Below are 230686 nucleotides of genomic sequence, written 5' to 3' on the forward strand. Positions count from 1 at the left end.
CGCAACAACGCTAGTGCTCCCATCATACTGGTAGGGTAGGACTGGCGCGACTGGCGGCTCTTGTCAAAGCTGAAAAAGTTCCCGCTTTCTTGTTTTACAATGCGTTGTGCATCAGTTCCGTTGTTATTAAGTGCGAGCAACATACCGCTACCGCGAGCAATACCATCGTGGAGGTGTGTTTGAACCATGCCATAGCCGGCGTCGAGGTATTTCTGGGCTTCCTTTTCATCGTACTTGAAAAAGTCCATGGCCATTTGCTCAGCGCGTATGTGGTCGTTCCAGTAATACCCTTTACGCCCTTCATCATACTGTTGCACTCGGCTACTGGGCGCGCGAGGAGCTTCTTTCATCGCCATATCGCCATACGCTTCTATAAAAGAAGGGTAGATGTACGTACCAGAGGCATCTTCCACCACAGCATTTTTAGGGATGCTCACATTTTGACCTATGGCTTCAATCTTGCCATTTTTGATCACGATGGTCGCATTTTCCATCACCTGACCAGGCATGGTGGTTACGGTGACATTGGTAATGACCCTCGTGACATCGTCCACCGCGCTGATGTCATCGTTGTTTGGGAAATAGTCCTGCGCCTGGAGTTGCCATCCCAGCAGCAAGAACACATAAAGTAATCGCTTCATTTAATTTGGATTTATGCTCTAAAGATAGGGTAGAGCAGGGGAATGGGATGGTATTGATAGTGAATGTTATACCGCTTTCGCGAAAGCAAGAAAACCATCAACATCTTTCAAAAAATCAAAACATCACTTGATTTGATAAGCTTGGCAGCAGCAAGGTCTCATTCTAAAAAAAATGATCTTCGAAAAATTCCAAAGTCAGTTTAATACAAAGCTGCGGCAATCCAAATTTCCTAGGTTACGTTTTTCACCTTCTCACCAATATAACTCTTAAGCAATTCAAGTTGCTGCTCATTCAAACTATTGAGAGGAATGACTAATTCAGGGAAAGCAGCGTGCGTGGTTCTAGCAAACAAGAGTAAGCTATGGTCTTTGATTTTGAAGAAATCATAAGCCCCCATTTTTTACTCCAATGATGCAAACTAGAGGAATAACTGATGTGGCTTTCTGAAAATGTAAAAGTAATCTTATCATTAACCTTTTTCTCTCTATTTCTTTTAAGTTCAAAAAGTTGCTCAGTGGCTTTTTTAGATTTTCGGAGGTCAAGAAAATTAAGCGTTGCATACAATAGGAAACCGATACCCAAACCAAACGCGATTCCAAAATCCACATATGTCACCGATTCCTGACCATGATTTACGGTAGTCAATTCTGAAGCTTGCTCAGCCCATAATCCATAAATGACTAAGACCAGTCCTAACCCTGCGAATAATAAAATGCGCGTAAGATTCTTTGAACTATAGAAATTTTGAACGAAATGCTTTTCTGCCTTTCTGTAAAAAGCGTCTATGTCTGTGATCTCTATTTTTATGGGGTGTGGCATTTTTGATATTTAAGGTGAGTTGTCTAGTTGAAAAATAGACCAATATTGAACTTTTTGGTCAGGAAGCTGTTGAAAGAGGCTGATTCAAAAAGAATATAATTTTTCAAAACCATGATACCACTGTGATGATCCCGACAATAATTAACAGCAACAATAAAATTATGATTCCAATGATCAAGTATTTTGTCAAGCGATCTGTCCAAGTTTCTATATAAACTGGCTCAGATATAATCTCATTGCGAGTTCCTTTTTTGAGTTCAAGATCGAACAGCGTAATATCACTTTCTTTATCAACAATACCTTCATCTAAGTACAAGATTGGCGTTTTTGAATTCGCTGTTATCTCATTAATTTTTAGTGCTGCCTCTAGGAGTTCCGCAGCGTGAAGTTCTAGCCCTTGTCTATTTGCTTTGATATAGCAGTCATGAGAACCAATCTCATGTTGGAAGTACCCTACATAAGCCTCGTCGTAATTCTTTTGATTGCGTAATTGATTGATCAGGCTTGCAATTTCTTTCTCGTTCATTGAAGTATACTTTTGGAAAACAGGTTAATTAAACTAGATGTAAGCTGTTCATTCTTGGTCGAGCAATTCAGAGACTTTAACTACTTAAGGCAATTGACTCCCAGAAAAGCCGCAACCAAAACCAACCATTTGGTTAGCATCGATGTGAGATTGCGCATTGGCGTTGTATAGAACTCCAAATTCTAAGGTTAGAGTTAGGATGAGATTTTTCACGTTTAAAATTTTTTCTTAGAAATTTGGAAGGATATAAGTACTATAATGTATAAACAGCTTTAACATATAATGAATTGAAATTAATTAAATCGAGAAAGGTTTCGTTTTTAGCTCAGTTTTTTATTGGGGGAAGCCATTACTCAATACGAACAACATTTTCATCTCCAAACCATTCTTTAGCTTTCACTATAACTTCATCACTTGGACTATGGAAGAATACTGCTAAATTTTCTTTTGCCCTCGTACAACAAACGTAGAATATCTTTTGTGTTCTATTCCTTACAGATTCGGAGGCTGTACCTAAGAACATTTTTTCAAAATTGTAATTATTCCAACCGCCATTATCCAGAATTACAAGGACATTATCAAATTCTGCTCCTTTGGTTTTATGTTGAGTTGAGAAAGGCGTTTGACCTTCTAAATATTCATAGAGTTTTTGAAATTCACTAAACTTTACATCTTTAACACGATTATATATATATTCTTTTTTCTCTTTAAAATCAGTTAGCTTATCATCAATTATACAAATGCCTTTTTCATTGGCATCTGTAATTACTTCTTCAATAATTTTGTCGCCAACGTCAATAAGGCTTTCAATATTTTCTTTTAAAGTTCTTTTGCTTGCTATGCTTGTAATTTTATAATGAAAGTCTGTAGCTCTTAAAAATTCATTGTATTTTTTATTCTGATAAAGAGAAATATTAGTTTGGATTTTGAACAAATGCTTGATAAGATTATCTCTTTTTGAGCCCTTCTTATTTTCGTCATCTTCATCCTTTTTTTTATCATCAAGTAATTGATCTTTATCTAAGTATATTTTAGAAAATGCAGAGTAGTTTAAGGATTTAGCATAATTGTATAATTCCTCATTTTTATTAATGAAGTTCTGCATTCCATTGGTTGGACTCACCTTGTTCAAATCCTGTCCACTCTTTCCTTGTTGTAATGATTCAATAACTTCGCCAAATGTATTTTCTGAAAAATCATTAGTAATGTTATTATCTTTTATATACTTCTTAATCCTATCCCTAAAACTTAATATGTTGTCTTTATCGTAAATATTCATTAGTGTTCTAAACCCTGCTTTATCTGCGATTAAATTATGAGTAAGGTTCAGTTCCTTCGTTTCTTTTGAATTATTAAAGTCCCAATCATAATTATCCTCCAGAATTTTTTTAACCTTACTTATGTCATCATTATCTGAATGCAAAAACAGCACTTTACCTTGCTTTATTACACCTTCTTCCATATTGGGTGCATTGGGATCGTTAGAAGGTTCCTGAATGATACCGTCAGTTCGTAGTTTATTTGCTAAATCAATAATAAGTTGGGGATTTCTTCTATTCTGTTTTTTTGCAATTTCTTGCACGTCATTTTCATCATATGCATCCAAATTACCAACAGTGTTAGGATAAATATTTTGCATGGCATCGCCAAAAAAACCTATTATATTTTTTCTTTCACTTGTTTTAAAATGAGTTAGGAATGTTTTTACAACCATCTTACTAGTATCTTGATATTCATCTATAAAAATGAATTTGTATTTATCTTTTACGATACTATTAAGCTTAGGGTATTTTTGAAAAAGATAATGTGCAACAATAATTAACTCGTCATGAGAGATTATTCCATCTCTTATCCGAACAAATTCTTTATATATTATTTTTTCTTCTAGATCCTCAAAAAAATTATCTGGTACAGGACTTAAATCATTAATTTTTATTTTATTAACATTTTCATCGTTTGCCAATGTTATTATTGCTCTTTTAAGCTCTTTTTGAAAGTGCTTAATGTTGTCCCATAGGAAATCATGGATAGTTGAGACATTAAGACTCTTGTGATTTACTCTTTCTTCAATTTCCTTTACTGCGGCATTGGTGTATGTCATACAGGCAACTTTAGCAGTTGGATTTTCAGTTATTACCTGACGAATAACACTTACCAAAGAATAGGTCTTACCACTTCCTGCACCACCACTTAAAAGAAAGTTTTTCCCCTCATCAATTAATTTGAAAATTTCCTGTACTTCGGGCTCTAATACTAATCTTCCTTCAACCATAATAAGCCATTTTTGATGTACTCTGGAATATTCCAATTACTAAAATTCTCATTGCTATGATATAAAATATCTAATGCAAAATGAGTTTTCTTCTTAATACATGAATCAGCTAATACATAGGCATTATTTGCGCCATCATCAAATAGCTTTCTCTTTTTCAAACCTTGAAATTCGTCTTTCTTGCCAGCTATAAATGCTCGATTTATATGAATGAATGCATCTTCAAAGCTCCTCGCATGATATGCATCCTCTTCTTGCTGATAGCATAAACATAGTTTTGCACTTCCTAGTTTAATTGTTCTATCTTCAGCTGTTAAACTCTTTAAATTCTTCCAATCTACAGTTCCTAGAAAGTGTTTAATTGCGGAGTTACTTGTCGCTGTTCCTTTACTAACCTCACAAGCCTCAATTATTGGTTTCCCTTCCTCGTTTTTATTTCCTAAATCACCAACAGAATCTATATCAGTAAGAACTAAAGATTTAATACCCAAAAACTCTATAAACTTCTTGAAAATTTGAGAATAAGCACCAACTTCAATTGTAGATATATTTTGTGACAACAGTGGGAGAAAGTCATCAACTTTACCTTCTGCTCCTAAACGGGTAGCTTCCTCAATGTCAACTTTTCGCATAAAAGTAGGTATCAATATTCTTTCCGTATCTCCTTCAATAAGAATTGCTTTGTCTGCAAAGAATATTTCTGCCCTACTTATTGTCAAATATTGTTTAAGAAATTGATATTGGTTTGTGTCAGTATCATACTCTTTCTTTAAATCGATGAGATTTTTTGATACTACATTATTTTTATCTTCAATCTTTAAGTACTTAATGTCATTGAAATCACTATCAGCAACTATATGAGATGAATGAGTGGTTATTATGTATTGTAGAGGTTTATTTATTCCATCCTCACGTTTAATACCTTCTGCAAGCAAGGTTTTGATGTTCTTAATAAAAACGTATTGCATTTGAGGATGTGTATGAGCTTCTGGCTCTTCAATTACTAATAAATTAATGTCAGCTGGTTTTTCATCCTTTTTTCTTTTGAATTCTTGTCTAAGTATTTCAATTTCAAAAATCATACTTATCAAATTCATATAGCCAAGACCATTGTATTGTTCAGGCAGTTTGTCAATATCGTGAGTGTAAACTACCGTGGTGTTGCCCTCAAGTAAATCTTGATGTTGAAGTGTCGAGATTATATCTATGGTAGTTTCATTAAGTTTTATACCTCCAAAAGTGCTAACGTTTTTTAAAACATCTTTAAATAAGTCAGAATAAATACCACTCAATGTTCGATCAGTTTCAGAAAGTTGATCGATAAAATCTTCTGTTGCTTGTGCTTTTTCTTCACTATCTTCATTTTTACTGTATAAACTTGAAGTCTGTTTAGAAAGAGTATTGTCTTTATCCTTGTTTGTTACGTCTCTTCTAGCGGGAATATATTTGAAAGATATAATATCTTTAATACTAATTTTTTCCGAGTCTAAATTGATGTAATTAAATTCATTGATTTTTTCTTTGGTTAAATCATATTCAAGGGATAATCTTTGTGTAGTAAAATACTTATTCAACCCTTGTTTTATGAATTCTTTAAGACCTCTAACTTCTTTTATCTTTTTCTCTGCAACTTTTTGCTTTTCGTTTTTATCAAAGGCGTCATAATCATTTCTCAATTTTAAAAACTCTGGATATGTAATAATATACTCAAAACCTAATACGATTTTGTTATTGGCTGGATCAAGATCCATTAATATTCTACTTACATTTGATAAATCATCTTTATCATCATAATCAATAAAGATTTTCAATTTTATTCCTTTAGGAAGAAATTCTTCTGGCGCATCTGATAATTTTATTAATTCTTCTAATTCTTTTTTGAAGTCAATATTGAAATCATCGTAGGTGAATTTGTTTTTTTCATTTAAGAATTTATCAAGAATTGAAAGAATTGACGTTTTACCCGTATTGTTTTTTCCAATGACTAAAGAAAGTTCCTTTTCTAAATCAATAGAAAATCCTTTCAGTAATCTAAAATTCTCAATTTCTAATTTTGTTATTTGCATGATTTTAAATATTCCTAGATGATTGTAGGCTTATAGCTAGCTGGTTGACACATTAAAAATACAATTTTAAGTGATTATTTCAATAATCATGGTATGTTTTAATGTATATATAATGGTAGCAAAGGTTTGACTTTCAAATTGGCCTAATTCGACCAAACTCTTTCGCGAAAGCAAAAATCCCCACAAACCTACCAATGCTTGTCAAACACCCTAGAAAGATCGTTCACCACCTGTTCTTTTTGGTTTTTCCAATGGTTCCAGTTAAGCGGTATGCAAATGACGCCGGTGCGGGAAAGGACGCGGTAACGCTCTTGATCAAAGGCGGCTTGATGCTGGCCGGGATAGCCTATCAGGTCTATGAAGAAATAGGAGTCCCTGTTCTTGACCAATAGATCAAGCGACATGCCCGCCATGGGGTAACTGGCGTACACGGTGGTGTGTTCCAACTGCTCCAGGGCTTGCATGACTTCTTCTTAAAAACGTCGTGCTGGGCGTTTTGGGTTTCGGGAAGTTGGGAGTCGTTCACAAATGAAAAATACTCGGCGAGCAGCTCGTGGCGTTTTAGGGTCTCTTCTGAAAGGGAGTGGAAGAGCATCAATCGGGATTTTGCGCGGGTCATGGAGACGTTAAAAACAGCATCTTCCATCACGTGCCGGATCGCGGAGTGGTGGGAACCGTCTGTCAATCCCAAGGAATACAAAATAATGTCCCGCTCTGATCCCTGAAAGTGGTAGGCCGTACCTACCAAAATATCGTGGCGCTTGAGTGTTTCCAACTCCAAATGATCAGAAACGGCTTTTTGCAAAGCGGTCACTTGTTTGTTCAAGGGCGATATGATCCCAATGCTGGGCGGGCGCTTCATGGTTTTATAATCGGCGATTAATTCATCCAGCGCGGTTATGAGTTGGTCGATCTCGCTCGCCAAAGGGTCGCTGTTGTCTTCTTTCAAAGTGTTGATCAATGCGACGCTGCCTTGAAGCTTTTGGGTGGGTGTGGACTTGAGGATCTTAAGGTTGCCGTTATAATATTTCTGATTGCTAAAATCAATTAATGAAGGCACGGAGCGGTAATGCTCCTTGAGGTAGGAAACCTGCTCTTGCCGAGTCAAAAAATTGATGTAGAAATCGAGAATACTGCGGTTTCTGTAATCGAGTACGGAGTCATCGGCCATTGATGTTTTTCACGAAACTGTTTCTGCTGAAATTTTGAGAGAAAACTATAATGCCCCAGCTGATTGGGATCGCCCACGACCACCACACGCTTAGCCCGATAAATCGCGGGAATGGCGCTGGCGAGATCACACTGGGTTGCCTCGTCAATAATGACCAGATCAAAAGCGTTTTTCACACAGGGAATCACCGAGTTGAGCTTGTTGAGCGTAACCAGCCAGAGCGGTAGATTTTTCAGTAGTTTGGAAAAGTCCAGCTCGGCAATTTTCTTTTTGTAGGTGGAAAAGTTACCTGCTAACAGAGCATCATTGAACAGCAGCAATTCCTGCCGGTAGTCTCGTAAATTCTTTCGCTGGTTCAGACTGTATTTATGTTTGATGTAATCTCTGGTGAAACGCTCCAGTTGCGCTTCCAGATCCCTACAGTCTGCCATGACTTTATACGCGGGCAGCAACCGCTTGTGCTGTATTTCCCAAAACCATTTTTGCAAGCCTTCATAAAAAGATCTGTCCTCTGAGAATTGAAGCTCAGTAAGGCGCAGTTCTTTTTCTACAATATTCTCAAATTTCTCTTGAGCCGAGAAAATACGTTGGTTTAGCACTTCTTTTTGCTTGACATCTGTATATCTGATGGGTTCCAGATCGACATTAGTCAGTAGACGACGAACTTTATTCTTGAGTACGTATTTGTAGTTGGCACTGGTGGTTTGGGTGACTTGGCGCGTGATTTTAAATTCCTTTCTCAGTAAATCTTTGATCACGTTTACCGCCTGATCTGTTTTCCCCACAACCAGCACGCTCTCGTTATTGAGCAAAGCATTTGCCGCGATACAGCTGATCGTGTAACTTTTACCCGTACCCGGAGGACCGATCATGAGCGAATTGGCAAATTGCATCGAGTTTTTCAAAGCTTGAAACTGATCCGCATTCAGCAGATGTTCAAAAGCGCTGGCATCGCATGGTTTTACGGTTTCATCAGATCCCAATTTTGCCAGCGGTATGCTGAAATCGCCGTTGTTTCTTAAACGTTTCAAATCCTCAGAAATCATGAGGGAGGAATCGGCTTTTTTGACATAGACCGTTCCGGCTGCCGGGATGAATTTCTGGGTGTCTTTATGTTTCCCGGCTTTGAAATATTCCTTGACTTGATCGACTTTCCAAACCTCGGGCGCAATGGACAATTCCTCACAGTCTGCATTAACTACGAACTCTTCCAGCACTCGTTTTAATTTGAACGTACTGAAGTCGTCTTCGTCATTGATGGCTTCCAGCGCCTCGATAAATTGGTCTTTGCTTTTACCTTCTTTAAACGAGATGGATTGCAATACAAACCTGTTGATGATCAATCCCGAACGGTTGACTCTCAAATAATAGGTGTCATCAATCAACTCATGCGTCACCGGATAAAGTAGGAGAGGAGCGCACAACCGCTTGTCTTTACTGAAACCTCCTTTACGCTCACCCAGCAGAAACACGTAACCGTAATACAACGCCTTTTCTAGCCGGTGGATCTGCAAATCCTTGGAAAGCTCATCGTTCTTTTTATTGAAATAAGGAATAATGGGCTGGTTGTGGCTCAGCAACTGTTCTTGAGTTCTTACAAACCATTTGAAACGGAACTTTTGCGCGAGGACATTGTCCACGTACATTTCTTGGTTGTCTGCGAGATAACAATCTCTTAAAAATCCGTAGAAGTCGGTTGGGTTGTAGTTCACTAATTCTATTTATAATAATTCACCAGCAGCGCCACCACATAACTGTAGGTTGCCATGCCGCCAGGCTGATTGTTTGCTTTGAGATAGGTGTTGTAAGTCGCTTGGGAAACTTCTTCAATCACGCCCTCGTACTCTTGCCAGAAGTCTGTCAATTCCTGATAGTTTTTAAAGATTCCCGGGCGCACCTTGGATTTGTATTCCTCAAAAAGCTCTGGTTCGCGCAGGTACAAATCGTTGAGACAATAGCGTAAGGCAAAAATATTGGCGCTGTATCTAAAATAGGGATCGGTGTGGGCGTTGCCGGCGAGAATCGCGATAAAATTGGCCTCGTTTTCTTTGGCATAACCCAGCTGGTGCGCCATCTCGTGCAAAGTCAGCACCGGTGTTTTATAGTTGTTGATCCACGCGTTAGTCTGCGCCTCACCCGTAAACGGATTCAAATAACCGCTGTAGCCCATGTATGACAGCGGCACGGTGAGCATGGATTTTTTGATGCTGGAATTATGGTATTTCAAATGCGAAAACTCCTTGGAGATTTGCTCATAAGCCTCTGGCGCTCGCTCAAAAATCTGCGGCTGGGACTCTGTAAAAGCTACGGCCAGGCTGTCGTTGGGTTGTAGTTGACGGTGCAATGCGTTGGATCGCTCGGTGAACAATTCAATCACTTGCACGAGCTCATCGGTGGTGTAATCTGCATCGATTTCTAGGGATTGGTGCAAGGGCAACCGGTAATAATTGAATCCCCAGGCCAGGTTAAAAAAGAATAGGACTATGTTTAGGGTAGTGAATAGTTGGAGATACCGCTTTCGCGAAAGCGTAACAATTTCACGCTTGTACACCCACAACCAGCGCAACGATAGCAAAATCACTCCCGCATAAACCAAATCGCCTATCGAGAACGGAACCAAGCCCGTGATCCATCGCGATCCCGCAGAAAGGTAGGGGTAGAGGCCGGTGCTATAAAAGGCTTCTATAAATCCTGGAAAAAAGCGTAGGCAATAATATCCCACCAATTGCAGTACAAATACCAGAATTGCTGCGATAAGCCTGCGATCTACCCTCATTAAACCAGATCTTTGCGGTAGAGGCGTCGTCTCTTGTGCAAGGTAGGGTCATAGTCTTTCCATAGCGCCTGAACTGCAATATTGTCCTCCAGCTCAGGATTAGTCTCACACAGCGTGATGCCCTTATCAATAAAATTTCTACTCACATTGCGGAACATCATGGCCGTAACTCCTTTACCTTGAAGTTTTGGGTGGATGCCTATCAGGTAAAACGCCGCCCGATCGTTCTTCTTTTTTGCCCTGAGTAAATGCATGAACCCAAAAGGAAAGAGCTTGCCTTTAGCTTTTTGAAGTGCTCTAGAAAATGAAGGCATGGTAATCGCAAAGGCGACTAATTTATCGTTTTCATCCACGACGCATTCCAGATAATCTGGATTGATGAATGGGAGGTATTTTTCTTTATAAAGATCAATCTGATATTGCTGGATGGGAACGTAGGTCACCAGTTTGCTGTAGGTCTGGTTGAGCAGCTCAAACATCTCGTTCACATAAGGCTCCACATCTTTAATGGACTTGAACTCCAGCGCTCTTAGTTTATACCTCCTTGAAATAAGATCTGCAAATTTGTTGAACTTTTCTGGAATGGGATTAGGCGGTGTAAACTTGAATTCTACCCAGTCGGCGCTTTTTGTGTAACCTAATTGTTCCATATGTTCCTTGTAGTAGGGAAAGTTATACCAGGTAATCATGGTGCTGAGCTCGTCAAAGCCTTCCACCAGCATACCGGCCTTATCCATATTTGAGAATCCAACTGGTCCCTCAACGTATTCCAAGTTCTTTTCTTTTCCTATCTCATGAACTTTATTCAGCAAGGCTTTAGTCACCTCGATATCATCAATCATATCCAGCCACCCGAAACGCATCTTGGGCTTTTTCTGCTCGTTGATCTCAATGTGATTGATCAGCGCAGCAACACGACCTACGATCTTGCCATTTTTGTATGCGAGAAACAACCAGCTATCTGCATTTTTGTAGACTTGATTGACCTGAGGGTTGAAAATGTTTACCTCATCTTTAATGATGGGAGGTACAAAGCAGTCGTTGTTTTTATAAAGTTCTATTTGAAAAAGGACAAACTTCTTGATGTCTGCCTTTGAATGGATCTCTTTTACTTCTATCATGATCTAGATGCCGCCGCCGTTATCGTCTTCTTTATCTTCTGGCTCGTTTTCTTCAAGATTGAGCTTGTCATTTTTCTTGTCTTTCTTAGTCTTGCCGTCGCCTTCTTGTCTGATTTCCTTGTCTTTATGAAAATCGATGCGGTAGGACATCCCCACGTTTACTTGGAAAACGGTAGGTGTATCCTTAAAATTGAAGGTGGCACTGCCGTCTACTTGCCAGTCGTTGTTGATCAAATAAGTAGCACCACCGCGCACGAGATCATCGCTGTAGAAATCAGAGATCAGTGCTTGATATTCACCAAAAACCGCCCAGCGCTGTCCTACGGTGTGGGTGAGTGTCGCTAGGAATTCATAAGAAGGAAAGTCTGTTCCTATACGATCAAATACACCGTTCATTACAAAAACGATGTTTCCGAAGTTGTTTTGCGTCAACAGTTCCAGCCGTGGCGATACACTCGGGTCGCCAGGTGGGGTAAAGGAGTTTGGATCACTGAAATTCAAATTTGCCCCTGCATAAACCGAAACCGCAGGTACAAAATCCTTCCAGTTCAGGACATTGTTTGCCCGCCAGCTGTACAGATTGTTTCCTTTTTCACCAAAAAATTTCAAAGGGTCAAAAACAAGATATTTTAATCCTAGGGTGCTCCTTGAGAAGTTAGCAAAGGTACTCTCACTATTGCCAAAGGTGCTGAACTGCGTTTGCGTCGCACTGGTAAACCCACCTATGTAAGAAATTTCAAGTTCTTCAAATAAAAATCCATACCTCAACTGAAATGCTATACCGCCATAATCGCGCTCATATCTTAGAGGAGTATGTTCTTGATTACCGTAAAACAGGGAAGTTTCAGCTTGCACTACGCCAGTTCCTACAGAAAAGGCACCTTGCGAGCGACCCGGATTGTTAGTGTTGATGGTTTCAGTATATTGAGCTTTTGCACTGAAAAGTGTAACAAGTGTCAATAGAACACCACCTATATATGAGTGTCGATACATAGTATAATTTGACCCAAATTTAGTATTAATCTAAGATTATAAGAGAGATGCTCTCGTAATTTTACCTTTTTAATTACAGTCAGTGAAGCTACTACAATTCATTTTAATAGTTCTCATCATATATGTAGTCGTGCGACTCGTGTGGAGAGCCTACGGTAAACAAATATTGAGTTGGATGGGAAGAAAAGCCATGCAAAAGGTTCAAAAGAGTTTTGAGCAGCGCATGGGAGGGCAGCCCGGCTTTGGGCAAAGTACCGATTCCACAGAAACTCGTAGGGAAAAATCCAAAGCCAAAGAGCGCACTTTTCGTGAAAAGAAAAAAGTGGGCGAGTACGTGGACTTTGAGGAAATTGATTAATTTCCCCATTTTCACGTTTACGAGAGTCCATGAAGATTGATTTCAAGAAAATCATCCCGCACGCAATAGCGTTTCTATTATTCATCATTGCCGCGCTAGCCTATTTCCATCCGGTTCTAAGCGGTAAAAAAATCTACCAGAGCGACATTGTTCAGTACCGCGGTAACGCCCGTCAGATCATTGATTTTAGAGAAAATCAAGGGGAGGAACTGCTATGGACTGATACCATTTTTGGCGGTATGCCCACCTACCAGCTTGGTGTGCGTTATGAATATGATTTGATCGATCAATTGGATCGCGTGATCCGTTTTCTTCCTAGACCGGCAGACTATCTTTTTCTCTATCTTATAAGTTTTTATATACTGGGCCTTGTGCTTAAAATTCCCTGGAAATACTCGATTCTGGGAGCCTTGTTTTTTGGATTTTCTACCTACATGATCATTATCCTAGGTGTAGGACACAACTCAAAGGCGCACGCCATAGCTTACATGCCCATGGTGCTTGCCAGTATCATCATGGTTTTTCAAAAACGGTATCTGGTCGGGTTCATCTGTATGGCACTTTTTATGGCTTTACAGATTCAAGCTAACCACCTTCAAATGACCTATTACTTGATGTTTGCGGTAATTATTTTGGGGATCGTTTATTTTATTGATGCCTACAAAAAAGGCTTGCTGAAACATTATTTCAAATCCATCGGGATCCTCGTGGGTGCGGTGGTGATTGCCTTAGGAACAAATGCAGCCAACTTATTAACTACTAGTGAGTATACAGGTGAAAGTACCCGTGGTAAATCTCCTATTAGTATTAACGCTCAAGGCGAAAGCATCTCTACCGACTCAGGTCTCGATTACGATTACATTACGCAGTATAGTTACGGCTTCGTAGAAACCATAAATATGCTCATCCCAAGATTTGTGGGAGGAGGAAGCGGTATGCGCCCTGAAGAAGATAGTAATACGGTAGCCTATTTGACAAGTCTGGGACTTCCCAAAGCTCAAGCCATGCAGTTTGCAGAGTCTGGAGTACCCATGTACTGGGGCGACCAGCCGATTGTAGAAGCTCCTGCCTATATGGGAGCGGGTGTTATTTTCTTGGCGATCCTTGCTCTTTTTCTCTTGGAAGGCAAGCTGATAAAATGGGCAGTAGGTGTTTCCTTATTTGCGGTAATAATTGCTTGGGGTAAAAATGTAGATTGGCTTACACAGTTTTTAATCGGCTATATGCCTTTATGGAATAAGTTCAGAGCGATTACCTCAGTCCTGGTGTTGATTGAACTTTGTTTCCCACTGCTGGCCATGGCTGGTTTGTATTGCCTGTTTGTAAAAAAAATCCCTTCTCAAGAAAAGCTAAAAGCAGTTTTGTATTCCAGCGCCATCGTGGGAGGATTATGCGCGCTATTTGCCGTTTTGGGTAAATCCATATTTGATTTTACATCGCCCTATGATATCAATTTCATTCAAGAAGATCAATTGGGATTACCCTTTGTAAAAGCGATTAGAGAAGACCGCTGGGTTTTAATGCGCGATGATTCCCTCAGATCTTTGTTGATTATCGGATTGATAACTGGAATACTTTACCTCACTCTAAAAGAGAAAATTAAACAAAACTTAGCTCTGGTATTGATCGGTGCGGTTTGTTTGTTTGATCTGGTTGATTTTAACTTGAACTATGTAAATGCAGACAGTTTTATATCAGCGAGAGAGTACGATAATATTTTCCCTGAATACGGAGCTGATAAAGCGATACAAAAAGATCCCTCTCACTTTAGGGTTTATGACTTGACTACAGATCCAGTAACCAGTTCACGTGCGAGCAACTTCCATCACGCCTTGGGAGGCTATCATCCAGCAAAACCAGCTCGTTTCAACAACTTGGTGGACTTCTACTTGAGAGATGAGCAAGGAAGAATGGGAGTCGATGAGAACACCATCGAGATCCTTTCCATGTTTAATGTCAAGTATTTCATTCAAGAGCAGGAAGATGGTGTCAAGCCTATTGAGAACCCGCTGAATTTGGGACCAGCCTGGTTTGTGAATGAAGTGATACCAGTGAGCAATCAAAATGAGGAAATACTTTCATTAAGAAACCTAAAAGGCGATGCCGTAGCTTTTATTACTCAAGAAGAGCAAGAGAAAATAAATCTTACCAAGGTAGGCAAAGACAGCTCTGCAACCATAGAACTTACAAGCTATCACCCAGAAAAGCTGGTCTATTCTACCCAAAACTCAAAAGATGGTTTAGCCGTTTTTGCAGAAATGTATTACCCGCACGGCTGGAAAGCTACTGTTGATGGTCAGGAAGTTCCTATTGCTCGGGTAAACTATACCTTGCGAGGTGTAATGGTTCCAGCGGGTAATCATGAGATCGAGTTAACCTTTGAGCCTCAGGTTGTCAAAACAGGAACTTACGTCATGTTAGGCTCTAATATCCTGCTCGTTATCTGTTTAGGACTCATCGTTTTTTGGAAAGTAAAGAACAAGGAATAATTGGCGCGTAGCTTACTCATTATCAGTTATTACTGGCCTCCAGCAGGTGGTCCCGGCGTTCAAAGGTGGTTGAAGTTCACGACCTACCTACAGCAAATGGGATATGATTTGAATCTGATTATTCCTGAAAATCCAGACTATCCTGTTTTGGATGAAAGTTTGTTGTCTGAGATACCTAGAGGGCTAAACATTATTGAAGTGCCTATTTTTGAACCGAGTAGATTATTGAGTTCGCTTTCGCGAAAGCGTACCAAAAACTTACAACGAGGCATCATCAAAAAAAAGCAGTCTCTCGTAGAACGATGGGTCATTTGGGCACGTGGTAATTTGTTTGTTCCAGATGCTCGAGTAGGATGGAAGCACAGGGTAGTAAAAGTCGCGGCTGAATTCATTGCTAAAAATCCCGAATCTACTGTAATAACGACGGGACCACCACATTCAGTACATTTAAACGGCCTGGATTTAAAAAGGAAATTCTCTCAAATCAAGTGGCTTGCAGATTTCCGTGATCCCTGGACTACAATAGGGTATCACCACAAATTGCGGTTAGGAAAATCTGCTCGGCAAAAGCATGAAAATTTAGAACAAAAAGTTTTAAATCAGGCAGATCGAGTAGTGGTGACCAGCCCTCATACCCAACAAGAATTTGAACAAAAGACCACAAAACCAGTCGCGGTAGTCACAAATGGCTACGACATCCAGCCCAATGAAAACATTCAACAACCGAGCGGAAAATTCAAACTCTCCCACGTAGGAACTCTTCTTTCAGACCGTAATCCACAGGTATTATGGGCTGTTTTAAGTGAGCTTTGCGATGAGAATAGCAGTTTCTGCAACGATCTAGAATTGCATCTTGCTGGTAACGTAAGTGAAGAAATTTTAAGAAGTATTGAGAGTCACTTACCCTCAAAAGTTTTGAAGCGTCACGGTTATTTGAATCATGAAGATGCGATTGAGCTCATGTATGAATCTCAAATACTTTTGCTCATAGAAATTAACTCTGAAATTACAAAAGCGATCATCCCAGGGAAGATTTTTGAATACCTGGCCAGTAGGCGACCTATTGTCGCCTTAGGACCTGCAGGGGCTGATATTGAGCAAATTATCGAGTATAATCATGCTGGAAGTTATTTCAGTTATCAGGATCACACCGAACTAAAAGCGGAATTGTTCAGACTGTACAATCTGTACAAATCAGGTAATAACAGTGGTAATTCAATAGACTTTTTTCGTGAATATCATCGCTCGCAAACCACTCAGCAACTCGCTGCCGAAATTGAGAAAATGTGGGAATAGTTATTAAACATAGCGCATGGAATTTAGGCCTGACCATTCTGGGCTTCTTGCTGGGAGCGGCAAACACGCTGCTGCTCGCCACAAATTTTTTGGATGACGATTACTACGGGCTTTGGGGTTATGTACTGTCTACGGCGTTTTTGCTGTTTCCTTTGATGAGTTTTGGTATACACAATACCCTAGTCAAGTTTTACAGCAGCTACACGACTGTAGACGAGCGCGATGCATTCCTATCTGTTATGCTGATTTTGCCTTTGATCGTTGTGCTGCCAGGAGCATTATTGATCTATGTATTTCAGGAACAAATCATTGACTTGATTACAAAAGTCAATGAAATGGTGGGAGACTATGTGTGGCATATCGTGATCATTGCCGTATTTCAAGCCTATTTTGAAGTTTTTTACGCTTGGGTAAAAGTGCACATGAAAACCATAGGTGGTAATTTCATTAAGGAGGTTTTTTACCGTTTTGCAGCTACGATTTTACTCATTGCAGTCATGTTTGACTGGATCACTCAGTCACAATTTATTGATAGTCTGGTACTTGTTTATGCGCTGCGATGCATCATTATGATGGTAATGGCTTTCAGGACCTACAAGCCGAAATTACAGATTAGAAAAACTGCCTTCACGCGGAGAATTTTTGATTATTCTCTGCTTATGATTATTGCAGGATCTGTGGGTACGGCGCTGATTGATCTGGACAAATACATGATCAACCAGTACTTGAGTATAGATACGATAAGTTATTATGGGGTAGCGGTTTATATAGCAACAGTCATTGCCATTCCCGCTCGAGGTATGAGTCAAATCACCTTCCCGCTGGCGGCACAATATCTCAATCAAAATAAGACTCAAGAACTGGAAAAACTATATAAGCGCAGCTCCCTCAACCTGAGTATTATTTCGGGTTTTTTGATGGTTGTTATTTTGTGTAATGTCCAAGAGTTTTACAATTTGCTCCCACCTGAATTTAGCGTTGCCATACCGGTTGTTTTCATCATTTCGAGTGTCAAGTTCACAGAAAACCTTTTGGGGAGCAACAATGCGATACTTTACAATTCAGATCTTTATCGGGTGACTTTGTGGTTGGGTCTTGCACTTGCTTTGGTGGCGGTGGCACTTAATTTATTATTGATACCACTTTATGGCATTTACGGTGCAGCGATTTCAACGAGTATTGCTTTTATAGGTTACGCTTTCGCGAAAGCGGGATATGTATACTACAAACTTCACTTGAATCCTTGGACTTCCAAAACATGGATGTCACTGGGACTCATCGCGGTGACTATTTTAGGCTTTGTGTTTTGGGATTTTGCGATCAATACTTACATCAACATAGCTCTGAAGACGCTGCTGTTAGGAGGTTTCTACATAGGCGCCGTGTATGCACTACGCTTATCGTCTGAAATAAATGGTATGATTAACAACATTGTTAGGAAAGTGTTTTAAAAAAAAGCAGACCGAACTTTACGCCCGGCCTGCTGATCAAACATTAACTGTCAATTTAACCTCTGCGATTTGAAGACCTGCTACCAGATCTTTCTAAGCTGGCACGTCTTGCTGAACTGTTTTTCTTTACTCGACTGCTTGACGTTGTTGCAGTACTAGACCTTGATGATCTTCTAGAAGTGGTAGCTCTTTCTGAACGGGTGCTGCGAGAAGATGTTCTTGCAGTGGGGCGTTCGTTTCGTGGAGCTGTTGTTGCTCTAGTGGATCTATTTGAGCGACTAGGAGCGGTAACAATTCTTGAAGATCTATTGCGGGTCGCAACACTTGAATCATTGCTACGACTCGTTCTTGCTGTCGTATTTGCGCTACTAGATCTTGTGGTACTGTTTCTAGCTACTCTTTCATTAGCGCGCTGACTTGATCTTACATTAGTTGCTCTTTCATTACCTGAGTTACGATTTGATAAAGTTGCATTTGCTCTGCTCGAATTAGCTCTTCTGTCATTTATTGCTACTCTTGAAGCATTGCTTCGGTTGATTTCCCGTCTTCCCGTTGCAATGGCGGTGCGTTCTGTTCTGGCATTTCTATTATAGGCGATAGCTCTACCGCGACTATCTCTGCGACCTCTTTCAAAACTCCTGTAATCCACGCGGTCATAGGGTCTATAAAAATTGCGTCTTATATCACGTCTAGTTAAACAACCGTTATAATATCCTGGTCTGTTCCAATAGTTGCGGTGATAATTCCAAGAGAATCGTACTGGATTGTAATAACGTCTATATGGAGCATTCCAAACTACGCAACGATCAATGATAGGCGCAGAATAATAGGCATGCCATGGACGATAAATGTAATTTCTATTCCATCTGTTGATAAAACCTCTGTAATTCACAACCACACCAGGTCTGCCATAGTATATTCTCAAATTACCTATGCGTCGTACCCATCCATTTCTATAATCTATGAATATATCACCGATCTGATTAACTCTGCCAAATGGATCATAGAAGATAGGAACATTCTCAATCTGGATTACGGCTCCATAAGCATCATACTGTACAAAACGATCGTAATTAAAACCGCTGTTGAATGAAAAATGGGTATTTCGCGTATTTATAGCGATATTGAAATTAGGACCATAATCCAAATAATTGAAGTCAAACTGACCATCTGGAAAGACGGCAAATTCAATTCCTCCTTCTTGAAAGATAAAGCTGTTTGTGTAACCGCGATACCTTAAATCATCGGCTGGTCGTTCTGCGTGGCTTGCCTGAATTCCCACCAGGAACAGCGCAAGCATTGTGATAAAATTTTTCATAACTAAGCCTTTTAAAGTACTACATCGTTGTCGTACGCTTAGTAGGTATCAATCAGCGTGCCGAAATTATAACTATCTAATTATTAACATTTTAAATTAAAAGCAATGCTATTAGATGCAGCTCTGCGCTGTGAGCTGAGAGCGATGCGGGAGATTTTATGAAAGAGGTCGATCGACTTGAATGGGTTATGAAACTATGCTATAAATTCCAAGCTCCAAGCTCCAAGCTCCAAGCTCCAAGCTCCAAGCTCTAAGCTCTAAGCGCAATGCGCAAAGCTATTTCACGAATTTGAAGCTTCTTCTTTTCCCGGTTTCTGTCCTGGCGACCAGAATATACAAACCATTACTCAAACCTGCCACCGAGAATTGAACTGATTTATCATGTAGATCTAGCGAGCCTTGTGCCACTTTCTTACCTAGCAAGTTAAAGATCTCAATATCCAATTTTCTTATCTCTGTTTCAGAAGTGATTGTGATAACTTCATTTATTCGATCTGATTCAATTTTAATGTCTGGCTTTGATTGCAAGACCGACACATCTTCTTTTATTAAAGAACTTAACATTGCTTCAGATTTAAAATGGGCTGCGGATTGATCTATTAGGATGCTAGTATGAAATAGAGTAATTGCAGCGAATAGGAGTATGGGTAAGTAATTCATGGTTGGTTAGTTTGATGCTTTGCGCAGGGAGCGTTGAGCTCTAAGCACTAAGCAATTAATATCCATTTAAAATTAGTCGTAGTTGATCCTTAAAACGTTTTTGGTTTAAAGGTTCAAGAAATAGTGGAGTATGGTATTTCTATTTAAAACGGCACATTGATCCCCAAAATGAAACTACCAAAACTGCGATCACTGGTAATGCTGTGCACATAGTCGATTCTGAAAGGTCTGAACTTACCTAATCCAATGTTATCGATCCCAGCACTCACTTCAAAGTAGGGTTTACGCTCGGTATATAGAGCTTTACCGCTTAAGATTAAGTCATAGTTCAGCTGATTGATTCCAGGGATCTTTCCTAGAATGTAACCTTTGAAGTCATGCTGGAGGTGTACCTGTGCATAGCTTTCGTTGGTGCTGTAACCGTAATAATTCAGCAATCCAAAGCCATAAGGGTTCAAAGCTGCAGTTTTTATACGTAATTGATTTCCATTGAAATGCTGATAATCCACAATGCTGACATCATCTGCATTGAAGAATGTACCACCGTTTACCCAGTAGCTGCTACGACCTAGATTTCCCATATCAAAGCTTTGCCAGATGCTACCACTCAACTGATGGAAGTCCAGTCCATCTTCACTTCCTGCAAAACCGCCCTCATAGCGCACATTGATAGAAGGGTACTTTTCATTTCTGATATTATATTTCCCGTCTGGGTAGTTCTGATATTTCTGGCCAGGTCTGATAGTTAGATTGATTAGTGCTTTTGCGATTTCATGATCTTCAATGAAAGCAGAATTATTGTCATCCAGCGGTAACGGATTATTACTGGTGTATTCATAATCATCCCATGGGAACCAAACTTGGTCAGTTGTATTGTTCAAACCTTGTCGTTTTTCATAGGACAAAGCTCCTGAGAGGTAAAAACCATTGGCAATTTCTTCTGAATAGCCTGCTCTTATATAGTCAGCTTCATAGAATTTAGCAAAGTTGCGTTCAAAGAATAACGAAGAAACGGTGTTCTCAAAATTACTGATAGGCTCAGAGTTATTAATCTGAAATACCCGTGTTCCTCCTGAAAGGGAAAGGGTACGGCGATTCGTTCTATTAAAACGATAATTAAGATCTGCGGTATACCTCAAGCGATCGTCAGAAAATCCATATTCAAAATCAGCACCGGCATAGAAATAGCGGTTATAGCGCTCGTCAAAACCTTTGGAATAGGAGAGGCCTGTTCCCAAGACAAAACCTTGTACCGTATTGAATCCTTTGAAAGCCTCTGGTGTGATCAAACCATCATACGACCAGCGGCTGCGCTCGTTGCTATCACGATAGGTGTAACCTGTGAATAAATCCAGCTTTCCAAATCTATTGCGTACATGATCCACACTATCTTTATATTTAGGATCGTTGCGCACAGCACTTATGCTGTCTTTTTTGATGTAATCCTTTTGCTCGATTTCAGTTAGTGGGATAGGTCTGCGATTTACCCAGAATAAACTGTCTTTTTTATTGGCGTCTGCTTCTACGCGCAATACTTCAGCACCAAAGTACTTTTTTTCAAACTGCGGATTAAAATCATAATCGGTATAGTTTGCGATGAATCTTCCATTCCCCTGAAATCCTAAAAATTTAAATGCAAAATCAATGCTTTGAGATCGTTTTACCCAGTACTCCGTATTTTGATCATAGGTAAAATCTTGATTAAAAGTCAACTTTTCGATAGGAGGCACATTGATATTTTCACCAGTTGTGGTCAATTCAAGGCCAGAAATAGTCCACTGATCTTCTACGATGTAAATTATCCCGTCAAAGGTGTTGTCCTTAGGTCTTTTTGAACTGACTTGGATCTTATTGATCAAAAATTGATTCTCATCATAATAAGTACCCAGCAGCTTGTACCTGTAATAATTAAAAGCATAATCTGCAATAGGTGAAACGATGCGATTATTGAGGTCTATGTTGTTTTCGTAGAAATTAAAATTGGCTTCCTCAGCACTGTTTACGCTAAAACCATTATCATCTCCACTTATTTTACTTGCGGTGATGCGTTCTTTAAAATTATTAGGCGCTTCATAAGCGATTTCAGAGAATGTCTCTGATAGATAGATGATCCCGCTGCGAGTCAGTGAATCCAGCGATCCATCTAGATCGCCTATTTCCTGACCTAGAAATTTTTCGGGAACATCTTCCATGCTCCACAGACCTCGTGAGTAAAACTTTGCGGTGTAGCGGTCTGTTTTGTTTTTGTTGAATTTGCGTCTCGCGATGGCTTCACGTATCACGCGATCTGCTGGATTTTCATCGCTGTTCACCACTACCTCGTCAAGTTTTGCTACTTCTTCAGTCAACTGTATGTCCAGCCGCTGATTTTTCTCCCGATAATCTACCGTACGGTTTTCGGTTTTGTAACCCAATGATTGAAAAACGATCTCGTAAGTCTGGAATTCTGGTAGTTGCAGGAGGTAGGTTCCATCGGCATTGGTTGTGGTGCCGGTGTAGGTTCCCTTAACGTAGATGCTGGCAAAGGCTATGGGGTTGTTGTTCTGGTCGGTAAGGGCGCCTGTTAATTGCGCTTTCGCGAAAGCGGAAAAAATCAATATAACTATTGCGGTCAGGTAGATGTGCTTCATGTCTTTGGGTTGCGTGCTTGCGGCGATAAAAGTATCGCATTCTACCTAATAGACGAGCCGTTTTCAGAATGGTTGTCTGGATTTTGAATTTTACGAGTCATTTTCGGTAAGCTAAGATTAATTTCTTGACTACTGCGTACTGCCTATTGCCTACCGCATACTGCTATAAGCCAACTACCTGTAGGCCTTTTTGATACTGTCCAGACGGCGCTTGTTGTCGCGATCTTTTATGGTATCACGCTTGTCATGAAGCTTTTTCCCTTTAGCAAGCGCAATCTGCAGTTTTGCACGCCCATTATCGTCAATGAAAAGAAGTAAAGGAACAATAGTGTTTCCAGAACTGGTGACTTCCTTCTCCAGCTTTTTGAGTTCGCGTTTGTTAAGCAACAATTTGCGCACCTGCTTAGGATTGTGGTTGAAGTATGAAGCGTGGCTGTACTCTTGTATGGTCATGTTTACTACCCAGAGTTCGCCATTTTTAAACTCGCAAAATCCCTCCGCAATACTCGCTTTACCCAGTCGTATTGCTTTGATCTCAGTACCCACCAAAACAATCCCAGCGATATACTTATCAAGTATCTCATATTCAAAGCGCGCCTTGCGGTTCTTGATCTGTATATTTTTCTTAAATTCCATAGAGAGGCGCAAATATAATGGATGCGTAGATGAGTAGTAAGCTTTTAAGGTTTTGTATAGATGATGGGGGATAGGTATGAGGCATGCGGGATGAGGTTAGAGGGGACTGGAGTTAGAAATTGTTTCTATAAATTCCAGAGCTCCTTAAATTTTTCACCGAGGGCTGAGGCACTCAAAGCCCGATTAGGGATATTGAATACAGAATATCGATAATTATTTGAAATCAACGCATACCACATGCCGCAAACTGCCCGCTACAAACTGCAACAACCTTATTATAGAATCATTATTGAAAAATGGCTAAAACACGCCCTTCGAGAACCTCACTGTTCAACAAAGGTTTCCAGCGAGGGCTGAGGCACTCGAAGCCCGATTTTGAATAATGAATATTGAATAAGTAATATTGAATATCGACAATTATTCGAAATCCACGCATACCGCATACCACACCTGCTTACTATCTCTTTACACTAACAAGCGGGTAAAATGTGAAAATCTTGAGGAAAGAAAGGACAGCTTAGCAAAATTCCCGATAGTATCTTCGCATTATGAAAAAAGTATCCTTTCTATTGCTCTGTTTAGGTCTGTCAATCACCAGTTGTACTGAGCCTCAACCAGATGCTGACGAGCTGATTGCAAAAACTATCAAGGCACACGGCGCTGATAAAATGGCGCAAGGAAAATTAGCTTTCAATTTCAGAGGGATTGATTACGTGGTGACCCGCGATAACGGACTCTTCACCTACGAGCGCATCACGATCCAAAACCAAGATAGTGTGGTGGATCGCCTCACTAATGACGGATTTAAAAGGACTATAAATGATAGCGTCGTTACTTTACAGCCAGAAAAGAAATCTACGCTCAGTTCCAGCCTGAATTCTGTGATTTACTTGGGTCAGCTGCCTTTTAGTCTCGACGGTCCAGCGGTCTATAAAAAGTATCTGGGTGAAACTACGATTAATGAAATAAAGTATTATGAAGTTGAAGTAACATTTGATGAAAATGGCGGCGGTGAGGATCACGAAGATGTTTTTATTTATTGGATTAATCAAGCAGATTTCATGATCGATTATTTCGCTTATAGTTTCTGTGAGGAGGAATGTGGGTTTCGCTTTCGCGAAAGCTACAACCGCAGAAACATCAACGGCATGATCGTGCAGGATTATCATAATTACAGCCCCATCGATAGCGATGCAAAACTCGAAAATCTAGAAGAACACTTTGAACAAGGCAAACTCGAAAAAGTCAGCGATATTGAATTGAAACGGGTGAGTGGGGATTAAATTAATCTCACGTATTTCTGCAAAACCAATTATAGATTTATAGCTGGAACCTCAAATTTTCAGTTCTAGCTATTAATTGTTGTTTACTATCTCAATTAGATAATTAGCAGTCAAAAAATGAAATCCATTGATAAATCGACCAGACTGACCAATTATTTGATTGATTTTATACTTATTTATATTCTTTGGTACGTATTGATCGTTATTATAGATGGCTCCAATTATTTCTCATTGTTCTACTTAACTACTTTTGTTTACTATTTAGTTTTAGAGTATGTTTTTCAACAGACTATCGGCAAGATGGTTACAAAGACAAAAGTCATTTATAACCAGGGAGGAAAACCTGAAATTTTTAGAACGATTTTGAGAAGCCTTTTTAGGTTGGTACCTATTGACGTTATTTCTTATTTGTTTGGAACGGAGATAGGAATAAATGATTCCTGGTCTTTCACTAGAATCGTTTATGTCAACGAAAACTGACCCAACTTTGAAGGCTGCTGCAACAACCAGCCGGTCAGACTGTACCGCGGCTTATTTGAAGCCAAAACTGCATGTGGGACAACCGCACTTTTGAACATTACACAGCGCGCCTCAAGTGGTTCTACCAGTAACGTGGAGCCGTCTTCTTGATAAATTTCCAATTCACCGCCATCACCTTTTTGCCAATTCTTATTCAGATAAAAAATCATACTGATCGTACGGTTATTTCTATTATTGAATTGGTCCAGGTGCTTATCGTAATGTCCACCGGTAGGGTAGTGGGCTAAATGAAATTCATAACCCGACAGCCCCAAATAACAGTATCTGTTATAAATATGGATAGTTTCATCTATGAGACTCCAGATAGAATCGAGTGGCGTGTCTCTTTTTCTGTCTAGCCAATAGGTAAAGTCACCTCTTATATCAGAACGGATCATTTGATCGTTCAAGGCTCCGATGCCGGCTTTTGTAAATGCTTCCAGATGTTCTTTAAAAAAAGCTTGCAATACATTAAGCCGATCTTCCCTCAAGAAATCATCAATAATTACATAATCATTAAGAGCCAATTCATCCATCCAGGACAACCAGCGATCTAAAGCGTGGTATTCTTCCAATTCACATTTAAAAAGCGGCAAACATAATCTACTTTGTTCTATACATGGACAATCTTATCAAAAAGAATCAATCCCACCCAAATGCTTGATTGATCTCCTCATAAACCAATTTACCGTCTACTATATTCAATCCCAAAGCGAGATGAGGATCCCGATCGCAGGCTACTTTCCAGCCCAGATCGACAAGTTGAATTACAAACGGTAGGGTCACGTTTGTCAAGGCAACCGTTGATGTGTAAGGAACAGCTCCCGGCATGTTGGCCACTGAGTAGTGTACGACATCATCAATGATATAGATAGGATCTTCATGAGTGGTAGGACGCGTTGTTTCTACACAACCGCCTTGATCTACCGCTACACCTACGATCACTGTTCCTGGTCGCATTGTTTTAAGCATGTCTCGGGTGATAACATTGGGAGCTTTGGCACCTTTCAGTAGAACACCACCTATAATTAGATTATGGGTTTGTATGTGCTTTCTTACGTTGAGTTCATTGGAGAATTCGGTGACCACGTGAGAAGGCATCACATCATTGACGTATCTTAATCTTTTCATATTGATGTCCATGATGGTTACGTGAGCTCCCAGACCAGACGCCATTTTTGCTGCTTGGATCCCTACGACTCCAGCGCCCAAAACCAACACCCTCCCAGGAGCAACGCCGGGAACTCCGCCTAAAAGTACGCCACGGCCCTTGACCGGTTTTTCAAGGTATTTTGCACCCTGTTGTATAGGGAGTCTTCCTGCCACTTCAGACATGGGAGCGAGTAGGGGAAGAACGCCGTCATCATCTTCTACGGTTTCATAGGCAACGCAAACAGCACCCGAGGCAAACATGGCTTTTGTGAGTTTTTCGCTTGAAGCTAAATGGAAGTAGGTACAAACAATCTGGTCTTTTTTAACGAGGTCATATTCCCATTCGATAGGTTTCTTCACCCTTACGATCATTTCGGCGATTTGATAGACGGCTTCAATCTTTTCTAGAATCTGGGCTCCAGCTTTAATGTGATCTTTGTCTGAAAATCCGCTTCCCAGTCCGGCGCCTGATTGAATGTAAACGGAGTGATTGCGTTTATGAAGCTCGAGTACACCGGCAGGAGTCATTCCCAAACGGCTTTCATTAGTCTTGATTTCAGATGGTACGCCTATTACCATGACCACGTTTTTAGGGTTAGAAACTATAAATAAATAATATTTCAGAATCTAACCCTATAATTGATATGGTTGTTTTTAAAAATGTTATGAATCAATAGGATTTACCCCTATTTTTAGAGGGTATAAATGTAATGTGAGCGAAAGTTGGTTTACAAACGATAATTGCCTAGCACGATAATTTCAACTCGAGATGAAATGAGTTACTCAGGGTTTTTAACCACCATAATCAATCGATCAGAATCAAAACGATCGTATGCATCGAGCTGGTAACTGCCATAAACTTGTATCAACTCAAGTCCTGCTTTTTCAAAATATCCTTTAAAGTCTGACAGCATCAAGGCTTTGACACGCTCAGTGTAATGGTAATCATTTCCCTGATCTTCAAATTTGATGTCCTTTATGATGTGACCGTCTTTAAACCTACGACTCATGTGAAAGGTGATTCCTCGCTCACTCTTCTGATTGGAAACGACCAGCTTACGCAAAACATAAGGAACATTTAAGAAATCAATCACGGCATGTCCACCGCGATTGAGATTATCCTTAATGGCGCAGATGGTTTTGAGATTATCTCCTTCGGTTTCAAAATAACCAAAACTGGTAAACAGGTTAAAGACCGCATCAAATTGTTCGCCCATCGGTTGGGTCATGTCGTGAACCTTAAAATTCAATCGACTGGAATCAAGGGTTTGGTGGGAAGAATTAAGACTCTTAGATTGAGCTAGCTTTTTTGATAATTCCGCTTTCGCGAAAGCGATACTATTCTCACTCAAATCTACACCAGTCACACGATACCCCAATTTATTCAAGTACATGCTGTGGCGACCGCGTCCACAAGCAAGATCCAGAATATGAGCATCTTGATCGAGATGCAGCGATTCTGTAAGGCGTCGCATAAATCCAGCAGCCTCCTCGTGATCTCGATCTCTGTACAGAATATGGTAATATCTGGTGTCAAACCAACTGGCATACCATTCCTGCTCTGTGCTTTCTGAAGACATAGGCGGCAAAAATACCGTAATTTTGCCGCTCTAAATCGCAAAGCATGTCTGAAAATTTTAAAATGGTCGCCAAAACACTTTTTGGACTGGAAGAGGTCCTAGAACGTGAACTCAGGCAGCTGGGCGCCATGGATATTAAGAAAGGCGTGCGCATGGTGGAATTTCTAGGTGATCAGGGATTTATGTACAAGGCAAACATGATGTTGCGTACCGCGATTAGGATTCTAAAACCTATTTATAGTTTCAAGGCCCGCAATGAAGTGGATCTTTATGATGGGATCTATCAATTTGACTGGTCGCAATACCTCACGCCTCACGACACGCTTTCTGTAAGTGGAACGATTTCTTCTAAATACTTCAACCACAGTCAGTACGTAGCGCTTAAAACCAAGGATGCGATCGTGGATCAGATACGCCGCAAAACGGGTCGTCGCCCTGATGTGGATTTGAAACATCCTGATGTGCGCATTTCCATTCACATCAACGATCAACATGTAGACGTATCGCTGGACACCAGTGGTGAGGCGCTTTACAAACGTGGTTACAGAGATAAAACCAATATCGCTCCCATAAACGAGGTACTTGCTGCAGGAATCATTTTACTAAGCGACTGGGACCAGCGATCTACCTTTATTGATCCCATGTGTGGTAGCGGAACGCTGGCCATTGAAGCCGCTATGATTGCGGCAAATATTGCTCCCAATTTGAATAGAATGGAATTTGGTTTTGAACGCTGGCCAGACTACGATAATGCGTTGTTTGAAAAAATTCAAGAAAGCTGTCTTAAGAAAATGCGTGAGTTTGAGGGCAAGATCATAGGCCGCGATGTCGATGGTTTTACGCTTAAAAAAGCCGCTGAAAACGTGGACAATGCCAATTTGAATGATTTTATCACGCTAGAAAAGGGTGATTTCTTCAGAGACCATCAGCGGGCAGAGGCGTTTTTGATGTTCAACCCGCCGTATGATGCGCGACTTTCCGTGCAAATCGATGAGTTTTACAAGAACATAGGAGACACCCTAAAACAACGCTACGCAGGTTCTACTGCGTGGATGATTACTGGAAATCTGGAGGCACTCAAGCATGTAGGTCTGCGCCCGAGTAGAAAAATCAAATTGTTTAACGGGAAGCTGGAGTCCAGACTCGTGAAATATGAAATGTATCGAGGGAGTAAGAAGGGTGGTAGGGAATAATTCTGAACTTGAATTAGAACTTGAACTAGAACTAGAAATCCCAAAACCCAAAACCCAAAACCCAAATTCCAAATTCCAAATTTCAAGTTCCATAACCTTAATCGGGAAGATCGAATTGTAATTTTCCCCCTTGAGGGGGCGCAGGGGGTGTTCTACCTTGAAATTCAAATTCCAATCTCAGAAGCTTAAAGTCTTTTATCTTAAGTCTTATAGCGGATCAGTCTTTTATCATTAACACTTTAGAGATTATATCCCGCTATGTAAGAAATATCATTAACACAACTTTACCGAGGTAAATTATGTTAATAGGCATGGGTTTTGTCAATTTGTAGGTCATCTAAGTGAAACCTGCTTGAGCGATCAAACTGTAAAGAAAAACCCTAAAAAACCGAAGAGAAAATTCCGCTGGTTGCGCAGGTTACTGCGTACCATTGCTGGAATAATCATTTTCTTTTTGTTACTGATTCTGTTCATACGCAGTCCGTGGGGACAAGATATTATCGTGAATCAGGCCGTCAATTATCTGGAAGGCAAAACGGGAACTGAAGTTCAAGTGGAGAGCCTGTATTTTACTTTTGACGGAGATATAAGTGCGAGCGGCGTTTACCTGGAAGATCTTGCCGGTGATACCTTAGTCTATTCAAAAAAGCTGGAAGCTGATATTCCATTTTTACCGTGGATCAGAGGCGGATCGCTTTCTATCGATAATGTAGAGTGGGAGGGTCTTGTAGCGAGAATCAAAAGGAAGGACACCGTTCAAGGCTTTAATTTTCAATTTCTAGCCGACGCCTTTGCCACCGCACCAGATACCACCGCATCAGAACCCATGCAGTTGGATTTGGGCAACTTTGATCTGAATGATTTTGACGTTATTTATGATGACAAGGTCACAGGTATGTTTGCAGATGCTCGCTTTCAGAAACTTCAGGTTGCGATGAATGAATTGGATCTGGAAAAAATGCGCTACACAGTTGACGAACTCGACTTAACTGATGCCGATATTACTTACATCATGAGTGAGCCTAGTATTCAGGCTGATCCCGATACTGTTGAAACCGATTCTGTGCCACTGCCATTTCTCGCCGCTGGAAACATCAAGTTCTCTCAAGTAGACTTCAATTTCAAATCAGAAATCGACGGGATTGAGTTGACTACTTACGTGGATGATCTGGAAACCAGCATTCCAAAAATTGACCTAGATCAGCAGGATTATGAGGTATCGTTTTTAGATTTTAGGAATTCCAGAGTCGATGTGGCTATGACAACACAAGATTCTAAAACTACTGGTAATATTGATTCCAGCCAAGCAGCAGCTTTTGAATGGCCGCCTTTAACTTATAATGTTCAAGATGTTCTCCTGGAAAATATCAATTTCACTTATTCTGTCGATGGAGCACAACCTCAGGTAGGTCAGTTTAATCCTGATGCTGTTTTTCTGGAAGATGTGAATCTCACTTTAGCAGAGAGTTCTCTAAAAAATCAAACTCTTACCGCAACCATTGAAAAGCTGAATGGTAAAGAGGCTTCTGGTCTAAATCTGTACAGCTTAAATTTTGAAGGCGAGGTTTCAGATAGTGCTATTGCTCTCAGCGGCTTGAATTTGAATTTAAACAGAAATACCCTCAATGGAAACTTGAGTATGGACTATGCAAGCCTTCAGCAACTGACTGAAAACCCTACCAATATCAAAGTTCAGGCTAATCTCCCAGGCTTCAACATAGACCTCGCTGATGTTTATCGTTTCCAACCTGATTTAAAACAACAGCCCTATTTTGACGCTCTAACCAAACATAGATTAAGAGGAAATCTCATAGCAACTGGAAGTACGGACTTTCTGAATATTCCCAAGTTAAATTTGGACTGGGGACAGGCAACTTATATCTATGCCACCGGGAATCTCCGTAATGTCACGGATCCTGAGGCGTTGAGCTACAACTTTGGGCGAGTAAGAGTCAATTCTAAGAGAAAGGATTTAATTGCCTTTGTAGATGAACAAGCATTGGGAGTAGAGTTGCCACAAGATGTTCAGTTGGTGGGTAGCTTTAATGGTACCACAACCTCTCTCAAAACCGATGCGCAATTGCAGACCAGTCTAGGTGCCGTAGATGCTGATGGTACTTTTGCATTTGGTGAAAACATCAATTTTGATGCAGTAGTTCGAGCCACGGAAATACAGCTATCTACTTTGCTACAAAATCCAAGTCTTGGAGACTTGACTCTTAATCTGGATGTTGAAGGAAGCGGTAGTACGATCAATGAACTCGACGCAACGCTGGAAGGAAACCTCAGCAAATTTGCCTACAACGGTTACCAAATCAATAATGTTCCGCTGAGCGCAAAAATTAAAGATGGTCAGGGCACGTTTGATACGAAGTTTAGGGATGATAATTTGGACCTTGAACTGGACGCATTTGTTGACTTGGACAGCGTTGCTACCGAAGCACAAGCAACAATAAATGTCAAAGGAATCGATCTGTATGAATTTGGGATTTCCTCAAAAAACACTAAAGCTGGGGGAAAAATCATCACGAACTTTAAAGGCAATCTTTCTGAATATGAAGTCGATCTAGAGATTGAAGACGGCATCGCTGTCTATGACGACCAGAGTTATCTCTTGGGAAGTTTTAATGCACATGCTTTTTCTGCTCCAGACACGACGGCGGTAGATGTGAAAAATAGAATGCTCGACCTAGAATTGCGTTCAAACGTAGATCCAGCGCAGCTTTTTGCCGGACTACAGCGACATATGGATCGGTATTTGAACCGCGAGGTAAGCATGGACACCACAAATTATGTGGTGATGAAATTGAAGGGAAAAGTTCAACCTGCACCCATGTTGCGCGAGGTGATTTTGCCTGGTCTGGAATCGCTGGACACCCTCACGTTATCCGTAAACTTTAATGAACGCAAGCGCTTACTGGATACTGATATCATCATTCCTTACGTGAAATATACCGGTAGCGTGGTGGATAGCATCCACATTCAGTCCAGATCTGATCAAGAACGATTTGATTTTGAGGTAGGTTATGATCGGTTAGAGGCTGGACCGGTCAGCCTTGCTGAGACGGTGCTCAAAGGTTCCATCATACAAAATAGACTGGAGCTTGATTTTGTCTCCTATGATGAGGGCGAGCGGTTATTGCATTTTGGGAGTACGCTTTCGCGAAAGCGAGATCAATTAGGAGTAGATAACCTCATTTTCAATTTGTCGATTGATGATTTGATCTTCAACAAAAAGCCGTGGCAGATTCCAGAGACCAATGAAATGGCTTATGGCGAAAACAAAATTAAGTTCAAAGATTTTAAATTAACAGACGGTAATCAATCGCTTGAATTAAGAAGTGATCTAGCTGATATAGAGAAAGATCACATTGCTTTACTAATGAATAACTTTAGGTTGCAATCCGTTCTCAGTTATCTCAATCCAGATGAAAAACTGGCTACCGGAATCGTCAATGGTGAATTGGTTTTTGAAGATGTTTTAGGCAAAATGGGCTTTGAAGCTGATATGAGCATCGATGAGCTTCACGTGATGCAAACAAAGCTTGGGAGACTCGCTCTCGATACCGAACTGGTCGATGGCAATCGCTATAATATGGACATGACTATCAAAGGTAAACCGATAGATTTACAGCTAGCCGGAAATTATACGGCGGCAGAGACTGCTGCTGAACTAGATCTTCAACTCGATATCAATAGGTTGGAGATGAATACGGTAACTGGATTATCGCAGGATTTTCTAAAAGAAGGTTCTGGATCCATGAACGGAAAAATAAGTGTTACCGGAACGACTTCAGAACCTACTTACAATGGAAAACTAGAGTTTGAGAATGCCGGTTTCAATGTCGCCATGCTTAATAACGAGTTCCTTTTGCAAAATGAGGAGTTAAATCTCAATAACGATGCGATTACGTTCAACAATTTTGAGATTAGAGATGAGAATAACAATGTTTTCAGCATAGATGGGAGTGTAGGTACAGAAGATCTATTTACACCCACTTTTGATTTAAAACTCAAAGCTCGGGACTTTACAGCACTTAATTCGACCGAAGATGATAACGATCTCTATTATGGTGTAGCAAAATTTGATGCCGACGCTACTATAAAAGGCGATATTAATATCCCAGTTATCGATATGGATGTGCGAGTGGATAATGCTACAGATTTTACCTATGTCATGCCAGCTGCGGAGGTGAACATGGTGCAGCGCGATGGTATCGTTCAGTTTGTTAATAAAGAAGATCCTGACAATATATTAACGCAATCTGAAGATGTGAGCGCAACCCTTACTGGTTTTGACCTCAATATGAATCTGAGCGTGAATGATGGTGCCACCGTGAATATTATCATCGATCCAAATACAAGCGACAAACTTCAGGTATCTGGAAGTGGAGATTTGATCTACAAAATGTTCCCTAATGGACGTATGACGCTCACCGGTCGCTATGAAATCGCCGATGGTTACTACCAACTCAACTTTTACGATATCGTTTCCAGACGTTTTGACCTTGCAGAAGGTGGTAGCGTGAGCTGGACGGGAGATCCTTTTGATGCTATTCTTGACGTGAGAGCAATCTACCGGATAGAAACCAGCGCCAGCTCGCTTATGGCAGCACGGACAAGTGGTATCGATGCAGCTGACAGGAATCAGTTCAGGCAACAGCTTCCGTTTTTAGTTTATTTAAATCTGGATGGTGAGCTCATGAAGCCAGAGATCAGCTTTGCGATTGATTTGCCTGAGGATGAACGTGGTTATGCTGGTGGTCAGGTGTACGGCACATTGCAACAATTGAACAATCAGCCACAGCAATTAAATAAACAAGTATTTGCTTTGATCACATTAAATCGCTTTTTCCCTACCAGCGGTTCAGATGGGAGCCAGGGTGGTGTTGCTACCGTAGCTCGCGATAATTTGAATCAGGCGATAAGCGATCAGTTGAATCAATACGGTGGGCAATTGTTTGGGAATACGGGAGTAGATCTGACATTTGGTCTGGACAGCTATACCGATTATCAAGGAAACTCGGCTCAAGAGCGCACTCAATTGGATGTGACCGCAAGTAAAAAATTACTCAATGATCGGTTGATCGTAAGTGTAGGGAGCGAGGTAGATGTTCAAGGTAGTAATCCTGATGGTTCTCAAACTCCTCTTATTGGGAACGTCGCCATAGAATATCTCATTACTCCGCAAGGAAGATGGCGTTTTAAGGGATTCAGAAGAAATCAGTTTGATAATGTGGTGGATGGTCAGTTGATGGTAAGCGGTGTCGCCATCATTTTTACTCGTGAATTTAATAAGTTTAAAAATTTATTCAAGAGCAGCGATGAATTCAAACAGTTAGAAGAAGAAAAATCAGCACAACAAACGACCGATGCGCGTATGAAGGAAGATGACGATGAAGACCAAGACAACGAAGACAAAAACCCTGATTCCAAATGATCTGCTTTAAAATTCACGGAAAGTTATATCGTATGAAGTGGTCAGGTCCATTGCAGTTTGCGGCTATTACAATCATTCTGTCAACTCTATTTTATTCCTGTGCTGTTAAGAAATACATCCCAGAAGATGAATATCTATACACCGGCGCTGATCTAGAAGTAGAAGTAGATTCAAACGCGACAGTCAACGATGTGGATGCTTTGAAGATCGAACTTCAAAAGGTCATCACTCCCAAACCTAACAGCACATTCTTGGGCATGCGTCCCGGTCTTCACTACCATTATAGAGTTGAAAAAGATAGTGCTGGTTTTCTAGCTAAATTCTTCAATAAACGTATAGGAGAGGAGCCTGTCTATCTATCTGATGTAAATGCAGCAGGCACCCGAGACCTTTTACGCAACAGATTAGAGAATAGAGGTTTTTTCTTCAGTAATATAACCAGTGAGGAGTCCATCGATAGCACCGCGCAAGAGGCTCGTAAATCCTATAGTATCCAACTGCCAAAGCCTTATGAAATGGAAACCTATACCGTAGAGAAGGATAGCATTCCGTTTTATGCTGTATTGGAAGAGTTGACTAAAAGTTCGCCCTTTGAGAAAGGTTCAAGATTTGACCTTAGTGCCATGAAGAATGAGCGCGAGCGATTGGATCAAGAATTAAAGGATAGAGGTTATTATAATTTTAATGACGGTTTCCTCATTTTTCAAGCCGACACCAATCGGTATGAAAACCGAAAGTTTGATCTATACCTAAAACTTAAGCAAGATGTACCCTCAAAAGCTGTCAAACCCTACAAAATCAAAAGGGTAAATGTGTATCCATACAATGTGGTTGGGATGGACAGTACATCACAAGACACTACAAGATATGCCGAAAAAAACTTCATTCAAGATGAAGAGTTTTTTAAACCTAAGCGGCTGGATCCTTTTATCTTGATTGAAGAGGGCGATCTGTATAATCCTAATAAATCTAAGGCTACCAGTAGAAGGTTGGGAGGTATAGGTGCCTATAAATTTGTGAATATTGAATATACAGAAGTAGACGAGCAGAAAAACGACAGTCTGAATTACCTCGATGCCAATATTTATCTATCGCCATTAAACAAACGATCCATCAGGGCAGAATTACAAGGGGTAACTAAATCAAATGATTTTGCCGGGCCTAATCTGGGTGTGACACTTACAAATCGCAATCTTTTTGGCGGTGGGGAGATTTTAAATATTTCTGCCAAAACAGCTTATGAAGTGCAAATTTCCAGTCAAGATCAGGCAGGTCTGACCAGTCTGGAATTTTCGTTAGGTTCTGACTTGATATTCCCCAGGATGATCGCGCCCATTACCTTCGATAAAAATTATTTTGAATACTCGATTCCAAAAACAAAAACAGGCATCAAGGCAGATTATTTGAGTCGCAGCCAGCTTTATGGATTACTGACATTCTCTGGAGATTATGGCTACATCTGGCAAGCAAATAAATATGTGACCCACGAGATTGATCCCATCTCCATTAATTACATTAACGTTCTAAACCAGTCTGAGGAATTTGAGGCCATTAGAGATAGAAATCCCTTTCTAGATCAGTCGCTACAGCAAGAATTTATCTCAGGTTTAACCTATGCGTTTACCTACAACGGTATGGCGCGGCAAAACAAGCGCAGTTTGTTCTTTCTCTATTCTACGGTAGACATCGCAGGGAATTCCATCAGTCTTTTATCTCAAGAAGGAGATGAAGGCGCCAAGGAATTCTTAGGTCTGGAATACGCTCAATACGCAAAGGTTGATGCAGACTTTAGATACCACTATCGTTTGACAGAAGAGTCCAGAATTGCTACTCGTCTCTTCGCCGGTTATGGTTACGCCTATGGGAATAGTGATGTATTGCCTTTTAGCAAGCAATATTTTTCTGGTGGTGCCTACAGTGTGCGTGCTTTTAGAACGCGGTCATTGGGTCCTGGGACCTACGATCCTGGAAATGACAACGATCGTTCCTTTTTTGATCGATCAGGTAATATCAGGCTAGAGGCCAATGTTGAGTACCGTTTCCCGATATTCAATTATTTGAAAGGTGCCGTTTTTGCAGATGCTGGTAACGTATGGACCAGCACTGATCAAGGACTTAATGGCGGTCAGTTTTCAAGCAATTTTATGAACGAATTAGGTATCGGTACCGGTGTAGGTCTTAGGGTGGATATCCAGGGTTTTGTGATACGATTTGATCTTGCGGCTCCCATCCACGACCCGGAGAATCCTGAAGGCGAGCGCTGGGATTTTGATGTGGCAAATCCCGTTTTCAACTTTGCGATCGGGTATCCGTTCTGATTTGCAATAGAGGTGTTTTTAAATTTGTACGCTTTCGCGAAAGCGTAATATAATTCAATCACTTTCAAAATATAAAACCTAGAGCGAGAAGCAAAAGCTGTTGTAAGTACGAGATCGAGTGGACACGGGTCTAGACAGATTGCTGATAAGCTTCAGTAATCCATCCTTTTAACTCATTATCAATTTCTGAAAGGTCTGTAATCCTGACTCTATGAGTGCACATGGTTCCGAAGGGACCTGAGTTTTCCAGCCGATCCGTAACGGGCTTGTCCTTGAGTTTCAAACCCAAGTCAATTCTGCTCTTTGTGGCAGGCTTTATCAAAACGAACTGTCTTTTTCTAATGACGCTCACGCTTCCTTTTTTGGGAGTGATGGTGACATCAGCACCTAGCGACTTCACATAAGCGATCAACTTTTCATAAATAGGGAGTAGCTGTTCTTTACCTGCATATTGAGCTTGTACTAAGTCTTTTGCGCTAGAATTTTCCTCTTTTGATAAAGTGACGATGGTGTTAGCAAATCCATGGGTTACACCGTGTTCTGTCTTCAAATATTTAACAGCTTCAGAATGCTTGTCAAAGGATTTTTGTTTGAGTATGAGCTTCCATTCATCGAGTGACTTACCAGTTTTAGCCGGCATGTTGTCAACCATCGTTTGTAAGGCTTTTTCCATAGTCTAAAAGTTGGATAAATCGTATAATTTCAGCTTTTGAAGATACTCAATTCTTAATGAAAATGAATTTGGTAATACATTTATGCTATTTTACCAGTTCAAATATGCTGATTAGAGCGGCAGCTATACATGCGATTCAAAGCTTTAATTTACGAACACGATTTATGTAAATTTTTGAATTCGTTAAATCAAATATAAATGGTTTAAATCCCGCCTTCCATTGGTCGCCATAGGCTTGCCGAGCCAACTGCGCCGAAGTGGCTACGAAGGCAGCACGGTGCAACGCGAAAGCGAGAAAAAACACTCTTTAACTCCCAGCAAACCGCGTCCCGAAAACGCCTACGGCGAGCTCTGCCCAAATAAGGAACAGCACAAAAAACAAGATCAGACCAATAATGATGCGGTATTTTAAGGTCTTGATCTTTCTCAAGATGAATTCCAATACTAATCCCGTGCCGATCAATAGAGCGCCGCCCACGATAAAGTCAAATGCAGACCAATTCACCTCATTACTGAAGTTCATCGCTACAAGCGGTATTAAGAGTAGGGCAACGGCTACCGCGAGGATGGTTACCAGTCTTTTGTTGTGATTCATAATTTCCATATTGTTGATCTGTGTTAAGTGATTAAAATTTCCGATTAATGCTGGTCGAAAAAGGCTTACCACGTTTTTGATGAATAACTGGTTTGCTTTATGATACCCGTAAAGTGATTGATGCACATGAAACTGTTCCATTAGATCTCCCTCAATTTCCTCGCGCAGATCTGGATGACAAAACCAGTGAAAAAATTTTATGGCTAGGGGAGAAGGTGTACGTGATTTCTGTTTCATTGATTAGTATTGGAATGATAGCCTTGGCATCGCTTCCCAAAGTGCATTTCTCTGTTCTCTGGTTTGATCAATGATTTCTTGACCCTCAGCAGTGATTTCATAAAGACGTTTGCGTTTGCCCCCTCGCTCGTTTGTCGCTCGACCAAATTCTGATTTGAGCAATCCTTTTTTTTCCAGTCTCTTCAAAACGGTTTGAATGGCACCTAGACTCACTTCACGATCCAGTCGTTCCTTCATCTCATTGATAATGCCCACACTGTAGGCTTCACCATCGAGTATGGCAACGATCATCACTACAATTTCTTCTAACTCGCCCAGTGTTGTTTGACTCATTTATTCAAATATCTACCGCAAATGTAGTTTAAATAGATATAATAAAACTACATTGTAGGTAAAATAGTTGAAATTTTAGAAAATAGGATTTTTAAAATTACAATATAGATATACGGCATTTATGCTCAAAAAAATTAAAGTAACATAAATTATGCGAGAATTTATTGAAACAAGTCTTTGCGAATGTCAAGAGCGACGGGCCCGATCAGCCTATTGATGGAGAGAAAGCTGAAAATGTATAAAATCAAACATTGGAATTAAAACTTCATTTTTCGTTCGAGATGGTACTTATCTAAATACAATATTTATTAGTTCTTCCATAAAGGATGATGCTTTCAAAGATTTTGGTTTATAATTTCCAGGATGACCACATTTATTTCTCAAATCTAAACAATCCTCTAAAGAGTCTTTTTCTCCTTTGTCAATTTCTCCTAATTCTTGAGCAGTTAACAACAATGTAGAATCTTTAATATATGCAAAGTCGTCCATTTTCTTTATTTCTTTTGCTCTTGGATAGAATTTTTGAATAGCGTTATTTAAACTAGTCGATCCATGATTAAAACATTTTTGCCTTATGTTAAGAATTCCAGCATTCCAAGCGAATATAATTCCTGCTCTTAATGAACCAACAGACATACATGTTAAGGCTTCTTTCAAATAATCCCTTTCTGCTTTATTTGATATTCCAATGATAATTTGCTCAAAATAGTCTCTGTTGATTGGGTGTTCAATTTGCTGGTGTAGACTTATTTTGTCTAATGGACTAAATTTTCTATCCTTTGTATTTCGATTTTTAATATCATTGAAAAATACTAATGATTGAGAAGAGCTTATTTTCATATCTTTTAAAATAAATTGTAAAGGTCGCCCCAATTGTTCTGAATGCATTACATAAGAGTATTTCAAAGTTTTAAAAGAAATTTTTTTATGAATTTTATGCTTCAGAACTTGATTTTTTAATATTCGACCGATAGTCGTTACATTATATCTTTTATGGGTCGTAGTACTTTCAAAAAGAAATGTCGATGGACTGTTTTGCCGGATGTGCTTTTTAGCAAGAGTTTTAACATATCGAGCTAAAATCGCTTCTCTTACAACCCTTCCTTTTTTATTTCTTATTTTGATTATATCCCTTTGAAAATCAACATCACCAATTTTCAGGTCTCTAACTTCGGATATATCTAAACCTGCAGAATAAGCCGTAGCTAATAGCAGTTTTTGTTGAAGGTTATCAGTATTTTCAATTATTAGCAGTATTTCTTCGACCGTTAGAATATCGGGATTGCTCCTTTTTCTTTCAGGTTTTCTAATCTTTGTTAAATCAAAATTTTTTGAATGAAGCTTATTAAAGAAATAATTGTATGATTGAAAAGCTTGATTTACCGTTGCTGGTGCCGCATTTAATCTATCTTGAAGATGCTCTAAAAACTCATTTATATCTTTAAACTCTATTTCGTCTAACTTTTTTTTTGGAAAAAAGTCATCTAATTTTTTCAACCAATCAACGTAGATCTCAATAGTTTTATCAGCATAAGATTTTCTTTTTAAATCTTCCCTTAATTCATTTGAATGAGCTTGAATTTCCAATTTTTTAAGTTTTTTTGAATTACCTTTTATCAGTTAAGTCTCCATAAAAGTAATATTTTTCGAAAGGTAGATTTCGGATAACGGTATATTTTTAAAAGCTTTTATAAATTGACAGTCGCACTGAATCAATCAAAAAACTTAGTTTCATCCCACACCCCTCAAACCCAACCACCCACACCGCCCAGCGCCCAGCGCACCGCACAATCAAACTTTACCCTCACTTTAATATTTCCCAAACTCCATAAGAGTAATTTTAAATCAAACTAAAAAACCATGTGGAGAACTATCTTCCAAGTCGTAGGACTTATTGCTGCGGTATTATCATTGATTCCCCTTTTTGCAGCCGATTTCTGGTTCATCAGGGTTTTTGACTACCTCCACATGTACTTTACGGGATTCACGCTTATCGCGATCATCCTTTACTTTTTTACTTTTAAACCTAAATGGGTCAAAGATTATGTCTATGTCTCTATACTTTTGGGTTGTTTTATTTTCCAAATCTATAGGGCTGTAGATTACTTTCCATTCTACCCGCAAGAGGTGGACCCTGCAAAAAGTCAAACAGCCACCCAGCTTACCTTTTATAATGTAAACGTCCTTCAGAAAAACACCGAGAGTGTCAAACTTTTTGAAGAGCTACGTGACCTCCAACCGGACGTCATCGTTTTCATGGAGACGGACCAGATCTGGGCAGACAAGATCAGCCAAGAAATCAAAAGTGATTATCCTTACCGTGTCGAGCACCCACTGGACAATACATACGGTATCTTACTGTATTCTAAACTGGAATTAGTTGATCCCCAAGTTGAATTTCTGGTAGATCAAGAAATTCCCTCCATCACTACCCAATTGAGAACTGATAAAGGTGAATTGATCCAGCTTTATGCGATTCACCCCACGCCGCCCATGCCGCAACACAATCCCAAAAGCACGGATCGTGATAAGGAACTGATTAAAACAGCTATTAAGGCTTATAATTCTGAACTTCCTGTGATCGTCATGGGAGATTTCAACGATGTCCCCTGGTCAGACAGTACACAACTTATGAAGATTATTGGTAAACTTCTGGATGTGAGATTGGGAAGAGGAGCGTTTAACACGTTTAACGCAAAAAATATGTTGATGCGCTGGCCACTGGATCACATACTCTCCAGTCCTGAATTCAGGTATGTAGATGCAGATACGGGCGCAAATTTTGGTAGCGATCATTTTCCTGTATGGGTAACCTTGTCACTAGAACCAGAAAATAAATTAGATCAAGAAGCTCAAGAACCTACAAAAAACCAATGGAAACAAGCCAAGGATCAATTAAATGATCAAGAATTAGAAAGTTTTACAAAAATTCCAGCATCCCTGCAGAATTTGATGTCTCAATAATCAGATAAATTCAGTTCCACATTATAGGATTTCAAGGCATCTTTAAATTTGGGATCCGTAAAATTTGCCTGCTCTATGGCCCTGCGACTATCTATTTTAAGCTCTTTACGCTTAATCGCGCGGGAGAAACGCCTTATGTGCGTCGCATTGCTGATTTTAAGCCCGGGTACTTCAACCGTATCTCCCTGTTCATCCTTTGCCACCATGGTTACATAAGAGGAGTTACAGTGCTTGGACTCACCGGTCTGTATATTTTCAGCATCCACGCGTATTCCTACCACCATAGATGTTTTCCCTACATAATTGACTGACGCCTTCAAGGTTACCATTTCGCCCACCTCAATAGGCGCAAGAAAATCCACCACATCTACACTTGCGGTCACGCAGTAGTTATTGCTGTGTTTTGAAGCGCAGGCAAATGCGATTTGATCGATGAGCGATAGCACATGCCCACCATGGATCTTACCAGAAAAATTGGCATGGGAGGGTAGCATCAGTATGCTCAGTGTTACTTTGGATTCTTCTGGAGATTTAAACTTTTTCATGGGATCAAGGCTTAATTGTGGCAAGATAAGATAGAAGTTTTTCCCGCTTTCGCGAAAGCGGAACAAGCAATATACACTTTCACATAAAATTAATCCCAAACACGATAAATCGCTATCCCGAGAGGTTTCACAAACAAACCGTATTCAGTAAATTGCAGGGAAAGAACGTTTTCATGCAAAGAGACCTTCAGAACCTGAGAAAATCATACGATAAAGCCGCTTTACTGGAAGAAAATGTCCCGATGGATCCCATGGAGCTTTTTGATCAATGGTTCAAAATGGCTGATGAATGTGAAGAAATCGAGGAGGCTAATGCCATGAACCTAGCTTCTCTAGGAACTGATGGTTTCCCGAAAAACCGTATCGTTTTACTGAAAGAGATCGTAGATGGAAATCTTTTGTTTTATACTAACTATACCAGTGAAAAAGCGCAGGGAATCGATGCTCATCCTAGAGTAAGCCTGAATTTTTTCTGGCCGGCGCTTGAAAAACAAATCATCATCAAAGCAGATGTTAAGAAAACCTCACGGGAGAAATCATTGAGCTATTATCGCACCAGACCTAGAGGTTCTCAGATAGGAGCGTGGGTAAGCAATCAAAGTTCTCAGATTGATTCAAGGGAGCAACTCATGGACAAACTCGCTGAAATGGAAAAGCGATTTGAAGATGGAGAAATTCCCTTACCTGATTTCTGGGGAGGTTATGCCTGTAAACCGGTAAGTTTTGAATTCTGGCAGGGACGCGAGAACCGCCTGCACGATCGCATACTTTATTCCAGGAATGAACAGGGTTCATGGATCACCAAAAGATTACAACCATAATGAAAAAATTAATCATAAGTAGACACGGTAAATCCTCATGGGAGCTGAATGTGAGAGATCACGATCGCGTGCTCAACCAGCGAGGAATAGATGATGGACATCTTGTAGGGAAACATCTCAAGGAAATGAACATCAAGCCAGATTTAATCTGGTCCAGCACAGCTGCTCGAGCGCTTCAAACCGCAACGATTGTAACTGAATATATCGATTATAGTCTTTCAAAATTACGATTGAACAGGAATCTTTACACGTTTAGCAGTGATGAGTTAAAGCGTGTCATACAGAGCTGTACTGATGATGTAGATACGCTCATGATATTCTCTCACAATCATGGGATTACAGATTTTGTAAACAGATACGGCAACAAGGCTTTTGATAATGTTCCCACCACTGGAGTGGTACAACTTATTTTTGATACTAACCAGTGGAGTGACATCACTCGCGGGAGTACTCAGTTTTATGTATTTCCCAAACACATACGCTAGATGGAAAACAGGTACTACAACCGTGAGCTGAGTTGGCTCAAATTCAATGCGCGCGTCCTTCAAGAAGCAAGCGATAAAACCGTCCCTCTCATTGAGCGGTTGCGATTTCTCGGGATTTTTTCAAACAATCTTGATGAATTTTTCAAAGTACGTTACGCTACGATTCAACGCATTCAAAGAGCCGGGAAGAATGCCACTAAATCTTTAGGAGGTATTTCTGCCGAGGATTTACTAGTAGAAATTAACAAGGAAGTAATTGAAGTACAGGCGCTCAGTTTTAGAATTTTAGAGGAACTGGAAGGCGAACTCAAAAATGAAAATATTATTCTCGTAGATGAGACTGAAGTTTCTAAAGAACACGAGGTTTACATACGCACTTATTTTAATGAAAAGATCAGCCCGGCGCTGGGAACGATTATTATCAAAGATAGCCTGCCATTTCCACAACTTAGGGATGGTTATGGCTATCTGGCCGTCCGCATGAAACTCAAAGATGGCGGCTTACAGCACGCGTTTATCGAGAAACCCAAGCATTTAGAGCGTTTTGTAGTTTTGCCACAACTGGAAGGTGACGATCGCCAGTACATCATATTATTGGACGATTTGATCAGGCACCGCATGCATTACATCTTCAGCATTTTTGATTATCAGGAAATCGAAGCCCACATGATCAAAGTGACGCTGGACGCAGAACTGGACATGGACATTGATCTGAAAAACAGCTTGCTGGAAAAAATACGCCGCAGTGTCTATGATCGTAAGGATGGAGATCCCGTAAGATTTGTTTATGATAAGGAGATTAATGATGAGACACTTCAATTAATCCTAGACAAATTAAACGTTGAGGACACTGACTCAAAAATTCCTGGTGGCCGCTATCACAACCGTCGCGATTATTTGAAATTCCCTAGCTTGGGTCGTAAAGATCTACTTTATGAAGAACAACCACCTTTGCCTATTAATGGTGTACCAGCGCTGGGGTCATTACTCGATCGTATTGAGAAAGGTGACATCTTACAATACACGCCCTACCATACCTTTATTAATACGGTAAAATTCCTACGGGAAGCAGCGCTTGATCCTGACGTTCAAACCATAAAAATCACTATCTATCGCCTAGCTGAAATCTCCCAGATTGCTGGATCGCTTATTAATGCGGCCAAAAACGGCAAACAGGTCACGGTAAGTATCGAGCTGCAAGCACGTTTTGACGAGCAGGCCAATATTAATTATGCCGAGTTGATGCAGGAGGAGGGAATTGAGATGATCTTTGGTGTACCTGGCCTGAAAGTGCATTGTAAGGCTTGTTGTATTACTAGGGTAAGAAACGGTAAAACCACTCGCTACGGTTTTATTTCTACGGGCAATTTTAATGAATCTACCGCCCGCATCTATACCGACTACACGCTTTTTACCACTAATAAGAAGATCTTAAAAGAGGTGGAGAAAGTCTTTGACTTTTTCAAGGTCAATTATAAAATTTATAAATACAAGCATTTATTAGTTTCTCCTCACAGTCTCAGAGCCGGAATTGAGAAGTTGGTCAATCGTGAGATCGCTTTCGCGAAAGCGGGAAAAAAAGCACACATTAGAATAAAATTGAACAGCTTCTCAGATTTCAAGATGGTGGACCTGTTTTATAAAGCCTCCCAAGCCGGAGTCAAAATAGAGCTGATTGTGAGAGGAATATGTTGTTTGATCCCTGGAGTGAAGGGCATGAGTGAAAATATAAAGGTAATCAGTATCGTAGACCGCTATCTAGAACATCCCAGAGTCTATTATTTCCATAACGATGGCGATAGTGATGTGTTTATTTCTAGTGCTGATTTGATGGGTCGCAACCTGGATATGCGTGTAGAAATTGCTTGTCCTATCTATGATGACAAAATCAAACAAGAGATTATTGAAACCATGGATATATGCTGGAGAGATAATGTCAAAGCGCGTATAATTGATCAGGAACAGACTAATGCTTATGTGCAAAATGCTCAGGAACCTGTGCGGTCACAATACGCTACTTATGAATATTATCAGCAAAAAAACAGACTGAATGAAGTTTAGAAGTGCAAAATATGGTGCCATTGATATCGGGTCTAATGCCATAAGGCTACTTATTGCTACGGTAAACATTTTAGGAGATGAGCAACCGCTTTTCAAAAAAACAAGCCTGGTACGAGTTCCCATAAGACTGGGTCAAGATGTGTTTACCAAAGGAAAAATAGGCAAGCGCAACCTTAAGCGTATGATTGATTCCATGCAATCGTATAAATTGTTGATGAACGTTCACGGCGTGGAAAGTTACCGTGCATATGCCACAAGTGCTATGCGTGAAGCCGATAACGGCCATGAAATTGCTGCAGAAATTCTGGAGAAAACCGGGATCAACATTGAGATCATAGAAGGTACACATGAAGCTGCCATTATCGCCATGACAGACCTTCATGCATTTATCGATAAAAATAAAGTCTACCTGTATGTGGATGTGGGTGGTGGTAGTACAGAGTTTACCTTATTTGCTTACGGTAAAGAAGTAGCTTCCAAATCATTTAAAATTGGAACGGTGCGTCTTCTTAATGATATGGTGGGACGTGAATTGTGGGAGGAGGCCGAAGACTGGATCAAGGACATAACAACATTTTATGACGGAATCGACTTGATAGGAAGTGGTGGGAATATCAATAATATCTTTAAGGCGAGTGGGAAGCGTTATGGTAAACCACTTTCTTATTTTTATCTGTCTTCCTACTATCAGGAGTTACAAACCTACAGCTATGAAGAGCGTATCTATAAACTAGGACAGAATCAAGACCGCGCCGATGTGATTATACCCGCCTGCCGCATCTATCTTAATGCTATGAAGTGGAGCAAGGCAAAAAACATCTATGTTCCTAAAATTGGTTTGAGTGACGGTATTATTAAGTCTATTTATAATGCGGAGATGGGGGAGTAGGAGAGTGAAATCAGGAATTCAATCGAGAGTCAAAGTGAAAATTTTTATGTTCAAGAATTTCAATGTTCATATATTCAGGATGCCGACAATTCAGAATGTAGTTATTTGCAGAGTGAATTATACAACTCGGTACTTTCATGGCTAATTCTTCACCTTTAAGTATCCAATCCTGACCTATTTCTGATAAAATTGCCGGTGCTGGATAGTCTATCCAGTTTTTAGGAAGGTTAGATACTTCAAGTTCAAAAATAGAATCATCCGGGATTTTAATTGTAAGGATGTCAAGATTGGGAACGAGCATAGGTGGTGTATGAACTATTGTTTCTAATAAGGCTATTTCTTTACTTTCTCCAGTATAGAGTACAGGTGTTCCTTTTTTATTCCAGCGACCTCCATAAAGAGCAGCACCTGTGCCGTAAATGTCCTTTGAATATTTGCTGCTCGTGATTCTGTAAACGATCATTAGCTGTAAACTCCGTGTTCTATTCTACCCAGAACGTCCCTAACCTTTGAAACGCCTTCTGGTATTTCTATCAATTCCATAGGTTCCATTCCGCCTAGCGAAGTATTGGGTAGGTCGAGCCACTTAAAAAAAGCTTCTTTTGAGCCAAAAATTTCAATACCCAACAAAAAAAGTTCTGAGATTTCAAAAAGCTTGACCGAAAAATTACGTTCAAGTATTTTGTTTGACTTTGTCCACCTATAGATCGTAGGCTCAGAAACTGAAAGAATTTCAGCCATGGTATCTCTTTTGAGATCAAAGTAATCTCCAAAATTCTTGATAACGTTTGCGTTGACTCCCTTCGACGCCGCCTGAATAAAATCAAAATGACTTTGGAGTTGCGAATCGATATATTTTTTTCCAAGAACATTTCTAACCTTATCCAGATGTTGAGTTGTAGTTAATTCTGAAACAGTCATGTGATAATATAATTTATTACATGAACGAATATACGACAATCGTGCCGTCTTTTAAAGATTTATGAGAACGGGATTATAAAATAAAGATGGCGTGAGGATCAAAAATCCAACTCAAATGTCCGCCTCAATAAATCCACGTTTGGATTTTTCTCGACCAATTTTTCATATTTATCCTGATCTGTGTAGACGTATTTTTTGGTCACCGTTTTATCTACGTCAATTTTGAAGTGGATCGCATAGTTACGCAATTCGCGCTTTATGTAATCCAAGACTTTACCCTGATCGCGTTCCAGGTCTTTCTTCATGGAAGAGTTCGGGAATTTAAGGTATATCTCGTTTCCATTAACTTTAGGGGAGTCCACACGTAAAATTCCTGCGAGGATCATCTGACCCTGATTTTGCAGGTGCTGGATATATTTATCCCAAACTAAGCTAAACTGCTCTTGTGAAAATGGCTCCTCTGGAAGGTTGTCCTGAGGGATTTTATGTTTTTGTTTCTTAGCCTTGACCTCTTTTTTATAGCTGATTCCCTTTAGTGAAGAATTACTGATCTTATTCTTGAGTCGCTCGTTGAGTTGCCTGCGTTTTTCCTCTATTTCTTGAGTGCTGCTGTCTGATGGCTGGGAATATGATTCTGAGGCGTCAGCAACTGCTGATTTATGATCTGCATGTTGCTCGATTGATGAAGAAACGTCTACATTTTCTTGAGCTTCTATTGACGGTGGTTGCTCAGAGTTTGAAGGTGCAGCTTCTTCTTGAGGCGTAGAAGGTTGGGGTAGTTCCTTTTTTGCCTCAGTTTGTTGAACAGGAGCTTGATCAAATGCCGTGGCAGGAATTATTTGGGTTACCTCATTTTTTTTTTCTCCATCGGTTGTGATGGAGGCAAGTTGCATAAGCGTAAGTTCGATCAGCAGTCGTGGATTGCGACTCGATCGGTAGTCAAAGTCAGCTTTGTTTGAAATTTCTAAGGCGCGCCTCAGAAAGCTCAGATCTGTTTTCTGGGACTGCTCGAGGTATTTCTTCTTGGTCACATCTGCAACCTCAAGCAAGCCTATTGTTTTTGGATCTTGACACACCATTAAATCTCTAAAATGAGTGGCAAGACCGCTGATGAAATGGTGTCCGTCAAAGCCCTTGGACATGATCACATCATAGTCCACTAAACATTGCGGAATGTTATTCTCCAGAATCAAATCGGTAAACTTGAAGTAGGTATCGCGATCGAGAACATTCAAATTCTCCGTAACCGCCTGAACGGTCAATTCCTTTCCAGAAAAACTCACCACACGATCAAAAATGGAAAGCGAGTCACGCAAGGCGCCATCGGCTTTTTGAGCGATGATTTGTAACGCGTCTTCTTCGGCATTGATACCTTCTCTCTCGGCAATTCGCTTGAGGTGTTCCCTCATCGCACTTACCGTGATGCGCTTAAAGTCAAATATTTGACAACGAGAAAGTATGGTAGGAATAATTTTGTGTTTCTCCGTCGTTGCTAGGATGAAAATCGCATGCGCTGGAGGCTCTTCCAGTGTTTTAAGAAAAGCGTTAAAGGCAGCATTAGACAACATGTGCACCTCGTCAATAATGTACACCTTATATTTTCCAACCTGTGGCGGGATACGTACCTGATCCACAATCGCCCTGATCTGATCCACACCGTTGTTAGATGCCGCATCCAGCTCAAAAATGTTGAATGCAAAATCCTCATCGGGATCAAAGTCGCCACTCTCGTGGTTGATTTTTTTGGCCAAAATACGCGCACAAGTCGTTTTACCTACACCGCGAGGTCCTGTGAATAGAAGTGCCTGTGCCAAGTGATTACTCTCGATGGCATTCTCCAGCGTTTTGGTAATGGCACTCTGACCCACTACATCTTCAAAGGTCTCGGGACGGTATTTACGAGCAGAAACAATAAATGGCTCCATGGCGTCAAAGATACTTTGGCGATGGTCGTAATGTCAAAATTATGATCGGTTTTTATGAACAGAAAATTGTGGATGTGGTATGAGGGATTAGGTATGAGGGATTAGTGGATTTGGGGATTAGGGATGTGGGATTAGAGATGCGGTAATCAGTGGATGTTGAGTCTAGGCAGTTTGCAGTTGCGATAATAATTGTGTTTGAGAATAAATTTTGAAATGGTGATAAGGAATTATTTGTTGGTGGTAGGCTGCTATGAATAAAGAACTAACTTTGCAGCGGCAGGCCGCCTTATCGCTGTCCGTTTTAGGCGGAGAGAGGAAAGTCCGGACACCGTAGGATACCATAGCGGCTAGCGGCCGTCGTTTTGTTTTTAAGGAAGCTGGAAATTATTCCGCTTTCGCGAAAGCGAGATAGGACAAGTGCAACAGAAAGCAAGTACAGGTTATGCTGTAGTGAAACCAGGTAAACTCTATGGGGTGAAACGCCGCGTAAATCAGAGCTCGATCGCGATCCGTGCGATCTGAAGGGTAGGCGGTTTGAGGTCGTGAGTAATTGCGATCCTAGATAAATGATAAGGAATCCGTTGTAGGGTTACAGAATCCGGCTTACAGGTCTGCCATTTTTATAGCTCGATCAGTAAGGCTACATCCAGAATTACAATCGCCGTCCATAAAATCACACGCAACCAATTTCTATGGGTAAGCTTTCTGCATACTGTCACATTGTGAGGCTCATCATCCAGCTTTTTGTGTAAAGGTATGAAGATCAAAAAAGTAGAAATCCAGGTGAGCGCAACAAGAATCGCATAGCTGATATTCCATAACTGAAGCCCAGGTTTATAAATTATGAAATACCCAGCTAGAAAAACTTGAACAAACATCATGGGCGCCACGATAAAAGTCATGTTGCGCGCATACTTGCGGTGCCATTTGTGAAACGTGCTCGCAGCCAGAAACTCAAATCCCGGATAAATAAGCAACTGCACCATCCAGATCAGCACCATCAGACCAAAATCCACAGCAATGCGCAGCAATTCGACATATACATTCATAGTAGCTTGGTTTTGTTTTTAGAAATCGCATAAGCCCAGTAAAGGAGTAGGGGATGAATTACGAGCAAGCGCAACCACGCTACCCACGAAGGAATACAAAAGTCACCCGCACAACTGCCCAATTGAATAAAGTACACATGGGGAATTACAAAAACCAGCAGCATCGCAATGGTGCCGTAACCTGCTAAAGTTCTAGTAGTTTTGAATACAGCTGCGATGGCGATGGCAATTTCTGCAATACCTGCGGCTTGATTCAGCAAGCTGGAGTCGCCTAGATATTTTGGAATGACTTGAATGTAAAAACCGGGTTGGATAAAATGCATCAAACCAGCCACGAGATAAAATACCACAAAGGCGATTAGTGAAAACTTTGACCTCATGACAATCGCCATTTATATTCGACGTGAACTTTTCTCAAGATCAAGAAAAACGGAATCCACCAGATGAAATCGTTAGTGATAAGCGTATAGATAAATTCAAAGGGAACAATGTCCTGGAGGTAATTAAAAACAAATCCCACGGGACCAAAAATTTTACCCAAAAATCCCACAGCGACAATAGGCCAGTGGCGCATGGGATCGTAACTCGCCCACCAGTAACCTAGACCATACACACCTATAACCATTCCCATTCCTTGCCAGACCATAGGATGATTGAGCGGTTCCATACCTACCAGTTCAAAGAAATTATTTGGGAAGAGAATCACCCACGCGCCCCATAGAACATTGTAAATCGCCGCTAGTTTAAGTGTGAGCTTCATTTTTATCGTGTGGTCGGCTTGTCATCAAGTTACTTTCCTATTCATAAGGGAGAAGCTATTTTTTCCCCAGCAACCGTTCTACATTTTCTGTAATATCTTGATTAGAATGCTCGTGCAACCGGACGTATGCTTTACCATCAGGTTGTAGTATGAGAAAACCTCCGTAGGGGACATTTTCTGGAAATAATTGCTTTTCAAGCATTCTGTCTTTGTCTGCAGACCATGTAATATCCTTAATTTGAAAAGGCTCAAGATTTTTGAGGTCTGGAGAGTGAACCCACAGTCTGATAACATCACCTCGCTCTTCAATAATCTCGTTATATCGCTGGTTGAGAACATCCCATTTTGAATCTCCATCTATCTTACTGTTTGTGGCAGAAAGGTAACTGACTAAGAGATTTTTATCACGATCTAGTTCCTTACCGGTAATGCTTTCTAGATAGTTATAAATTTTAGATGTCTTAGAACTGTTAAGTTGTTCTTCTGATTGATAATTGATAAGGCGGTGTTCACTAGAATTTGAGCGTTCATAGTCTAATATGAAGTTTTTCAAGCGGTCATACTGAGATTCAAATTGCTCTTGCGTTATTTCATTTCCATCTACGTTGTAAAATTTATGTTTGTTTTGCGCATGAATTGTTTGTAGACCCAGCGCCAGAAATAATACCGTGGTGAAGATTTTCATAATCGTATTCATTTTATTAACCAGTTAATCAATTTTTCTATTTATCACAATCCAGTCTAGCGAAGCATCGATGCAGCCCTAAAATTTGAGTGTTCCCTCAGCTATTGACCTTTTTTAAATGTAACAATGCCATTGTTTCTATTTTGTTAAACACAGTGAGGTTAAACAAATATTTATGAATTGGTAGGACAGTATCAATTAGAAGAAAACTTTAAATTTTCACGCTTTCGCGAAAGCATAAAAAGCAAAAAGCTAGGCGATACTTGCAGCAACCACATCTTCTACCTTGAACTGAAGGTGTCTGGGAAGTAAGTTGTCCTTGGGTAGTACCGAAAGCTGTCGGTCCTCATTGGAATCAAAAACATGTTTCCAAGTCACCTGGTCGTAGCCTAAACCGGTCGCAAGCTCCTCATACAAATCGCTGTGGTGGATAAGGTCTGATGAACCCAGATGAAATACACCTCTCCGGCGGCGATTGATGATATAATGCAACTGCTGGACCAGTTTATCTATGTAGGTAGCGTTGATTACTACGTTTGGAAACACTTCGATAGGTTCATTATCGGTCAAGAGTTTTTTGAGCTCCTTGACTTTAGGACTTTGAGCACCGAAGATCATCGGGATTCTCGCGATCACATATTTAGAGTTGGGCAATCGCAGCAAGGCATTTTCAATCTTAATTTTGAACCTGCCGTAAATGCTTTCTGAAAAGGTCTTGTCGTACTCGTAACTGGGATAGTTGGTAAAACGATCAAAAACATTGGCACTTGATAAGAAAAGGATGCGGCTGTCGTTTCTCATCACCCAGTTAATCAATTGCTGGTGCAGGTACAACTGGCCATTTACATTCCCTCTGATCGCGCTAACGATAAAGCGAGGCTTGAGTTGATCGAGTAGGGGAGCGATCTCCTCCGTCTCAAAATCAAACTGATGAAAATGCTGATTCTTCTCAAAAGAAGCGTTGTCCTTTGCATAAGTGGCATGCACGCTATAAAAAGGAGCAAGCTCCCTGTAGAGAGCTTGACCTATAAATCCACTACCGCCTATGATGAGAATCCTATTCAATAAGTTTTATTTTTTATAAAATGGAAATTTCACCACCGTTGCTGGCATTAGTTTCTTACGAATCTGAATGTAAATTTTGTTGTCGGGCACGGCGGCGTAAGGTGGCACATAACCCATACCTATTCCTTTGTTGAGTGAAGGAGACATGGTTCCACTGGTCACGATTCCCAGTGCATTTCCATCAGCGTCTTTGATTTCATAACTGCCTCGAGGGATTGCTTTATCGTCCATGACAAAACCAATCAGTTTTCTATGAACTCCATTTAGCTTATGATCCTTGAGCTGCTCGTGGTTGACGAACTCTTTAGTGAATTTAGTTACCCAGCCTAAACCAGCTTCATAAGGCGAGGTAGTCTCGTTGATGTCGTTACCGTACAGACAATAGCCCATTTCCAGTCTCAAGGTATCGCGTGCCGCAAGACCTATGGGTTTGATCCCGTAGGAATCACCCGCTTCCATAACCTTATTCCAAACCTGCTTGACCTCAGAGTTCTTACAATAAATCTCAAAACCACCAGAACCGGTGTAACCCGTCGCGCTGATGATCACATGCTCGATTCCAGCAAAATCACCAACCTCAAAATGATAGAACTTGATCGCCCTCAAATCAACTGATGTAAGCGATTGCATCGCCTCAACTGCTTTGGGACCTTGTATTGCCAGCAGACTATAATCGTCTGACAGGTTTTTCATCTCAGCGTTCATGGTATTGTGCTTAGAGATGTGCTCCCAGTCCTTATCGATATTTGACGCGTTCACAACGAGAAGGTATATATCTTCATGAACACGATAAACGATCATGTCGTCCACGATGCCGCCAGTTTCATTGGGTAGATAGGCATATTGTGCGCGACCCACAGTTAGCTTTGAAGCGTCGTTTGAAGAAACCTTTTGCACCAATTCCAGCGCGTGCTCACCCTTGATCAGAAATTCGCCCATATGCGAAACATCAAAAACCCCCAAGTCATTCCTGACTGTGTGGTGTTCTATGTTCACGCCCTCATATTGAACAGGCATATTAAAACCAGCGAAAGGAACCATTTTGGCACCCAGCGACTCATGAATTTTGGTAAGCGCGGTATTCTTCATCCTCATTATTTAGTGCGCGCAAAGGTATTGTTTAAAAAAGGTCTGTCCAACCGTGTTCACGTGGCATTAACGGGTGAGGATTTTAGGTTTTTTTGCGCTGGGAGTTTGTGGGTGAAAAAGATGTTTTCGCTTTCGCGAAAGAAAGGTATTTACGAGCACTTTTGAACTCAAATTAACTTGCAAGGATTAGATAAATTAAACTAAGGCTGGCGTGGAGTTACTTAACCTCTCACGCCTGTAAACACATCAATCCAGTTGACCGTGGCAAAACACACAAAAAACGCACCCTCTGGATTTTTAAACTTGTATTTGCGGCTCATGATTTAAAGATAGCATATTGAGGTAATACCTTCATTCGTTGGGATGGTGGACACGGAGTGCAACTCCGCGCCAGCGAGGAGTTTTACTTAGAACCCAATGCGTAGTATTTTCCGTTAAAAACGCTTCTGCTTCATTAAAAAACAATATGTTGCTCATATCCGGAAAAGTTATTTTTAATAAAAAAATCAATATGGTAAGTACTAAAAAGTCTATGAAGGTGGCGTATAGCCGAGTGGTAAATTTTGCTGTTGAAAATATATCTTGCGTTCTAAGCATTGTTTGTTTCATATTTGAGTCAGTATTCTATACGCTGGCGCGGAGTTGCACTCCGTGTCCCACACACCAAATTAAGCATTACTCCATAAATCCCACAAGATCAATCTCAATCTCAGCTGGCAAATCAGCATAGTTGCGTGCGCTACTGTATTTCCATACAATGGGTCTCGTAACAAATCCTGATTCTACTGGATTGTTATGAATATAATCCAGTTTCTGTTTGATGACTTTAGGGCTCCATAACTCAATAGGCTTGTTGTGATGCTGCCAGAATTGGTGTTTCGCTTTATTGCCATTCTTTATTGCAGCTCTCTTCATCATCCATAGCATCCAGTCGCGTCTACTTTCTTGAACGTTGTTTTGGATGGCTTTGTTGACACTTCGAGCTGTATATCTTTTGAAGTTTTTTAATAATGACTGCGGGTCTGAGTTTTGATCTCTAAAAATCATATGAACATGACTGGGCATAACGCAGAAGGCAAAACAATCCATGTTTTTCTCTGCGCGGCAATAGGAAATAGAGTCGGTAATGATGCTCTTGTAATTCTCTCACGTAAACACATCGATCCAATTGACCGTCGCAAAAGAAACAAAATACGCACGCTCTAAATTTTTTAACTTGTATTTGCGGCTAATGAATTAAAGATAGCTCTTTAAAACCTTTTTAATCAGGGCTGGTGGACACGGAGTGCAACTCCGCGCCGGCGAGGGCAGCCTCTATTGAAGAATATTTTAAAATGGTAAATCGTCGGGACTAATTTCATCTTCGGTACTATTTCTTTTTTCAATTCTTAAGTTTGTAACAAACTTCTTCCAAAAATAATTTCCTTTGTTCGTGAAGCGATAATAAAAGTCGTTTTCATCCTCAACTTCTTCTATTATATCCTGCATAATAAATTTTTCTTTAATTATATCATTGATTCCGTGTGGGAAATTTTGATGATTTCTTATGGCAACACCTACTTCTTTAAAATAGTCGAAAAGAACATTTATTTTAAATTCATTAAATTTCTTCTCTAAACTTGAAACTTCTAATTCTGAACTATTTTGATCAATCGAGTTTTTTATCGTAGTAAGTTCATTTTGATACCGTTCAATTTCAATTTGTTGAATTTGAATAGTTTCATCTCTTTCATCCAATTGATTGCGTAATTGCTCGATTTGGTTGTTAAAATCAGCTTTATCTCTGTAACTAGCTTTGAGATCTTCCAATTTACTCTCTGCTATTGCAATTTGCTGTTTCCCTTCATAATCAAAAATTGTTTGCTTAACTAAATTATTCTTTCTCCCAATAGTAGAATTACGGATTAGCTCATCCACAGCCCACATAAAATATGGAAGTATAATTACATATATTAGAGCAATTAGAAATGGTACTAAAAAATAACTATGAAAAGAAGAATAACATGCTATTATGTAATCAATTCGATTTTCAATAGTTTGATCGGAAAATAACATGATTAATATTGGACGCCAATTAATAGCAATCCAAGAAATTATAAATGTTCCAATTAGGGGATTTTTAACGCGCTCTCGGGAAACATCGAAAAATGATTTGATAATATCTTTCATTGGCAGTTTTGAAGTGTTTTATAATTTATTTTTTCACCATAAAAATAACATTTTCAGAAAACTATATCCCGAACAATCAAATATTTGAGTATCGATTATTATTTTGATCTCTATCAAAGGATCACAGCCATTAAATGATATAATTTTCGCGAAAGCAAAAAAAAAGCTTCCCTACTCATACCTCAAAGCCTCGATAGGGTCCAGCCTAGAAGCTTTGATGGCTGGTAGTACGCCAGAGAAAATCGCGATCAAAATAGAAATGATCGTTGCCCAAATGATCGCGCCCCAAGGGATCACAAACGGGATCTCAAAACCTGCCGAGACCGCAAAACCAATCAGCATTCCCAGCAGAATCCCCACAATACTTCCATACTGACTGATCAATAAAGTCTCAATAAAAAACTGCCAAGAAACGGTGCTGCGCTTGGCGCCCAATGCTTTTCTAACGCCTATCTCACGCGTGCGCTCGGTAACTGATACCAGCATGATATTCATAAGTGCGATGGAGGATCCAAAAATCGTGATTCCTGAAATGATCACGGCGGCGACATTGAGTGCCGCACTCACTTCATTGACTGATGCGAGCAAATCGTCGCTTTGCACCACGCCAAAATTATTGGATTCCACCGGGCTCAATCCTCTGATGTTGCGCATAAGAACAATCGCCGCATCTTTTGCAGATTCCATAAAATTTGGATCGGCGACTTTTACGCTGACTTCGTAATTGATGTTGGGAGCGGTGTAGATGCTGCGCGCTACATCAATCGGGATCATGACTCGCAAATCGATGTTGTTCCCAAAGGTGGATCCTTTTTCCTTCAGCAAACCGATCACGGTAAATTTATTACCACGTATGCTCAAAGTTTGCCCCAGCGGATTCAACCCTTGGAACAGCGCATCTTCCATATCACTACCGATCAGGCAAACCCGCGTGTTGTTCTTGATGTCAAAAGGGGAGAAGGTGCGGCCCTCTGCCAGCTCGATACCGGCGTTTTCTGTGTAGTTCTCGTTCACTCCAGCAACGATAACTTTGGGTTTGGTCTTACTGTCTTCGCTTTTTACCTCGGCGGTGCTGGTGGCTTGAAAAGAAACGCCTACCTGACCAAAAGCAGGATCGTATTTCTCTTGAAATTCTTTTACCTGGCGGTAATTAATAATGGGATTTACCTTTGTGCGCTCGCGACCCCCTTGCCGGCGGAAGCTTAACTCGTACTGCTGGATATTAAAAGTATTGGTTCCTATGCCAGAAAAACCGCTGTCCAGCGTGCTGCTCAAGGCGTTAACAGCGCTCAAAATTCCTACTAGTGCGGTAATTCCTATGGCGATGATCACCACGGTTAAAATGGTGCGTAACAATTGGCCCTTGATACTCTGCTGGGCGATACTGATATTCTGACCTAATAATCCAAACATGCCTGTAAGACCTGAAACTATTTAAAACGTTACAACAAAGTTAGGGAAGTTCCCTCAGGTTAAATTTTATAGGGAATAGGCATTTTAAATAGTTCTTGGCCATAAGCAATAACCCTGCAATTACCCGTAACACGTGATCTGGTGGATTTTTCTAGGCTGATATAGGCCGTACGTTTATCTGTCCGCCGACAGCTTTAAGCACTTTCATTATCGTTTCAAACTGTGGTTTTGCACCGTCAGATAACGCTTTGTAAAGGCTAGGTCGACTCATTCCCGTTTTCTCGGCAATTTTAGTCATTCCAATTGCCTTTGCAACATGACCGATTGCCACAACAAGATCAGAACTGTCTCCATCTTCAAGAACGGTATTGAGATATTCAGCAATCATTTCTTCACTATCTAAATAGTCCGCAATGTCAAATTTTGTAGTTGCCATTTTACTTGTCTTTTATTTTGTTCCAGATTTCTTTTGCTTTTGTGATGTCTTTTTGTTGAGTCGATTTTTCCCCACCAACCAAAAGAATTACAATTTGTTTCCCTTTTTCTTTGAAATACACTCTGTAACCTTTTGCATAGTTTATTCGCATCTCACTTATTCCGTCACCGACAGGTTTACAATCTCCAAAATGGCCATCCGTTTCGAGTTTCTGAAGTCTGAAAGATTTTAGCTTTCGCTCGCACGTCTTTGAGCTTTCTAAACCACTTGTCAAATTCAGCTGTCTTTACGGTTCTGATCATTTCAAATTGTATCCATTAAGATACAAATCTAAAATATTATTTGAAATATCAGAGAAAATTCGTGTTTGGAGAATGCCTGATCTCAACTGCCTTACACTACTATTTGAAAAGGAGATATCTACTAACTAAATCTGTTCTTCTCGTTAAACTATTATCAAGTAGGGTGGATTTTAAAAATAAGCTTAGTTACTTAGCACACATGATGCAGAGCAAGTCTATTGAAAAGGAGAAATTCCGCTGGTGGCACCTTCCCAAATTGTTATGGAACAGTGCCGTGGAGTGGAACAAAGACGACGTCTGGCAACTCAGCGCCAGTGTAGCCTATTATGCGATTCTCTCTTTGCCAGGACTGCTGGTCATCGTGATCAATATTATAGGGCAGGTTTACGATCGGGAGATTGCTACCGGTAGGCTCACCACGCAATTGTCTGATATGATAGGCTACGACAGCGCAGACGAGCTGACCAAACTGCTTCAAAACGCTCGTACCGACGATGAAGGCTGGATCACTAATCTTATAGGAATCGCCACGCTTATTTTTGCCGCTACCGGAGTGTTTTACCAGCTACAAATGGCGCTCAATAAGATCTGGAAGCTCAAGATCAATCCCAAAACACCCTGGTGGAAAATCCTGACCGACCGTGCAAAAAGTTTCGGTTTTATACTCGTGATCGGGTTTTTGAGTATCATCAGTTTTGTTGCCAGTACGGTGATAGGTATCTTGCAGGACTGGATCACAGAAAATTTTGCTGATTATCTAGGCAGCGTGGCAATGGCGGTGAACTTCTTGTTATCGCTCTCGATCATCTCGTTTCTGTTTGGACTTATGTTCCGTTTCTTGCCAGATGCGCGCGTGGACAAGAAACACATCTGGCCGGGTGCGTTGCTGACCGGGATTTTGTTTGAAGTCGGGAAGTTGCTCATGGGTATCTATTTTTCCCATTCTTCTCCCGGGAGTGCTTATGGTGCCGCGGGCATCGTGGTGCTGATCTTGCTGTGGGTTTCCTACTCGTGCTTGATTCTGTTTTTTGGCGCAGAGTTCATCAAAATTTATACAGATCGCTATGGAAAGGGCATTATCCCCAACTCTAAGGCGCTCAAATTCAGAGAAGAATATGTGGTTGTGGACAAAGGAGTAGAGGTCACGGATGAGGATTTAGACGAGATCGATCGATCAGATGACACAAAATTGGTTAGAGATCGCCATGACCACTAGCACGGTGTAATTTGAGCTTTACTTAATAAAAATATTGAAGTGGTTTGTGGAGTTCCCGCTTTCGCGAAAGCGTAACAACTTAACATCTTATCATCTTATCATCACTTTTCAGGCTTGTCAGTAAAATAGAATCAATACAAAGAGTGGGTTTTTAAAATTCCTTTAATAATTGAGTAAGCTTAAAGTAGTAAATTCAAAAGAAAAATGAGCGAGGAAAATCTACACCAGCGACGAGCACACGAGAAGTACCTTGAGATGGCGCGCGGGATTCCCGTAGCCATGATGCTTACAGGCCTGAGACAGAAACCTGTACACTCGATTCCCATGACTCCCAAAAGGGTGCAGGACGATGGTGAGATTCTGTTTATAAGCAATTCTACGAGTGAAAATAATGCTAATTTGCTCTCAGACTCAGACTGCCAGCTCATTTTTGGGGACGTGCGGTCCAAAGAATTTATGAATGTATACGGGAGTGCTTACATAAGTTCAGATCAAGAGTTGATCGATGACTTATGGAGCAATTTGGACAATAATTGGTTTGAAGGTAAGAATGATCCCAGTATCACGGTGATTAGATTTCGGCCGCGTTATGGCAACTACTGGGATACGAAAACCAATGCACTGGTCACCATGGCAAAACTGGGCTACACCGCAATTACAGGAAATGAAACCGAGATAGGGGTGAAGGGCACCCTTCAATTTAACTACCAGAAAAACTGAACTATGAATATTTTTGAAGCCTTGCGCGCAGACCATGAGATCCAGAGAGAACTGATCAAGAAACTTGTGGACACTTCTGGAGATACGGATCACCGTAAAAACCTTTTTGAGTCGCTTAAAAAAGAACTCGCCATCCATGCCGATGCGGAGGAGCGCCACTTTTACATCCCACTGATCGAGTCTGATCTTACCCAAGAAAAAGCCCGCCACAGCATTGCTGAACATCATGAAATGGACGAGCTGGTAGAGAAACTAGAAGAAACTGACATGAGCAGCAGCGCGTGGCTCACTTACATGAAAGAACTGGCGCACAAGGTGGAACACCATCTCGACGAAGAAGAACAAGAGGTTTTTCAAATGGCTGGAAAAGCGCTCACTCAAAAAGAAAAAGACAATCTAGCAGATACGTACAAAAAGGAAATGTCTGAGAGTAGGAGCGCTTAAGTCTCATCTTTCTCAAATTACGGTTGAAGAAATTAAAAATTAAAAAAGCTGGTAAACAATTTAAAATTGTTTACCAGCTTTATTTTATATTAATTATTTTCCTATTTAGTGCGCAGCGTCATCGCGCTCTAAATTAGTTTTTCTGTCGCCACCTTGACTGTGTAGTTTGTTTTCTTCGTCGTTGAGTCCGTTAATGCCGTTACCGTTTTGGGCTGCTGTTCTGCCCGGAATGTCGAGATCTTTTCCCTTAAAATCGACCGGTCTTTCTCTGTCGGTTAACTGGGTGTCATTCCCCCCATCGTGGTGAATATGCTTGTTGTCATCTCTAAGCATTTTCTTATCCTCCTCTGTGATTTCAGGATTGTAGGGTAAGTCTTTCTTAGATTTATTCGCGTCCGTTTTCATAAAATTTGTTTTCCTTAAAAATACAGGACAAGTGAATGAAATTGTGTTTAATAAACACTAAAAAAAGCAGATATTCACCAACAACATAATCGAATTTCTGAGAGTTTAAAGTCACTTTGACAAACATGATTAAGGGGTTGCAAGATGAGTTTGATTATATAGTAAGGAAGTTAGAAAGGTAAAATGGTAAAACAAACTCTCATTTGTTATAAATTTCTTGTTGTCAATGATTTATAACAACATAGCTTTCCTCTTTACAACTAATGAATTAATCATAAATACGTGATTCTAAATCCATTCTTTGATGCAGGATTCTAATCACCTCAATTCCTTCTATTTTAGAATTGATTTTATAAAATATGAAATGAGATTTTATCCTTGAACGGAAGTATTCTTTCTTGATTTGGCTGTAATCTTCACCATGTTCTGGATATTCTGCTAGGTATTCAATTTCATCCAATATGAGATTAAAATAACGATCGGCTTGTTCCAAGAGACCAATTCTTAAAAGAATATAGCCAAATATCCTCTAAATCCCGATGAGCTTCTTGACTGATTTTATAAATCATTATTCAGTCAAGTGTTTTTCATGCAGGTTTTTTAAAAGATCATTTCTATCAAAGTTTTCTTCAAAACCAGATTTCTCACCTTTTTTAAGCTCTTTTATGAGTTCAGCTTTTTTTGATTCTTGATGCTCAAACATTCTTAATGCCTCCCTCACAACTTCACTTGCTGATGATATTTTCCGCTCTTAATTTGACGACTGATAAAACTATCCAAGTAATCTCCGAGTAAAATGGATGTGTTTTTAGCCATGATCAATTTTTTGTTTAAACATACCAAGACTTGGTATGCGGTCAAAATTATACCATTTTGGAAATTAATCTATTCCTCTTGAAGCTAAATCCTCAAAATCTAGTGTAGGCTTGGAATTCTTACCACTCGGAAACTCAAAAATCTCCAGATCAAAATAAGGAACTGCAGCAATCACATGATCAAAGATATCAGCCATGATGTATTCATAGTTTGCCCAGCGTTTGTCTGCGCTGAAGGCGTAGATCTCGATAGGTAATCCTTGCGAAGTAGGAGCGAGCTGGCGCACCATGATCATCATATCTTTATTGATGCCAGAATGGTTCTCGATATAGCTCTGAACGTATTTCCTAAACAAACCGAGGTTGGTCAAATTACGACCATTCAACAACATGGTTTTATCCACGTTTAGACTCTGATTATGCTTGTCGATATCGCCCTGACGGTGGTCGATATAGCTTTGAAGCAATTCGATTTTTTTGAAGTTTTTCAATTCTTCTTTTCGCAGGTATTTAACGCTGTCCATTTTTACATTGAGTGACCGCTTGATGCGTCTGCCATCTGAATCGGTCATGCCGCGCCAGTTTTTGAAACTGTCTGAGATCAGTGCATAGGTAGGAATGGTGGTGATGGTCTTGTCAAAGTTCTGAACTTTCACAGTGGAAAGATTGATTTCAATCACATCACCATCAGCGCCATATTTTTCAAACGTAACCCAATCACCGATGCGCACGATGTCGTTGATCGACACTTGAATGCTCGCCACAAAACCGAGGATGGAATCTTTAAAGATCAATAGAATAATCGCCGAGGCTGCACCAATCGTAGTGATAAATTCCACAAACTCAATCCCGGTAATAATCGCAAACGCCGACAGCAATCCAAGGATCCAGGCAAAAATCATGATCACCTGAATGTAGCTATCTATGGGTTTGTCCTTGAAATTGGGAAGGGTCTTAAAATAGTCGTTGAGTGTATGCAAGAGCGACCTTACTATGTTGAGTATTAAAATAATCCCCAACACCTGCAGAGTATTCTCAACCATGTTTCTCCCATATGGGAAGTCGATAAATACGGCTGGGGCAAACTCATACAAAAAGAGTAGCGGTATGATATGCGCCAGATTACGCGGCACTTTGTTAGCGACCAGTAAGTCATCAAAGTTGGTTTTTGAAGCCTTGGCAAGCTGATTGAAAATCTGAATGATCACCCGCCTGCTCACAAAATCAATGACAATCGCGAGAATGATTAAAGCTATGAGCAATACGGCAATGTTCAAATAAGCAGCCGTCGTTTCATTAAAGCCTTGGTCAAGTAAGTAATCGTATATGATGTGTTCGAGCTTGGACATAAAAAATACTTTTGCGGTACAAACCTAGTTATAATGACATTTTGCACCTAAATATTCTTGGATTTAGGTGTGGAATAAGATTCAACGCGTAACAAAATACGAAATCTCAATTCCCTCGGCATCACTGTCCTCATACACTTTGTGTATAGGCTATGTTGTAGATATAATTATTTAAGAATCAATTATCTGGATTTTGTTGTATCTGTATATTTCAATTCAATCGTTTGAGTGATTTGTTCTGGTTAGATTTGGATATGATAAAAAATTTACAACTCAACGGACTCAAGTTAACTCTGATTTATGTCGCTGTTTTTGTTTTCGCTTTAAGCGAAAATCAAACCTTTGCTCAAGTAGCTGTAGGAAATGGAAGTTATACAACAAATCACCCAGGAGCTGATGCTGCCGGACGTAACGGCTTCCCTTCAGGCACACCACAATTGAGCGGTAATGCTGCTGGCAAACCTGTTCCTACAAATGACTGGTGGTCTACTCTGATCAAGCAAAATCATGCGGATAATCTTTTTAATTATCCCATGACCATGAAAACAACGAATCAAGGACTGATCGTCACTTATATACCGTGGGGTCCTATAGGAGATTCTTCACCTATTCAAGTGGGTCTGCAAGGTATGAATGCTTCTCAAGCTACGGTTGCTGACTATTCAGACTGGACGGTTACCATGAACTGGAACGATGGAACGCACGATCTAAAGGCAACCAGCGGTATAGGAATGCCATTTATCTATTTTGAAAAGGGGAGTAGCGACTTGCTGGAAATCAGAATCACTTCGGGTACAACCACTATTAATAATGAGAAGGTACTTGTTGAAAACGCTAGGAGTGGAGCCGATTTTGTCATTTACGCCCCAGTAGGAAGCACCTGGACGCAAACCGGTACTACATTTTCTTCCACGCTCAATGGTGAAGATTATTGGTCCATGGCGATGCTTCCACAAAGTACTTCAAATGTAAGTACGATGGCAGATGAATATGAGAAATATGCCTATGTTTTTCCTACGGATACACAAGTCAATTGGAATTATGACCCAGCGACTTCAAACGTGACATCCACGTTTACCGTGACCACAGATATAAAAGAAGGAACGGAGAGTAACGTACTCTTAGGACTCTTGCCTCACCAGTGGGCCAACCTGTCCAGCGGTTCTCCCACGCCTGATGAAGAAGAATACAGCACAGTTAGAGGAACTTTAAAAACACTTGACGGAAACAGGTTTACCGTTCAGAATTCGTTTAAAGGGATTTTACCGACTTTACCCAATTTAGGTCACTACAGTTCTAGTTTCAGTCCAGCAGTACTTGATCAGAAAATTACGAATATCGAGAACGATCAATTGGCTTCCTGGACGGATTCGTATAACGAGGGTCAAGTCATGAATCGTTTGATCCAGACCGCCCGTATCGCAGATCAAACCGGTAATATTGAAGCGCGGGACAAAATGATCGCAACGATCAAAGAACGTCTGGAAGACTGGTTGACTTATGAAAATGGCGAAGTTGCCTTTTTATTCTATTACAATGATATTTGGTCTGCGCTGATAGGCTATCCAGCGGGTCACGGCCAGGACACTAATCTCAACGACCACCATTTCCACTGGGGTTATTTTATTCATGCAGCAGCCTTTATGGAACAATTTGAGCCGGGCTGGGCTGCGCAATATGGAGACATGATCAATGTTTTGATACGTGATGCTGCTTCTTCTGACCGCAATGATCCACAATTTCCGTTTCTGAGAAACTTCAGTCCTTATGCCGGACACAGTTGGGCTAATGGTTTTGCAAGTTTCCCCCATGGAAATGACCAAGAGTCTACCTCAGAAAGTATGCAGTTTGCCTCATCACTTATTCATTGGGGAACGGTTACGGAGAACGACGCGATCAGAGACTTGGGCGTTTACATTTATACTACCGAGCAGACCGCTATTGAAGAATACTGGCTGGATGTTCATAATCGCAATTTTCAACCCAACCAGCAATACGGACTGGTTTCTAGGGTTTGGGGAAATAGTTATGACAACGGGACTTTCTGGACTTCAGACATTGCCGCTTCCTACGGTATAGAAATGTACCCCATGCACGGCGGTTCCTTTTATTTAGGACATCATCAAGCCTACGCACAATCCTTATGGACTGAAATCACAAACAATACGGGAGTTCTAAGCAACCAGCCGAATCCTAATTTATGGTATGATACCTACTGGAAATACCTTTCCTTAACTGATCCGCAAGCGGCAGTTGATCTCTACAATGCTTATCCAGATCGAGATTTGAAATTTGGTATTTCTGATGCGCAGACCTACCACTGGTTGCACAGCGTGAACGCCATGGGTGTGATCGATCCCACCATTTCCGCAGATCATCCCATCGCCAGCGCTTTTAACGATAATGGAACCATAACTTACGTCGCACACAATTATTCTGACACGGCGATCAACGTGACTTTCTCAAATGGTTTTGTACTCGTGGTTCCTGCAAATACCTTGGCTACCAATCGCGATGTAGCTATTGATGGAGTCCTAAGCGCTCAAGATTATGATTTACATGAAAATGACGACTTGGACTTAAATGTTGCAACGACGGGTCAAAACATCAGTCTGGTGGAGTTTTACTTGGATGATACTTTGGTAGGGCAGAGCGCCACAGCACCATATGATCTCACTTTACCTAGTATGCCGTTAGGAGTTTTTACGCTTTACGCGAAAGTGTACCAAGGAAGTGCTTTTAACATAACAAACGTCATAAGTGTACAAGTAGGAGACCAGCTGCCCTACAATGGTTCGCCAACAGTTATTCCAGGTACCTTGCAAGGAGCGCATTACGATATTTTTGAAGGAGGATTGGGCCAAAACATTGCCTATTTTGATGCTTCAGCAAATAATGAAGGAGGATTCAGACCTAACGAATATGTAGATGCGGTTTCCGTAAACAATGAAGGAGATACAGTAGGCTGGATCTCAGCAGGAGAGTGGATGGAGTATACGGTTGATGTTCAAACGACCGGTTGTTATGATCTAGACATGCGTTATGCTTCTGGAAACAATGCCGGTGGTGGGCCGTTCCATTTTGAAATAGATGGTCAGCAGGTGAGTCCTAATATTGCTGTTAATGCCACAGGCGATTGGAATACATGGTCTACGCATACCAGCACGATCAATTTGACTCAAGGTATTCATGTGTTGCGATTCTACGCTCAAAACGGAGAATTTAATTTTGGCGAGATGACGTTTAGTTTTAATTCGTCAGGCTGTGCGCCGCCACAAAGTATTGGATTACCGTTTGATTTTGAAACAACTCCTGTATCATCAGACTTTGTAGATTTTGATGGAGGAACCGGGTCGGTGATTCCTCTTACCTCTCCGCAAGCTACTGGCAACAATAGTTCAAACGCCGCCATGATCGTAAGAGATGGTGGTATGCCGTGGGCTGGATCGTATTTGGATCTCGGCGGAACGCTCGATTTTGCTGCAAGCGGCGAACTTCTAGCTCTAAAGCTTTGGACAGATGCACCGGCAGGAACGGTGATACGCATGAAACTGGAACAGCAATCCAATCCCAGCAACTTTGCCGAAAGAGACTACACAACACTCAGCTCAGGTACCTGGGAAAATGTGTACTGGGATTTTGGCTCATTGAACAATACGGTTTACGATCGACTGGTCTTCATGTTTGATTTTGGCAACACGGGCGACGGCAGCAATACATCAACCTTTATTTTTGACGATGTGGAGCAAACCACCACCTTATCAGCGGGTCAGATTGACACGGATAGCGGTTTAAAGATATACCCCAATCCAGTGAGTGATGTTTTGAATATCTATGCTGGAGCTGACGAAGTAAGTAAAGTAGAAGTGTATAATTTGATTGGTCAGCGCGTACTGGAACAACAAAAAAACACAAATCAGATCAACCTCGCATCACTTAATGAAGGGCTTTACATCATAAAAATCACCATAGGTGACGAAGTGGTTTTAAGGAAGGTGGTTAAGGAGTAGGGGAAAAGTTTTGTAGAGCCTCACAAAATGTATTCTCATCGATAATTGTAAGGTCTCGTTTGATCACTGTTTTAATAATGAATAGATTTGTTTAAAATCCATGTTTTGAAGCAGAACATCAAATTAACGGTTGATGCGGTAGTTTTCGGTTATGAGAACGGAAAGGTATATCTACTTCTCATCAACCGTAAATATGAACCTTTCAAAAATCAATGGGCTTTACCAGGAGGTTACGTCAAAGATGATGAAAACCTTGAAGAAGCTGTGGCACGAGAACTCAAGGAAGAGTCTGGAGTTGAGATTAATTTCTTAGAACAATTATACACCTTTGGTGCAGTAGATCGAGATCCCAGAGGTAGGGTAGTGAGTATTTCCTATTACGGACTAGTGCGACCCGATAAATTTCAGATATCTGCCGCAACTGATGCAAAAGATGTTAAGTGGTTCCCCTTAAATGAAATCCCTCAAGTCAGCTTTGATCACGAAAGAATTATAGAAAGCGGCATTATAAGGCTACGCTCTAAAATCAAATACGAACCCATAGGCTTTGAGTTGCTAGACGCTAAATTCCCGTTTTCTGATTTAGAAAAATTGTATAGTGCGCTGTTAGGTGAACCCGTAGATCGCAGGAACTTTAGAAAAAAAATAAAGGAGTTGAACGTTCTGGATGAACTAGACGATACATTATCCACTGGCCCTGGAAGACCAGCCAGGTTATTTAAATTCAATAAGAAACGTTTTTTTCAACTTAAGAAAGAAGGCGTTCATTTCGAGCTGTAAATTAGTTTGTGTTAAAAATACACAATTAGTCGTTAGGAATAATTCAGCTCTATTATATTTGCGTAATACAAACACAAATTATGAATGCATTATTTCTCACAGATGGTTACAAAACAGGGCATCACCAGCAATATCCGGTAAACACAACCGAAGTTTATAGCAATTGGACACCACGATCCAATAGACATGCTCCAGCAGGAATCGAGAAAGTCGTTTCTTTTGGTCAGCAATATGTAATTCAGTGGATTCATGACTACTTCAAAAAGAATTTCTTTGATCTTGAAAAAGATATTGTTTGCGATGAATTAGAGCAGGAATTATCTCAATATTTAGGGGCACCCTACGATGTTAGCCATTTTGCCGCGTTACATGATTTAGGATATTTACCTATTCAGGTTAAATCGCTACCAGAAGGAGTAGAGGTACCTATGAGAGTTCCTATACTAACCGTAGTGAACACTCTCCCAGAATTCTACTGGATTACAAACTTCTTGGAGACCATACTCTCTACGATGTTATGGCAACCTATGACGTCAGCCAGCATAGCTCTTCAATATCGCAGAATACTCACTAAATATGCTAAGCTTACCGATAGCGCAAATGTGGACATTGTCGATTTTCAAGGTCATGATTTTTCTATGAGGGGAATGGGAGGTCTTCAAGCAGCGGTATTATCTGGTATAGGGCACGCAGCAGTATTTAAAGGCTCGGACACATTACCGATTATCCAGTCTCTACGCAAATATTATGATGCTAGTGATTTTGTTGTAGGCTCGGTAAATGCAACTGAGCACAGTGTGATGTGTGCAGGAACTCATGAAGATGAATTGCAGACATTTGCTAGGCTCCTAAATCTTTATCCTAGCGGTATCTTGTCTATAGTAAGTGACACCTGGGATTTATGGAAAGTTCTGACAGAATATCTGCCTCAATTAAAACAAGAAATCCTAAATCGTGATGGCAAAGTTGTCATACGTCCAGATAGTGGTGATCCAGTGGATATAATTTGTGGGACTTCGCTTTCGCGAAAGCGTAATACTCCACAAGAAAAAGGAGTTATAGAACTGCTTTGGGAGACTTTTGGGGGACATGTAAACCGAGAAGGCTATAAAGTTCTGGATCAGCATATAGGCGCTATTTATGGAGATAGTATAACGATAGAACGAGCCGAAGCTATTTGCGAAAGACTGGAAAAGCAAGGCTTTGCATCAACAAATGTCGTGTTTGGTGTTGGCTCATTTACGTATCAGTTCAAGACACGTGATACTTTTGGTTTTGCAATGAAAGCAACGTCAGTAGTGGTCAAAGGTGAACGAAGAGAAATTTACAAAAACCCAGTAACGGATGATGGTGTAAAAAAATCAGCTAGAGGTTTGTTAAAGGTGATCCGTAAAAACGATGTGTTTGAAGTGATAGATCAAGTAAGCGAAAAAGAAGAAAAAACGGGTGAATTAAAAACAATTTATGTAAACGGTAGATTTGAAAAACGGATACAGTTTGAAACCATAAGAGAACGACTTAAAAATTTAGTGTGATGGAACGAGCTATTTTTAAAACAAAAAGATTCAAAGACGGACAAGTCAGTGCTGCAATTGAACAAATGGGTGATTTGCACGTCAAAATTCGCGGGAATACCTATGAAGAGCTTTTTGAGGCGGCTGCGATTAAAGAAGCGTTTGATAGCCTCAATACAATCACAAGGTATTCTTCTAAACTCACGATATATTGTCTTATAGGTCAGCGTTCAGATCGTCGGTTTGAGGATAATCAATCCTTTGATTTAAAGATGATTAGTAATTTCGTTAACCTTATGAATTATGATCAGGTGGAATTGTTGCATCCACATAGTTCGGTTGCTGTAGCGCTAATAAACAACAGTAAAGAAATAAGCCCAGATAAATATGTAGAAAAGGCTTTCAATTCCTTGGGAAATCCTGTTTTGATAAGTCCTGACGCCGGAGCTTATAAAAACACCTTCAATTTAGCAGAAAAATTGAATGCCAGATTAATTGCCTCAAATAAGATCAGAATTGATGGCGAGCCTAAAATTGAAATTTACGGCAATGTAGATGGCTTAAAATGTTTGATAGTCGATGATATTGCAGACGGAGGTCGTACGTTTATAGAATTAGCTAAAAAGTTGAAATCTTGTGGCGCCGCAAAAGTTTATCTATATGTTACACATGGAATGTTTAATTACGGCTTTGAGGAATTGAAAAATCAAATAGATCACATTTACTGCACGAATAGCTTCAAAGACATTACAAATCATGAATTCGTAACACAATACGAAAACTAATAAACTGAATCGATTGTCTCATAATATATATTATGTCAAATAGAATATTTCAAATGCCACTATTCTAGTACCAATTCCAGATCATTGATGTATTTGCACAAATATTCAGAGAGTTCATACACATCATACTGATAACCATCCATGGCTACCAAACTCATGTGTGCAACTCGATTCCTATAATCTGCACTCCCAAAATATTTGAATTCACTCACGTCTAAGTTACCGTGAGTCACCAGCTTGTAATACCAGTCGTAATTTGATTTGATGTGTTCTAGATTGGCCAACAATTCCTCCACGATGATTTTTTCGCTCATTTCCAATTTTTCGTGAGAATAAACATATTGGATTTCGATTTTATCCAGAATCTCGTTGAAATCTGTTTTGGTATAGTTGCGCTGTTTGAGTAATTCTAGTGTTTTGGTCTCAAGATGTAGAATTTTGAATCCAGTGGTTATGAGAAAAGGTCCGCGTTGCAATTTGCGGATATTCTCATTTTCATTTAATTCTCGGTCCGTTAGGAACAAATCGTAGATTTCCTCCTCGCCTTCCATGTATTCTAGTTGATCTTCGACCTGATAGAGATCTCGTTTCATTTGTTTTAAAACCGCTTTGGCAATGATCTCTTGCTCATTTTTTTTGATGCGGTTTTCGTTCCAGTCATTGATACCCAAAGCAATCAAAATTCCTATAACGACAAGGATAATTTCGCCCAGAGCGTAAACCACATACTTTTTAAAGCCTTTCATGGACTCTGATTCTATCAAATGACGCCGGTATTTTCGAAATAATTTCAATAACCACGGTATAGATGAAACACCATACTAAGTTACAGCTTTATACGGACTTTTAGAACAAATGCTTTCCCGTTGTCCTACAGGCGTTTGTCCAAAGGAAAAATGCCTAGCAATAATGATCTATTTATCGTTTTCAACCGACATCATACAACTCTTAATTTTCATCACTTGCTGTATCTAATACAGCCCTAAAACTACCGTCATATTGCATGTTAGTTTTCTTAGTGCTTATGATCAGTGCACGCACATTGTACTTGCTGTAAATATCCATGCGCACATCAAAATAATCGTTCTCTGAATTGGACACACCATAAGTCACGGTGACTTTTTCTCCTTGACGTAAAACCTTGTAATCTTTCATCGTGGCTTGATAAAACTCGATACCTACGTTTTCAGTACCGCCATAACTACCACCCACTCTGCGCTCGCCAAAAAATGGTAGATCTGCCGTGCTGGTTTCTCCGTCTACGGTGAGTTTTGCTCCGTCTCCTGCGATGTCTATACGGCCTGCGCTATTACCATTTTGAATTAAAAAAGAATTAAGCACCTGCTGGCTTGCCGCTGTGTTTTGGGGATACGCCGTATTGAATTCAACCACAAAATTGCGTTCGTTTGCCAAATTCTCGATTTTATTGAGCGTATCAGCCGTTACTAGCGGATCTTTACTGCTACTACAAGCGGCCACCATTCCAAATATAATTAGGGCACTTAGGAATTTCAATTTACTCATTTCAATGCTTTTCAGGTAAAAATATATTTCCTATGCAAAATGCTCTGACAAAGAAATGGTAATTTATGAGCGCAATGCGCTTCGAGCTCTGCGCGCTGAGCTTTAAGCTTTAGCAGCATACTTGACAGCACAAAGATTGAGTTCACAACCTCACCGACTCACAACTCACAGACTCACAGACTCACAAACTCACAAACTCACAAACTCAAAAACTCACAATCTCATCGCTTCAAGGTGAAATGCCCTGAAATCTCTTGGTCGGCATAATACAGTTTGAACCAGTAATCGCTACTGGGTAAAGGCTCGTTATTAAACGTACCATTCCAGCCTTCAACTTCTGGATTGTTGAGTACGCGCAACAGCTTCCCGTAACGATCAAAGATCTCAATGCGTGAACCCGGAAAATTTTCTAGCCCGCTGATGCTCCAGCGATCGTTGAAACCGTCCTCATTGGGACTGAAAAATAGGTTGACTTTGACTCTAAACAGATTATCCGTGACGGTATCACAACCTCGAGAGTTTCTCACAAAAGCATTGATCTCCAAAAGATTATTGACGTCAAAATGATTGGATTCTTGAAAATTGATCCCATCGATACTATATTCAAAATCGGGATTTTGGGAAACCGTGATGATTTCCAGCTCCTCCTCTCCTATTAATCTTAATTCTTGGATCTCTGGCACTGGCGTTACAATGACTTCAAAAACAGCGATGGTTTCACAACCTTCTGGAGTCGTGACGATACATTCATAAGTTCCTGCTGTATCAACCTCGATGGCTTGCGTCATGGCACCGTTATCCCATTCATAAGTCGCTGGCGATACGGGAACTTCAAGTCGCGCTGTCTCTCCAGAACAGATAAAAATTTCCTCTCGTGGAATATCTGGTGCTCTTGCAGCGACTATTTCAATTTCTACTCGATTGTTGCTTATACAGTTTGCAGCAGTGGTTCTCGCTTCTACATAGTAAAATCCTGGGGTGCTGCTTGTAAAAGTCTCTTGATCAGAAACCAGTAGGTTGCCAGCGGTGGGCGCATCGTACCAATTAAATATGACTCCATTCACGGGCTGTACGGCAAGTTCTACCTCCTCACCGTCGCAACTTGTAACGCTGTCGTCAAGAGCAACGGGAGTAGAAACCTCGTCTACTTCAAAAGTGTAGATGTCAGAGAAATTAACGCACTGGCTGTTAGATAAATTCACGGCATCTTCAGCAATCTTCACCCTAAATTGTGTATCTGCATTTAAAAGCTGTGTGGTATGACTAGCTCCATTTGCGCCAGGGATGTCGGTAAAATTGGCTCCGTTATCCGTACTACTTTGCCATTGATATTCTGCGCTACTAAAAACATTTGTGGTCGTTGTTGCGTCCAGGGTTACGCTTACGGGTAAGTCTTCTTCACACACTATGGTTTCTTCAGATCCATTGCTCACTACATTAATAGCATCACCACAGGGCCTGAACTGAATATCATCGATGGCGAGATCGTTACCACAACCACCGTCTCCGGCATTGATAAGTTTAAGAATACATTCATTCTGTCCTGGTTCTGAGGTAAATGTCAAGCCGTATTGAATCCAAGTGGGATTTGTTTCTCCACCTCTGGGATTCATAGTTCCATCTGCTAGTAAAACCGTGTCAGTCGCATCCCAAATTTGGAATCTAACTTGTATGGGAATCCCAACACCTGGACATGCATTTGAATTAGGATTGTAGACATTAAACACCCATGCACTAAACTCATAAGGCGTGTTTTCACAGAGGCCTGGTATGGAAGTCTGGTAGAAAATGCCGGCGTTGAATGCTGCATTTACGATCAGCATTCTACCGTTAGAATTGCCCGTGTGGTCTGGTCTGTTCCAAAAAGAACCTAATTGCCCCATGTTATTGGATATTGTGTACTGACCGTCCTCAGGAGCGCTGTTTACATAGGTATAATTTGTAACTGTAGTCGGTAGAGCTGGTCCGTTTGTGGTCCCTGCTCCGAAGTCTTCGCTAAAGATGATGTCTCCAGATTCTCCAGAGCAAAATCCCAGTTGCGCTTTCGCGAAAGCGAAAAACATAATAAACACCACCGACCACAAAGATCTTGACACAAATATCATTTTCATACACGTTCAAATATAAGGGCTGAATCGACAATTCAATGATTTGTATGTGCCATTAAAGACTATGTTGAGTTCATGTAGCCCTGATAGTCCAAATGTGCAAAACAAAAATTGATGTAAAAAGCATTTAAAGTCTTATTAAAGAGAACTGCCAGCATTTCCTACCGCTGTATCTTTATTGAAAACTAGAAATTATATGGAAGTAGTATTCAATTATCAACACGTTACTGGAAGCACAGAACTTGAGGCTTATACTAAAGAGAAACTTCAAACGATTTTTGATCGATACGATTGGGTAACTCGCGCAGATGTTTTTTTCAGGTTAGAAAATACCTCTTCTAGAGAGACTGGTATGATTGCAAACATAAGATTAAGCGCACCTGGACCACGACTATTTGCTGAAGAGTCACACGATACATTTAAGGAAAGTGTTGCAAAAGCTGTAGACCAGCTTAAGACACAATGTGAAAAACGCAAAGCAAGCCTTATAGATCATGCCTGATAATAACCACATTTCACTAGCCACAAGTGACAGACAACTGGTCTTGATCTTCAACTCTGACATCAAAAACCACAGAGAAATAAGAGCCTACGCTGAAAGTGCCGGTAAAGATTTACTTGCCATAGATATCAGCAAAACTAAGGTGGCTGGAACCGTTTGGACAGAAATCGCAGATCTTTTAGAGATACGTGTTCTGGATATCGTGAAATCAGAGCACGCTACATTTATAGAAAAATATGGTGCAGACCACCAAGTGGATTGCGATGGAGCCATCAAATTTTTACAGAACGACCCTGAGATGCTCATTTATCCTATTGCTATAAAAGGAGATAAGGCTAAGGAAGTTCAAATTTATGGTCACATGCAAGATTTTTTTGGACCGGACACTGCTGCGGTTAATATTCCGTAGTTAAATAGCATTAATTTTGTAAGCTGTATTTTGAGTGGGTGGTTAACCACCGTAAAACTGGAAATACAGCTTTTTTTATTTTGAATTGACTAAAAGCTCTCAGAGCATACCGATTTTATGATAATCTGGATCGTTTTTATAGCCCTTGTGGCCTTCTTTCTATTTCTGGACTTGTTTGTTTTCAACAAGAAAGCTCACGTGATCGATACAAAAGAGGCTTCAAAATTTACCGCTTTGTGGGTAGGAATCGCACTAGCATTTACTGGTGCGGTTTATTATATCTACGGTCAGGAGTTTATCGCTAATCCGGATGGGCTTTCCCCTACTAATGCTGCCATTAAGTACATCACGGGTTATTTGATCGAGTTATCCTTGAGCATCGATAACATTTTTGTAATTGCGGTGATTTTCAAATCATTTGCCATACCGCTCAAGTATCAACACCGCGTATTGTTTTGGGGTATCGTGGGTGCCATCGTGTTCAGGGCATTGATGATTTTCTTTGGGGTAGCATTGATCAGCCAGGTAAGCTGGATGACTTATGTTTTTGGAGCATTTTTACTCTACACGGCCTTCAAGATGCTGCGCAGTCATGATGAAGAGTTTGATCCACAAAATTCTAAGATCTATAAATGGAGCCGTAAGTTTTTCCCGGTGACCGATCAATTGCACGGGCAAAAACTCTTCATTACCAAAATGGGGAAACGTATTGCCACTCCCCTTTTTCTAGCGCTCGTAGTTATTGAACTTACTGATGTTCTGTTTGCTTTAGATAGCATTCCTGCCATACTCGCCATAACCGCTGATCCATTCTTAGTTTTTGCTAGCAACATACTAGCGATCATGGGGTTACGTAGTATGTATTTTTTCTTGTCCAACTTGCTGGATAAATTCCAGTACATCCATTACAGTCTGGTAGCGATACTGACTTTTGTAGGTATCAAAATGATATTAGTACATCACTACCATTTCCCAGAATGGGTATCACTGGGAGTCATTTTTGTTGCTTTACTTGTGGGCGCTTTACTATCGCTTGCCAAGAAAACGACTCCAGAAGAGAAAAAAGAACAAGAGGAGTCTTTGAATACTGAGAAGAAGCTTTGATGTATACTAAATGGTTGCCGTGAGTTTCAAGATAAAAAACTCTATTTAGACTTTACTAATCTTTCTTGAACTTCCATATTTAATTGTGCGTGTGCCTTATTAAAGGAAGATTTAAAACTGCTCGTTGCAGCACTGGTGGTATAGATAACGTTATTGATAGTAGCTTTGAGGTCTATTGATTCTTTGACCGAATTTCGTTGGTTGAACTTACGGTAGAGTTTCACATGAATATTACAATCCTTACAATCCTCTCCTAACAGCTCATTTAGCTTTGCTTCTACATAATTCTCAAAGGCATTGTTGTGCGTAACATGGACGTAAGTAAAGTGAATCATATCGTTTTTTCCTACTTACGAGTTGTTTCAGGTCGCAGTTTTCATCAAACTGTTAAAATCTCCGATAAAACACAAAAAAATGCTGTTTATCTGCTCAATCAGATCAATAAACCGCAACATGGCTTGCTGTAATTAAAAATCCTGAAGCAAAACTGCTTCAGGATTTGTGATTTGATTATAAGGTAATTAATGCTGGGATTAATCTATATCGGCGTGCTTTATATAGTTTCCATTGTAGGTAAACTCTTCAATTTTCTTACGGGATCGAGGACCGGTCTCTGCTTCTCTAAGGTCTTCTGGAACATCTTCTAGATCTCCTCCATAATGACCTATGGCAATGGCCGTTGCAACGTGATAAGTTTCAGGAAATTCAAACTCCTTCAAAGCGGCTTTGTAATCTACTCCTGCCATTTGGTGCAATGCAATTCCCATGCTTTGCGCTTGAATCGCCACATTTGCCATAAATTGTCCTAGATCATGTGGTGCATGATAATTATCATCGCCTTTAGGAGTTTTTGTATCGACTATTCCCAGTAAAAGAACTGGAGCATTTTTTGCCCAGTTTTGATTGAATTCTGCAAGGTGGTTAAATATGCGGTCATAAGTCTCACTTCCCTTTACACCCCACACAATGTGCCATGGCTGGAAATTATTGGAACTGGGAGCCCAGCGGCCCGCTTCAAATAGAGTGTTCAAATCTGCCGCTGAAATAGGCGTGTCGGCAAAAGTTCTAGGGCTCCAGCGATTTTTGATTAAATCTAAGATCTCGTGGTCTGTAGGAGTTTCTTTAAGGAGGTTTGTTTTATCACTATTCATATTATAAATGCTTTGTTTTCTCAGTTTTAATTAGATTATTTAAAATTTGATTACGCTTTTCTGGGTTGATATCAAATTGTGGTTTGCCATGTAGGGGTAAAAGGTGTTTAAAATCGACTGATATGGATTTCCAACTCTCTCTCAGTGCTAGATCGCTCTCATCGCTAGTAATAGGTGGTCTTTCAAAGTAGTAATTATCACTCTCATAAGGACTTCCCACCGCACTATCGCCTGTGAATAAAGCACCGCTTGCCCCTGAATAGATCATGACGGAACCACTCGTATGTCCGGGAGTGTGAAACACCGTGAGATCAAATTCTTGTAAAAAATCATGATATCCAGTAATATCTATTGAATTAGTAACAGGACTGTCTAAAGGATGTATGTAAATCTCAGTTCTCAACTCTCGTGCTATATCAGACAGTTCCGTATAAGCCTGACTGATCAAGTTTTTATTAGTTAACAGCAGACCCTTGATGTTGTATCCGCTTTCGCGAAAGCGTACTAACTCACCATGATGTTCCCTATTCACGGTATCAATGAGCACTAAATCTTTTCTATTTTGATGACGGATGGCAAATCCATTACCATAACGGTGCTCGCGCTTAGGAAACTTAAGCAAAAATGTGTCGTGAAGGATCTTCACAGAATCCCCATAAACAGCTGTGCGCAAGGCGTCTAGTCTGCTGAAGGTGTCGAGTTTTTCAACGGTGTCGTGCATGATTTTTGTTTAAAAATAGCTCGATAACTGCTAGAGATTTTCCCAATTAGGATTATTTAACCTCTCAGTTAATACCGATTTAACTACCTCGATCATCATGCAGAATTTCGGCTGGCGTTAATGTTCCCATAAAGTGATCTCGTGACCATTTTTTCCAAGGTCTGCTTAAGAGGTTCATCGTTACTACCAGTCACTTTCTGAAGGTTTAAAAGCGCGTATTGTTGTATCGTGAGTAGCGGTAGGGCAATTTGTTCTCGCTGCTGGATGCTGGCTTTACCTACCGGCTCATTCTGCATTAAATTTTCCATACCCGTGAGCCTGAGCAAGTAGTTTTTTGAGCGTTTATATTCTTCAAATATCATGTTCCAAAATTCCCCATACTCTTCATCGTGACTCATATATTTAGTTAAATCAAAGAATGACTTGGTTATACTCATCATGCTGTTAAACAGTAGTGTACGGAAGAATTTATTATTTGTATAAAGATTTTCTATACTTGACCATTCTCCATTTTTATCGGCTTTTTCAAGTGCTGTTCCCACGCCGTAGAAACCTGGTACATTTTGTTTGAGTTGACTCCAGGATCCTACAAATGGAATGGCTCTCAAATCTTTAAATTCGAGAGTCTTTTTATTCCCTCTTTTACTCGGTCTGGAGCCTATATTAGTCTTGGCGTAAAATTTCAGCGTACTCATGTTTTCCAAATAAGGTAAGAATTTGGGATGCTGTTTGAACTGCTGATAAGCTTTATAACTAGTTTGAGCGAGTGATTCCATCGTTTTATAAGCTTCATCTGAGAAATCATTGCTTTTTGCATCGTATACACCATTAGTAACGCCACTACTGATCAGCTGCTCGAGATTGAACTGACAGCTGTCTAGCGTTCCAAATTTGCTGCTTATGGTTTGTCCCTGTACAGTAAGCTGTATTTCATTAGACTCGATCTTTGAACCCATACTGGCATAAAACTGGTGTGTTTGCCCACCTCCTCTTGCGGGTGGTCCTCCCCTGCCATCAAAAAAGGTAACACTCACTCCATGCTTGCGACAGATCTCGGTTAGTGTTTCTTTAGCTTTATATATAGACCAGTTTGCCATAAGATAACCGCCATCTTTAGTTCCATCGCTGAAGCCCAGCATAATGTCTTGTTTATCGCCCATGTGTCTTATGTGCGCTCTGTAATCTGGGTTTGCAAACAAGGCATCCATAATCTCTGGTGCATTTTGAAGATCGGGAACGGTTTCAAATAAAGGCACCACATGAACCTGCGGCTGGTCTGCCATGAGTAAGCGCAACATTGCATATACCTCAAGGATATGACTGATCTTCTGGCTGTTTGATATGATATAACGGTTGCAACCTCGTGTGCCGTTTAATTTTTGAACCTGCTGCTGCGTTTGCATACTTCCCAAAACGCGTTGCACACTATCATTTTCAATTTCAGAAATCTGTGTCACGTTCTGAAGCTGAGTGAGAATATTTATTTTCTTTTTTTCTGTTAGCTTGTAATAGTTGCTTAGGTTCAAATCAGTAAATTGATTGAGCTTCACTAACTCATTTACGATTTTCTCAAAAGCTTCATCGTGAATGCTACTGTCCTGCCTAATGTCCAATACGGCAAAATGAAGCCCAAAAAGCTGGATCCTGTGAATCAATTTATCGATCAGATCCGTAAAGAGTGCGTTGTGCCTAAGAATTACTTCTTTTTTTACGGACTGAAGTTCAACGATTAAATCTCCTGCTGTAAAGTCCAGCTTCTCTTTTACCGATATCGCCTGATAGACCTTGCGCTGCAACGCTAAAAGTCTATCGTGTACTCCTCTAAAGGTGATTCTACGGGTAATTTTGCGCAAATCACGGTAGTAGTTACGCAGCACGGTAGATCGCAAGCGCAACGCTACTTTGAGTGTGATCTCATTTGTGACAAAAGGATTTCCATCACGATCTCCACCCGGCCAGAAACCGATCTCCACCAGTGGATTGCTAAAATCATCTGACGGGTCGATGTTACTTTTTACGTAATCGTAGATATTACCCATGGCGTGATAAAACACATTTTCCAGATACCAGATCAGGCTCACGGCCTCGTCATAAGGCGTAGGTTTTTCTTTCTTGAAAAAAGGTGTTTTCCCTAGTTGGGATAGCAACAGTTTAATTTGAGTGATATCATTTGCGGCAACAGCTTGACTAAGGTCATTGATAATTCCTAGAACTTCATCAGGGTAAAATTGCGTAGGATGCGCTGTAAGTACCGGGCGTACTTTAAAATTATTCAGGTATTGTTTGAGATCCACAGATTTTTGTAGGGCTTCTGCTTCCTCTTTTACATTTTTGAGTGTTCCCCTACCCTCTAGGTTGTTTACTTTAGAAAATGCGGCATCTTCAATGGCATCAAACAATACCACTTGTCGCTCGATGTACTGAATGAAACGGAACAACATCGCATGCCGTTCTTCAAGTTCGGCGTCAGGCATATAGCGTTGAAAAAAATATTGAACGATCTCCTGTGGATTCTTACCGCGCTCAAACCCATCCCTACAAATTTTATGAAAAAGCGGCAGTAAACTACCCGTATTTGAAATGTCATCAAAGGGCAGCGTCATAAAGATTCCGTTGAAAATCTGATACTTTGAGGCAACTTCTTGTTCAAAAATATCGATGGGAGTGCGATTCTGCATGGTTATAATTATTTGGGATTATTGGTTTTGGCTTGGATAATTGTGATCGCATCGTTAACGGTTTGCATATTTTCCATGTCCTCCTCGTTTAGCATGATATCAAATTCATCTTCCACATCCAGCGCGATATCAACTAGGTGGGCACTATTGATATTGAGATCATTCATGAGGTGACTGGTAGGCTCTATAGCGTCTGGAGCAACATCTTGCGGCAGGTACACCTTCACGATGTTATATAGCTTCTCTTGTATCATGTTCAAAGGTTAGCCCATAAAATTAGCGCAATTGCGTCAGGAAATTGTATAAGAAGTCATAAGATGTTGTTCGTGATCTGGAGTAGTTTGTTTTGCACGCTTTCGCGAAAGCGGGATTCCATCCTGATTACATAAAAATTACAGGCTTTCCGATCCACAGGAATATAATCGTGAGGTAAGTCCAGAGCGCTATAAAGATTATATGCACCATAGTTTCAAATCTTTTACCCTTCCATAATAGTGGTGAATAAACGAAAAACTGAAACATTAATCGAATGATCCAAAATGTCCCTAATCCCAAACATACTTTATTTCCCAGCCGTGTAGAAACCATTTCATTTGAAGAAGTTAGACACAGTAGTCCGACTAAAAATAATACCAATGCGAGAAAAAACGTGTGCACGATCATCATTTGCCTATTGATTAAGCTTAAATACCTAAGTTCTTGTTTCCAATTGAAATATCTAGCAAAAAAAACGTGAATGCCAGCAAGAGCGATTAGAATAAATCCTATGATTTGAAGATGTAATTCCATATCAATAAACCTCAAAAATGGACATGAAAGGTGTGAATTTTATCTCATTTATATTTCGGAAACCTGCTGTTTTAAAAGACTTGCGCCATTTAACACTGGAAAAGAAATGAGTGAATCCCACGGTGAATGCTAGAAAATTAGGCAAGTCTCTCAAGTGTTCGACCATGATAATTCTACCCTCATTCTTAAGTACACGTCCACATTCTTTTAAAAAAGTGATTCGTTCATCGTTATTTCTAATTTCATGAATTGCAGAAATAAGAAATATATAATCAACCGTATGAGCTTTAAGCGGAAGACTATGACTCGATATCCGTTGAGTATAGGGATAGATATTGCTGACCTTTCTAGCCCTTACGATCGCTGGCTCCGTATGACGATCAGGATTGTAAAAATCATAGACCTTTAAGTTTGATTGAGGAAGCTTGTCTTTTATTATAAAACTTGTTTCATCAAAACCTGCATTAATGTTTATGATAGTGTTATTTTTAGAATCCTTAAAATCAAACTGATCCAGCCATCTAAACTCATAAAACCCAGAATAATCATAAATGTAAGCTGATACAATTAAGGGCACTAATAATCCATAAGTAAAACCTAAAACCAGAATTACCGTATAATAGGTGCTCAACTCAAAATATAAAACAAGGGAAATCAGAAGTGTTAAGGAAGCTACTCCAATCACATAAAAATGCCGATTAAAGCTCAAGATATTCAAGACTCCTTGAAATTTTCTTCTTTTCATTTCCAGCGTTCTATTTTTCCCTTATCCCAATGATAATCCACATTTTTAATTTCAAAAGCATTTGCAAGGACTGCAGATTGTAGTTTGAGGTCTTCAATAAACATGAATTGAGAATCTAAGACTTGAACGGGTTGCGGTTTCCAGTTTTTGCGCCTTCCTAATATAGTTAGTATCGTATTGGCCCTAGAATCTATGGTAAAAGTATGCGGCAACGGGCCAGCAAACTTACGTGCTTCTTTCCAGTCTGAAAATGGAGAGTACTCTGGAAGTTCAGTTTCAAGTCCACCCGATCTTAAACGAACCTTAAAATTTGATTTCTTTGAAAAGATCGATTTAGAATCTTCATCCTCTTTTATCGTGATATCTGTCGTCGTGTAGTTGTAATGGGTAAATAGATTACCCATGACTTGCATTTTCAACTTATCAGTTTCCGACTTCAAGATATACAAGCCCCTCAAGTTTTTTCCTGACTGATTTCTGTACCTCACAAAAATCCTGTAACCAATCAAGAAGAAGTCATTTCCCATAAATTTTGGAAAGCCTTTAGGTCTAAGTTGTTTAGTTTGAACCATAGCCACAGCAATGAAACCCCATTTGTCATTAAAAGTGTCTAGTGTGAGTGGCTGTGGAATTAAATGCTTTAATTCTTCTTTTTTTATAGCATAGGTGAAAACAATAGAGCTTTTAAAATGAGCCTGAACTGTAAAAGGATGGTTTTTTAGAAAATTCATCGTGTAAGTTCGTTTTCAAATTTGTTGAGAATAAACTCATTATAATAAACAAGTCCAGAGAAGATCAATGCAAATACGATATTCCACCGCCCCCATAATAGCAGTTCTGGAACTATCGTGAATTCAATAATATTCATGGTCATCACTACCACGATTTGACTTATAGCATTCCATTTAGAGCGGTATCTAGATAATATCCAGCCAACCATGATCAATTCTGAAATCCCAATGAGTATGGTTAAAATCCTAGAATGCTCATTGCCTAATAGTTCGCTCACAATCATTTCATGCCTCGGTACAACATTCAAAATTTTACAGATTAAACCATTTACAAACCAAACCAATGCGATCAGGATATTTAAGAACAAATTCAAATAGGTTTTTCTCATTGATATGGCAAATTGGAGATTTGGTAAGTCGTGTGAATATAGCAAACCTCTAGCGATCAACTGTCACTTGTTGCGACATCTCACCCCTCTAACATACCATTAACCCCTATTGCGTAGCTTAATGGCTAACTTCGACACTTATTTTATAAACGCCATGCAAACACTCAAAATCGCTTTAGACTGGACTTTTAATACAAATCACCTCGCTTTTATAATTGCTCAAGAACAGGGTTTTTATAAGGGCGAACAAATTGAAATAGAGTTCATTACACCAGATCAAGACAACTATAAAATTACCCCAGCCAAAAAGGTCGAGAATGGTCAAGCACATATTGCTTTGTGCCCGCTGGAAAGTGTTTTATCCTATCAGACTAAGGCAAATCCCTTCCCGCTTATCGCCATAGCTGCCGTGTTCAACAAGGATTTGAGTGCCATCGCCTGTAAAAAAGGAATTGCAAAAAGTCCTAGAGAACTGGATGGTAAATCTTATGCATCCTACAACGCGCGTTATGAAGATGCCATCCTGCGCCAAATGATCAAAAACGATGGCGGTCACGGCACGGTACGCATCATTTTTCCTGATAAACTGGGGATCTGGGACACCATTGTGAATGGTACGGCTGATAGTACCTGGATATTCACAAACTGGGAAGCTCTCGAAGCAGAAGAAAATGGCGAGGAACTGGAGCTTTTTAAAATGAGTGAATATGGGATCCCCTACTCCTATTCACCGGTGGTTTCAGCAAATCAAACTCACGTATTGGAAAATAAACAGCTGTATAAAGATTTTCTAAAGGCTACTGCTCAAGGTGCCGCTTTCGCGAAAGCAAAACCAGAACAATCTGCGCATATTTTAAAAAAGTACGTTCCTAATGACTGTAAAATCGACCTGCTGAAGAGCATCAAGTTAACCAATGAAGTCGTACCAGAATCTTCTGATTGGGGAAAAATGGAGATAGATAATGTCAATCGTTTCTTGAATTGGCTCTATGAACATGGACTCAGTACAAGTGATATAGAAACTTCCCTATTGTTTACTAATGAATTCTTATCCTGATGTCACCCGAGCAAATTCACGAGAAACAAAAAGCATTTTTTGAAACTAGGGCGACATTTAATATTGACTACAGAATCAATGCATTAAAAAAGCTCCAAAAAACTATAAAAGCTAGTGAGCGCGATATTTTTGATGCGCTCAAAAAGGATCTGGGCAAAAGCAATTACGAGAGCTTCCTCACTGAAGTTTATGTAATTCTAAATGAACTTGATAAATATATTAAAAACACAAAGAGCTACGCAAAACCTAATCGGGTTCGCCCTAGTATCCTCAACTTTCCTTCTACGGCAAAGATTTACAAAGAGCCTTATGGAAACACGCTGGTCATAGCGCCCTGGAATTATCCATTTCAGTTGGCACTGGGTCCCGTAATCGGCGCGATCGCTGCTGGTAATACGGTCGTTTTAAAACCTAGCGAGTTTGTACCCGCCACCTCAAAAGTTCTAGTAGAAATCGTCTCTGAGAGTTGTGAAGCAGATCATGTGAGTGTGATACTGGGCGATGCAAATGTATCTCAAAAACTCACTGCCTTAAAATGGGACTACATCTTTTTCACGGGAAGCCCCAAAGTAGGCAAGATTATCTATAAAGCTGCTGCAGAACACATGACACCGGTGACACTGGAATTGGGCGGCAAAAACCCATGTGTGATTCATGAGAGCGCAAATATACCGGTAGCTGCGAGGCGTATCGCGTGGGGAAAGTTTCTTAATGCAGGACAGACCTGTATCGCGCCTGATTATATACTTTGTCATAAATCGGTCAAAGTCGAGTTTACCGAAGCGCTCAAAAAATCAATAATTGAATTTTATGGAGAAAACCCGCAACGATCTGATGATTATCCACGCATCATAAGGGAGGAACATTTTGAAAATTTGGTGGGACTTTTAAAAGATGAAACAGTTATCCACGGTGGAAATCATGATAAAGATAACCTCTACCTCGAGCCGACTCTGGTAGATGAGCCTAGTCTAAATTCTAAGGTGATGGCAGATGAAATTTTTGGACCTATTTTACCGATTCTTTCCTACGAGACGACTGAGGATATTTCAAATATTATCAAGCGGTATCCCAAACCTCTGGGAGGCTACTGTTTCACTGAGGATAAGTCGTTTGCAAGCTGGTTCATTGATCGTTTTTCCTACGGTGGCGGTGTGATCAACGATAGTATTGTGCAATTTATAAATGAGCGTTTGCCATTCGGCGGTGTGGGAGACGGCGGTATAGGCGCCTATCACGGAAAAAAATCTTTTGAAACTTTCTCACATCACAAAAGTATGGTGCACCGACGCACTTGGCTCGATATCAAAATAAAATATCCGCCTTATAATGGGAAACTCAGCAAAATCCGCAAGATGCTTAAGTGGGTTTGAAGAATGATTTGGAGTCAATTCACTTGTAATGATGTGTCAAACCTGCTCTTAGCACATCTTGAACTAAGCCGGTAATCTCACAAAAGTTTGATAAGGTGTGGTTAAGGTGATGTTATTACGCTTTCGCGAAAGCGAGACCACCACTATTTTTAAACAAAAACCATGATCAAAGAAGGAACACGCGTAAAATGGGAATGGGGAAACGGAACTGCCGAAGGAAAAGTACAGAGCACGTTTACTAAAGAAGTAACCCGCACGATCGACGGCAATGAAGTAACTCGTAAAGGTGAAGAAGGTAATAAAGCCTTATATATCAAACAAGATGATGGTGATCATGTCTTGAAACTTGAGAACGAGGTAGAGCGTGCAGACTAAAGAATATTCACTAATTTTAGCTCTTCACAATTAATTTTTATGACCTTATTTACTTTGTCAAATTTTTCAAATCAAGAGTGCTTGATGTTTATTATACTGATGTTAGGTGGTGGTGCGGTTTTATTTAAACTCTACAAAAAATATGTGTCCAGCACATCTGAGAACCCAGCTGATAATTCTCGAGTGGTCATCAAAATTGACCGGAAAGGCAACCACCGCTACGATACTTTGCCAGAAACAGATAATGAGGATCTAGAACTGTGGATCAAGATCATTCTTGCCATTGCTGCTCTAGCCTTATTTTTCATACCCATTGATTTCCTCTTAAATAAAAGTTGACATGGCAGAATTAGTTAGAATTTATCCAGACAATCCCGATTTTAGATTGTTGCGTAAAATCACAAAGGATATGCGTGACGGTGCGCTGGTGATTTACCCAACTGATACGGTCTATGGTTTAGGCTGTGATATTAATAATAAATCAGCATTAGAAAAGGTAGCTCAGTTACGCGGAGTGAAACTTGAAAAAGCAAATTTCTCATTTATCTGTGAGGATTTGAGTAATTTGAGTGACTATGTGAGTCAGATTGACTCGCGTACTTTTAAAATCCTTAAACGCAATTTACCTGGTCCCTATACTTTTATTTTACCTGGAAATAATAACTTACCTACAGTTTTTAAAAAGAAAAAAACGGTAGGGATAAGAGTTCCAGATAATTCTATTGCTACGGGATTAGTTCATGCCTTGGGAAACCCTATCATCTCAACTTCGATAAGAGATGAGGATGAAGTCATTGAATACACAACTGACCCAAGTTTAATTCTTGAAAAGTGGGAAAAACAAGTAGATTATGTGATCGACGGTGGTTACGGTGGCAATATTGCATCAACCATAATTGACTTAACTGGAGACGAACCTATTCTTGTGAGGGAAGGTTTAGGAAGTGTGGATCTGTAGTTTTTTATTCAGTTTCTGAGCGTTCTTTTTCTATTTTCAGAATGTTGTTCTGAATGTCTTTCATGATCCATTTGCCCCACCATCCAGCATAAAAATTAAAGGTGGTATTCATTTTAAAATGGCTGTAAAGGTGCAGTCTATGTTTTCCATCAGCTAGTTTTTCCAACTCGTAAGTCCCGTTTAAAACATCAAAATAATCGCCTCCTATCACTACATGCTCGTCGAGTGTAGTTGAAGGAATCTCATGGGGATAAGCCTTGATTGTGAATACCATTTTCTCATTATCTACATATTCCGTTACGGTTTCATGAAACACAAGTCCTTTTGTAAATATGGCTTCCCGATAAGCTCCTACTCCTTCATAGTTTAATTCAGCTTTTACGGGTCGTGGAAATCCTAAAAATCGGGTTAGGTGTCCAGTGTCCTGTTCTAGTTCAATAGCCTCTACCCTAGTTACATTATCCCAGATCTTTTCAGCTGGGGCATTTATGTCGATATAGGTATAAGCTTTATAGGTACCTGGAATGGTTTCAATCATATTTTCCAAGGGAGCTATAATAAATGGGATCAAAACCAAAATTGAAATATTGAGCCTGTCATTTCTTTTATAGCATTTCAAATACCCGCCGACTAGACCTCCAAGCGATCCAATTATGAAGAATACTGGCAAAATCATTATCCAACAAGCCCAGCCTTCAATTTGTAGCATTAAAGTGACTATTACAAACAAGATTATAGGTACCCAAGGCATGAAAACACGATAGAGCATACTGCTAGCTTTATCTACGGAAGATAGATACACCGTTAACGCACCGACTATTCCAGGAAGTATAAACAAGAAACTAACCGTCATTACGGATAGAAGTTCACCCCAAGCCCCAGTTTCTAGACCAAATAATATTCGTGTGATTAATGCATATAAAAGCGGTATTCCTATAACAACAAGAATGACTTTGATTCTTTTACTCATGGTCGGTTATTTCTTTTAAATGATTAGACAATTATAAGAAATCCTGCTTATTCTGAAGATCTGAAAGTTTCACACAAATAAATTGAATGTTCCATCAATTGCGATTAGTAATTTATAGTGTCGCTTATAACTAAAAAAACCGCTCCAAATTGAGGAGCGGTTTTAGTTTTAGTTGACTAATATTAATCAATCTATCTAGCAATGAAACGTTTAGTCATAATTTGATCACCAGCTTTAACCCGTAGTAGATAAACTCCCACTGATAAATCGGATACATCCATTCTGGATCGTAATTTACCGGAGTGGATCAACTGACCTTGAAGATTTAGAACTTCAAATGAAACTTTATCTCCTAGAGAATGCTCTACATTCAATATTCCATCCGTCACAGGGTTAGGATACAATCTTAAGCTTACATTCAAAGGTGGTGCAACAGCATCAATTTCTCCAGCAAAAGAATTTGTAGTACCACAAGGACCTAAATTAACCCATGAGCTTGCAGCACGCTCGTAAAGTGAGCCATTGTATGTCACACGATCTCCTACAGAATATGAAGTGCTTGAACTCCATGGAGCGACACCTGCACAAGGATCTGCCGAGCCAGTCGAAATACTTAGATTATCAACCGCCATATCACCTTGCCACGTAGTCCCAGTAGTACCATTCAACCGTATCTGTACCGAAGTTCCCACAAAACCACTTAAGTCAATAGATGCTGCTTGCCAGCTGTTGCCTTGATTGCCACTACGAGACCAGAGTTGCGTCCATGAGGTTCCACCGTCTGAACTGATGTCTACTCTCAAACTTCCCATAGCACTGCTTCCAAACATGTGATAATTAAAGGTCAAGGTAGCCGCCTCTGTACCCAGGTCGATACAAGGCGAGATCAATCGTGCGGTATCTACGTTATTGTTAGGAGCAGAAGATTCCATATACACATAGTGCGATCCTTCATTTGCACTGCTAGGTCCAGTATTGCTACTAGGTGTACCACCAGTGCGTCTGGTCCAGTCAAAATCATCATTAGTATCTTGTGACCAGTTCCCAAGGTTTGAATTCCAACCTTGAGCATATGGAAGCGAAGCCGTAGCTGTACAACCTGAGCTCGCTTCAGGCAGCGTAGTAAAGTTGGCAGCTTGGGATAAAGCACTTGTGTTATTTGCCGCATCTCTTGCAGCTACACGCACACTATAACTGGTATTAGCTACTAGTCCTGTTAGGTTTGCAGATGTTCCTTGAACGGCTCCAAGTACATTTCCATTGAGGGTAACCTCATATTCCACAACACCCACATTATCAGAACTTGCTGCCCAACTCACGTTTGCAGTGTCTTGAGTGACGTTACTTACGTTCAATCCAGTTGGAACGCTTGGGGCCTGAGAATCGCCGGCTCCCACAACGACGGTATAATCTTCTACTTCGCCATAGTCAAAACTTTCACAAGCGGTAGGCGTTCCATTGTATTTCATGGAAACTCGCATACGGGTCGCTCCTGGAGTTGCATCATTAGGAACAGAAACAGTACCGCTTACGGGAGTATTTGAAGTTGCTCCTTGCGACCATACCTGCTCGTCAGCATCATTAAAGTCTCCATCTTGATTCCAGTCGATCCATGCGGCATAACCTTCACTATAAACCGTTCCCGTCCAGGTAGGTGTCACGGTAAGCGTGTAAGAAGTTCCTGCAGATAGATTTGTGGAAGTCCCGGTATAATCTGTATAACCTCCAGAACCTGCACCACTGGATTGATCAATGGAATTGAATTGAACCCTGCCTATATATTCATCATTGACATTGTTCCCGTTGGAAGAACAGTAAGCTACGTTCGTCGTACTGAAATTGATGCTGCTGGAATAATTACTTTGTGAACCGTCACTACACACGCTGCGCACCTGTGCTTCATAATCAGTGAGCGTTTGTAGACCTGTGAGGGTTGCGGTTGTACCGTTTATGGTGCCGGTGGTCCATGTAGATGTTCCGCTTTCGCGAAAGCGTACTACATAACTAGCACTTGTAACGGCATTCCATGCAAGAGATGCCTCAGTAGCACCAGCGCCAGTCACATTCAATCCTGTAGGAACCGTAGCCACGCAATTTTGAACTTGCTGGGAAACACCGCTCAAGATCAGGGTATAATTTTGGCTACCTCCCGAAAGGCTACCTTTATGCGTAACTCTTATGGTGTATGTCCCGCTCGCGTTTGCAACGCTGATGCGCTCATAAGGATCGCGGGTATTGTCCCCTAGCCCATTTGTCGTAACACCCGTCAAACGCCATGGTTCATAAGTCGTACCTGCTTTGATCACACGTATGTCGAGGTCGTTCACAAGTCTGGCGGTATTGCTGTTAGTCGCCGTTGTAGCAGTTCCAGGCAGATCTGTCCAAGATATGGAAGCCATAAGATCGTTGACTCCATCACTATTTACCGTGATCTCGTAGGTCTGGCCATTAGTCAATGTCAATTCAGAAATCTCTGAACCTACACCATCATTTGAAATGAGTTCAGCAGCTCTTTTTGTGTTCATCAATCCCCAACCAAAAACTGGGTCAGGACCCGTTACTCCAGCATCATCTGCCGTGTGCAAGGCAAGACCTTTTAAACTGGCTGCTCGCATGTAATTGCCGTTAAGCTGATTATAATGTTGCTGTAACAACAACAGAGAGCCAGTGACATTAGGTGATGCCATAGATGTTCCCGTAATTGAATTATAAGCGGTATCACTGGATTCATAAGTTGAGTAAACGCCAGTACCATTACCAGTAATATCTGGTTTGATACGAAGATCATCAGTAGGCCCCTCGCTGCTGCTTGAATTGATGCTCACACTTATCAGGTCTCCAGCTGAATTAATAGTTGCGTCTTGAGCATTGGCAACTACCAAATTGTTCTTAGACGTGCTGTGTCCAGTGAGTTTGTCATAACTACTGTTTCCGCCCAACGGACTGCCATTGTAACTGTTTGCATTTCCATCGTTACCCGCAGCGACTACCATGAGGTAATAAGGAGCGTTGTACATGATCTGATCCCAATCGCGGCTTTCGGTAATGTAAGCACCGAAATAATAGTCAGGAACCAGATCGCTTCTAAAACCGTAGCTGTGATTAGAAAGTAACATACCGTTTGCTGCCTGACTGGTAGCCTCACTTTTATCATTGTTCCAGTCATGACCCACAGCCAGAGCCTGTGGAGCCATTCCTTTTGCCGAAGCTACTGCGCCATAAGCCATAATGGTACCAGTTACATGAGCAGCATGATAATTAAGTGTAGAACTATTATCACCTACACTAAAACGATTGTTCCCACCAGGACCATCATATTCTTGATGGCTTGCCCTAGCTAAACCACCATCCCAAACATAAGCGGTCATGTTCTGACCTTCTACATTGAGTCCCAGGCCGCCGTTACTATGCAGAAAGTTTGTGCGGGTACTGCGGGCTGCAGCCACATTATAAGTAGCATAATAAATAGGAGCTCCCGTTACAGGATCAATATATTGCAGTTCGATCAATGTACCGTCCTTGAGCTCTTTTCTCAAGGGGATGTTATTTGATTTAGCGTACTGTTCTATTTCACTTCTTTGTTGTATTATTTTTTTATCGATTTGTGATTTGACCTGCTGAAGAGCAGATTGATCGTATCGAGATACGATCACTTCCCGCTCAGCAGGAGATTGTGCCATTGAAGTCCATGAAATACCTATCAGCATCATAGACATCATTAAAAGAGACTTTTTTCTCATAATTAATGGTTTTTAGATTAACATGATCTAATATTACTACATCGATGTAGTGAAACAAAATATTAATACTATGCACCGAATAACGATATTATATGTATTTAATCGGTAAGACAGGTCTTAGATCAGCAATAATGAGAGATCAGAGATTTCTGATAATTATGAAAAAAATTTAGAGAACCGTCTTATTTATATTTGTTATAGATAAGCTGATCAGCTTTTGATTAAATATCACCTTTAAAAACTTAAACAGATTCAGGTAAGTGCGTTGGGATCTTTTCTGAGTAATAGAGAATCCTTACCACGCGAACTGGTCAAACTCTAGTCAAACGTTTGATCACCTCTTGATGTGATGGAAAAAATTCAATCAACTGTCGTCTTGAGGCCAGTACAAAATTCTTAAAATCAAATCCAGGAGCCACCGTACAACCGACAAAAGAATAATCGCCACCTTCTACCACTTCTGAAGCAAACCAGCTGCCTCCCTCGACCACAAACTGCGGCAATTCGCCATTTGCGATATTACGTCCTACTAATTGGTTGTAATATTTTCCCTCAGGAGTAATCACGTGAATAACTATGGGATCACCATCATAAAAATGCCACATCTCGTCTTGATGAATCTTATGAAACGCCGAAAAGTTCCCGGCAGTCAGCATAAAGTAAATACCCGTACAATAATTCCTGTCGCCTGAATAAGCATCTGGCAGACTTGATTTGGGTATAATTCCCTCACTACGGTAGGTTTCTTTGAAATACCCTCCTTCTGGATGTGGTTATAGGTCGAGGACGTTGATGAGTTGGTCTTTTGTATGAGGCATGGCGTAATCTCTTTGTATCAAAAATACGGTTTGATAAGCTTTCCGAAGTTTGAATCTCTAAAAGCTAACTCAGCACGAGTTACTGAAAATTTTTTAAGCTTTAAAATCTAGGAAGTTTGACTATTTAGATTGCTTGATGGCATTCAGCACAAGAAGTAGGTTTTTAATTGAAACCTCCAAGGTTTCAATTCAACTAACATCTAGATCAAGACTTCTTGTTATTTGGAAAAGTTGAGCTGGTTTTTCGTACTGTCAGGATAGAAGCTTGCTGTTGAAATCTGATTGTTGTGCGAGCTCTGATTGCTACTCGGGATCAGCACGCAACTCTAAAAAATTGGTGGAATCGTATTCTCGATAGACTTTTTTCTCAAATAGCGATAACCTAAGTAGAGCATATAGGTAACGGATAGTATTCCAATTATGAATAGAATGATATATTTAGTTTTATGTTCAGATGCAGCTAGTAGGATTTTACCATTCTTTTCGATTTGGATTATTTCCGAATTGGGGTTCTTTTCATCTGCATTTGAATCATAGAAAATTTTTATTCGATCGCCAATATCTATTGAGTTTTGCAGATCATTATAATCTTCTGATATTCTATAATAACTGAACTCGTTATTGACTTCTTTCAGCCTTAGAGAGAATATTTCTGAATCATTATCGGAAGTCTTTACTTCTTTGGTAACAATTAGATTTTCGTAGTAACTGTATTGACTCAGGTCTTTGTTTAGATTGCTGAATCCTATATAAGCGACAAACAGAAATATCAATAAACCAAGTAAAATGGAAATAATATTAATGACATCTCTCAGCATCTTCTTCTTGGACTTTATTTATTTCTTAAACGGTGCGGCTGGTTGGTTTCAATGATCGCGTAGACACCGAAGGCAACTCGGCGCCAGCGAGAGTGTTAACAAGTAAAATAATCACGTGATTTTATTGCTTTTTCTGCGATTGCATTTTAAACAGAGTAATTGAATATTCTTTATAGAATTACTACCACCTTTAGAAAATGGAATAATATGATCAAACTCTATATCTTGATTACTGCCGCAACTCACACAGCAACCTTTATCTCTGGTAAACACAGTTTCTTTAACATGACTTGGTATCGTTCGATTTCTATTTGATTGGTCAATGTCCTTTATTTCACCAGATTCAATCATTTCTTCGATTGCCTCCGATTCCCAATTTCTCCTTTTTTCTTTTTCTCTTTGCTGTCGCTTATAATACTCTTTATATCTGTCTTTTTCTTGCCTTTTAAGTTCTTCTAATCTTAATTTTTTGTCAAGTTCATCTTGTCGTCTCTGTATTTCTTTTTCTATTTGTTCTTCCCTTTCCTGTTTTAGTTTTATCTCTCTTTCTTTCTCTTTTTCCCGTCTAGTTCTTTGCTCTTCCCTCAGCTTTTGCCGTTCTTGCAACTCCTTCATTTTTTCCTCCTCGATTCTTTTCAATTTTTCTAATCTAATTCGTACTTTTTGATTAATTCTCCATTCCCTAAGTGATTTCTCTCTAATTAACTCGTTGATCTCACCCAATTCCACCTCATATTGTTGAAGCAATACTATCCGCTGTTCTGTCGAAAGATTTTCAAATTCGATTTCTATTTTATCTCGTATCTCATTAAATGTATTATCGCTAGGGTTTTTATATTGAAATCTTTTCCTACTAATATCCTTCTTGATTTTTTCCTGATGAGTATACAAAATTCTGTACTCCTCTTTTTCACTATCCGTGAGTCTTTGCCATTGTCTCCATTTAAGATTCAGAAGTCTTAAAAAATTGGCGTGTTTTTTTCGTTCAGTTCTGTAGTCACTAATTTTTTCGCTAAAATATACTTGTGACAACCCCCATATAGGATAGACCACAAGAAAAGAGACCATTGCATTGATAGTCTCTTCGATAAGACAAATAGAAACGGTTATTAATACCGCTGGAAGAACATTAAACAGTTTAAATTTTAGACTTTCATTCATTTTTCTTACGGTTCGATTTTCTCAATTATTAGTTCTAATAGTCGAGGCATTAAGTAGTGCTAGTGCCGAGGCACACTTTTCTTTCGGTTGAATATTGAGAAAACCTTAATTTTTAGTTTCTATCTTCTTATTCTAAAAAGCCAATTTGAGTTATGGGCGTTCATTAGGTGTTAGCGATTATTTTTTCTAGGGTCTAAATCCAAATAATTTTTCGTTTTGTTAGCAATTCGTTTTCTTCGCGATACTAAAGATGTCAAGAATTCAAATTGAATTGGATGCGAGTAAAATGTAATATTCTTGCCATCACTCATATTTGGTTTAGTAAGCAAGCTACTTTGCACCTCCGTGCCATCAAAAATTTTAACATGCAATTCATTCATGGTTTCGAGTTCTTCAAGTTCATTCAATATATTTTCTGGAAAAGTATTTGCTACTGGAATCTTTATTAAATCTCCACACGCTTCTATGTAAGGGGTTGCGATACCTAATTCTCTTCCTTTTTCCAGCGAGGTAATATTGTTTTGATGCAAATAATCAAGAATGAGATTAAGGGTCTCATTGTTGGATAGGCGATATTCTATTAGAAGTTCTTGGAAAATATCGTTTCTTCCCCCTCTCAAAGTCATTACGTTTATGTAATCTAACATTTCCGTTTCTGATGATTTTTTTGGGAAGTTGGCATCTCTTAAAATATCATTTGCTAAATCACCAATAGGACTATCAATATTCGATACTTTATTTATGTGTTCTAATAATTTCATTAGTTTAGAATGTTGTTAAGAATCAATGGCATAAGGTAAATATAAGCATTAAGAGGTATTTCATGTGAGCATCCCATAAATCCGAGCTTTTCCTTTGAATTGATCGCTATTAAGCAATTTAAACAGATTCAAAGAGATAGTGAACGTTTGAAAATTGCTCTATGCTCAGATTGTCACCAAAAAAATGTCTAACAAAAACCAAAGAGCATACTACAAATCATTTTAAGATATCGTAGACAGTTTCGACACATCGATAAACTTAGTACAGGGGTCAGCCCGACAATAACCCCACGAAGAAAAAAGGCCACTCAGCAAACACTAAGCGACCTTTTCACTATTAACTATTAACTATTAACGGCTAACTAATAACCGCGCGCTGCGCGCGCTACTACTTCACCATCTCATAACTTCTCTTCACAAATTCGGTCAGCGCCTCACCTTTCAACAGTCCTTGAGACAACTTAGCCAAATCCACACTTTGTTTGATTAAGCGTTGTTTTTTCTTGTCCGTTTTAGTGCTGTGGATCTCGTTAACCAGCTCGTGGTTTGCGTTTACGACCAGGTTGTACATGTCTGGCATGTTGCCCATTCCCATCATCATACCGCCACCACCGGTCGCCTGCATTTCTTTCATACGGCGCATGAACTCGGGTTGTGTAATGATAAATGGAGCGGCATCGCTGCTCATCGCCTCTACCTGTACGGTATAGTTTGAATCTCCTAGAGTTTCTGTAATCGCTTTTTGAAGCGCTTCTTTTTCCTCATCGCTCAGTTTGGAGATCTGCTCCTCTTCTTTCTTGATCAGATTGTCTACGTGATCTGAATCCACACGTACAAACTGGATTTTCTCTTTGGAGGTTTCCAATTTCTGCATCAAGTGGCTCACGATAGGCGAGTCGAGTAAGAGGACTTCGTACCCTTTCGCTTTCGCGGAAGCGATATAACTATGCTGCTCCTCTTGATTAGAAGCATAAAGCACGATGGTTTTCTCGTCCTTATCGGTTTGGGTAGGTTTGATTTTCTCGATCAATTCATCCCAGGTAAAGAAAGATCCGTCCACGGTCGGGTACAGCGCAAACTTGTCTGCCTTCTCAAAGAATTTCTCCTTGCTCAGCATACCGTACTCGATCACGATCTTGATGTCGTTCCACTTTTCCTCAAACGCCTTGCGGTCGTCGTTGAATAAAGATTTCAGCTTGTCTGCCACCTTACGCGTGATGTAGCTGGAGATTTTCTTCACCGCACCATCTGCCTGTAGGTAGGAACGGGACACGTTCAGCGGTATGTCTGGACTGTCGATCACCCCACGCAACATGGTCAGGAATTCCGGTACGATTCCCTCTACGTTATCGGTTACAAATACCTGATTCTGATACAGCTGTATGCGATCCTTCTGAATGTTCAGATCGTTAGTCATCTTAGGGAAATAAAGAATTCCCGTAAGGTTGAACGGATAGTCCACGTTCAGGTGAATGTTGAAGAGTGGCTCCTCAAACTGCATCGGGTACAGCTCGCGGTAGAAGTTTTTGTAGTCTTCACTTTCCAGCTCCGTAGGCTGCTTGGTCCAGGCTGGATTTGGGTTGTTGATGATATCGTCTACCTCTTGCGTAGGTGCTGGATCATCCTCCTTCGCTCCTTCTGGCTTCTCCAAAGTCTCCGTGCGCGTACCAAATTTAATCGGCACTGGCATGAACTTGTTGTATTTGTTCAACAACTCGCGGATGCGGCTTTCTTCCAAAAATTCCGTCTCATCATCGCTGATGTGCAAGATGATCTCCGTACCGAAGTGTTCTTTCTGCGCCTCTTCAATCGTGTAATTAGGCGACCCATCACACGTCCAGTGTACCGCTGGAGCATCTTTATAGGATTTAGTGATGATTTCTACCTTGTCAGCCACCATAAAAGCCGAGTAGAACCCAAGACCGAAGTGGCCTATAATCCCGCTATCCTTTGCGCTGTCTTTGTATTTCTCCAGGAATTCCTCAGCTCCAGAAAACGCGATATCGTTGATGTATTTCTGCACCTCGTCCTCAGTCATCCCCAGACCTTGATCGATAATGTGGAGCGTTTTAGCCTCCTTATTGACCTTGATCTCGATCTTCTGGTCACCCAGCTCGACCTTAGCCTCCCCTATTCTGGCGAGATGCTGCAGCTTCAGCGTGGCATCAGTAGCATTGGACACGAGCTCGCGTAGAAAAATCTCGTGGTCGCTGTATAAAAACTTCTTGATGAGCGGGAAAATGTTCTCCACCGCTACATTAATGGTTCCTTGTTGACTCATATTTATTGTTTTATGGCGCTTCACAAGCGCCGTTACTTTTTCTTTTATTGGCGCTTGTGAAGCGCCCTTGCGTTAGGATGCATCGCAGGCATCCGTTTGTTGATCTCGCTTTCGCGAAAGCGTGCTTACCCAAAGTCTTCGCCACTCTCACGATCATCGCGACATTTTCAAAGTCCTTACCAAGTGCGCTCCCGTGCCATTATGACAGCCTTAACGCCACGCTAAAGTTTCCCCAAGCCACAAGGTCTGTCAGATTGTACTTTTTATTTTTAGGGCAGTTAGCTTTAGGCTCTAGGCGTTAGGCGCTAATCGCTAATCTCAGAAACTCAACGTCTCACAAACTCACAGACTAAAAATGTTCTCACCCGATTTTTCCAAACTCAAAGCACTTTACATCAATTGCACGCTCAAGAAGTCTCCGCAAGAAAGCCACACCCAGAAGCTCATGGACGTGAGCGCCCGCATCATGGAGTGTGAACATGTGGAGGTGGAACACTTACGCTTTATAGACCACGATGTCGCCAGCGGCGTGCAGCCCGATATGACCGAGCACGGCTGGGAAAAAGACGATTGGGTAGAAATCACAAAAAAAGTCATGGCAGCAGATATTCTAGTGGTAGGAACGCCCATCTGGCTGGGTGAGAAATCTTCCCAATGTCAGTTATTGATTGAGCGACTCTATTCCCTCAGCGGACTCCAAAATGAAAAAGGTCAATATAAATTCTATGGTAAGGTTGCCGGCACCATCATTACAGGAAACGAAGACGGAATCAAACATTGCGCGATGGGAATTTTGTACTCGCTGCAACACGTGGGCTACTCCATCCCACCACAAGCCGATGCTGGCTGGATAGGCGAAGTAGGTCCCGGTCCCAGTTATGGTGATGATGGCAAAGTTGGTCTGGACAATGATTTTACCAAACGTAACACCACTTTCATGACCTACAACCTGCTCCACCTTGCCAAAATGCTCAAGGAAAATGGCGGCTATCCCGCTTTTGGCAACTCAAAAGAACAATGGGATGCTGGAAACCGCTGGTGTTTTGAGAATCCGGAGTATCGATAGAATTAATTTGAAGTTGAATTACAGACTTTTAGAATAATTGAAGAGACAAGAGGCAAGAGGCAAGAGACAAGAGACAAGAAGCAAGAAACAAGACTCTCACTCATTAAAACTAATCACAAACCGCGCAAAGCTCACAGCTCAAAGCTAACAAACTCACAAACACGCCCTTCGAGTCCCTCAGGGCTCGCATTTAGTCTAGTAACGAGGGCTGAGGTGTCATGCTAAACCCGTCGAAGCATACTCGAAGCCCGATATTAGAAACAGTCAGCTAAATTTTACTTTTGACAAATTAAGCTGGATCTTTTATTAATTTGCCTAAGATTACTCCTTCCAGCGATACATTTACTCACAACTTACAAACTCACCTCCTACCTCTTACTCACAAACTGGCTACTCCATAAATAGAATCGCCAAGGTAGGTCCGCATCTTCTTCAGCATAATCGATGCCTATGCGTTTTGAGGTGATGATATCCTCTTTAGAAATAATTTTATCTGAACCAATATCATTGAGCGGCGGTCGCTGATCGAAGTCGAAGTGAGCCGAAGTGATCTGTTTAGAACTATCGTCAAGGTAGCTTTGACTCCGCTCAGCCACCTCTTGTGCAAAAACCTCTGCATCTTCAATCCACACTAAATCCCCAGTCAAATCTTCCCCATAATGCGACCGATCCAGTCCAAAAGCCTTGCTGAAATTTCCAGGTCCAGACGTTAGCGTCTTATCGAGCTTCTCTTTACCGCGTCGGTGCAGCATGTGCTCGATCCCTTCAGTAGGCTCAGCGGCGCGTATCAGAACGGCATCTGCCTGCTGGTCAGTATTGGTAATGATGTTGAACAAGTTGTGAATCCCATAACAAAGGTACACATAAGCGACTCCACCGTTTTCGTACATGATTTTGGTGCGATCGGTAAATCGGCCTAGATGGGCATGGCAAGCCTTGTCGCCCACTCCGCGGTAGGCTTCCGTTTCGGTGATAATTCCTGCCGTGCGCTTGTCGTCCACCATGGAGACAATCACTTTCCCGATCAGGTCCTTGGCGATATGAACCACATCATTTTGCTGGTAATAGCTTGCTGGAAGTTTCATAGATTTTAAAAATATCGCTTTCGCGAAAGCGTAACACTTAAAAACTCCTTAATATCCTAAAAATTCAAGGCCAAAAAAAAACGACAGGTTTCCCTGCCGTTTTAAAATGATGAAATTGGAATTACTGAAAGTAAAAACTGTTAGGTGCGATATCTCCAGACACTCCATCGTAAATCAGTTCGCCATTAGTATTATAGATAAAGATGCTGCCTTCTGAGGTGAAATCACCTGCATCTGCCACATAGATAAGATCTTCATTCACATCAAATCCATAAAAAGTTCCATACAATGAACTGCTCCCATAATCAAAAATAGGGGTTGTAGAAAGTGCTGTGGACGTTGAAGAAACGCTGTAGGCAGCACTACCAGAGGTATAATATAATTGATTGTTTGCTACACGCAGATTACTTGGAGACAATGATCCCGCAGAAAGAGATCTTGTGATGGTAAAATTAACCGGGTCGATAACTTTAACTCCTTCACTATCCAGAGCGTAAACTTGATTATTCAATAATTGAATTGAGTTCAAACCTGCATCCACACTTAGTGGAGCTGAAAAAGTTCTGGTTGCTGGATCAAACTTTCTCAACTCATTACCAAAGCCGTAAGAAGCGTTTTGAAGAATTATAGCATCATTAGCAATTACCATGCGCTCACCAGTACCTCCTATCACAATAGTTTCCTCTATTGTGTAGGTGTTAAGGTCGATGATAGCAAGATAATCGTCCTGATCTGTGGAGAAATCAGCTTGATTTGTCACGTAGGCCATTCCATCATAGATCACACCATAGCGCGGCACGCTCAATTGGGAATCAATGGTACCTAATAATTCAAAAGTAAACCGGTCCACCACATTGATCACATTGGATCCGTTTGAGATAATAAACGCTCTATCATCATCAAAGAAAATAGATTGTAAGAAGAGTCCAGCTCCAGGCAAATCATTGACATTGGCAAAAATGTCGGCAGCAAGTTCTGTACGATCTTCAGTTAAAAAAGAAACGGAACCTCCTGCACTACCTCCCTCATTGAGAATAATCGTCCCATTCTCATAGGCTCCACGTGGTGCTTGAACATCGTCGTCACCGTTACAAGCGATCAGGATAGAGATTGCAAAGGCACTTAATAATAGTTTGTAAAACTTAGTCATGATAAAAAATTAGAATTTAATTGTTGAAGTGATAAAAAAGTGACGCCCGGGCATGGGACGGTTTTCCGTAGTTTGATAGTTTACATTAACGAGATTACGTACTTGTAATAAAAGCGTTAACTCTTTAAGTTTTGAAAAGGTGTAAGAGGCGCTTATATGACTCAGTAAATAATCCTCTAGTATTTCATCAGGATCATTATTTGATCTGGTAAAAACTGATCCCACATAATTGTTTTGTGCACTAAGGGAAATGGATTTTAATCTCAAGTTTATTTGAGATGTGAACTTATGTTTAGGAATAAAAGTTAGAGAGTTGCCCGTCCTTCCATTTTCTGAAACCGTGTAAGCGTATCCTGAGTTGACATCAAGAACTGTTTTGCCTATCTGAAAAGCTCCCTGATAATTAAATTCACCACCATAACTAATGACTTCATCCACGTTCTCCGGTCGCCATACATTATTTGAGTCGGGAATCCAGCGTATCAAGTCTTGAATGTCATTATAATATCCCGTCGCTGAAAACTGATGTTTGCGATTCTTACTTTTTAAGACCACGCTGCCCTCTGCCTGATAACTGTTTTCTGGTTCTAGATCAGGATTTCCAGCACCTTGCCAAAAAAGATCATTGTAAGTGGGCATCCTATAATTGCGAGATGCTTTAGCCATTAGATTGATTGAATTACTCAAGCGATAATCTGCACCTATGCTATAAAGTAAGGGAACGTTATATACATCAGTCACTTCTTGTCTCGCACTTAATTCTGTGGTCAGTTTTTTGAATTTATACTTTCCAAGAACTGCCAGACTGGCAATGTTCCTATTTTGGGATTCAATATCATCTCCTTGTGCGGTATTATGCTCATAATCAGCTACGCTGCTCAACTCCCAGCGACCTGGATTAAAAAATAGGGAGTATCGACCTTTGTAAGTATTGACTGTAGAACCTACTGGGTTCGGATTCTCAAGATTTGATATATAATCATAGTGCTCCCTAAAATAGACGCCTTGCAGGACTGTTATAATTTGATCCCCTTTTGATTCCCATTCTATTAAATGTCTATGATCATCATTTTCATAACCTGTGCGCGGATCTGTGGGGAAAAGCAAGGCAAAATTGCGATTACCATTAAAATACATCCCGTGGTAAGACAACGTATTATCATCGTCCATTCTGTAAGCGGCATTCAGGTTTGCAGTATAATGTTCATAAGCAGCATTTTCATTGCTTCGATCAGTCTCTAAAATGGGATAATCATTTTCTGAGGACAATCTTGAAAGTGCCACAGATAAACTCAGTTTGTCGTTAGAGTAATCCGTTTTAAGCAGATTTTGAAAGGTTTTAAAACTACCGTATCGTGCGCTCGCAAAGGCCTCCACGCCATGATTGAATTTTGTCTTGTCTTGAAGGTGGATGCTCCCTCCTATCGCGCCGGTCCCGTAGATCACACTCCCACCACCCGCTCGCACGTCCAGCTCATCAAAACCATCTACCACAAGCGTATTGAAGTCGGTCTGACCGTTCAGCTGTGAATTGATATTGAATCCATTCCATATTACCGCGGTCTGTTGGGCTGTTGTTCCTCTGAAGGTGGGTGATGAGACCATCCCATAACCGTTTTGTTTGAAAAACAGCGATGTATTGATTTCAAGAAGATCGGTGAGTGTTCCTGGAGTCGCTTTCAGCAGGGAATCGGGTAGCTTTTGAATTTTCTGACCGGTAGAATAGCGCTTGATTTGCCGGTCCACGAGCAAAACAGTGTCAAGCACCTCACTTTTGCCGTTTTGGGCAAATAGACTACATGAAAACAGTACGGCACAAAGACCGCAAAATGCAATGGTTCTAGTCATAAGTCCTACCTCTATCCCGAAGGTGTTTCACTTTATAGAGATAAGGCAGGTCTCCTGACTTCAAACACCCCTCGCCTTCCCGGTTTCCCAGTGGCTCTTGACGGGTGGCCGTTTATACGGCTGGTGCATCACCATTTGTTTACAGTTGCGGGAACAGTACTGGATTCACACCAGTTTCCCTTTTAATCTTCCGCTTTCGTACTTCCACAAGTGGTCGCTGAACCTAATCGATGTGCTCAGTATGGACTTCTTTATAGTTTCGCTTTCGCGAAAGCGAGATATCCACAAACATCCCAAAATCCTGAAAACTTCAAAACCAAATCTGGCGGCAAATGTAGCTCTAATCTCGCAATGGTAAGATGAATGATAAATATTTTCTGATGAAAATTTATTTGAAGTAGCTTTGACCATGCAAAAACATCATTACCTGAAAATAATCGCGTTATTCTGTATCCTGCTGAGTTGCAAAGAAGCCAGCCGAGAGGAAACGCAAGCTCAAAAAACAGAAAAGGAAAAGACCGAGCATCGAGAAATCATTAACATCAAATACGCTACTGGATTTCAAATTGAGCCTATTGATGAAGGATATTTGCTGACCATTACCAATCCCTGGCCAGAGGCTGATCAAGATTATCACTACTTGCTCACCACAAGTGATGAAGTTCAAGATCAAAATGCCGTAAAAATTCAAATTCCCATAAAACGGTTTATCGCAACGAGTACCACGCATGTTCCACCACTGGTTCTTTTAGGAAAAGAGCAAACCTTAAAAGCCTTCCCCTCGACAGATTATATTTCAAGTCCTGAAGTGCGTAAATTGATTGATGAAGGAGAAATCACAGATTTGGGAATCGATAGCAGTATGGATGTAGAAGCTATACTTCTCGCCCAGCCTGACCTGGTGATGGGTTATGGTGTGAGCAATGAGAACGCTATCTATAAAAAGGTTCAACAAGCTGGAGTTCCCTTAATTTATAATGGAGATTGGGTCGAGCCACACCCATTAGGCAAGGCAGAATGGATCAAAGTATATGGGCTGTTGTATGATCGCTATGACGAGGCACTCAAAATATTCAATCAGATTGAGCGTGATTATTTAAATGTCAAAAAACAAGTGAGAAATCTTGATCAACCCACAGTAATAGCTGGTGCCACGTGGAAAGACACCTGGTACCTGCCCTATGGCGACAGCTGGCAGGGAAAAATTCTCAAAGATGCAGGTGGTGATTACATTTATGCCGATACCAGCGGTACGGGATCACTCGCCTACAACATAGAACAAGTCTTAGCAGACGCCCGCACCGCCGATTTTTGGATCGCTCCGGGTCAGTACACCAGCTATGAGAAAATGAGACATGATCAAAACGCTTACACCCTATTTAAGGCATTTGAAGAAAGGAATGTTTACACCTTTGCCAAAAACAAGGGTGCTAAGGGAGGTGTGACTTATTATGAAGAAGCTGCCATGCGACCCGATCTGGTTTTGAAGGATTTAGTGAAGATCTTGCACCCTGAGATGGAGTTAGATCACAAGTTGTATTTCTTCAGTCCGCTGGATAAGTAGTTTCAATCAAAAAAAGCTATTAATATTACGAGCTGGGAAACCAGCTTATATTTACTGAAAAGAAAAATTTATGGAAGCCGCTCTGGAGTTTTTAGGCGCTATTGCGTGGTATTGGTACGTGTTGCTCTTTATATTAATTGTCGCCCTGCTTGACATTTTTAATAAGAACCACACCATCCTAAGAAATTTTCCCGTAGTTGGTCATTTTAGATACTGGCTGGAAAGCATCGGGCCGGAATTGCGTCAGTATATAGTGGCAAACAATCGAGAGGAGCTTCCTTTTAATCGTATCGAGCGCGGCTGGATCTATGCCAGTGCCAAAAATGAAAACAATTACGAGGGCTTCGGAACCGATCGTGACATTCACGCCCATCAGTACATTTTTGTGAACAATGCCATGATTCCCTATAAAGTGGAAAATGATCATGTGACTAAAAACGCACCCGACTTTGTGCCTTGTGCCAAGGTTATAGGTTCCCACAGAAAGCGACCTTACCGTCCAGCGAGTGTGATCAATATCTCGGCGATGAGTTATGGTAGCCTTTCGGCGAAAGCGGTAGATGCGATGAACCAAGGTGCCAAGAAAGTCAATGCCTACCACAATACTGGCGAGGGTGGCTTGTCCCCTTACCACAAGCGAGGTGCTGACGTTGTGTTTCATATCGGTACGGGATATTTTGGAGTACGCGATGAAAATGGGAATTTCTCCATGGAGAAGCTTAAAAAACTAGTTACTGATCACCCACAGGTGAGAGCTATTGAGTTGAAACTGTCCCAAGGAGCAAAACCTGGAAAAGGCGGTGTTCTTCCAGCTTCTAAAATCAGTAAGGAGATCAGTGAGATACGAGGCGTTCCCATGGGTGAAGATGTACTCTCCCCTCCTACCCACAGCGCCTTTGATGGTATCGAGGGAATGGTAGATTTTATTGAAGCCATGGCAGATGCCACAGGACTACCCGTAGGAATCAAAGCCGCCATCGGTAAAACAGATCAATGGGAACAACTCGCAGACCTTATGGCTGAAACTGGAAAAGGACCGGATTATATTACCGTAGATGGCGGTGAGGGAGGTACCGGAGCCGCGCCGCCCAGCTTTGCAGATCACGTAGCATTACCGTGGACGCACGGTTTTACCGCACTTTATAAAGTATTTGCAGCGCGCAACCTGACTCAAAAAGTCACCTTCATCGCGAGCGGTAAACTAGGCTTTCCAGCAAATGCTGCAATGGCTTTTGCCATGGGCGCTGATGTGATCAATGTTGCCAGAGAAGCCATGATTTCCATAGGCTGTATTCAGGCAAAAGCCTGTCATAATAACACCTGCCCTACGGGTATCGCCACCATGAATCCGTGGTTACAACGTGGTATCGTAGTACCAGAAAAAGCAGAACGCCTCGCCAGCTATTTCAAGAAGTTCAATAAAGAATTGCTGGAAATCACACACGCCGCAGGTCACGAGCACCCCTGCCAATTTGATATGCAAGATATCGACATGAGTCTGGGCGATCAAAACCTTACCCAAACGCTGGAATACGTATTTAAATATCAGAAAACACCTGTCGATTTTAAAGGCATGCAATCCGTGATGGACTGCCAGCATTTAGGAGGAAATCACTGATGTGTAATTTTGGTATGATTTTAGGAGATCAAGTATAGTAATACTTTATTTTTGCAAATCCTTGTTTTGAATATCGAATATCGAATATCGAATATCGAATATCGAATTGGAATTTGGAATTTGGAATTTAAGATTGCGCGAGCAATCGACCGCTGCGAGAGCAGCAGATTGGGGTCGACTGGTTTTGACAGCGAGACCGGGTTGATCGTAAGCATGTAGAGCGCTGGGCCATAGCTCTTAAATCTCATGATTCATCTTTTTTAAACGGCGAGAATAACTACGCCCTAGCTGCATAATCCGAATCATAGTAGGATAGTGCCTCGGTCTGCAAGGCAGACAAGCAGGAATTCTCTCAAAGGCCTTGGTTTATGGCACTTGATCTAGAGAATTCGTAAAAATAAACCTATCTGTCGCAGGGCTTTGATGCGACGGAGAACTCCCGATAGCTATCGGGATGAGTGAAGATAAGGGATGCGCAGGTGGTTCCTGGCCAGCAAGTCCACGAAAATCTAAATAGGAACTAAACATGTAGAAAGCGATGAAGTCGCTCGTTTGGACGAGGGTTCGAACCCCTCCGACTCCACCTACGCCCTACGAAGCTCTGAGCCTAGCGAAGAGTGAAGTAGGGCTTATTTTCTATCTAGATATCATTCAGAATCCCGAATGGGCTTCGGTGGAGAACTCCACCTACGCTAGGTTTGAAAACTTCCAATCAATATGATTGGTATGACCTCTCTTTTTAAAGCTTGATAATTATAAAGGGCGTGTCCTGCGAAGCTCTGATGTAACGAAGTGCGAAGTAGGACTTTTTTCTATCCAGATATCATTCAGAATCCCGAATGGGCTACGGTGGAGAACTCCACCTTCCGAAATTTTCAAATTGTACGTTGTATTCTAGACGTTCTAACTCAAAAATTATTTAGAATTTTTTAAGGACGTGTCCTACGAAGCTCTGAGGTAACGAAGAGCGAAGTAGGACTTATTTCAGTCACGATGTCGTTCAAAATCTCAAAATAATTTCATTCAAGAACTCCATCATAGAATTCGTAATTTTCAATTACAATTATATTCAAAAATGCAGTTCCACACGGTTTACATCTTAAAATGCAACGACGGGAAATTTTACACGGGTTGTAGTTCTAATTTTGAACAACGTCTCGAGGCTCATCAAAACGGAGAAGTTTCATTTACAAAAACTCGACTTCCTGTAACCGTTGTCCAACTAAGCCAATTTATAGACAAAAAGAAAGCTTACGATTTTGAACGGTATCTGAAATCAGGCTCAGGGATTGCATTTAGGAATAAGCGGTTAGTTTGAAACAACAAGGGATGGTCACAGTATAAACTTCCACACCCTTGATTTCTCTAGCAATTTTGTTTTTCGTCTCCTACGCCCTACGAAGCTCTTAGGTATGGAAGAGCGAAGTAGGGCTTACTTTTTTTATCTGGATATCATATAAAATCTCGAATGGGCTACGGTGGAGAACTCCATCTACGCTAGGTTTGAAAACTTCCAATCAATATGATTGGTATGACCTCTCTTTTTAAAGCTTAAAATTAGAAAAGGGCGTGTCCTACGAAGCTCTGAGCCTAGCGAAGAGCGAAGTAGGGCTTTTTTCTAGAGAAAATTCTAAGAACCGGCAAACTTCATTTTAAAACTTGTATAATATACAAATGTATATTATATTCGAACTCTTATGTAATTCGTAATATATGGAAATACTTCAATTGACCGATGCGGAAGCCGAATTAATCCATGCAATCCGTAATTACAAAAGAGCTTATCCTAATACCACCGTGGAAACGGAATGGTATATTCAAAACCTCTACGACTCGCTAATGGATATACAAACCTGACCTGTCTCAAGGCAAGTGAATCTCTGCTAGAGATGAATCAAAATGCAAACCTTTAAAACTCCTAGTTATGGCTACTGAATCAATATCAAACAAAACGTCGCTTCGTACAAGCATCAATGACATCCTTTTAGATGTCTCATGGGCCCAAATCTCAAAAAAATACTTTGGAAAATCGCGTTCTTGGCTCAACCAAAAGATTAACGGTGTAAACAGTAATGGTGGTCAATCTGAGATCACGGAACAAGAACGTGAACAACTCAAAAGCGCTCTTCAAGATCTCGCCGCAAGGATAAATAATTGCGCTGACGCGATATAGCGTTATAGCACGTTACAATTTGAAATTACAAAATCCTCATGGTTATGAATATCATGAGGGTATATTTTTTTACTCAAAATTATAAGCCTCGAAAATCTCGTTGGTCATTCTGATATAAGGTACAATGATCATCAACTCATGATCGCTGTTGTGGATCATTTCTAAGATCGCATTATAGAACGATTGGGTATTTAGGAACTAGGGCATTTAACAATTATTATTTTCAATTTTAAAATCTTAACTTGATGTCAATCGACATCATCCTCACAGAATCTGAACCCAAGACTCTATGAATATGATTTATAAGTTCTTAAAAATTCTAGATAATGATCTGAAAAACCTTGGATCTCTTTAATTAAATCAATACTATCTAGTTCTCTATCAATATCGAGATAGAAAACCTCTGCTTCATTCGATAGATCAGATAATTTGACTTCAGAACTCACTAAGAAACTATTCAGACATTTTACTTTTCCTTTGCTATGACACAGCATATATGTATCAAAGTCTTTCCATAGTTCGTAATCTCGCATTTCTTCGAATTTATGATAATAATCACTATTGTCATGAAAAAACCAGATACGGTTGGTCTGACAGACCTGTCCAAATTGATGGATCATTTTCAAATATGGAATAAACAATTCAAGATCGAACCATTCAAAATGGGCATTTGCGGCATCCTCAAAATGTACCCATCTACAAGGGAAATACAAAGAGCTCTCAAGCAAATTATTGAATAACAAAATATCAGCGTTCCAAACACTATTCTGCATTTCCAGAATCCATCCCAAATAGGTAAAATCAAAGTTAGCTTTAGTTATGACATCGGTTGTTATGCTGTGAAAACCATATCCTTTAGGTATTTTAAACTCATTAAAAGGTAATAGGCGAGTCGATGTTTTTTTGCTGTGATAGCCCAGCTCAAAATTCCATGAATCAAAGAATAGCTTACTGAGTTTATCAACTCTCAAATATCCTTTCCCAAAAAAAGATATATCTAATTTTAAATTTTTTTCCAGTTTGCGTACAAGAGCTACAGGGTCATGTAGATCAAAAGGATTATTCAGCACGACTTTTAAATCCAATCCCATTTCTCAACTATTCTCCACAATCTCAATCTCCTCCTGCGTCAAGCCATACAGCTCATAAACCATCTGGTCGATTTCCTTCTCAGTGGTGGTGATTTGCTGTTGCAGCTCAACGGCTTTTTTCTTGTTTTCTTCAAAAAGCTCCATCCACTCAAACTCATCTTTTTTAGTGAGTTTGGGCAATTCTTCTACGCCATCTTTGCGACACCGGCGGTTTTCCTTGGCAATGGCTTTGTTCAATTCCTTGATAAATTCGCCGAACTCCAACTCGTGCCAGTTTTCTAGTTTGCGATTGATTTTGATCGATAATATTTTAGAGATATAGCCTTTGAACTTTTCTATATTATCGAAGTGGTTTCGTTTTAACAAATGCATAGATTCGCTCAAAGTTCTGGCTTTATCACAGAATATACTTTCGATTATAGGTAACATTTTAATTTCACCTGACTTAATTTTTGGAAATAAACGATCAAATTCATTATTCTGATTTTGATAGTACCAAAACATGAGTCTAGAATTTAATAAACATTCTAAAGATCTGAAATTAGAAGAATGAGAAGTTTTGGCTTTAACGATATACGCTGACTGATCTACAACAAAATCTTCATTGGAAAAGCAGCAATACAATCTGTTTACACCTGGTATTTGTCTAATAAATATTCGTTCACCAGAAAAATAATCTGGATTTCTAGGCTCTGCGAGCCAAATGCCGTATGAAATATAGTTGCCATCCCATTTCAATAAAAAAGGACTAACATGTTTCCCTCGTATTTGTTTAACATAAGTCTCATCAAGCTTATAATTAGCATTGAATTTTCTCGAATCTTTGTCCTTTCTGACTTGTGGCGGTGTACCTTTTCCAATTTGATATTCTTTAATCCCACCCATGGTATTCGACACATTTGATAATGCAATCGAATTTCTCTTAATTTTCTGGAAGATTATTATTTGATTAGAATTCAACGTTACCGTAAAATTCAAGCCATCATTATTTTTAAAGTTATTTTGATCAAAGTTATTTATCAATCTAAACTCCTTCTCTTTAAGCCTTTTAAATTCAGATTTACGTGGCTCAAAACCAAAAACATAAATTAAAACATCAACGGATGCATCTTCAAAAACCTTATCTCCACATTCTGAAATTTCCCAAATGTTAGCGTGAGTTAAAAGAAAATCTCTCAGATGTTGCGAGTTTTTATTAGCTAAAAAAGCATTAGGTAGAATAAAAGAAACAATCCCTTTGTGATTTTTTAAGTATTGAGCCTTTTCTATAAATAAATGATATAAATCAAATTGGTTTTCAGCAACTTTGAAATTTTTCAGATACCAGATAGTTTCCTTTTCATTTTGATATCTAGGTCGTACATAAGGCGGATTCCCAATCACCACATCAAATCCTCCTCCCTTCGCTGAAGCTACGGAAGGCTCGCCCCATCTTGCTGAAGCTCTGGAAGGCTCACCACCTTTTTCCTGCGCTTCCTCTAGCGTAGTGCACATCTCGTTGATGATCTGTTTGAGCTCGTCACTATGTTCAGGCAGCTCGTGTTTTAAGCGGTTGTTTCGTATGTATTTTAAGGTATTGTCCAGCTGTTCCTGTGTGGTGACCTCTTTAGGAGCGCTGTATTTTTGAGACCAGAGCGGTTTGTTTTTCTGACTTCCAGCGGGCTTATCATTACCTAAAGGTGTACTAATCTCAAGGGGCTTAAGCCCCTTGAGATTATTACGCTTTCCTAATGCATAACTACTCCTACCCTTTATAAACTGTATGATCTCAGGAATTTCCTCCAGTTCACAATACAGCAATAAATGGATATGATCTGCACAGATGTTATAGGCCAAAACATCCAGATTCTTTTCTTTTATCACATCCTTAATCGCCTCTGTGATAACCAGATCATCTTCTGGAGTGAAATAGATCACATTGGGATATGGATTTGTTCCTGCCTCACGATTTTCCCGCACCTTATATTTTTTCATGCGGTGTGAAGTACGGCTATCGTGGAGCGCAGTGGTAATGTGATAAACGCTCTTAGGCTTGGCCCTAAAAACCTGCGGAAACTCCTCTTCCCACTTGAAAGCTTTATCGCCAGCTACCTTTTTACTATCGATCAGGCTGTTACCGCACTTAATGTTGCTGCTCAAATCGTTGAGTTTGCGGCGCGGCTGCGCCGTGCGTAGCCACAGCGATAGTTTGGCAATCTCCACACTTTCCTCATTCAGGTCCACACCGTAGATGTTGTTCTCAAGAATGGTATTCTCGATATCGGGAAAGGTAAAGCCACCGCCCAGCAGCTTGGTTTTTAATTCATCAATGTACTCGTGTTCCTTGATCAAAAAGTCCAATGCCTGATTCAAAAAGGCCCCACTACCACAGGCGGGATCACAAATCGTGAGCGACAGCAGCCACTCGCGGTAATCGTCCAAAATCTGGATCAGTCGCTTAAGCGTTTTCTCCTGCCGGTTCTTACGACCTTTGAAATATTCCTCCTCGGCAAAGCCCAGTTCTTCCTTCTTCTCGGTACATAGCTTGCCCACCGTGTTTTCCACGATGTATTTGGTAATGTATTTAGGCGTGTAGAAAACGCCGTCTTTCTTGCGTTTACTGGTCTGTTTGTCAAAAGTATCGCCTTCAATCTCGGCATTCACGCTCTCGATCTCATTAAGCGAGTTCTCAAAGATGTGGCCCAAAATATTGACATCTACCTGACTGGCAAAATCATAATTGGACAGCTGCAAGGTGTGTTTGTATAACAGGTCATTGTCTATTTCCAGCGCGTCGAGAATCGCATCGGGTTTGAACAGGCCGCCATTGTAGGCGTAAATTTCTGCACGTCGCGGCGTTCCCTTTCTACCCGTGTCAAGAAACGTAAAATATTGCTTGAACAAACCGTACAGTGGCCGCTCGTCGCCGAAATCCACATCATCCTTCCACTTGTTCAGGATCTGCAAGGTGGAATTAGAGGGCAATAGCAATCGGTCTTCCGCAAAAAAGATGAACAGGAACCGGTCGATCAGTTTTTGAGATTTCTTGAATAACGTGAGCTTTACATTTTTCTCCAGGCGTTTTAAATCCTCGTCCCGATTGCTATCGGGATCGCCCACTTCGACTCCGTGGTCGCTGAGCATTTCGACTTCGCTCAATGACCTCGGAGCCGAAGCGCCTGGTGATCGGCTTTCGTTCAAATCTGCAAGCTTAGCCTTTACCGTTTTGGAATTACGCTTTATTAGGTCGCGGTACAACTCCCGCTTGAACAGCGAGTAATCCTTGTAGAACTTTTTGGTAATCGCCTCCTCCTCTGCCAGCGACTGTTCCTTGATCTTGAGCGGTACATCGTTGAGCACGTTATCCTTATACAGGCATAGATACAGTAGGTGGAACCGCTTTCGCGAAAGCGAGAACAGATCAAACTCCTCAAACTCCGTAGCATCATTGATGTAAAAACGCAGCTTCTCAAAGTTGGACGTGATAACGTAAACACAGTCCGGCTGGTTGTTCTTGTAGCCAAAAGCCTGCTGGCGTATGCTCTCCAGGTCCTTGGTTTTGGTTCCCTTGAGTTCGATCACCGCAACCGCTTTACCATCGTTGAGAATCGCGCCGTCTGCCTTTTTGGAATCGGTCACGTTCTTAAATTCCGTGGTCAGATTAAAATCCGGTTTGGGACTTAACGTGTAGCCCAAAATATTGACAAAGAGCTCATCGAGGAACTTGGCTTGGAATTGCTCCTCTTTATTGGCCCTGATATTTTCCTGGATAGTAGTGTTATGAAAATATTTCTGGAATTTCTTGTATGATTTATCTACGGTGTCAACATCCAGTTGCGCGAGATGCGACTTGAGTACAGAAGTTTGAAATAATGCCATGAATTACCCTTGGTTAGCGGCTCTAAAATACTCAAAAGTGTAAGAATTCTAAGAACGCTATTGAAAATGATATAAGTAACACCTTGTTGAAAACTAAAAATTGAATTATTACATATCCACATTGGAATAGTTCCTAATTTTGTGATGGAAATAATCCAAATATGACGATTAAGAAAGCACTCACCTCTGTACTTGATATACCCTATCTGGGACCCATCTCTTGCGGCTTCCCCTCACCTGCTGATGATCATCTGGATGAGGCGATAGATCTTAATAAAGAGCTGATTAAAAATAAGAGCACTACCTTTTTCGGCCGGGTGAATGGGGATAGTATGAAAGATGCCGGCCTGGACGATGGTGATTTGCTTATCATTGACAAAAGCAAAAAGCCCTCTAATGGTTCTATTGCCGTCTGTTTTCTCGATGGCGAGTTTACGGTGAAGCGCATCAAGATCGAGCGAGATCGCGTGTGGCTCATTGCTGAAAATATCAAATATCCACCTATTGAAGTCAAGGCAGATAATGAATTCCTCATCTGGGGAATTGTCATTCACGCCATTAAAAGTCTGTAATGTTTGCCCTGGTCGACTGCAACAATTTCTACGCGAGCTGTGAGCGAGTTTTCAATCCTGCACTTAATGGTAAGCCTGTCGTGGTGCTTTCTAATAATGATGGTTGTGTCATCGCACGTAGCAATGAAGCCAAGCAATTGAACATTAAAATGGGAACACCCACATTTGTGATCAAGGATATGATTGCCAGCAAAAGAGTTCACGCCTTCTCTTCTAACTATGCGCTTTACGGAGAGATGAGCGCCCGGGTGATGGAAATCCTGAGCCGGTTCAGTCCAGATTATGAGGTTTATAGTATAGATGAGATTTTTATAAAATTGGAAGGATTCACCTACCACAACTTGAGAGAATATGGTGCAAAAATGATCTCTAAGGTCACAAAAGGAACCGGCATTCCCATAAGCGTAGGCATCGCGCCCACAAAGGCTCTCGCCAAGGTAGCTAATAAAATCGCCAAAAAGTTTATACATAAAACCGGTGGCGTTCATGTAATCGATAGTGAAGAATTGATGGAAAAAGCGCTGCTCTGGACTCAAATTGATGATGTCTGGGGCATCGGTAGGCGCTATGCGGAGAAACTCAAAAAAATAGGTGTCACCACGGCACGGGATTTCACACAACTGCCCGATGCCTACGTTCTGAAAGAGATGACCGTGGTAGGCTTGAGACTCAAGCGCGATCTTTCTGGGAAACCTACGCTCGATCTTGAAGAAATGGCAGATCGTAAAAACATGGCAGTAACCCGATCATTTAAAAATGATATTACTGATTATGCCGCTTTACGCGAAAGAGTAGTCACCTATGTCACTAAACTTGCCGAAAAATTGAGAAAGCAAAACAGCTGCTGCCAAAGCCTGCAGATCTTTATCCACTCAAACCCACATAAGAAAGAGCATAGAAAGTATTACAACAGCGTTACCATCAATCTTCCCTACGCGACTAATTCAACCATCGTTATGACTCAATATACCTTAAAGGGTCTACAAAAGATTTTTTTAAAAGGTATTCTCTATAAAAAAGCGGGAGTCATAGCCTTAGGACTCGCACCTAACGACAGCCGACAGCTCGCTATTTTTAAAGAAGAAACCGCAGAGCACGCTGCTCTATTCAGCTCTGTAGACCATCTGAATAAAAAAAATCATGGGAAAATCAAATTTGCAGGCCAGGACCTTAACTCCACTTGGAAAATGCGGTGCGAGCACTTAAGCAAGCGGTACACGACACGTTTACACGAGATCATCACTATAAGATGCAATCATTAAAAAACCTCGACATTTCTGTCGAGGTTTATAATTAGTTTATAATTATTCTTTAGCAATTACAATTAATGGGTCGTGTTGCTCTCGTATTTGTTTGAATTTTTGGCGTTGTGGTACGGTGAGAATGTCGTTTAACTCGCGACCGTGCTCAATGTAAAGCTGTCGAAGCAGATCATTTTTGTTGGCAGTAGTACGTTTAGATCTCATGACAGCCTCTCTCCTAGCGATGAACTCTGTATACTTATTCCTAAACATCATTTCTTGTTTTGAAGTCAAGCCTAATTCGCCATCAAGCGCCTCGGCCATTTTTACCGCTTCATTTTTTTGTTCTTCTGAAGCTGGCGGTGCTACAATATCTTGCGCACCTACTACTGTTATAAATAATAATGTAATTATGGTTACTAGTTTTTTCATGGTGTTTTATTTTACTAGAAGATAATGATTCAACACCGCTCTTATAATTAATACCACGTTAAACCCACTGGTAAAATTGTTAGATTCTTTTAAACGTTTAAAAATCAAAGGTGTGTTTAATTTTTACGCTTTCGCGAAAGCGTAATTCTCATCAATCCTTTTCCCTTTATCCAATAGCGTGACCTATATTTACAACTAAATAAATAGTTCTTTAAAACCAATTACCATGATTAAAAACATTTTATCGATGATGGTAGCCGCAGGAATCCTTCTTGCTGGATGCTCACCATCACAGAAAACCCAAACAAAAAATGCACCTCCTAGTACAGCAGATGTAAAAAAAGAAGCGGTAAACCTAAGTTCTGACCATGCAATGTCTGAAGGTTTACAGCAGCCCATACCCATGGATCCATCTGTAAAAATGGGTGTGTTAGATAATGGACTGACTTATTACATAAAGAATAATGGTAAACCAGAGGATAAAGTGGAGCTGCGACTTGCAATTAATGCAGGCTCTGTTCTAGAAGATGACGATCAACAAGGTCTTGCCCACTTCATGGAACACATGAACTTTAATGGAACAACTAATTTTAATAAAAATGAGTTGGTTGACTATTTACAGGGAATTGGGGTGAAATTTGGCGCAGATTTGAATGCCTACACCAGTTTTGACGAGACCGTTTATATACTTCCCATACCCAGTGATGACCCTGAAAAGCTGGAGAAAGGATTTCTTATTCTTGAAGACTGGGCGCACGGCGCGTTATTAGAAGAAGATGCGATCAACGATGAGCGCGGTGTAGTACTTGAAGAATCCAGAACAGGAAAAGGTGCTCGTGATAGAATGAACAAGATCACCATTCCAGTACAATTTTATGGTTCTAAGTATGCTGAACGCTTGCCTATAGGAAAAGATTCCATCCTTAAAACATTTAAGCCAGAAGCCATTAAGCGTTTTTACAACGACTGGTACCGTCCAGACTTGATGGCTGTAGTTGCCGTAGGTGATCTGGATGTCGCGACCATGGAGCAAAAAATAAAGGAACATTTCGGTAAAATCAAGCCCGCTGAAAAGCCAAGAAAGCGTCCCGTTATTGAATTGCCTAATCATGACGATACAAAAATTGCCATCGCACAAGATGATGAGGCAACGTTTGCCTCAGTAAGTATTTCTTATAAGGATAGAACCAAATCTTCTCCTACCACTACGGTTGCTGATTTTAGAGACGATTTAGTGAATGGATTATTTTCTTTTATGATCAATAACCGTCTTCAGGAGTTAACACAAAAAGCAGATCCTCCTTTCATTTTTGGTTCTAGCAGCTATGGGGGTACCGTAGCGCGTAATAAAAATGAATACAGTTCTTTTGCCGGTAGCGCTCCGGACGGTCAGCTGAAAGCGCTTGAAGCCTTGCTTACAGAAAATCAACGTGTGAAACTTTATGGCTTTAACAAAGCTGAATTAGAAAGAGCAAAAACGGCTTACAAATCATATTACGAAACCTTTTACAACGATAGGAATAAAAGAGAAAGTTCTAGAATTGTAGGAACTTATGTGCAATCTTATTTCTCTAAAGATGCTACACCTAGCGTTGAATGGACTTATGAAAAAATGAACGAACTCATCCCTGGAATCAGAGTAGAAGAGGTAAATGAAAAAATCACCGAATATATTCATGAAGATAATCGCACCATCGTATTTACAGGACCTACTACAGACAATCCACCTACTGAGAGTCAAGTAATGAAGGTTCTTGAAAAGATTGAGAACGCTACGATTGAGCCTTATGAAGATGCAGAGATCAGAGAAAATCTGATTGAAGAAATGCCTACAGCTGGTTCAATCATGAATACAGAGAAAAACGAGGCGCTGGGAACGACCACCTATACATTGATTAATGGTATCAAGGTAATAGCAAAACCCACAGACTTCAAAAATGATGAGATCTTAATGTCGGCTTACAGCTATGGAGGTACCAGTCTGTATTCAAATGAAGATTATAAAAAAGTGATTAGAGCAAACGGTGGACTAACCGAAGCTGGAGTAGCTGGCCTGTCTCAAACTGATATGGATAAGTACATGACGGGAAAACTCGTGAGTGTTTACCCAAGTATTAGAACAAATACGGAGAATTTCAGCGGGAGTGCGACGCCTAAGGATCTAGAGACCATGTTTCAATTGATTCACCTCTATTTTACCGATTTAAATAAAGATGAAGAAGCTTATCAGAGTTTTATCTCAAAACAAAAATCATTCATCGGTCGCATGATGGCTAATCCAAATACCTATTTCAGTAATGAAATTAACAAAGAGCGATTTAGCGATAATCCTCGTTATACTGGTTTTCCTACTGAAGAATCTTATGACGAAGCCGATTATGACAGAGCTTATGAATTGTACAAAGAGCGCTTTGCAGATGCCAGCGACTTTAATTTCTATTTCGTAGGTAACGTAGATTTGGCAGAATTAGAAAGACTATCTAAGCTATACCTAGCTAGTTTACCGAGCTTGAACCGTAAGGAAATGTATCAGGTCAATGACTGGAGAGAAAAGCAGGGAACTCGTAAGAAAATAGTTAGAAAGGGAACTGATGAAAAGAGTCAAGTAAGAATGAGCTGGAGCTATGAGATTTCAGAGTACAGTGCTAAGGATGATCTGCTTGTGGATGCACTAGGTGAAGTACTGACTATCAAAATCATTGAAACCTTAAGGGAGAAAGAAGGTGGTATCTACAGCGGTGGCGCAAGAGGTGGCTTGAGCAAGATGAGCTATCCTAGCTTCTATTTCAATATCTCTTTCCCTTGTGGTCCAGAAAATGTAGACAAACTGGTTGCTGCGACTCAGGCAGAAATTGAAAAGATCAAGAAAGAAGGTCCTACCGAAAAAGATTTGAATAAAGTAAAAGAAGGGTATTTGTTAGAACACAAAGAAGAAATCAAAACGAACAGATACTGGTTGAGCACACTTTCTAACTCTGATATGGAGATGAGGGATATCAACCAAGCCTTGAATTTTGAAAAAACCGTTGAAAATATGACGGCGAAGGAAATTCAAGACGCCGCGAAGAAATACTTGAATAAAGATTATTTTCTTGCTATTCTACTTCCTGAAGAAAAGTAATTTCAACAATTCCCTAAAATTCAAAAGCCTGATGAACTTCATCAGGCTTTTGTAGTTTTTAAAAGAATCGAGCATGCCAGCTCTCACTTGCAGGCACTTCCCAGTTTTCCCGATATTCTCCTACGTTCTGTACGAGATTGTTGAAAACTATAGTCTTTGAGGATACAGATCGAGCCTTTGCCATTTTTCTAAAACTAGCCAAATCTTTATGAGCGAGATACTGACCATTTTTGTAGGTGACATTCATCTTGTCTAGTAGATCTACGTCAAACTTTTGCTCAAGCTGTTGAATAAAATGAACGGAAGCATCTATAGAACATCCTGTAGCGCCGGCTTGACTTTCATCCAGTCCTAATACGATGAATCGATTATAAGGCAGATCGTAGCCAGCTTGTAGATCTTTACCGTGAGCCGTCCACTGTTTCAAGAATTCGTCAAGCAAAGGTTTCAACTCAACGAGCTCTTCCTCGGTAAAAGGTCGGTTGCTTTGATAAATCCAGACTCTGGCATTTTCTGGGAGTATTTTGAAATCAACAAGCATAAACTAAGGTTTGTTTTTCTTCGGTTTTATAAAGTACTTACTAAAAGTTAAATAACCTATGAATAGAAATGAAGTAAAAAACAGGCCCTCTTTCCAACCTATAGGGTCTTCCAAAATATAATAACGTGCTAGAAAATACAGGATACAAGTTAGAAAAGTATAACCTGATACATAAATCAATCTTGTTTTCCAGGGTAGTTCGTCAGGCTCGTGAGATGGCTTCATTGCTACTTTTTTCTTCGGTTATTAGAAATGAAGTTAATTACAGCAACGATAACGGCAAAAAGTAGAAAATCAACCAGTAACTTTTTGGGATTGAATGGTTCATCATTGAAAAACTGATAAAACAGTGACATGATAATCGCATAAACCAGTCCCGCAATGACAGCCGAAGCAATCGTACCTTTTATTTTGTTTTTATCCATAAAGGATTATAGATCGTCTGCGCTGGCGATGAGCTCGGCGACATCCAGCACTTCTACCTTACCCTCTTTTTCAGATCCTTTCACACCGTCACTCATCATGGTGTTACAGAAAGGACAGGCCGCAGCGATAATATCAGCTCCGGTATCAAGAGCTTCTTCTGTACGCTCGATGTTGATGTCTTTTTTACCTTCTTCAGGTTCTTTGAACATCTGTGCACCACCAGCACCACAACAAAGACCGTTACGACGGCTGCGTTTCATTTCAACCAGTGCGGCATCAAGTTTCTCGATGACTTCACGCGGAGCCTCGTAGATCTCGTTTGCACGACCTAAGTAACAAGGATCGTGGTAGGTAATCTTCTTTCCCTTGAACTTACCGCCTTCAATGGTAAGACGACCGGTTGCAATCAGGTCTTTTAAAAAGCTGGTGTGGTGAATAACTTCATAATTACCACCCAGTTCTGGATATTCATTTTTCAATGTGTTGAAACAGTGTGGGCATGCAGTAACGATACGTTTAATCTCATATCCATTCAGAACCTCGATGTTCATCATCGCCTGCATCTGGAACAAAAATTCGTTACCAGCGCGTTTTGCAGGGTCACCGGTACAACTTTCTTCGGCTCCCAGCACGGCAAATTCTACCCCAGCTTTATTTAAAAGCTTTACAAAGGCTCTGGTAATCTTTTTTGAACGATCATCAAAACTTCCACTACATCCTACCCAAAACAGTACTTCGGGCTGTTTGCCCTGAGCGATGAACTCTGCTGCCGTAGGTACTACTAATTTCTCACTCATAAATATGTAATTAAGAATTCAGTCCCGATAGCTATCGGGCTTGATATTCTCGTTGTTTCTTTCCTCCTTTTCCGTATTACAAAGTCATTTTCTATTCCGCTTTCGCGAAAGCGTAAACATTAAATACAATCTCTCCTTACTTGTGGTTTTTGAAAACCTCAATCGTCACTTCCTTCTCTACTAAATGCGTGAACTCACCCGTATAACGTGTGGCACGTACCATGTGGTTATCAATCCAGTGGTAGTTACCACCTCTGGGTTTTCCCATCAAGAGACTGTGGAACTTGAAACCGTGTTTGTTAAGCCAGTTCTCTGTCACCTCACGGTGTTCCTCAGTACGAGAAGTGAAAAAACAGATGATGTGACCATCGTCATACCACTCATTGAGGGTCTTGAGAGCGTCTGGAAACGGCTCACAGGTCGCCATGCGTTCTGGTTCCTCATTAGGCACATCTTCTGTGATGGTCCCGTCTATATCAATCAAATAATTTTTTACGCCTTCAGGAAGTACGGGACTAGCCGTAGTTCCATCTGCGTTAAGTGCTTCTTTAAAGCTTTGGTTGCTCATATATTTATTCGTTTGCCCAGTTCAGGCGGTCCATCTGGTTGTAAGGCCATGGTGCCCCATTATTTTCTATGTTACCCATGGTGATGTTGAGTTCATTAGGTGCGGCACTGTTCTCTAGAACAAGGTAACGACGCATATCCATAATGATACTCAGCGGGTCTATACCTATAGGACACGCCTCCACACATGCATTACAGGTGGTACACGCCCAGAGTTCCTCAGTCGTTATATAATCGTTGAGAAGGGTTTTACCATCGTCTTCAAACTTGCCGTTCTTATTGATGATTGCGCCTACATCTTCCAGCCTATCTCTCGTATCCATCATGATCTTGCGAGGGCTCAATTTCTTACCAGTAATATTGGCAGGACACTCAGATGTACATCTACCACACTCCGTACAGGTATAGGCATTTAGTAACTGCACCTGGTTCAAATCAAATATATCTTTTGCACCCAGCGATTCTGGTTCTCCTTCTTCCTCACCAGGTTCTGGAGCGGCAAACGGATCGGCATTAGGATCCATCATCATTTTTACTTCTTTAGTCACGGCTTCCATGTTAGTAAATTGACCCTTTGGTGTCAATTTTGCCAAGTAAACATTTGGAAAGGCCAGCATGATGTGCAAGTGCTTGGACCAGTAGAGATAATTCAAAAAGATCAAAATTCCCACGATGTGTAACCACCAGCAAACCCGCTCAATAATATGCAGTGTCTCAAAACTCATCCCATCAAAAAGTGGGGTGATCCATGAACTGATCGGGAAACTACCGGCTTGAACGTAATGTGAAGCGGCCTCACTGGTAAAAGTTCCAGCGGCAACGCCGTTCTGAATAGCAACATCTGCCGCGTTCATGGTTAAGAACAACAACATGAGTACAACCTCAAAATATAAAATGTAATTCGCATCATTTTTAGGCCAGCCTTTTAATTCTCTAGCAAGAAAACGACGAATGTTCATCACGTTTCTTCTGATCAAGAAAATAATGACGGTAATAAGAACTAGAAATGCTAGAATTTCAAAAGTGGCGATCAAGAAATCATAGACAGGACCTAGAAACGGAGCAAAAATTCTATGCTGACCCGTAAGACCATCTATGATGATTTCAAGTACCTCAATGTTAATGATGACAAATCCTACGTAGACAATGATATGAAGGAAGCCTGCGATGGGTCTCTTGACCATTTTAGACTGCCCCAGCGCTATGCGGGTCATTTGAGCCCAACGCTCGTTTTTACGATCAGATCGATCTACTTCACGTCCCAACTTAATGTTGCGGATCATTTTTTTGATGTTCATCGTGAAATAGCCTATACCAGCTATTAAAACAAGGGCAAATAAAATAGGTGCTATAAATTCCATGGATTATTGGTCGCGACTTTCTGGTTCTTCATACTCTCCTGGCTTCTTTCCGAAAACCGAGAAGTGTACATAACGTTTAGGGTTCAGTTTAATATCTTGTATCAGTTCTTCTGCTTGTTTACTCATCTTTTCAAGATTCACATAGAGCGCATCATCTGTCATCAACTTACCTAGGCTACCTTCACCGTTACCTACCTTATCTAGGACATCATTAACCTTTGCAATGGCGGCTTCCATTTCTTTGACAGTTCCCGCAATCTCTACTTGAGCAAGCGTGTCTGATATTTTGGCAAAATTAGCGGTTGTAGTGTCAAGATTAGCAAGAGTACGGTTCAAATTTTCTTTATTGTCTGCAAGCAGGGAGTTAGCGTTGCGAGATAGCATTTTAAATTCAACCAGAGTTTGATTGAGCTCTTCTATGCTTGAAGTAATCGCCTTTCTAGTTTTAGGGTTCAGCGTTCTATTTACATTCTCTAAAACAGTATCTGCCGTTACCACAAAATGCTCGATTTTATCTTTTAAAGGTAAGAACTGGTCCATCATTTCCCCCTGAAAACCTTCATCAATTTTAGAAGGCAAGGTATCTCCAGGCTTAGCCACCGGAGCAGTACTGTCAAATTTAGGCACTATGGAAAGTGCTTTACCTCCTATTAAACTAGTGCTGTACACTTGGGCAGAACTTTCGCTAGAGAAACTGAATGCTTCATCTACATGAAACTTAACGAGCAGTCTACCTCTATTGTCCAGAAACTCGATATCGTCTATATTCCCTACACGTAATCCATTGATAGTTACAGGAGCAGATTTAGTAAGACCCTCCACATTATCATAGACTGCATAGAAAACCCGATCATTTTGAAGGAGGTTGCGGCCCTTAAGGTACTGATATCCAAAAATGAATAAGGCTATTGCCGCTACCGTCAATAGTCCCACCTTGATTTCTTTAGAAAATTTCATGAATGCGCTTTTACACAAATGTAAATATACTGTAGTCTAGTAAAGTGGGGCTAACATTTATTTAGTACAACTAGAGTCGTGATCGCTCACCATTCACGTATTTTACGATGAAAGCGCTGCTATAACCTTTATTTTTAGCTTCTTGGAGCAATTTTTTGATCTCATTCAGGTCGTTTGTAGATCCTGCAAAATATCTGTAGATATTGCCTTCTTGTTCTCTGGAAATCTCTGGAAGCTTCTTAAAATTGTAGGATTTTGCGGGTAGTTTGCGACTACTGGCTGCGAGTTGGACTTTATAGACCGTGCTTGAATTAGCACTAACTTCGTTAATTTCAAGTTCAGAAATGGGCTCAACCTCAAAGGCATTGATGTCCCGATTTTGATGGTAATCTAATATGGCATCATAGATCGACTTAGCCACTTTTTGTTGACCTGCCTTGGTTTTGAGAAAATTACGCTCTTCAGTATTTGTGATAAACCCTGTCTCTATCAAAACACTAGGCATATAGGTCAGTCGCAATACAGCAAAACCTGCTTGTTTAACTCCTCGGTTCTTTCGGGAAAGGTTTTTATGAAATTCTTGCTGTATTTGTGCCGCCATCTGGATGCTGTTGTCCAGGTATTCTTCTTGGATCAACTGCATGTTTGCAAAACTGGAAGGATCTGTCGGGTCAAATCCTACATACTTTTCTTCATAATTTTCTTCCAGAAGTATAACCGCATTCTCTCTTTTAACCACCTCTAGGTTATCGGCATTTCTGTGCAGTCCCAGTACAAAGGTCTCATTCCCTTTTGCCGCTCTACTATCAGCTGCATTACAGTGAATGGAAACAAAGAAGTCAGCTTTGGCATCATTTGCAATATCAGCGCGCTGGTACAACTCCAGAAATTTGTCTGCTTTTTCTGGTGTAAATGACTTTGATGTCCTTATTCTTCTCCAGCATCTCTCCTACGAGCTTTGTAACGCTCAGAGCAATATCCTTCTCTGCTGTTTTAGCATAATATTTACCGGGATCCTTGCCGCCGTGACCCGCATCAAGCACTACGGTAAATGTATTTGCCTGAAATATTTTGGTGGTATCTCGCTCAATTCCAGTATCTGAATGGGCCTGTAAGGACAGTAGGGCAATAATGTAAAATAGGTACGTTCTCATAAATAGTTATAGCGGTATGATCCTTGTTAATCGTTACGCTTTCGCGAAAGCGTAATTATCAAAAAACGCTTGAAAATTATATGTAGTTTTGACATTTCAAAAACCAGACCAGAACATTAACGAAAATAGCATCGCATAGATTGTTTACTTCATTACGGCATATCATTTTATCCATATTGTTACTAACAATCTCACTCATGGGTGCTGCGCAAGAAGTTCCCGCTAAGAATGAGCCCATACCGCCGGTTGAAGAGAAAATAGACAGTCTCAAAATCTCTAAGGAAGATGCGATTAACCAGGTTCAGGAAGGCGTTAAGACTGATAGTACTGAAAAGGATTCCGTTAAGCCTAAAGGTCCTCTGGAATTTATTCTAGAGACCTCTGCCTCTGATCGTAAGGTCATAGACAGGCGCAATAATACCGTAACATTATATGACAACGCGGTGGTAGTTTATGGCGACATAAAGTTAGAAGCGGGTAAAATAGTCATCGATAACAAGACGGGCGATATCTACGCTTATGGAATTGTAGAAGACAGCACGGGAACCTATGTGCAGAAACCCATTTTCACTCAAGGAACTAACGTTGTTAAACCCGACAGTATCATTGCAAACAAGGATACTAAAAAGGTCATCACCTATAATTCAAATACTAAACAGGGTGAATTCAACGTGGTCGCTGAAGTAGTAAAACGCGTGAACGATTCAGTTTTCTATATGCGCAATGCTCGATTTACAACTTCTGAGAATCCTGAAGATCCAGAGTATTATTTTCTGGCTCGCAAAATAAAATTTGTTCCCAAGAAAAAAATCGTTACTGGTCTGGTAAACATGTACATTGCAGATGTGCCTACACCGCTTGCCCTACCCTTTGCTTATTTCCCAATGACGGATGAACGCAAGAGCGGCATCATAGTTCCTGCATTTGGTAATAATAACTCACAAGGTTACAACCTACAGAATGGTGGTTATTATTTTGCAGTCAACGATTATATGGATCTCACGCTGCTCGGTGATTATTTTACAAATGGTAGTTATGGCTTTAGAGCTGAGAGTACATACCGAAAACGCTATGCTTTTAACGGCTCAGTGAGATTACTTTATGAAAATCAAAAACGTAGCGAGCGAGGGTTTTCTGATTTTCAACAAACCACACGATACAATTTTAACTGGCAGCACAGTCAAGACGCAAAGGCTAATCCCAACAACCGTTTTAGCGCAAGTGTAAACCTAGGGAGTAGCCAGTTTTACCGTCAGTCTTTCAATCAAATCAATCAGGCGGCAACTCTAAACAATAATTTAAGTAGTTCTATATCATTCTCAAAGACTTTTCCCGGAGAACCGCAGATCAACCTGACCACATCTGCCACTCACAATCAGAACGTTAATACAGGAGTCATAAATGTGACCCTACCCACAATCCAGGGAAGCATATCGCGTATTTTCCCATTTGCACCTAAGCAAGGGGTAAAAAAAGGAATTATTCAGAACATCAACTTCCAATACAACTTGCGTGCAGAGAATCGCATTACGACTAATGATGATGATTTCCTGACCGGTGATATGTTTGAAGGAGCTCTAAGTGGTGTTACTCATTCCATTCCTGTTGCGACCAACTTCAAGTTGGGATATTTCAGTCTAAGTGCAAATGCTAATCTTGAAGAAAACTGGGTATTCCAGACCACACGCCAAACATTTGTAGAGAACGAAGCTGGTAATTTTGAAATAAGACGTGACACGGTAAGCGGCTTTGATAGTTACCGCACTTACAGTTATGGAGCAAATGTGGGAACCACCATTTATGGAACTTGGGAATCCAAAAACAAAAACTCCCGCATTCAAGCGGTACGTCACACCATAAGGCCTAATATCAGTTATTCCGCAAATCCAAGTTTTGATCAGTATTACGAGCGCATTCTAGACGAGCAGGGACTGGAAGTGAGTGAGGAAGAACGACTCTTCTCCAGATTTGAAAACACCTTTGCAGGTGCACCAGGTCGTGTATTCTCCAGCAGTATAGGAATAGGAGTGCAAAATCTCGTGGAAGCAAAAGTGCGGGATCGCGATTCTACAAAAACGGAGCTTAACAAGATTCAGTTGATCAAAAGTTTGAATTTCAATACGGCTTACAATCTAGCGGGAGATTCCTTAAACTGGAGTCCATTGCGCATAAGCGGTGTGATCCCCATTACTAAAACCGTAGATCTTAACCTTGATGCTAATCTGGATCCCTATGCGCTAGATTCAAACAATCAAAGGATCAACACTTTCAACATCAATAATGGAGGTAGTTTATTCCGGTTGACCCGCGCTGGTGCACGCGTGAACTTCAGGCTGAGTGATAAAGACTTTTTGCCTGAGGATGAAAAAACCGATCGCGATCCTGGAACTACTAAAGTAAATGACCGTACTCTTCAACAAGGAGGTCGTGAGGATGATCTTTTCGGTGAGGCTATCGACTACGCAGAAAATCAAAAAAAGCAAGATGCTGAAAAGCAGGAAGTAGATGTTTCTAAAGATCGGTATCGTTTTAAGATCCCGTGGAACCTGAATGTCGCCTATACAATGACCTACAGCAACAGTGCGCGTCAAAACGAGATCAGTAACCAGAGTCTTATGTTTAGCGGCGACCTGGAGCTCTCACCTCGCTGGAGCATAGGTGGTAACTCAGGTTATGACTTTGCGCGCAAGGGTGTTTCTTTTACCACTTTACGTTTTCAGCGGGATCTAGAAAGCTGGAGATTGAGTTTCAACTGGACACCGCTGGGCGGTCCGCGTAGCAGCTGGTTCTTCTTTATCGGTATTAAGGCCGGCGCATTAAGTGATATCAAGTGGGATCAGAGAAAACAGCCTGACCCGATCTTTTAGGCCTTCCCCCAACCCGTTCCAGCATAAGGGGAATTTTCAACACGTATTATTTTGAAGCGCTGAGTATTCTGTTCTGTTCTTCCATGAGATCTTTCAAGTCGCTCAACAGTTCAATATCCTTAGGTGTCACCACCACTTTGTTCTTGGGATCATCTGCTTTTTGACGTAAGCGGTTCATGAGTTTTACAACGATAAATACCACGATACCGATTACTATGAAATCAATAAATGCATTTATAAGCTCACCATAGGAGATAGCAATTTCTTTAGCCTGTTTACCGGTTCCCCCTTCTATCGCTTCACGCAGCACATATTTCTTGTCTTCAAAATTGACGCCGTCCGTCAAGTAGGAAAGCGGTGGCAATGCGACTTTTTTTACCAGCGTTTGTACGACATTGTTGAATGCAGTACCTATAATAATACCCACCGCCATGTCGATCATGTTTCCTTTGACCGCAAACTCTTTAAATTCCTTGATTAACCCCATTGGTACAATTTTGATGTTTACGCTTTCCATAGTTCGCCAAAGGCTTGCCGACGGCGAAGCGCGAAAGCAAAAAAAAGAAATTCAGGAATATAAAAGGTTGTAGAAAATGTAAATCCTAAATTATTTCTCTCTAGTGGTGTGTAATCAGTTGCACGAGCATCTCTGGTGTGGGTAAGTCCATGCTGTCTTCTTCTAGGGACTCTTTTTGGGAATTTGGCGTATGATGAATCAATTGCCATGAACCATCATTGTACTCTAGCGAAGTAAGGTTTTCAACCCAGTCGCCGCTATTCAGATACAGTGTTGAGCCTTTTGAGTTTTTTACAACTCTTTTTTGTGGCTGGTGAATGTGTCCACAGATCACGGTATCATACTGATTTTGAATCGCAAGATCGGTTGCCGTAGCTTCAAAATCGTCGATGAACTTTATTGCACCTTTGACTGATTCCTTTATTCGTTTAGATAGACTGTATTTTTCCCTACCTAATTTTAAGAGGAACCAGTTGATCAACCTATTGAGCAAAATCAGGATATCATAGCCCCAGCCGCCCAGTTTAGCCAACCATTTACTGTGCTGGATGCTGGCATCAAATACATCACCGTGAAAAATCCAGGTTTTAGCACCGTTTAAATTCAAGACTAATTTGTCCACAAGTGCGATGTTGCCTAGTTGATTATTGGAGAATTTACGCAACATCTCGTCATGATTACCCGTGATATAGCTGACCTTTGTTCCCTTGCTCGCCATGGAAACAATCGTTTTTATGACTTTAAGATGGGATTTTGGGAAATAGCGCTTTCTAAACTGCCAGATGTCTATAATATCACCGTTAAGAATGAGATGGTCAGGATCGATGCTTTTCAGATAATCCTTGAGTTCTGCGGAATGGCATCCATAGGTTCCCAAGTGGACATCACTAATCACGACTACTTGAACTTTGCGTTTACCCATTTCATAGTGTTTTCACAAAGATCACAGCTTATCAACAGGTTATTGTCATCTAATTATGAAATTCACGTTAACATAAAGCTCTTATAAACAGGGTGTTGTTGATAATTGGGTTATGATTGAACAAACTGAGAAAGCACCACAACCGCATTTACATCACCAAATCCAAAGCTGGCCTTAATCAAATGATTGATTTTTAAATGCTCTGAATTCTCGGGAATATTTTCTCTTGAAACAAAACCATCCAGATCAGGATGGAGTTCTGTAATGTTGGAATTCCCGTAGATCATCTGTTCTTTCAGTTGCAAAATGCTTCCCACGAGCTCAATGCTGCCTGCCGCAGCAAGGCAATGGCCTATAGTGGATTTGAACGTATTGATTTTTGGGAAATTAGAGTTTTTTAAGTTGAGCGCCTCAGACCAATTTTTAATCTCATAGGCATCTTTTACGGTTGCGGTAAGATGACCATTGATCGCATCAATATTTTCAGGTTGAATTTCAGCATTTGCAATTGCTGATTTGATACATCGTTTCACAGCTTTACCATTAGGCGCCGTCATAGAGCCATCACCACGATGACCCCCAGCGTTTAAAGCACCGCCTAATACCTCGCAGTAAATTGTTGCTCCTCTCGCTATGGCACTGTCTCTATCTTCAAGTATCATGGCTCCTGCGCCGCTTCCAGGTACAAATCCTGCAGCATCATTTGATAAAGGTCTGCTGGCAGCTTCGGGTTGATCATTGTATCGTATGGACAACACTCGCATCGCGTCAAAACCTCCCCAAATGTAGGGGCCAGAATCACTGGTGGAGCCCACGAGCATTTTCTTAGCCATGCCCGTTGCGATTCTCTCGTATCCTAAAATAAAAGCTTCAGTTCCCGTGCAGCAGGCAGATGAATTGGAAGTGACCAGATTTCCCGCGCCCAGTTCTCCAGACAACCACGCACTGATCCCGCTGGTCATGGTCTGAATCACACTCGTACTGCCCAGCCGGCGCACATTCTTATCGTCTATATAATGTATCGCTTCTCTGAATTTCTCGCCGCCGCTCTGCCCTGTTCCCATGATGATCCCAAAATCTGGATCTTCTTCTTCTCCAGCTTCCAGTTCAGCATCTTGAAACGCCTCCTTGCCTGCTATCACTCCATAGACCAGTCCGCTGGCTTTAAGACCTCGCAGTTGCAGGTTTGTGAAGTTTTTTGATATGACTTCTTCACTTAATTGAGGTGTCCCTGAGACCTGGCATTTAAAGTTCAATTCGGCGAGTTGAGGGTCAAATCGTATTCCAGATGTTTGATTTTGTAACGCTTTCGCGAAAGCGGAAACACCAACAGCGTTAGGCGCAACAACTCCTAGTCCAGTAACTACTACTCTATTTTTTTGCATACTCGATAAAGTTACGTGAGAACGATGGTTTAAGATGCGATGCTGCCCGAAAATGATGAAAAATGGAGTTTGTGATCTAATTCCGAAAAAATTATACCCGCAATACTCCGAAACTGTTAATTTTGCCGGCTCATGAATTTATTGCTTCCTTTTCTAATGGTTATCGCCGGCGCTGGTGCAGCTTATGCGATAAAGCCCAAAGACAAGACCGGGATAAAGATGTTGCTTACATTTTCCGGTGCTTTTTTGCTGGCTGCGGTAGCTGTGGAATATCTACCAGAAATTTACGAGAGCGGCGATGAATCTATGGGAGCCTACCTTTTATTAGGGGTTTTTATCCAAATTATTTTGGAATTTTTCTCTAAAGGAGCTGAGCATGGGCATTTACACGTCCAGGGAAAATCAAAAAGCTTTCCATGGTTACTGTTTGTGAGTCTTTGCATCCATGCTTTTTTAGAAGGAATCCCATTACAGTATAATGATACTATGGTTTACGGTATAGCCATTCATAAGCTCCCTGTTTCCTTCATTCTCACGGCATTTTTGATCTCCAGCCGTTACTCGATTGCGAAGATTATGGTGGCAGTCTTGTTTTTTGCCAGTATGTCTGGAATAGGAACGCTGTCAGCCCAACAAATAGGTGTTTTGAATGATTATATGTTACCTATTAAATCGGTTGTTACTGGAATCGTGTTGCATGTAAGCACAACGCTGATTCTTGAATCAAGTGATGGACATAAATTCAACGTTAGAAAGGTTATTTTAATGATCGCTGGTGCCACGCTGGCGTTTCTTATCTAATTAAATAAGACTGAGTCGACCATAAGATAATGGCTCAAACTACCTCCTAAAACAAAAAGATGCCAGATCACATGATTGAAGTACAACCGATTCCAAGCATAAAACACGATACCTATGGTAAAGAATGCGCCGCCAGCGATAAGTAGATTCAACTGATCTGTGCTGAAAGCTGCAAGGAGGTTGTTAATATCCAATACGATCAACCAACCCATAGCTAAGTAAAGAAGACTGGAAAAAGCTTCAAACTTTCCAGTGAAAAAGAGTTTCCAAACCGTCCCGAACACAGCAATTCCCCAAACCGCCGCAAGAATCAAGTAACCATTACTATCAGCTAGCGTAATCAAACAAATGGGAGTATACGTTCCCGCAATCGATCCATAAATAGAGATATGATCTAATTTGCGGAGCTTGAATTTGAGCTTGCCCGGCTGTACATAATGATATCGTGTAGAAGCACTGTACAAAAAACATTGAGAAAACAAATAAACCCCCACGCCGAGCCATTGCAACTGCGTTAAACCCTCTGCTGCAACGATTATGTAAAATGACAATCCAAAAAACACGACAGCTCCGAAACCATGAGTGATCACATTCCAGCGTTCTTCAACCTGAGTTTGGGCTCTTGCCATTAATCCAACTTCAGATCATGCAATTCCTGACGCACCTGTTCAAATTCTAAAATCATTTCCTTAACCACTTGCGCTGCTGGAATAATGTTATCAATCAATCCAGAGACCTGACCGATTTCCAACTCACCTTCATCCATGTCTCCCTCAAACATCCCTTTCTTAGCTCTGGCTCTTCCCAAGAGATCTTTGAGTTCTTCGGGAGTGGGGCACTTTTGATAAAGTTCTTGGATATCCTGATAGAACTTATTCTGAAGTAAACGTACTGGAGCCAACTCTTTAAGCGTTAATCTTGTGGCTCCATCTTGAGCTTCTACTATGGCATTTTTAAAGTTGATGTGACTACTGGCTTCATGAGTCGCTACAAATCTACTGCCTACTTGTACACCACTTGCTCCTAGCGCAATTGCAGCCATCATGGCGCGACCCGAACCGATTCCACCAGCGGCTATCACAGGGATATCGAGTGCTTTGACTATTTGCGGTATTAAGGTTAGCGTAGTAGATTCTTCCCTCCCATTATGGCCACCAGCTTCAAACCCTTCGGCTACGATAGCATCTACTCCAGCTTCTTGCGCTTTAAGAGCAAATTTTACCGAGCTCACCACATGAACCACTTTAATTCCAGCCGATTTTAGTTTAGACGTATACTTCTTTGGATTACCGGCGCTGGTAAAAACGATGGGGACTTCTTCTTCAATTATGATGTCGATCAACTGCTCTAGATCCGCATAAAGTAGTGGAACGTTGACTCCATAGGGTTTATCTGTATTTGCTTTTGTTTTTTGAATATGCTCTCTCAAAACATGAGGGTACATGGAGCCAGCACCCAATAGTCCCAGCCCTCCAGCGTTGCTTACCGCCGTCACTAATTTATTACCACTCGCCCAGATCATTCCGCCTTGAATGATGGGGTATTTAATTTTAAAAAGATTTGTGATGTTTTGTTTACCCATATTGATTATGTAGGCTTCAAAGGTAGTAACTGACTTGAAAATTAATAATCCGCTCCAGATCTATTTTTTACCTAATAAATTAGTTGAAACTAAATATTTAGTTATATTTGAACTAAGAACTTAGTTTATGAAGACACTTACTACTGCTGAGGAAGAAATCATGCAACATCTTTGGACACTTGAAGAAGCCAGTGTCGCACAGGTCATTGAAGAAATGCCCGAGCCAAAGCCGGCATATAACACGGTATCTACTATTGTACGTATTCTTGAAAATAAAGGTTTTGTAGATTATAGAAAACAAGGTCGCGGACACATTTACTTCCCACTTATTTCAAAGCAAGAATATTCCAGCGCGACAGCTAAGAAATTTGCTGCCAATTACTTTAAAGGTTCCTACAAAAGCATGGTATCCTTTTTTATGAAACAAGAAGATTTGAGTGTTCAAGATCTCGAAGACCTGCTTGAAGAAATCGATAAAAACAAAAAGTCATGAATTACTTGATACACAGTGCGCTACTTACATTTCTCTTTTATGGTGTCTACCAAATGTTTTTGAAAAAGGAAACCTTTCATCAATTTAAGAGAGCCTATCTCCTACTCGTTCCTGTCTTGAGTCTCTTACTGCCATTGGTTACCGTAGGAACGATTCAAATTCCCGATCTTTTCGCAGAGCCTACTCCAGTTATAAACGAGCTAGTCGCTACAGAACGAGTTGAGATCGTGACTGATCCATTACCAATTTCAATAGAACAAGAAGTCGAGAATTTGACAATTACGGAATATGCCTGGATGGCTTATACTGGCGTCGGCTTTGTATTTCTACTTCTTTTTATTCTGAAAATCGCGCGTGTACGATCGCTTATTGCTGGTGGCGTTACAAAATTTCTAAATAATCTTTTTGTAACACGAGTTCAGGAATCAGGTGTGGCTTTCTCATTTTTCAATCATGTAGTCCTTGATGAACAATTTGATGAGGACATCACCAAATCCATCGTGGAACATGAGCGCATTCACATTGAGCAGAAACATTCTTGGGACTTGATGTTTTATGAGGTTTTAAGAGTGGTATTCTGGTTTCATCCTGTGAGTCACTTAGCGCAAAGAGAACTCCAAGTGGTTCATGAATATATCGTTGATCAAAAGCTGGCTTCCAATCAATCCATACCGTACCAAGAAAGCCTCCTCGCTCAAACGCTAGGGGTAACTCAAATTTCTCTAGTCAATTCCTTCAATAAAAAATCAAACCTTAAAAAACGTATCGCCATGATTTCAAAAACCAAGTCCCAACCCACAAAATTGCTCAAACTTCTTTGGATTATTCCTATCGTGTGTGCTAGTCTTATCTATACGGCCTGTACGGATGATGTTATTGAACAAGAAACCGCACAGCAAAAAAAGTCTGAGATCATCGATCTGAAAGATTTCAAAGAAGGTCAAGTCGATTTCTATAAAGGGTTGACGGAAGAGGAGAAAGATCTTGTTGAGAAATATCCAATTTCAGAGACTAAACCATCAAAAGAATTTTATGAATATCTTCAAACTGAGGAAGGCGAGATACTCTTGACTGCTTGGGTAAAAGTCAATCATAATGGCACAACTTACGCAATTGACAGAGAAAACGGCGACCAGCTTATAAGTATAATCGAGCATAAAGATAGAGATCCAATATTCCGTGACGTGGAACAAATTAAAGCTTTTGACATTCCGAAGGATAAAGAAATGATCTTACACCTATTTGAAATTCTATCTAGAGATCGACCTGCAATGGCTTCCATAGACAGTGAAGAATTTTCCATTCTAAAAGGTGAACGTGAAGATGGCAACTCGCCCTGGCACTTTGAAAATGTGAGTTATGATGAGAACGGCAATGAGATCATTGAAGTTGTTGAAATTGAAGAATTGTCTGACCCCTATAGCAATGTGCAACCAATAAGTGAAAACATAACTCATAGCGTACCATTTTCAATTCTGGAAAAAGCACCTACCTATCCTGGATGTGAGAACCTCCTTACTAACGAAGAGCGAAAGAAATGCATGAGTGATAATATATCAAGATATGTAAGCAAAGAATTCAATACTGGACTTGCCGCAGATTTAGGTTTAAAAGGTAGGATCAAGATCAATGTCCAATTCAAAATTGATTCTAATGGTAATATTATAGACATTGCCTCATCAGCTCGTCATCAAAAATTAGCAGAAGAAACTTTTAGAGTCATTAGCAGTTTACCCACAATGCAACCTGGCGAACAACGCGGTGAAAAGGTAAGCGTTATCTATGCCCTTCCCATAATATTTCAGGTACAGGACAACTAAGAATAACAAAATTTTTGAGTGTTCATATCTAAAAAGCGGATCAATTGATCCGCTTTTTTTTATCTCTATAATAGTATTAAGATATCTTTTATGCTAAGAAAATTTGACCTTAACAAAAATTTTGCTAATAATATTTGCATTTCAATTATTTGGTTTACAGTTAATTAAAGTTAACAAAGTGATTTTGGCAGAATTTCTCAGTAACAATTTGATTTCTGCTGCGTCTATTAGATATAACCTTAAAAAAACAAACACTATGAAAACTTCAGCAGGATTTTTAAACGCAGGAAAAGAAACTAACAACAGAACGAGCAACAATGTCACCTTCAGTGATTCTTGGAACTCCAGACGTAGGTATAGATAATATTCACCTCTTAAATAACTTCACGATGCAACTTTCAAAAAACACTCTTACGTCAGAATTTCCGGTACTGTCGCGCAACCGCTCTACAGATCAGAACAACCCTTTCAATGAAGATCGAGAGGCGACGAGCACGCTCCTCGTTTACTAGCTTACGTGTCAGATTTATTTGAATTAGCCTTCACAAAAGACACACCTAGTAACTCTATATATCCCGTGGTTTGATAGCCACGGGATTTTTTGTTTTGTTCTCGCTTTCGCGAAAGCGGAAACTCAATCATGCGCCTCACTCCACTTCATCGCTATATTGTATAAAGAATTTTAGTAGTTAACTTTAGCCAAAAACATGCGCCCACTCTTACTAATACTTCTTTTATTCTATTTTGTCGCCTGTAAGCAGGAAGAAAAACCATCGTCTAGCATCGCAGTAAATGACAGCGAAAGTATCGAGACAACCGATAAGATCAGCACTCCCACTGACCTTGATGAGCTACAACTCCATGAAGATCCTGAGAACTATAATATCGTTCCTGTAGTCAAGAATTTGAGCAATCCGTGGGGGATGGATTGGATGCCTTCTGGTGATCTGATTTTTACCGAGAAAGAAGGTAAAATGTTCCGTTTTGATGGTACGACTACCCATGAAATCAAGAATGTACCAGAAATTTATGTGCGTGGTCAGGGAGGTTTGCTCGATGTAATTTTACACCCAGATTTTGAAGATAACCAATTCATTTACATCTCTTATGCCAGCCAGCAAGGAGAAGGAAATGGTGGAAATACCGCTATCGCACGGGCAAAATTGATTAATGATGAGCTACAACAGCTTGAAGTGATTTATAAAGCAACTCCCAATACTAAAAAAGGACAGCATTTCGGCTCTCGATTTGCTTGGGGAAATGATGGTAAGCTCTACTTTTCCATTGGTGAAAGAGGTGCACGAGACGTGAATCCGCAAGATTTGAGTCGCGATGGCGGAAAAATTTACAGAATTAACGACGACGGCAGTATTCCCAATGACAATCCTTTTATGGAACGTGAAGATGCGCTGCCTGCAATCTTTACTTATGGAAATAGGAATCCGCAGGGATTGTTGAAACATCCTAAAACTGGAGAAATCATTGCGCATGAACATGGGCCTAAAGGTGGCGATGAGATCAACATTATCAAACCTGGCGTGAATTATGGCTGGCCAGTCATCAGTTATGGTGTGAATTACAGCGGTACAAAATTTACAGATAAGGTTAAGCAAAAAGGAATGGCACAGCCTATGGCCTACTGGGATCCCAGTATCGCGCCCAGCGGTTTCGCGGTAATCGATAGCAACAAATATCCAGGCTGGAAAGGCAATTATCTCATAGGTTCTCTCAAGTTTTCATACGTTGAAATGCTAGAAACATCGGGTGATAAAGCTGTAAAAAGAACGAAACTAGCTGATGGTTTTGGTCGCATGCGCAACGTAAAAATGGGACCTGACGGTTTGATCTATCTGGGTGTTGAAGGCGATGGAATTTACAGATTAGAGCCTAAATAAACGCACAGAATGGTAGACCAACTTACCTTTGAATTTCAATTGAAGCTATGAAAAAATTATTGATACCCGCATTACTAATTATTGTTGCTTGTGGCGGTAAAGAGAAAAAGGAAAAATTTACCATCAACAGAAAATCGGATACCGAAAACGTGCAGAAAACACCTTTACAACAGAGCGCGGAACGCGGTAAAGAAGTTTACAGTGAACTGTGTGTCACCTGTCATATGGCAAATGGCAAGGGCGTACCCGGCGCCTTCCCTCCTCTCAACCCTTCAGACTGGCTTACTGAAAAACGCACTGAGAGCATTCACGCCGTTAAATATGGATTGAAAGGTAAAATCGTAGTCAACGGTCAAGAATACAATAACGTGATGTTGCCGCTAGGCCTCGACGATGAAGAAGTCGCTGATGTTATGAACTACACCATTCAAACTTGGAATGAGGGTGAGATGGTTACGGTTGAGGAGGTGAAAGCTGTGAAGAAGTAAAAGTTTACATTATACCCATTCCTGAGTATTATCCAAATCGTTTATCATTAGAATTGGTAACTTGAGCTCATTCTCATTAAATTTGAAAATTAAATAAAAACCATCATTAAAAAATGAACAAACTTTCTCTGATCATCGGATTATTTATTGGATCATTCTTTGTCGGCTGTACTTCTGACGATAATAATAGTGTCATAGATGATCCTCAAGAACCACTTAAACAACTTGTAAGAATTGAATCTACAGAGTCTTCTAATGGCATGACCTCTGCTGAGATCAACAGATATTTTGAAGATGGAAAACTGAAGGTCGATAGTATTTGGAATGCAAATGGTGATTTTCAAAGCAAAAGAAATTATACTTATAATTCCGATGGTGTAATCATCAGCGAAATTTTTGAAAACGAGGAATCAGGACTTACTGCAATTTGGAATTACACTTATGACGGACAGGGACGAGTGCAATCATCAAGTTTTATTGAAAGTGAACCTGGCTTTCCTGACTTTGAACGAAATTTTGAATACAGTTATATCTCAAATACCCTAGTGGAAGCAAGAAATACTGAAAGTGGTGATATCACTCAGTTCAACTTTTCATCTGAAGGTTTACTGTTATCACGTCGAAATACCGAATTTTCTTATAAGGATAACAATGATATTGAAACCATAAACTACGGAGGTGTGGATAATGAAGTTGTGACTGTAAACTACTTGTCGGTTCCTGTAAATGGTGGATTCTCTAGGCTGGATAAGTTCTACGAGGGCAACATAATGAATTTTCTCATCGATGCAGGAGAAATACCCTATGCCGGCGAATCATATTTTGGAGCAAGAAACCTTATTACCTCTCGCGTTCATGAACGTAATGGTTTTACGTCACGCGTAGAATATCAGCATACACTTGATGGTGATGGGTATTTAATTGAAGAAGTTCAAACTTCTGTTGATTATGACGGAGATATCTATTCTTCAGAATATTTCTACGAGTAAAGCTTCACTAGAACGGAGTTACTAAGTGTACCTCCGCTTTCGCGAAAGCGTAAACAGCAAACCAAATATTCCTAAAACAACAAGTGGTAAAACAATGTTGATCATTTGCCATTTAAAACGCTCATCATAAGCTTTTTGAGTGTTGAGAAAGGGTATTTTGATGTCTTTGTTGCGCAAATCAATGATGCCACTATCATCGAGCAAATAATTCACGCTGTTCATCATGAATTCTTTATTTCCGTAAAAAACACCAGTTTTGCGATCATAACCCAAATCTTGGGGTTGCCCACGATCCACCTGATTTTTCATTACGTCTCCATCGGCGATGAGCAATAATGCGCTCTCTGCGCTCTGATCTTTGTGTGATGGCGTGTCAAAAGGTTTGACACGATTCTTGTAAGCGCTGGTGAGAGCACCTTCTGTAAGTACTGCAAGAGGTTGTGATGAAGCCGTAAACTCCGACCGGTCTGGCTGCTGTTCAATTTCAGCAAGTGAAACTACCGCAGGTAAAGTGACGATCTGTGTATTTTGTGACGAAGCGAGTAAAACGGTCTTAGGATTAGGTGTTTTGAGCGTATCGATGGAACCGGTGTACTCAAACTTGACATCTTCAATATTTTTAGTGATCGTGTTTTCCTTGTCAGATAATGGATTCCCTTTTGAAATAGGGTAATAAGGCCACGGAAAAGCTTGATATTGCGTATTTCTCCCCTGACCTGCCGCAAGCGCAATAGGTCCAAAATTCAGGTCCTTAATCAATCCAGAATTCAAACGCAATCCATAGCGGAAAAGCATCTCGTCGATTTCAAGATCTCTGGGAATGGGGTAAGCGATGGCCTGCTCATTAGAAAGGCTATCATTTTCCATGACAATGGGATCTACCGCCATGATCATTTTACCGCCGTTCATGAGGTACTGATCGAGAATGTATTTCTTAGTTTCTGAAAAGGCTATGGTAGGTTTTGGCTCGATCACCAGGTCGTATTTTTTTAGCTCTTCTAGCACCTCGACAGGCGAGATACTGTCATTGCGTGTCACAAACTCCACTCCGAAGGGCGCTGCTTTATAATATTCTTGAATACTCGCAAGGAAGTCGGCAATTTTAATATTGCTCAACTCGCCGCTGTCGCGCATGATGGCGATTTTCTTGTTTTTGGGCTGGCTTACCTTTCTCAAGCCGTCCATCAGTTGGTATTCGAGTTGCTGGATGCTGCTATTCACACGCTCTTCAGTAGAGGCACGTGCCACAGATTTAAGTAAAGGCACGGCTGTGCGAGCTCCATCATAAAGAATGATAGCATAAGGAAAAACCACCACATTTGTTCTTTTCACATTATCCATGATGGTCGCCATAGCAGGTTTCACGCCGTTTTTACCCAATTGTTCCACCACTTGTGCGCGCTCGTTATCGTCTAATCCCTCAACGGGATTGATAAAGTTGAACTTCAAGTTAGGATGAACAGCAGCAAGTTCCTCCAGGGTTTGCTGGGTTTCTTGTTGGAGTTTTCTAAATTCTGCCGGTAAATCTCCTGCTAGAAATACATCAACGATGATGGGTAAAGGAGCATTTTCCAATAATTCCAAACTCTGATCAGACAGAGTGTAACGACCGTCGCTCGTCATATCAAATCGCTCAAAAACAGCGCTTGAAATCCAGTTCACGGCGATGAGAACGATCAGTAACAGAGCTATATTTTTTACATATCTACCCATTTTATTTACGATCGAGGATTTGTTTTAGTGATATTTCGCTTAAAGCGAAAAAGAACACGGCAATACTTATGAAATAGATTAAATCTCGAGTGTCCAGCACACCACGAGCAATGCTTTCAAAATGATATTTGAGACCAATTTTTTCAATAAACAAAGCGTCAGGAAACAAAGTTGCAGCCGATTCAAAGCCAAAATAGAACAAAAAGGAAACAACTGCGGCGAGTAAAAAAGCTACAATTTGATTTGAAGTAACTGTTGAGGCAAATACCCCTATAGACGTGTAAGTCAAAGCGATAAAAACCAAACCGAGATAACTTCCAAATGTACTGCCGTAATCCAAGTTATAGATTTCCTCACCCAGCTGACCAATGGAAAAAATGTAAATCAACGTGGGCAAAAGTGCCAAGATCATTAAAGCTACAGCTGCCAAATACTTACCAAGTAGAAGTTTTCTCAAACTCAGTGGTCGGGTAACCAAGAGTTCCAGAGTTCCTAGATCCCGCTCGTTGGTCAAGCTGCGCATGGTTATCGCTGGGATTAAAAATATAAACAGCCAGGGAACGATGAGAAAAAAGGGTGTAAGATCAGCAAAACCATAATCCAGAATGTTGAAATCGCCTTCAAATACAAAGACAAACAATCCCGACAATAACAGAAATAGAGCAATGACAAGATAACCCGTCAAACCAGAGAAAAAGCTATTAAATTCCTTGAGAAAGATGGCTCTCATAACAGGCTGTGCACTTTTGAAAGTGAATGAGCTACGGGTTTTTGATCAAACATGGCTTTAGTTCTAGGCCATATTTCCTTGAATGTTTCTGAATGGCGGTAAGCTTCAAGAGCAGCCTCGTCTTTCCAATAGCTATACGTATAAAATCTCTGTTTATCTTGTTTATCTTGATACAATTCAAGGAGTTGGCAGCCAGGTTGATTGCGTATTTTCTCTTTTATCTCATCAAACATTTGTTCAAAGGCTTCTATATGTTCCTTCTCAAAATGCATTTGTACAACTCTTACAATCATATGCGTTCAAAGTTAATGATCACGGGCGTATCTATACGCAAACCGAAAAGGCTGCTTGCACTTCCTACCGTAAGCGGATTAGACTTATAAGTCGCTATCTCAATGTAGCCTGCACTATTGAAAATACACAAGCCCTTACCATCTACATCCCTGTGCTCTTCATTCACATCAAAATTTACGATGTCAGAATAACGCTCATGTATTTTTTTATAACGTTCACTTCTAGCAGATAGTTCAAAGGCACGCCCCTTCCCTATTTTTTCAAAAATTTCTCGGGTAATATTTGTAACGCTATTACCGTAGTTATCTATATAGATCACCTGACCGTGAATATAGAGATGCTGGTCTGATACTTGGGGGAATATCCCGGCGATGCGCTGCAAATAAGTCACCGGTTTACCGATCACTTCTAGCGTTCCACCTCTGGCGATGTGACAGGCCGTTTGCACAAAAGCATCGAGCATGGTAAAGTTGGATTCAATGCGGTCATGAATGTTGATCTCTACCATTTTCTCTGGACGCAACTTGTTCATAATCAAACACAGTACCCCATTATCAGCACAGATAAAATAATGTCCATTGAGCAGCACCGCCACATGCCGATTCTCAGGAGTATGCTCAGCGTCCACACCTATGATGTGGATGGTACCTTCTGGAAATGTGATGTAACTGTTTTGGATGATATAAGCCGCTTCAGCGATGTGAAACGGAGTAATGAAATGTGAGATATCCACCACATTCACATTAGGCAATTGCTTGAAAATAGCACCCTTTACCGCACCTACATAAGGATCTTTAAGACCGTAATCTGTAGTGAGTGTAATTATTGCCATATACTGTAAACTACCGTTGTTGATTAATTGATGGTTAAATCTTTAGTTGCGCTGCTCGTGAATGAAGTTTTTTCTTAATTTCATACGGTACAAACGCTTAACAAAACTATAAAATAAACCACGCATACACTCACATAAATCATCGCTTTTGAACGAACTTATCATAGACCTTTCCGAGACCAATCCAAGTGAATTTTTTGGAGTTAAAAATTCAAACCTAGCCTTTCTCAAACAACACTTTCCTAAATTAAAAATTGTCGCTCGTGGCAGCACTATGAAGGTGTATGGTGATGAAGAACAGCTGGAGGAATTTGATAAACGCATCGAGATGATGTTGGGGCATTTTGGCAAGTACAATCAGATGGATGTGAACATTATGGAGCGTTTATTAACTACCGATACCAGCGAAGATTACGCTTCAAACGATGCTGACGATATTCTGGTTCATGGAAACCACGGTTTGCGCATACGTCCCAAGACGCCTAACCAGCGTAAACTCGTCAAGCTATGTAAGGAAAACGATATGGTATTTGCCATAGGCCCTGCGGGAACCGGTAAAACCTACATAGGTGTCGCTCTTGCCGTTAAGGCGCTGAAGGAAAAGCAGGTAAAAAGAGTTATTATAACCCGCCCAGCCGTTGAAGCAGGGGAAAATCTAGGTTTTTTGCCAGGTGATCTCAAAGAAAAGCTGGATCCATACATGCAACCTATATACGATGCATTACGCGACATGATCCCAGCAGAAAAGCTGGCTGGTCTCGTAGAAAAAGGCGTGATTCAAATCGCTCCACTCGCGTTCATGCGCGGTCGCACGCTGGATAATGCCTATGTAATTCTTGATGAGTCCCAAAACACCACCCACGCACAAATGAAGATGTTCCTGACGCGTATGGGTAAAAATGCCAAGTTCTTTATCACGGGTGATCCAGGTCAGATCGACCTTCCTCGTCGTGTGACCTCTGGACTTAAAGAAGCTTTACTGATTCTCAAGGATATCAAAGGTGTAGGCATGATGTATCTGGATGATAAAGATGTGGTGCGCCACAGACTTGTGAAAAAAGTCATTGCAGCTTATAAAGATATTGAGAATAGGAATTGATTAGTTTCATGTTACGCTTTCGCGAAAGCGAGACATTTACTATTTACAAACGTCTATTAAACTTTGGGATAAAGAGATCAGCTTTTGATTAAGGCTGACTCAATTTCTGAAGTGCATTCACCATTTTCATCGCTTTGAATATTTCTTATAACACAGTCATAAAACAACTTGCTTTGCTTGTTTGGTGTGATTTCCTTCATATTTCTCAGTTCCTCTAAATATAATTCTTGAGATACTTTTGATGCAAATCTGGATGCAAGGACGGAAATACCAGGTTTTTTCAAAATGGAGTGCCTTAAAGTTTTTAAAGAGTCGTAGGCTTTCTCAAACTTGCCGTTTGCGTAAAGTTGCTTAGCTCCTTGAATAATATTCATACTTTCATATTGAAGCATTTGGTTTGAGGTGCTTTCATCCTGAACCGACTTAAAAATATCCTTGAAAATTTGACCATGACTAAAACCTTGTTCAAGGCTATAAAAATTTACGATTTTGAAACGGTCGTTCATATCTTTTTCAATATACAACACGACAAAATCTGAGACCATATCGTCCTCTGTATTTTGAATTTGATAGTTTGCTCTGTAGGTGTCACCTTGCTTATGAACATCAAATAAAATCATCTCAAGACCGAATTGATCTAAATGCTCCATAAAACTATAGGTTGCCGTTTCAAACTCTCCTCTCAAGAAAGTATACACATACTGCCGCTCCATTTTAGGAATATCATAAAACTCCTTTCCTAATCTCATGGCCAATCGTGTAGGACTAAAAAGGTTCAGAATATTCTTTGAGTAATAACTATTGTAGTCTTTTTCAGCAGTTTTTGCGATGTCAATTACCTCAGAGAGTTCTTTTTCATCATCAGCCGTTCCACAGGAAATAATCAGTAAAATGAATAATAGGGAGTAAAATTTGCGCATATGCAAATTTAAATCCCCTTGATAAAATTACTGTACAGATCGTTGAATTGATATCCCTCTGAAAAGCGTTTTTTGCTGAGTTTATCAAATTCAACCAAAGACCACAAAATGAACTCTTTCAGAAAGTATTTATCCTGAGCTGAGAATTCTGGTTGGTATTTTTGAACCAAATCTTCTAGAGGCTGGACTTGATCTATCAACTGCTGATAATCTGAATTGCTCAATTCATCAAGAAGTTCTACTCCATCGTTTTGGAAAAACCACTCCACCAGCTTGTCATAAGGTGTTGCCTCGTCTTGTTTCTGTAGTTTTTTAATTTCTGGGAAATAGTTGGGAAATAAGGTTTTTGTCGCCTCACCAATCAGTTGTCGAGCAACAAAAGCAGCTCCCTCCTGCTCTCCTTCATAAACCAATTCTACTTTTCCTGTAATTGCTGGAATTATTCCGTTGAAATCTGAAAATCTTACGGTGGTTTCATCATCGCCATTCATGAGGGCGCGTCGCTCTGCTGTGCTCACTAGATTCTCGTAAGCGGTAATGCTCATACGAGCACTTACGCCACTTTTCTCATCTACGTATTCACTCTCTCGAGCTGCAAAACTAATTTGCTCCAAAAGATCCATCGCCAGTTCTGGGACGTGAACTGCGTCCTTGGATCGCTCATCGTTTCTAGCCTCTTGCTTTGTAATGATTTTGGCAACCTCAATATTTTCTGGATAATGGGTCAGTATCTGAGAACCTATACGGTCTTTAAGCGGCGTTACTATGCTCCCGCGGTTCGTATAATCTTCTGGATTTGCAGTAAAAATAAACTGCATATCCAGCGAAAGCCGCAACTTGAACCCTCTAATCTGAATATCTCCTTCTTGTAAAATATTGAAAAGTGCGACTTGTATACGTGCCTGTAGATCTGGTAACTCGTTGATCACAAAAATGCAACGGTTAGCTCTGGGGATCATCCCGTAGTGGATCACTCGATCATCTGCATAACTCAACTTGAGATTAGCAGCTTTGATCGGGTCTATATCTCCTATAAGATCGGCAACCGTGACATCTGGCGTTGCGAGTTTTTCATAAAATCGATCGTCTCTGTGCAGCCATTCAATAGGAGTATCATCGCCATGTCGATCAATTAATTCTCTGGCGGTGCGTGAAATAGGATGATACGGATCATCGTGTATCTCACTTCCAGCTACATAAGGTATATATTCATCCAGCAAACCAGTCATCAAGCGGGAGAGTCTGGTCTTTGCCTGGCCTCGCAAACCCAGCAAGTTGATATTATGTTTAGAGAGAATAGCCCGCTCCAGTTCAGGGATCACGGTATTTTCATACCCATGAATGCCTTCAAAGGAATTTTTATGATTTATAATGTTTTCCTTGAGGTTATCCTTCAGTTCATCTTTTATAGATTTTGATTGCCATCCACTGTTTTTAAGGTCACCTATCGTTCTGATTTCTTCTCTGTTCATCGCATTTTCTTAGAATGAACAAATTACAACTGGACTTTTAAGACAGCAATTAATAAAGAGATTTTTAACGGGACTAAGTTTTCGAATTTCAAACCTCGGAGGTCTCAACTTTTTGAGCTTAAGAAATTGATTCTAACTTCAGCGAGGTATAAGAATCAAGACCTCCGAGGTTTAGTTAATTCAATCGTTGAGAAACATATGAACGTGTAAGTAAGTTTTGCTGTATCTCGCTTTCGCGAAAGCGTTATCTTAAACAAGCCTAAACACTTATTTTAAAATCAAGAACTCACAGCGCCTGTTGATCGCATACTCGTCCTCGCTACAATTATCACCACAGGGAACAAGCGGCTCACGCTCACCATAACCCTTGCTGGTAAGTCTGGAAGGATCAATACCTTGGGAAATGATGTAGTCCATGGTAGCATCGGCCCGGTTTTGTGAGAGTCTCAAGTTGTAGGCATCTGAATTTCGGCTGTCTGTATGTGCCCCAAGCTGTACTTCCATGCGCGGGTATTTATTCAGTAGGTCAACCAGAATATCCAGCGTGCGCGCCGCCTGGGGTTTAATATCCCATTTATCCAGATCAAAATAGATGTTTTCCAATTGTACGTAAACATAACCGCTTTCCTGATCGGTTACCACCACATCTTCTGCAGCGTCGTAGGATTCAAGTGTCAATTCTATATCGAATTCAACTACGCCCTCGTCCAGCGTTTCAATTTCTTCAGTATTTGTGATGTAAAAAGGTTTGTAACCTTCAACTTGGTATTTGGTATTAGGTAAAACATTGAAACTGTAGCCATTTTCATCTTCAATGAGCATTTGCTCCACCACTTCACCATCTTCTGACAATAAAGTAACAGTTGTCCCACTCAGGTTTTCACCAGTAATCGCATCTTTGATTTGTCCCTTGATGATGAAAGTTCGCTCATTTTCATCTCGTTCTAGATAGTACAGTTTATCCTGACCGGTTCTGTTAGATGACAAAAATCCTTTTTGATAGCTCTTGCTGAAATAGTAGGAGAAATCATCGCGACCGCTATTTACTGTAGTTCCAAGGTTTATAGGCGGTGTAAAAGTTCCATCTTCCCGCTTGCGACACATGTAGATATCCAGTCCTCCAAAACCTTCAGGACGGTCAGAGGCAAAATAAAGTGTGCCGTCGTCGTCAATAAATGGAAAGTGTTCTCGGTACGGCGTATTGATCTCATCATTAAGCTTAACCGGCCTCGATACTACACCATTATTATCGATTTCTACATAATAAAGATCAAAATCATTGTTGCCAGCCATGTTACTGGAAAAATACAGCTTAGGCTCGTTTTTATCCAGATAAGGATGCTGCACAGAAAATAAGTCGCTACTAAAAGGCAACTCTTCAATATTTTTCCACTCACCGTCCAGTAAATCTGCCTTCCAAATTTTAACGTGAGCGATCTTTTGTCCACGTATATCCACGCGTTTTTTATTAGTACGTGAGAAAAACATAATTTCACCATTGGTGGTAAATGAAGCATTGCTCTCGTGGGTTTTGGTATTGATCTCATCTGAAAATGGTTCAATATCCACAAGCTCGTTGTCTTCAGTGAGTTGCCCCATGTAAAGATCGAGATAAGGTTCATCATTCCATTTGTAATTGGACTTACTCTTGTTACGAATGCTAGCAAAAACAATGGTATCGTTATAGAAACTCGCACCGAAATCGCCAGCCTCGCTCCCTCCCACTTCTTTTACGATGTAATTGTGCGGGACGATTTTTTCCAGCTCGAGAGCAAGTGAATCGGTATCAACTTTTCGATCTGTATAGGTGTTAAGTATGCTATCTGCCAGTTTGTAATTTCCCAGGCCTTTGAGCGCATGGCTGTAGCGCTCAGCATACTCCGTTTTGATACCCTTTTTATATTTGGCGAAGAGGGTTTCATAAGTAGTTGTGGCCTGTTCCAACTTATTGGTATAATAATAGGAATCCCCTAGATTTTGGAGATTTCGTCTAGAGGGTCGCTGTTCCTTATAGATTTCAATGGCTTGCACATAGGCACGGTTCTCAAAGAGTTTATCAGCCTTAGACAGTTTTTTCTGGGCAAAAGAATTTCCCGATGCTAACATCAAAATAAAAACCAATAAAAATCGAATCGCCTTCATATTAGAAAAATCTTGGACTTTTATCATACCCATTACCTGTGCGGTTCAAATCCAGTAACAACATCACCTCATGTGAACCATTATTAAATCTTCCTAAATTAGAAAACAGGTAATCGTAGGCATAACCTATTCGCAAATAGTCGGTGACCTTAAAATTGACCAACGCTGCGGCTTCATTTTCAAATCCATAGCTGGCACCTATTTCAAACTTATCATTAAAGAGAAGGTTTGCCGTTACATCCAGGCTGATAGGTGAATCCATGACTTGATTTGCGAGAAATGCTGGTTTTAGTTTTAGGTTTTCGCTTAAAGCGAAAACGTAACCTCCAGTAAGATAAAGGTGTAATTCTTCTTGAGCACTACTAAAAACACCATCGTTATCTCTTATGTGCTCAGATTGCAAAATGTTAGGAGATGATAAACCTACATAATAGTTGTCACCAAAAAAGAAAGTACCTAGCCCCACATTAGGGAAGAACGAACTTCTATTTTCGGCAAACGACGGATCTGGTAGTGGATCACTGAAGACAAATCCAGAAAAATCAGTGCTGAATGAGGTAAAACCTGCTTTTATACCAAATGACAGCGCATTTGACTTTCCCATTGGCAACACATAGGCGTAATCAACATAGAAATTGGTTTCTTGAACCACGTCACCTATTTCATCGTGAACAATTGAAACTCCACCCTGCATACGGTCTGTAAAAGACATATGTCCAAATAGAGTTCCTGTGGTGGGACCACCTACGGAACCTACCCATTGAGCGCGGTATAGCAGTCCAGCTTGAATGAGATCATTATCAGTCAGCGCATAAGCTGGATTTACAACACTCATGTTATACATATACTGTGTATAATTGGGATCCTGCTGAGCAGAAACCTTTCCTGCGATGGCGGCCACTATTAAAAAACAGAAATATTTTATGTACTTAATCAATCTTTTCAATTTTTTAATCGCTTAGATAAAATCTTCCCTGAATGTCGTCTTTGTTGGCATTGAGATCCAAGACAAAGAAATAGACTCCTGCCGGCACCGTACCAGAACCTATGGTTACATCTCTAGCATTAGAGCCATCCCAATCTGGATCTTGTGCTCTTCCCGTAAATAAAATATCTCCATTCCTATTGTAAATTCTCAACACAAAGAACGGATATAGCTCCCGCAAGTTCTTAATCTCAAAAGTCTCGTTGATCCCATCACCATTTGGTGAAAAACCATCTGGGATGATAATCCCTAGTTCATCACAAGGTTCAACCAAAACTCTTACCTCGACTCGTTCATTTGTAACGCAATTTGAAGAACTAATTGCTTCAGCGTAGTAAATCCCACCATTGGTCAAGGCATCTTGAGGGTCAAATAAATTACCACCTATGGCAGAATCAAACCAATTTACAGATAGCGTTGTATTAAGGTTATTAGTTAACTCTTGAATTGTAGGATTATCCTCTTCACAAAACACGTTTCCGTTAGGTTCTAATGTTACTGGATCGGTGCTGATGACTTCAAATCCCTCTGTTGGATTGTTTGTTAGGATTGTACCGCATGGCAATGTATTGCCAGTAGTAGATATAAGCTCGATATTAGTTAAACCAGCATTGGTTAATGAACTCGGGAGAATATCAACTTGCGTGGTGCCTGCGATAACCTCAAGATTGAAAGTCAAGTTGACAGAATTAATTCCTGACAACTGAAACTCAAAATCATAGAAACCATCAGGTAAATTTCCAAGTCCTTCAATCAAAACGATATTTCCATTTCCAAGACAAACTTCTGGTTCTGGTGTGATAACCACATTATTTAATTCAATAGCGCTGTCTAAAATTATCGTGATGGATGATGAACTAGCTGAACCACAATTATTTCCATTCAAAGTGTAGGTGTAAACTCCAGCAGCATCGACCGCAGGATCAAAGACTCCGCTTCCACTTGCCAAGGCTGGTGACCAGATTCCGCCTGCATCTGGTGTTCCTCCCAGAACAGTAAACAGGTCAATCGGATTGTCATTGGAACAGAGGTCAAGGCTCGCATCTGCTCCGGCATCGGGAGCATCCTCTACAGTAACCGTCACCACGGCCGAATCGTCCGATGTACACGGTGCCGTTGCCGCTACCGTATAGGTGTAGGCTCCTGTGGTATCCACCGCAGGATCGAAGACTCCGCTTCCACTGGCAAGTGCAGGACTCCAGGTCCCTCCCGCATCGGGAGTGCCGCCCAACAAAGTAAATAGGTCGATCGCTGCATCGTTGCTACAGATGTCCAAAGCGGCATCCTGACCCGCATCAGCCTCTGGTGTGATATTAACGGTAACCTCACTCGTCGATGAGATCGCACACGCGGCACTCGTTACCGTGTAGGTATAGGTTCCAGCAGCATCCACTGATGGATCAAAGACTCCGCTACCACTTGCCAAGGCTGGCGACCAAGTTCCTCCCGCATTTGGAGTTCCTGCCAGAACGGTAAACAGGTCTATCGGACTGTTATTCGAACAAATATCAAGGCTCGCATCTGCTCCAGCGTCGGGAGCATCCTCTAGAGTAACGATCACCACGGCCGAATCGTCCGATGTACACGGTGCCGTTGCCGCTACCGTATAGGTGTAGGCTCCTGTGGTATCCACCGCAGGATCGAAGACTCCGCTTCCACTGGCAAGTGCAGGACTCCAGGTCCCTCCCGCATCGGGAGTGCCGCCCAACAAAGTAAATAGGTCGATCGCTGCATCGTTGCTACAGATGTCCAAAGCGGCATCCTGACCCGCATCAGCCTCTGGTGTGATATTAACGGTAACCTCACTCGTCGATGAGATCGCACACGCGGCACTCGTTACCGTGTAGGTATAGGTTCCAGCAGCATCCACTGATGGATCAAAGACTCCGCTACCACTTGCCAAGGCTGGCGACCAGGTTCCTCCCGCATTTGGAGTTCCTGCCAGAACGGTAAACAGGTCTATCGGACTGTTATTCGAACAGAGGTCAAGGCTGGCATCTGCTCCAGCGTCGGGAGCATCCTCCACAGTGACGGTCACCACGGCAGAATCGTCCGATGTACACGGAGCGGTTGCCGCTACCGTATAGGTGTAGATTCCGGCTGTGTCCACAGCAGGGTCAAAGACTCCGCTTCCACTCGCAAGGGCCGGATTCCAGGTACCTCCTGCATCGGGAGTGCCTCCCAACAATGTGAACAGGTCGATCACTGCATCGTTACTACAAATGTCCAAAGTGGCATCCTGACCCGCATTGGCCTCTGATGTGATGTTAACGGTAACCTCACTGGTCGATGAAGTTGCGCACGCGGCACTCGTTACCGTGTAGGTATAGGTTCCAGCAGCATCCACTGATGGATCAAAGACTCCGCTACCACTTGCCAAGGCTGGTGACCAGGTTCCGCCCGCATCTGGAGTTCCTCCCAGAACGGTAAACAGGTCTATCGGATTGTCATTGGAACAGAGATCAAGGCTGGCATCTGCTCCGGCATCGGGAGCATCCTCTACAGTGACCGTCACCACGGCAGAATCGTCCGTCGTACACGGAGCAGTTGCCGCTATCGTGTAGGTGTAGGCTCCGGCGGTGTCCACAGCAGGATCAAAGACTCCACTTCCACTCGCAAGGGCCGGATTCCAGGTACCTCCTGCATCGGGAGTGCCTCCCAACAATGTGAACAGGTCGATCACTGCATCGTTACTACAAATGTCCAAAGTGGCATCCTGACCCGCATTGGCCTCTGATGTGATGTTAACGGTAACCTCACTGGTCGATGAAGTTGCGCACGCGGCACTCGTTACCGTGTAGGTGTAGGTTCCAGCAGCATCCACTGATGGATCAAAGACTCCACTTCCACTTGCCAAGGCTGGCGACCAGGTTCCTCCCACATCTGGAGTTCCTGCCAGAACGGTAAACAGGTCAATCGGATTGTCATTCGAACAGAGGTCAAGGCTCGCATCTGCTCCAGCATCGGGAGCGTCCTCTACAGTCACAGTCACCACGGCAGAATCGTCTGTTGTACACGGAGCCGTTGCCGCTACCGTATAAGTGTAGGCTCCGGCTGTATCCACCGCAGGATCAAAGACTCCGCTTCCACTCGCAAGGGCCGGACTCCAGGTACCTCCTGCATCGGGAGTGCCTCCCAATAAGGTTAACAGGTCGATCGGAGCATCATTACCACAGATGTCCAAAGTGACGTCCTGACCGGCATTGGCTTGTTGCGTAAGTCCTACGGTCACTTGGCTTGATGATGAGGTCGCACAGGCTGCGCTCGTAATTGTATAAGTATAGATTCCGGCAGCATCGACCGCAGGATCAAAGACTCCGCTTCCACTTGCCAAGGCTGGTGACCAGATTCCGCCTGCATCTGGTATTCCTCCCAGAACAGTAAACAGGTCAATCGGATTGTCATTAGAACAGAGTTCGAGGCTGGCATCGGTTCCAGCATCGGGTGCGTCCTCCACAGTGACGGTCACCACGGCAGAATCGCTAGCCGTACACGGAGCGGTTGCCGCTACCGTATAAGTGTAGGCTCCGGCTGTATCCACAGCAGGATCAAAGACTCCACTTCCACTCGCAAGGGCTGGACTCCAGATTCCTCCTGCATCGGGAGTACCGCCTAAAATAACGAACAGGTCTACAGGGGTATCAGTGACACATAGAGTTAAATTTCTATTTTGACCAGCATTAGGTAAGTTTTGAACGAAAACTGTAACTTGGGCAGCATCACTTTCATTGCAAGGTGCGCCTGAATTTACAGTATATGTATAAACTCCAGAAGGGTCAATAGCTGGATTAAATAGTCCAGTTCCACTATTTAGCGCAGGAGACCATGTTCCTCCTGCATCGGCATCATTACCCAACAAATTAAACAGATCCAGTCGAGCATCAGACTCACAGAAACTGATTGAAGAATCATTGCCAGCATTAGGGCTATTCTCAAACGATACGGTTACCGTAGAGCTTGAAGGATTAGGACATTGAGATGTACCTGTGACAGTATAAGTATAGACACCTTCTGGATCAACAGTAGGATCGAAAATTCCTGTTCCACTATCTAAGGTAGGCGACCATACTCCACCAGCATCTGGGCTTCCTCCTAATACCGTAAACAGGTCTAGAGCAGTCGCATTAGTACATATTGAGATCGAGGAACTTACACCTGAATTAGATGAAGGTACTATAGTAACGTCAATTATAGACGAAGCGGCGATATTACAAGGTGCAGAACTTACTACTGTATAGCTATAAGAGCCTGCGGAATCTATAGATGGATCAAAGATTCCTGTTCCACTACTTAAAGCAGGAAACCACGTACCACCGCTTTCTGGAAAACCTCCTAAAGCAGAAAATAGATCAACTGTACCATCATCAGAACAAACATTCAAGCTCCCATTGGTACCTGGATCAGGAAGGGGTTGAGCGTCAACGATTACAGTAGCTGTTGCCGATGCATTACAGGGCGTAATTCCATTTACCGTGTAAGTGTAAGTTCCAGATGGATCGACACCAGGCCTGAAGATATTATCGTTATTAGACAAAGCCGGTGTCCAAAAACCTCCAGCATCAGGTGTTCCTCCTAAGACTGAAAATAAATTTGTTGGACCATCAAAAGGACAGATTGTTATTGTTGCATCAATTCCTGCATCAGGCTCTGTTTGTAAATTTACAGTAACAAATGACGAGCTGGAGCTAGAGCAACCAGAGTTGGATACAGTATATTCATAAATACCTGCTTGATCTATAGAAGGGTCAAAGACACCTGAGCCACTACTCAAGGCTGGCGACCATACACCACCGCTCTCTGGGGTACCTCCAAGGACTGAAAAAAGATCAACTATCGCTGAAGATTCACACAAATCGATGGAAGCATTCGTTCCTGCATTAGGAGCTGCGCTTATTGTAACTATAAGTGTCGATGTTGATACTGAAGTACATGGTATTACTGGATTGACATTATAAGTATAGGTGCCGGCTGTATCTACTGAAGGGTCAAAAATTCCCGAGCCACTAGCCAAAGCTGGTAACCAATAACCTCCTGCATCTGGATTACCACCTAACAAGGTGAATAAGTCGATCAGACCATCACTTTCACAAATATCAGCACTACCTCCTACTCCAGCATTAGCTGGCAGTTGGACAGTTACTGTAACTAGAGATGTATCACTATTACCGCAAAAGGTGTTTTCTGATACCTGATATTCATAACTACCGGCTGTATCTACTTGTGGATCAAAAACTCCTGAACCACTTGCAAGTGCCGGAACCCAAACACCACCTGGATCAGGATTACCAGCTATTTCTGCAAAAAGATCACGTGGAGCATCTGTGCTACAAAAATCAATTGTACTGTCTAACCCAGCATTAGGAGAGTCTAATAAATTTACAGTCACAGTTGAGCTAACAATATCCGAACAAAAGCCCGTAGCAGTAATTGAATACGTATACGTACCAGCAGGATCTATGGTAGGATCATAAAATCCAGTGCCACTTGAAAGTGCAGGATTCCATACTCCTCCTACTTCAGCGTCTGGTCCAAGTAAAGGAAACAAATCTACTGAAATTCCATTCTCACAAATATCAATGGAGTTATCGTTTCCGGTATCAGGAAAATCCTGAACGATAACAAGCACTACAGATTGATCAGTTGTCATGCAGGAACCGTTTGATGAGACCGTGTAGGTGTAGACTCCTGTAACATCTACACTAGGATCCAATACGCCTGTACCACTTGCCAAAGCAGGCGTCCAAACTCCTCCAGCATCAGGTGTACCTCCGAGAAAAGTGAACAGATCTACAGGAGCATCGGTTTCACACAATTGTACATCTCCATCTTCACCAGCATCTGGAATGGTATCTATCGTGATGGTTAAAACAGATTGGTCGGTCTGAGTACAAGGCGGCATAGCATTCACGGTATAGGTATAATCACCAGCCGGATCAACTAAAGGATCAAAAATGCTAGTGCCACTTGCCAGACTCGGACTCCAGGAACCGCCAGTATCAGGGTTACCTCCTAAAAGCGTTAATAGATCTACTGGACCATCACTGTTGCAAACATCAGCATTCCCACCCACTCCAGCACTTGACTCATTCTGGACATTGACCACTATGGTTGCCGATGATCCCTGGTTGCAAGGAGGAACAGATGGAAAAGAATATATATAACTACCTGCTGCGTCTACAGCTGGGTCAAAAATATCTGTACCACTGTTCAATGCAGGAGTCCAAGTTCCGCCTACATCTGGATTGCCGTCTAGAATCGAAAACAAATCTATTGGAGAACTTGTCTCACATAGATTTATAGTATCGCCTATTCCTGCAGATAATGGAGTAGTAATATTAAAAGTAAGGGTACTTGAACTTGCAGGACACGCCGCTGATGCTGTAACGCTATATGTAAAAATGTAAGGTCCTCCATTTGTATTTAAATCACTGGTATTGATTAAATTCCCAGATATAGGAATGGGCCCTGTCCAAGTACCACCAGAAACGGGAGTGCCATCTAGTAATGTAAATAAATCTAGAGTAGGCTGCCCTACGAGACTTGAACTACAAAAATCAACAATAGTATCATCTCCTGAATCATTTGCAGGCTCAAGAACCACCTCTACTCTGAATCGGTTTGAGCTTTCACAAGGAAGATCGATAGTCGTTGCAAAATAATCTTCTCCATCCTCAAGTGGAGTTGATGGATCAAGGGGAGCTGCAGAACTAGCATTTCTGTACCATCTATTTTCTCCAGAAGCCACAAGGTCTGCTATTGTCGGCGTGCCGGTCGCAGTGCAAAAAGTTTGAACCGGTTGGCCTGTTGGACTATTTACAAAAACGACTTCTACAACTACAGAGAGTCTAGAAGTACGGCAGTTTGAGACAGGGTTTTGCTGATCTGCATAGTATATCTGTCCATCAAAAATGGGTGTATTGAGTGGCAGAGAGGCTCCGCCGGTGTTTTGATTATACCATTGAACATCGATTCCATTCACGGCTAGATCATCCAATGTAGGCTGCATGTTATCAGTGACACAAATCCCTTGGAAGTTTGCGCCTCTAGGCTGACCAAAAATACCTACAGTTACTCGTTGTCTATTACCACATCCACCAGATGCTGAATCCAGGAACAACACTTGATTATCAGTAAGAAACTCATTGCTCGGTATGGGGGTATTTGAGCTGGGCGTTCTAAACCAGTTAACACCAGCGCCGTTATCTGTAGCTGGGAGGTCGCTAACCTGAGCCTGATCCAGATCACAAAATTGCGGATTGTTATTTCCAATAGATGGACATTGAGCCGAAAGCCAACCACTCACTAGAAAAAACACTACATATAAATATGTCCTCATTATCCTAACTAATAGCTTTTAACTTTAAATGAACCAGATTGATAGTGTCGATCCCCTACTTTTCTATAAGAAACTACCTCCATTTTATCACCTTTCAAATAAGGTATGACATCAACCCCTGAGTCATTATCCATAACTTTAAGTTTTCTTACAACATCATAAGTCGTCTCAAAGCCTATATGGTATGCGCTTGCACCAACCTGAAGATTGTTGTCTGATTCTGGATAAATCATTTTCAAAATTCTAAAACGCTTACTGGAAACATTTTCCTCTTGTGGAAGATATTTTTTATCAAGAATTGAGGTTTTGATGTCGTATCGCGAGCTCAACTTCAACAATGAATTGGTAACATTTATCATTACACCATTTGCATCTGTATTAAAAACGATATAATTGGTTTTTCCGTTTTTTAGAAGACCTTCAATCTCCTTTTCGGTGATACGTTTAGTAGGTGTTTCAGTAAGGATAGAAATTTGTGGGTATCTCGCTTTCGCGAAAGCGGAATAATCAGCTCTTGCCAGATCATTAATTAAGATTACATTGTCTGAATGATCAACTACGTAATCCAGCATAAAGGTTTTCACGCCTTCATTAGTAGAATTATTTTCAAATAAAATCAAGTTATCATTGCGCACATCAGAACGACCAGTTAAGATGAGAGCTTCATCTGGCACGATATTTTTGATTTTTTGATTTAAGGAAGGGACTACATAGATTCTATTTTTATCCTGTAATGTCAATGTAGAATCTACTAAAAAAGTTAATTCAGGCACATTCTCGTAGCCCTGTGCTTTTAAAGAATCTAAAGCTCTAATCGAGCCTTTAGCAAATTGAGCATCAAAATCTTGTTTGTCATCAATCACATTCAACTCTGCTCTAGAAAACGGAATCAAAATTTCTAAATTACTGGCTATATATGAATTATCCTCATTTGCCTCAACCTGAGCTTCAGTATTATTTTGCGTTTGGTCACTTGATTGAGATTCTGTTTTATCATTTTGGGCGGTTGGATTTTTACTATTCTCATTCTCAACGACACCTTGATTCTGAGTGGCAGTAATATACTCTTTAGGTATCTTGATACGATCGCCAGCTAAGAGAGTCGGTATCATACTTGGATTAAGCGATTCCAACTGCTCAATAGTCGCATTAAATTTCTTGCTCAAACCATATTTTGTATCCCCAGCCTGAACGAGATAAAAATCGTCATCAGTCTGAGAAGGACTGGGGGACGCCGCGTCTGGTATAACCAGTGTCTGACCCGCCAGCAAAACGTTGCCTAGCCTATCAATATTTGCATTGATTAATTGATCCAATGTGATTCCATACATCCTAGCTATACCATAAAGCGTCTCTCCCTTTTGTACGTAGTGGGTTTTTAATCCTTCAGTATTTGTAATATTTGTGGTAGTGACTTTGGGAACCCTGATTTGTGTATCTGCGAGCAAGGTGGGCACCATATTTGGGTTGATGGATTCCAATTCGGCAATGGAAACATTGAATTTTTTAGAAAGGCCAAACTTAGTATCTCCCTTCTCAACATAATAATAATCAAAATCTCCCAGACTGGCTGTAGGGTTAGCCGAAGGTATGGAGGGATTAGGAATTATCAATTCCTGACCTATCTGTATCAAATCAGAAGCGTTAGGATTGAGCTGCAGGATTTTTTTGGGACTGACTTTGTATTTTCTGGCGATAGCATAAACTGTCTCACCTTTTTCCACATAGTGAACCCTGTCATTTTGAGCGCTCACCCAGCCTACTTGAAGCAATATATAAAAGCTTAAAGCTCTATGTAATAATCTTTTCCCCATATTTATGCAGCTCGCACTACCACTTACAAAAATCAACCAAAAAAGTGTTAATTCTAAGGTTATTAGATACAAACAGACTTAGTGCTATTAACAACAAGGAAAGAACTTGCTACAGATAACTGTCTGTGAATAAAATATTTGGGGGAATAGCCTAAAATTGCTGTTAGCAACTTCTGGCAAATTTACTTTATTTTCTAGACTTTCTTCGCGCCTTTCTCGCCTTCTTTTCTTTATACTTTCTTATCCGTTCTGCGCGTGCAGCCATATTTATGGAGTCGTAATCTTCAGGTAGGTTTTCTTCATATCTGTTCCATAATTCTCGGCCTTTATAATAATCAAAGGAGATAGCAGCTTCCTGTTCTGGCAGTTTGTCGTTGATGAATTCATTGAGTAGGATATCCTCAATGTAAAAATCCTCCACCACTTTTTCAGGATTGTATTCTTGCTTGAGCGACATGTCAAATAAAGAGGCGGTCTGATTGAACCAAAAAGCACTCCAGCCGCTTCTTAAGCGTTTCAATAGATCAAAAGCAGTCTGACCGGTCTGTCTGTGAATCAGCTTAATGAGAATCTGTCCCTCGGTTTTAGAAAATTTCTTGAGCTCTTTTTTGAACTCGTCTTCTATGTAATCTTCTACCATACGGGAGTAGCGCTTGCGGTCGTTTTTGGTTTTGATTTTTGCCAGGCGTTGTTCCAAAACCACGAGTCGCTCTGCCGCGAGCTTTGCGTAAGGCCAGACTTTACGAACCTTACGCTTAAGAATCAAGTATTTGATGCGTTCATATTTGCTATCAAAATTGAGTTTTTGCAAGAGCAACACATCCTCAAGTTCTATGGCATCGAGAGAATCGCCATCAACGTAGAAAAATTCGCGTTTGCCTACAATAGTTGAATCCTTTTCGACCGGCAAATTTTCTTCGGGCTGTTGAGCAGCAGAATAGCCGACTATCAACATGGAGAAAACAATAAAATAAAAAGCTTTCAATTTCATCTGAGTAATGCTAAACCAAAAGCGTTCCAAAAGCTACTACGATCATGAAAATTTCCAGGCAAATCAACTTATCAATAAACTAACTACCGCTCATTCCGCTCATCCAGCCCTCGGCAACTTTATTCTCGTTCTCATCCAGCATTTGTACGAGGACTTTAAGTTTACCAAACCTATGATATTTCTTCACGGCGCTCACGATTACCGTTGTTTCTGGTTGCACTTGCTTTAAAAAAACCACATGATTTTCCGTCATCGCAAAGGACTTGATGGCTTCATCCTTATTCAAATAACTGCCCAGACAGGCAAGACCTATCTGCGCCATACATTCTGTCAAAATGACGCCCGGCACGACGGGATTATTGATGAAGTGATGCTGGAAGAAGGGTTCGCTTTCGCGAAAGCGATAAATCCCCACTACCCTATCGTCACTAATTTCTAGCAACTTGTCTACAAATTTAAATCCAGCGCCATAGGGCAAGTTTTGTACTATTTTATCTAAAGGGTCTAACAACATTACCTGAGGCTTTCTCCACCATCTACCTTGATGACGGTTCCATTAATCCATTGCGCTTCTCTTTTACAGAGCAAGTAAACCACATCTGCCACACGCTCTGGCGTGGTGAGTTTCTGATACGGGTTTCTATTTGTCGCGTGATTTTTGATTCCTTCGTAATCTGGGATCATTTTAAGACTGACGGTATCTGTGACACCAGCTTGAATACAATTTGCGCGCAAGCCTAAGGGAGCCAATTCTACCGCCATAGATTTGGTCAACATTTCAAGGGCTGCTTTTGCTACACTCACAGCAGCATAACCAGCACTGGGCCGCTGGCTGCCTTCACTGGTAAAGCTCAAAATTCGAGCAGATTTTTCAAAAAGATCGTTTTCAATCAGCGCCTGAGTCCAGAAATGAAGACTTAAAGCCATGCTGTTCAAAGTCTGTGTAAAATCTGAATTTTTGAGCCTATTATCCCCCAAAAGCGGCTTTAGGTTTCCTTTTGATATGCTATGTAACAATAAGTTGATAGATTTCCCATTCAATTTCTCCTTGACTAGAGTTTTCAGATCTTCCAATAGATCTTCTCTCGTGGCGTCCTTATTAAAGGCATACAACTCGACACCTTGAGCTCTGATCTTATCAAATTTTGATTCAATCTTTTGTTCATCGCGACGAGGTGCACGGTAAAAGATGATCAGGTTCATGCCATGTTGCGCCAATTTCAATGCACTGGCATAACCCAGGCCAGAACTACCGCCTAGAATCAATCCCCACTGTCCTTCGAAATCTCTTACCATTCTAGAAGAATTCTTTGAGCGGTAAAACCAGGCCCAAAACTCAACATTAATCCTTTGCTCCCTTTCTCACAGCCTTTTTCCATAAATGCTTTCAGCACAAACAGTACGGTCGCGCTACTCATGTTTCCGTATTTACGCAGGACTTCTTTGGTTTCATTCACATTTTTTCCTAAGTCAGCAAATAAATCTTCAACTGTTTGAACGATCTTTTTACCACCCGGATGAAAAACAAGGTGATCTATATTCTTTATTTCTAAACTGTACTTTTCTAAGAACGGATGGATGATGTTGGGTAAATGACCTGATATGGTTTCCGGAACCTGTTTATCAAGTACCATCTGCAAACCAGAGTTGACCAAATCAAACCCCATCATGCGTGTGGCATCAGGAAAATGATACATCTCGTGTCCTAGAATTTTGACACCTCCATCTTCAGGATGGGAAGACAAGGTCACGCAAGCGCAGCCATCACCAAAAATCGCCGCGCTCACCATATTGGTCATGCTGTAATCCTCAAGTTGAAAAGTCGCCGTAGGCGCTTCTACCGCGATGACGGCCGCTCGTTTATTTGGATTGGCTCGCAAGAACTGCTCGGCGTAAATCAGACCTGAAATTCCGGCAACGCAGCCCATTTCTGTCACCGGTAAACGCACAATATCTTGACGCAAACCCAATTCGTTAATCAAATAGGCATCAATCGATGGTATCATTATTCCCGTGCAACTCACCGTGATAATGTAGTCCAGCTGATCAGCCGACCAGTTATTTTTCTCCAAGGCATCCGTTAGTGCCTTGCTAGCTAACGGCACGACTTCTCTTTTATAAATGTCATTACGCTCTTGAAACGAGGAGTGCGTAAAAACCTCCACGGGATCCATGATGGAATACCTGCGGTCCACACCCGCACCTTCAAAAATCTTGATGGTCTTGCGTTTTAAACGCTCGTCTTGACCATCCAGCCATTGTTCCACAAAGGGAATGATCTCTGGAGTTTCTTTATAAAATCTAGGTAAGGCTGTGGTGACCTGCGTGATTTTGACGCTCATAAGTAGGAATAATCCATAGATAACGGAACGACCACTTCCATTTTAAAAGGTCATTTTTGATCCCAGCGGCAAGGGCATATTTTTTAAAACACGCCTGTTTGAACCCAGACGCAATACTGATCAGACCATCTTGCCGAGAGATCTTATTGCGTATAAAAATAGGACTAAAAAGCCTAAAGAATGTATAAGCGACCCTATGACGGTGCAGATCATTAATTATGATGTACTTAGTCGCAATTTCCTTGAATTTTTTCAGTAGATACACAATTTCTCCATCGCTAAAATGATGCAACGTGAGTGAGCTGATTAAGATGTCGCATTTGAGGTATTGATCTTTGAGAATATCGCTTTCGCGAAAGCGAACTCTATTCAAACCCTCTGACAATTCACGAGCTTTTTGAATACTATTGGCAGAGAAGTCTACTCCTAAAAATGTAATGCGTTCATCTTTGATATGATTGTTCAAATAGCGCAACATTTCTCCATCCCCACAACCAGCATCGCAGATTACCAATTTCTCATCTGGAAACTGAGCTGCCACTTTGCGTACCTCTTTTAAGGTGAACTTAAATCCACCTAAAACTTTGTTGATTTTGTTGATATCATTTACCGCAAGCTGCAAGATTTTGGGATCCAGATCTGGATCGTCCATTTGCTCTGGGTCTGTGTTGCGGTGTTTTGAAGAATATTTTGAGAACAACAATTTTTGTTTAGATGACTAAAGTATCCTTGAATAGCTCGCCCTTAAAAGAATTAGGCAAATAATAACAAATTGATAAACCACAAAATAGGAATTCCCTCCACCCAAAAGCTGGCATAATAATCAGATCGCTCGCGGCTGCTGAACCAGATCATGACAGCAGTCAAAAGAAAGAAAACCATGTTGAGAATTGATCCAATTTCGAAATATTGGAATAATAGGATTTCTATAATCAAAGTGATCACGCAAAGAAAAACGCCAAGCAATTTTGATTTTCCAACACCTATCAGTTGGGGAAGAGTCTGCAGATCTTCCTCATCATATTTCAGATCCCTTATTTCAAAGGGAATGCAGAGAGCAAAAACATAGATTAGTACTTGAACGCCTCTAAGAATCAGAATTGCGTATGCATTCCTGCTTTCAACTATCACATGCCATCCAGAAATATGCTGTGCTACCAAAAGCTCAAAAATCCATGGCAGGACAACAATTAAAAGAACCCAAATCACAGAAACCGAGATCAGCTTCACCACGGGAAAGTGCCTTAAACTTTTACCCTTACATATAGGAAACGTATATGAAAAACCGATCAAAGCTATCAAACCTAGTAACACGATCAATTCAGTATTAAGAACTGGTATGATTAGAATGGCGCTCAACAAGCAACATACTATGGTTACTATTGTTGTTAGAATTTTGAATGGAAATGTCTTTCGAGCTAGCCAAAGATGAGCATACTTGGTAACGTTATACCCTACGAGTGTCAGGCAAAATAATATTAAGGGAACACCATAATCTAGGTTGCCTGTAACATTGGAATTCATCAATACCGCCAGACAAACAAGCGCTACGGCTACATGCATACTTGACCGAATGTAGAAATCAAGAATGTTCTTTAAAAATCGCACGAATTCAAAGGTAGTTCCCCATGGTTGATAACTGCCCTAAAAAGGTTGAAAAATAACCCGCAAGCTCTAGCTAATGCTTGTTAGTTTTCCTAACCTAATCGACTACTTTTGCAACCTAAATTAGAGAGCACGCTGTTATGAATACTGATCGTTTTGCCCTGAGACACATAGGCCCTAGAAAGGCAGATCTCCCTGAAATGCTTGAAACCATTGGCGTTTCGTCCATCGACGAGCTGGTTTATGAAACCGTTCCGGATAATATTAGACTCAAGAAGGATTTGGATCTAGATCCAGCCATGAGTGAGTATGATTTCCTGAAACACATCAAGGAGCTAGGCGACAAGAATCAGCAATTCCGTACTTATATAGGTCTTGGTTATAACGCAGCTATCACACCGGCGGTTATACAGCGTAATATTCTCGAGAATCCTGGTTGGTACACGGCCTACACGCCTTATCAAGCTGAGATTGCCCAAGGCCGTCTTGAGGCACTTCTGAACTATCAGACTATGGTGGCAGATCTTACGGGTATGGAGCTCGCAAATGCTTCTCTTCTTGATGAGTCTACTGCAGCTGCTGAGGCGATGACCTTATTGTTTTCTGTAAGAGAGCGCGATCAAAAGAAAAATGAGGTAGTCAAATTTTTTGTGGATCAGGACTGCTTGCCACAAACTAAGGAATTGCTCAAAACCCGTGCTATTCCGCTGGGGATTGATTTGGTTGAGGGCAATCCGCAAGAAATGGATCTCGATGACAGCTATTATGCCGTTTTATTACAATATCCTGGTGCGAGTGGAAATGTGGTTGATTATACCGCTTTCGCGAAAGCGTGCCACAGCAAAAACATACGTATAGCCGTAGCAGCAGATATGCTATCATTAGTACTTCTCGAGGCTCCGGGCCACTGGGGAGCTGATGTAGTTGTTGGGACTACACAACGATTTGGTATACCATTAGGTTATGGTGGACCACATGCTGCCTATTTTGCGACTCGTGAAGAATTCAAAAGACAGATTCCAGGACGTATTATAGGGGTAACCCGCGATATGGATGGAAAACGAGCACTGCGCATGGCGTTGCAGACTCGCGAGCAACACATAAAGAGAGACAAAGCGACGTCAAATATTTGTACGGCCCAGGTACTTCTTGCGGTAATGGCCGGAATGTATGGTGTGTATCACGGGCCTCGTGGTCTCAAATACATCGCCAGCAAGTTGCACCGTCAGACCGCTACCCTAGCTGATGCTATTGAGAAACTAGGTATCTATCAGACAAATGAGAACTATTTTGACACGCTCTCATTTAAAACTGATGCAGCGGCGGTTCACAAAATTGCGGTTCAAAAAGAAATCAATTTTCATTATCCTGATACTGAAACCGTTCAGGTTTCTCTCAACGAGACAGTAAACCTAAAAGACCTTAATGATATTGTAGAAGTCTTTGCAACGGCTTTGGGCAAACCTTTTGAGAAGATTGAAAAACTTATAGATAAGTCTTATCTAGGTACCGGTCGTCAAACCGATTTCATGACTTATGAAGTCTTCAATTCCTATCACTCTGAAACGGAGTTGATGCGTTACATAAAAAAATTGGAGCGCAAGGATCTTGCTTTGAATCAATCCATGATTTCTCTTGGCTCGTGTACCATGAAACTCAACGCTGCGGCTGAAATGCTGCCGCTGAGCAATCCGCAATGGGGAAATATTCACCCATTTGCTCCGGTTGAACAAGCTGCTGGTTACCAAGAAATGTTGAGAAAGCTAGAGCTACAGCTTAATGAAATTACTGGTTTTGCTGGAACGTCCTTACAGCCCAATTCTGGTGCTCAAGGAGAATTTGCCGGCCTTATGGCGATCAGAGCCTACCACATTTCACGTGGTGATGAACACAGAAACATCTGTTTGATTCCGTCGAGTGCGCATGGGACTAATCCTGCAAGTGCGGTGATGGCTGGTATGAAAGTCGTTGTAACAAAAGCATTGGAAAACGGAAACATAGATGTGGAAGATCTGCGTCAAAAAGCCGAAAAACACAAGGATAACCTTGCTGCCCTTATGGTAACCTATCCATCTACGCACGGAGTTTATGAGAGTGAGATCGTTGAGATTACTTCGATCATTCACGACAACGGTGGGCAAGTCTATATGGACGGTGCTAATATGAACGCTCAGGTAGGCTTAACGAATCCAGGTAACATAGGCGCTGATGTTTGTCACTTGAATCTGCATAAGACTTTTGCCATTCCACATGGTGGTGGTGGTCCTGGAGTAGGTCCTATTTGCGTAGCTGAACAATTGGTTCCTTTCCTACCAACAAACCCAGTGATCAAAACAGGTGGTGAGCAAGCGATTACTCCTATAAGTGCAGCTCCTTGGGGAAGTGCCTTGGTGTGTATTATTTCTTACGGCTACATCTGCATGCTGGGAGCAAAAGGCTTGAAGCGATCTACAGAGTATGCGATTGTAAATGCAAACTATATCAAACAAAGATTAGACGGTAGTTTTGACTGCCTGTATACTGGAGAGAAAGGTCGCGCGGCTCACGAGATGATCATCGATTGTAGACCTTTTAAAGCTAAGGGAATCGAAGTTACCGACATCGCCAAGCGATTGATGGATTATGGCTTCCACGCTCCTACAGTAAGTTTTCCAGTTACTGGAACCATGATGATCGAGCCTACAGAATCTGAAAGCAAAGAAGAAATGGACCGTTTTTGTGATGCTATGATCTCCATTAGAAAAGAAATCGAGGCAGCGGATAAAGACGAGCCTAACAATGTTTTGAAAAACAGTCCACATACGTTACAAATGATTACTGCAGATGAGTGGAATTTCCCTTATTCTAGATCTCAAGCGGCGTATCCACTAGACTATGTTCAAGAGAATAAATTCTGGCCTACCGTACGACGCGCTGATGATGCCTTCGGTGATCGTAATTTGATGTGTACTTGTGCGCCTATGGAGGAATATCTATAGAAATTTCCTACGTTACATAACATATTACGAGCTCAAGAATTTATCTTAATACAGGTGATTCTTGAGCTTTTTATTTACCAAAGAATTTTAAGGACCTTAGATCAACTTCTGCGTTATTCTCAATGTAATAGTGAAATAATTATACTTCTTATAACTCCCAATGATTGGCTTTATCTAATTATAAAATACAATCAACTGATAAACAATATTTTAAAATCACCTGTTTACAAATCTAGTTTTTTCGTTTAGAAAAAATTAAGCATTTATCGATGGTGCTTTCCTAGAAATTTCAAATTTGTCTCAAAACCTCTCAAAGACTCAAGATGAAACAGAAATGGAATTTTGTATTGTTGATTGTCGTTGTACTACTCATTTTATTTTTCAGCGGTAGTTATGATTTAGGAGAAGCTCCCGATAGTATTGATACAGGAGATACTGCATGGATGCTGGTGGCTAGCGCCTTTGTACTTTTAATGACACCTGGTCTTGCCTTTTTCTATGGGGGAATGGTTAACCGTAAAAACATCATTTCTACAATGCTACAAAGTTTTGTCGCACTGGGAATTGTAAGCGTGCTGTGGGTGTTTGTTGGTTTTAGCTTGGCCTTTGGCGATAGTCTGGGAGGGATAATCGGTGATCCTCGTACCTATTTTAACTTTAATGGTGTGTCGCTGTCTCCACATCCAGATTTCGGTGCTACCATTCCTTTTTTATTATTTGCTTTTTTTCAACTGAAGTTTGCCATAATCACGCCTGCATTAATTACTGGTAGTTTTGCGGGAAGAATACGCTTTAGAGCGTACATTGTTTTTATCGTTCTTTTTATTCTGCTGATCTATGCTCCCCTTGCCCATATGACTTGGCATCCTGATGGATTGTTGAGAAATTGGGGCGTGCTTGATTTTGCCGGTGGAACCGTCGTACATATGTCAGCAGGGTTTGCAGCTCTTGCTGGTGCGGTATTTTTAGGAAAACGCAAACGAGTTACTCATGAAACCTCAAATATTCCTTATATTATTTTAGGTACAGCGTTGTTGTGGTTTGGGTGGTTTGGTTTCAATGCTGGTTCTGCGCTTGGAGTGAACACTGACACGATTATTGCATTTGCAAATACCAATCTAGCGAGTGCCACCGCTATGATCACCTGGATCTTTTACGATCGCTTTGCGGGTAGAAAAATGAGTGCCCTGGGTGCGTGCATTGGCGCTATAGTAGGATTGGTTGCGATTACTCCCGCCGCTGGTTTTGTGACCTTGGGTCAGAGTATTTTTATAGGTGCCATTGCAGCGCTCATAAGCAACTGGGCGATTCAGATCAAGAACAAATCTGAGCTGGATGATACGCTGGATGTCTTTCCCTCACACGGTGTAGGCGGTGTCGTAGGTATGATCTTGACAGCTGTTTTTGCTGAAGAAGTAGGTCTCATTCACGGTGAAACCGAAACATTCATGTGGCATTTGATCGCATTAGTCCTTGTGGCGCTATTCACCTTTGGGGGTAGTTTGATCTTGTATTGGATCGTCAATAAAATCATTTCCATGCGCGTACGCGAGGATCAAGAGGAGCGCGGTCTGGATGCTTCACAACATGGTGAGGTGTATTAATCTTTAATAACTGGACAGCTTTTTAGTAGAAAGAGGCAAATAATCACTAGCAGGCTGGCTTATTAGAATTACGCTTTCGCGAAAGCGAGAGGAAAAACCACATTTTCTTTACAATTTTGTCTGTAAACTTAACCCTACTTTCACAAGTTGCTGCGGGTAGCCTCTTATTTTTACTTGCGTGAAAGATGAATTCCCATACCGCCATCGCGATATTAACTGGTTAAGCTTTAATGATCGCGTTCTTCAAGAGGCCGCTGATAGATCTAATCCTTTATATGAGAGGCTCAAATTCATAGCTATTTTTTCCAGCAATTTAGACGAGCATTTTAGGGTGCGGGTTTCTCAATTGCGACAGCTTAAAAAGGTCAAGAAAAGCATTCGTAAAAAACTGGCTTTACGACCCAACAAGATCGTGAAAAAGATCCTCAGTAAAGTGCATAGCCAGCAAGAATATTTAGGAGATTTGTTTTTTGGAGAAATAGTGCCTGAGTTAGAATCTCATGGCATCAAACTTCTCGAATTTGATGAGGTATCAAAAAAATACAAAGCCGAGGCTACCGAATATTACGAGAAATACTTAAAGGACCTTGTCACTCCAAAATCTGTAGAGGCCTCAAAATCGAGTGATATACTATTAGAAAATCAGCAGCTGTATTTTATTGTGACCTTTGATCATGAGGACAAGTACGGTGTGGTAAATATTCCCTCTGATCAACATGATAGATTCATCACTTTAAAACAAGAAGATGGTAAACATATCATTGCATTTTTAGATGATATTATCAAACTCAATATAGATAAGATATTTCCCGATGAAACCGTTACGGATAGTTATTCCGTAAAACTTTCCAGAGATGCAGAATTATATCTGGATCAGGAGCTGGGTGAAGATCTCGCAGAGCAGATCTACAATTCCCTGTCTCAACGTGACGTGGGACAAGCCACACGATTTTTGTATGACGAGGCGATGCCTAAATCAGTCAGAAAAAACATAAGAAAAAGTCTTGGCCTCGGTAAAATAGATATGGTTGCTGGTGGAACGTATCACAATTTCAATGATCTTTTTTCATTTCCAGATCCTACAGATAATCCAGAATTACACGACTCAGGTTTTGAGCCTATCAAACATAAGCATCTAGAAAATTCAGATAAAGATTATTTTGAGATCATCTCAGAAAAAGATCAGATCGTGCACTTTCCCTATATGTCGTTTGACTATGTGCAACGCATGATTGATCAGGCAGCGGTAGATGAACACGTTCGTGAAATCAAAATATCGCTTTATCGAGTTGCCAGTGAGAGTGCGCTGACCTCTGCACTCCTCAAAGCCATTGATAATGGTAAAAAGGTAACTGTATTCGTAGAAGCAAAGGCCAGATTTGACGAAGAGAACAACATCGAGTGGGGTCGCAAGTTTGAGGCAAAAGGCGCACGGGTAATTTACAGTTATCCTAAAATAAAGGTTCACAGCAAGGTCATGCTCATCACCCGTGAAGAGAATGAAAAAATTAAGCGATATGCCTACATAGGTACGGGTAACTTTAACGCGCAGACCTCAAAAATTTATTGTGATCACGGGCTTTTTACCGCAGAAAAGAAAATAACAAAAGACCTCTCGAGAGTATTTGACGTGCTCCAAGGGGATTTGATCATACCACGAGCCAAAAAGCTTTTGATAAGCCCCTTCTCTACCCGTCGCACTTTTGAGCATATGATTAGGAATGAGATGGATCTTGTGCGCGATGGTAAGGTGGGAAAAGTCACCGCAAAAATGAATCAGCTGGAGGATCCAGATATGGTTAACTTGCTGTACAGAGCGAGTCAAGCAGGTGTTCAGATCCGGCTCATAGTTAGAGGATTTTCCTGTTTAGTGCCGCAAGTTGAGGGACTGAGCGAGAATATAGAAATTACATCCATTGTAGATACGTATCTTGAGCACGGCAGACTTTACATATTCAATAACGATGGCGATCCTAAAATGTTTATGGGTAGCGCAGACTGGATGAGCCGTAACCTGGACCGTAGAATTGAGGTGCTGGCTCCTATTGAAGATCCAGAAGTTTTTCAAGAACTCGAAGATATTTTAGCCATTCAGTTAAAGGACAATGTAAAAGCCCGTATCCACACGCCCGAAGAAGATAATCCTTTCGTGGAGCCGGAAAATGGAGCTGCAAAAATTCGCTCGCAGCGTGCCATTTACGATTATCTTAAAAACAAGCACACAAATTAAATCCTATAGTACCTTTGTTATATGCAAGAAAACGTGACTATACGCATAGGCGGTGTTCCTGAACATTTTAATCTTCCATGGCATCTGGCTCTTGAAGATGACGCTTTCGCGAAAGCGGGAATAAATTTAGAGTGGCAAGACGTGCCAGAAGGAACCGGTCGCATGAGCAAGCTGCTGAGAGAGAATAAAATTGATGTGGCTTGCATTTTAACCGACGGAATCGTCAAAGATATCATCGCAGGCAATCCATCGCGAATCTTACAAGTGTACGTCTCCAGTCCACTGTTGTGGGGTGTTCATGCGCCAGCAGCCATCGAGGCAGATGATACCAGGCAGTTAGAAGATGCTACGATCGCCATAAGTCGTTATGGTAGCGGCTCCCATCTTATGAGTTATCTACTCGCAAAGAAACACGGCTGGGATACTGATGAGATTGTATTCAAACCTGTAGATACTCTTGATGGCGCTGTAACAGCTCTCAGCAATAACGAGGCTCAGTTGTTTTTATGGGAACGCTATATGACCCAGCCTATAGTTGATAAAGGGATTTTTAAGCGGCTGGAAACTATTGCGACACCTTGGCCCAGTTTTGTAATCGCAGCTACACAAGATTGTATCGCCGAGAAAGAAATGGCGCTTGCCAAAATGATGCAAGTCATCAATAATTACACTGTTGATTTTAAGGAAATTCCCAACATCGATGTTACCATCGCATCGCATTACGACCTTCAAGTGGGTGACGTACAACAATGGCTTATGCGTACAGAGTTTAGCGACGGTCAGCTCTGGGAATCTACCGTAGATATCATTCTTGAGGAATTTCAAAATACGGGTATCATAGATAAAAAAGTCAGAATGGAAGATTTGATTTATGATTTGCCTGCTCTTGACGATGAGTAACTAGCACTTGGATTTTATCAAGTTTTAAACTTCCTCTAACAGAGTTCAAAGTCAGAATTTTAACTTTGCAAAAAACAAAAATATGTTAGAAAATCTCAATGCAGAGACCATCTTAAATGTAATACTGGAATATGGTGTTCCTATAATTAAGGCACTTCTGCTTTATATCATCGGAGGATGGCTCATTAAAAGAGCCGTTAAGATTATAGGTAAGTTGATGGAAAAGCGTGGTTATGAAATCACATTGCAAAAGTTCCTTATCAATATTATCACCTACGGTCTTTGGATCCTACTGCTAGTTGCATTAATCGGAACTCTGGGAATTGAGACCGCAGGTCTTGCTGCCGCCCTAGCTGCTGCTGGTCTAGCCATAGGTCTTGCGTTGCAGGGGTCTTTATCTAATTTTGCTGGTGGAGTCTTATTACTTCTTTTCAAGCCTTTTAAAGTAGGCGATACCATCGAAGCTCAAGGCGTGACCGGAACAGTAAAGGAGATCGATATACTTCAAACTAAAATTCTATTGTTTTCGCGCAAGCTAGCCATCGTGCCTAACGGACCTTTACTCAATGGGAACATCATCAATTTCAATACTGAAGGTATTTTAAGATGTGAGACAACAATTGGTGTGAGCTACGATGCTGATATACCAAAAACTCTAGAGCGATTACGCAAGCTTTGTACAGATCACCCCCTAGTTCTTGAAGATCCAGCTCCTGTTGTTCAGGTAGTTGAAAATGCAGATAGTTCTATCAATATTATCGTGCGGCCATATACGCTTACTGCAGATGTCTGGACGGTCAACTTCTATCTACAAGAAAACTTCGTTTCTGCTCTTGCAGAGATAGGTGTGGAAGTACCATTCCCACAGCGCGTTATTCACCAAGCGGTGAAGCCAGTAGAGGAAAAATAGAATCAATAGGTTATAAAAGAATGAACCCCAATTCTAATTGAATTGGGGTTTCATTTTTTTAAGCTAAGCTGAAGCTTTAAAAGTTGTAATTATATTATAAATAACCCGTTGTGCTAGTAGTTCCATGCATGCCTGATCCTATTTATTGGTCTGTTGTTTTCCCTATTGAACATCTGCAGCATGACAACTGCGGCCAGTTTGCTTGAGACCCTTGTCAGGAAGCCCTTGAAGCTCTTTGCGAGGTTGATCTTGATGTAGAACTGGGAGCATAACTGTGAAAACCTTGTCTCTATAAACTTACGGTTCTTTCTCCTCTCGGGCGAGAATGCGCTTTTGACCAGCTGGTTTTTTCTGGGTGGGGTGAGAAGTTCTATACCGTAGCTTGTGAACAGATCGGCCTGGAGCTCCCTGGATATTTAGCCTCGATCGCCGATGATCTCCCTCTCTTCGCTACCGTCGTACTGCCTTTCCTTCAGGAACTTTATGTCGTGTACGTTTGCTGGGGTCACTGCCATGTCATGGAAGATGCCCTGCATACTCATGAGCAGGTGGAGCTTGTATCCAATGTAGTAGCGGCGGTCAACCGCCGAGTAGCCCTTTCTCGGAGCCGTGCCCAGATCTTCCATACAGATCTTCATGCGGTGCTCCCTGGCATTGTGCACGATGGGACAGGGCATCGAGGCCGCCTCTCCGGTAATGGCGAGTGCCATGACCTCCAGGTCATTCATTTTAGTGTTGACCGGTCGCTTGTTGAAGTTTCCGTCCACCGTGACGGATTGGTAAGATCAATGAGATAGGAAAGGTGTTTTTTGTACATTGCAGGTAGATCGTGCATGGTATCAGAATTACAGATTAGACACCATTAATATACTGAATATCAATAAAATGCACGGTCTTTTTTTGAATCTGTTTTTTAATTTTAACTAGCACAACGGGTTATAAATAAGCATTGTCAATGATTTTAGCATATCCCTGCCCTACTCCTATAAATACATAATAATTATTAGTTCTTAGCGTCTCTTAACACCATTACTGTAGGAATAATAGTCCAAATGAGACTTTAAAAAAAATAGATAATCATGGTTTAAATGAGGTTTATTAGTGGTAATTCAATATTCTTGAGTGGTTTTTTAGAAAAAATCGATGATCCAATTGAAAATTATATTTTTTATTCAATTACAATAATCACAGACCTCTTGACATGTTGAGTTCAACATATCATAAGTAAATCAATTCAAAGAGTTTACAGCTTCAGAAAAGATAGATGCTATATTTTAGGAAATATAGGTTCATAAAAACCTTTTGTTAATTACATGCACAATCTACTGAACTGGTTAAATCACCTGGCATGACGTTACATCCATTCCCCCTACAGGTGAAGTTATCGCTATTCAAATTCATGTTATTAGCTAAGGTGTTCAAGCCACAGAAATCTACGAGACTGTTATTTATAACGATGTTAGCACTTTGTAGATGAGTTAAAAAAGTTAACCCATCTAAATTTTCTAATAAGGAATTGTACCCAATTTGAAGGTTGCCAGACATAGAATTAAGTTGTGGAAAATTGAAATTTAATAATTGATCATTATTCCATAAGCGCATATGTCCTATGCTTGCCAAATTATCAAATGATAAAAAATTCAGTTGCTCATTATCCTCAAATTCAATTCTTCCAATAAAATCTAAGCTGCTATTTTGAAATTCTACTAAATTATAATTATCGTTTATATTTAAAACATTGCAATTCTCGAGGGCTGGAAAACTCAAGGTTTGTAAACCATTATTTTCAATATAAACCACTCTACAATTTACTAATCCCTCGAGAGAAATTTGATTTAAAGCGCTATTACCTAGTAATGAAAAAGTATCAGTGATCTCTGTAACATTATTCAAACCGGAGAGATTGTCTAGATGAGAATTATTGGAGATAAGTAAGTTATTTAATGTGGATATACTTTGAGAAAAACCATCCAATGATGTCATGCTCTGATTATTCCTGATATCAAATCTTTCCAAATGTGTTAACTCTTCTAACCCAGTAAGATTTGTTAGATTATGATTGTTATTGATTTCTAGTGATCTTACCCTGAGCAGTCCCGATAGTCCACTCAATGTATTTACACTAGTATGTCCTAAAACTATCCTGTCAGCAAACTCTAGATTGCTTAGACTCTGAATATCAGACAATACGTTGTTACTTCTCAAGCTTAACATACCATCTATTGAACTTAAGTTTTCTAAACCTCGTAATGATCTAAGATCCGCATTGCTTCTAATAGTTAAATAATTAATTTCCTCCGCTCCTTCGAGCCCAACTAAATTTAGAAGTCTATCATTACCTTCAATATATATCGAATTGAACTCCGTAATACCGCCTAGTGAATTTACATTTGTAAGTTCATCATTAAATTGTATATACAGTACATCTACAGGTGAAGAAACGTTTTCTAGTCCATCCAAATTAACTAAGTCTGTATGCTTAATTGTCAAACTACCTCCAATTGAATTTATTGAGTTTAACGGTGACAAATTTGTTATTCTATTATCTAGAACATCGGTTCCATCAATAATAACTTCCCCATTAATTCTCGTATAATTCTCTTCGCCAAATAAATCAATTTCAAGTTGATTAGTAAGAACTAGGTCATAATCAAAAATATTCTCAATAGGTTCTACTATTGCTTCATCATCAGTGGTGGTATCATCATTATTACTATTAGGTGAGCATGAAAATATAGTCCAAAGAAATAACGATGAAATTAATATTTCAAAAGAAAATATCGGATTTTTCATAATTAGCAGTATTTGCTTAAAAATAAGATAAACCTTAATACTAATGACTTATATATTCTAGATGCTTAAACAAAACTATTTTAACTAAGCTTGCAAGTTGAGCAGGCAAATTAGGTCAGTTCACCTTATTGTCTTAAGATTCACTACTCTCGATTACCATTGCATACCCTTGCCCTACTCCCACGCAAAGTGTTACTAATGCGTAACGCTTTCGCGAAAGCGATAACTCTAAAGCAGCACTGTAAGCTATACGAGCTCCAGTTACTCCTAACGGGTGACCTATTGCGATGGAACCTCCGTTAGGATTGATTCTAGGATCATCATCTGCAAGACCCCAGGCTCTAATACAAGCTAGGGCTTGAGAGGCAAATGCTTCATTTAACTCAATGATATCCATGTCGTCCATAGTCAGTCCAGCTTTCTCCAAGGCTTTATTACTTGCCTCTACCGGACCTATCCCCATAATTCTAGGCTCAACACCCACTACTGCGCTACTTAAAACCTGAGCTAGTGGTTTCAGACCGTATTTCTTGACCGCATCTTCACTGACTATGATTGTGGCAGCTGCTCCATCGTTGAGACCACTGGAATTCCCGGCAGTTACAGAGCCATCTTTTTTGAACGCTGGACGTAGTTTAGCCAGAATCTCTTTGTTCGTAGTAGGTTTTATAAATTCGTCATCCTTAAATACAATCGGATCCTTTTTGCGCTGTGGGATTTCTACAGGTACGATTTCTTTAGAAAGTCTCCCAGATTTCTGAGCAGCAGCGGCTTTATTCTGCGACCACGCGGCAAAAGCATCCTGATCTTCACGAGAAATATCAAATTTCTCTACCAGATTCTCGGCGGTATTTCCCATGCCGTCTACACCATACATGTCTGCCATCTTTTGATTGACAAACCTCCAGCCAAAACTGCTGTCGTACATCTTACTATCGGTTCCAAATGCTGAGCTAGGTTTTGCAATCACTAAGGGCCCACGGGTCATGTTTTCCACTCCGCCAGAGATAAATACATCGCCATCACCTGTTTGAATTGCACGGTGTGCATGTACAATGGCACTCAAGCCAGAACTACAGAGTCGGTTCACCGTTTCTCCTGGAACAGAATAAGGTAATCCAGCCATTAATCCCGCCATGCGGGCCACATTGCGATTATCTTCTCCGGCTTGATTAGCGCAGCCCATAATAACATCGGCATAAGCGTCTTGCGGGATGGAGGGATTTCTCTCTACAACTGTTTTGATCACATGCGCCGCCAGGTCGTCTGGTCTTACCGTTGATAAGGTTCCTTTATAATTTCCTATGGGAGTACGTACTCCATCTATGATGTATGTTTTTTTCATGAAATTTATTTAGGGATTAGTGGATTAGTGGATTAGGGATTAGGGAAAAAATCATTTTCTAGCTAGAACTGTTTTTCTCAAACTAGATAACATTTTAGTGATTTCAGATAGCTGTCGCCTATTCTCTTCATTTTGATCCATCGAAATGTACTTTCTTCTGTATGCTTTAGTTGAAGCTGATACACATTCATTTGCTGAATAGATGGCGTGATTTAAATGCTTGACAAATTGTGCGTCACTACCAGGGTATCCTTCCGCAATATTTAGGGCAATTGAATCAGAAGCTCTTCTAAATTGAGAACTCAAGGCATACAATTCTTTTTTTGGAAACTGTTTAGTCAACCCATCAACTATTTCAGCAAAATCCATCGCTTTGTGATAGACTTGTAGATCCTCAAACTTAAAATGATATACACTTTTCATCTCTCAAAGATACTAATGCCAAATACCTAATACCTAATGCCGGTTACGCTTTCGCGAAAGCGTAATCACTCCCACTCTTCACTTGTTCTATAAACCACTCCCTTAAAAAGTGCCACCAGCTCCTCGCCTCTTTTTACTTCAACGATATTGAATCCAACTTTGGTTTTGGTTTTATCCAGAGTGCATTCGGCGGTAATGTAATCGCCTTTTTCTAAAGCCTCAATATGGTTGATACTGGTTTCAATACTTACGGCATATTTACCATGCGTATTTGAAGTGAAGCCGAACGCCGTATCAGCTAAAGCATAAGTGATACCACCATGAGCCTTTCCCATGCTATTCAACATTTCTGGCCTAATGGTCATTCCCAGCTTTACTCTACCTACTTCAACCGAAATAATCTCTATTCCCAACCAACTTGAATACGGGTCAAGAGAGAGCATTTTGTGTGGAATATCTTTTCCTTTTATAAGTTTACTCATGTGAAAATAGTTGTTGAGTATTTGAGTCTTGTAGTATTTGAGTAGTTATTTTTTGATGAAACTAATCCCTAGTGGTTCATACAACTATGAATTAAAACTATTTATCCAAACTTCGCCTTAAAGCCGATATCATTTTGCCAATTTCAGTAAGACTTTTTCTTTTCTCTTCAAATTGTTCCTACATAATATAATTTCGATAATAGGCTTTTGTGTTCCAAGTCACACATTCATGACTACTTTCCCAAGCCATTTTTAGATAACGATTAAAGTTTGCATTAGTACTTCCGTAACCTTCTGAAATGTTTGCGGCAATGGAATCTGCTGCTCTAGCAAACTGTGATGACAATCTGTACATCTCTTTCTTCGGGAAAGTAGCCGTAATCTGATCAATTTTTTCTCCAAAATCCATCGCTTTGTGATACACCTTAAGATCTTCAAACTTAAAGTGATAATCGCTTTCCAATTTCTTTACCATTTTTGATGTTGTGTTTTACCCTACACTTCCATAACAATCAGAGACACAAATACTGATTAACTCATACACTCACGGACTCAATGACTCAAAAACTAGCCAAAAAACATCTCATTCTTACTTGCCTTACTTCTCAACAATGGACTGCAGCGATAGCGATCTTCTCTGTAGAAATCATAGAGTGCGTCCAATTGTTCTACACACCAATCCAGACCTCTCTCATCGGCCCAAGCGAGTAATCCTTTGGGGTAATTGACTCCTTTGGTCATGGCGTTGTCAAGGTCATCTGCACTGGCAATTTTAAGATACAACGCATCAGCAGCTTCATTGATCAACATGACCAATATTCTATCTTGGATAGCTTTTACATCAGCACAGGTAAGCATTTGTGGATCGTGATCTAGATCTTGCTTGACACCATCGGCAAATTCATAGAATCCTTTACCTGATTTTCTTCCCATCCATCCAGCCTCGACCAATCTCTTTTGGGTCAAAGAGGGTTTATATCTAGGATCATAGTAGAATGCTTCAAAGACAGATTCGGTGACCACATAATTCACATCGTGACCTATGAAATCCATAAGTTCAAATGGTCCCATGCGAAATTCCATTTGCTTTACCGCTTTATCTATTGCTGGTATAGATGCCATACCTTCTTCATAGATGCGCAAAGCTTCGCTATAAAATGGTCGCGCTACACGATTGACGATGAATCCAGGTGTGTCTTTTGCGACAGCGACCGTTTTTCCCCAGCTTGCAATAGTCTCTTTACATAATTCAGTTATATTGGTAGAGGTCTGCACTGCAGGAATGATCTCCACCAGTTTCATAAGCGGCGCTGGATTGAAAAAGTGGATTCCTAGACATCGCTCTGGATTTTTTAGAGCACTTGCGATACTGGTAATGCTTAGACTGGAAGTATTTGTAGCGATGATACAATCATCAGAAACTCGTTTTTCCAATTCTCCAAAAACCTTTTTCTTGACTTCTAGATTTTCGACAATTGCCTCAATGACTAGATCGCAATGTGACAGTTCAGAAAGTGCGTCTACGTGAGCAATATTTCCTTGAATACGCTCCCTTTCCTGACTATCAATACGGCCTTTCTGGACGAGTCTCGCGAGTATCTTGTCTAGGTCAGCCGCAGCTTGATCGAGCTGATCCTGTTTTACATCATAAAGCTTTACTTCACAGCCAGCAGTAGCGGCAACTTGAGCGATTCCAGCGCCCATAGTTCCAGCGCCTATTATTCCGACTTTGGAGATTTGAGAATCTTGATTTTTGATTGTTGATTTTTGATTTGACATTTATTAATTGGTCTTAGTGTTTTTGATGCTAACTACAAAAATTGAAATAAGTTGATTATTTTCATCAATTAAATTCTCGATCAGGTCTTGATTTGTTATAGTCATTGACAGTTTTTGGATTTTTAGATTTACATAACTCTCTCTTAATTCCTTCAAACAAATTTTCATTTTATGTAAATAATCTCTGGTCGATTCACCCCCACGTGCCTCACCGTAGTTTAATGCTACCGATGTAGCTGACCGAATAAGTTGTTTTGACAAATGCTCTGCTGCAAAACTCTTATCTGCTTGTTTACTAGCACTAATAATATTGGCTGCAAACTCAATCAGTCTATCCTCTAAAGTCTGTGCGTTCATATCAAATCGAAAATCACATATCTAAAATCTACGATCTAATATCACTATTTCCCTTCAAAATTAGGTTTCCTCTTCTCGATGAATGCTGTGACGCCTTCTTGGTAATCGGCTGTATTAGCGCTCTCGATCTGCAATTTTGATTCCAGAGCGAGCTGCTGTTCGAGAGTATTGGTCATGGATTGGTTGAGTGCTTTTTTTGTATTGGCAAGAGCTTTAGTAGGCATTTGAGCGAGTTTTTCTGTTTTCGCTTTCGCGAAAGCGAGAAATTCATCGTCACTCACACATTTGTATATCATCCCCATTTGTTCAGCTTCTTTGGCACTAATTTTATCAGCGAGCATAGCGATCGCACTAGCACGACCGAAACCGATCATTCGAGGCAAAAAATAAGTGCCCGCACTGTCAGGAATCAAACCGATCTTGCTGAAAGCCTGTATAAATGCGGCACTTTCTGTAGCGATCACCACATCGCAACACAAAGCAATATTTGCACCGGCACCGGCTGCAACACCATTTACAGCGGCAATTACTGGTTTTTCTAGATCACGTATGCGCTGTACAATTGGATTATAATGGTCATCAAGTATCGCTTCAAATCCTGGATTTTTCTCTGAGTCTGTAATTTCTTGAATGTCTTGACCAGCACAAAATGCCTTACCGTTACCGGTGATCATCACAGCTCGCACATCATCTTCTTTGCAGCGATCGAGAGCCTCTTGCAGGGCAAAAGCCATTTCTTTATTAAAAGAATTGAAGACTTTTGGACGGTTAAGGGTAATAGTGGCGATGGAATTAGAAATATTCAATTCAATAGATGTCGACATACGGAATAAAATTTCCGTAAAAATACTGATGATATGTTATTTTTACATCAAACTATTCAATATCAATGAGGTGTTTTGCATCTTTCTTTCAATGTTTAAATCTAAGTTTAATACTAAAATTCATTGTTGTTTTAAGCTGTTGTGTATTCTTGGCCTCTTGTTCTTGTGATAGCGAAACAAATCTTTTGGATGATAATGAAATTGCAGCTTTGCCTTATCAAGACGTTTCAGAGATCACATTCCTTAACGATCGAGATAGTTTAATCACCTTTACAGAAGTCTTTTATGAGAGGGACATTTATGAAGATAGCAATCCATCTACTGGAACTGCATTTGATTATGGGGATTGTGAAAATAGTAATGAAATCCTTAGTGTGTCTTTGAGCGGTAATCCAGTCTACGAAATCTACATAACCATAGGTCCGGGAACCTCATCAAATGCGACAATCGTAGATCAAAGATTTTCAGATTTTGGTACTTTCTGGGAATTCAACACTTTCTTTCTGTTGAATAATGTCGAAGTAAACGGAATAATCTATGAGGAAGTTTTTCAATTCTCTAGAGGATCCACAGGAAACCAAATATTGTTAGTCCCTGATATAGGCATTATTTCAATACAGTTTTTTGAGAATGATTGGAAATTAGAAAGTTGAAATACAAACTTTACAACTTTAATACTTTGCAATACCAGCTATCGTAAACACTTAAAGTAATCAAATGGCTCACCGCAGTCGTTGCATTGAAACATAGCTTTGCAGGCCGTGGAACCAAACTGACTGACTAGCCGGGTGTTTTTTGAACCGCAATTGGTGCATTTCACGACTTTCTCCCCATCCAGTAAGGCTGCTTTGTCTGCACTTTCTTCTAGTGGTGCGGCCACTCCATATTCTTCTAGGGCTTTTCTGCCGCGCTCGGTAATCCAGTCAGTGGTCCATGGAGGACTCATTACTAAATGGATGGTGGTTTGATATCCCGCTTTCGCGAAAGCGCGTTCCAAATCATCTCCTATCACATCCATAGCAGGGCAACCGCTATAGGTGGGTGTAAGCTTTATCATAACCTCCTTATCCTCTACTTTAACATCGCGTATCACACCCAGATCAATGACGTTGAGAACGGGAATTTCGGGATCTTTAACCTCTTCCAAAACATCAAGGATAGTTGATGGTAAATTCAAGCCATATAAAAAAGATGTTTTGGAAAAACTTGAATTTGAACTCGAACTTGAAACTGAACTTTTATCTATCATTTTGAGTTCTTTATTAAGGTTACAACAATTCTGATTAATTCATCGTTTTCTTTTTGAACAGGTTTCGCACCATCAGTTTGTAAAAGCGATGATTTAAATTGAATATTTAGATTTCTCAAGCATTCCCTGAGCTCTTTCAAAACTATTCTCAATTTATTCAATCTATCTCTAGACGTTCCTGCGCCGAGAGCTTCCCCATAATTTAATGCCGCGGAACAGGAACTTCTGATGAGCTGTTGAGCGAGATATTGACCTGCATAAGAATCGGGCATATTAGAATACTGCTTTATAATTAAAGCTGCAAAATCCTCCAATCGATCTGCCAAATCCCTGTACTCCATTTCTTCAATTTATTCAAGTTCAAATTCAAGTTCAACTTCAACTTCATTACCATCTCATCCCAGGATATGCCAATTGCATATATTGCATCTCTGCAAGTATGCGCCCCATGTGCTCGCTGTGGATTCCTTGTTTTCCTCCTTTCTGAAAATATTCTACTTCTGGAATGTTTAGTGTTGTTGTAGTTAGGAGGTTTTCTACCTTTTCATAGTAATGCTCTCTTAGCTGAAGCATATCTGGCGCGATGCCAGCCTCTATCATCGCTCGGCTTGAATCGGTTTTATGGAAAAGTTCGTCAGTATAAATCCATAGATCATTCACGGCTTGTTGAACGCGATTATGACTTTCTTCTGTTCCATCACCTAATCTCTTAAGCCAATCTCCCGAAAATCGCTCGTGATAAGCCGCTTCTTTAATTCCTTTAAAGGCTAAAGCTCTTAAAGTTTCATCTGCGCTTTGCTGCAGTGCGTTTAAAAACAACTTGTTGTAAACATCAAAGAAATACTGTCGCACAATAATGTAGGCAAAATCAGTATTAGGCTGTTCCACTAACAACACGTTTTTATACTCTCTTTCTTTTCTAAGAAAAGCGAGGTCATCCTCGGTAGTTTTATCATCTTTAAGCTGGGATGCGTACTGATAGAAACTACGCACCTGCCCCAGCAAATCCAGAGCAATATTTGTGATGGCAATGTCTGGTTCTAGATTAGGGCCGTGACCGCACAGTTCACCTAGTCGCTGGCCTAGAATGAGGTAATTATCTGCCGTTTCCAGCAAGTAGCTGATTAGGTTTTCTTTATTTTCCTCTTTGGTGAGGAATTGAGGGTTTAACTCGCGGATGGGTTTCATATAATAAGTTTGAGCTGAAGTCTAAGTTTAAGTTTAAGCTGAAGTCTAAGTTTAAGTTTAAGCTGAAGTCTAAGTTTAAGTTTAAGCTGAAGTCTAAGTTTAAGTTTAAACTTTTTACTTAGGATTTTGAATTAATGATGGCTCTTAGGATTTTAATCAATTCTAGGGATTCTTGAGCTAATTTTTCTAGTTCTTGTTTGTCGTTGAGATCTGCTCCTAATTGAATCTTCAAATTATTTTGACATTCTTTGATTTCTTTGTGAGAAAGCGTGAGTTTATTCAATTTATCTCTGGCACTTTTAGCACCTAGAAATTCTCCGAAGTTTAGCGCAACTGATCCTGAAGAGCGAATTAATTGCTGTTGATAGTATTTCGAAGAATAATCATTCCAATCAGCTTTTCGTGAGACCAAAATTACATCAATGGCAAATTGAATGATTCGGTCTTCTAAATCATATTTCTTTTCAGCCATAGTTTCATTTAACCTTATACTTCGGCTTATACTTCAACTTACATATGCTTTAACTCATCCGGCAACTCATAAAAAGTGGGATGTCTATAAACCTTGTCATTTGCGGGCTCAAAAAGTTCAGCGCTTTGGTCTGGGTTGCTGGCGGTGATGTGTTTACTCTCCACCACCCAGATGCTCACGCCTTCATTGCGTCTCGTGTAGACATCTCTTGCATTATTTAGTGCCATTTCTGCATCTTCTGCATGGAGGCTCCCGCAATGACGATGTTCCAAGCCATTTTTACTGCGTATAAATACTTCCCAGAGAGGAATCTCGTTTTTCATATCAATGAATATTTTCAGTTAGTTAAACAAACAAATTTTATACAGCTTGTTTTTTGCGTTCATTTTGTTTCTGAGCGTATGCCGTAGCTGCTTCACGAACCCACGCGCCATTCTCCCACGCATTGCGACGGGCATCAAGACGAGATTTATTCATTGGACCATGACCTTTTACCACTTGCCAGAATTCCTCCCAATCGATCTCACCAAAATCATAGTGACCAGTTTCTTCATTCCATTTTAGATCATTATCTGGTATAGTAAGGCCTAAAATATCTGCCTGCGGAACGGTTTGATCTATGAACTGCTGGCGCAATTCATCATTAGTCTTGCGCTTTAGTTTCCATTTCATGGATTGCTCGGTGTGTGTACTGGCCGCATCAGTAGGACCTAACATCATCAGTGAAGGCCACCACCAGCGATTCAAGGCGTCTTGAGCCATTTGCTTTTGCTCAGCACTACCGTTACACAAACTTAACATGATCTCATATCCTTGTCTCTGGTGAAAACTCTCCTCTTTACAAACGCGCACCATCGCACGGGCATAGGGGCCAAAACTGGTATTACACAATGGAACCTGGTTGATAATGGCTGCACCATCGACTAACCAGCCTATTGCGCCTATATCAGCCCATGTAAGTGTGGGATAATTAAATATGGATGAATATTTTGCTTTTCCTGAGTGCAGGTCTTCATAAAGTTGTTCACGCGATATGCCGAGAGTTTCACAAGCACTGTACAAATACAAACCATGCCCTGCTTCATCCTGAACTTTAGCCAGCAATGCCACCTTACGTCTCAATGAAGGCGCACGTGTGATCCAGTTCCCTTCAGGTAGCATTCCCACGATTTCAGAATGAGCATGCTGCGAGATCTGACGGATGTGCGTTTTCCTGTATTTCTCAGGCATCCAGTCCTTTGGCTCGATTTTCTCGTCTGCCGCGATTTTTGCGTCAAATTGTTGTTCTAGGCTGGTGGTATCTAGGTGTTTGTCTCTGTGTTCCATTTTGTCAATTGTTTGCCATTCGATATTTATTAATGTTTTGAAGCACTTGGCACTTAGCGCTTAGCAATTTGCCAGATTTGCAAATACTAGTCTAACTTTTTTCTGAGGTTCTTGATCATTTTGGCAAGTTCAATCAATATTTTTCTCATCTGTGATTTAGCCTGATTATCAATATACCCTCTTCTATATGCTAAAGTTGAACAACCAACGCATTCTCTTACCGATCCCTCTGCCATCTTCAAATATCTATTGAATTGCTTATCTGTATCTCCATGACCCTCTGCAATCGTTAATGAAATTCCGTTTGATGCTCTTGAAAATTGCGATGCCAAACTATACAATTCATGTTTAGGAAAACTGCTAATCGCATCATGAACCAAATCGCTAAATTCCAAAGCTTTTTGATACACTCTCAAATTTTCAAAGTTGAACTCATTCATATGCAATACTGAATTTTATTTCATCTCCCAGCCAAGTGCTAAGTGCCAAGTGCCTAGTGCTAAACATCATAATTCACAACTAATTTCTTGCTTGTCGGAACGCTTACACAACTCAGAACAAAGCCTTTTTCAACCTCGTCTTCTTCCAAAGCATAATTAACTTTCATTTCCACACTGCCCTCGATTACCTTGCATTTGCACGTACTGCAAACACCACCTTTACATGCATAAGGCAAATCAGCACCTGCTGCGATAGCGCCGTCGAGTACGTTATCAAACTCATTACTCAGTATAAAATTGAATTCCTTACTACCATCAATGACCGTAACATTTACTCCATCCACTTTTTTCTCCAGCGCCGCAGCGGCTCGAGCTTTATCTGCCTCGCTGAGTCCACTCACAAATAGTTCATAGTGGATTTTTGATTTGGGCATTCCCGCATCAACTAATTCATCTCTAATCAGAAAGATCATTTCTTCAGGACCACAAATAAAGACATCGTCTGTATGTGGAACATTTATAAGTGTTTGAGTAAGGACTTTCAACTTATCGCTGTCAAACCTTCCATTAAAGAGTTCAATATCCCGATGTTCACGACTCAGAAAATAAAATACCTCAAACCTATGTAAGTACTTGTTTTTAAGCGCCTCAATCTCCTCCTTAAAAATAATTGATTTAGCAGTACGGTTAAGATAAAATAGCTTGAATTTTGCTTTAGGCTCTTTTTTCAGGTGTGTCTTAATGATACTGAGCATGGGGGTAATTCCACTACCTGCTGCAAAGACAATGTAGTTTTTGGCCACATTTTCATCCACGCAATCAATACCGAAATCACCACTTGGGGCTCCTACTCTAATAATATCTCCTGCCTGAAGCTCGCGGTTGACATAAGTAGAAAATTTGCCCTCAAAAATCTCTTTTACGGCAACTTTCCACTCATCATCTAAAGGACTACTACAAAGCGAGTAGCTCCTTCTCACATCTTCTCCATTAATGGTGGTCCTTAAAGTTAAAAATTGACCTTGTCTGTAAGCAAAGTCTTTTTTAAGCTCTTCCGGAACGTCAAAGGAGAGAACGGTGGTATCATCAGTCTCCTTATAGACTTCTTTTAGTTGTATGTCGTAGAATTCCGTCACTTAGTTTGAGTCGTATTGTTTCTACAAAACTAACACTTGTTAGTTTTGGTTACAACAATCGTAATTTATTGATTTACAATATACAATAGACTGATTGCAAAGAAAGTGATAACCATCTACGCTCATATTTTCTACTTTAACGCACTTTTCACGGGTTGTATCTGAATCCAATTTTATATTGAACTTATGTCTTATGCCAAACTCATCGCGCCAGCTTCTATAAGAGAAGAGGCTGAAATAGCACTATCTTTTTACCCGCAGCTTTTTGATACCGAGGTTGAATTCAAATTCAATGATATGGTCAGAAAAAACTTTATGCAGGCGCAACCTAAATGGAAGAGCTTATTCAGATCCCGTAAAAACCGTTCTTACATCGTACTTATTTCAAAAAAGTTTAAAGTTGAAAACAATTACTTTACCATAGATGAGATCCCTAAAGATGTTTTGGTCGGCTGGCTAGGTCATGAATTGGGTCACGTTATGGATTATCGTTCAAGAAGTACTTTTAATATGATCCTGTTCGGATTGAAATACCTGTATTCACATGCCCATATTCAAGAGGTAGAACGTGCTGCAGATGATTTTGCCGTGAAACACGGTATGGGTCAGTATATATTAAAGACTAAGAATTTTATTCTGAATCACACCAGTCTTTCTGAAAAATACAAACAGCACATGAGACGGTTTTACTTGTCTCCCGAAGAAATTCTAGAGCTGATCAATCGATATGACGAGACAGGAGAAACACCTAGTGAGGAAGAGCTTGCTCCGCAGTGAATACTTTCCAATCATACCACATGATAATCTCAGCATCTATTACCACTTTAACCACTTCACTCGAAGATTTTAAATAAAAGAATTTAGATTTTTAGTCGACTTGAAGAGCGCAAAACGCAAATGACGACCTTGATTATAAAAAAAGTTTTACAAAAAGTAAAGTCAACACTTCAGAGATATATATGGATACTAGCGTTACCTATTTTCATATATTCTTGGATCGAGTATGATAAAAGAAAGACTGATATAAGAGTAAACCGAGAAATTACCTACGGAAAAGTGAACAGCTCCTCATCGATTTATAAGAAGTACAGCAAGAGAAGCTATAATTATTCATTTCTCTATCAAGGGAAGAGATACGACGGTACTTCATCAGCTTACACTTCTGATGATATAAAATACCAAATGTTTTACAAGGTGGAGTTCTCATCTAAAAACCCATCACATAATCAAATGATTTTTGATACAGCATTTGTTCAGGTCATAAGGAATCAAGATCATTTAGATACCATCTATATGCCTTACGAAGAATATTTGAAAAATATATCTCGTTACAAATTATCTAAGCAACAAATGAATCAAGATTGGGATCAATCGGATACAAGAGCCGTTGATATAGACAGCCTCAAAGTACTTATGAATAGAAATTAGAAATCTTTTAGGTTGGCAAATGCTATCAATTATTGTATTTGCAAGACGTTTGCAGATTTAAAATAAAAGCATATTTTTGCAAACTTAAATTCAACCTCTGGCGAGAATCGTGAACGTTGCTTTTAAATCACTAATAAGTCTATAAAAAAATGTCAGATTTAGTAGAGTTCGTACAGAACGAGTTTATTGAGAAAAAAGAATTCCCTAAGTTCTCAGCCGGTGATACCATCACTGTGTACTATGAGATTAAAGAAGGTGAAAAAAGTCGTACACAGTTCTTCCGTGGAGTTGTATTACAATTGAGAGGAACAGGAGCTACTAAAACCTTTACCATCAGAAAAATGAGTGGTAGTGTGGGTGTAGAACGTATATTCCCTATAAACCTTCCAGCGATCCAGAAGATCGAGATTAACAAGAAAGGTGCTGTACGTAGAAAACGTATTTTCTACTTCAGAGAACTTACTGGTAAAAAAGCTCGTATTAAAGAAGCTCGTAGAAGTTAATCTACATTTATCAAATATTCAAAAGCTGTCCATTTCGGGCAGCTTTTTTTGTTATATCCTCAATTTAACTAGGGTGATTTTAAGGAATTCGCTTTCGCGAAAGCGTAACCCACATCAAAACCCTAAACGCCCTATTTCCAAGGGAAACCAAGGCACTAATGCTTTAAAAAACCTTATTCAAGCCTTATATTTGCAATTCGTTTTTTTCGAAAATTTGCAGTTTTAGAATTCGCTTTAATACATATTTACATGGCAAAAAGTTCCACTATAATCTATACAAAAACTGATGAAGCTCCGGCACTAGCAACTGCTTCATTTCTCCCCATAATCCAAAAATTTGTTTCCCCAGCAGGAATTACTATGGAGACAATGGATATTTCTCTAGCAGGCCGTATAATCGCTCTATTTCCTGACTACCTGAAGGAAGAGCAACAGCAGCCCGATGCGCTAGCACAACTGGGAGAAATGGTTAAGGAACCTGAAGCCAACATTATAAAGTTGCCTAATATCAGTGCATCAGTACCTCAATTGAATGCCGCAATCAAGGAACTCCAAGAAAAGGGTTACAATTTGCCAGATTATCCCATCAAACCTCAAAACGACGAGGAGCGTGAAATCAAATCCCGATACGATAAAGTAAAAGGAAGTGCGGTCAATCCGGTTTTAAGAGAGGGTAATAGCGATAGACGTGCGCCACAGCCTGTCAAGCAGTATGCAAAAAACAATCCTCACAGTATGGGAGCATGGAGTTCAGACTCTAAATCACACGTCTCAACTATGAGTGAAGGTGATTTTGCACACAATGAGAAAAGCTACACCGTGCCTTCTGCTACCACGGCAACTATTAGGTTCAACAAAGAAGATGGTTCTGTTGTAGAGTTGAAAAAAGGTTTGACGTTACAGGAAGGTGAAATTATTGATGCTACCTTCATGAGTAAGAACCATCTTATAAGCTTCTTTGAAAATCAAATCAAAGATGCTAAAGAGAATGACGTCCTTTTCTCACTTCACATGAAGGCAACAATGATGAAGGTTTCAGACCCTATCATTTTTGGACACGCTGTAAGGACATTTCTCAAGCCAGTTTTTGATAAATATCAAGAGACTTTTAGCGAGCTGGGAGTTAACGTAAACAATGGGCTGGGCGACCTTCTAGGAAAACTGGAAAAACTTTCAGATGATAAGAAGAGTGAGATTCAAGAAGCAATCTGGCAGGTGATGAATGAGCAGCCAGACCTCGCCATGGTAAACAGCGATAAGGGAATTACAAACTTACATGTACCTAGTGATGTGATCATAGACGCCTCCATGCCAGCTATGATCAGAAATTCTGGTCAAATGTGGAATAAGAACGGTGAGTCTCAAGATACCAAAGCTGTTATACCAGACAGCAGTTATGCTGGTATCTATGACGCTACCATTGAATTCTGCAAAAAAAATGGTGCCTTAGATCCTACTACTATGGGATCAGTACCTAACGTAGGCTTAATGGCTCAAAAAGCTGAGGAATACGGCTCGCATGATAAAACGTTTGAACTGGATGCTTCTGGAACAGTTGAAATTGTTGATGCAGATGGCAACGTAATCTTAAGTCATAAAGTAGAAGCGGGTGATATATGGCGTGCTTGCCAGGTGAAAGATGCTCCAGTCAGAGACTGGGTGAAACTAGCCGTTAAACGTGCTCGAGCTACTGGAGATCCTGCAATTTTCTGGCTGGATGAAAACAGAGCTCATGATGCTCAACTTATTCTAAAAGTAAATGAATATCTCAAGGATCACGACACAAACGGACTAGATATTTCAATCGCATCGCCCATAGAAGCTACAAAAACTTCTTTAGAACGCATGAAAAAGGGGCTGAATACCATTTCAGTAACTGGAAATGTTCTTAGAGATTACAATACAGACCTCTTCCCTATTCTGGAGTTAGGAACCAGTGCAAAAATGTTATCTATCGTTCCATTGATGAACGGTGGTGGATTGTTTGAAACCGGTGCGGGTGGATCTGCTCCTAAGCATGTTCAGCAATTTGAAAAAGAAAACCATTTACGTTGGGATAGTTTAGGTGAATTCCTTGCCCTAGCAGAATCTCTAGACCATTATTCTCAAGCTAACAATAACGAGAAAGCTGGAATTATTGCTGAGGCATTAAATAAAGCAACTGAGAAATTCCTTTTGAATAAAAAATCGCCAAGTCGTAAAGTAAATGAACGCGATAACAGAGGTTCGCATTTTTATCTAGCGATGTATTGGGCTCAAGAGTTGGCTGCTCAAACTCAAGACACAGAACTCGCTAGTCAATTCAAAGAACTCGCCGAAGCGCTAGAAAAGAACGAAGAAAAAATCAATCAAGAATTGATTGAAGTTCAAGGTCAGACTATGGATATAGGCGGTTATTACAAACCAGATGCTGATAAAGAGACTGCAGCAATGCGCCCTAGCAAAACTCTAAATGAGATCATAGGTTAATCAGAATTTTACTACCCACAAAAAATCCCGTAAGCATGAACTTACGGGATTTTTTTATGGTATTTAAAACTATCCTTTAGAAGGATACCAGTTCATCAATTCTACTTGCGTATCGATATCCATAGCTTCTACGTTTTCTTTAAAAGCCTCCACATCTTGGAATCCATCATTCCCTCTATAGTGATAAGGTATAACGCGATTAGGCTGGAATGCCTTCACTGCATCTACAGCTTGCTCGCTTGTCATAGTATATGGTAAATTCATGCAGAGAAAAGCTGTATTGATACCTTCTAGATTTCTCATTTCTGGAATATCCTCAGTATCTCCAGAGATGTAGACTTTATAGCCGTTTTTCTCTATTACGTATCCATTGCCCCTGCCCTTTTCATGAAACTTCAAACGATCTTCTGTAAGGTTATACATGGGAATCGCGCTAAATTTAAAATCTCCCATCATCTTATCCATACCATTATTTAAAATCGTGGGATTGAGTTTCAAAGAATCAATATTTTTATTCACTGCAGCCGGAACAATGACTTTTGAATTTTTACGTACTACCTGATCTAATGTACTGGGCGACATATGATCGCTGTGTATATCAGTAATAAATATATAATCTGCTTCACCTTGACTCGTGTAAGAAGATCCATTTCCGGTTGGGTCCACATAAAATACGATCCCGTCCCATTTCATGACAAAAGAGGCATGTTCTACAGGTATAATTTCAAGATCAGGCTTATAGTTACTCTCATCTGAGCTCTCATTCATAGAGGCTGTAGAGGTATCTTCATTCTCAATCGCAGATTTATCCTCATTCTTACAGGAGTAAATTGCTGCTGTTGCTAGAAACGCAAGTAATAATTTGACTTTCATAAATTTAAATTTGTTGACAATGTAATAACGATGTAAATGAGAAATACTTTAAAATGTCTTAAATCAAGCAGGGAGCAACTAAAATTGACAATATTTTAAGTGTTAGATGTTACGCTTTCGCGAAAGCGTAAAAATTTCATCATTATTGCCCTAGGATATTTAAGAGACTAGATATAGTCTTCCCTACCTCGTTTTTATAGCCATACTCAGGAGCTCCCTCGCAGATATGTATGTACTCAGGCTTAGATTTTTCAATTAAATTTCTGAAAATATTCTGTACCTGATTAATACTCAATCCTATAGACGACTGAGCGCTAGATGGAAAGTTTGCGATGACGTCTAGATCAATCTCAAGTCCATATTTCTCTAAATTCAATTTTCCATTAAGACGATCTACACAGCTTGCCATAGTATCGCTTAAGGCTTCATAGCTTATCTTCTCAGAATTGTCCATGATCTTCTCCATTGTGGCAGTAAACGATGTAGGTTGAACGCCTATCATATGATAATGGTTCAAAAAGCCTTGTTCAATAGCGTGACTGAATCCGTTACCGCTGTGCCTACCCGTAGTGGGTCTTAAATCAGTATGCGTGTCGATATTGATGCAGTTAATAGGACTATCATATCCGAAAGTCCTTATAATAGGATAGCAATTATTATGACCACCTCCTATAATTATAGGAATTTTACCAGCTGACTTTACCCAAAACAAAACTTCACTCACCCGTTTATCCAGAAGCATAACAAGGTTGCTCAGCTTGATACGATCAGCGTGAATACCAGCGTCGAGATCAGCTGCTTCCTTCATCAAGTCTGCAGTATATATATTCCCTAACACACAGAAACGGGTAGCATCGTTAAAGGAATTGTGGGGTTGGCTTAAAAATACATTTAGGAATTCACTCCAGGCCTTATCTGCTCCAGGTCTTCCCATATTTGCTCGCACTCCTATATCCTCTGGAATTCCCAAAATAACATAGTTTGCATTAATGGAATTCCATGAATCTGGACTAGTAGCCAATTCAATCTTCTCAGCAAATATAGGCGACAGGTCCTCGCGCTCCAGGTCTGCTTCAATCGTCAAATTATAACGATTAGGTAAGTATTTTTCTAGATGCTGCTGGGTGAATGAAACAAATGAAGTCATCAATTAAATTATAGTAGTGAAAGATAATAAGAAGTGATGAGCTGGTATAATACAAAAATCCCGATCTTAAAAAAGATCGGGATTACAAAATGCGAGAGGTGGTTACACCTTATTTTACTTTATCTACTACTGCTTTAAACGCTTCTGGGTGATTCATTGCAAGGTCAGCAAGCACCTTACGGTTAAGCTCGATTCCTTCTTTTTTAACAGCACCCATAAACTGGCTGTAGCTCATCCCATGCATACGAGCACCAGCGTTGATACGCGTGATCCATAGTCTACGGAATGTTCTTTTCTTGTTTCTTCTATCACGGTATGAGTAAGACATAGCTTTCTCTACCGCATTTTTAGCTACAGTCCAGACATTTTTTCTACGTCCAAAGTAACCTTTTGCCTGCTTGAGGACTTTTTTTCTGCGAGCTCTACGAGCTACTGCGTTTACTGATCTAGGCATAAATTTAATTTTTTGATAGCAGGCGATCCATTTATTATGAATTCTTAAAATGGCCGTACTACCGGGTTATAATTGTAATTAATAAACCATCAAGGCTTACAGACTCCTTATTTAAGGTTTAACTGTAACTTGATATTTTCTTCATCTGCTTTGTGCACAAGTGTAGAGTGCGTCAAAGCAAGTTTACGCTTCTTGCTTTTCTTAGTCAAAATGTGACTTTTAAAAGCGTGCTTTCTTTTGATCTTTCCAGAACCTGTAAGCTTAAAACGCTTCTTAGCACTGGATTTTGTTTTCATCTTAGGCATAATATCCTTCTTTAAATTTCTCGCATTTTTGAAAGGAAACCGCATGGTTTCGATTTCAAGATTGCAAAAGTAAGGTTTTTTCCTTATTTAAGATGCACCCAACATCCGTAATCTCTAATAAAATTTAGAATGATCTAATCAGCTGTATTTATTAGCTTTATCAGCTTAGATCATTTCTATTATAAACCTATGATACACAAGCTTTACACCTACCTTTTAATTTTGTCAGGTATTTGATGTTCAGCACAGAAACACCTTGAAATTACTGAAGAAAATGACTTGATTCTAGGTAAATCAATTCCGTTTGAATCTAGAGTATTAGAAGAGCAGCGATCGATAAATGTTTACCTCCCAGAATCTTATAAAAAAATCCAGAAAAGAATGATCCCGTAATCTATTTGTTAGACGGATCCATAGACGAAAATTTCATTCATAGAGCTGGTATCGTTCAGTTTGGCTCATTCTCATGGATTCAGATGGTTCCAGAAACTATAGTTGTAGGAATTTCAAATATTGATCGTAAACGGGATTTTACTTATCCTTCAAAGAATGGGCTGGATCAAACAGAATTCCCCACATCTGGTGGATCGAGCTATTTCATCAAATTTCTTGAGACTGAATTACAGCCCTTTGTAGCAAGAAATTTTCGCACTACCAGCACCAGCACACTTATAGGTCAGTCTTTAGGAGGCTTACTTGCAACAGAAATACTATTCGCCAAACCAGATCTTTTTACCAATTATATTATCGTGAGCCCTAGCCTGTGGTGGGATAATGAAGAATTGCTAAATAAGGAGCCGATAACCTCCATAAAAGAAAAATCGATTTATATCGCTGTCGGTAAAGAAGGCGCGGTTATGGAACGACTGGCTAAGGAGCTTTTTGAAAAAATTCAGAACAACAAGGAGGTAAAAACACGTATCTATTACAACTTCTTAGAAGATAAGGATCACGGAGACGCTTTGCACATACCACTTATAAAGCTTTGGAACAAATTTTTAAGAGTGAGAAATAAATGCAGTTATTTTATTCCAATAGAGATCTAAAAATATTAAAGAGATTTGTTTTTGTAACGCTTTCGCGAAAGCGGAATAACTCAATGACTCAAACAGTCTTAGTCATATTGTAATTAAAAAGTATCTTAGACATTAACAATAGTAAAGAATAATTATGAAGAGTTCAATCGTAAGAAAGGGAGTTTATATGCTAGTACTTATCAGTACAATAGGCTGCAAGGAGCAGACTGAGAATACAGAAGAGAAAAATCAAGATATGGCACAAGAAACTAAAATCTGGGAAACGGACTTCATCGATGAGTTTGAAAACTTCAATTCTGAGAATTGGCAAGATCAGCGTATCTGGGTAAATAATGAGAAACAAACCTATGTTCCAAATGGTAAATATGAGACCAGAGAGGTAAGCAACGGTACCTTGAAATTGAAGGTTGTGGACTTAGGAGAACCCATAGAATCTGATAACCTTGACAAACACGGAGCAAAACATCCAGCGACTCCGTATGCGGCGGGAAGAATCTGTTCAAAGAATAAAAAGGAATTTATCAAGGGAAAGTGGACCGCCCGTTTGCGGATTTCTGATCAAGGCGTTGCGGGAATGTTCCCGGCATGGTGGATACTAGGAGCTCAAAATAACGAGGCTCCAGTTCAAGAAAAAGATGAGAATGTTTGCTGGCCGCTCACGGGTTCAGGGGAAATTGACATTTTTGAACACCACGGCGATTACATGGATAAAGCCTTTACCACTGGAGCGATCGTGAGCTTGGGAGAATGTGACAAAGGCGACTGGGAAAGTAAAAGAAGAAATTTCCCTGCAGATCTAACTGAATTCCACACCTACTCTGTAGAATGGGAAGGTAGCGATCTGGTTTACAGGCTTGACGATAAAGAGGTTTATCGCAATGAAGGTGAGGGAGATAAATACCCAGAGCCCATGTTTGCGATCTTGAACTTTGCAAAAATCAGTGATGCTCCTATGACAGAGCAATGGGTCATGGAAGTGGACTGGGTCAAACATGAACGGCGCCTATGATCTAAAAAAATCACTCTCCGATTGAAAAAATTCCAAAATAAGCTTGCCATATTGAGAAAAAACTTAAATTTGCAACCGCTTTGAAAGCGCGTGGTTGATGATCTTGGGATTCACGTTAAAAACCCACATTGATATGGTGGTTGTAGCTCAGCTGGTTAGAGCGCCGGATTGTGGTTCCGGAGGTCGCCGGTTCGAAACCGGTCTTCCACCCTTAAAGCCTTAGAGAAATCTAAGGCTTTTTTATTTTCTGCTATTTTAAAAGAGACAAGAACAGGTTGAGAAGTTTATGTGAAACCTGTCTAAATGAAACTTGTTTATGTTTCAAAATTTAAAGATCTTTTGAGAATCTAATATTCTTCTTGTTTAAAACTTAATCAACGGCAAAACCTTATGCGATTTAATCTTTTTTCTGCCGTTTAAAAAACTGAGCTCCATTAAAAAATTTAGCGCCACTACCTCTCCTCCTACTTTTTCAACCAGGTCAGCAGCTGCGCTTACGGTGCCTCCCGTTGCTAGTACATCATCATGGATCAGCACTTTTTCTCCTTTTGCGATGGCATGCTCTTGAATTTCCAGCGTATCGTAACCATATTCCAACTGGTACGGCATGCGCTCGAGATCACCAGGTAATTTTCCAGGTTTACGCACCATGACAAACTTGGCTCCCAGCCGGTCTGCTAGTAAAGTTCCCAGCAAGAATCCTCTACTCTCTATGCCCACTACTGTGTCGATTTTTAAATTCTCTACCTCTTTGAGGAGAAGATCAACGGCTGCAGTTCTCGCTTTCGCGGAAGCGAGCAAAGGGGCGATATCTTTAAAGACTATTCCAGGTTTGGGGAAATCAGGTACGTCGTGAATGTACTTTTTGAGTTCGTCGTGTTCCATGTTTGAAATATAATGTATTGAAATGAAATCTTTACCTTTACTCAAAAACCAACATGAAATATCTTTTTCTTTTTCTAACCAGCCTAGCTTTCGCTCAACAAAATACACCGTCCCAAATCAAAGAAGTAACCGTTTATTTACAGGGAGCGCGCATCACACGTACCGCGACGGTAAAAGTGAAAAAAGGAGCTAACACGATCAAGTTGAACAACTTATCTGCTAGCATAGATGAGAGCAGTATCATGCTCACTGATCTAGCCGGTATGAGTCTGAGCGGTTTGAATTATACTACAAGCATTTTAGAGAAAGAAACCTCTTCAGAAAGGCTCAAGAACATCAACAGCCGACTGGACAGCGTTGCAAATGTAAAAATTCAAATTGACGCCCAGGTTGATGGACTTAAAGAAGAACGTGCGTTGCTCCAAAACAATAGAATTCTCAATACCGGAGAGACTAGCATCTCATTAGCTAAAGTGAAAGAATTTGGCTCTTACTATAATGAAAGGATTAGTGCTATATCTATGCGCTTGGCACAATTAAATCAAGATTTGACCGACCTCAATCAACTGAGCCAAAAACTCAATCAAGGAAAATCCCAGATCAATCCTGAGATGAACGAGCTCAAAGGTACGATTACGCTCAATGTGACCAGTAATGTCAGTAAAACAGTAAAACTAGAGCTCAAATACAATGTTAGCAATGCTGGCTGGGTACCAGTTTATGACATTACAGCAGAAGACGCTTCAAGTGACGTCAATCTTAAGTTTAAGGGACAGGTTTATCAATCTACGGGTATTGAATGGGATCAGGTGAAAATGATACTATCTACAGGTGACCCTTTTATGGATAATACAAAACCCACGCTTGAAGCTAAACGATTGAATTTTGTGCGTCGTGGCTATAGAAATAGCGCTGTAGGGAGAAGTAATAAAAGATATAACCCTAATGTTAGGAGGGTGACTGGTATTGTTACCGACCCTAGTGGTGAACCTATTCTAGGTGCAACCGTTCAAGAAAGGGGCACTAATAACACTACTACCACAAATTTTAACGGTAGGTATTCAATCAATATAAATTCAGGAACAGAATTATTTTACAATGCTTTAGGCTATGATTTGTTTACAGAATCGATTTACAGTTCAAGAATGGATGTACAGTTATCACAGGCTTCGAATGAACTCGATGAAGTAGTAATCCAAGCCTATAGCAATTCATCCAGAAATAGAACGGATCATGATGACCTAGACGATAAAGCATATGAGGCTCCTACTCCACAGAATGTTGAGTATGTAGAAGAAAATGTGTCTTCTCGCTCCTATGAATTGGTGCAGCCCTACTCCATACTTTCAACGGGTGAAACTACAGATATTGAAATCAGCTCAAACAATCTTGAAGCCGATTTTGAATATTACGCGGCTCCAGTTATTAATGAAAACGTGTTCTTAACCGTACAACTAAAAAACTGGGAGTCCTTGAATCTTATCCCTGGAGAGGCCAATGTGTATTTTGAAGATGCCTACAATGGCAAAATTTATTTTGATACAGATACCACGGACAAGTCCTTAACGGTAAGTTTAGGAGTAGATCCGCAAATCAGTGTGAAGCGTGAAGATGTAAGAGATTTGAAAGAGAAATCGTTTTTTGGGGATAAGCGTATCCTTAACAAGAAATATGAAATTACCATCAAGAACAATCGCAAAAAACCGATCGATCTTAAACTTCAAGATCGTATACCACTAACCTCAAATAGCGATATCAAAGTAGATGAAGAAGAACCTGGAGATGCAGAAATGAATAAAGAAACCCAAATTCTCACATGGCAAATCTCATTAGCCAGTGGCGCCCAAGTCAAAAAGACCTTTAGTTATGAAGTGAAGTATCCTAAGAATAAGAGGATTAATTTAGATTAAAACAGATTTTCCCAAAAAATACTTTTGTGATAGAATAAAACAACTATATTTGCACCCGCTTACGCGAAAGCAATAGCAAAATAGGCCTCGTGGCGCATCCCGATAGCGATCGGGAGAATAGCGCATCTGATGATAAGGATAGGCACATTATCAATTTTTCGGCCTCGTGGCGCAACTGAATAGCGCATCTGATTACGGCTCAGAAGGTTACAGGTTTGAATCCTGTCGAGGTCACTTTTAAGGAGTCCAATCCTTACCAAAACCACGCAATTCTTAGGAATTGCATGGTTTTCTGGTTTTTACACCAGCATATAATTTGATGCTATTTCAATCGAAATGTGTGCAATGAGGTGTACAGGTTTTCAAAGTGTGCGCACTGCACATACTTTGAAACTAATTGATTTTGATGCTCTTACGTTGATTTGACATTCGTCCAAACGAAGTTCAATTCTAAAGACGACAACGATGCGCACAAAACAAACCTTCTCAATCCGCTTCTGGCAACAGGTTGCCAGAGCAACCAATGGTGAAGCTGGACTATATGTCCGAATTACAGTCAACGGCAAACGCCTGGACATTAGTCTCAAAAGACGTGTTCCTCTTTCTTTATGGGATGACAAGAAGAAACAAGCAAAAGGGCACTCAACCAAAGCCAGACAGATAAATGAGTACTTGGAAGAAGTAAGGTCTCGCCTGTTTGATATCTATAAGGAGTTAAAATACCGGGACAAGATAATCACAGCTCAAATAATAAAAGCGGCTTTCAACAATGATGACGAAAAATCAAAATCCCTACTCGACCTAATCGAGTACCATAGCAAGAAGATTGAGAATACCCTGTCAAAGGGCACCATTAAAAATTTTGGTGTAACCGAGAGTTATCTCAAAAAGTTTTTAGAGAAAGAAAAGAAAACCACAGATATCTATCTTAAGCAATTGGACTATAAATTTTTGGTTGACTTTGAAAACTACCTGGCCAATGTATGGCCAATTGGTCACCCAAGGGCAATGAGCCAAAACACCATCATGAAACACATCCAGCGCTCACGCAAGATGGTAACACTTGCCTATCATTTGGAATGGTTGGAGCGCGACCCATTCGCAAGATGGAAACCCAAGTATGAAAAGACAAATCGCGAGTTTCTTTCAGAAACTGAACTTGAGAATCTCGAGAATCACAATTTTAATAGCGAGCGATTGGACAGAGTACGTGATTTGTTCGTATTTAGTTGTTATACAGGTATCAGTTACGTCGACATTATGGCGCTCAAACCTGACAATGTGATGAAAGGTATAGATGGTGGGAACTGGATAGTTACCAAACGTCAAAAAACCAAGAGTTCGGTAAAAGTTCCATTGTTGGGTAGAGCCGAAGAAATTATTGAAAAATACAGCAATCATCCCATGACAGCTGTAACGGCATCACTATTACCGATAATCACTAACGAGAAACTGAATGCCTACCTCAAAGAAGTAACAAATCACGTAGGTATCAAAAAGAATTTGACGTTTCATATGGCGCGACACACTTTTGCCACTACCATTACACTTTCTAATGGGGTACCTATAGAAACGGTTTCTAAACTTCTGGGGCATACTAAGATTGCTACCACTCAAATTTATGCTCGAGTACTAGAACATAAAGTAAGTTCAGATATGGATAATCTTAAGTTGAAGCTCAAGTCAAAAGAAAACAGCGACAAAAAAAGAAATTATATAACATAGAACGCTATTCACTTATAATACCGCAGTAAGGTCGATTTAATCATAAAACACTAAAGGATTACAAATTTTATTACCTTTGTAGATAATGAAAATTTTAGTGCATAAAACTTTATCCGTGTTGATGGCATTTGTAGTACTCTTCACTACAATGTCATTTACAATAGATATGCACTATTGTGGGGAGACTCTGGTCGATTTTTCATTCAATGATTCCGCAAAAACTTGTGGAATGGAAAAAGTTCAGGCTGAAAAGACCTGTAACAATCCCATGATGAAAGAAAAGTCTTGTTGCTCTAACAAGCAAATTGTAAAAGAAAGCAATGAAGACCTTAAAATGTCCCTGGACAAAGTCTCATTCGAGCAACAAATTTTTGTCGCTGTATTCACCTATTCTTATTTGAACCTTTTCGAGAGTGTAGAATCAGAGGATCTTGCTTTCGAGGACTATCCACCGCCCTTCCTAGAACGGGATATTCAGGTTCTACACCAGACTTTCCTTATTTGATGTATTAGATTTTTGAAGCAAGCCCAATTCCAAGTGCTCGGAAATATGGGCTTAAACGCGTGTGTCTGATTTCAAACTACGTTATCGTTCAATTATCTAATTATCAAGCCTATGCTAAACAAAAGCATAAAATTCCTCATTCAAAACAAACTCGTTGCTATAATACTTTTAGTCCTATTCATAGCCTGGGGTACGATAAATGCACCTTTCAGTTGGGACACAGGACTACTTCCGAGTGATCCTGTAGCAGTTGATGCTATTCCAGATATAGGTGAAAATCAGCAGATCGTATTTACTCGGTGGCAGGGACGTTCACCACAAGATATTGAGGACCAAATCACATATCCCTTAACCACTTCCCTCTTGGGAATTCCTGGTGTAAAAACCATTCGTAGTTCTTCAATGTTCGGTTTTTCCAGTATCTATATCATTTTTGAAGAAGATGTGGAATTCTATTGGTCACGCAGCCGCATCTTGGAAAAACTAAATTCCTTACCGAGCGGACTGTTACCTGAAGGTGTCAATCCAACCTTGGGACCAGATGCTACGGGATTGGGGCAGATATTTTGGTACACATTAGAAGGTCGTGATCAGGATGGAAACGTTACGGGTGGTTGGGACTTGCAGGAATTGCGCAGTATTCAGGATTATTACGTTAAATATGGCTTATCATCTGCTGGCGGAGTTTCTGAGGTAGCATCCATAGGTGGATACGTCCAGGAATATCAGGTAGATGTCGAGCCAGAATTGATGCGTCAATACGGCATTCATTTAGCTGATGTAGTTAAAGCAGTTAAACAATCGAATCAAGATATTGGCGCGCAGACCCTAGAAATCAATCAAGCCGAATACCTGGTACGCGGCTTAGGCTATGTCAAATCCATTGTAGACATTGAAAATGCGGTAGTGGACTCAGAAAACTTTACATCAATCCGCATTAAGGATGTTGCTAAGGTACACTTGGGTCCAGCACCACGTAGAGGTATCCTAGATAAGGAAGGGGCTGAAGTAGTAGGTGGTGTCGTAGTTGCACGTTATGGCGCTAACCCAATGGAAGTTATCAATAACGTAAAAGACCAAATAGCCGAGATATCATCGGGACTTCCAACTAAAGTACTTTCAGACGGTCGCACGTCTCAAGTAACAATAGTACCATTCTATGACCGTACAGAACTCATACACGAAACGATAAGCACCTTAAATGAGGCCATCACACTTCAAATTTTGATCACCATACTGGTAATAGTAGTTATGGTTTTCAATCTCAGGGCATCTATTTTAATTACTGGACTATTGCCGGTAGCCGTATTGATGGTCTTCATCACAATGAAACTTTTCAATGTCGATGCAAACATCGTTGCGCTCTCAGGTATCGCAATTGCTATTGGTACTATGGTGGATGTGGGTGTCATTCTAGCCGAGAATATGATACGGCACTTAGAAGATGAAAAATTACGCTTTCGCGAAAGTGGCGAACCTTTCACAACAAATGAGGTGATCTACAATGCAACCGCAGAAGTGTCAGGTGCTATCCTCACAGCGGTTCTCACTACTATTATCAGTTTCTTGCCTGTATTCACGATGATAGGCGCAGAAGGTAAATTGTTTAGACCGCTGGCGTTTACCAAAACCATGGCTCTTGTAGCCGCTCTTATCATCGCGCTTTTTCTGATACCGCCATTTGCAGCAGCTATTTTCAAAAAAAGAGAAATACGCCTGCGCCTCAAGTATTTCCTTAATGGTGCGCTTATTGTCGCTGGTCTCACAGCTGTCATATATGGGTATTGGCTAGGATTGGTTTTAATTGCTTTTGGTGCATTAACCATTTTATCTTTAACTATTTCGCTTTCGCGAAAGCGAAAAAACCTTCTAAATACTGTAATAGCAGTAATTGCCGTCGTTTTTTTATTGGCAGAATACTGGCGACCGCTAGGTTTTGATCGCAGTTTATTGATCAACTTAGTTGTGGTCGCTATACTCTGCTTTGGGTTTCTAGGTGTTTTTTCTTTGCTCAGAAGATACTACGATCGCATTCTGAGCTGGGCTTTACAAAATAGATTAGTATTCCTTACTATTCCTACTGCGCTATTAGTAGCGGGTTTCTTTATCATGAAGAATACGGGCAAAGAGTTTATGCCTGCACTCAATGAAGGCTCTTTCCTGTTAATGCCTACTTCTTTACCACACGCTGGTGTCGAGGAAAACAAGCGTGTATTGCAACAGCTGGATATGGCGGTGGCCAGTATTCCAGAAATTGAAACCGTAGTAGGTAAGGCAGGTCGTACCGAGTCTGCCCTAGATCCTGCGCCCTTATCGATGTATGAAAACGTCATTCAGTATAAATCTGAATACATGCGTAACTCATCAGGTGAACGCCAGCGCTATCGTGTAAATGATGATGGACTTTTTATGTTGAAAAACGGTAAGCTCTTTCACAATAAGAATCTCGATGTCAGTTCGAGCGCAGTCGAGAACCCTCGGGAGAATGGAAACCTTTCAGAAGCTTACAAAATCTCGAGTAACGAGTTGATTGAAGATGACGATGGTGAGTACTACCGCAATTGGCGACCCGAGATTAAAAGTCCAGATGATATTTGGAACGAAATCGTAAGGGTGACAAAACTGCCTGGCGTTACCTCTGCTCCTAAGCTGCAACCTATCGAAACCCGACTTGTAATGCTACAAACGGGAATGCGCGCACCTATGGGTGTAAAGGTCAAAGGACAAGATCTTAGTGAAATAGAAGCTTTTGGTTTCAAAATAGAAGAAATTTTAAAACAAGCTGAAGGTGTAAAGAAACAAGCTGTTTTTGCAGACCGCATTGTAGGGAAACCCTACTTGCTTATTGATATAAAACGCGACCAGTTGGCACGTTACGGCGCTTCAATAATGAATGTGCAGGACATTATTCAAGTAGCTGTGGGAGGCATGCCATTAACTCAAACGGTAGAAGGACGTGAGCGTTATACTATCAGAGTACGCTATCCGAGAGAATTGCGAGCTAATCCTGATGATCTGAAGGATATTTATGTCCCAGTCAATAATGGCAGTCCAGTTCCGCTTGGCGAATTGGTGGAAATACGCTATGAGCAAGGACCACAGGCTATTAAAAGTGAGGATACCTTTCTCGTTGGATATGTGTTATTTGATAAACTGGACGGCTTTGCTGAGGTGGATGTCGTAGAAAATGCCCAAGACTTAATTCAGAAGAAAATCGATAGCGGTGAGTTGGTCGTGCCCCAAGGCATCAGCTACAAATTCACGGGTACCTATGAAAATCAGTTACGTGCCGAGAAAACCCTTTCTATCGTAGTCCCACTCTGCCTAATAATTATTTTTCTGATTTTATACTTTCAGTTCAAATCTGTGACTACATCGCTAATGGTATTTACAGCTATTGCAGTTGCTTTTGCAGGTGGCTTTGTGATGATTTGGCTTTATGATCAGGACTGGTTTCTCAATTTCAGTCTGTTCGGTGAGAATCTACGAGAGCTCTTCAACATCAAGACGGTAAATCTAAGTGTGGCTGTCTGGGTTGGTTTTATCGCTCTCTTTGGTATTGCAACAGATGACGGTGTGGTGATGGCAACCTATCTCAACCAGACATTTGACAAAAGGAAACCGAAAGAGATTAGTGGTATCCGTAAGGCTACGCGTAGAGCTGCTGGCAAGCGAATACGCCCTTGCCTGATGACAACAGTTACAACCGTTCTGGCTCTATTGCCTGTGCTGACCTCTAGCGGAAAAGGTAGCGATATAATGATACCTATGGCAATCCCCATTATGGGCGGTATGCTGATCGATGTGACTTCTTATTTTTTGTTGCCTGTTCTGTACAGCTGGCGTGAAGAATATCAACTTAAAAGGGCAAACAAATGAAAAACATACTAATTATGCTATCCCTGGTGATGTCATTTGCTTTCGCGAAATCGCAACAACTACAAGCTTATATAGATGAATCGATTGAAAACAATCCAGAAATCCAAACCTTTGAACTACGCTATAATATTGCAGAGGAAAAGGTAAATGAGACCAACTGGTTACCAAATACTGAAATAAGTGCAGGCTATTTTATAAGTGAACCAGAAACTCGTACAGGTGCACAAGTTGCTCAATTCTCGATTAGGCAGATGCTGCCTTGGTTTGGAACCATAACAGCTCGGGAAAACTACGCCAGTTCAATAGCTGAGGCTGAATATGTGGAAATTACCATTGCCAAACGAAAATTGGCGCTCTCGGTTGCGCAGTCATATTATCAGCTGTATTCCATAAAGGCAAAGCAGACTGTGATTGACAAAAATATCAGGCTATTAAAGACGTATGAACAGCTGGCATTGACATCGGTTGAAGTGGGTAAAGCCAGCGCGGTAGATGTACTGAAATTACAGATACGACAGAATGAGCTGCAACAACAAAAAGAATTACTTCAAGAAGAATTTCTTGCAGAGCAAACTAATTTCAACAACCTACTCAATCGGGAATCAATAGAACAGGTTCAAGTTGTAGACTCGCTTATAATTCCAGAAATAGACCCATTGATTGATGAAAACGCTTTATCGCTTAACCCAGAGTTGATTAAGTACGATAAACTCTATGAGTCCATTGAACAATCAGAATTATTGAACCAGCGTAAGAGTTTGCCTATGCTTGGTTTTGGGGTAAACTACCTGCCTGTGCAGGAACGACCAAATATGAATTTTAGCGATAACGGCAAGGATATCTTAATGCCTATGGTAACGTTAAGCATACCCTTATTTGACAACCGCTACAATTCACGTTCACGTCAGAATGAGCTGAGACAGCAAGAGATTGAGTCCCAAAAGCAACAACGATTGAATGTTTTAGAATCCGCTTTCGCGAAAGCGAAATCCCTAAGAAATCAAGCACGTATATCATTCAACTCCCAAAATCAAAATTTAGCTCAAGCAAAGGATGCCGAGGAAATTCTCTTGAAAAATTACGAAACGGGAACCATTGATTTCAACGATGTGCTGGACATACAGGAATTGCAACTGAAATTTCAGATGAACCAAATCGAGTCGGTGCGGATGTACTATGCACAGTCTGCGATTATTAACTATTTAATAAATCAATAATGAGAATACTAAAAAAAATCACCCTATTACTGTTTTCTTCTACAGTGTTCGCTCAAGTGGGAACTAATGGGCAGGATAGAAAAGAAGAAGGAAGACCAGTTAAGGAGTACAACCTTACTATTGAAGAAAATGAAATGACTCTCGCTGGCGTAACCGCTAAAGGAATGACCATCAATGGTGGTATCCCAGGACCCGTATTGGAATTCAACGAAGGAGACCTCGCCCTTATCAACGTCACCAATAAAATGGATGAAGAAACATCGGTACACTGGCACGGTTTGATACTTCCCAATTTTTACGATGGCGTTCCCTATTTGACCACGCCACCTATTAAACCAGGAACAACTTTTCAGTACAGAATCCCAATAAACCAATCGGGCACCTACTGGTACCATTCCCATACGATGCTACAGGAGCAAAGCGGTGTTTATGGGTCTATTATTATTCACCCAAAAGAAAAAACTCTGGAATATGACAAGGATTTGGTTGTGGTACTCTCTGATTGGACCAACGAAAATCCTATGAATGTTTTGCGAAACCTAAAGCGTGGAAATGAGTGGTATCAGGTCAAAAAAGGTACGGCGGTTCCTTTGGGCAGGGTTATCAAGGAAGGTGCATTTGGTGCACAACTGAAATTTTGGAGAGACCGTATGGAAGGAGCCGATATAGCCGACATCTATTATCCGGCATTTCTGACCAATGGAAAATCATTGGCCGAGTATCCCGAATTCAAAACAGGCGAAAAAGTACGTCTTCGCTTTATCAATGCATCCGCCTCTACCTATTACTGGATGGATTTTGGCGGTGGCAACCCTATGGTCGTTTCAGGCGACGGTATTGATGTGGAACCTGTACCTAAAAGCCGTTTCCTTTTTGGTATTGCCGAAACCTATGATGTTATCGTAACCATTCCCGAAGGTACTTTGGAAGTTACCGCCACCGCTCAAGATGGTTCTGGTAGCACCTCGTTGCGCTTGGGACAGGGAAGCCTGTATCCTGCAAAAAGAATTGAGAGACCTGACAAGGTTGTAATGATGAAACAAATGGCCAAAATGGATATGAAGATGGGCGCACCTGCAATGGTGGGTAACAAAAAGAAAAAACACCCGAGTTTTTGAAGGAGAATTACGGGATGAAAATGGATATGAAAGATGGCCGGATGAATATGGGAATGCAAGATAAAATGTCAATGAATAAAGGCGAAATGGGCGATAATATGAAGATGGACAAAAAGATGAACGGTATGGCAGGAATGAAAAAAGATACAATGCCAATGAAATCTTCCGAACCTTCGCATAAGATGGTTGGCCATATGGGGCACGATATGCCTATGATGCAGAAAGACACTTCATCTTTTGATTACGATACTCGTAAAACCTATTTCAACTATGATTTCTTAAAAGCCAAAGAAAATACCACCTATAAGGCTGATTTGCCCGTAAACGACATTCTGTTGAACCTGACCGGAAATATGCAACGCTATGTGTGGAGTATGAACGGTGTGCCACTTTCAGAAACGGATAAGATTAAAATAAAGGGTGGTGAAGTAACCCGCATTACCCTTAACAACCTGACGATGATGCACCACCCGATGCACCTTCACGGTCATTATTTTAGGGTAATCAATGAAAATGGTGAGCGCTCGCCGTTGAAACACACCGTCAATGTGCCACCTATGCAGAAAGTGGTCATCGAGTTCTATAACGAGGAATATGGTGATTGGTTCTTTCACTGCCACATCCTGTACCATATGATGGGCGGTATGGCTCGCGTATTCAGCTATGATACCCCAAGGGATGAAAGGATGAAAGGTTTTCCCGTTCAAAAACTGATTGACGAAACAGACCATTACTATTCTTGGGGATTATTGCGTGCAGGCTCAAACTTTAATGAACTATTTCTAATGTCAAGCAATATTCGGAACGGTTTTGGTTTACGGGCAGAGTTCGACTATGACAAAAACCTTGAAGCCGAAATTAACTATGATAGATACCTAAATGATTGGGTGCGCCTCTATGTAGGAGTGAATACCGAAACTTCCACACCAGACTCGTATGACAACTTCAATACGGTAGGTCTAATTGGTTTAAAATACTTTACGCCTTACCGATTTAATGTAGATGTGAGTATGGACCATCAACTGCGCCCAAGGATTCGTCTGGACAGGGAAATCCTGATTTTTCCAAGAATTTTTCTGGAAGGTGAATATGAATATCGAGCTGACTTTGGTTGGGTGAACGATATTGGGGATTTATCTTATCAAAGCGAAACACAGTGGTTGGTGGGAGCCTCTTATATCCTATCCCGAAATTTTTCAATACAAGCAAATTACAACAACCGATATGGCTGGGGTGGCGGCCTTTTAGCCCGATTTTAACAAGTAACAATTTAAAACAAACAAAATGAAGACAGTAAAAAGAACAATGAGCACAATGGCACTTGCTGCCACAATGATTCTAACCGTTTCCTGCAAGGATGGAAACAAGAATGAACCAGCTGCACCTATGAGCAACGAGATGCATCAGGAAACGATGGATGACAAGGACAATATGGCTATGGGCAAAAATCAAGATGCCAAGGCCGAGGCCATATTAAAGGGCTATTTCAATCTAAAAGATGCTTTGGTAAACGATGACAATTCCAAAGCAAAGGAACTGGGCAACACCTTGGCACAATCGCTCAAATCCTTTGATGCATCGAGCTATGCGGACAGCGAGCAGAACGAACTAAAGGACATCATCGAAGATGCCACCGAACACGCCGAACATATTGGCGAGAGCGATATAGCACACCAACGCGAGCATTTTAAGACGCTCAGTAAGGATATGGCCGATATGGTGGCGATAACAGGAACATCAATGAAAATTTATGAGCAATACTGCCCAATGTACGATAACAACAAAGGCGGTGCTTGGCTCAGTATGAACGAAGAAATCAGAAACCCCTATTTCGGTGCCCAAATGCTGAAATGTGGAAAGGTGCAACGTGAAATCAATTAAGTGAAAGTAGTAAAAATCATAGCGTGGATAGCATTGATTGCCTTTGTGGTCATCCAATTTTTCCCTGTGGATTATAACCAGAGCGAAATAGTGCCACAAACCGATTTTATGCTCGTGAACAAAGTACCTGCAACGGTTGAACAATCGTTGCGGGTTTCCTGCTATGATTGCCACAGTAACAATACCAATTATCCTTGGTATAGCAAAATTCAACCATCTGCTTGGTATTTGGAACATCATATTAAGGAAGGAAAGGCAGAATTGAATTTCAACGAATGGGATGACCTTTCAGACCGTAGGAAAACCAGCAAATTAAGGTCAATTATAAGCCAGATTGAGGATGGTGAAATGCCTTTGGATAGCTATACGTTGATTCATAGGGATGCCATTTTTTCTGAAACGAACAAAACAGCAGTAATTGACTATATGAAAAAATTAAAAGATAGCTTGGAATAAAGTCCTGCTGCGGGAAGGGAAGTTTGATGGTTGGTTAGTGACCCTTCCCGTGACAGGCACAAATTAGTAAAGTAATGAAACACACCTATCACATACAAGGAATGACCTGCAATGGTCGCAGAACCCACGTCGAGAAAACTCTTTCTAAAGTAGATGGTGTAATTGAAGTATTGGTCAATTTAGAAAAATCTGAAGCGGTCATTGAAATGGAATCGCATATTCCTATCGAAACATTTCAGAAAGCACTAAAGCAAGATGATGGTTCGTATAGCATCCACAAACCAGGCGAACATCATCACGAGGATGATTCCGCTTCCGCGAAAGCGAAATCCCTAAGAAATCAAGCACGAATATCATTCACCCAAAATCAAAATTTAGCTCAAGCAAAGGATGCCGAGGAAATTCTCTTGAAAAATTATGAGACAGGAACCATCGATTTTAATGATGTACTAGACATACAGGAATTGCAGTTGAAATTTCAAACACAACAGATACAAGCCATACAGATGTACTACGTACAATCTGCCTATTTGAATTATTTAATAAACTAAAAAATTGAACAAAATTAAAACACTTAAAACAACAATCGCAGCAATCACTATTATAATGGCAATGAGCTGTAAGGAAAACAAACAAGATGCACAAATGAACACGCCTGAAGAGGTGCAAAAAGCCAAAGAGCAAACACCAGATGTTGCCGATGCCTCTTTTGTAGATGGTATGACCGGCAAAGCCTGGAACAATTACTTGCAAGTTAGAACCGCTTTGGTAGAAAGCGATGCAGGAACTGTCCAGACTGTCGCAGGAAATCTCGCAGAGAGCTTTGGTGAACAGCGTGCAGAACTTAAATCCTTAGCCCAACAAATGGCTGACAGCGATGATATTGAAAAACAACGTGAGTTATTTTCACAATTTGGTCAACAGGCAGAAAACCTTTTCAAAAATGGACTGAGTGAAGGAACTATCTACAAACAGTATTGCCCTATGGCTTTCAACAATACGGGTGGCTACTGGTTCAGCGATGTAGATGAAATACGCAATCCTTATTTCGGTGACCGTATGTTGAAATGTGGTAGCGTAACTGAAACCATAGAAAAATAGGTATGGAAAAGCATAAGCATCACAAAAAACACGACGACCATCACGACCACAGCGGTCACTCTAGTCACGATGATGGGCACAAAGACCACAATCATCACGAACACAACGGTCACGGCGATGGCCATCACAATCATAACGACCATCACAGGATGATGATAGCCGATTTTAAAAAACGGTTCTGGATTTCGCTCATCGTTACCGTTCCCGTGCTTGCACTCGCACCTATGATTCAAAAATTCATTGGGATAGAATGGGATTTTACAGGTCGATATTACGTTCTGTTTGGATTATCATCATTTATCTATTTCTATGGCGGCTGGCCATTCTTAAAAGGAATGGTAGATGAGATTAAAGAAAAAAGCCCTGGAATGATGACGCTCATAGCTGTAGCGATTTCAGCAGCCTATTTGTATAGTAGTGCCGTAGTTTTTGGACTGGAAGGAAAAACATTCTTCTGGGAACTGGCTACCCTAATCGTGGTAATGCTGGCCGGCCATTGGATTGAAATGAAATCCGTTCTCGGCGCGAGCAAGGCCTTGGAAGAACTCGCAGCATTGATGCCAGATGAGGCCCATCTTTTGGTCGATGGCGAAGAAAAGAATGTTCCTGTTTCAGAGTTGAAGTCGGGCGATGTCATTCTTATCAAACCGGGCGAGAAAGTTCCGGCAGATGGTACCATTGTCGATGGCTCATCTAGCATCAACGAAAGTATGATTACGGGTGAAAGCAAGCCTGTTTCCAAAGAAAAAGATGACGAAGTCATTGGCGGTTCGGTCAACCAGTCGGGTGCGCTCAAGGTAGAAATCAATAAAACTGGCGATGACACCTATTTATCAAAGGTCATTAAGCTGGTTCAGGATGCGCAGTTAAAAAAATCAAAAACACAGAAATTGGCAGACCGTGCCGCTTTCTGGTTGACCATTGTTTCGTTGGGCGTTGGTGCGTTGACATTTATTGTTTGGTTGTCTCTGGGAAGAGACCTTGCCTTTGCAATGGAACGTATGATCACGGTAATGGTCATTTCCTGCCCACACGCTTTAGGGCTTGCCATTCCTTTGGTAGTTGCCATATCCACCAGTATTTCCGCAAAAAATGGGCTATTGATTAGAAATAGGACTGCCTTTGAGAATAGCAGACAAGTGACCACCATCATATTTGATAAAACGGGTACACTTACCGAAGGTTCACATACGGTAAATAAATTGGTATCGCTTTCGCAAGAACACAAAGAAGAAGACATCCTGCAATTGGCAACCGCCGTCGAACAACCTTCAGAACATCACATTGCCAAAGGGCTGATTAAGGAAAGTAAAGAACGGGGGATTGATATTCCGGAAGTAAAGGATTTTGAATATCAATCTGGCGTAGGTGTGATAGGAAAAGTTGATGGCACAACTTATCATGTAGGTGGCCCCAATATGCTGGAAAAGGTTGGGTTGGACGAACCTGAAACCGATACTGATGCCAATGAAACAGTCGTATATCTCATTCAGGATAAAGAGATTTTGGGCTATGTGAGTTTTGTGGATAAAATACGTGAGAGCAGTTATGATGCCATTAAAACCCTAAAGGATAATGATATTAAATGCATTCTTCTAACAGGCGATAATGAAAAAGTGGCAAAAGCCGTAGCCGATAAGCTCGATATGAAAGACTATTTCGCTGGTGTATTACCAGATGAAAAGCAGGATAAGGTGAAAGAACTGCAAGACCAAGGTGAAGTTGTGGCAATGACTGGTGACGGTGTGAATGATGCACCTGCACTTGCCCAGGCAGATATTGGTATTGCTATCGGTTCAGGAACTGATGTTGCTGCAGAGACGGCAGATATCATTTTGGTGGACAGCGACCCAAAAGATATTTCCAGCCTCATCTTATTCGGTAAAGCCACTTACAAAAAGATGATTCAAAACCTGATTTGGGCAACGGGTTATAATGTCATTGCAATACCTCTTGCAGCAGGTGTACTCTTCAGCGCAGGGATTATGATAAGCCCAGCCGTAGGTGCAGGTCTGATGGCATTGAGTACCGTGATTTGTGCTATCAATGCACAATTTTTGAGAAAACAATTGAAAAATTAAAAGAATGGAAAATAATAGCAAAATGACAACAAGTAACTACGGCAAGTTTGCCGCAATGATGGGCGTATCATTTGTTATGATGTATGGAATAATGTTCTTAAATGCAGATGTATTTGACCACGTGATGCTCAGTAATACCAGAACTTATATGACCTTGTTGATGGTTGCCCCTATGGCGATATCAATGATGTTGTTTATGTGGGGAATGTATAAAAATAAAAAGCTGAATTTTTTAATAATCGGATTTTCAGCCATTGTCTTTATCGCTACGCTATACGGCTTGAGGCAGCAGGTTTTTATATCTGATGTACAATGGATGAAAGCAATGATTCCACACCATTCAAGCGCTATAATGGTAAGTCAGAAAGCAAATCTTAAAGACCCAGAGGCTATTAAGCTAGCAGAAGAAATCATTGAGGCACAAGAACGTGAGATAGCACAAATGAAAAAGATGATTTATCGTTTAGAAAATCAAGAACAATAGATATGAACAAAAATGTGATTTATATAGCGGTGGCGTTGCTTATCGGTTTGGGTGTTGGTTGGTTTGTGTTTTCTAATGATGACAATTCAGCTGCAGAACATTCCCATAATGAAACCGCGGAAAACCAAATGTGGACGTGCTCGATGCACCCACAGATTATGCAACCGGAACCAGGCGACTGCCCTATTTGTGGTATGGATTTGATTCCTGCTGAAGCAGGTGCCGTTGGTCTTGCTATCAATGAATTTAGAATGACTGAAAATGCGCTTGCGTTGGCAAATGTTCAGACCACTATTGTCGGTAATAGTTTGGTAGATGAAGACGATACCATCTCACTATCTGGTAAAATTGCCCAAAACGATGACTTAAATAGCGTACAGGCCAGTTATTTTGATGGACGTATTGAAAGGTTGAACGTTACCTATGAAGGCCAGCAGGTCAACCGAGGTCAATTGCTGGCAACCATCTATGCACCTAATCTGGTGGCTGCCCAGCAAGAACTGATAACAGCATCATCGCTCAAAGAGTCCCAACCTGCTTTATACAATGCGGTACGCAACAAGTTGAAAAATTGGAAATTGACCGATAATCAGATAGATGCAATTGAAAGCTCTGGTACCGTACGAGAAAATTTCCCGATATATGCCACGGTATCAGGTACGGTAACTGAGGTAATGGCTGCACAGGGCGATTATATAAAGGCAGGTCAGCCTATTGCAAAACTGAGCAACCTATCTACCGTGTGGGCAGATTTTGACGCCTATGAAAATCAGTTGGAACAGTTCCAGACAGGTCAAGAAATTAGCGTAACCAGCAATGCCTATCCCAACAGAGAATTTGAGGCGCAAATTTCTTTTATCGACCCTATTCTTGACACACAAACACGCACCGTAACGGTCAGGGCAACGCTGCAAAATAGAGATGGATTGCTCAAGCCAGGTATGTTTGTCTCTGGTGAGATTGAAGGCACGTCCAATGTTGGACAAGATGATTTAACCATTCCAGCAAGTGCTGTAATGTGGACAGGTGAGCGTTCATTGGTATACGTTAAAACCAATCCCAACGAACCTGTTTTTGAAATGAGGGAAGTGACGCTGGGCAATCGCAACGGTGAATTTTTTACGGTACAGTCTGGATTGGAAAGCGGTGACGAAATCGTAACCAACGGTACGTTTACTGTAGATGCAGCAGCACAGCTACAAGGGAAAAAATCTATGATGAATCAGGGAAAAAAACAGGCATCTGAGATGCCTATGTCTCAAATGAAAATGGAATTTACAGAGAATTTTCAAAAGCAATTTAAAAAGGCCCTCAAGCCTTATTTGCAGATGAAAGATGCATTGGTAGCGAGCGATGTCAGTCAAGTTTCCGCTTTCGCGAAAGCAACATCAACATCTTTAAAATCCGCTGATATTAAAAGTCTCGGTAGTATGGAACAATCACATATCAAGAAAAGTATCGAAATGCTCGATGCCATTGCAGCGAACGATATTCTGGAAAATCAACGTGACCATTTTGTGATATTAAATGAAAATATGGTGCCCATTGCGATAAATGTAAATGGAACCGATGAGATGCTATACGTTCAGAAATGCTCAATGGCAAATAATAATAAAGGCGCAGTTTGGCTAAGCGCTGAGAAGGATATACACAATCCCTATTATGGCGATGCAATGCTTACTTGTGGTAGTGTGATTGAGGAAATCAAATAAAAACCTTTGCACACCAGTTGCATTGTAATTCTGTTATCTTTGTATTGTGAAAATCTTTACGCTCATATTCTCATTTTATCTGCTTGCGCTTAATTTTGCGCCTTGCAGTGATGCAAATGTTGACTCTTCTGAGGATAGCACGCAAATAGAATTTTCACAAAGTGATACAGGCGATCACGACCACAATCTACTTGATATGTGTTCCCCTTTTTGTCATTGTCACTGCTGTCACGTTCACACGTTGGATTTTGGGTTAAATGTCTTAGACCTTTACCATCCAGCAGACTATAAACTTTCTACGGTTTATTTTGACAGTATAGGCAAAGATATTCCCCATTCCCTTTTTCAGCCACCTCGGGCATAATTCAGTTTTCATAGGATAACTATATCCTTTTTTGAAGTTTTCCTAATGGGAATGCTCAACTATGTTTTTGCTATGCGAAAACGCAAACTCGTTTTTTAACTGAATTAATACATTAATCTATGATTAACAGAATCATTGATTTTTCAATCAATAACAAATTCATCATTGGTCTGTTCACGTTGACTCTTATAGGAGTTGGCATTTGGTCAATGGCAACAGTAAACCTTGGGTCTGTCCCAGATATTACCAATAATCAGGTGCAGGTCATCACGCAATCGCCCAATCTGGGAACGGAAGATATTGAACAGTTCGTAACCTATCCCGTAGAACTATCTATGGGTAATTTACCGGGCGTTACCGAAATAAGATCTATCTCACGTTTCGGACTCTCTGTAGTAACCATCGTTTTTGAAGACGATATGGGAACCTATCTTCCTCGACAGCTGGTACAGGAAAAACTAAACGAACTGGGCGAATCTATCCCTGAAAAATTTGGAAGTCCATCTATGGGTCCCATCTCTACTGGTTTAGGTCAAATCTATGAATACACTATAAAGCCAGAGGAGGGTTTTGAAAACAAGTATTCGCCTATGGAACTGCGCACCGTGCAAGATTGGGTTATCAAACGACAACTCACATTACTGGAAGGCGTGGTAGAGGTCAACTCTTATGGAGGCAGTATTAAACAGTACGAGGTCGCTGTCAACCCAGATAAGTTGAATAGTTTGGGTATTAGTATTTCACAAGTGTATGAGGCTCTCGCTCGGAACAATGTGAATACAGGCGGTGCTTACATAGAAAAAAATAAAATGTCAAATTTCATAAGAGGTGAAGGTCTTATTCGCTCTTTGGAAGACATCAAGAATATCTCGATTATCAACGAAGGCAACATTCCCGTAACTATTGGAGATGTTGCAACACGCGTCCATTTTGGGAATCAGGTACGTTATGGTGCTTTTACGCAAGACGGTAAGGAAGCCGTAGGAGGAATAATAATGATGCTAAAAGGTTCAAACCCTAATGCGGTTATTCAAAATGTTAAGAATCGTATGGCAGAAATTGAAAAATCCCTGCCAGAAGGTCTCACTATCGCCCCTATCATTGATCGTAGTGAGCTAATTGCCAGAACGACCGATACCGTTAAAACCAATTTACTGGAAGGCGCCCTAATCGTGATATTTGCCCTTGTTTTATTGTTGGGTAGTTTAAGAGGTGGCATCATAACGGCCACGACCATACCGTTGTCCTTGCTTTTTGCCTTTATATTAATGAAGCAATTTAATGTATGGGCAAACTTAATGAGCTTGGGAGCTATTGATTTTGGGATTATCATAGATGGTGCGGTAATTATTATAGAAGGAACGGTTTATGAGATCCAAAAACGGATTAGGTCTGGCAAGCTAAAATTCAATCAAGGCGTGATGGATAAAGTGGCTTATGATGCAGGAAGCACGATGATGGGTTCCGCTTTTTTTGGACAGATAATTATCCTCATCGTTTTTACGCCTATACTTTTTCTAACTGGTGTAGAAGGTAAAATGTTTAAACCTATGGCATACACCTTTGGGTTTGCAATGATAGGTGCCATCATCTTGTGTCTCACGTATGTGCCTATGATGGCAGCGCTTTTTATGAAACCAGTACAAAATACCAAAAACTGGTTCGGCAGGTTTGAGCGCTGGCTCGAAAAAATAAGTGATAAAATTATAGGTGCTATTCATAGTGCATATATGCCATTATTAAAGGGAGCCCTTAAACTAAAACTTATTGTTTTATCAGCTGCTGCCGTATTACTTCTTATTGCTGGTTTTATCTTTTCTAATATGGGTGGAGAATTTGTGCCCCAGCTTGATGAAGGAGATCTAGCAATGCAAGCGCTCATTAGACCAGGAAGTTCATTATCCGAATCTATTGAAGTTTCCAAGAAAATAGAAACTATCCTATTAGAAAGTTTCCCTGAAATCAAGACGGTAACTGCTCGTATAGGTGTTGCAGATATTCCTACCGATCCTATGCCTATGGATATTGCAGATATGTACATCATCCTAAACAAGGATATGGACGAGTGGACAACAGCTTCTACTAAAGAAGGTTTGATAGATGCTATAAGAGATAAACTGGATGATGAACTCGTGGGTGTAAATTTAGTTTTTACCCAACCAGTAGAGTTACGATTTAACGAGCTGTTAGAAGGCGTAAGAGAAGATATTGCTGTAAAGCTGTATGGCGAAGATTTAGATGTGTTATCACAAAAGGTTCAGGAAATGGCAGCGATTATACAGACCGTTCCTGGCGCTGGTGATGTGAGTGCAGAACGAACTGCAGGATTACCACAGATGACCGTAAAATATAAGCGTGATAAAATGGCGCAATATGGACTGGATATTCAAAAAGTAAATGATTACATAAGTACCGCATTCGCTGGCGGAACCGCAGGAGTAATTTTTGAAGGCGAGAAACGATTTGATCTCGTGGTACGATTTGATGAAAGCCATAGAAAAAGTATCGATGACCTACGCAATATGTATATCGATCTTAAGGATGGCAATCAGATACCCATTATCGAAATAGCCGAAATTGAATACGTCCCTGGACCTATGCAAATTTCACGTGACAATACGTATAGAAGAACCTACGTAGGTGTAAATGCAAGAGGCAGGGATGTGGAGTCTGTAGTAAAAGATATTCAGCAAAAATTAGATGAAGAACTGGACTTGCCATCAGGCTATTATATTACCTATGGTGGCGAGTTTGAAAATCTACAAAGCGCAAAGGATCGTTTGATAATCGTTGTGCCCATCGCCCTGTTTTTAATATTTATACTGCTGTACTTTGCCTTAAAATCCTTTTCACAATCGCTAATGATTTACATAGCGATTCCCTTGGCGGCCATCGGTGGTGTGTTTGCCCTATGGTTGCGGGATATGCCATTTAGTATTTCCGCAGGTGTAGGATTTATTGTGCTATTTGGTGTTGCAGTTCTTAACGGACTGGTACTTATAAACCGATTTAATTCCTTAAAAGAAGAAGGTGTGATAAGTATAAAGGATAGAATATTTCAAGGGACTAAAGAACGTATTCGTCCCATTATGCTCACGGCCACCACTGATATTTTCGGCTTTTTACCTATGGCATTTTCCACATCGGCCGGTGCAGAAGTCCAACAGCCGCTCGCTACGGTAGTTATCGGTGGAATGCTTACAGCTACGCTGCTCACGTTGGTCGTGCTTCCCGTACTATATACCTTTATAGAAAAGAGACGCGAGCGCAAAGAGCAGAATAAGATTGGTTCGTTTAATCCGCAAGGCTTGACTACGATTTTGATAGTTGGTTTTATGTTAGGTGGCACCGCTTTCGCGCCTGCCCAGAGCGCAGTCGAAGGGAGAGCGCAACAATCACAAGCACCTGTGCAAGATCTCATTGCTAAGGACAGCATCAGGCCCATCACATTATCACGAGCTGTAGAAATTGCCAAAGAAAATTATCCTGTACTCAAAGCAAGCCAACTCGAAATCGAAAGACAGAATGCACTCTCAGGCAATGCCTACGACTTCGGTAGTACACAGATCTTTACGGGTGGCGAAGAAGTGGCCGATGGTCAAGGTATTTATACCTTGATAGGTATCGGTCAACAAAATATTGATCTACTGGGAATAGGTGCTAAAAAACGTTTGCAACAACAACGCATCCAGTTAGCCGAAACAGCTCTTGACCTTTCGGAAATCCAGATAGAACGGGAAGTCAAAAAGGCCTGGTCAGAAGCTTTTCAGGCAAAGAAGAAGTTTGTTTTGTACCGAGAACTGGACAGCATTTATGATCAGTTTGCACAATCTGTAGAACTCAATTATGAAGTGGAAGCCATTTCAAGACTGGAATATGCTGCTGCGCGCAATCAAGCACTACAAATTAACAATAAGTTTCAGCAGGCAGAAACAGACTATTTCATCGCCTTGCAAAAGCTCAACCTTTGGTTGACACCAGATACGATGTACGGCGTTTCTGATGAATTTGGAGCTAGTGAAATTTCAATTTTAGAGTCTAATAATACATTGAATGATCATCCTGAGTTATCGCTTTCGCGAAAGCGTATAGATGAAGCACAAGCAAGTTATGATGCTGCTAGGGCAAATTTACTGCCCCAGTTTAATCTGCAAGGTGGTCTGCAACGTGTCAATGGTGATAGTGGTTTCTACACATATCAAGCAGGTATTTCCATACCGCTGTTTTCTGGACCAGTCCGTAGTCGTGCAAAAGCGGCAAAACTCGATGCACAGATTGCAGAAACCAATGCTATTTTCAAACAACGCGAGCTAAAATCGCAATTCGTACAGTCACAACAAAATTATGCACGATGGCGGGATACCTGGTTTTTCTATAAAACCGAAGCCTTGCCACTTGCCATAGACCAGCGCAAAGGTGCATTGCTGGCATACAAAGAAGGAGCGCTGGATTATGCAGCATTCACGCAAATAATACGTGATGCCATACAGACCGAAATGGATGCGCTGGACGCACTTGATAATTATTTAGAAGCCCTGTTTGATTTACAATATTTCCAAAACTAAAAAAGATGAAAACGATAAAATATATACCAATAGCCGCTATGCTAATAGCATTTACTTTAACCAGCTGTGGCGACTCAAAAACTGAAGATGGCCACGATGAAGCCACCCATTCTGAAACAGAAGAAAACCATACCGAAGGCGAAGCTGAAGAAGTAATGCTCACGGCACAGCAGTTTGAAGCTTTACAAATGGAAATTGATACACTCGCGCAACGCAATATGAGTGGTTATGTAGAAGCAAACGGTACGCTGGAAGTGCCACCGCAAAACGAAGCAAATATTACCGCGCTTGCAGGTGCAAATGTGGCATCCATAGAAGTAATAGAAGGCGACGAAGTCAAGAAAAATCAAGCAGTTGCTTATTTATCACATCCCAGCATCATCCAGATACAGAGTGATTACCTAAATGCATACAGCAACAGTCGCTTCTTAAAGCAAGAATATGAACGTCAAAAGAGGCTTTATGAAGCTGGTGTAGCATCTGGAATGAACTTTCAAAAAGCAACGGCAGACTATCGGTCATCTACCGCAATGGTAAAAGGGCTTGAAGCACAGTTGCGACAGTACAACATCAATGCAAGTGGCGTGCGCAATGGTACCATATACCAGCGTGTTGCGTTGCGCAGTCCCATTGCAGGTGTGGTAGAAAAGGTTTTCATAAAAACTGGTCAATATGTAGAACCACAGACCAATCTTATGGAAATAGTAGATACAGACCACGTACACGCAGATTTGATGGTTTTTGAAAAAGATGTGGACAAAGTGAAGAAGGGACAAAAGGTACGTTTCAGTATCCAATCGCGTCCAGGAAAAGAACTGGAAGCCGTAATTTATTCGGTTAGCCAGACCTTTGAACAAGACCCAAAAGCAGTGCACGTTCACGCTGAAATTGAGAATAAACAAGGTGGTCTTATCCCAGGAATGTACATTAAAGGTAAAATTGAAGTTGACAATCAGCAGACAACCGCATTACCTGAAAGTGCCGTAGTTACAGAAGCTGGAAAGAATTATGTGTTTACAGCGCAAAGAGAAGGCGATGCGTGGAGTTTTACACCAGTAGAGGTTACAACCGGCGAGAAAGATGGCGACTGGATAGCCATACGCTTTTTTGAAACCCCAGATCCTAACACGCGTTTTGCATTCAACAATGTCTATTACCTGATGGGAGAAATGAAAAAGGGAGAAACTGAACACGAACATTAATTACTATGGATAAGACAAGAAGAAATAATCTTAAACAAGCCAGAACACTACAGATTTGGAACGTTGTTTATGATGTTATTGAAGTAGTGGTCTCGCTTATAGCAGGATTTACGGCCAATAGTTCGGCATTGATTGGTTGGGGATTAGACAGCACGATTGAAGTCGTAAGTGCGGGAACATTAGGCTGGCGACTACACGGCGAGATTAAAGGTATCGATGAAGAAAAAGTAAAGCGAAGGCAAAAAATCACGTTAAACGTAATTGCAATTTCCTTTATGCTCATCTGTATTTTCATTTCCTACGATTCCATTACAAAGCTTATAAATAAAGAAACCGCAAACTGGAGCACGATGGGACTGATTATATTATTGGTTTCCCTGGTTGTAAATCCTATCCTGATCTATTTCAAAAGAAAGTATGGAAAGAAATTAGACAGTCCAGCCTTGCTGGCTGATGCTAAAGACACCTTTATTTGCTTATACCAAACCGTGGTCGTACTTATAGGATTGCTATTGGTCAACTGGTTAGGCTGGTGGTGGGCAGATCCTGTGGCGGCATTACTTATCGTTCCGTACGCTGCAAAAGAAGGCTATGAAGCCTACAATAAAGCTAAAAATATCAATTATAACACCGCACAAAATGACTGAAATTGAAAAAACATTAAATGACCATAACGTGCGTCCCACCGCAATGCGGATTTTGATCTACAAATATCTGGCTCAACAAAAGATTGCACTGGCTTTGCTTGATATAGAGACCGCTTTCGCGAAAGCGGAACGATCTACCATCTTTAGAACATTAAAAACTTTTGAAGAAAAAAACGTGGTGCATCACATAGATGACGGAACTGGAATCTCTAAATACGCACTTTGTGAAGAAGGCTGTAATTGTGAAATAGAACAGGATTTGCATTTACATTTTCATTGCACTAACTGTGACGAAACAGTTTGTTTAACGGAACAAAAAATCCCGCATATCAATTTGCCAGATGGATATTTGGCAGAGGATGTTAATCTCGTGGTTACGGGAATATGCGAAAAATGCAGCAGTAATTTACTTTAATAAACAAACGAACAAATTAGATTGATTTTGAAAAAAAGCACTTTTATAATAACTAAAATGGACTGCCCTTCAGAAGAGCAGATGATTCGGATGAAGTTAGAGTCTTATGCTCAAGTAAAACACTTGGATTTTGATATTCCAAACAGAAAATTGGAAGTATATCACGTGGACGACGTCAAGGCGATAAAAACGTCTATAGCCAGCTTAAAACTTGGGGATTCCTTAGAAGGAACCACAGAAGCCGAACCACCCGTAATGGAAGACCAATCCAAACAAAAAAGAATCCTATGGTGGGTCTTGGGCATCAACTTTGGCTTTTTCGTTATCGAAATGACCACCGGTTGGATTTCTTCTTCGATGGGTCTTGTGGCAGACTCATTAGATATGCTGGCAGATTCCATCGTATATGCATTAAGCCTATTTGCGGTAGGCGGTGCCATTTCAAGAAAAAAGAAGGTTGCGAAATACAGCGGATACTTTCAGATGGCATTGGCAACACTTGGGTTTGCAGAGGTCTTGAGAAGGTTTTTTAGCAATACCGAAACACCCTTGTTTCAATGGATGATTATCGTTTCAATTTTCGCATTGGCAGGTAATTTGATATCGCTCTGGCTCATCAACAAGGCAAAGAGTCAAGAGGCTCATATGCAGGCAAGTGCCATTTTTACATCCAATGATATTATTGTTAATGGTGGTGTTATAGTAGCTGGGGTGCTGGTTTATTTTCTGAATAGTAAATGGCCCGATTTAGTGATTGGCGGCATCGTTTTCACTTTTGTAATGCGCGGTGCATTGAGAATATTGAAATTATCGAAGTAGTTTTTAAAATGATATCAAACTTGATTAGAACATATGAAAAAGAAAAAATAAACTTACGTGACTTAGAACCAAAAAAACAACAAGGCGAGCACAGTCACGACGATGGCCATAACCATAGCAGCCCTGAAGAAATTTCAAATTTTAGAACCTATCTACCGGCTATTTTCAGCTTTGTGATGTTGATAGCCGGAATCGCTATTGATTACTTTGATGCGTTTCCTTTCTTCAAAGGATGGATTCGCGTAGTATGGTACACGGTAGCCTATATCCCTGTAGGTTTTCCGGTGATAAGAGAAGGCTGGAAAAGTATTAAAAATGGTGATTTTTTTACGGAATTCTTCTTAATGTCCATAGCCACTTTAGGTGCATTTGCCATTGGCGAATATCCCGAAGGTGTTGCCGTAATGCTGTTTTATGCTGTGGGCGAACTCTTCCAAAATGCGGCCGTTAACCGTGCGAAAGGAAATATAAAAGCCTTACTCGATGTAAGACCCAATGAAGCTTTGGTTTATCGTGATGTCGACTTTGTTTCAGTAAATCCCGAGACTGTTGAAATTGGCGAAAAGATACAGGTACGTGTAGGCGAAAAAGTTCCGCTTGATGGTATTCTGCTTTCTGAAAAGGGTTCTTTTAATACTGCTGCCTTGACAGGCGAAAGCAAACCTGATACTATTGCTAAAGGCGATACCGTTTTTGCCGGAAGTATCAACCTTGATGGCGTAATCGAAATCGAGACTACTAAGGAATTTAAAGATAGTTCCATTGCACGAATTCTGGATATGGTACAGAATGCAACCGCCAGAAAATCAAAGACCGAATTGTTCATCAGAAAATTTGCTCGGATTTATACACCTATCGTTGTATTCCTTGCCATCGGACTTACGTTTTTACCTTACTTTTTTGTAGATGATTATGTGTTTAGGGATTGGTTGTACCGAGCGTTGATATTTCTTGTAATATCCTGTCCTTGTGCTTTAGTCATTTCTATTCCTCTCGGCTATTTCGGCGGATTGGGTGCGGCATCCCGCAACGGTATTCTTTTTAAAGGTGCATCCTTTCTCGATGCAATGACCCAAGTGAACACGGTTGTAATGGACAAAACAGGAACCGTTACCAAAGGGGTTTTTAAAATCAAGGAAATCAATTCCATCACATTTGAGGAAGCCGAATTTATGAAATACCTGATGGCGATGGAAGAACAATCCACCCATCCTATCGCCAAGGCGATTCTCGAATATAAAGCAGACGGTTCGGATTACGAGGCGACCGATGTTTCAGAAGTTGCAGGAAAAGGTTTAAAAGGAACGGTCAATGGGAAAACGGTATTGGTAGGTAATAAAGCTTTGATGACCTCAAATGGCATAGAAGTCCCTTCGGAAACAGATGGGATTGTAGAATCCATCGTTATGGTGTCCATAGATGGAACATTTGCAGGTTATGTAACTATTGCGGATGAATTGAAGGATGATGCGCACCAAGCCATTAAACAAATTAGAGATGCAGGGATTTCAAAAATCATAATGCTATCAGGCGACAAAGACTCAATTACACAACAGGTTGCAAAAGAGTTAAACATCGATTGGGCAAAAGGCGGACTGTTGCCCGAAGATAAACTCAATGAGGTTGAAGAGCTCAAAAAGCAACCCGAAACCAAAGTAGCATTTATTGGCGATGGTATTAACGATGCACCCGTTTTGGCAGCAAGTGGCGTAGGTATTGCGATGGGTGGTTTAGGAAGTGATGTCGCCATTGAAACAGCCGATGTTATCATACAGACCGACCAGCCAAGTAAGATTGCAAGAGCGATTAAAATTGGCCGTTCAACTCGAAGTATCGTATGGCAAAATATTGGGCTTGCCTTTGGGGTTAAGGTCATTGTACTAATTCTTGGTGCAGGTGGATTAGCCACGATGTGGGAAGCCGTATTTGCTGATGTAGGTGTTGCTTTGCTTGCTATTCTCAATGCCGTTAGATTGCAGAAAATGAAGTGGAACTAAATCGTTGCGAGGAAGCATTATTCATAATCATTGATTTTGAGAGAATTAAGCTAATATCTTCCTTCAAAAAGTTCGAACTCTGTCCCGTTGAGTTCACAACACTTAAAAAACCACGCTCCGATAGGGCGTGGTTCTTTGTTTTCTGTAAGGGCTGAGCGATAGTTCGAAATTTTGAAAGAAAATGAAGAACTAGGGCGATAGCCCGTGGTTTCCTATTTGCAACATTGAGCTTAATCGGAATCTACAATGCTGTCGAGTTCACTTGAAAAGCAAACCCTGCATTTTCATATAGGGTTTCGTTTTATTTTTAGAGTTTTGAAGGCCGCTAGGTTTTATCCATTAAGTGAAATGACAACTCAGCAACTTAATAGAAGTGAAAGGCGCTCTTTACAGAAAGGAAATTAAACAATCTATCTAATTTTTTCAATTTAGTACTAAGCAAGTGTTTAATTATCATAGACTGATTATACCTAATCCGTCGGTAAATAGCTGGAGCACCACAAATTTTAGATAAAACGCTGAGGTGATCGATTAAATTACACCTTTTGAATATAGATAAGTTATAGCATCAAAAATCAATTTTAGCTGTAACTAGCTTATAATCGAATAAATGAACTCTTTTAGGTTTGTTATAGTATCACTTTCGCGAAAGCGACATTACAATAAAACTGAGTAGAATTTACCCTATTGGATATTTATTACCCGATATTTCAAATGTTCAATTATTAGATTTATTTGTAAAATGTTAAGGGTAAGTGCTTTAGACAGTGATGATAATTTTGCCACTATTGAGGCATGGCTTTAGATAATTATCATGAGATTGATAAAGTTTAAAAAAAAATTAACTTGGCTAAAAAAATTACTGTCGCAAACCGCGTAAATATAGGTCTCGTACTACTCGCCGTGATACTGTTGATCCTCTGGACAAACCGCGTAGATCAAAATCATTTTGATACCGCACAAGAGGCCATGACATCTGTTTACAACGATCGTGTGGTCTCACAGAACTATATATACAAAATCAACAATCTCATTCATGAGAAGGAATGCCTTAATGCTGAAGGTGCCGAGTCGGATGAAATAAATGAAAAAATTGACGACCTGATAACTGATTTTAGCAAGACAAAACTCACACAACGTGAGACAGTTTACTTCAATAGTCTGATCTCTAATATCGAGAAGTATAGAAAAAGTAAGGCCGGACTAATTCAGAACGTTAACCAGATAGCGAAAGTTAATACGCAAAACAACGAGGATCTCAACACATACTTTATTGAGATAAGAAAAAATCTAGATGATCTGGCAGCGGTACAGCTATCTGTAAGTAGAAATATAAAAGGTAGAGTTCAAAAATCTTTTGATATCAACAAAACCATGGCTGATTTTGAAACCGGTGTGCTGCTCGTACTAGGCGTCATTATACTAATCGTCACTTTCTACAGACTTGAAAAATCAAAAGCGTTTCAAGAAGAAGATTAGATAGCTCTTACATTTCTAAATCCCTAACCTTTTCTTAAAATCAACTTTGTGCTCTTTTTCAGCCTAAAGTAACACGCATGCAGGCGGTCAGGGAGATCAAATCATAAAATGGGTTTCATCAATAGCCCTAAACTCAAAATACATACATGACAAAAAGCTTATTATCACCTTTTCAAAAATTTGTAAAAATAGAATCCCTAAGTGGGATTCTACTTTTAGGAGCCACAATCATTGCTCTTATCTGGGCAAACTCACCCTATGCAAGTAACTATCAGGCTATCTGGAATTATGAGCTGGGTATCACTACTCAGAGTTTTAAATTCACAAAACCGCTCATACTTTGGATTAATGATGGATTAATGGCCATTTTCTTTTTTCTCATAGGGTTAGAAATAAAGAGGGAAGTTTTAATAGGAGAACTAAATACTGTAAAAAAATTAGCCTTTCCATTGTTTGGAGCCATCGGTGGAATGATCATCCCTATTGCTTTATTTTTTATCATCAATCAAAATCCAGAAACTCGAGATGGCTGGGGGATCTCAATGGCAACAGATATAGCGTTCTCACTTGCCGTATTAAATGCTTTGGGAAAACGTGTACCACTTAATTTAAAGATTTTCCTCACTGCCTTTGCAATTGTAGATGATTTAGGAGCTGTTATGGTCATTGCTCTATTCTATAGCGGTACGATTAATTTGGTTCTACTTGTAATCGCTTTGGGTATTTTAGCATTATTATATATTCTCGCCGCACGCCAATATTTTTCAAAATTTGTACTCTTAACATCAGGAGTAGTCGTTTGGTTTCTATTTCTAAATGCAGGAATTCATCCCACAATTGCTGGTATATTATTAGCATTCTCGGTACCAGTGAGACAAAAAATGGTTACTGATGATTTTATAAAATCTCTAGGTAACATTTACAACGACTTTAAAAAAGCTCGTATTCTCAAAAAACCTATACTTTCCCAACAACAGCTAACCCAACTCAATAATTTGGATGAAACCACAGACCAATTTCGTTCACCTTTGCAAAGTTTAGAACATGATTTGCACGGTTGGGTGGCCTATTGCATTATCCCCATATTTGCGTTGGCAAACGCAGGGATTTCCATAAACGGTCTCGCCTCATTGGATACCTCTCTCGTAGTGACCATAGCCATTGCCCTAGTGCTAGGAAAAGGCATAGGTGTAAGTGGAATTGTTTTAATTGCTCAAAAGTTGAAATGGATCACGATACCTGATGACATTAAAAAAAGGCAGATTATTGGGGTTTCCTTTCTTGCTGGCATAGGTTTTACAATGGCCATATTTATCGGTAATTTAGCTTTTACCTCATCTGTTTATTTAAACTCTGCAAAAATAGGAATCCTCATAGGGTCAATAATAGCGGCAGTCATCGGCTTTATTATTCTACGTCAAATGCCTAAAATTAATTAATTTGTGAACTAGAAAGTCGAGCATTATAAATGAAATCTGAAGAAATAAATACTACTGAAGCGGCTTTAAAAGAGCGTATAAAAGAGCTTACCTGTCTTTATGAGGTATCTTCTATAATTTCAAATGCGGCGATGGGACAAATTCAGGAAAGCCTCAACGCGATTGCATACAGTCTTAAAAAAGGATTTCAATTCCCTGAACAAACAGAGATTTATATTAATACCTCTATTTGTTCAGCACATACGGGCAGCACTAGTGAGATGATGAATATTGAATCAAAAATTCAGGTGTTCAATAAACCAGATGGTAGTATTATAGCATCTTTGAATGATGATAAGAGTTCATTCTTAAAAGAAGAAAAACAACTGCTGGATAATGTTGCGCTTAAAGTAGGGAATCTATTGGAGCGACTTGAAATCAAAGAAAATGAAACGTTACTCAAACGACAAATGGAACGCACAGACCGTTTGGGAATTCTCGGCGAGATAACAGCAGGAATTGCTCACGAGCTTAATACACCTCTAGCAAATATTTTGGGCTTTTCAGAATTGCTGAAAGATGAACTTAAAGACAATAAAACCGCTTCAGAGGACTTAGATAAAATCATAAAAAATGCTATCTTCTCACGTGAGGTAGTAAAGAAATTACTCTTTTTTTCTTGTGAAATGCCACAAGAAATGAAACAGGTAAATCTGGTAGAAAGTATTAAGAGTTCGCTTTCATTACTAGATGCGTCCTTTAAAAAAGCACAGGTTAAATACCTTGTCAAGATAGAAGATGAAGAGCTCATTGTGAGAGCAGATAAAATCCAGCTCACACAGATTATCTTTAATCTCATTATCAATGCCATTTACTTTTCGCCCATAAATGGTCTAGTCACAATCAGCGCGAGAGAATCTAAAGGATATATCACCTTTCAGATAATAGATGAAGGAAAGGGTCTGACAGATGAAGCTCTTGAAAAGGTTTTTCAGCCTTTCTTTACTACAAAACCTACAGGAGACGGCACTGGCTTAGGATTGAGCGTTGTACACGGTATAGTCGCCAGTCATAAAGGAACCATCACAGTAGAAAATAACAAAAACAAAGGCGCAACATTTAGTGTAAGCCTACCTAAATCATAAATGTAGTAATGCAGCTCAGGAAAGAAAACATTTTAATAGTAGATGACGACATTAATATTTTAGAATTATTGCAACGTCATCTACAATCGTGGAAATACCACACTTATAAAGCTGTATCAGTTAAGGAAGCCGTACAAATATTGCGCGATACAAATATAGATCTACTTATTACAGATCTAAAGATGCCTGAAATAGATGGTACTGAGCTTATCAAATTTGTTTCAGAACATTATCCCAATTTACCCAAACTGGTAGTAACCGGTTATCCATCCATACAAGATTCTCTTAACGCAATAAAATCTGGCGTTGCAGATTATTTGACCAAACCATTTACCAAAAATGAGCTAAAAGAAGCTATTGATAAGTGCCTAGATAGGATAGAAAACCTTTCTGGTTACGCTTTCGCGAAAGCGGAAACAAAAAAGGACACTGCTTATGGTGAGATTATAGGAATCTCAGAAAAGATAAATGACGTTATACAAATCATAGAGCGTGTAAAAGATAATAAGGCTACCATTTTCATTAAAGGTGAAAGCGGGACAGGAAAAGAACTCGTGGCACGAGCCATACATTATCAGGGTAAGTTTTCCCGTGCGCCGTTCATTGCCGTAAATTGTGGTGGTATCCCAGAAAACCTTTTAGAGGCAGAATTATTTGGTTACACAAAAGGTGCTTTTACAGGAGCAGAAAAAAACCGTGATGGATTTTTTCAGGCTGCCAGTGGTGGCACCATCTTCCTCGACGAGATAGGGAATGCCTCAAAAGCCGTACAAACGCGATTATTACGTGTGTTGCAAGAAAAAGAAGTCGTAAAGGTAGGCGCACAAAAAGCAGATAAAATCGATGTGCGCATTATTGCCGCTACAAACAGTAATCTCAAGGAGATGATTAAAAAAGATAGCTTTAGGGAAGATCTTTTTTATCGTCTCACGGTGGTAGAAATAGAAGTGGCACCTTTAAGAGAGCGCAAGGAAGATATACCATTACTTGTCGATAAATTTTTATTCAAATATGGTGTGGAATACAAGGACCGATTTATAAAAATAAGCCCAGAAGCAATGGCGGTCTTAAAAAGATATGAGTGGCCAGGAAATATAAGAGAACTAGAAAATGTAGTACAACGAGCCGTAATTATGAGCGATAAGTGTATTGAAATAGAACACTTGCCCCATAATTTAAAGTTCAATATTGACTTTCCAGAAAGTGAACTACAACCCCTAAAGGTCATTGAGAAAAAGTATATTCAAAAAGTACTCAACGCGACCAATAACAATAAAACCAGGGCCGCAGAAATTTTGGGAATTACACGTAAAACCCTTCGGCAGAAGTTGGAAAGCTAATCTTCCATACCGCATCCTTTCTACCCGACTGGTTAAATAGTACCCGCATTCATTTTCTTCATCCGCTTTCGCGAAAGCGTGCAAACCCTTGCCACACAAGGGTTTATTCATTTTTGATCTTTTTTGGCACAACCAGTGGCACATACATTGACTTAATAGAGAAAAATAAATTGATGTTTTATGAAACCATATGCCTTCAATATATACCCCACTTGCAGTCATCGTAGGTCGTGCGTATTACCAGCTCACAAAAACCAAGTTTGGTCTGGTAGTGAGCACTAAGAAAGCAGTCCTATTCAAGAAGATCGATCTAGTTTTAAAATAATAAAAAAAGCAAAACAGCCAGAAGCAGTATTGGCATGAACCAAAATTACAAGTTATGTTATTTAATCTCATTCATATTATCACAGCTACGCAGAAAATAGCAAATGGTCAACCAAGTTTTGAAACCGTAAAAAACAGCCCCTTTTAAATATTCAAATAAAAGCCGTCCAAGAACCAGGAAACTGAGTACCAATCTCTTTTAATATTGTTAACACTGAATAAATTGAATTTTAGTGGAATAGTTAAGGCTTCGACTCATCAAAAGCCTATTGGCATACATAGAAGTAATTATATCAAATAGAAGTATAACGAAAGGAGCACTACAAACCGCCTCTTTAAATAACTATAAAATACTATGGCAACAATGACAGTAACACCTAAAAATAAACCAAAAAAAGTCGCTCTCAAAGGGATGATGGAAAACGTGATGGAGCAGTTTAATAGTGCTTCAGACCAGATAGAACTCCATCCCAATATTAGAAAAATACTTGCGATAACTAACAATGAAATCGTAGTCAACTTTCCTGTAAAAATGGATGACGGCACGGTCGAGATCTTTACAGGATACCGTGTACAGCACAATAATGCATTAGGCCCCTACAAAGGAGGGTTACGATACCATCCAACCGTAGATATCGATGCAGCGCGTGCACTTGCTATGTGGATGACCTGGAAGACTTCACTTGCAGGATTGCCTTATGGTGGTGGCAAAGGAGGTATAAAGCTTGATCCCTCAAAATACTCACAAGCAGAACTGGAACGCATCACACGCAGGTTCACATTTGCTCTGGCAGATAACATAGGTCCAGAGCACGATATCCCTGCGCCAGATGTAAACACCAATAGCCAAACAATGGCCTGGATGGCAGATACCTATATGAGTACGCGACCACCAGCAGAACGTACGGCAAACCAACACGTTGTCACAGGAAAGCCTGAAGGTAGCGGCGGTCTTGAAGGTCGTGATCGTGCCACGGGATACGGTGTATTCTTGAATATCAAATTCTGGGCAGAAAAGAAAAATGAATCCTTAAAGGGCAAGAAGTTTATTGTTCAAGGGTTTGGAAACGTAGGCTATTGGGCATCGCATTTCTTGGAAAAAGAAGGCGCAAAATTAGTGGCCGTACAGGATGCTTCTGGAAGCATACGCAATGCAAATGGGCTTAAAGTAGCTGATGTTTTCAACTATGCACAAATCAATGATGGTAGAATCTTAGGTTTTCCAGAAGCATTTGATTTAGATGATGAAAATTTCTTCTCTACCGAATGTGACATTTGTATCCCTGCAGCGCTTGGAAACCAGATCACGGTAGAAAATGCACCTAATATAAAAGCACAACTTATTGCCGAGGGCGCTAATGGCCCGACTAACGTAGATGGTGAGAAGATTTTATTAGACCGCGGTATAACAATTATACCTGACATTCTGTGTAATTCAGGTGGTGTGATTGCCAGCTATTTTGAGTGGTTGCAAAACCGTAATGGAGAAATCTGGAACCTGGACGATGTAATGACTAAGCTTGATAAAAAAATGAAGCACTCGTTTGATCGGGTTTGCGCTTTCGCGAAAGCGGAATCCACAGACTTAAGAACCGCTGCATTCTGTCTCGCTATACAGCGCATTGAAAAAGCATACATACAACGTGGCATATTCCCTTAAAAAAATAAATAGATAGCAGCGAGTGATATGTACATTTAGGTTGGTTTTAAATATAAAAAGCTTGACCTCTCTGTTTATATCATCATGTATAACCATAATAGATAGAGCTATGAAATACGGAAGTTTAATTGTAGAAAAGAAAGAGTATGTATTCTTAAAACGCATAATCAATATTTCAGGATATGTAGAAGATATTGAAACACAAAAATCGCTACGAAGACTTAACGATGAACTTAAAACTGCACAAGTAGTTGACGAGTGGGATATGCCAGAGGATGTTATTCGTTTTAATAGTAGAATAAAAGTGGCATCAGATCAAGGTTGGGAAAAGAATGTTCAGGTTGTAATCCCAGAAGATAAGGATTTGCAGCAAGATAAAATATCCATTCTAACTCCTATGGGTGCAGCTTTGTTCGGATACTCCGAAGCAGATGTTATAGAATGGAGATTCCCTTCTGGAGAACAACACCTTACGATAAAAGAGGTGATGCAAGATGAACTAAATGATAAAATTGAAGTAATCATTTAAATAGAAAATATGGAAACGATAAATGTAGAAATACACACCCACGACAACGAGGTTGATATAGCACATAAAATCAATGCTATGGAGTTACAGAACTGGATAAACCATCTTAATTACATTAAGAGCGAGGTGAGTAATCTTATTGTTTTTTACAATGTAAAATCCTCAGAAAATCGTCTAGAACAAG

General features: G+C 40.5%; 196 protein-coding genes, 2 tRNA genes, 2 other RNA genes, 7 pseudogenes and 1 riboswitch (2 of these 208 only partly in view). Of the genes and pseudogenes, 92 read left to right on the forward strand and 115 right to left on the reverse strand.

What is annotated here, in order from left to right:
• From BST97_RS02910 to BST97_RS02930, 5 genes are all read right to left on the reverse strand, one after another.
• Window positions 1–641, reverse strand: partial view of an amidohydrolase family protein gene (locus tag BST97_RS02910; protein ID WP_085765833.1) — the beginning only. It extends 2419 nt beyond the left edge of the window; only the first 641 of its 3060 coding nucleotides appear in the window; the start codon lies at window positions 639–641; its stop codon lies beyond the left edge, outside the window.
• Window positions 642–954: 313 nt separating this feature from the next.
• On the reverse strand, window positions 955–1461 hold the full coding sequence (locus tag BST97_RS02915; protein ID WP_085765834.1) for a hypothetical protein: 507 nt from the start codon (window positions 1459–1461) through the stop codon (window positions 955–957).
• A 103-nt stretch (window positions 1462–1564) separates the two neighbouring features.
• Window positions 1565–1987: a hypothetical protein gene (locus BST97_RS02920; protein WP_085765835.1), complete on the reverse strand. Its 423-nt coding sequence runs from the start codon at window positions 1985–1987 to the stop codon at window positions 1565–1567.
• Window positions 1988–2336: 349 nt separating this feature from the next.
• The gene (locus BST97_RS02925) at window positions 2337–4259 is read right to left on the reverse strand and encodes an ATP-dependent helicase (protein ID WP_085765836.1); all 1923 of its coding nucleotides are present in this window, start codon (window positions 4257–4259) and stop codon (window positions 2337–2339) included.
• The gene (locus BST97_RS02930; protein ID WP_085765837.1) at window positions 4241–6325 is read right to left on the reverse strand and encodes an ATP-dependent nuclease; all 2085 of its coding nucleotides are present in this window, start codon (window positions 6323–6325) and stop codon (window positions 4241–4243) included. The genes BST97_RS02925 and BST97_RS02930 overlap by 19 nt, the downstream gene beginning before the upstream one ends.
• A gap of 194 nt (window positions 6326–6519) precedes the next feature.
• Between BST97_RS02930 and BST97_RS15930 the strand changes: the two genes are divergently transcribed.
• Entirely contained in the window at window positions 6520–6717 is a 198-nt protein-coding gene (locus tag BST97_RS15930; protein ID WP_085765838.1) for a hypothetical protein, read from the forward strand.
• Here the strand turns inward: BST97_RS15930 and BST97_RS02940 are convergent.
• From BST97_RS02940 to BST97_RS02960, 5 genes are read right to left on the reverse strand one after another with little or no spacing between them, the layout of a single operon-like run.
• Window positions 6681–7496 carry a DEAD/DEAH box helicase gene (locus tag BST97_RS02940; RefSeq protein ID WP_085765839.1) on the reverse strand — a complete coding sequence of 272 codons (816 nt, stop codon included), beginning with the start codon at window positions 7494–7496 and terminating at the stop codon, window positions 6681–6683. The genes BST97_RS15930 and BST97_RS02940 overlap by 37 nt on opposite strands.
• A complete protein-coding gene (locus BST97_RS02945; RefSeq protein WP_157111408.1) occupies window positions 7430–9208 on the reverse strand; it encodes an AAA domain-containing protein in 1779 nt (592 codons plus the stop codon). Before BST97_RS02945 ends, BST97_RS02940 begins: the two co-directional genes overlap by 67 nt.
• 5 nt (window positions 9209–9213) lie before the next feature.
• Window positions 9214–10272: a DUF3810 domain-containing protein gene (locus BST97_RS02950; protein WP_085765841.1), complete on the reverse strand. Its 1059-nt coding sequence runs from the start codon at window positions 10270–10272 to the stop codon at window positions 9214–9216.
• Complete coding sequence (locus tag BST97_RS02955; protein ID WP_085765842.1) at window positions 10272–11393, reverse strand: GTP cyclohydrolase; 1122 nt, start codon at window positions 11391–11393, stop codon at window positions 10272–10274. Before BST97_RS02955 ends, BST97_RS02950 begins: the two co-directional genes overlap by 1 nt.
• Before the next feature lie 3 nt (window positions 11394–11396).
• A complete protein-coding gene (locus tag BST97_RS02960) occupies window positions 11397–12386 on the reverse strand; it encodes a transporter (RefSeq protein WP_085765843.1) in 990 nt (329 codons plus the stop codon).
• 82 nt (window positions 12387–12468) lie between these two features.
• Here BST97_RS02960 and BST97_RS02965 point away from each other — a divergent pair, with 82 nt between their 5' ends.
• Genes BST97_RS02965 through BST97_RS02980 form a run of 4 tightly spaced genes read left to right on the forward strand, consistent with a single transcriptional unit; the run spans window position 12469 to window position 17980 of the window.
• Window positions 12469–12744, forward strand: coding sequence for a DUF4834 family protein (locus BST97_RS02965; protein ID WP_085765844.1), 276 nt, complete (start codon window positions 12469–12471; stop codon window positions 12742–12744).
• A 29-nt stretch (window positions 12745–12773) separates the two neighbouring features.
• Window positions 12774–15233, forward strand: a complete 2460-nt coding sequence (locus BST97_RS02970) for a YfhO family protein (RefSeq protein WP_085765845.1) — start codon at window positions 12774–12776, stop codon at window positions 15231–15233.
• Window positions 15234–16529: a glycosyltransferase family 4 protein gene (locus BST97_RS02975; protein WP_085765846.1), complete on the forward strand. Its 1296-nt coding sequence runs from the start codon at window positions 15234–15236 to the stop codon at window positions 16527–16529.
• On the forward strand, window positions 16520–17980 hold the full coding sequence (locus BST97_RS02980; RefSeq protein WP_085765847.1) for a lipopolysaccharide biosynthesis protein: 1461 nt from the start codon (window positions 16520–16522) through the stop codon (window positions 17978–17980). The genes BST97_RS02975 and BST97_RS02980 overlap by 10 nt, the downstream gene beginning before the upstream one ends.
• Before the next feature lie 55 nt (window positions 17981–18035).
• Here the strand turns inward: BST97_RS02980 and BST97_RS02985 are convergent, their stop codons facing one another.
• The 4 genes from BST97_RS02985 to smpB all read right to left on the reverse strand — a co-directional run bounded on the left by BST97_RS02985 (window position 18036) and on the right by smpB (window position 23224).
• Window positions 18036–19298 carry a hypothetical protein gene (locus BST97_RS02985; protein ID WP_085765848.1) on the reverse strand — a complete coding sequence of 421 codons (1263 nt, stop codon included), beginning with the start codon at window positions 19296–19298 and terminating at the stop codon, window positions 18036–18038.
• Window positions 19299–19574: 276 nt separating this feature from the next.
• Window positions 19575–19862 (reverse strand): T9SS type A sorting domain-containing protein, encoded by a 288-nt coding sequence (locus BST97_RS02990; RefSeq protein WP_169711521.1) that lies wholly within the window; start codon window positions 19860–19862, stop codon window positions 19575–19577.
• Window positions 19863–20101: 239 nt separating this feature from the next.
• Entirely contained in the window at window positions 20102–22588 is a 2487-nt protein-coding gene (locus BST97_RS02995; RefSeq protein WP_085765850.1) for a DUF5686 and carboxypeptidase regulatory-like domain-containing protein, read from the reverse strand.
• A 174-nt stretch (window positions 22589–22762) separates the two neighbouring features.
• A complete protein-coding gene (gene smpB, locus BST97_RS03000) occupies window positions 22763–23224 on the reverse strand; it encodes an SsrA-binding protein SmpB (RefSeq protein WP_085765851.1) in 462 nt (153 codons plus the stop codon).
• Window positions 23225–23772: 548 nt separating this feature from the next.
• On the opposite strand from smpB, the gene BST97_RS03005 reads away from it, so the two are divergent.
• Both BST97_RS03005 and BST97_RS16360 read left to right on the forward strand, forming a co-directional pair.
• Entirely contained in the window at window positions 23773–24507 is a 735-nt protein-coding gene (locus BST97_RS03005) for a DUF6503 family protein (RefSeq protein ID WP_085765852.1), read from the forward strand.
• A 117-nt stretch (window positions 24508–24624) separates the two neighbouring features.
• Window positions 24625–24987: an RDD family protein gene (locus tag BST97_RS16360; protein WP_085765853.1), complete on the forward strand. Its 363-nt coding sequence runs from the start codon at window positions 24625–24627 to the stop codon at window positions 24985–24987.
• Here the strand turns inward: BST97_RS16360 and BST97_RS03015 are convergent.
• The 3 genes from BST97_RS03015 to BST97_RS03025 form a co-directional block, all read right to left on the reverse strand.
• Entirely contained in the window at window positions 24969–25601 is a 633-nt protein-coding gene (locus tag BST97_RS03015; RefSeq protein WP_245833642.1) for a 2OG-Fe(II) oxygenase, read from the reverse strand. The genes BST97_RS16360 and BST97_RS03015 overlap by 19 nt on opposite strands.
• Before the next feature lie 67 nt (window positions 25602–25668).
• Window positions 25669–26757, reverse strand: coding sequence for an alanine dehydrogenase (gene ald / locus BST97_RS03020; protein ID WP_085765854.1), 1089 nt, complete (start codon window positions 26755–26757; stop codon window positions 25669–25671).
• A 200-nt stretch (window positions 26758–26957) separates the two neighbouring features.
• Window positions 26958–27758 (reverse strand): SAM-dependent methyltransferase, encoded by an 801-nt coding sequence (locus BST97_RS03025; RefSeq protein ID WP_085765855.1) that lies wholly within the window; start codon window positions 27756–27758, stop codon window positions 26958–26960.
• 44 nt (window positions 27759–27802) lie between these two features.
• Here BST97_RS03025 and BST97_RS03030 point away from each other — a divergent pair, with 44 nt between their 5' ends.
• From BST97_RS03030 to tamL, 3 genes are all read left to right on the forward strand, one after another.
• Window positions 27803–28951, forward strand: a complete 1149-nt coding sequence (locus tag BST97_RS03030) for a THUMP domain-containing class I SAM-dependent RNA methyltransferase (protein WP_085765856.1) — start codon at window positions 27803–27805, stop codon at window positions 28949–28951.
• A gap of 352 nt (window positions 28952–29303) precedes the next feature.
• Entirely contained in the window at window positions 29304–34391 is a 5088-nt protein-coding gene (locus BST97_RS03035) for a translocation/assembly module TamB domain-containing protein (protein WP_085765857.1), read from the forward strand.
• 32 nt (window positions 34392–34423) lie between these two features.
• A complete protein-coding gene (tamL, locus tag BST97_RS03040; RefSeq protein ID WP_085765858.1) occupies window positions 34424–36709 on the forward strand; it encodes a translocation and assembly module lipoprotein TamL in 2286 nt (761 codons plus the stop codon).
• A 130-nt stretch (window positions 36710–36839) separates the two neighbouring features.
• Here the strand turns inward: tamL and BST97_RS03045 are convergent, their stop codons facing one another.
• From BST97_RS03045 to BST97_RS03060, 4 genes are all read right to left on the reverse strand, one after another.
• Window positions 36840–37382, reverse strand: a complete 543-nt coding sequence (locus tag BST97_RS03045; RefSeq protein WP_085765859.1) for a DUF4287 domain-containing protein — start codon at window positions 37380–37382, stop codon at window positions 36840–36842.
• Between the two features lie 307 nt (window positions 37383–37689).
• The gene (locus BST97_RS16285) at window positions 37690–38214 is read right to left on the reverse strand and encodes a permease prefix domain 2-containing transporter (RefSeq protein WP_317043454.1); all 525 of its coding nucleotides are present in this window, start codon (window positions 38212–38214) and stop codon (window positions 37690–37692) included.
• A 3-nt stretch (window positions 38215–38217) separates the two neighbouring features.
• On the reverse strand, window positions 38218–38547 hold the full coding sequence (locus tag BST97_RS03055; RefSeq protein WP_085765860.1) for a PadR family transcriptional regulator: 330 nt from the start codon (window positions 38545–38547) through the stop codon (window positions 38218–38220).
• A 288-nt stretch (window positions 38548–38835) separates the two neighbouring features.
• On the reverse strand, window positions 38836–40134 hold the full coding sequence (locus tag BST97_RS03060) for a tyrosine-type recombinase/integrase (protein WP_085765861.1): 1299 nt from the start codon (window positions 40132–40134) through the stop codon (window positions 38836–38838).
• Window positions 40135–40407: 273 nt separating this feature from the next.
• Here BST97_RS03060 and BST97_RS03065 point away from each other — a divergent pair, with 273 nt between their 5' ends.
• Window positions 40408–41511, forward strand: a complete 1104-nt coding sequence (locus BST97_RS03065; protein WP_085765862.1) for an endonuclease/exonuclease/phosphatase family protein — start codon at window positions 40408–40410, stop codon at window positions 41509–41511.
• Here the strand turns inward: BST97_RS03065 and BST97_RS03070 are convergent.
• Window positions 41505–42056 carry an acyl-CoA thioesterase gene (locus tag BST97_RS03070; RefSeq protein ID WP_085765863.1) on the reverse strand — a complete coding sequence of 184 codons (552 nt, stop codon included), beginning with the start codon at window positions 42054–42056 and terminating at the stop codon, window positions 41505–41507. The two genes, BST97_RS03065 and BST97_RS03070, sit on opposite strands and share 7 nt — an antisense overlap.
• 173 nt (window positions 42057–42229) lie before the next feature.
• On the opposite strand from BST97_RS03070, the gene pdxH reads away from it, so the two are divergent.
• From pdxH to BST97_RS03090, 4 genes are read left to right on the forward strand one after another with little or no spacing between them, the layout of a single operon-like run.
• Window positions 42230–42877 (forward strand): pyridoxamine 5'-phosphate oxidase, encoded by a 648-nt coding sequence (gene pdxH / locus BST97_RS03075; protein WP_085765864.1) that lies wholly within the window; start codon window positions 42230–42232, stop codon window positions 42875–42877.
• Window positions 42877–43362, forward strand: a complete 486-nt coding sequence (locus BST97_RS03080) for a SixA phosphatase family protein (protein ID WP_085768139.1) — start codon at window positions 42877–42879, stop codon at window positions 43360–43362. Before pdxH ends, BST97_RS03080 begins: the two co-directional genes overlap by 1 nt.
• Window positions 43363–45423 carry a polyphosphate kinase 1 gene (gene ppk1, locus BST97_RS03085; protein ID WP_085765865.1) on the forward strand — a complete coding sequence of 687 codons (2061 nt, stop codon included), beginning with the start codon at window positions 43363–43365 and terminating at the stop codon, window positions 45421–45423. It begins immediately after the preceding gene.
• Entirely contained in the window at window positions 45413–46312 is a 900-nt protein-coding gene (locus BST97_RS03090) for a Ppx/GppA phosphatase family protein (protein ID WP_085765866.1), read from the forward strand. The genes ppk1 (BST97_RS03085) and BST97_RS03090 overlap by 11 nt, the downstream gene beginning before the upstream one ends.
• A 10-nt stretch (window positions 46313–46322) precedes the next feature.
• Here BST97_RS03090 and BST97_RS03095 read toward each other — a convergent pair whose 3' ends face one another.
• From BST97_RS03095 to BST97_RS03105, 3 genes are all read right to left on the reverse strand, one after another.
• Window positions 46323–46775: an RES family NAD+ phosphorylase gene (locus tag BST97_RS03095; RefSeq protein WP_085765867.1), complete on the reverse strand. Its 453-nt coding sequence runs from the start codon at window positions 46773–46775 to the stop codon at window positions 46323–46325.
• Window positions 46775–47233, reverse strand: coding sequence for a type II RES/Xre toxin-antitoxin system antitoxin (gene parS, locus BST97_RS03100; RefSeq protein ID WP_085765868.1), 459 nt, complete (start codon window positions 47231–47233; stop codon window positions 46775–46777). Before parS ends, BST97_RS03095 begins: the two co-directional genes overlap by 1 nt.
• Before the next feature lie 98 nt (window positions 47234–47331).
• On the reverse strand, window positions 47332–49158 hold the full coding sequence (locus tag BST97_RS03105) for a DNA polymerase III subunit gamma/tau (protein ID WP_085765869.1): 1827 nt from the start codon (window positions 49156–49158) through the stop codon (window positions 47332–47334).
• Between the two features lie 273 nt (window positions 49159–49431).
• Here BST97_RS03105 and rnpB point away from each other — a divergent pair.
• An RNA gene (gene rnpB / locus BST97_RS03110) (RNase P RNA component class A) lies at window positions 49432–49780 on the forward strand.
• On the opposite strand, the gene BST97_RS03115 is transcribed toward rnpB, so the two are convergent.
• From BST97_RS03115 to BST97_RS03175, 11 genes are all read right to left on the reverse strand, one after another.
• A complete protein-coding gene (locus BST97_RS03115) occupies window positions 49779–50207 on the reverse strand; it encodes a hypothetical protein (RefSeq protein ID WP_085765870.1) in 429 nt (142 codons plus the stop codon). The two genes, rnpB and BST97_RS03115, sit on opposite strands and share 2 nt — an antisense overlap.
• Window positions 50204–50587, reverse strand: coding sequence for a DoxX family protein (locus tag BST97_RS03120; RefSeq protein WP_245833643.1), 384 nt, complete (start codon window positions 50585–50587; stop codon window positions 50204–50206). Before BST97_RS03120 ends, BST97_RS03115 begins: the two co-directional genes overlap by 4 nt.
• Window positions 50584–50967, reverse strand: a complete 384-nt coding sequence (locus BST97_RS03125; protein WP_085765872.1) for an alkyl hydroperoxide reductase — start codon at window positions 50965–50967, stop codon at window positions 50584–50586. The genes BST97_RS03120 and BST97_RS03125 overlap by 4 nt, the downstream gene beginning before the upstream one ends.
• A gap of 55 nt (window positions 50968–51022) precedes the next feature.
• Complete coding sequence (locus tag BST97_RS03130) at window positions 51023–51652, reverse strand: hypothetical protein (RefSeq protein WP_157111410.1); 630 nt, start codon at window positions 51650–51652, stop codon at window positions 51023–51025.
• A gap of 252 nt (window positions 51653–51904) precedes the next feature.
• Complete coding sequence (locus BST97_RS03135) at window positions 51905–52717, reverse strand: sugar nucleotide-binding protein (protein WP_085765874.1); 813 nt, start codon at window positions 52715–52717, stop codon at window positions 51905–51907.
• Between the two features lie 6 nt (window positions 52718–52723).
• Window positions 52724–53806, reverse strand: a complete 1083-nt coding sequence (gene gcvT / locus BST97_RS03140) for a glycine cleavage system aminomethyltransferase GcvT (protein ID WP_085765875.1) — start codon at window positions 53804–53806, stop codon at window positions 52724–52726.
• 675 nt (window positions 53807–54481) lie between these two features.
• Window positions 54482–54937: a transposase gene (locus BST97_RS03150; RefSeq protein ID WP_317043467.1), complete on the reverse strand. Its 456-nt coding sequence runs from the start codon at window positions 54935–54937 to the stop codon at window positions 54482–54484.
• A gap of 198 nt (window positions 54938–55135) precedes the next feature.
• Window positions 55136–55975, reverse strand: coding sequence for a hypothetical protein (locus BST97_RS03155; RefSeq protein WP_157111412.1), 840 nt, complete (start codon window positions 55973–55975; stop codon window positions 55136–55138).
• Window positions 55976–56146: 171 nt separating this feature from the next.
• Window positions 56147–57388: an ABC transporter permease gene (locus tag BST97_RS03165; RefSeq protein WP_085765879.1), complete on the reverse strand. Its 1242-nt coding sequence runs from the start codon at window positions 57386–57388 to the stop codon at window positions 56147–56149.
• A gap of 151 nt (window positions 57389–57539) precedes the next feature.
• Window positions 57540–57824: an addiction module antidote protein gene (locus BST97_RS03170; RefSeq protein WP_085765880.1), complete on the reverse strand. Its 285-nt coding sequence runs from the start codon at window positions 57822–57824 to the stop codon at window positions 57540–57542.
• 1 nt (window position 57825) lies between these two features.
• A complete protein-coding gene (locus BST97_RS03175) occupies window positions 57826–58098 on the reverse strand; it encodes a type II toxin-antitoxin system RelE/ParE family toxin (RefSeq protein ID WP_245833644.1) in 273 nt (90 codons plus the stop codon).
• Window positions 58099–58325: 227 nt separating this feature from the next.
• Between BST97_RS03175 and BST97_RS03180 the strand changes: the two genes are divergently transcribed.
• From BST97_RS03180 to BST97_RS03190, 3 genes are all read left to right on the forward strand, one after another.
• Window positions 58326–59342, forward strand: a complete 1017-nt coding sequence (locus BST97_RS03180) for a YihY/virulence factor BrkB family protein (protein ID WP_245833645.1) — start codon at window positions 58326–58328, stop codon at window positions 59340–59342.
• Window positions 59343–59546: 204 nt separating this feature from the next.
• Window positions 59547–60062, forward strand: a complete 516-nt coding sequence (locus tag BST97_RS03185; RefSeq protein WP_085765882.1) for a pyridoxamine 5'-phosphate oxidase family protein — start codon at window positions 59547–59549, stop codon at window positions 60060–60062.
• 3 nt (window positions 60063–60065) lie between these two features.
• On the forward strand, window positions 60066–60506 hold the full coding sequence (locus BST97_RS03190) for a hemerythrin domain-containing protein (protein WP_085765883.1): 441 nt from the start codon (window positions 60066–60068) through the stop codon (window positions 60504–60506).
• A gap of 105 nt (window positions 60507–60611) precedes the next feature.
• On the opposite strand, the gene BST97_RS03195 is transcribed toward BST97_RS03190, so the two are convergent.
• The 4 genes and pseudogenes from BST97_RS03195 to BST97_RS03210 form a co-directional block, all read right to left on the reverse strand.
• Window positions 60612–60911 carry a hypothetical protein gene (locus BST97_RS03195; protein ID WP_085765884.1) on the reverse strand — a complete coding sequence of 100 codons (300 nt, stop codon included), beginning with the start codon at window positions 60909–60911 and terminating at the stop codon, window positions 60612–60614.
• 268 nt (window positions 60912–61179) lie between these two features.
• Window positions 61180–61404, reverse strand: a complete 225-nt coding sequence (locus tag BST97_RS03200) for a type II toxin-antitoxin system RelE/ParE family toxin (RefSeq protein WP_245833646.1) — start codon at window positions 61402–61404, stop codon at window positions 61180–61182.
• A 75-nt stretch (window positions 61405–61479) separates the two neighbouring features.
• Window positions 61480–61727, reverse strand: a pseudogene (locus tag BST97_RS16365) (type II toxin-antitoxin system ParD family antitoxin).
• Between the two features lie 64 nt (window positions 61728–61791).
• Window positions 61792–63075: a mechanosensitive ion channel family protein gene (locus BST97_RS03210; protein WP_085765885.1), complete on the reverse strand. Its 1284-nt coding sequence runs from the start codon at window positions 63073–63075 to the stop codon at window positions 61792–61794.
• Between the two features lie 254 nt (window positions 63076–63329).
• Between BST97_RS03210 and BST97_RS03215 the strand changes: the two genes are divergently transcribed.
• The 4 genes from BST97_RS03215 (at window position 63330) to BST97_RS03230 (ending at window position 70164) form a co-directional block, all read left to right on the forward strand.
• On the forward strand, window positions 63330–67085 hold the full coding sequence (locus BST97_RS03215) for a glycosyl hydrolase (protein ID WP_169711522.1): 3756 nt from the start codon (window positions 63330–63332) through the stop codon (window positions 67083–67085).
• Window positions 67086–67190: 105 nt separating this feature from the next.
• Entirely contained in the window at window positions 67191–67865 is a 675-nt protein-coding gene (locus BST97_RS03220) for an NUDIX hydrolase (RefSeq protein ID WP_085765886.1), read from the forward strand.
• A gap of 80 nt (window positions 67866–67945) precedes the next feature.
• Window positions 67946–69400, forward strand: a complete 1455-nt coding sequence (locus tag BST97_RS03225) for a nicotinate phosphoribosyltransferase (RefSeq protein WP_085765887.1) — start codon at window positions 67946–67948, stop codon at window positions 69398–69400.
• Window positions 69400–70164, forward strand: coding sequence for a phosphoribosyltransferase family protein (locus tag BST97_RS03230; protein ID WP_085765888.1), 765 nt, complete (start codon window positions 69400–69402; stop codon window positions 70162–70164). The genes BST97_RS03225 and BST97_RS03230 overlap by 1 nt, the downstream gene beginning before the upstream one ends.
• Before the next feature lie 59 nt (window positions 70165–70223).
• Here the strand turns inward: BST97_RS03230 and BST97_RS03235 are convergent, their stop codons facing one another.
• The 3 genes from BST97_RS03235 to BST97_RS03245 all read right to left on the reverse strand — a co-directional run bounded on the left by BST97_RS03235 (window position 70224) and on the right by BST97_RS03245 (window position 73784).
• Window positions 70224–70910: a DUF6090 family protein gene (locus BST97_RS03235; RefSeq protein ID WP_085765889.1), complete on the reverse strand. Its 687-nt coding sequence runs from the start codon at window positions 70908–70910 to the stop codon at window positions 70224–70226.
• Window positions 70911–71112: 202 nt separating this feature from the next.
• Window positions 71113–71688 (reverse strand): DUF4251 domain-containing protein, encoded by a 576-nt coding sequence (locus BST97_RS03240; protein WP_085765890.1) that lies wholly within the window; start codon window positions 71686–71688, stop codon window positions 71113–71115.
• A 221-nt stretch (window positions 71689–71909) separates the two neighbouring features.
• On the reverse strand, window positions 71910–73784 hold the full coding sequence (locus BST97_RS03245; protein WP_085768140.1) for a T9SS type B sorting domain-containing protein: 1875 nt from the start codon (window positions 73782–73784) through the stop codon (window positions 71910–71912).
• Window positions 73785–73992: 208 nt separating this feature from the next.
• Here BST97_RS03245 and BST97_RS03250 point away from each other — a divergent pair, with 208 nt between their 5' ends.
• The 3 genes from BST97_RS03250 (at window position 73993) to BST97_RS03260 (ending at window position 75811) form a co-directional block, all read left to right on the forward strand.
• On the forward strand, window positions 73993–74298 hold the full coding sequence (locus BST97_RS03250) for an HPF/RaiA family ribosome-associated protein (protein ID WP_085765891.1): 306 nt from the start codon (window positions 73993–73995) through the stop codon (window positions 74296–74298).
• Window positions 74291–74707: an arsenate reductase family protein gene (locus BST97_RS03255; protein WP_085765892.1), complete on the forward strand. Its 417-nt coding sequence runs from the start codon at window positions 74291–74293 to the stop codon at window positions 74705–74707. Before BST97_RS03250 ends, BST97_RS03255 begins: the two co-directional genes overlap by 8 nt.
• 117 nt (window positions 74708–74824) lie before the next feature.
• A complete protein-coding gene (locus BST97_RS03260; protein ID WP_085765893.1) occupies window positions 74825–75811 on the forward strand; it encodes a TerC family protein in 987 nt (328 codons plus the stop codon).
• Between the two features lie 41 nt (window positions 75812–75852).
• On the opposite strand, the gene BST97_RS03265 is transcribed toward BST97_RS03260, so the two are convergent.
• From BST97_RS03265 to BST97_RS03305, 8 genes are all read right to left on the reverse strand, one after another.
• The gene (locus tag BST97_RS03265; RefSeq protein WP_085765894.1) at window positions 75853–76146 is read right to left on the reverse strand and encodes an HPF/RaiA family ribosome-associated protein; all 294 of its coding nucleotides are present in this window, start codon (window positions 76144–76146) and stop codon (window positions 75853–75855) included.
• 198 nt (window positions 76147–76344) lie between these two features.
• The gene (locus BST97_RS03270) at window positions 76345–76962 is read right to left on the reverse strand and encodes a nitroreductase family protein (RefSeq protein ID WP_085765895.1); all 618 of its coding nucleotides are present in this window, start codon (window positions 76960–76962) and stop codon (window positions 76345–76347) included.
• Window position 76963: 1 nt separating this feature from the next.
• Complete coding sequence (locus BST97_RS03275) at window positions 76964–77683, reverse strand: MBL fold metallo-hydrolase (protein WP_085765896.1); 720 nt, start codon at window positions 77681–77683, stop codon at window positions 76964–76966.
• Window positions 77684–77778: 95 nt separating this feature from the next.
• Window positions 77779–80361 (reverse strand): phosphoenolpyruvate carboxylase, encoded by a 2583-nt coding sequence (locus BST97_RS03280; RefSeq protein ID WP_085765897.1) that lies wholly within the window; start codon window positions 80359–80361, stop codon window positions 77779–77781.
• An 8-nt stretch (window positions 80362–80369) separates the two neighbouring features.
• A complete protein-coding gene (locus BST97_RS03285; RefSeq protein WP_085765898.1) occupies window positions 80370–80615 on the reverse strand; it encodes an acyl carrier protein in 246 nt (81 codons plus the stop codon).
• 536 nt (window positions 80616–81151) lie between these two features.
• A complete protein-coding gene (locus BST97_RS03295) occupies window positions 81152–81895 on the reverse strand; it encodes a class I SAM-dependent methyltransferase (RefSeq protein WP_245833647.1) in 744 nt (247 codons plus the stop codon).
• Window positions 81892–82626 carry a DUF2071 domain-containing protein gene (locus BST97_RS03300; protein ID WP_085765901.1) on the reverse strand — a complete coding sequence of 245 codons (735 nt, stop codon included), beginning with the start codon at window positions 82624–82626 and terminating at the stop codon, window positions 81892–81894. The genes BST97_RS03295 and BST97_RS03300 overlap by 4 nt, the downstream gene beginning before the upstream one ends.
• Window positions 82623–83015 carry a DoxX-like family protein gene (locus BST97_RS03305; RefSeq protein ID WP_085765902.1) on the reverse strand — a complete coding sequence of 131 codons (393 nt, stop codon included), beginning with the start codon at window positions 83013–83015 and terminating at the stop codon, window positions 82623–82625. The genes BST97_RS03300 and BST97_RS03305 overlap by 4 nt, the downstream gene beginning before the upstream one ends.
• Window positions 83016–83169: 154 nt before the next feature.
• On the opposite strand from BST97_RS03305, the gene BST97_RS03310 reads away from it, so the two are divergent.
• The 5 genes from BST97_RS03310 (at window position 83170) to BST97_RS03330 (ending at window position 86778) form a co-directional block, all read left to right on the forward strand.
• Window positions 83170–84072: an ABC transporter substrate-binding protein gene (locus BST97_RS03310; RefSeq protein WP_085768141.1), complete on the forward strand. Its 903-nt coding sequence runs from the start codon at window positions 83170–83172 to the stop codon at window positions 84070–84072.
• The gene (locus BST97_RS03315) at window positions 84072–85445 is read left to right on the forward strand and encodes an aldehyde dehydrogenase (RefSeq protein ID WP_085765903.1); all 1374 of its coding nucleotides are present in this window, start codon (window positions 84072–84074) and stop codon (window positions 85443–85445) included. Before BST97_RS03310 ends, BST97_RS03315 begins: the two co-directional genes overlap by 1 nt.
• Before the next feature lie 162 nt (window positions 85446–85607).
• Window positions 85608–85820 (forward strand): hypervirulence associated TUDOR domain-containing protein, encoded by a 213-nt coding sequence (locus tag BST97_RS03320; RefSeq protein ID WP_085765904.1) that lies wholly within the window; start codon window positions 85608–85610, stop codon window positions 85818–85820.
• 84 nt (window positions 85821–85904) lie between these two features.
• Window positions 85905–86159: a hypothetical protein gene (locus BST97_RS03325; RefSeq protein ID WP_085765905.1), complete on the forward strand. Its 255-nt coding sequence runs from the start codon at window positions 85905–85907 to the stop codon at window positions 86157–86159.
• A gap of 1 nt (window position 86160) precedes the next feature.
• Complete coding sequence (locus tag BST97_RS03330; RefSeq protein ID WP_085765906.1) at window positions 86161–86778, forward strand: L-threonylcarbamoyladenylate synthase; 618 nt, start codon at window positions 86161–86163, stop codon at window positions 86776–86778.
• 4 nt (window positions 86779–86782) lie between these two features.
• On the opposite strand, the gene BST97_RS03335 is transcribed toward BST97_RS03330, so the two are convergent.
• The 7 genes and pseudogenes from BST97_RS03335 to htpG all read right to left on the reverse strand — a co-directional run bounded on the left by BST97_RS03335 (window position 86783) and on the right by htpG (window position 97327).
• Complete coding sequence (locus BST97_RS03335) at window positions 86783–87748, reverse strand: SRPBCC family protein (protein WP_085765907.1); 966 nt, start codon at window positions 87746–87748, stop codon at window positions 86783–86785.
• 191 nt (window positions 87749–87939) lie between these two features.
• Entirely contained in the window at window positions 87940–91488 is a 3549-nt protein-coding gene (locus BST97_RS03340) for a GEVED domain-containing protein (protein WP_085765908.1), read from the reverse strand.
• Window positions 91489–91799: 311 nt separating this feature from the next.
• Window positions 91800–92249: pseudogene (locus BST97_RS03345) on the reverse strand (cupin domain-containing protein); the annotation flags it as partial.
• A gap of 383 nt (window positions 92250–92632) precedes the next feature.
• A complete protein-coding gene (locus BST97_RS03350; protein WP_085765909.1) occupies window positions 92633–93124 on the reverse strand; it encodes a hypothetical protein in 492 nt (163 codons plus the stop codon).
• Window positions 93125–93235: 111 nt separating this feature from the next.
• Window positions 93236–94285, reverse strand: a complete 1050-nt coding sequence (locus tag BST97_RS15985; RefSeq protein WP_211277464.1) for an HNH endonuclease — start codon at window positions 94283–94285, stop codon at window positions 93236–93238.
• 170 nt (window positions 94286–94455) lie between these two features.
• Window positions 94456–95046: a YozE family protein gene (locus tag BST97_RS03360; protein WP_085765910.1), complete on the reverse strand. Its 591-nt coding sequence runs from the start codon at window positions 95044–95046 to the stop codon at window positions 94456–94458.
• Between the two features lie 388 nt (window positions 95047–95434).
• Window positions 95435–97327: a molecular chaperone HtpG gene (gene htpG, locus BST97_RS03365; RefSeq protein ID WP_085765911.1), complete on the reverse strand. Its 1893-nt coding sequence runs from the start codon at window positions 97325–97327 to the stop codon at window positions 95435–95437.
• Window positions 97328–97682: 355 nt separating this feature from the next.
• Here htpG and BST97_RS03370 point away from each other — a divergent pair, with 355 nt between their 5' ends.
• A complete protein-coding gene (locus BST97_RS03370; RefSeq protein WP_085765912.1) occupies window positions 97683–98393 on the forward strand; it encodes a flavodoxin family protein in 711 nt (236 codons plus the stop codon).
• A gap of 368 nt (window positions 98394–98761) precedes the next feature.
• Here BST97_RS03370 and BST97_RS03375 read toward each other — a convergent pair whose 3' ends face one another.
• From BST97_RS03375 to BST97_RS03385, 3 genes are all read right to left on the reverse strand, one after another.
• Window positions 98762–99478, reverse strand: coding sequence for a DNA-3-methyladenine glycosylase (locus BST97_RS03375; RefSeq protein ID WP_085765913.1), 717 nt, complete (start codon window positions 99476–99478; stop codon window positions 98762–98764).
• Window positions 99479–99599: 121 nt separating this feature from the next.
• Window positions 99600–100628 (reverse strand): YncE family protein, encoded by a 1029-nt coding sequence (locus BST97_RS03380; RefSeq protein WP_085765914.1) that lies wholly within the window; start codon window positions 100626–100628, stop codon window positions 99600–99602.
• A 9-nt stretch (window positions 100629–100637) separates the two neighbouring features.
• A complete protein-coding gene (locus tag BST97_RS03385) occupies window positions 100638–102476 on the reverse strand; it encodes a TonB-dependent receptor plug domain-containing protein (RefSeq protein WP_085765915.1) in 1839 nt (612 codons plus the stop codon).
• A 27-nt stretch (window positions 102477–102503) separates the two neighbouring features.
• Window positions 102504–102718, reverse strand: a riboswitch (cobalamin riboswitch).
• A 167-nt stretch (window positions 102719–102885) separates the two neighbouring features.
• On the opposite strand from BST97_RS03385, the gene BST97_RS03390 reads away from it, so the two are divergent.
• The 5 genes from BST97_RS03390 (at window position 102886) to BST97_RS03410 (ending at window position 107831) form a co-directional block, all read left to right on the forward strand.
• Window positions 102886–104040 (forward strand): ABC transporter substrate-binding protein, encoded by a 1155-nt coding sequence (locus BST97_RS03390; RefSeq protein ID WP_085765916.1) that lies wholly within the window; start codon window positions 102886–102888, stop codon window positions 104038–104040.
• A 70-nt stretch (window positions 104041–104110) separates the two neighbouring features.
• Complete coding sequence (locus BST97_RS03395) at window positions 104111–105658, forward strand: FMN-binding glutamate synthase family protein (protein ID WP_085765917.1); 1548 nt, start codon at window positions 104111–104113, stop codon at window positions 105656–105658.
• 170 nt (window positions 105659–105828) lie between these two features.
• Window positions 105829–106244: a transfer-messenger RNA gene (ssrA, locus tag BST97_RS03400) on the forward strand.
• Window positions 106245–106733: 489 nt separating this feature from the next.
• Entirely contained in the window at window positions 106734–106976 is a 243-nt protein-coding gene (locus BST97_RS03405) for a GIY-YIG nuclease family protein (RefSeq protein ID WP_085765918.1), read from the forward strand.
• 606 nt (window positions 106977–107582) lie between these two features.
• On the forward strand, window positions 107583–107831 hold the full coding sequence (locus tag BST97_RS03410) for a DUF5053 domain-containing protein (protein WP_085765919.1): 249 nt from the start codon (window positions 107583–107585) through the stop codon (window positions 107829–107831).
• Window positions 107832–108118: 287 nt separating this feature from the next.
• On the opposite strand, the gene BST97_RS03415 is transcribed toward BST97_RS03410, so the two are convergent.
• Both BST97_RS03415 and BST97_RS03420 read right to left on the reverse strand, forming a co-directional pair.
• On the reverse strand, window positions 108119–108922 hold the full coding sequence (locus tag BST97_RS03415; RefSeq protein WP_085765920.1) for a hypothetical protein: 804 nt from the start codon (window positions 108920–108922) through the stop codon (window positions 108119–108121).
• A gap of 3 nt (window positions 108923–108925) precedes the next feature.
• The gene (locus BST97_RS03420) at window positions 108926–112780 is read right to left on the reverse strand and encodes an Eco57I restriction-modification methylase domain-containing protein (RefSeq protein ID WP_085765921.1); all 3855 of its coding nucleotides are present in this window, start codon (window positions 112778–112780) and stop codon (window positions 108926–108928) included.
• A 161-nt stretch (window positions 112781–112941) separates the two neighbouring features.
• Between BST97_RS03420 and BST97_RS03425 the strand changes: the two genes are divergently transcribed.
• Both BST97_RS03425 and BST97_RS03430 read left to right on the forward strand, forming a co-directional pair.
• Window positions 112942–113352, forward strand: a complete 411-nt coding sequence (locus tag BST97_RS03425) for a LexA family protein (RefSeq protein WP_085765922.1) — start codon at window positions 112942–112944, stop codon at window positions 113350–113352.
• Window positions 113352–114614 carry a Y-family DNA polymerase gene (locus tag BST97_RS03430; RefSeq protein ID WP_085765923.1) on the forward strand — a complete coding sequence of 421 codons (1263 nt, stop codon included), beginning with the start codon at window positions 113352–113354 and terminating at the stop codon, window positions 114612–114614. The genes BST97_RS03425 and BST97_RS03430 overlap by 1 nt, the downstream gene beginning before the upstream one ends.
• A 42-nt stretch (window positions 114615–114656) precedes the next feature.
• Here BST97_RS03430 and BST97_RS03435 read toward each other — a convergent pair whose 3' ends face one another.
• Window positions 114657–115025, reverse strand: coding sequence for a hypothetical protein (locus tag BST97_RS03435; protein WP_085765924.1), 369 nt, complete (start codon window positions 115023–115025; stop codon window positions 114657–114659).
• Between the two features lie 226 nt (window positions 115026–115251).
• Here BST97_RS03435 and BST97_RS03440 point away from each other — a divergent pair, with 226 nt between their 5' ends.
• On the forward strand, window positions 115252–118146 hold the full coding sequence (locus BST97_RS03440) for a M16 family metallopeptidase (RefSeq protein WP_085765925.1): 2895 nt from the start codon (window positions 115252–115254) through the stop codon (window positions 118144–118146).
• 58 nt (window positions 118147–118204) lie between these two features.
• Here the strand turns inward: BST97_RS03440 and BST97_RS03445 are convergent, their stop codons facing one another.
• The 7 genes and pseudogenes from BST97_RS03445 to BST97_RS03480 form a co-directional block, all read right to left on the reverse strand.
• Window positions 118205–118687 (reverse strand): ABC transporter ATPase, encoded by a 483-nt coding sequence (locus tag BST97_RS03445; RefSeq protein ID WP_085765926.1) that lies wholly within the window; start codon window positions 118685–118687, stop codon window positions 118205–118207.
• 227 nt (window positions 118688–118914) lie between these two features.
• Entirely contained in the window at window positions 118915–119112 is a 198-nt protein-coding gene (locus tag BST97_RS03455) for a hypothetical protein (RefSeq protein ID WP_085765928.1), read from the reverse strand.
• Window positions 119113–119118: 6 nt separating this feature from the next.
• On the reverse strand, window positions 119119–119910 hold the full coding sequence (locus BST97_RS03460; RefSeq protein WP_085765929.1) for a (Fe-S)-binding protein: 792 nt from the start codon (window positions 119908–119910) through the stop codon (window positions 119119–119121).
• Window positions 119911–120046: 136 nt separating this feature from the next.
• Entirely contained in the window at window positions 120047–120478 is a 432-nt protein-coding gene (locus BST97_RS03465) for an LNS2 domain-containing protein (RefSeq protein ID WP_085765930.1), read from the reverse strand.
• A gap of 4 nt (window positions 120479–120482) precedes the next feature.
• Entirely contained in the window at window positions 120483–121838 is a 1356-nt protein-coding gene (locus BST97_RS03470; RefSeq protein WP_085765931.1) for a (Fe-S)-binding protein, read from the reverse strand.
• A 3-nt stretch (window positions 121839–121841) separates the two neighbouring features.
• Window positions 121842–122795 carry an MlaD family protein gene (locus BST97_RS03475; RefSeq protein ID WP_085765932.1) on the reverse strand — a complete coding sequence of 318 codons (954 nt, stop codon included), beginning with the start codon at window positions 122793–122795 and terminating at the stop codon, window positions 121842–121844.
• Window positions 122796–122865: 70 nt separating this feature from the next.
• A pseudogene (locus BST97_RS03480) lies at window positions 122866–123949 on the reverse strand (N-acetylmuramoyl-L-alanine amidase).
• A gap of 176 nt (window positions 123950–124125) precedes the next feature.
• Here BST97_RS03480 and BST97_RS03485 point away from each other — a divergent pair.
• A complete protein-coding gene (locus BST97_RS03485) occupies window positions 124126–126816 on the forward strand; it encodes a putative LPS assembly protein LptD (RefSeq protein WP_317043458.1) in 2691 nt (896 codons plus the stop codon).
• 46 nt (window positions 126817–126862) lie between these two features.
• Here BST97_RS03485 and mscL read toward each other — a convergent pair whose 3' ends face one another.
• The 3 genes from mscL to BST97_RS03500 form a co-directional block, all read right to left on the reverse strand.
• Window positions 126863–127303 carry a large-conductance mechanosensitive channel protein MscL gene (gene mscL, locus BST97_RS03490; protein WP_085768143.1) on the reverse strand — a complete coding sequence of 147 codons (441 nt, stop codon included), beginning with the start codon at window positions 127301–127303 and terminating at the stop codon, window positions 126863–126865.
• Between the two features lie 130 nt (window positions 127304–127433).
• Window positions 127434–128255 carry a UDP-2,3-diacylglucosamine diphosphatase gene (locus tag BST97_RS03495; RefSeq protein WP_085765934.1) on the reverse strand — a complete coding sequence of 274 codons (822 nt, stop codon included), beginning with the start codon at window positions 128253–128255 and terminating at the stop codon, window positions 127434–127436.
• 110 nt (window positions 128256–128365) lie between these two features.
• The gene (locus tag BST97_RS03500; RefSeq protein ID WP_085765935.1) at window positions 128366–129640 is read right to left on the reverse strand and encodes a beta-ketoacyl-[acyl-carrier-protein] synthase family protein; all 1275 of its coding nucleotides are present in this window, start codon (window positions 129638–129640) and stop codon (window positions 128366–128368) included.
• 132 nt (window positions 129641–129772) lie between these two features.
• Between BST97_RS03500 and BST97_RS03505 the strand changes: the two genes are divergently transcribed.
• Window positions 129773–130441 carry a ZIP family metal transporter gene (locus BST97_RS03505; RefSeq protein ID WP_085765936.1) on the forward strand — a complete coding sequence of 223 codons (669 nt, stop codon included), beginning with the start codon at window positions 129773–129775 and terminating at the stop codon, window positions 130439–130441.
• Here the strand turns inward: BST97_RS03505 and trhA are convergent.
• Both trhA and BST97_RS03515 read right to left on the reverse strand, forming a co-directional pair.
• Window positions 130438–131070: a PAQR family membrane homeostasis protein TrhA gene (gene trhA / locus BST97_RS03510; protein WP_085765937.1), complete on the reverse strand. Its 633-nt coding sequence runs from the start codon at window positions 131068–131070 to the stop codon at window positions 130438–130440. The two genes, BST97_RS03505 and trhA, sit on opposite strands and share 4 nt — an antisense overlap.
• Entirely contained in the window at window positions 131070–132023 is a 954-nt protein-coding gene (locus tag BST97_RS03515; RefSeq protein ID WP_085765938.1) for an NAD(P)H-dependent flavin oxidoreductase, read from the reverse strand. Before BST97_RS03515 ends, trhA begins: the two co-directional genes overlap by 1 nt.
• Before the next feature lie 127 nt (window positions 132024–132150).
• On the opposite strand from BST97_RS03515, the gene BST97_RS03520 reads away from it, so the two are divergent.
• The 3 genes from BST97_RS03520 to BST97_RS15725 all read left to right on the forward strand — a co-directional run bounded on the left by BST97_RS03520 (window position 132151) and on the right by BST97_RS15725 (window position 134848).
• Entirely contained in the window at window positions 132151–132516 is a 366-nt protein-coding gene (locus BST97_RS03520; RefSeq protein WP_085765939.1) for a BlaI/MecI/CopY family transcriptional regulator, read from the forward strand.
• Window positions 132513–134336, forward strand: coding sequence for a M56 family metallopeptidase (locus tag BST97_RS03525; RefSeq protein WP_085765940.1), 1824 nt, complete (start codon window positions 132513–132515; stop codon window positions 134334–134336). Before BST97_RS03520 ends, BST97_RS03525 begins: the two co-directional genes overlap by 4 nt.
• A 317-nt stretch (window positions 134337–134653) precedes the next feature.
• Window positions 134654–134848 carry a hypothetical protein gene (locus BST97_RS15725; protein ID WP_157111414.1) on the forward strand — a complete coding sequence of 65 codons (195 nt, stop codon included), beginning with the start codon at window positions 134654–134656 and terminating at the stop codon, window positions 134846–134848.
• 1 nt (window position 134849) lies between these two features.
• Here BST97_RS15725 and BST97_RS16230 read toward each other — a convergent pair whose 3' ends face one another.
• Window positions 134850–134978 (reverse strand): hypothetical protein, encoded by a 129-nt coding sequence (locus BST97_RS16230; RefSeq protein WP_262497057.1) that lies wholly within the window; start codon window positions 134976–134978, stop codon window positions 134850–134852.
• 65 nt (window positions 134979–135043) lie between these two features.
• Between BST97_RS16230 and BST97_RS03535 the strand changes: the two genes are divergently transcribed.
• The 3 genes from BST97_RS03535 (at window position 135044) to BST97_RS03545 (ending at window position 137708) form a co-directional block, all read left to right on the forward strand.
• The gene (locus tag BST97_RS03535; protein WP_085765942.1) at window positions 135044–136231 is read left to right on the forward strand and encodes a PQQ-dependent sugar dehydrogenase; all 1188 of its coding nucleotides are present in this window, start codon (window positions 135044–135046) and stop codon (window positions 136229–136231) included.
• Between the two features lie 47 nt (window positions 136232–136278).
• Window positions 136279–136719: a c-type cytochrome gene (locus BST97_RS03540; protein ID WP_085765943.1), complete on the forward strand. Its 441-nt coding sequence runs from the start codon at window positions 136279–136281 to the stop codon at window positions 136717–136719.
• A 113-nt stretch (window positions 136720–136832) separates the two neighbouring features.
• The gene (locus BST97_RS03545; protein ID WP_085765944.1) at window positions 136833–137708 is read left to right on the forward strand and encodes a hypothetical protein; all 876 of its coding nucleotides are present in this window, start codon (window positions 136833–136835) and stop codon (window positions 137706–137708) included.
• 21 nt (window positions 137709–137729) lie between these two features.
• On the opposite strand, the gene gldG is transcribed toward BST97_RS03545, so the two are convergent.
• Genes gldG through BST97_RS03565 form a run of 4 tightly spaced genes read right to left on the reverse strand, consistent with a single transcriptional unit; the run spans window position 137730 to window position 141277 of the window.
• Window positions 137730–139421, reverse strand: a complete 1692-nt coding sequence (gene gldG, locus BST97_RS03550) for a gliding motility-associated ABC transporter substrate-binding protein GldG (RefSeq protein WP_085765945.1) — start codon at window positions 139419–139421, stop codon at window positions 137730–137732.
• Between the two features lies 1 nt (window position 139422).
• On the reverse strand, window positions 139423–140151 hold the full coding sequence (gldF, locus tag BST97_RS03555; RefSeq protein WP_085765946.1) for a gliding motility-associated ABC transporter permease subunit GldF: 729 nt from the start codon (window positions 140149–140151) through the stop codon (window positions 139423–139425).
• A complete protein-coding gene (locus BST97_RS03560) occupies window positions 140148–140444 on the reverse strand; it encodes a putative quinol monooxygenase (RefSeq protein ID WP_085765947.1) in 297 nt (98 codons plus the stop codon). The genes gldF and BST97_RS03560 overlap by 4 nt, the downstream gene beginning before the upstream one ends.
• The gene (locus BST97_RS03565; protein ID WP_085765948.1) at window positions 140441–141277 is read right to left on the reverse strand and encodes an SAM hydrolase/SAM-dependent halogenase family protein; all 837 of its coding nucleotides are present in this window, start codon (window positions 141275–141277) and stop codon (window positions 140441–140443) included. The genes BST97_RS03560 and BST97_RS03565 overlap by 4 nt, the downstream gene beginning before the upstream one ends.
• A 148-nt stretch (window positions 141278–141425) precedes the next feature.
• Here BST97_RS03565 and BST97_RS03570 point away from each other — a divergent pair, with 148 nt between their 5' ends.
• Entirely contained in the window at window positions 141426–142376 is a 951-nt protein-coding gene (locus tag BST97_RS03570; protein ID WP_085765949.1) for a PhoH family protein, read from the forward strand.
• Between the two features lie 77 nt (window positions 142377–142453).
• Here BST97_RS03570 and BST97_RS03575 read toward each other — a convergent pair whose 3' ends face one another.
• The 12 genes from BST97_RS03575 to BST97_RS15730 all read right to left on the reverse strand — a co-directional run bounded on the left by BST97_RS03575 (window position 142454) and on the right by BST97_RS15730 (window position 161611).
• Entirely contained in the window at window positions 142454–143296 is an 843-nt protein-coding gene (locus tag BST97_RS03575) for a hypothetical protein (protein WP_085765950.1), read from the reverse strand.
• 8 nt (window positions 143297–143304) lie between these two features.
• The gene (locus tag BST97_RS03580; RefSeq protein WP_085765951.1) at window positions 143305–144768 is read right to left on the reverse strand and encodes a MoxR family ATPase; all 1464 of its coding nucleotides are present in this window, start codon (window positions 144766–144768) and stop codon (window positions 143305–143307) included.
• A 267-nt stretch (window positions 144769–145035) separates the two neighbouring features.
• Window positions 145036–146910 carry an OmpA family protein gene (locus BST97_RS03585; RefSeq protein WP_169711523.1) on the reverse strand — a complete coding sequence of 625 codons (1875 nt, stop codon included), beginning with the start codon at window positions 146908–146910 and terminating at the stop codon, window positions 145036–145038.
• Window position 146911: 1 nt separating this feature from the next.
• Window positions 146912–147847, reverse strand: coding sequence for a PorP/SprF family type IX secretion system membrane protein (locus BST97_RS03590; protein WP_245833648.1), 936 nt, complete (start codon window positions 147845–147847; stop codon window positions 146912–146914).
• Window positions 147848–147860: 13 nt separating this feature from the next.
• Entirely contained in the window at window positions 147861–155231 is a 7371-nt protein-coding gene (locus BST97_RS03595) for a T9SS type B sorting domain-containing protein (RefSeq protein WP_085765954.1), read from the reverse strand.
• Between the two features lie 8 nt (window positions 155232–155239).
• On the reverse strand, window positions 155240–157045 hold the full coding sequence (locus tag BST97_RS03600; protein WP_085765955.1) for a LysM peptidoglycan-binding domain-containing protein: 1806 nt from the start codon (window positions 157043–157045) through the stop codon (window positions 155240–155242).
• A 187-nt stretch (window positions 157046–157232) separates the two neighbouring features.
• A complete protein-coding gene (locus BST97_RS03605) occupies window positions 157233–158036 on the reverse strand; it encodes a DUF4294 domain-containing protein (RefSeq protein ID WP_085768144.1) in 804 nt (267 codons plus the stop codon).
• A 79-nt stretch (window positions 158037–158115) separates the two neighbouring features.
• On the reverse strand, window positions 158116–158550 hold the full coding sequence (locus BST97_RS03610; protein ID WP_085765956.1) for a 3-hydroxyacyl-ACP dehydratase FabZ family protein: 435 nt from the start codon (window positions 158548–158550) through the stop codon (window positions 158116–158118).
• Window positions 158550–159332, reverse strand: a complete 783-nt coding sequence (locus BST97_RS03615) for an SDR family oxidoreductase (protein WP_085765957.1) — start codon at window positions 159330–159332, stop codon at window positions 158550–158552. Before BST97_RS03615 ends, BST97_RS03610 begins: the two co-directional genes overlap by 1 nt.
• Complete coding sequence (locus BST97_RS03620; protein ID WP_085765958.1) at window positions 159326–160378, reverse strand: type III polyketide synthase; 1053 nt, start codon at window positions 160376–160378, stop codon at window positions 159326–159328. The genes BST97_RS03615 and BST97_RS03620 overlap by 7 nt, the downstream gene beginning before the upstream one ends.
• Window positions 160338–161078: a methyltransferase domain-containing protein gene (locus tag BST97_RS03625; protein WP_245833649.1), complete on the reverse strand. Its 741-nt coding sequence runs from the start codon at window positions 161076–161078 to the stop codon at window positions 160338–160340. The genes BST97_RS03620 and BST97_RS03625 overlap by 41 nt, the downstream gene beginning before the upstream one ends.
• Window positions 161079–161131: 53 nt before the next feature.
• The gene (locus BST97_RS15730) at window positions 161132–161611 is read right to left on the reverse strand and encodes a hypothetical protein (protein WP_157111416.1); all 480 of its coding nucleotides are present in this window, start codon (window positions 161609–161611) and stop codon (window positions 161132–161134) included.
• 512 nt (window positions 161612–162123) lie between these two features.
• Here BST97_RS15730 and gcvP point away from each other — a divergent pair.
• The 5 genes from gcvP to BST97_RS03655 all read left to right on the forward strand — a co-directional run bounded on the left by gcvP (window position 162124) and on the right by BST97_RS03655 (window position 170605).
• Window positions 162124–164961, forward strand: coding sequence for an aminomethyl-transferring glycine dehydrogenase (gene gcvP / locus BST97_RS03635; protein WP_085765960.1), 2838 nt, complete (start codon window positions 162124–162126; stop codon window positions 164959–164961).
• A 323-nt stretch (window positions 164962–165284) separates the two neighbouring features.
• On the forward strand, window positions 165285–166565 hold the full coding sequence (locus BST97_RS03640) for an ammonium transporter (protein WP_085765961.1): 1281 nt from the start codon (window positions 165285–165287) through the stop codon (window positions 166563–166565).
• A 178-nt stretch (window positions 166566–166743) separates the two neighbouring features.
• Window positions 166744–168795, forward strand: coding sequence for a polyphosphate kinase 1 (gene ppk1 / locus BST97_RS03645; RefSeq protein WP_085765962.1), 2052 nt, complete (start codon window positions 166744–166746; stop codon window positions 168793–168795).
• 21 nt (window positions 168796–168816) lie between these two features.
• On the forward strand, window positions 168817–169695 hold the full coding sequence (locus BST97_RS03650; RefSeq protein ID WP_085765963.1) for a substrate-binding domain-containing protein: 879 nt from the start codon (window positions 168817–168819) through the stop codon (window positions 169693–169695).
• 82 nt (window positions 169696–169777) lie between these two features.
• Window positions 169778–170605 (forward strand): mechanosensitive ion channel family protein, encoded by an 828-nt coding sequence (locus BST97_RS03655; protein WP_085765964.1) that lies wholly within the window; start codon window positions 169778–169780, stop codon window positions 170603–170605.
• 113 nt (window positions 170606–170718) lie between these two features.
• On the opposite strand, the pseudogene BST97_RS16425 reads toward BST97_RS03655, so the two are convergent.
• From BST97_RS16425 to BST97_RS03700, 9 genes and pseudogenes are all read right to left on the reverse strand, one after another.
• Window positions 170719–171440, reverse strand: a pseudogene (locus BST97_RS16425) (IS982 family transposase).
• 470 nt (window positions 171441–171910) lie between these two features.
• Complete coding sequence (locus BST97_RS03665) at window positions 171911–173398, reverse strand: hypothetical protein (protein WP_085765966.1); 1488 nt, start codon at window positions 173396–173398, stop codon at window positions 171911–171913.
• 133 nt (window positions 173399–173531) lie between these two features.
• Window positions 173532–174743, reverse strand: coding sequence for an acetyl-CoA C-acyltransferase (locus BST97_RS03670; RefSeq protein WP_085765967.1), 1212 nt, complete (start codon window positions 174741–174743; stop codon window positions 173532–173534).
• A 51-nt stretch (window positions 174744–174794) separates the two neighbouring features.
• Window positions 174795–175166, reverse strand: coding sequence for a four helix bundle protein (locus BST97_RS03675; protein WP_085765968.1), 372 nt, complete (start codon window positions 175164–175166; stop codon window positions 174795–174797).
• 65 nt (window positions 175167–175231) lie between these two features.
• Window positions 175232–175648, reverse strand: coding sequence for a PaaI family thioesterase (locus tag BST97_RS03680; protein WP_211277465.1), 417 nt, complete (start codon window positions 175646–175648; stop codon window positions 175232–175234).
• Window positions 175649–175826: 178 nt separating this feature from the next.
• Window positions 175827–176123 (reverse strand): four helix bundle protein, encoded by a 297-nt coding sequence (locus BST97_RS03685; RefSeq protein ID WP_245833650.1) that lies wholly within the window; start codon window positions 176121–176123, stop codon window positions 175827–175829.
• Window positions 176124–176215: 92 nt separating this feature from the next.
• Window positions 176216–177427, reverse strand: coding sequence for a 3-hydroxyacyl-CoA dehydrogenase NAD-binding domain-containing protein (locus BST97_RS03690; protein ID WP_085765969.1), 1212 nt, complete (start codon window positions 177425–177427; stop codon window positions 176216–176218).
• Between the two features lie 3 nt (window positions 177428–177430).
• The gene (locus BST97_RS03695; RefSeq protein ID WP_085765970.1) at window positions 177431–177784 is read right to left on the reverse strand and encodes a four helix bundle protein; all 354 of its coding nucleotides are present in this window, start codon (window positions 177782–177784) and stop codon (window positions 177431–177433) included.
• Between the two features lie 44 nt (window positions 177785–177828).
• Window positions 177829–178608 (reverse strand): enoyl-CoA hydratase-related protein, encoded by a 780-nt coding sequence (locus BST97_RS03700; protein ID WP_085765971.1) that lies wholly within the window; start codon window positions 178606–178608, stop codon window positions 177829–177831.
• A gap of 185 nt (window positions 178609–178793) precedes the next feature.
• Here BST97_RS03700 and BST97_RS03705 point away from each other — a divergent pair, with 185 nt between their 5' ends.
• Window positions 178794–179261 (forward strand): hypothetical protein, encoded by a 468-nt coding sequence (locus tag BST97_RS03705; protein ID WP_157111418.1) that lies wholly within the window; start codon window positions 178794–178796, stop codon window positions 179259–179261.
• Between the two features lie 38 nt (window positions 179262–179299).
• On the opposite strand, the gene paaD is transcribed toward BST97_RS03705, so the two are convergent.
• From paaD to BST97_RS03745, 8 genes are all read right to left on the reverse strand, one after another.
• Window positions 179300–179857, reverse strand: a complete 558-nt coding sequence (gene paaD / locus BST97_RS03710) for a 1,2-phenylacetyl-CoA epoxidase subunit PaaD (protein ID WP_085765973.1) — start codon at window positions 179855–179857, stop codon at window positions 179300–179302.
• A complete protein-coding gene (locus BST97_RS03715) occupies window positions 179854–180198 on the reverse strand; it encodes a four helix bundle protein (protein WP_085765974.1) in 345 nt (114 codons plus the stop codon). Before BST97_RS03715 ends, paaD begins: the two co-directional genes overlap by 4 nt.
• Before the next feature lie 46 nt (window positions 180199–180244).
• Window positions 180245–181045 (reverse strand): 1,2-phenylacetyl-CoA epoxidase subunit PaaC, encoded by an 801-nt coding sequence (gene paaC / locus BST97_RS03720; protein ID WP_085765975.1) that lies wholly within the window; start codon window positions 181043–181045, stop codon window positions 180245–180247.
• A gap of 118 nt (window positions 181046–181163) precedes the next feature.
• Window positions 181164–181517, reverse strand: a complete 354-nt coding sequence (locus BST97_RS03725) for a four helix bundle protein (RefSeq protein WP_085765976.1) — start codon at window positions 181515–181517, stop codon at window positions 181164–181166.
• A 38-nt stretch (window positions 181518–181555) separates the two neighbouring features.
• The gene (gene paaB, locus BST97_RS03730) at window positions 181556–181840 is read right to left on the reverse strand and encodes a 1,2-phenylacetyl-CoA epoxidase subunit PaaB (RefSeq protein WP_085765977.1); all 285 of its coding nucleotides are present in this window, start codon (window positions 181838–181840) and stop codon (window positions 181556–181558) included.
• Window positions 181841–181877: 37 nt separating this feature from the next.
• The gene (gene paaA / locus BST97_RS03735) at window positions 181878–182843 is read right to left on the reverse strand and encodes a 1,2-phenylacetyl-CoA epoxidase subunit PaaA (protein WP_085765978.1); all 966 of its coding nucleotides are present in this window, start codon (window positions 182841–182843) and stop codon (window positions 181878–181880) included.
• 86 nt (window positions 182844–182929) lie between these two features.
• A complete protein-coding gene (locus BST97_RS03740; RefSeq protein WP_245833651.1) occupies window positions 182930–183253 on the reverse strand; it encodes a four helix bundle protein in 324 nt (107 codons plus the stop codon).
• Between the two features lie 89 nt (window positions 183254–183342).
• A complete protein-coding gene (locus BST97_RS03745) occupies window positions 183343–184419 on the reverse strand; it encodes a 2Fe-2S iron-sulfur cluster-binding protein (RefSeq protein WP_085765979.1) in 1077 nt (358 codons plus the stop codon).
• Between the two features lie 186 nt (window positions 184420–184605).
• Between BST97_RS03745 and BST97_RS03750 the strand changes: the two genes are divergently transcribed.
• The 4 genes from BST97_RS03750 to BST97_RS03765 all read left to right on the forward strand — a co-directional run bounded on the left by BST97_RS03750 (window position 184606) and on the right by BST97_RS03765 (window position 188819).
• Window positions 184606–185196 (forward strand): hypothetical protein, encoded by a 591-nt coding sequence (locus BST97_RS03750; RefSeq protein WP_085765980.1) that lies wholly within the window; start codon window positions 184606–184608, stop codon window positions 185194–185196.
• 129 nt (window positions 185197–185325) lie between these two features.
• Window positions 185326–185847: a hypothetical protein gene (locus BST97_RS03755; protein ID WP_211277466.1), complete on the forward strand. Its 522-nt coding sequence runs from the start codon at window positions 185326–185328 to the stop codon at window positions 185845–185847.
• 149 nt (window positions 185848–185996) lie between these two features.
• Complete coding sequence (gene rplS, locus BST97_RS03760; RefSeq protein ID WP_085765982.1) at window positions 185997–186350, forward strand: 50S ribosomal protein L19; 354 nt, start codon at window positions 185997–185999, stop codon at window positions 186348–186350.
• Window positions 186351–186599: 249 nt separating this feature from the next.
• On the forward strand, window positions 186600–188819 hold the full coding sequence (locus tag BST97_RS03765; RefSeq protein ID WP_085765983.1) for an NADP-dependent isocitrate dehydrogenase: 2220 nt from the start codon (window positions 186600–186602) through the stop codon (window positions 188817–188819).
• Between the two features lie 69 nt (window positions 188820–188888).
• Here BST97_RS03765 and BST97_RS03770 read toward each other — a convergent pair whose 3' ends face one another.
• The 4 genes from BST97_RS03770 to rpmI all read right to left on the reverse strand — a co-directional run bounded on the left by BST97_RS03770 (window position 188889) and on the right by rpmI (window position 191598).
• Complete coding sequence (locus tag BST97_RS03770) at window positions 188889–189692, reverse strand: MBL fold metallo-hydrolase (protein WP_085765984.1); 804 nt, start codon at window positions 189690–189692, stop codon at window positions 188889–188891.
• A gap of 142 nt (window positions 189693–189834) precedes the next feature.
• A complete protein-coding gene (locus BST97_RS03775; protein ID WP_085765985.1) occupies window positions 189835–190839 on the reverse strand; it encodes an arginase family protein in 1005 nt (334 codons plus the stop codon).
• Between the two features lie 109 nt (window positions 190840–190948).
• Entirely contained in the window at window positions 190949–191293 is a 345-nt protein-coding gene (rplT, locus tag BST97_RS03780) for a 50S ribosomal protein L20 (RefSeq protein ID WP_085765986.1), read from the reverse strand.
• A 107-nt stretch (window positions 191294–191400) separates the two neighbouring features.
• The gene (rpmI, locus tag BST97_RS03785) at window positions 191401–191598 is read right to left on the reverse strand and encodes a 50S ribosomal protein L35 (protein ID WP_085768147.1); all 198 of its coding nucleotides are present in this window, start codon (window positions 191596–191598) and stop codon (window positions 191401–191403) included.
• A gap of 398 nt (window positions 191599–191996) precedes the next feature.
• On the opposite strand from rpmI, the gene BST97_RS03790 reads away from it, so the two are divergent.
• The 3 genes from BST97_RS03790 to BST97_RS03800 all read left to right on the forward strand — a co-directional run bounded on the left by BST97_RS03790 (window position 191997) and on the right by BST97_RS03800 (window position 193855).
• Window positions 191997–192644, forward strand: coding sequence for an alpha/beta hydrolase (locus BST97_RS03790; protein ID WP_211277467.1), 648 nt, complete (start codon window positions 191997–191999; stop codon window positions 192642–192644).
• A 124-nt stretch (window positions 192645–192768) separates the two neighbouring features.
• Window positions 192769–193644 carry a glycoside hydrolase family 16 protein gene (locus tag BST97_RS03795; RefSeq protein ID WP_085765987.1) on the forward strand — a complete coding sequence of 292 codons (876 nt, stop codon included), beginning with the start codon at window positions 192769–192771 and terminating at the stop codon, window positions 193642–193644.
• A 135-nt stretch (window positions 193645–193779) separates the two neighbouring features.
• Window positions 193780–193855, forward strand: a tRNA-His gene (locus BST97_RS03800).
• Between the two features lie 152 nt (window positions 193856–194007).
• Here the strand turns inward: BST97_RS03800 and BST97_RS03805 are convergent.
• Window positions 194008–194529 carry an adenine phosphoribosyltransferase gene (locus tag BST97_RS03805; protein WP_085765988.1) on the reverse strand — a complete coding sequence of 174 codons (522 nt, stop codon included), beginning with the start codon at window positions 194527–194529 and terminating at the stop codon, window positions 194008–194010.
• Between the two features lie 53 nt (window positions 194530–194582).
• Here BST97_RS03805 and BST97_RS03810 point away from each other — a divergent pair, with 53 nt between their 5' ends.
• From BST97_RS03810 to BST97_RS03945, 30 genes and pseudogenes are all read left to right on the forward strand, one after another.
• On the forward strand, window positions 194583–196439 hold the full coding sequence (locus tag BST97_RS03810) for a mucoidy inhibitor MuiA family protein (protein ID WP_085765989.1): 1857 nt from the start codon (window positions 194583–194585) through the stop codon (window positions 196437–196439).
• A gap of 160 nt (window positions 196440–196599) precedes the next feature.
• Window positions 196600–196673, forward strand: a tRNA-Arg gene (locus BST97_RS03815).
• A 231-nt stretch (window positions 196674–196904) separates the two neighbouring features.
• Window positions 196905–198164 (forward strand): site-specific integrase, encoded by a 1260-nt coding sequence (locus BST97_RS03820; RefSeq protein ID WP_085765990.1) that lies wholly within the window; start codon window positions 196905–196907, stop codon window positions 198162–198164.
• An 85-nt stretch (window positions 198165–198249) separates the two neighbouring features.
• Window positions 198250–198669 carry an HYC_CC_PP family protein gene (locus BST97_RS03825; protein WP_085765991.1) on the forward strand — a complete coding sequence of 140 codons (420 nt, stop codon included), beginning with the start codon at window positions 198250–198252 and terminating at the stop codon, window positions 198667–198669.
• A 111-nt stretch (window positions 198670–198780) separates the two neighbouring features.
• Complete coding sequence (locus BST97_RS03830; RefSeq protein WP_085765992.1) at window positions 198781–202548, forward strand: efflux RND transporter permease subunit; 3768 nt, start codon at window positions 198781–198783, stop codon at window positions 202546–202548.
• Window positions 202545–203765, forward strand: coding sequence for a TolC family protein (locus BST97_RS03835; protein ID WP_085765993.1), 1221 nt, complete (start codon window positions 202545–202547; stop codon window positions 203763–203765). Before BST97_RS03830 ends, BST97_RS03835 begins: the two co-directional genes overlap by 4 nt.
• Window positions 203765–206142 (forward strand): annotated as a pseudogene (locus tag BST97_RS03840) (multicopper oxidase domain-containing protein). Before BST97_RS03835 ends, BST97_RS03840 begins: the two are co-directional and overlap by 1 nt.
• Window positions 206143–206167: 25 nt before the next feature.
• Window positions 206168–206764, forward strand: a complete 597-nt coding sequence (locus tag BST97_RS03845) for a DUF3347 domain-containing protein (RefSeq protein ID WP_085765994.1) — start codon at window positions 206168–206170, stop codon at window positions 206762–206764.
• Window positions 206765–207220 carry a heme-binding domain-containing protein gene (locus BST97_RS03850; RefSeq protein WP_085765995.1) on the forward strand — a complete coding sequence of 152 codons (456 nt, stop codon included), beginning with the start codon at window positions 206765–206767 and terminating at the stop codon, window positions 207218–207220. It begins immediately after the preceding gene.
• A 74-nt stretch (window positions 207221–207294) separates the two neighbouring features.
• A pseudogene (locus BST97_RS16370) lies at window positions 207295–207543 on the forward strand (heavy-metal-associated domain-containing protein); the annotation flags it as partial.
• A pseudogene (locus BST97_RS16375) lies at window positions 207526–207771 on the forward strand (TolC family protein); the annotation flags it as partial. The pseudogenes BST97_RS16370 and BST97_RS16375, both read left to right, overlap by 18 nt.
• Before the next feature lie 4 nt (window positions 207772–207775).
• A complete protein-coding gene (locus tag BST97_RS03860; RefSeq protein ID WP_245833653.1) occupies window positions 207776–208321 on the forward strand; it encodes a DUF3347 domain-containing protein in 546 nt (181 codons plus the stop codon).
• A gap of 2 nt (window positions 208322–208323) precedes the next feature.
• Window positions 208324–210402, forward strand: coding sequence for a copper-translocating P-type ATPase (locus BST97_RS03865; RefSeq protein ID WP_085765997.1), 2079 nt, complete (start codon window positions 208324–208326; stop codon window positions 210400–210402).
• Window positions 210403–210406: 4 nt separating this feature from the next.
• Window positions 210407–210886, forward strand: coding sequence for a DUF305 domain-containing protein (locus BST97_RS03870; RefSeq protein WP_245833654.1), 480 nt, complete (start codon window positions 210407–210409; stop codon window positions 210884–210886).
• 2 nt (window positions 210887–210888) lie between these two features.
• The gene (locus BST97_RS03875) at window positions 210889–212598 is read left to right on the forward strand and encodes an efflux RND transporter periplasmic adaptor subunit (protein ID WP_085765998.1); all 1710 of its coding nucleotides are present in this window, start codon (window positions 210889–210891) and stop codon (window positions 212596–212598) included.
• Between the two features lie 46 nt (window positions 212599–212644).
• Entirely contained in the window at window positions 212645–212962 is a 318-nt protein-coding gene (locus BST97_RS16300; RefSeq protein WP_085765999.1) for a DUF6660 family protein, read from the forward strand.
• Between the two features lie 119 nt (window positions 212963–213081).
• Window positions 213082–217527: a CusA/CzcA family heavy metal efflux RND transporter gene (locus BST97_RS03885; RefSeq protein ID WP_085766000.1), complete on the forward strand. Its 4446-nt coding sequence runs from the start codon at window positions 213082–213084 to the stop codon at window positions 217525–217527.
• Window positions 217528–217532: 5 nt separating this feature from the next.
• Window positions 217533–218729 (forward strand): efflux RND transporter periplasmic adaptor subunit, encoded by a 1197-nt coding sequence (locus tag BST97_RS03890; protein ID WP_085766001.1) that lies wholly within the window; start codon window positions 217533–217535, stop codon window positions 218727–218729.
• Between the two features lie 5 nt (window positions 218730–218734).
• Window positions 218735–219376: a cation diffusion facilitator family transporter gene (locus BST97_RS03895; protein ID WP_085766002.1), complete on the forward strand. Its 642-nt coding sequence runs from the start codon at window positions 218735–218737 to the stop codon at window positions 219374–219376.
• A complete protein-coding gene (locus BST97_RS03900) occupies window positions 219369–219791 on the forward strand; it encodes a Fur family transcriptional regulator (RefSeq protein WP_085766003.1) in 423 nt (140 codons plus the stop codon). The genes BST97_RS03895 and BST97_RS03900 overlap by 8 nt, the downstream gene beginning before the upstream one ends.
• A 27-nt stretch (window positions 219792–219818) precedes the next feature.
• The gene (locus tag BST97_RS03905; protein ID WP_181898143.1) at window positions 219819–220610 is read left to right on the forward strand and encodes a cation transporter; all 792 of its coding nucleotides are present in this window, start codon (window positions 219819–219821) and stop codon (window positions 220608–220610) included.
• A 20-nt stretch (window positions 220611–220630) separates the two neighbouring features.
• Complete coding sequence (locus tag BST97_RS03910; protein ID WP_245833655.1) at window positions 220631–222607, forward strand: heavy metal translocating P-type ATPase; 1977 nt, start codon at window positions 220631–220633, stop codon at window positions 222605–222607.
• An 846-nt stretch (window positions 222608–223453) separates the two neighbouring features.
• The gene (locus tag BST97_RS03915) at window positions 223454–224086 is read left to right on the forward strand and encodes an MCP four helix bundle domain-containing protein (RefSeq protein ID WP_169711525.1); all 633 of its coding nucleotides are present in this window, start codon (window positions 223454–223456) and stop codon (window positions 224084–224086) included.
• Between the two features lie 146 nt (window positions 224087–224232).
• Window positions 224233–225525, forward strand: a complete 1293-nt coding sequence (nhaA, locus tag BST97_RS03920) for a Na+/H+ antiporter NhaA (protein ID WP_085766007.1) — start codon at window positions 224233–224235, stop codon at window positions 225523–225525.
• A gap of 29 nt (window positions 225526–225554) precedes the next feature.
• On the forward strand, window positions 225555–226649 hold the full coding sequence (locus tag BST97_RS03925) for a sensor histidine kinase (RefSeq protein ID WP_085766008.1): 1095 nt from the start codon (window positions 225555–225557) through the stop codon (window positions 226647–226649).
• An 8-nt stretch (window positions 226650–226657) separates the two neighbouring features.
• Window positions 226658–227989, forward strand: coding sequence for a sigma-54-dependent transcriptional regulator (locus BST97_RS03930; protein WP_085766009.1), 1332 nt, complete (start codon window positions 226658–226660; stop codon window positions 227987–227989).
• Window positions 227990–228179: 190 nt separating this feature from the next.
• A complete protein-coding gene (locus tag BST97_RS16240) occupies window positions 228180–228314 on the forward strand; it encodes a hypothetical protein (RefSeq protein ID WP_262497058.1) in 135 nt (44 codons plus the stop codon).
• 354 nt (window positions 228315–228668) lie between these two features.
• Window positions 228669–229973 carry a Glu/Leu/Phe/Val family dehydrogenase gene (locus tag BST97_RS03935; protein WP_085766010.1) on the forward strand — a complete coding sequence of 435 codons (1305 nt, stop codon included), beginning with the start codon at window positions 228669–228671 and terminating at the stop codon, window positions 229971–229973.
• Between the two features lie 109 nt (window positions 229974–230082).
• A complete protein-coding gene (locus BST97_RS03940) occupies window positions 230083–230502 on the forward strand; it encodes a GreA/GreB family elongation factor (RefSeq protein ID WP_085766011.1) in 420 nt (139 codons plus the stop codon).
• Window positions 230503–230511: 9 nt separating this feature from the next.
• On the forward strand, window positions 230512–230686 hold the beginning of the coding sequence (locus BST97_RS03945; RefSeq protein WP_085766012.1) for a hypothetical protein. Its footprint extends 251 nt past the window's final position; the window shows 175 of its 426 coding nt (coding positions 1–175); it begins with the start codon at window positions 230512–230514; its stop codon lies off the right edge, out of view.

This window comes from Nonlabens spongiae, assembly GCF_002117125.1.
GTDB classification, from domain to species: Bacteria; Bacteroidota; Bacteroidia; order Flavobacteriales; family Flavobacteriaceae; genus Nonlabens; species Nonlabens spongiae.

Coding starts and splice junctions, on each gene's coding strand:
- BST97_RS02970 (WP_085765845.1), top strand. CDS start 12,774: ATGAAGATTGATTTCAAGAAAATCATCCCGCACGCAATAGCGTTTCTA.
- paaD (WP_085765973.1), bottom strand. CDS start 179,857: ATGATAGATAAAAGTTCAGTTTCAAGTTCGAGTTCAAATTCAAGTTTT.
- BST97_RS03650 (WP_085765963.1), top strand. CDS start 168,817: ATGCAAGAAAACGTGACTATACGCATAGGCGGTGTTCCTGAACATTTT.
- BST97_RS03410 (WP_085765919.1), top strand. CDS start 107,583: ATGGCTACTGAATCAATATCAAACAAAACGTCGCTTCGTACAAGCATC.
- BST97_RS02940 (WP_085765839.1), bottom strand. CDS start 7,496: ATGGCCGATGACTCCGTACTCGATTACAGAAACCGCAGTATTCTCGAT.
- BST97_RS03360 (WP_085765910.1), bottom strand. CDS start 95,046: ATGAAATTATTAGAACACATAAATAAAGTATCGAATATTGATAGTCCT.
- BST97_RS03680 (WP_211277465.1), bottom strand. CDS start 175,648: ATGAGTAAACTTATAAAAGGAAAAGATATTCCACACAAAATGCTCTCT.
- BST97_RS03870 (WP_245833654.1), top strand. CDS start 210,407: ATGGAAAATAATAGCAAAATGACAACAAGTAACTACGGCAAGTTTGCC.
- BST97_RS03820 (WP_085765990.1), top strand. CDS start 196,905: ATGCGCACAAAACAAACCTTCTCAATCCGCTTCTGGCAACAGGTTGCC.
- BST97_RS03265 (WP_085765894.1), bottom strand. CDS start 76,146: ATGATTCACTTTACTTACGTCCATGTTACGCACAACAATGCCTTTGAG.
- BST97_RS03065 (WP_085765862.1), top strand. CDS start 40,408: ATGTGGAGAACTATCTTCCAAGTCGTAGGACTTATTGCTGCGGTATTA.
- BST97_RS03120 (WP_245833643.1), bottom strand. CDS start 50,587: ATGAGGTCAAAGTTTTCACTAATCGCCTTTGTGGTATTTTATCTCGTG.
- BST97_RS03770 (WP_085765984.1), bottom strand. CDS start 189,692: ATGAAAGTCAAATTATTACTTGCGTTTCTAGCAACAGCAGCAATTTAC.
- BST97_RS03935 (WP_085766010.1), top strand. CDS start 228,669: ATGGCAACAATGACAGTAACACCTAAAAATAAACCAAAAAAAGTCGCT.
- BST97_RS03055 (WP_085765860.1), bottom strand. CDS start 38,547: ATGAGTCAAACAACACTGGGCGAGTTAGAAGAAATTGTAGTGATGATC.
- smpB (WP_085765851.1), bottom strand. CDS start 23,224: ATGGAATTTAAGAAAAATATACAGATCAAGAACCGCAAGGCGCGCTTT.
- BST97_RS03185 (WP_085765882.1), top strand. CDS start 59,547: ATGAGCGAGGAAAATCTACACCAGCGACGAGCACACGAGAAGTACCTT.
- BST97_RS03795 (WP_085765987.1), top strand. CDS start 192,769: ATGAAGAGTTCAATCGTAAGAAAGGGAGTTTATATGCTAGTACTTATC.
- BST97_RS03515 (WP_085765938.1), bottom strand. CDS start 132,023: ATGGGTAAACAAAACATCACAAATCTTTTTAAAATTAAATACCCCATC.
- BST97_RS03385 (WP_085765915.1), bottom strand. CDS start 102,476: ATGACTAGAACCATTGCATTTTGCGGTCTTTGTGCCGTACTGTTTTCA.
- BST97_RS03070 (WP_085765863.1), bottom strand. CDS start 42,056: ATGAAAAAGTTTAAATCTCCAGAAGAATCCAAAGTAACACTGAGCATA.
- BST97_RS03890 (WP_085766001.1), top strand. CDS start 217,533: ATGAAAACGATAAAATATATACCAATAGCCGCTATGCTAATAGCATTT.
- BST97_RS03690 (WP_085765969.1), bottom strand. CDS start 177,427: ATGTCAAATCAAAAATCAACAATCAAAAATCAAGATTCTCAAATCTCC.
- BST97_RS03925 (WP_085766008.1), top strand. CDS start 225,555: ATGAAATCTGAAGAAATAAATACTACTGAAGCGGCTTTAAAAGAGCGT.
- BST97_RS03080 (WP_085768139.1), top strand. CDS start 42,877: ATGAAAAAATTAATCATAAGTAGACACGGTAAATCCTCATGGGAGCTG.
- BST97_RS03155 (WP_157111412.1), bottom strand. CDS start 55,975: ATGAAAGATATTATCAAATCATTTTTCGATGTTTCCCGAGAGCGCGTT.
- BST97_RS03005 (WP_085765852.1), top strand. CDS start 23,773: ATGAAAAAAGTATCCTTTCTATTGCTCTGTTTAGGTCTGTCAATCACC.
- BST97_RS03405 (WP_085765918.1), top strand. CDS start 106,734: ATGCAGTTCCACACGGTTTACATCTTAAAATGCAACGACGGGAAATTT.
- BST97_RS03025 (WP_085765855.1), bottom strand. CDS start 27,758: ATGTCTTCAGAAAGCACAGAGCAGGAATGGTATGCCAGTTGGTTTGAC.
- BST97_RS03180 (WP_245833645.1), top strand. CDS start 58,326: ATGATGCAGAGCAAGTCTATTGAAAAGGAGAAATTCCGCTGGTGGCAC.
- BST97_RS03565 (WP_085765948.1), bottom strand. CDS start 141,277: ATGGCAATAATTACACTCACTACAGATTACGGTCTTAAAGATCCTTAT.
- BST97_RS03280 (WP_085765897.1), bottom strand. CDS start 80,361: ATGCAGAATCGCACTCCCATCGATATTTTTGAACAAGAAGTTGCCTCA.
- paaC (WP_085765975.1), bottom strand. CDS start 181,045: ATGAAACCCATCCGCGAGTTAAACCCTCAATTCCTCACCAAAGAGGAA.
- BST97_RS03455 (WP_085765928.1), bottom strand. CDS start 119,112: ATGGATAAAAACAAAATAAAAGGTACGATTGCTTCGGCTGTCATTGCG.
- nhaA (WP_085766007.1), top strand. CDS start 224,233: ATGACAAAAAGCTTATTATCACCTTTTCAAAAATTTGTAAAAATAGAA.
- BST97_RS03930 (WP_085766009.1), top strand. CDS start 226,658: ATGCAGCTCAGGAAAGAAAACATTTTAATAGTAGATGACGACATTAAT.
- BST97_RS03125 (WP_085765872.1), bottom strand. CDS start 50,967: ATGAAGCTCACACTTAAACTAGCGGCGATTTACAATGTTCTATGGGGC.
- BST97_RS03395 (WP_085765917.1), top strand. CDS start 104,111: ATGGAAGCCGCTCTGGAGTTTTTAGGCGCTATTGCGTGGTATTGGTAC.
- BST97_RS16240 (WP_262497058.1), top strand. CDS start 228,180: ATGCCTTCAATATATACCCCACTTGCAGTCATCGTAGGTCGTGCGTAT.
- BST97_RS16285 (WP_317043454.1), bottom strand. CDS start 38,214: ATGAAACAGAAATCACGTACACCTTCTCCCCTAGCCATAAAATTTTTT.
- BST97_RS03540 (WP_085765943.1), top strand. CDS start 136,279: ATGAAAAAATTATTGATACCCGCATTACTAATTATTGTTGCTTGTGGC.
- BST97_RS03190 (WP_085765883.1), top strand. CDS start 60,066: ATGAATATTTTTGAAGCCTTGCGCGCAGACCATGAGATCCAGAGAGAA.
- BST97_RS03835 (WP_085765993.1), top strand. CDS start 202,545: ATGAAAAACATACTAATTATGCTATCCCTGGTGATGTCATTTGCTTTC.
- BST97_RS03495 (WP_085765934.1), bottom strand. CDS start 128,255: ATGGGTAAACGCAAAGTTCAAGTAGTCGTGATTAGTGATGTCCACTTG.
- BST97_RS02925 (WP_085765836.1), bottom strand. CDS start 4,259: ATGGTTGAAGGAAGATTAGTATTAGAGCCCGAAGTACAGGAAATTTTC.
- BST97_RS15930 (WP_085765838.1), top strand. CDS start 6,520: ATGCTTGTCAAACACCCTAGAAAGATCGTTCACCACCTGTTCTTTTTG.
- BST97_RS03270 (WP_085765895.1), bottom strand. CDS start 76,962: ATGAATAGTGATAAAACAAACCTCCTTAAAGAAACTCCTACAGACCAC.
- BST97_RS03560 (WP_085765947.1), bottom strand. CDS start 140,444: ATGATTGTAAGAGTTGTACAAATGCATTTTGAGAAGGAACATATAGAA.
- BST97_RS03170 (WP_085765880.1), bottom strand. CDS start 57,824: ATGGCAACTACAAAATTTGACATTGCGGACTATTTAGATAGTGAAGAA.
- BST97_RS02985 (WP_085765848.1), bottom strand. CDS start 19,298: ATGAAAAATTTTATCACAATGCTTGCGCTGTTCCTGGTGGGAATTCAG.
- BST97_RS03315 (WP_085765903.1), top strand. CDS start 84,072: ATGTCACCCGAGCAAATTCACGAGAAACAAAAAGCATTTTTTGAAACT.
- BST97_RS03460 (WP_085765929.1), bottom strand. CDS start 119,910: ATGAGTGAGAAATTAGTAGTACCTACGGCAGCAGAGTTCATCGCTCAG.
- BST97_RS03425 (WP_085765922.1), top strand. CDS start 112,942: ATGACGATTAAGAAAGCACTCACCTCTGTACTTGATATACCCTATCTG.
- gldG (WP_085765945.1), bottom strand. CDS start 139,421: ATGGGTAGATATGTAAAAAATATAGCTCTGTTACTGATCGTTCTCATC.
- BST97_RS03505 (WP_085765936.1), top strand. CDS start 129,773: ATGAATTTATTGCTTCCTTTTCTAATGGTTATCGCCGGCGCTGGTGCA.
- tamL (WP_085765858.1), top strand. CDS start 34,424: ATGAAGTGGTCAGGTCCATTGCAGTTTGCGGCTATTACAATCATTCTG.
- BST97_RS03620 (WP_085765958.1), bottom strand. CDS start 160,378: ATGAGCGTCAAAATCACGCAGGTCACCACAGCCTTACCTAGATTTTAT.
- BST97_RS03535 (WP_085765942.1), top strand. CDS start 135,044: ATGCGCCCACTCTTACTAATACTTCTTTTATTCTATTTTGTCGCCTGT.
- BST97_RS03520 (WP_085765939.1), top strand. CDS start 132,151: ATGAAGACACTTACTACTGCTGAGGAAGAAATCATGCAACATCTTTGG.
- BST97_RS03805 (WP_085765988.1), bottom strand. CDS start 194,529: ATGGAACACGACGAACTCAAAAAGTACATTCACGACGTACCTGATTTC.
- BST97_RS03255 (WP_085765892.1), top strand. CDS start 74,291: ATGCCTGATAATAACCACATTTCACTAGCCACAAGTGACAGACAACTG.
- BST97_RS03230 (WP_085765888.1), top strand. CDS start 69,400: ATGGAACGAGCTATTTTTAAAACAAAAAGATTCAAAGACGGACAAGTC.
- BST97_RS03275 (WP_085765896.1), bottom strand. CDS start 77,683: ATGCACGACACCGTTGAAAAACTCGACACCTTCAGCAGACTAGACGCC.
- BST97_RS03500 (WP_085765935.1), bottom strand. CDS start 129,640: ATGCAAAAAAATAGAGTAGTAGTTACTGGACTAGGAGTTGTTGCGCCT.
- BST97_RS03670 (WP_085765967.1), bottom strand. CDS start 174,743: ATGAAAAAAACATACATCATAGATGGAGTACGTACTCCCATAGGAAAT.
- BST97_RS03095 (WP_085765867.1), bottom strand. CDS start 46,775: ATGATCGTTTACAGAATCACGAGCAGCAAATATTCAAAGGACATTTAC.
- BST97_RS03045 (WP_085765859.1), bottom strand. CDS start 37,382: ATGGAAAAAGCCTTACAAACGATGGTTGACAACATGCCGGCTAAAACT.
- BST97_RS03865 (WP_085765997.1), top strand. CDS start 208,324: ATGGAAAAGCATAAGCATCACAAAAAACACGACGACCATCACGACCAC.
- BST97_RS03340 (WP_085765908.1), bottom strand. CDS start 91,488: ATGAGAAAAAAGTCTCTTTTAATGATGTCTATGATGCTGATAGGTATT.
- BST97_RS03350 (WP_085765909.1), bottom strand. CDS start 93,124: ATGCTGAGAGATGTCATTAATATTATTTCCATTTTACTTGGTTTATTG.
- BST97_RS03610 (WP_085765956.1), bottom strand. CDS start 158,550: ATGTTGTTAGACCCTTTAGATAAAATAGTACAAAACTTGCCCTATGGC.
- BST97_RS03750 (WP_085765980.1), top strand. CDS start 184,606: ATGTCTTATGCCAAACTCATCGCGCCAGCTTCTATAAGAGAAGAGGCT.
- BST97_RS03285 (WP_085765898.1), bottom strand. CDS start 80,615: ATGATACAAGAGAAGCTATATAACATCGTGAAGGTGTACCTGCCGCAA.
- BST97_RS03775 (WP_085765985.1), bottom strand. CDS start 190,839: ATGACTTCATTTGTTTCATTCACCCAGCAGCATCTAGAAAAATACTTA.
- BST97_RS03830 (WP_085765992.1), top strand. CDS start 198,781: ATGCTAAACAAAAGCATAAAATTCCTCATTCAAAACAAACTCGTTGCT.
- BST97_RS15985 (WP_211277464.1), bottom strand. CDS start 94,285: ATGAATGAAAGTCTAAAATTTAAACTGTTTAATGTTCTTCCAGCGGTA.
- gldF (WP_085765946.1), bottom strand. CDS start 140,151: ATGAGAGCCATCTTTCTCAAGGAATTTAATAGCTTTTTCTCTGGTTTG.
- gcvT (WP_085765875.1), bottom strand. CDS start 53,806: ATGAAGAATACCGCGCTTACCAAAATTCATGAGTCGCTGGGTGCCAAA.
- BST97_RS03115 (WP_085765870.1), bottom strand. CDS start 50,207: ATGAATGTATATGTCGAATTGCTGCGCATTGCTGTGGATTTTGGTCTG.
- BST97_RS03440 (WP_085765925.1), top strand. CDS start 115,252: ATGATTAAAAACATTTTATCGATGATGGTAGCCGCAGGAATCCTTCTT.
- pdxH (WP_085765864.1), top strand. CDS start 42,230: ATGCAAAGAGACCTTCAGAACCTGAGAAAATCATACGATAAAGCCGCT.
- paaB (WP_085765977.1), bottom strand. CDS start 181,840: ATGAAAAACGAGATTCCTCTCTGGGAAGTATTTATACGCAGTAAAAAT.
- BST97_RS03900 (WP_085766003.1), top strand. CDS start 219,369: ATGACTGAAATTGAAAAAACATTAAATGACCATAACGTGCGTCCCACC.
- htpG (WP_085765911.1), bottom strand. CDS start 97,327: ATGAGTCAACAAGGAACCATTAATGTAGCGGTGGAGAACATTTTCCCG.
- ppk1 (WP_085765865.1), top strand. CDS start 43,363: ATGGAAAACAGGTACTACAACCGTGAGCTGAGTTGGCTCAAATTCAAT.
- BST97_RS03225 (WP_085765887.1), top strand. CDS start 67,946: ATGAATGCATTATTTCTCACAGATGGTTACAAAACAGGGCATCACCAG.
- paaA (WP_085765978.1), bottom strand. CDS start 182,843: ATGGAACACAGAGACAAACACCTAGATACCACCAGCCTAGAACAACAA.
- BST97_RS03585 (WP_169711523.1), bottom strand. CDS start 146,910: ATGAAGGCGATTCGATTTTTATTGGTTTTTATTTTGATGTTAGCATCG.
- BST97_RS03330 (WP_085765906.1), top strand. CDS start 86,161: ATGGCAGAATTAGTTAGAATTTATCCAGACAATCCCGATTTTAGATTG.
- BST97_RS03695 (WP_085765970.1), bottom strand. CDS start 177,784: ATGAACGCACAGACTTTAGAGGATAGACTGATTGAGTTTGCAGCCAAT.
- BST97_RS03655 (WP_085765964.1), top strand. CDS start 169,778: ATGTTAGAAAATCTCAATGCAGAGACCATCTTAAATGTAATACTGGAA.
- BST97_RS03465 (WP_085765930.1), bottom strand. CDS start 120,478: ATGAGCAACCAAAGCTTTAAAGAAGCACTTAACGCAGATGGAACTACG.
- BST97_RS03640 (WP_085765961.1), top strand. CDS start 165,285: ATGAAACAGAAATGGAATTTTGTATTGTTGATTGTCGTTGTACTACTC.
- BST97_RS03475 (WP_085765932.1), bottom strand. CDS start 122,795: ATGAAATTTTCTAAAGAAATCAAGGTGGGACTATTGACGGTAGCGGCA.
- trhA (WP_085765937.1), bottom strand. CDS start 131,070: ATGGCAAGAGCCCAAACTCAGGTTGAAGAACGCTGGAATGTGATCACT.
- BST97_RS03380 (WP_085765914.1), bottom strand. CDS start 100,628: ATGACTAAGTTTTACAAACTATTATTAAGTGCCTTTGCAATCTCTATC.
- BST97_RS16230 (WP_262497057.1), bottom strand. CDS start 134,978: ATGATTGAGTTTCCGCTTTCGCGAAAGCGAGAACAAAACAAAAAATCC.
- BST97_RS03580 (WP_085765951.1), bottom strand. CDS start 144,768: ATGAACAGAGAAGAAATCAGAACGATAGGTGACCTTAAAAACAGTGGA.
- BST97_RS02950 (WP_085765841.1), bottom strand. CDS start 10,272: ATGAGGGTAGATCGCAGGCTTATCGCAGCAATTCTGGTATTTGTACTG.
- BST97_RS16360 (WP_085765853.1), top strand. CDS start 24,625: ATGAAATCCATTGATAAATCGACCAGACTGACCAATTATTTGATTGAT.
- BST97_RS03725 (WP_085765976.1), bottom strand. CDS start 181,517: ATGGCTGAAAAGAAATATGATTTAGAAGACCGAATCATTCAATTTGCC.
- BST97_RS02955 (WP_085765842.1), bottom strand. CDS start 11,393: ATGATAGAAGTAAAAGAGATCCATTCAAAGGCAGACATCAAGAAGTTT.
- BST97_RS03885 (WP_085766000.1), top strand. CDS start 213,082: ATGATTAACAGAATCATTGATTTTTCAATCAATAACAAATTCATCATT.
- BST97_RS03310 (WP_085768141.1), top strand. CDS start 83,170: ATGCAAACACTCAAAATCGCTTTAGACTGGACTTTTAATACAAATCAC.
- BST97_RS03215 (WP_169711522.1), top strand. CDS start 63,330: ATGATAAAAAATTTACAACTCAACGGACTCAAGTTAACTCTGATTTAT.
- BST97_RS03090 (WP_085765866.1), top strand. CDS start 45,413: ATGAAGTTTAGAAGTGCAAAATATGGTGCCATTGATATCGGGTCTAAT.
- BST97_RS02960 (WP_085765843.1), bottom strand. CDS start 12,386: ATGTATCGACACTCATATATAGGTGGTGTTCTATTGACACTTGTTACA.
- rplT (WP_085765986.1), bottom strand. CDS start 191,293: ATGCCTAGATCAGTAAACGCAGTAGCTCGTAGAGCTCGCAGAAAAAAA.
- rplS (WP_085765982.1), top strand. CDS start 185,997: ATGTCAGATTTAGTAGAGTTCGTACAGAACGAGTTTATTGAGAAAAAA.
- BST97_RS15725 (WP_157111414.1), top strand. CDS start 134,654: ATGTCACCTTCAGTGATTCTTGGAACTCCAGACGTAGGTATAGATAAT.
- BST97_RS03615 (WP_085765957.1), bottom strand. CDS start 159,332: ATGGTAAGAGATTTCGAAGGACAGTGGGGATTGATTCTAGGCGGTAGT.
- BST97_RS03595 (WP_085765954.1), bottom strand. CDS start 155,231: ATGAGGACATATTTATATGTAGTGTTTTTTCTAGTGAGTGGTTGGCTT.
- parS (WP_085765868.1), bottom strand. CDS start 47,233: ATGACTGTTTCAGAATTAACTACAACTCAACATCTGGATAAGGTTAGA.
- BST97_RS03210 (WP_085765885.1), bottom strand. CDS start 63,075: ATGTCCAAGCTCGAACACATCATATACGATTACTTACTTGACCAAGGC.
- BST97_RS03105 (WP_085765869.1), bottom strand. CDS start 49,158: ATGGAGCCATTTATTGTTTCTGCTCGTAAATACCGTCCCGAGACCTTT.
- BST97_RS03675 (WP_085765968.1), bottom strand. CDS start 175,166: ATGAAAAGTGTATATCATTTTAAGTTTGAGGATCTACAAGTCTATCAC.
- BST97_RS03875 (WP_085765998.1), top strand. CDS start 210,889: ATGAACAAAAATGTGATTTATATAGCGGTGGCGTTGCTTATCGGTTTG.
- BST97_RS03845 (WP_085765994.1), top strand. CDS start 206,168: ATGAAGACAGTAAAAAGAACAATGAGCACAATGGCACTTGCTGCCACA.
- BST97_RS03300 (WP_085765901.1), bottom strand. CDS start 82,626: ATGAATTTTCTAAAAAACCATCCTTTTACAGTTCAGGCTCATTTTAAA.
- BST97_RS03810 (WP_085765989.1), top strand. CDS start 194,583: ATGAAATATCTTTTTCTTTTTCTAACCAGCCTAGCTTTCGCTCAACAA.
- BST97_RS03665 (WP_085765966.1), bottom strand. CDS start 173,398: ATGAAAAATCCGATATTTTCTTTTGAAATATTAATTTCATCGTTATTT.
- gcvP (WP_085765960.1), top strand. CDS start 162,124: ATGAATACTGATCGTTTTGCCCTGAGACACATAGGCCCTAGAAAGGCA.
- BST97_RS03305 (WP_085765902.1), bottom strand. CDS start 83,015: ATGAGAAAAACCTATTTGAATTTGTTCTTAAATATCCTGATCGCATTG.
- BST97_RS03685 (WP_245833650.1), bottom strand. CDS start 176,123: ATGGTAAAGAAATTGGAAAGCGATTATCACTTTAAGTTTGAAGATCTT.
- BST97_RS03375 (WP_085765913.1), bottom strand. CDS start 99,478: ATGAAACTTCCAGCAAGCTATTACCAGCAAAATGATGTGGTTCATATC.
- BST97_RS03320 (WP_085765904.1), top strand. CDS start 85,608: ATGATCAAAGAAGGAACACGCGTAAAATGGGAATGGGGAAACGGAACT.
- rpmI (WP_085768147.1), bottom strand. CDS start 191,598: ATGCCTAAGATGAAAACAAAATCCAGTGCTAAGAAGCGTTTTAAGCTT.
- BST97_RS02920 (WP_085765835.1), bottom strand. CDS start 1,987: ATGAACGAGAAAGAAATTGCAAGCCTGATCAATCAATTACGCAATCAA.
- BST97_RS03445 (WP_085765926.1), bottom strand. CDS start 118,687: ATGCTTGTTGATTTCAAAATACTCCCAGAAAATGCCAGAGTCTGGATT.
- BST97_RS03195 (WP_085765884.1), bottom strand. CDS start 60,911: ATGAAAACGGACGCGAATAAATCTAAGAAAGACTTACCCTACAATCCT.
- BST97_RS03825 (WP_085765991.1), top strand. CDS start 198,250: ATGAAAATTTTAGTGCATAAAACTTTATCCGTGTTGATGGCATTTGTA.
- BST97_RS02995 (WP_085765850.1), bottom strand. CDS start 22,588: ATGAAGCACATCTACCTGACCGCAATAGTTATATTGATTTTTTCCGCT.
- BST97_RS03420 (WP_085765921.1), bottom strand. CDS start 112,780: ATGGCATTATTTCAAACTTCTGTACTCAAGTCGCATCTCGCGCAACTG.
- BST97_RS03765 (WP_085765983.1), top strand. CDS start 186,600: ATGGCAAAAAGTTCCACTATAATCTATACAAAAACTGATGAAGCTCCG.
- BST97_RS02915 (WP_085765834.1), bottom strand. CDS start 1,461: ATGCCACACCCCATAAAAATAGAGATCACAGACATAGACGCTTTTTAC.
- BST97_RS03545 (WP_085765944.1), top strand. CDS start 136,833: ATGAACAAACTTTCTCTGATCATCGGATTATTTATTGGATCATTCTTT.
- BST97_RS03940 (WP_085766011.1), top strand. CDS start 230,083: ATGAAATACGGAAGTTTAATTGTAGAAAAGAAAGAGTATGTATTCTTA.
- BST97_RS03435 (WP_085765924.1), bottom strand. CDS start 115,025: ATGAAAAAACTAGTAACCATAATTACATTATTATTTATAACAGTAGTA.
- BST97_RS03575 (WP_085765950.1), bottom strand. CDS start 143,296: ATGCGCAAATTTTACTCCCTATTATTCATTTTACTGATTATTTCCTGT.
- mscL (WP_085768143.1), bottom strand. CDS start 127,303: ATGGGGTTAATCAAGGAATTTAAAGAGTTTGCGGTCAAAGGAAACATG.
- BST97_RS03715 (WP_085765974.1), bottom strand. CDS start 180,198: ATGGAGTACAGGGATTTGGCAGATCGATTGGAGGATTTTGCAGCTTTA.
- BST97_RS03525 (WP_085765940.1), top strand. CDS start 132,513: ATGAATTACTTGATACACAGTGCGCTACTTACATTTCTCTTTTATGGT.
- BST97_RS03370 (WP_085765912.1), top strand. CDS start 97,683: ATGTTCTCACCCGATTTTTCCAAACTCAAAGCACTTTACATCAATTGC.
- BST97_RS02930 (WP_085765837.1), bottom strand. CDS start 6,325: ATGCAAATAACAAAATTAGAAATTGAGAATTTTAGATTACTGAAAGGA.
- BST97_RS03295 (WP_245833647.1), bottom strand. CDS start 81,895: ATGAAAAGAAGAAAATTTCAAGGAGTCTTGAATATCTTGAGCTTTAAT.
- BST97_RS03240 (WP_085765890.1), bottom strand. CDS start 71,688: ATGAGTAAATTGAAATTCCTAAGTGCCCTAATTATATTTGGAATGGTG.
- BST97_RS03415 (WP_085765920.1), bottom strand. CDS start 108,922: ATGGGATTGGATTTAAAAGTCGTGCTGAATAATCCTTTTGATCTACAT.
- BST97_RS02990 (WP_169711521.1), bottom strand. CDS start 19,862: ATGTTAAGTTCTTTAATAAAAGAAGATGTGTCGGTCTTGCAATCAAAG.
- BST97_RS03430 (WP_085765923.1), top strand. CDS start 113,352: ATGTTTGCCCTGGTCGACTGCAACAATTTCTACGCGAGCTGTGAGCGA.
- BST97_RS03600 (WP_085765955.1), bottom strand. CDS start 157,045: ATGGGGAAAAGATTATTACATAGAGCTTTAAGCTTTTATATATTGCTT.
- BST97_RS03700 (WP_085765971.1), bottom strand. CDS start 178,608: ATGTCGACATCTATTGAATTGAATATTTCTAATTCCATCGCCACTATT.
- BST97_RS03165 (WP_085765879.1), bottom strand. CDS start 57,388: ATGTTTGGATTATTAGGTCAGAATATCAGTATCGCCCAGCAGAGTATC.
- BST97_RS03895 (WP_085766002.1), top strand. CDS start 218,735: ATGGATAAGACAAGAAGAAATAATCTTAAACAAGCCAGAACACTACAG.
- BST97_RS03030 (WP_085765856.1), top strand. CDS start 27,803: ATGTCTGAAAATTTTAAAATGGTCGCCAAAACACTTTTTGGACTGGAA.
- BST97_RS03260 (WP_085765893.1), top strand. CDS start 74,825: ATGATAATCTGGATCGTTTTTATAGCCCTTGTGGCCTTCTTTCTATTT.
- BST97_RS03130 (WP_157111410.1), bottom strand. CDS start 51,652: ATGAAAATCTTCACCACGGTATTATTTCTGGCGCTGGGTCTACAAACA.
- BST97_RS03335 (WP_085765907.1), bottom strand. CDS start 87,748: ATGAGTAAAAGAATCAAAGTCATTCTTGTTGTTATAGGAATACCGCTT.
- BST97_RS03235 (WP_085765889.1), bottom strand. CDS start 70,910: ATGAAAGGCTTTAAAAAGTATGTGGTTTACGCTCTGGGCGAAATTATC.
- BST97_RS03390 (WP_085765916.1), top strand. CDS start 102,886: ATGCAAAAACATCATTACCTGAAAATAATCGCGTTATTCTGTATCCTG.
- ald (WP_085765854.1), bottom strand. CDS start 26,757: ATGGTAATAGGCGTACCATCTGAAATCAAGACTAATGAAAGCCGTTTG.
- BST97_RS03325 (WP_085765905.1), top strand. CDS start 85,905: ATGTTTATTATACTGATGTTAGGTGGTGGTGCGGTTTTATTTAAACTC.
- BST97_RS03470 (WP_085765931.1), bottom strand. CDS start 121,838: ATGGAATTTATAGCACCTATTTTATTTGCCCTTGTTTTAATAGCTGGT.
- BST97_RS03250 (WP_085765891.1), top strand. CDS start 73,993: ATGGAAGTAGTATTCAATTATCAACACGTTACTGGAAGCACAGAACTT.
- BST97_RS03605 (WP_085768144.1), bottom strand. CDS start 158,036: ATGAAATTGAAAGCTTTTTATTTTATTGTTTTCTCCATGTTGATAGTC.